The organism is Vibrio sp. SCSIO 43137, from assembly GCF_028201475.1.
In the GTDB taxonomy this organism is placed as follows: Bacteria; Pseudomonadota; Gammaproteobacteria; order Enterobacterales; family Vibrionaceae; genus Vibrio.
In genome coordinates this window covers 2,249,187-2,479,872 of the sequence record NZ_CP116383.1, presented here as the reverse complement: position 1 = coordinate 2,479,872, position 230,686 = coordinate 2,249,187, and the positions used below count along the sequence as shown (strand labels likewise).

At 45.2% G+C, this 230,686-nt stretch carries 212 protein-coding genes, 1 tRNA gene and 3 pseudogenes (2 of these 216 only partly in view); 125 read left to right on the top strand and 91 right to left on the bottom strand.

Annotated features, from left to right (window positions below; genetic code table 11):
- The 46 genes from PK654_RS11550 to PK654_RS11325 form a co-directional block, all read left to right on the top strand.
- On the top strand, positions 1-194 hold the 3' end of the coding sequence (locus PK654_RS11550) for a flagellin (protein WP_271695941.1). 937 nt of this gene lie to the left of the window's left edge; only the last 194 of its 1,131 coding nucleotides appear in the window; its start codon lies off the left edge, out of view; the stop codon is at positions 192-194.
- Between the two features lie 268 nt (positions 195-462).
- Positions 463-1,599 carry a flagellin gene (locus PK654_RS11545; protein ID WP_271695940.1) on the top strand — a complete coding sequence of 379 codons (1,137 nt, stop codon included), beginning with the start codon at positions 463-465 and terminating at the stop codon, positions 1,597-1,599.
- Between the two features lie 76 nt (positions 1,600-1,675).
- Positions 1,676-2,110, top strand: a complete 435-nt coding sequence (gene flaG / locus PK654_RS11540) for a flagellar protein FlaG (protein ID WP_271695939.1) — start codon at positions 1,676-1,678, stop codon at positions 2,108-2,110.
- 20 nt (positions 2,111-2,130) lie between these two features.
- Complete coding sequence (fliD, locus tag PK654_RS11535; RefSeq protein ID WP_271695938.1) at positions 2,131-4,110, top strand: flagellar filament capping protein FliD; 1,980 nt, start codon at positions 2,131-2,133, stop codon at positions 4,108-4,110.
- 1 nt (position 4,111) lies between these two features.
- The gene (locus PK654_RS11530) at positions 4,112-4,417 is read left to right on the top strand and encodes a flagellar protein FliT (protein WP_271695937.1); all 306 of its coding nucleotides are present in this window, start codon (positions 4,112-4,114) and stop codon (positions 4,415-4,417) included.
- Positions 4,418-4,430: 13 nt separating this feature from the next.
- Complete coding sequence (gene fliS, locus PK654_RS11525; protein WP_271695936.1) at positions 4,431-4,841, top strand: flagellar export chaperone FliS; 411 nt, start codon at positions 4,431-4,433, stop codon at positions 4,839-4,841.
- 249 nt (positions 4,842-5,090) lie between these two features.
- Complete coding sequence (locus PK654_RS11520) at positions 5,091-6,548, top strand: sigma-54 dependent transcriptional regulator (RefSeq protein ID WP_271695935.1); 1,458 nt, start codon at positions 5,091-5,093, stop codon at positions 6,546-6,548.
- A gap of 124 nt (positions 6,549-6,672) precedes the next feature.
- Positions 6,673-7,713 carry a sensor histidine kinase gene (locus PK654_RS11515; RefSeq protein WP_271695934.1) on the top strand — a complete coding sequence of 347 codons (1,041 nt, stop codon included), beginning with the start codon at positions 6,673-6,675 and terminating at the stop codon, positions 7,711-7,713.
- Positions 7,713-9,128 carry a sigma-54-dependent transcriptional regulator gene (locus tag PK654_RS11510; protein WP_271695933.1) on the top strand — a complete coding sequence of 472 codons (1,416 nt, stop codon included), beginning with the start codon at positions 7,713-7,715 and terminating at the stop codon, positions 9,126-9,128. Before PK654_RS11515 ends, PK654_RS11510 begins: the two co-directional genes overlap by 1 nt.
- Before the next feature lie 88 nt (positions 9,129-9,216).
- A complete protein-coding gene (fliE, locus tag PK654_RS11505) occupies positions 9,217-9,528 on the top strand; it encodes a flagellar hook-basal body complex protein FliE (RefSeq protein ID WP_271695932.1) in 312 nt (103 codons plus the stop codon).
- A 15-nt stretch (positions 9,529-9,543) separates the two neighbouring features.
- The gene (fliF, locus tag PK654_RS11500; RefSeq protein WP_271695931.1) at positions 9,544-11,295 is read left to right on the top strand and encodes a flagellar basal-body MS-ring/collar protein FliF; all 1,752 of its coding nucleotides are present in this window, start codon (positions 9,544-9,546) and stop codon (positions 11,293-11,295) included.
- Entirely contained in the window at positions 11,288-12,343 is a 1,056-nt protein-coding gene (gene fliG, locus PK654_RS11495; protein WP_271695930.1) for a flagellar motor switch protein FliG, read from the top strand. The genes fliF and fliG overlap by 8 nt, the downstream gene beginning before the upstream one ends.
- 25 nt (positions 12,344-12,368) lie before the next feature.
- Positions 12,369-13,175: a flagellar assembly protein FliH gene (fliH, locus tag PK654_RS11490; protein ID WP_271695929.1), complete on the top strand. Its 807-nt coding sequence runs from the start codon at positions 12,369-12,371 to the stop codon at positions 13,173-13,175.
- Complete coding sequence (gene fliI, locus PK654_RS11485) at positions 13,169-14,500, top strand: flagellar protein export ATPase FliI (protein ID WP_271695928.1); 1,332 nt, start codon at positions 13,169-13,171, stop codon at positions 14,498-14,500. Before fliH ends, fliI begins: the two co-directional genes overlap by 7 nt.
- Positions 14,500-14,934 (top strand): flagellar export protein FliJ, encoded by a 435-nt coding sequence (gene fliJ, locus PK654_RS11480; RefSeq protein ID WP_271695927.1) that lies wholly within the window; start codon positions 14,500-14,502, stop codon positions 14,932-14,934. The genes fliI and fliJ overlap by 1 nt, the downstream gene beginning before the upstream one ends.
- A gap of 145 nt (positions 14,935-15,079) precedes the next feature.
- The gene (locus tag PK654_RS11475; RefSeq protein WP_271695926.1) at positions 15,080-17,020 is read left to right on the top strand and encodes a flagellar hook-length control protein FliK; all 1,941 of its coding nucleotides are present in this window, start codon (positions 15,080-15,082) and stop codon (positions 17,018-17,020) included.
- Positions 17,021-17,095: 75 nt separating this feature from the next.
- Complete coding sequence (gene fliL, locus PK654_RS11470; protein ID WP_271695925.1) at positions 17,096-17,596, top strand: flagellar basal body-associated protein FliL; 501 nt, start codon at positions 17,096-17,098, stop codon at positions 17,594-17,596.
- A gap of 7 nt (positions 17,597-17,603) precedes the next feature.
- Entirely contained in the window at positions 17,604-18,656 is a 1,053-nt protein-coding gene (gene fliM / locus PK654_RS11465; RefSeq protein WP_271695924.1) for a flagellar motor switch protein FliM, read from the top strand.
- A gap of 18 nt (positions 18,657-18,674) precedes the next feature.
- A complete protein-coding gene (gene fliN, locus PK654_RS11460) occupies positions 18,675-19,082 on the top strand; it encodes a flagellar motor switch protein FliN (RefSeq protein WP_271695923.1) in 408 nt (135 codons plus the stop codon).
- A 1-nt stretch (position 19,083) separates the two neighbouring features.
- Positions 19,084-19,476 (top strand): flagellar biosynthetic protein FliO, encoded by a 393-nt coding sequence (fliO, locus tag PK654_RS11455; RefSeq protein ID WP_271695922.1) that lies wholly within the window; start codon positions 19,084-19,086, stop codon positions 19,474-19,476.
- A gap of 1 nt (position 19,477) precedes the next feature.
- Positions 19,478-20,335, top strand: a complete 858-nt coding sequence (fliP, locus tag PK654_RS11450) for a flagellar type III secretion system pore protein FliP (protein ID WP_271698864.1) — start codon at positions 19,478-19,480, stop codon at positions 20,333-20,335.
- An 11-nt stretch (positions 20,336-20,346) separates the two neighbouring features.
- Positions 20,347-20,616 carry a flagellar biosynthesis protein FliQ gene (fliQ, locus tag PK654_RS11445; RefSeq protein WP_271695921.1) on the top strand — a complete coding sequence of 90 codons (270 nt, stop codon included), beginning with the start codon at positions 20,347-20,349 and terminating at the stop codon, positions 20,614-20,616.
- 8 nt (positions 20,617-20,624) lie between these two features.
- Positions 20,625-21,407, top strand: a complete 783-nt coding sequence (gene fliR / locus PK654_RS11440) for a flagellar biosynthetic protein FliR (RefSeq protein WP_271695920.1) — start codon at positions 20,625-20,627, stop codon at positions 21,405-21,407.
- A 2-nt stretch (positions 21,408-21,409) separates the two neighbouring features.
- Positions 21,410-22,540, top strand: a complete 1,131-nt coding sequence (flhB, locus tag PK654_RS11435) for a flagellar biosynthesis protein FlhB (protein WP_271695919.1) — start codon at positions 21,410-21,412, stop codon at positions 22,538-22,540.
- A gap of 105 nt (positions 22,541-22,645) precedes the next feature.
- A complete protein-coding gene (flhA, locus tag PK654_RS11430; protein ID WP_271695918.1) occupies positions 22,646-24,739 on the top strand; it encodes a flagellar biosynthesis protein FlhA in 2,094 nt (697 codons plus the stop codon).
- 19 nt (positions 24,740-24,758) lie between these two features.
- Positions 24,759-26,252: a flagellar biosynthesis protein FlhF gene (flhF, locus tag PK654_RS11425; protein ID WP_271695917.1), complete on the top strand. Its 1,494-nt coding sequence runs from the start codon at positions 24,759-24,761 to the stop codon at positions 26,250-26,252.
- Positions 26,253-26,268: 16 nt separating this feature from the next.
- On the top strand, positions 26,269-27,153 hold the full coding sequence (locus PK654_RS11420) for a MinD/ParA family protein (RefSeq protein ID WP_271698863.1): 885 nt from the start codon (positions 26,269-26,271) through the stop codon (positions 27,151-27,153).
- The gene (locus PK654_RS11415) at positions 27,146-27,880 is read left to right on the top strand and encodes an RNA polymerase sigma factor FliA (RefSeq protein ID WP_271695916.1); all 735 of its coding nucleotides are present in this window, start codon (positions 27,146-27,148) and stop codon (positions 27,878-27,880) included. Before PK654_RS11420 ends, PK654_RS11415 begins: the two co-directional genes overlap by 8 nt.
- Positions 27,881-27,924: 44 nt before the next feature.
- The gene (gene cheY, locus PK654_RS11410) at positions 27,925-28,293 is read left to right on the top strand and encodes a chemotaxis response regulator CheY (protein WP_137357623.1); all 369 of its coding nucleotides are present in this window, start codon (positions 27,925-27,927) and stop codon (positions 28,291-28,293) included.
- Between the two features lie 52 nt (positions 28,294-28,345).
- Positions 28,346-29,062 carry a protein phosphatase CheZ gene (locus PK654_RS11405; RefSeq protein ID WP_271695915.1) on the top strand — a complete coding sequence of 239 codons (717 nt, stop codon included), beginning with the start codon at positions 28,346-28,348 and terminating at the stop codon, positions 29,060-29,062.
- 9 nt (positions 29,063-29,071) lie between these two features.
- On the top strand, positions 29,072-31,297 hold the full coding sequence (locus PK654_RS11400; protein ID WP_271695914.1) for a chemotaxis protein CheA: 2,226 nt from the start codon (positions 29,072-29,074) through the stop codon (positions 31,295-31,297).
- 10 nt (positions 31,298-31,307) lie between these two features.
- Positions 31,308-32,453 (top strand): protein-glutamate methylesterase/protein-glutamine glutaminase, encoded by a 1,146-nt coding sequence (locus PK654_RS11395; RefSeq protein ID WP_271695913.1) that lies wholly within the window; start codon positions 31,308-31,310, stop codon positions 32,451-32,453.
- Between the two features lie 9 nt (positions 32,454-32,462).
- Positions 32,463-33,239, top strand: a complete 777-nt coding sequence (locus tag PK654_RS11390; RefSeq protein ID WP_271695912.1) for a ParA family protein — start codon at positions 32,463-32,465, stop codon at positions 33,237-33,239.
- The gene (locus tag PK654_RS11385) at positions 33,232-34,236 is read left to right on the top strand and encodes a chemotaxis protein CheW (RefSeq protein ID WP_271695911.1); all 1,005 of its coding nucleotides are present in this window, start codon (positions 33,232-33,234) and stop codon (positions 34,234-34,236) included. Before PK654_RS11390 ends, PK654_RS11385 begins: the two co-directional genes overlap by 8 nt.
- Positions 34,237-34,273: 37 nt before the next feature.
- Positions 34,274-34,768 (top strand): chemotaxis protein CheW, encoded by a 495-nt coding sequence (locus tag PK654_RS11380; RefSeq protein WP_271695910.1) that lies wholly within the window; start codon positions 34,274-34,276, stop codon positions 34,766-34,768.
- A complete protein-coding gene (locus PK654_RS11375) occupies positions 34,768-35,262 on the top strand; it encodes a DUF2802 domain-containing protein (RefSeq protein WP_271695909.1) in 495 nt (164 codons plus the stop codon). The genes PK654_RS11380 and PK654_RS11375 overlap by 1 nt, the downstream gene beginning before the upstream one ends.
- A 208-nt stretch (positions 35,263-35,470) precedes the next feature.
- Positions 35,471-36,088, top strand: a complete 618-nt coding sequence (gene ccmA / locus PK654_RS11370) for a cytochrome c biogenesis heme-transporting ATPase CcmA (protein ID WP_271695908.1) — start codon at positions 35,471-35,473, stop codon at positions 36,086-36,088.
- A 2-nt stretch (positions 36,089-36,090) separates the two neighbouring features.
- Positions 36,091-36,759 (top strand): heme exporter protein CcmB, encoded by a 669-nt coding sequence (gene ccmB, locus PK654_RS11365; protein WP_271695907.1) that lies wholly within the window; start codon positions 36,091-36,093, stop codon positions 36,757-36,759.
- Between the two features lie 106 nt (positions 36,760-36,865).
- Complete coding sequence (locus PK654_RS11360) at positions 36,866-37,609, top strand: heme ABC transporter permease (protein WP_271695906.1); 744 nt, start codon at positions 36,866-36,868, stop codon at positions 37,607-37,609.
- A 5-nt stretch (positions 37,610-37,614) separates the two neighbouring features.
- Positions 37,615-37,821: a heme exporter protein CcmD gene (gene ccmD, locus PK654_RS11355; RefSeq protein ID WP_271695905.1), complete on the top strand. Its 207-nt coding sequence runs from the start codon at positions 37,615-37,617 to the stop codon at positions 37,819-37,821.
- Positions 37,818-38,303, top strand: coding sequence for a cytochrome c maturation protein CcmE (ccmE, locus tag PK654_RS11350; RefSeq protein ID WP_271695904.1), 486 nt, complete (start codon positions 37,818-37,820; stop codon positions 38,301-38,303). The genes ccmD and ccmE overlap by 4 nt, the downstream gene beginning before the upstream one ends.
- Positions 38,300-40,276, top strand: coding sequence for a heme lyase CcmF/NrfE family subunit (locus PK654_RS11345; protein ID WP_271695903.1), 1,977 nt, complete (start codon positions 38,300-38,302; stop codon positions 40,274-40,276). The genes ccmE and PK654_RS11345 overlap by 4 nt, the downstream gene beginning before the upstream one ends.
- A 2-nt stretch (positions 40,277-40,278) precedes the next feature.
- Positions 40,279-40,833 carry a DsbE family thiol:disulfide interchange protein gene (locus PK654_RS11340; RefSeq protein WP_271695902.1) on the top strand — a complete coding sequence of 185 codons (555 nt, stop codon included), beginning with the start codon at positions 40,279-40,281 and terminating at the stop codon, positions 40,831-40,833.
- Positions 40,830-41,306, top strand: coding sequence for a cytochrome c-type biogenesis protein (locus tag PK654_RS11335; protein ID WP_271695901.1), 477 nt, complete (start codon positions 40,830-40,832; stop codon positions 41,304-41,306). The genes PK654_RS11340 and PK654_RS11335 overlap by 4 nt, the downstream gene beginning before the upstream one ends.
- Positions 41,306-42,520 carry a c-type cytochrome biogenesis protein CcmI gene (gene ccmI / locus PK654_RS11330; protein WP_271695900.1) on the top strand — a complete coding sequence of 405 codons (1,215 nt, stop codon included), beginning with the start codon at positions 41,306-41,308 and terminating at the stop codon, positions 42,518-42,520. Before PK654_RS11335 ends, ccmI begins: the two co-directional genes overlap by 1 nt.
- Positions 42,521-42,584: 64 nt before the next feature.
- Positions 42,585-43,340: an MlaA family lipoprotein gene (locus tag PK654_RS11325; RefSeq protein WP_271695899.1), complete on the top strand. Its 756-nt coding sequence runs from the start codon at positions 42,585-42,587 to the stop codon at positions 43,338-43,340.
- An 85-nt stretch (positions 43,341-43,425) separates the two neighbouring features.
- Here PK654_RS11325 and PK654_RS11320 read toward each other — a convergent pair whose 3' ends face one another.
- The 4 genes from PK654_RS11320 to PK654_RS11305 all read right to left on the bottom strand — a co-directional run bounded on the left by PK654_RS11320 (position 43,426) and on the right by PK654_RS11305 (position 47,704).
- The gene (locus PK654_RS11320; protein WP_271695898.1) at positions 43,426-44,706 is read right to left on the bottom strand and encodes an outer membrane protein transport protein; all 1,281 of its coding nucleotides are present in this window, start codon (positions 44,704-44,706) and stop codon (positions 43,426-43,428) included.
- Between the two features lie 308 nt (positions 44,707-45,014).
- Entirely contained in the window at positions 45,015-46,244 is a 1,230-nt protein-coding gene (locus PK654_RS11315) for an outer membrane protein transport protein (RefSeq protein ID WP_271698862.1), read from the bottom strand.
- A gap of 244 nt (positions 46,245-46,488) precedes the next feature.
- Positions 46,489-47,205: a DUF3379 family protein gene (locus tag PK654_RS11310; RefSeq protein ID WP_271695897.1), complete on the bottom strand. Its 717-nt coding sequence runs from the start codon at positions 47,203-47,205 to the stop codon at positions 46,489-46,491.
- Positions 47,198-47,704, bottom strand: a complete 507-nt coding sequence (locus tag PK654_RS11305; protein ID WP_271698861.1) for a sigma-70 family RNA polymerase sigma factor — start codon at positions 47,702-47,704, stop codon at positions 47,198-47,200. Before PK654_RS11305 ends, PK654_RS11310 begins: the two co-directional genes overlap by 8 nt.
- A gap of 535 nt (positions 47,705-48,239) precedes the next feature.
- On the opposite strand from PK654_RS11305, the gene fadI reads away from it, so the two are divergent.
- Both fadI and fadJ read left to right on the top strand, forming a co-directional pair.
- Positions 48,240-49,547, top strand: a complete 1,308-nt coding sequence (gene fadI, locus PK654_RS11300) for an acetyl-CoA C-acyltransferase FadI (RefSeq protein ID WP_271695896.1) — start codon at positions 48,240-48,242, stop codon at positions 49,545-49,547.
- Complete coding sequence (gene fadJ / locus PK654_RS11295) at positions 49,547-51,658, top strand: fatty acid oxidation complex subunit alpha FadJ (protein ID WP_271695895.1); 2,112 nt, start codon at positions 49,547-49,549, stop codon at positions 51,656-51,658. The genes fadI and fadJ overlap by 1 nt, the downstream gene beginning before the upstream one ends.
- Positions 51,659-51,735: 77 nt before the next feature.
- Here fadJ and PK654_RS11290 read toward each other — a convergent pair whose 3' ends face one another.
- On the bottom strand, positions 51,736-54,513 hold the full coding sequence (locus tag PK654_RS11290; protein WP_271695894.1) for an insulinase family protein: 2,778 nt from the start codon (positions 54,511-54,513) through the stop codon (positions 51,736-51,738).
- A 609-nt stretch (positions 54,514-55,122) separates the two neighbouring features.
- Here PK654_RS11290 and sixA point away from each other — a divergent pair.
- Positions 55,123-55,593, top strand: coding sequence for a phosphohistidine phosphatase SixA (gene sixA, locus PK654_RS11285; protein WP_271695893.1), 471 nt, complete (start codon positions 55,123-55,125; stop codon positions 55,591-55,593).
- 23 nt (positions 55,594-55,616) lie between these two features.
- Here sixA and smrB read toward each other — a convergent pair whose 3' ends face one another.
- Positions 55,617-56,147 (bottom strand): endonuclease SmrB, encoded by a 531-nt coding sequence (gene smrB, locus PK654_RS11280; RefSeq protein ID WP_271695892.1) that lies wholly within the window; start codon positions 56,145-56,147, stop codon positions 55,617-55,619.
- 53 nt (positions 56,148-56,200) lie between these two features.
- Here smrB and prmB point away from each other — a divergent pair, with 53 nt between their 5' ends.
- The 5 genes from prmB (at position 56,201) to PK654_RS11255 (ending at position 60,586) form a co-directional block, all read left to right on the top strand.
- On the top strand, positions 56,201-57,136 hold the full coding sequence (gene prmB / locus PK654_RS11275) for a 50S ribosomal protein L3 N(5)-glutamine methyltransferase (protein WP_271695891.1): 936 nt from the start codon (positions 56,201-56,203) through the stop codon (positions 57,134-57,136).
- Between the two features lie 158 nt (positions 57,137-57,294).
- Positions 57,295-58,383 (top strand): chorismate synthase, encoded by a 1,089-nt coding sequence (aroC, locus tag PK654_RS11270; protein WP_271695890.1) that lies wholly within the window; start codon positions 57,295-57,297, stop codon positions 58,381-58,383.
- Positions 58,384-58,428: 45 nt separating this feature from the next.
- Positions 58,429-58,959 carry an elongation factor P hydroxylase gene (locus PK654_RS11265; RefSeq protein WP_271698860.1) on the top strand — a complete coding sequence of 177 codons (531 nt, stop codon included), beginning with the start codon at positions 58,429-58,431 and terminating at the stop codon, positions 58,957-58,959.
- A gap of 9 nt (positions 58,960-58,968) precedes the next feature.
- A complete protein-coding gene (locus PK654_RS11260; protein WP_271695889.1) occupies positions 58,969-59,232 on the top strand; it encodes a YfcL family protein in 264 nt (87 codons plus the stop codon).
- 136 nt (positions 59,233-59,368) lie between these two features.
- On the top strand, positions 59,369-60,586 hold the full coding sequence (locus PK654_RS11255; RefSeq protein ID WP_271695888.1) for a GGDEF domain-containing protein: 1,218 nt from the start codon (positions 59,369-59,371) through the stop codon (positions 60,584-60,586).
- A gap of 184 nt (positions 60,587-60,770) precedes the next feature.
- Here the strand turns inward: PK654_RS11255 and mnmC are convergent, their stop codons facing one another.
- Positions 60,771-62,798, bottom strand: coding sequence for a bifunctional tRNA (5-methylaminomethyl-2-thiouridine)(34)-methyltransferase MnmD/FAD-dependent 5-carboxymethylaminomethyl-2-thiouridine(34) oxidoreductase MnmC (gene mnmC, locus PK654_RS11250; protein ID WP_271695887.1), 2,028 nt, complete (start codon positions 62,796-62,798; stop codon positions 60,771-60,773).
- A 129-nt stretch (positions 62,799-62,927) separates the two neighbouring features.
- On the opposite strand from mnmC, the gene fabB reads away from it, so the two are divergent.
- From fabB to purF, 10 genes are all read left to right on the top strand, one after another.
- A complete protein-coding gene (gene fabB, locus PK654_RS11245) occupies positions 62,928-64,139 on the top strand; it encodes a beta-ketoacyl-ACP synthase I (RefSeq protein ID WP_271695886.1) in 1,212 nt (403 codons plus the stop codon).
- Positions 64,140-64,342: 203 nt separating this feature from the next.
- Complete coding sequence (locus tag PK654_RS11240; RefSeq protein WP_271695885.1) at positions 64,343-65,473, top strand: 4-phosphoerythronate dehydrogenase; 1,131 nt, start codon at positions 64,343-64,345, stop codon at positions 65,471-65,473.
- Entirely contained in the window at positions 65,473-66,486 is a 1,014-nt protein-coding gene (locus PK654_RS11235) for an aspartate-semialdehyde dehydrogenase (protein ID WP_271695884.1), read from the top strand. Before PK654_RS11240 ends, PK654_RS11235 begins: the two co-directional genes overlap by 1 nt.
- A 364-nt stretch (positions 66,487-66,850) precedes the next feature.
- The gene (locus tag PK654_RS11230; RefSeq protein ID WP_271695883.1) at positions 66,851-71,716 is read left to right on the top strand and encodes a FimV/HubP family polar landmark protein; all 4,866 of its coding nucleotides are present in this window, start codon (positions 66,851-66,853) and stop codon (positions 71,714-71,716) included.
- A 102-nt stretch (positions 71,717-71,818) separates the two neighbouring features.
- Positions 71,819-72,613, top strand: coding sequence for a tRNA pseudouridine(38-40) synthase TruA (gene truA / locus PK654_RS11225; RefSeq protein ID WP_271695882.1), 795 nt, complete (start codon positions 71,819-71,821; stop codon positions 72,611-72,613).
- Between the two features lie 195 nt (positions 72,614-72,808).
- Complete coding sequence (accD, locus tag PK654_RS11220; protein ID WP_271695881.1) at positions 72,809-73,735, top strand: acetyl-CoA carboxylase, carboxyltransferase subunit beta; 927 nt, start codon at positions 72,809-72,811, stop codon at positions 73,733-73,735.
- 43 nt (positions 73,736-73,778) lie between these two features.
- The gene (gene folC, locus PK654_RS11215) at positions 73,779-75,053 is read left to right on the top strand and encodes a bifunctional tetrahydrofolate synthase/dihydrofolate synthase (protein ID WP_271695880.1); all 1,275 of its coding nucleotides are present in this window, start codon (positions 73,779-73,781) and stop codon (positions 75,051-75,053) included.
- On the top strand, positions 75,043-75,570 hold the full coding sequence (locus PK654_RS11210; protein ID WP_271695879.1) for an SPOR domain-containing protein: 528 nt from the start codon (positions 75,043-75,045) through the stop codon (positions 75,568-75,570). Before folC ends, PK654_RS11210 begins: the two co-directional genes overlap by 11 nt.
- A gap of 63 nt (positions 75,571-75,633) precedes the next feature.
- Positions 75,634-76,125 carry a CvpA family protein gene (locus PK654_RS11205; protein ID WP_271695878.1) on the top strand — a complete coding sequence of 164 codons (492 nt, stop codon included), beginning with the start codon at positions 75,634-75,636 and terminating at the stop codon, positions 76,123-76,125.
- Positions 76,126-76,155: 30 nt separating this feature from the next.
- On the top strand, positions 76,156-77,670 hold the full coding sequence (purF, locus tag PK654_RS11200; RefSeq protein ID WP_271695877.1) for an amidophosphoribosyltransferase: 1,515 nt from the start codon (positions 76,156-76,158) through the stop codon (positions 77,668-77,670).
- Between the two features lie 66 nt (positions 77,671-77,736).
- Here purF and PK654_RS11195 read toward each other — a convergent pair.
- Positions 77,737-78,614: pseudogene (locus tag PK654_RS11195) on the bottom strand (LysR family transcriptional regulator).
- Between the two features lie 243 nt (positions 78,615-78,857).
- Between PK654_RS11195 and PK654_RS11190 the strand changes: the two are divergent.
- From PK654_RS11190 to recR, 5 genes are all read left to right on the top strand, one after another.
- Complete coding sequence (locus tag PK654_RS11190; protein ID WP_271695876.1) at positions 78,858-79,958, top strand: response regulator; 1,101 nt, start codon at positions 78,858-78,860, stop codon at positions 79,956-79,958.
- 289 nt (positions 79,959-80,247) lie between these two features.
- Positions 80,248-80,793: an adenine phosphoribosyltransferase gene (gene apt / locus PK654_RS11185; protein ID WP_271695875.1), complete on the top strand. Its 546-nt coding sequence runs from the start codon at positions 80,248-80,250 to the stop codon at positions 80,791-80,793.
- A gap of 19 nt (positions 80,794-80,812) precedes the next feature.
- Positions 80,813-83,158: a DNA polymerase III subunit gamma/tau gene (dnaX, locus tag PK654_RS11180; RefSeq protein WP_271695874.1), complete on the top strand. Its 2,346-nt coding sequence runs from the start codon at positions 80,813-80,815 to the stop codon at positions 83,156-83,158.
- A gap of 67 nt (positions 83,159-83,225) precedes the next feature.
- Positions 83,226-83,558 (top strand): YbaB/EbfC family nucleoid-associated protein, encoded by a 333-nt coding sequence (locus PK654_RS11175; RefSeq protein WP_271695873.1) that lies wholly within the window; start codon positions 83,226-83,228, stop codon positions 83,556-83,558.
- A gap of 15 nt (positions 83,559-83,573) precedes the next feature.
- Positions 83,574-84,173 (top strand): recombination mediator RecR, encoded by a 600-nt coding sequence (gene recR / locus PK654_RS11170; protein ID WP_271695872.1) that lies wholly within the window; start codon positions 83,574-83,576, stop codon positions 84,171-84,173.
- Between the two features lie 59 nt (positions 84,174-84,232).
- On the opposite strand, the gene PK654_RS11165 is transcribed toward recR, so the two are convergent.
- Positions 84,233-84,481, bottom strand: a complete 249-nt coding sequence (locus PK654_RS11165; RefSeq protein ID WP_271695871.1) for a YkgJ family cysteine cluster protein — start codon at positions 84,479-84,481, stop codon at positions 84,233-84,235.
- A gap of 143 nt (positions 84,482-84,624) precedes the next feature.
- On the opposite strand from PK654_RS11165, the gene PK654_RS11160 reads away from it, so the two are divergent.
- The 3 genes from PK654_RS11160 to PK654_RS11150 all read left to right on the top strand — a co-directional run bounded on the left by PK654_RS11160 (position 84,625) and on the right by PK654_RS11150 (position 87,921).
- On the top strand, positions 84,625-85,065 hold the full coding sequence (locus tag PK654_RS11160; protein WP_271695870.1) for a YcgN family cysteine cluster protein: 441 nt from the start codon (positions 84,625-84,627) through the stop codon (positions 85,063-85,065).
- Between the two features lie 360 nt (positions 85,066-85,425).
- Entirely contained in the window at positions 85,426-87,363 is a 1,938-nt protein-coding gene (locus tag PK654_RS11155; protein WP_271695869.1) for a DNA topoisomerase III, read from the top strand.
- Between the two features lie 141 nt (positions 87,364-87,504).
- Complete coding sequence (locus PK654_RS11150) at positions 87,505-87,921, top strand: hypothetical protein (RefSeq protein ID WP_271695868.1); 417 nt, start codon at positions 87,505-87,507, stop codon at positions 87,919-87,921.
- Positions 87,922-87,977: 56 nt separating this feature from the next.
- Here PK654_RS11150 and PK654_RS11145 read toward each other — a convergent pair.
- The 16 genes and pseudogenes from PK654_RS11145 to PK654_RS11070 form a co-directional block, all read right to left on the bottom strand.
- Positions 87,978-88,663, bottom strand: a pseudogene (locus PK654_RS11145) (SDR family oxidoreductase).
- Between the two features lie 115 nt (positions 88,664-88,778).
- Positions 88,779-89,159 (bottom strand): Rid family detoxifying hydrolase, encoded by a 381-nt coding sequence (locus tag PK654_RS11140; protein WP_271695867.1) that lies wholly within the window; start codon positions 89,157-89,159, stop codon positions 88,779-88,781.
- Between the two features lie 31 nt (positions 89,160-89,190).
- Positions 89,191-90,417: an aromatic amino acid transporter gene (locus PK654_RS11135; RefSeq protein WP_271695866.1), complete on the bottom strand. Its 1,227-nt coding sequence runs from the start codon at positions 90,415-90,417 to the stop codon at positions 89,191-89,193.
- Positions 90,418-90,491: 74 nt separating this feature from the next.
- Positions 90,492-91,901, bottom strand: coding sequence for a tryptophanase (locus PK654_RS11130; RefSeq protein WP_271695865.1), 1,410 nt, complete (start codon positions 91,899-91,901; stop codon positions 90,492-90,494).
- A gap of 661 nt (positions 91,902-92,562) precedes the next feature.
- A complete protein-coding gene (locus PK654_RS11125; RefSeq protein ID WP_271695864.1) occupies positions 92,563-94,152 on the bottom strand; it encodes a diguanylate cyclase domain-containing protein in 1,590 nt (529 codons plus the stop codon).
- 151 nt (positions 94,153-94,303) lie between these two features.
- Complete coding sequence (locus PK654_RS11120) at positions 94,304-94,666, bottom strand: STAS/SEC14 domain-containing protein (RefSeq protein ID WP_271695863.1); 363 nt, start codon at positions 94,664-94,666, stop codon at positions 94,304-94,306.
- A 38-nt stretch (positions 94,667-94,704) separates the two neighbouring features.
- Entirely contained in the window at positions 94,705-95,238 is a 534-nt protein-coding gene (locus tag PK654_RS11115) for an HdeD family acid-resistance protein (RefSeq protein WP_271695862.1), read from the bottom strand.
- Positions 95,239-95,264: 26 nt separating this feature from the next.
- A complete protein-coding gene (locus PK654_RS11110) occupies positions 95,265-97,013 on the bottom strand; it encodes a BatD family protein (RefSeq protein ID WP_271695861.1) in 1,749 nt (582 codons plus the stop codon).
- 15 nt (positions 97,014-97,028) lie between these two features.
- Positions 97,029-98,942 (bottom strand): VWA domain-containing protein, encoded by a 1,914-nt coding sequence (locus PK654_RS11105; RefSeq protein ID WP_271695860.1) that lies wholly within the window; start codon positions 98,940-98,942, stop codon positions 97,029-97,031.
- 1 nt (position 98,943) lies between these two features.
- Positions 98,944-99,969 (bottom strand): vWA domain-containing protein, encoded by a 1,026-nt coding sequence (locus tag PK654_RS11100; RefSeq protein ID WP_271695859.1) that lies wholly within the window; start codon positions 99,967-99,969, stop codon positions 98,944-98,946.
- Complete coding sequence (locus PK654_RS11095) at positions 99,966-100,463, bottom strand: DUF4381 domain-containing protein (protein WP_271695858.1); 498 nt, start codon at positions 100,461-100,463, stop codon at positions 99,966-99,968. Before PK654_RS11095 ends, PK654_RS11100 begins: the two co-directional genes overlap by 4 nt.
- The gene (locus tag PK654_RS11090; RefSeq protein ID WP_271695857.1) at positions 100,460-101,392 is read right to left on the bottom strand and encodes a DUF58 domain-containing protein; all 933 of its coding nucleotides are present in this window, start codon (positions 101,390-101,392) and stop codon (positions 100,460-100,462) included. Before PK654_RS11090 ends, PK654_RS11095 begins: the two co-directional genes overlap by 4 nt.
- Positions 101,393-101,403: 11 nt before the next feature.
- Complete coding sequence (locus tag PK654_RS11085; RefSeq protein WP_271698859.1) at positions 101,404-102,324, bottom strand: AAA family ATPase; 921 nt, start codon at positions 102,322-102,324, stop codon at positions 101,404-101,406.
- A gap of 163 nt (positions 102,325-102,487) precedes the next feature.
- Positions 102,488-103,132 (bottom strand): YfdX family protein, encoded by a 645-nt coding sequence (locus tag PK654_RS11080; protein ID WP_271695856.1) that lies wholly within the window; start codon positions 103,130-103,132, stop codon positions 102,488-102,490.
- Between the two features lie 83 nt (positions 103,133-103,215).
- The gene (locus PK654_RS11075) at positions 103,216-104,589 is read right to left on the bottom strand and encodes a HAMP domain-containing sensor histidine kinase (RefSeq protein ID WP_271695855.1); all 1,374 of its coding nucleotides are present in this window, start codon (positions 104,587-104,589) and stop codon (positions 103,216-103,218) included.
- A complete protein-coding gene (locus PK654_RS11070) occupies positions 104,576-105,253 on the bottom strand; it encodes a winged helix-turn-helix domain-containing protein (protein ID WP_271695854.1) in 678 nt (225 codons plus the stop codon). The genes PK654_RS11075 and PK654_RS11070 overlap by 14 nt, the downstream gene beginning before the upstream one ends.
- 237 nt (positions 105,254-105,490) lie before the next feature.
- Between PK654_RS11070 and PK654_RS11065 the strand changes: the two genes are divergently transcribed.
- Both PK654_RS11065 and PK654_RS11060 read left to right on the top strand, forming a co-directional pair.
- Entirely contained in the window at positions 105,491-105,736 is a 246-nt protein-coding gene (locus PK654_RS11065; RefSeq protein ID WP_271695853.1) for a type II toxin-antitoxin system CcdA family antitoxin, read from the top strand.
- Positions 105,736-106,035: a CcdB family protein gene (locus tag PK654_RS11060; RefSeq protein ID WP_271695852.1), complete on the top strand. Its 300-nt coding sequence runs from the start codon at positions 105,736-105,738 to the stop codon at positions 106,033-106,035. The genes PK654_RS11065 and PK654_RS11060 overlap by 1 nt, the downstream gene beginning before the upstream one ends.
- Before the next feature lie 117 nt (positions 106,036-106,152).
- Here PK654_RS11060 and PK654_RS11055 read toward each other — a convergent pair whose 3' ends face one another.
- The 13 genes from PK654_RS11055 to allE all read right to left on the bottom strand — a co-directional run bounded on the left by PK654_RS11055 (position 106,153) and on the right by allE (position 122,979).
- Positions 106,153-107,328 (bottom strand): M20 metallopeptidase family protein, encoded by a 1,176-nt coding sequence (locus PK654_RS11055; RefSeq protein ID WP_271695851.1) that lies wholly within the window; start codon positions 107,326-107,328, stop codon positions 106,153-106,155.
- Between the two features lie 18 nt (positions 107,329-107,346).
- Complete coding sequence (locus PK654_RS11050; protein ID WP_271695850.1) at positions 107,347-109,257, bottom strand: methyl-accepting chemotaxis protein; 1,911 nt, start codon at positions 109,255-109,257, stop codon at positions 107,347-107,349.
- 279 nt (positions 109,258-109,536) lie between these two features.
- The gene (locus PK654_RS11045; RefSeq protein WP_271695849.1) at positions 109,537-110,787 is read right to left on the bottom strand and encodes a M20 family metallo-hydrolase; all 1,251 of its coding nucleotides are present in this window, start codon (positions 110,785-110,787) and stop codon (positions 109,537-109,539) included.
- A 176-nt stretch (positions 110,788-110,963) separates the two neighbouring features.
- A complete protein-coding gene (locus PK654_RS11040; protein ID WP_271695848.1) occupies positions 110,964-112,427 on the bottom strand; it encodes an NCS1 family nucleobase:cation symporter-1 in 1,464 nt (487 codons plus the stop codon).
- Positions 112,428-112,550: 123 nt separating this feature from the next.
- Complete coding sequence (gene allB, locus PK654_RS11035) at positions 112,551-113,930, bottom strand: allantoinase AllB (RefSeq protein WP_271695847.1); 1,380 nt, start codon at positions 113,928-113,930, stop codon at positions 112,551-112,553.
- A gap of 424 nt (positions 113,931-114,354) precedes the next feature.
- A complete protein-coding gene (gene glxR, locus PK654_RS11030; protein ID WP_271695846.1) occupies positions 114,355-115,242 on the bottom strand; it encodes a 2-hydroxy-3-oxopropionate reductase in 888 nt (295 codons plus the stop codon).
- A gap of 16 nt (positions 115,243-115,258) precedes the next feature.
- Positions 115,259-116,041 (bottom strand): hydroxypyruvate isomerase, encoded by a 783-nt coding sequence (gene hyi / locus PK654_RS11025; RefSeq protein WP_271695845.1) that lies wholly within the window; start codon positions 116,039-116,041, stop codon positions 115,259-115,261.
- Positions 116,042-116,104: 63 nt separating this feature from the next.
- Positions 116,105-117,847: a glyoxylate carboligase gene (gene gcl, locus PK654_RS11020; RefSeq protein ID WP_271695844.1), complete on the bottom strand. Its 1,743-nt coding sequence runs from the start codon at positions 117,845-117,847 to the stop codon at positions 116,105-116,107.
- Between the two features lie 107 nt (positions 117,848-117,954).
- A complete protein-coding gene (locus PK654_RS11015) occupies positions 117,955-118,479 on the bottom strand; it encodes an ureidoglycolate lyase (RefSeq protein WP_271695843.1) in 525 nt (174 codons plus the stop codon).
- 95 nt (positions 118,480-118,574) lie between these two features.
- Entirely contained in the window at positions 118,575-119,924 is a 1,350-nt protein-coding gene (locus PK654_RS11010) for an NCS1 family transporter (protein WP_271695842.1), read from the bottom strand.
- 107 nt (positions 119,925-120,031) lie between these two features.
- Complete coding sequence (locus PK654_RS11005) at positions 120,032-120,967, bottom strand: carbamate kinase (RefSeq protein WP_271695841.1); 936 nt, start codon at positions 120,965-120,967, stop codon at positions 120,032-120,034.
- Positions 120,968-121,047: 80 nt separating this feature from the next.
- Positions 121,048-122,088, bottom strand: a complete 1,041-nt coding sequence (locus tag PK654_RS11000; RefSeq protein WP_271695840.1) for a hypothetical protein — start codon at positions 122,086-122,088, stop codon at positions 121,048-121,050.
- Positions 122,089-122,196: 108 nt separating this feature from the next.
- Positions 122,197-122,979 (bottom strand): (S)-ureidoglycine aminohydrolase, encoded by a 783-nt coding sequence (gene allE / locus PK654_RS10995; RefSeq protein ID WP_271695839.1) that lies wholly within the window; start codon positions 122,977-122,979, stop codon positions 122,197-122,199.
- 1,305 nt (positions 122,980-124,284) lie between these two features.
- On the opposite strand from allE, the gene aceA reads away from it, so the two are divergent.
- Positions 124,285-125,589, top strand: coding sequence for an isocitrate lyase (gene aceA / locus PK654_RS10990; RefSeq protein WP_271695838.1), 1,305 nt, complete (start codon positions 124,285-124,287; stop codon positions 125,587-125,589).
- 672 nt (positions 125,590-126,261) lie between these two features.
- Complete coding sequence (gene allB, locus PK654_RS10985) at positions 126,262-127,623, top strand: allantoinase AllB (protein WP_271695837.1); 1,362 nt, start codon at positions 126,262-126,264, stop codon at positions 127,621-127,623.
- A gap of 73 nt (positions 127,624-127,696) precedes the next feature.
- On the opposite strand, the gene PK654_RS10980 is transcribed toward allB (PK654_RS10985), so the two are convergent.
- On the bottom strand, positions 127,697-129,316 hold the full coding sequence (locus tag PK654_RS10980) for a methyl-accepting chemotaxis protein (protein WP_271695836.1): 1,620 nt from the start codon (positions 129,314-129,316) through the stop codon (positions 127,697-127,699).
- A 342-nt stretch (positions 129,317-129,658) separates the two neighbouring features.
- Between PK654_RS10980 and PK654_RS10975 the strand changes: the two genes are divergently transcribed.
- The 3 genes from PK654_RS10975 to PK654_RS10965 are packed head-to-tail and all read left to right on the top strand — an operon-like array spanning position 129,659 to position 132,213.
- Positions 129,659-130,159: a TadE/TadG family type IV pilus assembly protein gene (locus PK654_RS10975; protein ID WP_271695835.1), complete on the top strand. Its 501-nt coding sequence runs from the start codon at positions 129,659-129,661 to the stop codon at positions 130,157-130,159.
- 8 nt (positions 130,160-130,167) lie between these two features.
- Positions 130,168-130,722: a TadE/TadG family type IV pilus assembly protein gene (locus PK654_RS10970; protein WP_271695834.1), complete on the top strand. Its 555-nt coding sequence runs from the start codon at positions 130,168-130,170 to the stop codon at positions 130,720-130,722.
- A gap of 9 nt (positions 130,723-130,731) precedes the next feature.
- On the top strand, positions 130,732-132,213 hold the full coding sequence (locus PK654_RS10965; RefSeq protein WP_271695833.1) for a vWA domain-containing protein: 1,482 nt from the start codon (positions 130,732-130,734) through the stop codon (positions 132,211-132,213).
- 35 nt (positions 132,214-132,248) lie between these two features.
- Here PK654_RS10965 and PK654_RS10960 read toward each other — a convergent pair whose 3' ends face one another.
- Positions 132,249-133,457: an EAL and HDOD domain-containing protein gene (locus PK654_RS10960; protein WP_271695832.1), complete on the bottom strand. Its 1,209-nt coding sequence runs from the start codon at positions 133,455-133,457 to the stop codon at positions 132,249-132,251.
- 577 nt (positions 133,458-134,034) lie between these two features.
- Positions 134,035-134,898, bottom strand: coding sequence for an AraC family transcriptional regulator (locus tag PK654_RS10955; protein WP_271695831.1), 864 nt, complete (start codon positions 134,896-134,898; stop codon positions 134,035-134,037).
- A gap of 163 nt (positions 134,899-135,061) precedes the next feature.
- Here PK654_RS10955 and PK654_RS10950 point away from each other — a divergent pair, with 163 nt between their 5' ends.
- A complete protein-coding gene (locus PK654_RS10950) occupies positions 135,062-135,946 on the top strand; it encodes a DUF7916 family protein (protein ID WP_271695830.1) in 885 nt (294 codons plus the stop codon).
- 36 nt (positions 135,947-135,982) lie between these two features.
- On the opposite strand, the gene PK654_RS10945 is transcribed toward PK654_RS10950, so the two are convergent.
- The 3 genes from PK654_RS10945 to PK654_RS10935 form a co-directional block, all read right to left on the bottom strand.
- Positions 135,983-136,381, bottom strand: a complete 399-nt coding sequence (locus PK654_RS10945) for a hypothetical protein (protein ID WP_271695829.1) — start codon at positions 136,379-136,381, stop codon at positions 135,983-135,985.
- A 70-nt stretch (positions 136,382-136,451) separates the two neighbouring features.
- Positions 136,452-136,853 carry a hypothetical protein gene (locus PK654_RS10940; protein ID WP_271695828.1) on the bottom strand — a complete coding sequence of 134 codons (402 nt, stop codon included), beginning with the start codon at positions 136,851-136,853 and terminating at the stop codon, positions 136,452-136,454.
- Between the two features lie 152 nt (positions 136,854-137,005).
- The gene (locus PK654_RS10935; RefSeq protein WP_271695827.1) at positions 137,006-138,955 is read right to left on the bottom strand and encodes a HAMP domain-containing methyl-accepting chemotaxis protein; all 1,950 of its coding nucleotides are present in this window, start codon (positions 138,953-138,955) and stop codon (positions 137,006-137,008) included.
- Between the two features lie 319 nt (positions 138,956-139,274).
- On the opposite strand from PK654_RS10935, the gene PK654_RS10930 reads away from it, so the two are divergent.
- Positions 139,275-139,751 (top strand): EamA family transporter, encoded by a 477-nt coding sequence (locus tag PK654_RS10930; protein WP_271695826.1) that lies wholly within the window; start codon positions 139,275-139,277, stop codon positions 139,749-139,751.
- Positions 139,751-140,155: an EamA family transporter gene (locus tag PK654_RS10925; RefSeq protein WP_271695825.1), complete on the top strand. Its 405-nt coding sequence runs from the start codon at positions 139,751-139,753 to the stop codon at positions 140,153-140,155. The genes PK654_RS10930 and PK654_RS10925 overlap by 1 nt, the downstream gene beginning before the upstream one ends.
- Here the strand turns inward: PK654_RS10925 and PK654_RS10920 are convergent.
- From PK654_RS10920 to PK654_RS10875, 10 genes are all read right to left on the bottom strand, one after another.
- Positions 140,152-140,643: a peptide-methionine (S)-S-oxide reductase gene (locus tag PK654_RS10920; protein WP_271695824.1), complete on the bottom strand. Its 492-nt coding sequence runs from the start codon at positions 140,641-140,643 to the stop codon at positions 140,152-140,154. The two genes, PK654_RS10925 and PK654_RS10920, sit on opposite strands and share 4 nt — an antisense overlap.
- A 2-nt stretch (positions 140,644-140,645) precedes the next feature.
- Complete coding sequence (locus PK654_RS10915) at positions 140,646-141,380, bottom strand: BPL-N domain-containing protein (protein WP_271695823.1); 735 nt, start codon at positions 141,378-141,380, stop codon at positions 140,646-140,648.
- A 17-nt stretch (positions 141,381-141,397) separates the two neighbouring features.
- Positions 141,398-141,946, bottom strand: coding sequence for a biotin transporter BioY (locus PK654_RS10910; protein ID WP_271695822.1), 549 nt, complete (start codon positions 141,944-141,946; stop codon positions 141,398-141,400).
- Between the two features lie 3 nt (positions 141,947-141,949).
- Positions 141,950-142,564 carry an energy-coupling factor transporter transmembrane component T family protein gene (locus PK654_RS10905; protein ID WP_271695821.1) on the bottom strand — a complete coding sequence of 205 codons (615 nt, stop codon included), beginning with the start codon at positions 142,562-142,564 and terminating at the stop codon, positions 141,950-141,952.
- On the bottom strand, positions 142,539-143,300 hold the full coding sequence (locus tag PK654_RS10900) for an energy-coupling factor ABC transporter ATP-binding protein (RefSeq protein WP_271695820.1): 762 nt from the start codon (positions 143,298-143,300) through the stop codon (positions 142,539-142,541). The genes PK654_RS10905 and PK654_RS10900 overlap by 26 nt, the downstream gene beginning before the upstream one ends.
- Before the next feature lie 103 nt (positions 143,301-143,403).
- The gene (locus PK654_RS10895; RefSeq protein ID WP_271695819.1) at positions 143,404-144,189 is read right to left on the bottom strand and encodes an ABC transporter ATP-binding protein; all 786 of its coding nucleotides are present in this window, start codon (positions 144,187-144,189) and stop codon (positions 143,404-143,406) included.
- A 17-nt stretch (positions 144,190-144,206) separates the two neighbouring features.
- Complete coding sequence (gene fhuB, locus PK654_RS10890) at positions 144,207-146,192, bottom strand: Fe(3+)-hydroxamate ABC transporter permease FhuB (protein WP_271695818.1); 1,986 nt, start codon at positions 146,190-146,192, stop codon at positions 144,207-144,209.
- Positions 146,192-147,127, bottom strand: coding sequence for an iron-siderophore ABC transporter substrate-binding protein (locus tag PK654_RS10885; RefSeq protein WP_271695817.1), 936 nt, complete (start codon positions 147,125-147,127; stop codon positions 146,192-146,194). The genes fhuB and PK654_RS10885 overlap by 1 nt, the downstream gene beginning before the upstream one ends.
- A 95-nt stretch (positions 147,128-147,222) precedes the next feature.
- Entirely contained in the window at positions 147,223-149,352 is a 2,130-nt protein-coding gene (locus PK654_RS10880; RefSeq protein WP_271695816.1) for a TonB-dependent siderophore receptor, read from the bottom strand.
- Between the two features lie 169 nt (positions 149,353-149,521).
- Positions 149,522-150,457 carry an AraC family transcriptional regulator gene (locus tag PK654_RS10875; RefSeq protein WP_271695815.1) on the bottom strand — a complete coding sequence of 312 codons (936 nt, stop codon included), beginning with the start codon at positions 150,455-150,457 and terminating at the stop codon, positions 149,522-149,524.
- A 174-nt stretch (positions 150,458-150,631) separates the two neighbouring features.
- On the opposite strand from PK654_RS10875, the gene PK654_RS10870 reads away from it, so the two are divergent.
- Positions 150,632-151,387: a siderophore ferric iron reductase gene (locus PK654_RS10870; protein ID WP_271695814.1), complete on the top strand. Its 756-nt coding sequence runs from the start codon at positions 150,632-150,634 to the stop codon at positions 151,385-151,387.
- Here PK654_RS10870 and PK654_RS10865 read toward each other — a convergent pair.
- From PK654_RS10865 to PK654_RS10830, 8 genes and pseudogenes are all read right to left on the bottom strand, one after another.
- The gene (locus tag PK654_RS10865) at positions 151,384-152,541 is read right to left on the bottom strand and encodes a tetratricopeptide repeat protein (protein WP_271695813.1); all 1,158 of its coding nucleotides are present in this window, start codon (positions 152,539-152,541) and stop codon (positions 151,384-151,386) included. The genes PK654_RS10870 and PK654_RS10865 overlap by 4 nt on opposite strands.
- Positions 152,538-153,155, bottom strand: a complete 618-nt coding sequence (locus PK654_RS10860) for an energy transducer TonB (RefSeq protein WP_271695812.1) — start codon at positions 153,153-153,155, stop codon at positions 152,538-152,540. Before PK654_RS10860 ends, PK654_RS10865 begins: the two co-directional genes overlap by 4 nt.
- Positions 153,152-153,559, bottom strand: coding sequence for an ExbD/TolR family protein (locus tag PK654_RS10855; RefSeq protein ID WP_271695811.1), 408 nt, complete (start codon positions 153,557-153,559; stop codon positions 153,152-153,154). Before PK654_RS10855 ends, PK654_RS10860 begins: the two co-directional genes overlap by 4 nt.
- Positions 153,556-154,113 carry a MotA/TolQ/ExbB proton channel family protein gene (locus PK654_RS10850; RefSeq protein ID WP_271695810.1) on the bottom strand — a complete coding sequence of 186 codons (558 nt, stop codon included), beginning with the start codon at positions 154,111-154,113 and terminating at the stop codon, positions 153,556-153,558. Before PK654_RS10850 ends, PK654_RS10855 begins: the two co-directional genes overlap by 4 nt.
- On the bottom strand, positions 154,113-155,477 hold the full coding sequence (locus tag PK654_RS10845; RefSeq protein ID WP_271695809.1) for a MotA/TolQ/ExbB proton channel family protein: 1,365 nt from the start codon (positions 155,475-155,477) through the stop codon (positions 154,113-154,115). The genes PK654_RS10850 and PK654_RS10845 overlap by 1 nt, the downstream gene beginning before the upstream one ends.
- A gap of 1 nt (position 155,478) precedes the next feature.
- Positions 155,479-156,243, bottom strand: a complete 765-nt coding sequence (locus PK654_RS10840; RefSeq protein WP_271695808.1) for a DUF3450 domain-containing protein — start codon at positions 156,241-156,243, stop codon at positions 155,479-155,481.
- A 130-nt stretch (positions 156,244-156,373) separates the two neighbouring features.
- Positions 156,374-156,592, bottom strand: a pseudogene (locus PK654_RS10835) (LysR substrate-binding domain-containing protein); the annotation flags it as partial.
- Positions 156,593-156,623: 31 nt separating this feature from the next.
- Positions 156,624-157,091, bottom strand: coding sequence for an OsmC family protein (locus tag PK654_RS10830; protein WP_271695807.1), 468 nt, complete (start codon positions 157,089-157,091; stop codon positions 156,624-156,626).
- Positions 157,092-157,383: 292 nt separating this feature from the next.
- On the opposite strand from PK654_RS10830, the gene PK654_RS10825 reads away from it, so the two are divergent.
- From PK654_RS10825 to fecE, 7 genes are all read left to right on the top strand, one after another.
- Positions 157,384-158,988 (top strand): BCCT family transporter, encoded by a 1,605-nt coding sequence (locus PK654_RS10825; RefSeq protein ID WP_271695806.1) that lies wholly within the window; start codon positions 157,384-157,386, stop codon positions 158,986-158,988.
- A gap of 140 nt (positions 158,989-159,128) precedes the next feature.
- Positions 159,129-159,929 carry a substrate-binding periplasmic protein gene (locus PK654_RS10820; protein ID WP_271695805.1) on the top strand — a complete coding sequence of 267 codons (801 nt, stop codon included), beginning with the start codon at positions 159,129-159,131 and terminating at the stop codon, positions 159,927-159,929.
- Between the two features lie 118 nt (positions 159,930-160,047).
- A complete protein-coding gene (locus PK654_RS10815) occupies positions 160,048-161,346 on the top strand; it encodes a rhodanese-like domain-containing protein (RefSeq protein ID WP_271695804.1) in 1,299 nt (432 codons plus the stop codon).
- 240 nt (positions 161,347-161,586) lie between these two features.
- On the top strand, positions 161,587-162,480 hold the full coding sequence (locus tag PK654_RS10810; protein WP_271695803.1) for a Fe(3+) dicitrate ABC transporter substrate-binding protein: 894 nt from the start codon (positions 161,587-161,589) through the stop codon (positions 162,478-162,480).
- Between the two features lie 2 nt (positions 162,481-162,482).
- Positions 162,483-163,499: a FecCD family ABC transporter permease gene (locus PK654_RS10805; protein ID WP_443088709.1), complete on the top strand. Its 1,017-nt coding sequence runs from the start codon at positions 162,483-162,485 to the stop codon at positions 163,497-163,499.
- Positions 163,496-164,467, top strand: a complete 972-nt coding sequence (locus PK654_RS10800) for a FecCD family ABC transporter permease (RefSeq protein WP_271695802.1) — start codon at positions 163,496-163,498, stop codon at positions 164,465-164,467. Before PK654_RS10805 ends, PK654_RS10800 begins: the two co-directional genes overlap by 4 nt.
- Positions 164,467-165,231: a Fe(3+) dicitrate ABC transporter ATP-binding protein FecE gene (gene fecE / locus PK654_RS10795; protein WP_271695801.1), complete on the top strand. Its 765-nt coding sequence runs from the start codon at positions 164,467-164,469 to the stop codon at positions 165,229-165,231. The genes PK654_RS10800 and fecE overlap by 1 nt, the downstream gene beginning before the upstream one ends.
- Before the next feature lie 67 nt (positions 165,232-165,298).
- Here the strand turns inward: fecE and PK654_RS10790 are convergent, their stop codons facing one another.
- Positions 165,299-166,009 carry an HAD family hydrolase gene (locus tag PK654_RS10790; protein WP_271695800.1) on the bottom strand — a complete coding sequence of 237 codons (711 nt, stop codon included), beginning with the start codon at positions 166,007-166,009 and terminating at the stop codon, positions 165,299-165,301.
- 192 nt (positions 166,010-166,201) lie between these two features.
- Between PK654_RS10790 and PK654_RS10785 the strand changes: the two genes are divergently transcribed.
- The gene (locus PK654_RS10785; protein ID WP_271695799.1) at positions 166,202-167,263 is read left to right on the top strand and encodes a bifunctional transcriptional activator/DNA repair enzyme AdaA; all 1,062 of its coding nucleotides are present in this window, start codon (positions 166,202-166,204) and stop codon (positions 167,261-167,263) included.
- Here the strand turns inward: PK654_RS10785 and PK654_RS10780 are convergent.
- The gene (locus PK654_RS10780) at positions 167,260-168,642 is read right to left on the bottom strand and encodes an aminotransferase-like domain-containing protein (protein ID WP_271695798.1); all 1,383 of its coding nucleotides are present in this window, start codon (positions 168,640-168,642) and stop codon (positions 167,260-167,262) included. The two genes, PK654_RS10785 and PK654_RS10780, sit on opposite strands and share 4 nt — an antisense overlap.
- A 95-nt stretch (positions 168,643-168,737) precedes the next feature.
- Here PK654_RS10780 and PK654_RS10775 point away from each other — a divergent pair, with 95 nt between their 5' ends.
- From PK654_RS10775 to PK654_RS10765, 3 genes are all read left to right on the top strand, one after another.
- Entirely contained in the window at positions 168,738-169,628 is an 891-nt protein-coding gene (locus tag PK654_RS10775; RefSeq protein WP_271695797.1) for an EamA family transporter, read from the top strand.
- A gap of 108 nt (positions 169,629-169,736) precedes the next feature.
- Positions 169,737-169,961, top strand: coding sequence for a hypothetical protein (locus PK654_RS10770; RefSeq protein WP_271695796.1), 225 nt, complete (start codon positions 169,737-169,739; stop codon positions 169,959-169,961).
- A gap of 116 nt (positions 169,962-170,077) precedes the next feature.
- Positions 170,078-170,827 carry a substrate-binding periplasmic protein gene (locus tag PK654_RS10765; RefSeq protein ID WP_271695795.1) on the top strand — a complete coding sequence of 250 codons (750 nt, stop codon included), beginning with the start codon at positions 170,078-170,080 and terminating at the stop codon, positions 170,825-170,827.
- Positions 170,828-170,906: 79 nt separating this feature from the next.
- Here PK654_RS10765 and PK654_RS10760 read toward each other — a convergent pair whose 3' ends face one another.
- Positions 170,907-171,215 (bottom strand): helix-turn-helix transcriptional regulator, encoded by a 309-nt coding sequence (locus PK654_RS10760; RefSeq protein ID WP_271695794.1) that lies wholly within the window; start codon positions 171,213-171,215, stop codon positions 170,907-170,909.
- Between the two features lie 50 nt (positions 171,216-171,265).
- Positions 171,266-171,817, bottom strand: a complete 552-nt coding sequence (locus PK654_RS10755) for a hypothetical protein (protein ID WP_271695793.1) — start codon at positions 171,815-171,817, stop codon at positions 171,266-171,268.
- 215 nt (positions 171,818-172,032) lie between these two features.
- Between PK654_RS10755 and PK654_RS10750 the strand changes: the two genes are divergently transcribed.
- The 5 genes from PK654_RS10750 (at position 172,033) to PK654_RS10730 (ending at position 179,689) form a co-directional block, all read left to right on the top strand.
- Entirely contained in the window at positions 172,033-173,979 is a 1,947-nt protein-coding gene (locus PK654_RS10750; RefSeq protein ID WP_271695792.1) for an ABC transporter substrate-binding protein, read from the top strand.
- Positions 173,980-174,051: 72 nt separating this feature from the next.
- The gene (locus PK654_RS10745; RefSeq protein ID WP_271695791.1) at positions 174,052-175,074 is read left to right on the top strand and encodes an ABC transporter permease; all 1,023 of its coding nucleotides are present in this window, start codon (positions 174,052-174,054) and stop codon (positions 175,072-175,074) included.
- 2 nt (positions 175,075-175,076) lie between these two features.
- Positions 175,077-176,216: an ABC transporter permease gene (locus PK654_RS10740; protein ID WP_271695790.1), complete on the top strand. Its 1,140-nt coding sequence runs from the start codon at positions 175,077-175,079 to the stop codon at positions 176,214-176,216.
- Complete coding sequence (locus tag PK654_RS10735; RefSeq protein ID WP_271695789.1) at positions 176,209-177,819, top strand: ABC transporter ATP-binding protein; 1,611 nt, start codon at positions 176,209-176,211, stop codon at positions 177,817-177,819. The genes PK654_RS10740 and PK654_RS10735 overlap by 8 nt, the downstream gene beginning before the upstream one ends.
- A 511-nt stretch (positions 177,820-178,330) precedes the next feature.
- Entirely contained in the window at positions 178,331-179,689 is a 1,359-nt protein-coding gene (locus PK654_RS10730) for an alpha-glucosidase/alpha-galactosidase (RefSeq protein WP_271695788.1), read from the top strand.
- Positions 179,690-179,922: 233 nt separating this feature from the next.
- Here the strand turns inward: PK654_RS10730 and PK654_RS10725 are convergent, their stop codons facing one another.
- The 4 genes from PK654_RS10725 to PK654_RS10710 form a co-directional block, all read right to left on the bottom strand.
- Positions 179,923-180,258 (bottom strand): AzlD domain-containing protein, encoded by a 336-nt coding sequence (locus PK654_RS10725; protein WP_271695787.1) that lies wholly within the window; start codon positions 180,256-180,258, stop codon positions 179,923-179,925.
- Positions 180,251-180,982, bottom strand: a complete 732-nt coding sequence (locus PK654_RS10720) for an AzlC family ABC transporter permease (RefSeq protein WP_271695786.1) — start codon at positions 180,980-180,982, stop codon at positions 180,251-180,253. The genes PK654_RS10725 and PK654_RS10720 overlap by 8 nt, the downstream gene beginning before the upstream one ends.
- Positions 180,966-181,508, bottom strand: a complete 543-nt coding sequence (locus PK654_RS10715; protein WP_271695785.1) for a helix-turn-helix domain-containing protein — start codon at positions 181,506-181,508, stop codon at positions 180,966-180,968. Before PK654_RS10715 ends, PK654_RS10720 begins: the two co-directional genes overlap by 17 nt.
- A gap of 479 nt (positions 181,509-181,987) precedes the next feature.
- Positions 181,988-182,170 (bottom strand): hypothetical protein, encoded by a 183-nt coding sequence (locus PK654_RS10710; protein ID WP_271695784.1) that lies wholly within the window; start codon positions 182,168-182,170, stop codon positions 181,988-181,990.
- A gap of 182 nt (positions 182,171-182,352) precedes the next feature.
- On the opposite strand from PK654_RS10710, the gene PK654_RS10705 reads away from it, so the two are divergent.
- Positions 182,353-183,111, top strand: a complete 759-nt coding sequence (locus PK654_RS10705; RefSeq protein ID WP_271695783.1) for a substrate-binding periplasmic protein — start codon at positions 182,353-182,355, stop codon at positions 183,109-183,111.
- Positions 183,112-183,207: 96 nt separating this feature from the next.
- On the opposite strand, the gene PK654_RS10700 is transcribed toward PK654_RS10705, so the two are convergent.
- Positions 183,208-183,999: an MBL fold metallo-hydrolase gene (locus PK654_RS10700; RefSeq protein WP_271695782.1), complete on the bottom strand. Its 792-nt coding sequence runs from the start codon at positions 183,997-183,999 to the stop codon at positions 183,208-183,210.
- A gap of 107 nt (positions 184,000-184,106) precedes the next feature.
- Between PK654_RS10700 and PK654_RS10695 the strand changes: the two genes are divergently transcribed.
- Together PK654_RS10695 and PK654_RS10690 are read left to right on the top strand one after the other, a co-directional pair.
- A complete protein-coding gene (locus tag PK654_RS10695; protein ID WP_271695781.1) occupies positions 184,107-184,829 on the top strand; it encodes a GlxA family transcriptional regulator in 723 nt (240 codons plus the stop codon).
- Positions 184,830-184,838: 9 nt separating this feature from the next.
- Positions 184,839-185,072 carry a helix-turn-helix domain-containing protein gene (locus PK654_RS10690; protein WP_271695780.1) on the top strand — a complete coding sequence of 78 codons (234 nt, stop codon included), beginning with the start codon at positions 184,839-184,841 and terminating at the stop codon, positions 185,070-185,072.
- An 11-nt stretch (positions 185,073-185,083) separates the two neighbouring features.
- Here the strand turns inward: PK654_RS10690 and dsdA are convergent, their stop codons facing one another.
- From dsdA to PK654_RS10670, 4 genes are all read right to left on the bottom strand, one after another.
- Positions 185,084-186,412, bottom strand: a complete 1,329-nt coding sequence (gene dsdA, locus PK654_RS10685) for a D-serine ammonia-lyase (RefSeq protein ID WP_271695779.1) — start codon at positions 186,410-186,412, stop codon at positions 185,084-185,086.
- Between the two features lie 425 nt (positions 186,413-186,837).
- Positions 186,838-187,473: a hypothetical protein gene (locus tag PK654_RS10680; protein WP_271695778.1), complete on the bottom strand. Its 636-nt coding sequence runs from the start codon at positions 187,471-187,473 to the stop codon at positions 186,838-186,840.
- A gap of 382 nt (positions 187,474-187,855) precedes the next feature.
- On the bottom strand, positions 187,856-188,218 hold the full coding sequence (locus PK654_RS10675; protein WP_271695777.1) for a hypothetical protein: 363 nt from the start codon (positions 188,216-188,218) through the stop codon (positions 187,856-187,858).
- Positions 188,219-188,626: 408 nt separating this feature from the next.
- Entirely contained in the window at positions 188,627-188,965 is a 339-nt protein-coding gene (locus tag PK654_RS10670; protein WP_271695776.1) for a cytosolic protein, read from the bottom strand.
- A gap of 436 nt (positions 188,966-189,401) precedes the next feature.
- On the opposite strand from PK654_RS10670, the gene PK654_RS10665 reads away from it, so the two are divergent.
- From PK654_RS10665 to PK654_RS10650, 4 genes are all read left to right on the top strand, one after another.
- The gene (locus PK654_RS10665) at positions 189,402-191,909 is read left to right on the top strand and encodes a sensor domain-containing protein (RefSeq protein ID WP_271695775.1); all 2,508 of its coding nucleotides are present in this window, start codon (positions 189,402-189,404) and stop codon (positions 191,907-191,909) included.
- A gap of 104 nt (positions 191,910-192,013) precedes the next feature.
- Entirely contained in the window at positions 192,014-192,412 is a 399-nt protein-coding gene (locus PK654_RS10660) for a hypothetical protein (RefSeq protein ID WP_271695774.1), read from the top strand.
- Between the two features lie 228 nt (positions 192,413-192,640).
- Positions 192,641-193,624, top strand: coding sequence for a glutathione S-transferase family protein (locus tag PK654_RS10655; protein ID WP_271695773.1), 984 nt, complete (start codon positions 192,641-192,643; stop codon positions 193,622-193,624).
- A gap of 123 nt (positions 193,625-193,747) precedes the next feature.
- The gene (locus PK654_RS10650; RefSeq protein ID WP_271695772.1) at positions 193,748-194,329 is read left to right on the top strand and encodes an FMN-dependent NADH-azoreductase; all 582 of its coding nucleotides are present in this window, start codon (positions 193,748-193,750) and stop codon (positions 194,327-194,329) included.
- Positions 194,330-194,366: 37 nt separating this feature from the next.
- Here the strand turns inward: PK654_RS10650 and PK654_RS10645 are convergent, their stop codons facing one another.
- Positions 194,367-195,293, bottom strand: coding sequence for a sensor domain-containing diguanylate cyclase (locus tag PK654_RS10645; protein ID WP_271695771.1), 927 nt, complete (start codon positions 195,291-195,293; stop codon positions 194,367-194,369).
- 180 nt (positions 195,294-195,473) lie between these two features.
- Between PK654_RS10645 and PK654_RS10640 the strand changes: the two genes are divergently transcribed.
- Positions 195,474-196,577: a phosphatase PAP2 family protein gene (locus PK654_RS10640; RefSeq protein WP_271695770.1), complete on the top strand. Its 1,104-nt coding sequence runs from the start codon at positions 195,474-195,476 to the stop codon at positions 196,575-196,577.
- 39 nt (positions 196,578-196,616) lie between these two features.
- On the opposite strand, the gene PK654_RS10635 is transcribed toward PK654_RS10640, so the two are convergent.
- The gene (locus tag PK654_RS10635; RefSeq protein WP_271695769.1) at positions 196,617-197,516 is read right to left on the bottom strand and encodes a LysR family transcriptional regulator; all 900 of its coding nucleotides are present in this window, start codon (positions 197,514-197,516) and stop codon (positions 196,617-196,619) included.
- Between the two features lie 98 nt (positions 197,517-197,614).
- Here PK654_RS10635 and PK654_RS10630 point away from each other — a divergent pair, with 98 nt between their 5' ends.
- From PK654_RS10630 to PK654_RS10615, 4 genes are all read left to right on the top strand, one after another.
- A complete protein-coding gene (locus PK654_RS10630) occupies positions 197,615-198,229 on the top strand; it encodes a LysE family translocator (protein WP_271695768.1) in 615 nt (204 codons plus the stop codon).
- A gap of 100 nt (positions 198,230-198,329) precedes the next feature.
- A complete protein-coding gene (locus PK654_RS10625; RefSeq protein WP_271695767.1) occupies positions 198,330-198,710 on the top strand; it encodes a nuclear transport factor 2 family protein in 381 nt (126 codons plus the stop codon).
- Positions 198,711-198,725: 15 nt separating this feature from the next.
- On the top strand, positions 198,726-199,355 hold the full coding sequence (locus PK654_RS10620; protein ID WP_271698857.1) for a LysE family translocator: 630 nt from the start codon (positions 198,726-198,728) through the stop codon (positions 199,353-199,355).
- 118 nt (positions 199,356-199,473) lie between these two features.
- A complete protein-coding gene (locus PK654_RS10615; RefSeq protein ID WP_271695766.1) occupies positions 199,474-199,950 on the top strand; it encodes a GNAT family N-acetyltransferase in 477 nt (158 codons plus the stop codon).
- Positions 199,951-199,977: 27 nt separating this feature from the next.
- On the opposite strand, the gene PK654_RS10610 is transcribed toward PK654_RS10615, so the two are convergent.
- The 3 genes from PK654_RS10610 to PK654_RS10600 are packed head-to-tail and all read right to left on the bottom strand — an operon-like array spanning position 199,978 to position 203,333.
- Positions 199,978-200,130 carry a hypothetical protein gene (locus PK654_RS10610; protein WP_271695765.1) on the bottom strand — a complete coding sequence of 51 codons (153 nt, stop codon included), beginning with the start codon at positions 200,128-200,130 and terminating at the stop codon, positions 199,978-199,980.
- A gap of 43 nt (positions 200,131-200,173) precedes the next feature.
- Complete coding sequence (locus PK654_RS10605) at positions 200,174-200,968, bottom strand: helix-turn-helix domain-containing protein (protein ID WP_271695764.1); 795 nt, start codon at positions 200,966-200,968, stop codon at positions 200,174-200,176.
- Between the two features lie 58 nt (positions 200,969-201,026).
- Positions 201,027-203,333 (bottom strand): beta-glucosidase, encoded by a 2,307-nt coding sequence (locus PK654_RS10600; RefSeq protein WP_271695763.1) that lies wholly within the window; start codon positions 203,331-203,333, stop codon positions 201,027-201,029.
- 494 nt (positions 203,334-203,827) lie between these two features.
- On the opposite strand from PK654_RS10600, the gene PK654_RS10595 reads away from it, so the two are divergent.
- The gene (locus tag PK654_RS10595) at positions 203,828-204,877 is read left to right on the top strand and encodes a porin (protein ID WP_271695762.1); all 1,050 of its coding nucleotides are present in this window, start codon (positions 203,828-203,830) and stop codon (positions 204,875-204,877) included.
- Positions 204,878-204,961: 84 nt separating this feature from the next.
- On the top strand, positions 204,962-206,320 hold the full coding sequence (locus tag PK654_RS10590; protein WP_271695761.1) for an MFS transporter: 1,359 nt from the start codon (positions 204,962-204,964) through the stop codon (positions 206,318-206,320).
- Positions 206,321-206,710: 390 nt separating this feature from the next.
- On the opposite strand, the gene PK654_RS10585 is transcribed toward PK654_RS10590, so the two are convergent.
- The 4 genes from PK654_RS10585 to PK654_RS10570 form a co-directional block, all read right to left on the bottom strand.
- Positions 206,711-207,298 carry a DUF2913 family protein gene (locus PK654_RS10585; RefSeq protein ID WP_271695760.1) on the bottom strand — a complete coding sequence of 196 codons (588 nt, stop codon included), beginning with the start codon at positions 207,296-207,298 and terminating at the stop codon, positions 206,711-206,713.
- A gap of 71 nt (positions 207,299-207,369) precedes the next feature.
- A complete protein-coding gene (locus tag PK654_RS10580) occupies positions 207,370-209,250 on the bottom strand; it encodes a methyl-accepting chemotaxis protein (RefSeq protein WP_271695759.1) in 1,881 nt (626 codons plus the stop codon).
- Between the two features lie 488 nt (positions 209,251-209,738).
- Positions 209,739-210,734 (bottom strand): hypothetical protein, encoded by a 996-nt coding sequence (locus PK654_RS10575; protein ID WP_271695758.1) that lies wholly within the window; start codon positions 210,732-210,734, stop codon positions 209,739-209,741.
- Between the two features lie 66 nt (positions 210,735-210,800).
- Entirely contained in the window at positions 210,801-212,318 is a 1,518-nt protein-coding gene (locus tag PK654_RS10570; RefSeq protein ID WP_271695757.1) for a hypothetical protein, read from the bottom strand.
- Positions 212,319-212,425: 107 nt separating this feature from the next.
- On the opposite strand from PK654_RS10570, the gene PK654_RS10565 reads away from it, so the two are divergent.
- On the top strand, positions 212,426-212,554 hold the full coding sequence (locus PK654_RS10565) for a hypothetical protein (protein WP_271695756.1): 129 nt from the start codon (positions 212,426-212,428) through the stop codon (positions 212,552-212,554).
- Here PK654_RS10565 and PK654_RS10560 read toward each other — a convergent pair.
- Both PK654_RS10560 and PK654_RS10555 read right to left on the bottom strand, forming a co-directional pair.
- Positions 212,545-213,648 carry a tyrosine-type recombinase/integrase gene (locus PK654_RS10560; protein ID WP_271695755.1) on the bottom strand — a complete coding sequence of 368 codons (1,104 nt, stop codon included), beginning with the start codon at positions 213,646-213,648 and terminating at the stop codon, positions 212,545-212,547. The genes PK654_RS10565 and PK654_RS10560 overlap by 10 nt on opposite strands.
- A gap of 169 nt (positions 213,649-213,817) precedes the next feature.
- Positions 213,818-215,179, bottom strand: coding sequence for a tyrosine-type recombinase/integrase (locus tag PK654_RS10555; RefSeq protein ID WP_271695754.1), 1,362 nt, complete (start codon positions 215,177-215,179; stop codon positions 213,818-213,820).
- A gap of 540 nt (positions 215,180-215,719) precedes the next feature.
- On the opposite strand from PK654_RS10555, the gene PK654_RS10550 reads away from it, so the two are divergent.
- Together PK654_RS10550 and PK654_RS10545 are read left to right on the top strand one after the other, a co-directional pair.
- Positions 215,720-216,550 carry a hypothetical protein gene (locus PK654_RS10550; protein ID WP_271695753.1) on the top strand — a complete coding sequence of 277 codons (831 nt, stop codon included), beginning with the start codon at positions 215,720-215,722 and terminating at the stop codon, positions 216,548-216,550.
- Positions 216,540-217,259, top strand: coding sequence for a hypothetical protein (locus PK654_RS10545; RefSeq protein WP_271695752.1), 720 nt, complete (start codon positions 216,540-216,542; stop codon positions 217,257-217,259). The genes PK654_RS10550 and PK654_RS10545 overlap by 11 nt, the downstream gene beginning before the upstream one ends.
- A gap of 107 nt (positions 217,260-217,366) precedes the next feature.
- Here PK654_RS10545 and PK654_RS10540 read toward each other — a convergent pair whose 3' ends face one another.
- The 3 genes from PK654_RS10540 to PK654_RS10530 form a co-directional block, all read right to left on the bottom strand.
- Complete coding sequence (locus PK654_RS10540) at positions 217,367-218,512, bottom strand: DUF3800 domain-containing protein (RefSeq protein WP_271695751.1); 1,146 nt, start codon at positions 218,510-218,512, stop codon at positions 217,367-217,369.
- A 427-nt stretch (positions 218,513-218,939) separates the two neighbouring features.
- On the bottom strand, positions 218,940-219,779 hold the full coding sequence (locus PK654_RS10535; RefSeq protein WP_271695750.1) for a hypothetical protein: 840 nt from the start codon (positions 219,777-219,779) through the stop codon (positions 218,940-218,942).
- 127 nt (positions 219,780-219,906) lie between these two features.
- Positions 219,907-220,128 (bottom strand): helix-turn-helix domain-containing protein, encoded by a 222-nt coding sequence (locus PK654_RS10530; RefSeq protein WP_271695749.1) that lies wholly within the window; start codon positions 220,126-220,128, stop codon positions 219,907-219,909.
- A 96-nt stretch (positions 220,129-220,224) separates the two neighbouring features.
- Between PK654_RS10530 and PK654_RS10525 the strand changes: the two genes are divergently transcribed.
- The 6 genes from PK654_RS10525 (at position 220,225) to PK654_RS10500 (ending at position 226,368) form a co-directional block, all read left to right on the top strand.
- Positions 220,225-221,547, top strand: coding sequence for a hypothetical protein (locus tag PK654_RS10525; RefSeq protein ID WP_271695748.1), 1,323 nt, complete (start codon positions 220,225-220,227; stop codon positions 221,545-221,547).
- Positions 221,548-221,687: 140 nt separating this feature from the next.
- The gene (locus PK654_RS10520) at positions 221,688-222,062 is read left to right on the top strand and encodes a hypothetical protein (protein WP_271695747.1); all 375 of its coding nucleotides are present in this window, start codon (positions 221,688-221,690) and stop codon (positions 222,060-222,062) included.
- Between the two features lie 162 nt (positions 222,063-222,224).
- Entirely contained in the window at positions 222,225-223,715 is a 1,491-nt protein-coding gene (locus PK654_RS10515; protein WP_271695746.1) for a tyrosine-type recombinase/integrase, read from the top strand.
- Positions 223,716-224,048: 333 nt separating this feature from the next.
- Positions 224,049-224,774 (top strand): hypothetical protein, encoded by a 726-nt coding sequence (locus PK654_RS10510; RefSeq protein ID WP_271695745.1) that lies wholly within the window; start codon positions 224,049-224,051, stop codon positions 224,772-224,774.
- A 152-nt stretch (positions 224,775-224,926) separates the two neighbouring features.
- Positions 224,927-225,613 (top strand): hypothetical protein, encoded by a 687-nt coding sequence (locus tag PK654_RS10505; protein ID WP_271695744.1) that lies wholly within the window; start codon positions 224,927-224,929, stop codon positions 225,611-225,613.
- A 149-nt stretch (positions 225,614-225,762) separates the two neighbouring features.
- Positions 225,763-226,368, top strand: a complete 606-nt coding sequence (locus tag PK654_RS10500; RefSeq protein ID WP_271695743.1) for a hypothetical protein — start codon at positions 225,763-225,765, stop codon at positions 226,366-226,368.
- Between the two features lie 217 nt (positions 226,369-226,585).
- Here the strand turns inward: PK654_RS10500 and PK654_RS10495 are convergent, their stop codons facing one another.
- Both PK654_RS10495 and PK654_RS10490 read right to left on the bottom strand, forming a co-directional pair.
- Entirely contained in the window at positions 226,586-227,806 is a 1,221-nt protein-coding gene (locus PK654_RS10495; RefSeq protein WP_271695742.1) for a site-specific integrase, read from the bottom strand.
- A 184-nt stretch (positions 227,807-227,990) separates the two neighbouring features.
- Positions 227,991-228,081: transfer RNA gene (locus PK654_RS10490), tRNA-Ser, on the bottom strand.
- A 508-nt stretch (positions 228,082-228,589) separates the two neighbouring features.
- Between PK654_RS10490 and PK654_RS23030 the strand changes: the two genes are divergently transcribed.
- From PK654_RS23030 to PK654_RS22970, 3 genes are all read left to right on the top strand, one after another.
- A complete protein-coding gene (locus tag PK654_RS23030; protein WP_443088708.1) occupies positions 228,590-228,718 on the top strand; it encodes a YHYH domain-containing protein in 129 nt (42 codons plus the stop codon).
- Between the two features lie 78 nt (positions 228,719-228,796).
- On the top strand, positions 228,797-229,414 hold the full coding sequence (locus PK654_RS10485; protein WP_271695741.1) for a hypothetical protein: 618 nt from the start codon (positions 228,797-228,799) through the stop codon (positions 229,412-229,414).
- Positions 229,415-229,921: 507 nt separating this feature from the next.
- Positions 229,922-230,686, top strand: the 5' portion of a protein-coding gene (locus tag PK654_RS22970; protein WP_333909647.1) for a recombinase family protein. Its footprint extends 84 nt past the window's final position; 765 of the gene's 849 nt are visible here — the first part of the coding sequence; it begins with the start codon at positions 229,922-229,924; its stop codon lies beyond the right edge, outside the window.

Genomic DNA, 230,686 nt, shown 5'->3' with positions numbered 1-230,686 from the left:
GCTTCGATAGCGCAATTAACAACTTAGACAACATCAACGAAAACGTGAATGCGTCTAAGAGCCGGATCAAAGATACAGACTTCGCCAAAGAAACCACGGCAATGACTAAGTCGCAAATCCTGCAGCAGGCATCGACTTCAGTACTTGCACAGGCGAAGCAGGCACCAAACACAGCACTAAGCTTACTGGGTTAATCCCCTTTAGCTTCAAGCGAAACAGTAAAAACCCTGACTTGATGTCAGGGTTTTTTGCTTTCTGCCGATGAGGTTAAAACTGGCTAATAATTTGAGATCACTATCACAAAACATATCCTTAACATAAAAAAAACAGAAAAAATCTAATTTTTCTCTAAAGGATTCATTTCGGTCGCCGTTAAGGGGAGTGAGAGAAATGAAATCGATGTGCCTAAGCGAGGTGAGAGACGCAACGGCATATCATCCTACATGCCTAAGGAGATCAATTATGGCAATAAATGTGAACACGAATGTGTCTGCAATGACCGCTCAGCGCCAGTTAAATCTGGCCAATGAGGGGCTAAATAAGTCGATGGAGCGCCTGTCTTCAGGCTATAAGATCAACAGCGCCAGTGATGATGCTGCGGGTCTGCAGATATCCAACCGACTCACTTCTCAAAGCCGTGGTTTAGACATGGCTGTCCGAAACGCGAATGATGGTATCTCTATTGCACAGACAGCTGAAGGTGCAATGACTGAGACAACTAACATTCTTCAACGTATGCGTGACCTTTCCCTGCAATCTGCCAACGGTTCAAACAGTCGTTCTGAGCGGGTAGCGATTCAGGAAGAGGTGTCCGCACTTAATGACGAACTTAACCGAATAGCAGAAACAACCTCATTTGGTGGTAACAAACTTCTTAATGGTAACTTTGGCTCGCAGTCTTTCCAAATCGGTGCTGATGCCGGTGAAGCAGTAATGCTTGGAATGGGGAACATGCGTTCAGATGATAGTGCAATGGGCGGCAAAAGCTATGTTGCACAGGAAGGTAAAAGTGAAGACTGGACAGTACAGTCCGGCGCAACAGACCTTGTAATCTCCTATACTGATAAACAGGGGAGTGCAAAAGAAATTACTGTTGATGCTAAAGTCGGAAACGATTTAGAAGAGTTAGCGACCTATATTAACGGCCAGAATGATGACATTAAGGCCTCAGTAGGTGAAGAGGGCAAGTTACAGGTATTTGCTTCTAACCAGAGTGTTGAAAATGGTGATGTTTCCTTTAGCGGAGCACTGGCTGGTGAACTGAATCTGGGTTCAGGTGTTGAGCAAACGGTCAATGATATTAATGTAACGACAGTTGCCGGTTCGCAACAAGCCGTTTCAATTATTGATGGTGCATTGAAAAATGTAGACAGTAACCGTGCTGAGCTAGGTGCTTTCCAGAATCGTTTCAACCATGCAATCAGTAACTTAGACAACATTAATGAGAATGTGACTGCATCGAGAAGCCGGATTAAGGATACTGACTTCGCCAAAGAGACCACTCAGATGACTAAGACTCAGATTCTGCAGAATGCGAGTACATCTGTTCTGGCGCAAGCGAAGCAGACTCCATCGGCAGCTCTAAGCTTATTGGGTTAAGTAGGTTCGGGTTTGAGCCTGACTTACTATCAAAAGTGATGTAATCGCTAACCCAGAAGGTGGAAGGGAGATCAGTATGGATATATCAGCATACACATCGAACATCCAGCCTTACGGCGAGCCCTATGGCTCTTCTGGTGGCACAAAACTTGCTTTAGATAGTAGCGGCGCGACGAATAATTCGGTATCTACAGAAAAAACCGTTGAACGAAAAGATGAGCAGGAGATGGCTCAGCAAAAAGCCAAGGCTGTTGAAGAGTTAGTTCAGAAACGAATTGACTTAAATAAAGAACAGCTGGAAAAAATAGTAGAGAAAATGGATGAATTCGTTAACTCTATTAATAAAGGGCTTTCGTTTAGGGTAGATGAAGAGTCAGGGAGAGACGTTGTCACTATTTATGAAGCCAGTACCGGTGACATAATTAGGCAAATTCCTGACGAAGAGATGCTAATTATACTTAGGCGCTTAGCAGCTGCCTCCTCGGGATTATTTGTAGAGGAGACGGTGTAACTGTCATAAAAGTGAGGTAAATGAGTGTGAACCCATTGGGTGTGTCATCTGGCATGGATATCAATGCAATGGTCAGTAAGATCGTTGATTCGGAGCGTCTGCCTAAACAGCAGCGGATCGACAACGATCGTGCCAAAATTGATACCAGTATCAGTGCCTATGGGCGGCTCAGAGAGTCACTGGATACGATGAAGAATCTGATGGCAAACTTTCGTCAGGAGAAAGCATTCGCAGTTCGTACTGTGGAATCTTCTGATGAAAATGCGGTGTCTGCCACAGCCACGACAGAAGCTATCGCTGGTAGGTATGCTATCGATGTGCTGCAGCTTGCACAGAGTCATAAGGTTGCTTCGGAAGCCCTTTCCGACGATCTTAAATTTGGCCCTGGCAAGCTGCATATCGGTTTGGGCGATGAAAAATTTACCGTTGATGTAAAAGATCGTTCAAAGCTGGTTGATGTTGTCAGAGGAATAAACGGCGCAACAGGAAATCCGGGTGTCCGTGCATCAATCATTAATGATGCTAACGGGCAGCGGCTTATTGTTGCTTCCGATAAATCAGGCGTTGAGAATACTATCAAGATCAGCGCAGAATCCGATGCGGGCAATCCGCTGAGTAAATTTGAATACAAGACATTAGAAGAGCGGGTTAAATCTCTGGAAGAGGCAAGAAATGCCGCCGCTGATGCCTTAGCTGCCCCGCTTCCGGGGCAAGATGTTGCCAATCAGCAACTTAATGAACAAGGTGAGCCTATTGATAAGCAGGCCGCCTCAGATCCCACCACTGCAGATGGTCAGTCTGCAGCAGATAAAACAGCTGGCTTAGCAACCGATGGGGAAAGTGCTTCTTCACTGGATGCCTCAATACCTGTTCCCCCTGTTTCTGTTCTGCCTGAAGATAATATTCCGGGCTGGTCGGAGACTGCTTCAGGAACGCTTCTCGATTCGTATACCGAACCTGCACCTGAACTTGATGCAAAAGCGCTGGAAAAGATGCCCGATATTCCGGGCTGGAACAATACTGCATCAGGAACGTTAACGGATTCTTATGTCACGCCAAAAGAGGCCAGCGCGGCTGAGCAGGCTCGTTTAGCAGAAGAAAAAGCGGCTATTGCAGAAGCGGTTGCAACGGGGCAATTAACAGAAGAGCAAGCTTACCAGCTTGAACTGCAAAGAATGAGCCCTGAAGAGCGGGCGCGACAGCTAAAAATTGACGAAACCCAGCAGGCGTTAAAGGCGGCTGAAGAATCATTAGCGTCTTATGATGGTATGACTGAAGTGCAGGAAGCACAGGATGCCATGGTCATGCTGGATGGCATCGCGCAGCTGAGCAGTGAGAATAATGTTATTGAAGACGCCATTGATGGAATTGATCTGACGGTAAAAGGAGTGACCGACCCAACCAAGCAAAAAACAGAAATTGGCGTAGAGTACGACAGAAAAAGCGTTCGCGATGATATCGAACAGTTCGTTAATGCCTACAATCAGTTTTATCAGGTGAGTAAAGAGCTTTCTGCTGTTGACCCCCAGACGGGGGTAGCCGGCCCTTTAGCTGGTGACAGTGTGGTGCGCTCGGCGCAATCACGACTTAAGTCCGTTTTCTCCGCTAATATTGAGCCTGCTCCGGACGATCTGAAAACCCTGACCGAGTTTGGCATCACAGGCACCCGTCAGGGTACGCTTGAAATCAACTATGACATGCTGGACAGACAGCTAAATAATAACTTTACTAAATTAGAAGACTTTTTTGGTGGTCAGAAAGGTTTCGCAAAAAAAGTTGAAGACGCGATTCAGTCAATGACGGGGATCACCGGGCCTATCCGGACGAGAGAGAAGTCACTTCTTGAACAAAATTATCGCTTAAATGATAATCAGACGTCACTAAACCAAAGAATGGAAAGCCTTGAAGAGCGGACCAAGAACAAATTTATGGCAATGCAGGATGCTACGACTAAGATGCAAGGACAGCTTTCTGGTATGATGAACGCCTTAGGACAATAATATGTCGCAACTGTTGAGTGATTTACGTGAACTGGATCAGATATTACTCTCTCATTTTCAAGAAGATGAGATAAATAGTGAAGAAATCCTTCAGCTTGTCGATAAAAGGGAACAGTTGTTGCATTTGATAGTTGATGCTGTGAAATCCATTCCAGATTTCGATAAAACTTCTGATTGGCTGGAAGCCATTGAAAGAACAAAACAGATAGTGTCTGTGATGCAATCTGAAACGAACAAAGTTGGCGCACAGCTTAAGAAATATCGTCATGGTAACAAGTCAGTTCAACGTTACCAGCAGTTTTTATAGAAAGAGGAATACCATGCGTGGTTCATTACAAGCATATAAAAAGGTATCTGTAGATAGTCAGCTAAGTGCGGCGTCTCCGCATAAAGTGATTCAGATGCTGATGGCAGGTGCAATTGAACGCTTGGTGCAAGGCAAAGCGGCGATGGAACAAGGTAATATCGCCGTGAAAGGTGAGCGCCTGGGTAAAGCTTTAGATATTATTATCAGCTTAAGAAGTTGCCTGTCCATGAATGATGGCGGTGACGTTGCCCGCAATTTGGATCAGCTATATGAGTTTATGATTGCTCAGGTTTCTATTGCCAATGCGGAAAATAAACCAGAACCTATCGATGATGTTATTGATATCATTCGTGAGATTAAATCTGCCTGGGATCAGATCCCTAACGAGTATCACAACCTCACTTCTCAGGAGTTAGGCCAGTAATTTTCGGCAAAAATGAGCTGAATAGAAAAAACTGCTTGGTTGCCTTATTTTTAATATTCAATAAAATAGAATATTAGATGAGAAGGGTAACCACTTTTTAGCTAAAGTGAATAGACCTCAAAGTCCACGTTTTTGTGGACTTTTTTAGTTTGCTGTTCCCGGTGAATTGTCTATCGTTAGTAGTGGTTAAAAACAAAAATTAATATCCGCCACTCAATAATTAACTATAAAGGCAACTATTTAGTTTATATGCAAGATTTAGCAAAGTTACTGATAATTGAAGACGATAATGAATTAAAGCTTCAATTAGCAACTATTCTGGACTTCCTTGGGGAACATGCCGAATATTACAGCTCAAGTGATATTGATGGCATAAATTGGTCGGCTGATTGGTCCGGTTGTATATTGGGCTCTGTAACTGATCAACAGAGTAGCCAGCAGTTAACGGTCAAGCTACAGAAAACTATTCATATCCCCTTGTTAAAGCTCGGCGCTCAGCCATATCAGTTAGATGAATATCCTCAATATGTGGGTGAGCTTGATTTTCCTCTTAACTATCCTCAGCTTACCGATGCCCTTGGCCATTGTGCGACCTTTTTAGGTAAGCGTGGCTGTGATTACAATAGCAGTAGAAAAAATACCCTTTTCCGCAGTTTGGTGGGAGAAAGCCTTGGTATTAAAGAAGTCCGCCATTTGATAGAGCAGGTTGCCACAACAGAAGCAAATGTTCTTATCCTCGGAGAGTCCGGTACGGGTAAAGAAGTGGTAGCGCGCAATGTTCATTATCACTCTTCACGCCGAAATGGTCCTTTTGTACCGATTAACTGTGGGGCGATCCCGGCCGATTTGTTGGAAAGTGAGTTGTTTGGCCATGAAAAAGGGGCTTTTACCGGGGCGATTACCTCGCGCAAAGGACGTTTTGAAATGGCTGAAGGCGGAACCATATTTCTGGATGAAATTGGTGATATGCCAATGCCTATGCAGGTTAAACTGCTGCGTGTATTACAGGAACGTTGTTTTGAGCGGGTTGGTGGAAACAGCAATATAAAGGTAGATGTACGAATTATTGCGGCGACTCACAGGGATCTGGACACCATGATCTCAGACGGTGGTTTCCGTGAAGATCTTTTCTACCGTCTGAATGTATTTCCTATTGAGATGCCGGCACTTAAAGAGCGTTGTGATGACATCCCGCTTTTGCTCAAAGAGCTTATGTCGAGATTAGAGGCTGAAGGGAGCGAAACGGTTCGTTTCACATCCAGGGCAATTAACTCTCTTACGGAGCATTCATGGCCGGGTAACGTTAGGGAACTGGCTAATCTGGTAGAGCGTATGGTTATTCTATACCCTAACAAACTGATTGATGTGAACCATCTGCCTGCTAAATATCGCTATAGTGATATTCCTGAGTTTCAGTCTGAGCTTTCTAGTCAGGTCTCGTCTATTGAAGAGCAGGAGAGGGATGCCCTGCATGGCATCTTTTCCCATGATTTCTCTTTTGAAGATGAAGCTTCCTCTCAACCAGATCCACTGGAGTTACCAATAGAAGGTATCAACCTGAAAGAGTATCTGGCCGAGCTTGAGGTGAATATGATTAATCAGGCACTTGATGTGCAGGATGGTGTGGTTGCCAGAGCGGCTGATATGCTGGGAATGCGGCGCACAACTCTGGTTGAGAAGATGAAAAAGTATGATTTGCAGCGCTAGCTGAATCTTCGCTCGTCAAAAAAATGACTAATGACTTCTACGTAAAGCATTGAAATTAAATAATAAATAGCTTGGTCTGTATTTTGCATTCCAAGCTATTGTTTTATTTAGCCGGAAAATCGACATGTCAACAATCCCTTTACAGGAAAATCAAACCCATCTGGGCACACTAGAAGAGCAGGTTGCCCGATATAAGCAGGTACTGGATGTGATGCCCGCAGGTGTGATTCTTCTTGATACTCAGGGAGAAGTGAAAGAAGCAAACCCGGAAGCACAGAAGTTGCTGGAGGTGCCTCTGGTCGGCGAGAAATGGTTTTCAGTTATTCAGAATGCCTTTGCACCTCAGGAGGATGATGGTCATGAGATCTCTCTTCGTAACGGGCGCAAAGTTCGTCTGGCGATTTCGGCTTCGTCAACCGGCCAGCTGATTCTGATTACCGACTTAACGGAAACCCGCCTGCTGCAGTCACGAGTAAGTGATCTCCAGAGGTTATCTTCTCTGGGAAGAATGGTGGCGTCACTTGCCCATCAAGTGCGAACGCCCCTTTCCAGCGCCATGTTATATGCTTCAAATCTTGCTGCACCGAATTTGCCTGCCCCCACCCGTGAACGGTTTCAGACCAAGCTGATGGATCGCTTACATGATCTGGAAAAGCAGGTTAATGATATGCTGCTGTTTGCGAAAGGCGGGGATAATAAGGTTGTTAAACCTTTCTCTATTGCAGAGTTGATTGCTGAATATCAGCCAATGGTGGAAACCGCGGTTAAAAACAACAATATTGATTATTTTGTTGAGGTTGAACAGGAGCAGACCCAACTGCTCGGCAACGTCAACGCCATCGCATCAGCCATCAGTAATCTGGTGATCAATGCGATTCAGATCGCCGGAAAAGCGTCTCAGGTAGACGTGTTTTTCCGTCCGGTTGCCGGTGAACTGAAAATATCCGTTCAGGACAGTGGCCCGGGTGTGCCTGCCGAATTGCAAAGCAAAATTATGGAGCCCTTTTTTACTACCCGTTCTCAGGGAACAGGGTTAGGGCTCGCCGTGGTACAAATGGTGTGCCGGGCACATAAAGGACGTTTAGAACTACTGTCAGAAGAAGGGGATGGTGCCTGTTTTACCATGTGCCTTCCACTTACTAATGAAAATAGCGGAGAAGAATAATGGCTCAAAGCAAAGTGTTAATCGTCGAGGACGATGAAGGTCTACGCGAAGCTTTGGTGGATACCTTAGCGCTTGCGGGCTATGAGTGGGTTGAAGCGGATTGTGCCGAAGATGCACTGGTTAAGCTTAAATCGCAGGAAGTGGATATTGTGGTCTCAGATGTTCAGATGGCAGGAATGGGCGGACTGGCACTGTTGCGCAATATTAAACAGCACTGGCCTAAACTGCCGGTACTATTAATGACCGCTTATGCCAATATTGAAGATGCTGTAGCAGCGATGAAAGAGGGTGCCATTGACTATATGGCCAAGCCTTTTGCGCCGGAAGTTTTGCTTAATATGGTCTCCCGTTATGCACCAATAAAGAATGATGATAACGGCGATGCTGTGGTTGCCGATGAAAAAAGCCTGAAACTTCTTGCTCTGGCCGATAAGGTAGCAAAAACAGATGCCAATGTAATGGTTCTCGGACCAAGTGGTTCGGGTAAAGAGGTGATGTCGCGATATATTCACAATATGTCTAACCGCAAAGACGGCCCTTTTGTTGCGATAAACTGTGCGGCGATTCCGGATAATATGCTGGAAGCGACTCTGTTTGGTTATGAAAAAGGTGCCTTTACCGGTGCAATTCAGGCTTGTCCGGGTAAATTTGAGCAGGCACAGGGTGGTACCATTCTTCTTGATGAGATCAGTGAAATGGACCTTAACCTGCAGGCGAAACTGTTAAGGGTACTTCAGGAGCGTGAAGTAGAACGTCTGGGCAGCAGAAAAAGCATTCAACTGGATGTCAGAGTTCTGGCGACCAGTAACCGTGATTTAAAGCAGTATGTTGCCGAAGGAAATTTCCGGGAAGATTTATATTATCGCCTCAATGTATTCCCGATTGCATGGCCGCCACTTTGTGAGAGAAAGGGAGATATCCAGCCCCTTGCCGTACACCTTGCTGAGCGTCACTGCCAGAAACTTGGATTGCCGGTACCGTCTGTGTCATCCGACGCTCTAAACAAGTTGCTCAGCTACAACTGGCCAGGCAACGTTCGTGAACTGGATAACGTGGTTCAGCGGGCTCTGATCTTGAGTGAGCAGGGCGATATTAACTCTGAGCATATACTGCTGGAAGGCGTGGATTGGCAGGACGCTAACAGCCTGCAACATGTGGTGGAGACCAATGAGCCGGCACCTACGGTTAAGCCTGTTGCGGAAGCGGTAGCTGCACAACCTGTATCCTCTTCGATTTCCAGCGGAGAAGGTCTTGGCAGTGATCTGCGCGATCAAGAGTTCGCCATAATACTGGAAACGGTAATGGCCTGTAACGGACGTCGTAAAGAGATAGCTGAAAAGCTGGGTATCAGCCCGAGAACGTTAAGATACAAACTGGCCAAAATGCGTGATGCTGGGATTGAAATTCCGGGCTAATCCGGTAGTTTAGACGCTGGCATAGTAATTGCAGCGTCAAGAATAGGTCAGAACAAAAAGTCAAATTATTGGCTTAACGAGGTAGCAAATGAACATTGGCGGAATACAGGGTGAAATGCAGGCGATGATGCTGGAAGCGTCAAATTCGTCAACACCTGCGACTGGCCAGAAAGTGTCAGCAGATTTCGGGCAGATGCTAAACTCTGCCATCAATAATGTGAATCAGTTGCAGAAGTCCTCAAGTGACATGCAGATGCGCTTTGACCGTGGTGATGAGAATGTCTCGCTGTCAGATGTGATGATTGCAAAGAACAAGTCCAGCGTTGCTTTCGAAGCAACCATACAGGTAAGAAATAAGCTTGTTGAAGCTTATAAAGAATTGATGAATATGCCAGTTTAGGTCAGGTGATTAACAGTGGCTGAAGAAAAACAATCAACAGACCTAGCGGTTAGCGACTCCTCTGGCGGAAGCGGCGCTCTGGTTGCCGGAACCGATGTCGATACCGATGTTCAAAACCCGGATTTAGACGAGAAAAGCTCCTCGAAAATGGATCTGGCCATCGGCGATCTGGATCTGTTACGACAGGTGGTTTTAGTCCTCTCTATTTCAATATGTGTTGCCTTAATAGTAATGCTGTTCTTCTGGGTGAGAGAACCGGAAATGCGTCCTCTAGGCTCCTATGAAACGGAAGAGCTTATTCCGGTTCTTGATTACCTTGATCAACAAAAAATTGAGTACAAGCTTGATGGAAACACCATTCAGGTTATTGCCAGTGAGTACAACCAACTAAAACTCGATCTTACCCGTGCAGGGTTAAATCAGTCAGCAGAAGCTGGTGATGATATTCTGCTCAACGATATGGGTTTTGGTGTTTCACAGCGACTTGAAAAAGAAAGATTAAAACTGAGCCGCGAGCGTCAGTTAGCTCAGGCCATTGAACAGATGCGTCAGGTACGCAAAGCGTCGGTGCTTCTGGCTCTGCCTCAGCAAAGTGTATTTGTCCGTCAGAATCAGGATGCGTCAGCGACGGTTTTTGTTACCTTACGTATGGGTGGCAGCCTGAAACAGGAAGAAGTTGATTCCATCGTCGATATGGTGTCCAGTGCCGTTCCCGGAATGAAACCTACCCGGGTAACTGTGACAGATCAACACGGCAGACTGCTTAGCTCGGGCTCACAAGATCCCCTTGCCACTGCCCGTCGTAAAGAGCAGGATCTGGAGCGCAAGCAGGAACAGTCACTGCGGGAGAAAATTGACTCGGTTCTAATTCCTATCCTTGGCCTTGGTAACTATACGGCTCAGGTAGATATCCAGCTTGATTTCAGTGCGGTGGAGCAGACCCGTAAGCAGTTTGATCCTCAGACACCTGCTACCCGAAGTGAATTTACCCTTGAAGATTATAACAACGGTAATGTGGTTGCCGGTGTGCCGGGCGCTTTGAGCAATCAACCTCCTGCCGATGCCTCTATCCCGCAGGATGTTGCTCAGATGAAAGATGGCTCTCTGATGGGGCAGGGCTCTGTTCACAAAGAAGCAACCCGTAACTTTGAACTTGATACCACCATTAGCCATGAACGTCGTCAGACCGGAGTTATTGACCGTCAGACGGTTTCTGTCGCGATTAAGAACCGGGCGGTGACTAACCCTGATACCGGTGAAGTGACCTACGAACCACTTACCGCCGGCGAACTGGATGCTATCCGTCAGGTCCTGATCGGAACCGTCGGATTTAATCAACAACGCGGTGACCTGCTAAACGTTCTAAGTGTCAAATTTGCTGAGCCTCTGGAAACAGAAGTGGTGGCGACCTCTATCTGGGATCATCCGAACTTTAATGACTGGGTTCGTTGGGGAGCAAGTGCGCTGGTGATTATCATTGTTATTCTGGTGCTTATCAGACCGGCGATGAACAAGTTGCTGAATCCACATGCTGAAGACGACGATGAAGTTGCATATGGTGCTGATGGCTTGCCGATTACCGGTGATGAAACCAGTCTGATTGGCAGCGATATTGAGAGCGGAGAAGCGTTTGAGTTTGGTTCCGGAATAGATTTACCAAACCTGCATAAAGATGAAGATGTGCTTAAAGCGGTACGAGCACTTGTGGCTAACGAGCCTGAGCTGGCGGCTCAGGTAGTGAAGAATTGGTTGACGAACGATGCCTGATGAAATTGTAAAACGTGATGATGGCGGTGCTCTGGCAGAAACAGAGGTTGATATTGCCTCCATCCCCGGCGATGAACGAGCTGCCATACTGCTACTGAGTTTAAGTGAAGAAGATGCCGCAGGCATTATTCGTCATCTGGAACCGAAACAGGTTCAGCGAGTCGGCGGAGCTATGGCCCGTGCTGCTGACCTGAACAATGATAAGGTGGGAGCCGTTCACCGGGCATTTCTGGAAGATATTCAGAAATACACCAATATTGGTATGGGCAGTGAGGACTTTATGCGTAATGCCCTTGTTGCCGCCCTTGGTGAAGACAAAGCAAGTAACCTTGTGGATCAGATCCTGCTTGGAACCGGCTCTAAAGGTCTGGATTCTCTTAAATGGATGGATCCACGACAAGTGGCCAGTATTATCATTAACGAACACCCTCAGATTCAGACCATTGTTCTGTCCTATCTGGAGGCGGATCAGTCTGCTGAAATTCTCTCTCAGTTCCCGGAACGTGTACGTTTAGATTTGATGATGCGTATTGCCAATCTGGAAGAAGTACAGCCTTCTGCACTGGCTGAACTGAATGAGATTATGGAGAAACAGTTTGCTGGTCAGGCAGGTGCACAGGCCGCGAAAATTGGTGGCCTGAAAGCGGCTGCTGAAATTATGAACTACATGGATAACAGTGTTGAAGGCGTGCTGATGGATCAAATCCGTGATCAGGATGAAGATATGGCAACCCAGATTCAGGACCTGATGTTCGTGTTCGAGAACCTGATCGAAGTAGACGACCAAGGCGTACAGAAACTGCTACGCGATGTTCCACAGGATGTGCTGCAGAAAGCCCTCAAGGGTGCCGACGAAGCACTGCGCGAGAAGATATTCAAGAACATGTCGAAGCGTGCAGCAGAGATGATGCGCGACGATATCGAAGCCATGCCGCCGGTACGTGTTGCCGATGTGGAAGCAGCACAGAAAGAAATTCTGGGTGTGGCCCGCAAACTGGCCGACAGCGGCGAGATTATGCTCTCTGGTGGTGCAGACGAGTTCTTGTAATTTGCAGATCAGATAAAGGTGTAATATGTCTTTTGAACGTAAACGTGGTTTTCTGAGACCCGATGAAGATGGCACCAGTGTCAAGCCGGAAAAATGGGGACTTCCGGACTACACGATGGATGTGCATAAGGAAGCCAAAAATACGGCGATGAATTATGATCCGGGCTGGATTCCTAATGTAGAACAGGCCCAGCCGGAAGAACCAGTCGAACTGACGGAAGCGGATATCGAAAACCTGAAAGAAGCCGCCAGACAGGAAGGCTACCATCAGGGACAGGAAGCTGGCTTTAATGCCGGCTATGAGAAAGGCAAAGAGCAGGGGCTGGAAGCCGGCCATCAGGAAGGTCTTGATAAAGGTCAGCAGGAAGGTATTGCTGCCGGTCAGGAACATATCCGGCAGCAGGTAGAGACTTTTATGAATCTGGCCAATCAGTTTGCCCAGCCGCTGGAGCTGATGAATGCTCAGGTAGAAAAACAACTGGTTGATATGGTATTAGCCCTGACCCGAGAAGTGGTTCATGTTGAGGTTCAGACTAACCCTCAGGTGATACTGGACACTATCCGCGAGTCTGTTGAAGCGCTGCCGATCTCCGGTCACCCTATTACCCTTAAACTTAACCCTGAAGATGTGGAAATAATCCGTTCTGCCTATGGCGAGGATGAGCTTGACTGCCGTAACTGGACTTTAGTTAGTGAGCCTTCACTTAATCGCGGTGATGTTCTAATTGAGGCGGGTGAGTCTAGTGTCAGTTATAAGATGGAAGAGCGGGTACGTACGGTTCTGCAATCTTTCTGTGGAGTTAACCGCCATCAGGGCAGCGAGCCATGCTAGCCCTTGAGGAACGTCTTCATCAGTATAAAACCCACGGGTTAACCACTCGCGCTATTGCTTCGGGCAAGTTGGTTCGCGTAGTAGGGCTGACCCTTGAAGCGACAGGGTGTAAAGCACCAATCGGTAGTTTATGTAAGGTAGAGACCCTTTCCGGTGAAATGGAAGCTGAAGTGGTCGGCTTCTCCGGAGATAACCTTTACCTGATGCCGAGTGAACAGATCACAGGTATTTTGCCCGGCGCGAAAGTTACCCCGTTAACCAGTGAAGCAGGCCTGCCGGTAGGCATGGAGCTTCTTGGCCGGGTTATTGACGGCGTAGGCAACCCCATTGACGGCATGGGCGAAATTTACACAGATCACCGCGCCTCTTTCAGCTCTGAGCCCATGAACCCGCTACTCAGAAAACCCATCTCAGAACCTCTTGATGTCGGCCTTAAGGCGATTAACGGCTTGCTGACGGTTGGTAAAGGCCAGCGTATCGGCCTGTTTGCCGGTTCCGGTGTTGGTAAGTCGGTCACCTTGGGGATGATGACCAGAGGGACTACCGCGCAGGTGGTTGTGGTTGGCCTGATTGGTGAACGTGGGCGTGAAGTAAAAGAGTTTATTGAAGAGATTCTGGGTGAAGACGGACGTCGTCGTTCAGTCGTTGTTGCTGCACCAGCAGATTCTTCGCCCCTGATGCGTCTGAAAGGGTGCCAGACCGCACTTACTATTGCCGAGTACTTCCGTGATCAGGGGCTGGATGTTCTGCTGCTGATGGACTCCCTGACCCGTTTTGCTCAAGCTCAGCGCGAAATTGCTCTTTCGGTAGGGGAACCTCCGGCCACTAAAGGTTATCCGCCATCGGTATTTGCAAAGCTTCCGGCACTGGTTGAAAGGGCTGGTAACGGTAGCCCTGAACAGGGCTCAATTACGGCGTTTTTTACCGTGTTAACGGAAGGTGATGATCTTCAGGACCCAATTGCAGATGCGTCACGGGCGATTCTTGACGGCCATATCGTTCTCTCCCGTGAGATGGCTGATGCCGGTCACTATCCTGCCATTGATGTAGAAAAGTCCGTCAGCCGTGTTATGCCTCAGATTACCACTGAAGAGCATGTGCTTATGTCTAAAGCGGTCAGGCAGGTGCTTTCCATTTGTCGTAAAAATCAGGATCTGGTTTCTATTGGTGCCTATAAGCCGGGTACCGATCCTGCTATCGACGGCGCTTTCACCATTAAACCGACTCTGGATCAGTATCTGCAGCAGGGGATGAAAGAGTCTGTCCCTTACGATATGTGCGTTAATATGTTGCGCAGTATTCTCCAGCCGGGAGGCGGTGAATAATGGAGAATGCGCTGGACTTCCTGCTTGAACAGGCGAAAGAGAAAGAGAATCAGGCGGTGCTGGCGCTGGGAAAAGCGCACTCTGAACTGGAAGATTACTACAAGCAGGTCGCTCAAATAGAGCAGTACCGCATGGATTACTGTCAGCAACTGGTTGATCGTGGAAAAAACGGACTAACAGCCAGCCAATACGGGCATTTGAACCGCTTTTTAACCCAGTTGGATGAGACTCTGACCAAGCAGAAAGAGGCTGAGTCCCACTTTAAACAGCAAGTGGATAACTGTCAGGAACACTGGATGGAGACCCGCAAGCAGCGTCGCTCTTACGAATGGATGATTGAGAAAAAACGCACTGACAGAGCCAAAAGAGAGAACCAAATTGAGCAAAAGCTGATGGATGAGTTCTCCACCCTTCAATACGCAAGACGACGCTAGCTCAACAGATCCTATTTGCATTACTGGTCTGATTTTTGCATTTCTATATCCCGGAGAGTGCTATTTAGCGGCAAGTTCTGTTGCTGCTCAACGGGAGTAATAGCCTCAAAATTATGTGTACGGACTTAGCGTAAGAGACGGTTTTATGAATCAGAGTTCCTTATCCATCAGCGATGTTGGCAAATCGGGCAGCTTGCTCCGCACAGGAGTGGGAGAAGCAAAAGTATCAGCCGATTCTGAAGAATCCGGCAGCTTTCTCTCTACGCTGGGGGCCATTTTTCAGTCTGAAGCTGAAGGCGGAGAAAAGGCGGTAGCTGCGCAAGAAGGCAGTGTTGAAGCCAGTGATGAAGCTGTGCAGCTATCTGATGTCGATGCTGAAGGAGAGAGCATAGATAAGCTGACTCAGGGTGAAGAAGAGACCGGCAAGGTCGCCGTTGAAGGTAGTGCGGATGATGAGTTAAGCGACAACGCTGATAGCGATACGATTAAAACGGATCCACAAAAGAACGCTCTGCCAGCCGATAAACTTGCTCAAACCATGGACGAAGGTAATCAGTTGCTGGGTCGTCTTGGTGAATCAAGGCAGGTGCTGAATGAATCGCGCGGCAAGCAGTTGCCTCCTGAACAAGAACTGTCTGTTAAAGAGATGGCTTCTGCTACTGATAAAGCCGATTTAAATAAGCTGGTTGCCAGATCTGAAGGTAAGTCTGATGTTAATACGCTTACCGAAGGTGAAGAGATAGTTTTTAAAAATGGTCAGGCCGTAGCGGTAGATGGTAAAAATATTGCCAAAGCAGAAGGGGGTGAAGAAGGTTCCGCAGCTGAACAATATATAGCATCAGGTGAAAAGCAACTTTCTGCACAGACACTTTCCCGGACAGAGCTTGCAGAACAGCCAGTGCGCGGAAAGGAAATGACTCAGTTAACTGAAAAGTCAGCCTCTCAGCAAGGTAAAGCCGCACCGGAGCTCGACAGTGCGCTAACTTGGCAGGATACTGCTAAAGTTGCCCCATTAGCGGCGGGCGCTGCTACCGTACAATTATCACCCGATAAGCAGAACTCTTCTGAGCTGACCGCAGAAGTGGCTGCTAAATCTCCGGTAACGGAATTCAGTTTACCTGCCGGTGAAGAGCAGGTAACTGACCTGACTTCAACGGAAGGCGAAGAGGTTAATGTTGCAACACAGATTAACTGGAGCAGTCAGATGCCGGAGCAGGGTAAAGCCCCCATCGACAGTTCAAAACTGGCAACCAGTCAGACAGCATTAGCACAACAGATGGCTGCTCAGGGACAGCAGTTACAGCAGCATCAGGCTAGCATGTTGGCACAGGCTCAAGCTCAGGCTGTCTCAGCAGATAAACTGGCCTCTCAACCGGTAGTTACCAATGCCGAGTTAAATGCAGCACAGATACAGAATGCCTCGCTTAATCCCGTCGTTGTTAGCAGTAACAGTTCTGCTCCGGCGTTAAAAGCGGCACTGGCCGCAGGAGCAAGTGCAGGTGTGCTGGCTGCGGGTAAGGGAACTGCGAAAGGCAGCAATGATAACCGGGAGTCCGGCTTGTCTCAGCAACTGGCCGGACTGGCTTCTGCTCAGGGCAGCCAGCAGGCACAGATTAAAGCCGATATGCAGCAGGCAGTAGCACAATCACCTCTTCAGCTTTCCCGTGAAGCGGCGGGAGAAAAGGTGTCAGAGCAGGTTCAGATGATGATGTCTAAGAACCTGAAAAATATAGATATCCGTTTGGATCCGCCTGAGCTGGGACGGATGCAGATTCGTATGTCGATGAATAATGATGTTGCTTCAGTGCATTTCACCGTCTCCAACCCTCAGGCCAGAGAGATGGTTGAACAAGCGATGCCAAGATTAAGAGAGATGATGGCACAACAAGGGTTGCAGCTGTCAGACAGTTCGGTTCAGCAGCAGAATTCAGGTTCGCAGCAGAGCCAGTATGCCGCCGGGAATGAGGGAGGTTCTTCAGCTGGAAATGGTGGTTCTTTGGCCGGTGATGAGGCAAACCTTGATGAAAGCATCAATCTTGATGTGAATATTGCTGCAAAAGATGATGGAATTAGCTATTACGCTTAATATTTTTGTATCTCAAAAATAGTAATCAGTGTATAACTCACTGGATTCAACGGATTAAATAACTCAGAGAGTATTATGGCAGACGAACAAGCAACAGGTGATGAAGGCGCACCAAAAGGAAAGAAAAAGCTGATTATAATTATCGCTGCTGTGGTGGTACTACTGGCCGCCGGTGGTGGTGCGTTTTTCTTTTTAGGATCAGATGACGCAGCCGAAGCAGAAGAAGCTGCTCCTACAGCACAAAATGCGCTTCCTGACCCTGCTTCATACGTAAATATTGCCCAGCCATTCTTGTTCAGTGTACCCGGAAAGCAGCGGGACAGATTAGTTCAGATAAAGGTGCAACTGATGGTTCGCGGCCTGAAAAATGAAGATTTAGCCAGACATCACTCTCCGCTGATAGAGAGCACCATTTTAAGTACCTTTGGTACTGCAACGGTTGAGCAACTGAGGACGCCGACTGGCCGAACTCAATTGCGCGATCAGGCGACGGAAGATATCCGGGCAACTTTACAGCAACTGGTGGGACAACCGGTTATTGAAAAAGTGCTCTTTACTGATTTTGTGATTCAATAGGTTCACTGTGACAGATCTACTATCCCAAGACGAAATTGATGCGCTACTCCATGGTGTTGATGATGTCGATGAAGCGGAAGATGAACTTGAAACGGAAGTTGAAGGTGCGGTCAATTTCGACTTCTCTTCTCAGGACAGAATTGTCCGTGGCCGGATGCCGACTCTGGAGCTTATTAATGAGCGCTTTGCCCGGCATATGCGGGTTAGTCTGTTTAACTTACTGAGAAAAACCGCTGAGGTGTCGATAAACGGCGTTCAGATGATGAAGTTCGGTGAGTATCAGAACACACTGTATGTACCGACCAGCCTTAACATGGTGCGCTTCCGTCCGCTGAAAGGGACGGCACTGGTGACCATGGAAGCTCGTCTGGTATTTATTCTGGTAGAGAACTTTTTTGGCGGTGACGGCCGTTTCCATGCCAAGATTGAGGGACGCGAATTTACCCCGACAGAAAGGCGTATTATCCAGTTGCTGCTTAAGATCGTGTTTGAAGATTATAAAGAAGCATGGTCGCCTGTGATGGGGGTAGAGTTTGAGTACCTTGACTCGGAAGTAAACCCGAGTATGGCAAACATTGTAAGCCCGACAGAAGTGATCGTTGTTAGCTCCTTCCATATTGAAGTTGATGGCGGTGGCGGTGATTTTCATGTAGTGATGCCATACTCAATGGTGGAACCTATCAGAGAACTCCTTGATGCCGGTGTTCAGTCGGACAAAATGGAGACAGATATCCGCTGGAGCACAGCCCTTCGCGATGAGATTATGGATGTGCCGGTGAACTTCAGGGTAAACCTGCTGGAAAGAGATATCTCGTTACGCGACCTGATGGAACTTCAGGTGGGTGATGTCGTTCCGATAGAAATGCCTGAGCACGCTACGATGTTTGTGGAAGAGCTGCCCACCTATAGGGTTAAAATGGGCCAGTCTAACGATAGGTTAGCGGTACAGATTTCTGAAAAAATAAAACGACCGGATGTGGTCAAAACGGATATCGCGTTTCTGGGTAAAGACATTATGTCTGAGATCAGTAACGAAGATTCAGAAAGTGAAAATGAATAATTGTATAGGTAGATGATAATGGATCCGAATGAAGACCAAAAACTAGCGGATGAGTGGGCGGCAGCGCTAAGTGAAGATCCGGCTGCGATGGGTTCCGATGATGACGCGGAACTTGCACCTCTTGAAGAGCTTTCAGACCAGTCTTCGCCTATAACTGAAGATGAGCGGAGAAAACTGGATACCATTATGGATATTCCGGTGACCATTTCAATGGAAGTGGGCCGTTCACAAATCAGTATCCGTAACCTTCTGCAACTGAACCAGGGTTCTGTGGTTGAGTTAGACAGGGTAGCGGGTGAGTCATTAGACGTAATGGTCAATGGTACCCTGATTGCACATGGTGAAGTGGTTGTGGTCAACGATAAGTTTGGTATTCGTCTGACAGACGTTATCAGCCAGACGGAACGTATTAAGAAGCTGAGATAGCATGGCAGTACCAAAGGCGGTTGCTACATTTTTGATTCTGCTTTCCCGGCCGGTGTTTGCGGCAGGTCCTCCTGAACTGGATCTGCTGACTACTCTTGGCTCTCTGCTGTTTGTTATCGCAGTGATTTTCGGGCTTGCCTGGCTGATGAAGAGGATGAGGCTACCAGCCATGGGCAGTCAGAAAGGCCTTTCTGTTATTCGTCAGATACCCGTTGGTACCAAAGAGCGGATCGCTGTAGTTAAGGCGGGCGAAGAACAGTTTTTGGTCGGGATTACACCCCAGTCAATCAATCTTATTTCCCGGCTGGATAAACCTATTGAAGATGAACAGACCGAATCCGGTCAGTTTGCCAGTCAATTTAGCCAGATACTGAAAAAGAATGTTAAAGAATAATATGCTCGCTGCCCTGATGGCAGCGTTTCTCTTTTTACTGTTTACTCCAGTTTCTTTTGCACAGGAAGAGCTTGAAACTCCTATTCCTGCAACAGCGGCTGGGGCAGAAAGCATTACCGTTACGGCTATGGAGCGGGAACAGGGGGCGTCCAGAACCATAGGTTTAGGCAGCTCGTCTGGTGGCTCGGGTATCCCGGCTCTAACCATGACCACCAACCCTGACGGCAGTGAGGACTATTCGGTAAATTTACAGATCCTTGCCCTGATGACCATGCTTGGCTTCCTGCCTGCAATGGTTATTTTGATGACCTCCTTTACCCGTATTGTGGTGGTAATGTCTATTCTCAGACAGGCTATGGGTTTGCAGCAGACCCCATCCAATCAGGTGATTATTGGTATCGCTATTTTTCTTACCTTTTTCATCATGTCTCCGGTTATCGATCAGGTCAATCAGAGAGCAGTACAGCCCTATCTGAACGAAGAGATCTCGGCGAGGCAGGCGTTTGATATGGCACAGGAGCCGATGAAAGCCTTTATGCTTAAGCAGACCCGGGTAAAAGATTTGGAAACTTTTGTAAATATCTCCGGCTCTGATGCACAGAATCCGGAAGATGTCTCTATGAGCGTGCTTATTCCGGCCTTTATTACTTCTGAGCTGAAAACCGCATTCCAGATAGGATTTATGCTGTTTCTACCGTTCCTGATAATCGATCTGGTGGTCGCTTCTATCCTGATGGCAATGGGTATGATGATGCTGTCACCCATGATCGTTTCTCTGCCGTTTAAGTTAATGTTGTTTGTACTGGTTGATGGCTGGAATCTGATATTGTCCACTCTGGCCGGCAGTTTTGCCTTGTAGGGAGGTGAGAGATGACACCTGAAGTCTTTGTTGAGATTTTCCGCAGTGCCCTATGGATAGTATTACTATTGGTATGCGCAATTATTATTCCCAGCCTGCTGGTTGGTTTGGTTGTGGCCATCTTTCAGGCGGCGACTTCTATTAACGAACAGACGTTAAGTTTTCTGCCGCGACTGATCGTCACTCTGTTGGCATTGATGTTTGGTGCGCACTGGATGACGCAGACGTTAATGGAGTTCTTTTACGAAATGGTTGAAAGGCTTCCTCAGGTGCTCTACTAGGGTTAGCTATGGAATATCCAACGCAAATCATTCTTGAATGGATAGCCAACTATTTCTGGCCTTACACCCGTATTGCCGCCCTGTTTATGGTGATGACGGTGACAGGTGCCCGTTACGTTTCTACCCGTATCCGGCTCTACCTCGGTCTGGCGGTAACCTTTGCTGTTATGCCGGCGATTCCGGCTGTGCCGCAGAACATTCAGTTGCTCTCATTTCAGGGCTTTCTGATCACCTTTGAGCAGATCATTATCGGTACCGCAATGGGAATGGTTACTCAGTTTATCAGCCAGACATTTGTTGTACTGGGCCAGATACTGGGTATGCAGTCCAGCCTGGGTTTTGCTTCTATGGTTGACCCTGCCAACGGGCAGAACACCCCTTTGCTTGGTCAGCTGTTTCTGTTTCTTGCCACCATGTTTTTTCTTGCCACCAACGGGCACCTGGAGTTGATCCAGTTTGTGGTGTTAAGTTTTAAAACCCTGCCAATCGGCAGCGGGGCACTTACCTCAGTCGATTACCGGGAAATGGCATTATGGATGTCGACCATGTTTAAAACGGCACTTAGTATGTCGCTGTCCGGTATTATCGCCCTGCTGACCATTAACCTCTCATTCGGTGTGATGACCCGTGCAGCGCCACAGCTGAACATTTTTTCACTCGGATTTGCATTTGCGCTGGTGGTCGGTCTGCTTCTATGCTGGTATCTGATGCTGGGACTTTTCAATCACTATGACATGTACTGGATGCAGGGTGAACAGCAGATCTGCAGACTTATTAAGATGGAGTGCTGACAATGGCAGAGTCAGACGGTCAGGAACGTACAGAAGACGCAACGCCCAGGCGCTTGCAACAGGCCCGGGAAAAGGGGCAGGTTGCAAGGTCTAAAGAGTTGGCGTCCGTTTCAGTGCTGATAGTAGGGGCGCTCTCTCTGATGATGTATGGTGAGACACTGGCCAAAGGCCTGCTTACCATTATGAATCGTTTTTTCTCCCTCAGCCGGGAGGAGATATTTGATAGTGGCAAGCTATTCGATATTGTCAGCGGTGCCCTAGTCCACCTTATTCTGCCCCTTGTATTGATTTTGCTGACTCTGTTTATTGCTGCGGTAATAGGTACAGCGGGCGTGGGAGGCATAAGCTTTTCCGTAGAAGCGGCCATGCCTAAGCTTTCCAAGATGAATCCTCTGAGCGGTATAAAGCGGATGATAGGCCTGCAGAGCTGGGTAGAATTGATTAAATCGATTCTTAAAGTAGCTTTAGTGGCTGGTGTGGCTTTCTATCTGATTAATGCGTCCAAAGTCGATCTGTTTCAGTTGAGTATGGATGTTTTTCCTCAGAACATATTTCATGCTCTTGAAATACTGCTTAACTTTATCCTGCTTATTAGCTGTTCATTGCTTGTGGTTGTGGCGATAGATATTCCGTTTCAGATTTGGCAGCACGCTGATCAGTTGAAAATGACCAAGCAGGAAGTGAAGGACGAGTATAAAGAGACGGAAGGTAAGCCTGAGGTAAAAGGTCGTATCAGAATGCTTCAGCGTGAAGCTGCCCAGAGACGGATGATGGCTGATGTGCCGACGGCCGATGTTATTGTCACCAACCCGGAACACTTCTCCGTGGCCCTGAGATATAACTCATCTACAGATAAAGCACCTGTGGTGGTTGCCAAGGGTGTCGATCATATGGCGTTGAAGATAAGAGAAGTGGCAAGGGAGCACGATATTTATGTTATTCCGGCTCCGCCCCTTGCCCGTGCCCTGTATCATTCAACAGAGCTGGAGCAGCAGATACCGGACGGCTTGTTTACTGCGGTTGCACAGGTGCTCGCCTATGTATTCCAGTTAAAGCAGTTCAGAAAAAATGGTGGTCAGCGTCCGGTACTTACAGAAGAGAATATGCCGATCCCGCCTGATCTCCGCTACTAAAATGATGCATGCATGGGAGTCAACTTCTTGACACTTATAGCTGGACTGATACTTGCATAAAAACAGTAAATAACTGATCTAATTAGCCAAACCCGTTACTGAATAATGAAATTTCCTTTACCTATTTCAAGTAAGATGCCATCGATACCGACTAAAGCGTTGCCTGCTATAGGTGCACCGGTACTGGTGCTTGCGACTTTGGGCATGATTATACTGCCCATACCGCCATTTTTGCTGGATATCTTCTTCACCTTCAATATTGCTCTGGCAATGGTTGTACTGCTGGTAACGGTTTATACCAGAAGACCTCTTGATTTTGCGGCTTTCCCTACCGTGCTCCTGATCGCTACCCTGATGAGGCTGGCGCTAAACGTCGCGTCAACTCGTGTGGTTCTGCTCTATGGTCATGAAGGAGGAAACGCAGCAGGTAATGTGATTGAGGCGTTCGGTAGTGTGGTGATTGGTGGCAACTATGCTGTCGGTCTTGTGGTGTTCCTTATCCTGATGATCATCAACTTTATGGTGGTGACAAAAGGTGCTGGACGTATTTCCGAAGTAAGTGCCCGCTTTACATTGGATGCCTTGCCGGGTAAGCAAATGGCAATTGATGCTGATTTAAATGCCGGTTTGATTGATCAGGAACAAGCAAGAACCCGGCGATTTGAAGTGACCAAGGAAGCGGACTTTTACGGCTCAATGGATGGTGCGTCGAAATTTGTAAAAGGGGATGCTATTGCCGGTATCCTGATTCTGTTTATCAATATCATTGGCGGCCTCAGCATAGGGATGATTCAGTTTGATCTCGGTTTCCAGAGTGCCATTGAAATCTATACCCTGCTGACTATTGGTGATGGTCTGGTAGCACAAATTCCTTCGCTATTACTCTCCATCGCTGCGGCCATTATGGTTACCCGTCAGAATACCGACGAGGACATGGGGCAGCAGATGATTTTCCAGATGTTCGATAACCCTAAAGCATTGGTTATCACATCTGCAATTTTAGGTGTAATGGGTATCGTACCGGGCATGCCGCACTTTGCTTTTCTGCTGCTGAGTACCATTGCCGGTGCCGGTGCTTACTTCCTGTATAAAAAGCAGAAAAAAGAGGCAGAGAAACCAGCCCTTCCGGCGGCAGCAGACGCAGAAGCGCCGAGTCAGAAAGAGCTTTCGTGGGATGATGTACAACCGGTGGATATTATTGGCCTGGAGGTAGGTTACCGCCTAATCCCTATGGTTGACCGAGAGCAGGGCGGAGAGCTGCTGGACAGGGTGAAAGGGGTGCGTAAAAAGCTGTCGCAGGACTTTGGCTTTCTGGTTCCCGCTGTACATATACGGGACAACCTTGAGCTCACACCAAACAGTTATCGTATTACCTTGATGGGAGTGGCAGTGGGTGAAGCGGAAATCCGCCCTGATCAGGAGCTGGCGATTAACCCCGGTCAGGTGTACGGCATGGTAGAGGGTGAACCTACGGTTGATCCTGCTTTTGGCCTGGAGGCTATCTGGATTTCTGAATCCCAGCGGGAGCACGCGCAGGCGCTGGGCTATACTGTTGTTGATTCCGCTACAGTGCTGGCAACTCACCTTAGTCAGTTACTTACCAACAATGCTGCTCAGTTAATCGGTCATGAAGAAGTGCAGAACCTGCTGGAGATGCTGGGACGTTCGGCACCGAAACTGGTGGAAGGCTTTGTGCCTGACCAACTTACTTTGGGCGTAGTGGTTAAAGTGCTACAAAATCTGCTTAATGAAGCGATCCCTATCAGAGATATTCGTACTATCGTTCAAACCCTGTCTGAGTACGCCAGTAAGAGTCAAGAACCTGACATTCTGACTGCTGCTGTACGGATAGCGCTTAAGCGACTAATTGTACAAGAAATCAATGGTATAGAACCTGAACTACCAGTAATAACCTTGATTCCTGAGCTGGAACAAATATTGCATCAGACAATGCAAGCTTCGGGTGGAGAGTCGACGGGCATAGAACCGGGATTAGCAGAGAGATTGCAGTCATCACTGAGTAATGCAACTCAGGAACAGGAACTGAAAGGTGAACCGGCAGTACTGCTTACTTCCGGAGTGTTGAGGACGACACTGGCCAAGTTTGTTAAGAACACCATACCGAACCTGAGAGTTCTTTCCTATCAGGAGATACCTGATGAGAAACAGATTCGGATAGTGCAAGCGGTCGGTAACTAGATAACCTTGGACAAATACATTGAAAATTAAACGCTTTTTCGCAAAAGACATGAGAATGGCACTGCTTCAGGTTAAAGAAGAGCTTGGCGCAGAAGCGGTTATTATGTCGAACAAAAAGGTCACAGGTGGTGTCGAAATAGTCGCTGCCGTTGATGGTGACCCCAATTTTGCTCAGTCCGGGCCGGCACCGTCCAGACCGGCTTCACGCTACTCATCTGAATACCCGCAACAAGCATCACCAAGTGCCGCTCCTTCAGAGAGGGCACTGCAGGACGATAAAGTCAGCCTTCGTGGTGCTACTCCTCAGTCGACCACCAAGCACTTTGCCAACATGCTCAAACAGTATAGTGAAGGCGGAAGCAACTCTTCATCAGAAGCTGATTCACTGGCGGCGCTACTAAAAAGGCAGTCATCTGCAGCAGAGCAACCCCGCCAGGGACATACTTCAGGGGCGATATCCTCTTCATTGGCGGAAGACTCCGGATTAGCGAAACTGATTGCGGGAGATCGCAGGGCTGAACCACATAAGCCTAAACTGGATCCGACCCGTTATGACAGAGGTCGTGCTTCAGAGCCAACTGATGCTGAGACGACTCAGGAACTGGAGTCTATGCGTGAAGAGATGATGTCTATTCGCAGGCTGCTAGAGCATCAGGTGTCCGGCTTAATGTGGCAGGAAGTTGAACGTCGCGAACCTTTGCGGGCGATGCTGATAAAGCGTCTTGAACGTATGGGGCTGGCGTCAGAACTCTCTGATCAACTGGCTTGTTATATTCCGGAAGATACGCCACCGGCAAAAGCGTGGAAAGCCTTGCTAGGACTCATTGCCGATCAAATTACCGTTACTAAGACTGACATTCTTAAGCGGGGTGGTGTGGTTGCTCTACTTGGTCCGACCGGTGTGGGTAAAACCACTACCATAGCGAAACTGGCTGCCAGAGCGGCGATGGAATTTGGCCCGGACAATGTGGCACTGGTAACAACGGATACCTATCGTATTGGTGCACAGGAACAGTTGGCAATTTACGGAAGAATTATGGGTTGTCCTGTAAGAATTGCTAAAGATTCTGAAGAGTTAGCCGAAGTAATATATCAGCTCCGAAACCGGAAGCTGGTCTTAGTCGATACCGCGGGTATGGGACAACGTGATGTAAGACTGTCGGAACAACTGGATACATTAATGCAAGATAGCGGCTCTGTGATTAGCAGCTATCTGGTATTGCCTGCAACAGCACAGAGAAAAGTGCTGCAAGAAACAATAGACCATTTTAAACGGATTCCGCTATCAGGGTGTATTCTTACCAAGATAGACGAATCATTAAGCTTAGGTGAATTCATCAACGTGATTATTCAGAACGTACTACCGGTAGCCTATGTGGCAAACGGACAAAGGGTTCCTGAAGATATAGTGCTTGCTCAGCCGAAATATATCGTAGCGAAAGCCAACGATTTGCTGGAGAAGTCAACAGAAGATGAACCGCATTACTGGAACAGTGATGTAGAAGGACTCTAGGCGGCAGATAACTATGATGAACGATAAAATGCAAGATCAAGCAAGCGGCCTTCGCCGGCTGACACAACCGACACTGACCAAAGTGATTTCAGTAACGGGTGGTAAAGGTGGCGTCGGTAAATCGAATGTTGCGCTAAGCCTGGCAATCTCTATGGCACGTCAGGGCAAAAAAGTAATGGTTCTTGATGCGGATTTAGGGCTGGCAAATGTAGATGTTATGCTGGGGCTCAGAGCGAAAAAGAATTTAGGTCATGTTCTCGCAGGGGAATGTGAGCTTAAGGACTGTATTGTAGAAGGTCCTCACGGGATAAAAATTGTTCCTGCAACGTCAGGAACACAAAGCATGACCGAGCTAAGTCACGCTCAGCATGCAGGGTTAATCCGGGCATTCGGCTCTTTAGAAGAGGAGATGGATGTACTAATTATCGATACAGCAGCCGGTATTTCTGATATGGTAGTCAGCTTTTCGCGGGCGGCTCAGGATGTTCTGGTCGTGGTTTGCGATGAGCCGACCTCTATCACGGATGCATATGCTTTGATTAAGCTTTTAAGTCGCGAACATGAAGTTCAGCGCTTTAAAATTGTTGCTAATATGGTCAGAAGTTACCGTGAAGGCAGAGAATTGTTTGCAAAGTTGACCTTGGTCACAGAGCGATTCTTGAATGTTAGCCTTGAACTCGTAGCATGTATTCCATTAGATGATAAAGTACGTCAATCAGTAAAAAAACAGCGAATAGTAGTGGATGCTTTTCCTCGCTCGCCAGCCGCACTAGCGTTAAGCTCTTTAGCAAACAAGGCGTTAAGCTGGCCGATTCCGAAAACCCCGAGTGGACATCTGGAATTTTTTGTGGAAAGGTTGCTCAATAGACGAGAACCCGTAGGAGAGCCTTTTGGTGAATAAGGCGCTGACATATGACCAACGTGCGAATGTAACTAATCAAAACTCATTTTTGGAACAGTATTCGGACTTAGTCAAACGTATTGCGCATCACTTGCTTGGAAGACTGCCCCCCAGCGTACTGGTGGATGACCTGATTCAGGCAGGAATGATCGGATTAATAGAGGCTCAGCAGAATTATGACAATTCAAAAGGGGCCAGTTTCGAAACCTACGCTGGAATTCGGATTCGCGGCGCGATGCTTGACGAAGTCCGGAAAGGGGACTGGGTGCCCCGTTCTGTCCATAGAAACAATCGCTCCATCAATCAGGCAATTAATGAATTGGAAACGGAACTGAACCGTGACCCGACTGATGCAGAAGTTGCCCGTCATCTGAACATGACCATTGAGCAGTATCACACGGCATTATCAGACATAAATTGTTCCCGTTTAGTGGGTATTGAAGATCTCGGTGTTTCAGAAGATGTTATCGCCACCGATGAAGAGAGTAGAGAAAATTCACCATTTCAGGGAGTTGCTGACGAGAATTTTCGTCGTGCTTTAGTCGATTCGATCAAAGAACTCCCTGAAAGAGAAGCATTAGTTCTTTCACTTTACTATGATGAAGAACTAAATTTAAAAGAAATTGGAGAAGTGTTAGGTGTCAGCGAATCTCGTGTCAGCCAAATACATAGCCAATCAATGCAACGTCTGCGGGCTAAGCTAAGTGCGTGGACGCAAGACGATTAATTACACTGACTTGAAACTCAGTGGAGGTAATTTTGAATAAAAACATGAAAATCCTCATTGTTGATGATTTCTCAACAATGCGCCGTATCGTAAAGAACCTGTTACGTGATCTGGGCTTCAACAACACTCAGGAAGCGGATGATGGCCTGACTGCGCTACCGATGTTGAAGAAAGGGGAATTTGACTTTGTGGTAACTGACTGGAATATGCCAGGCATGCAAGGTATTGATTTGCTCAAGAACATTCGTGCTGATGCCGAGCTGAAACACCTTCCGGTTCTTATGATCACAGCAGAAGCTAAGCGTGAGCAGATTATTGAAGCGGCTCAGGCTGGTGTGAACGGTTATATCGTTAAGCCATTTACCGCTGCGACTCTAAAAGAAAAATTAGATAAGATTTTTGAACGCTTATAAATCTTTGATACGCAAAGATTAATTATAACTCGCGTGAAAGGATTTGATTAAGATGATTTCTTTAGAGCAAGCGAAAGAGCTGGTTTCCCTGCTTGAAGACGGCAAGCAGCAAGAAGCTGACGCAAAAGTGCTATCAATTTTCCAAGGTACAGAAAACCCGATGCTGCAAGAAGTCGGTACTCTTACCCGGGATCTTCATGATGCCCTTGGTCAATTTAAATTTGACGCAAGAATGGGCGAAATAGCTAACGAAGAGATCCCTGATGCACGTGATCGCCTTGAATATGTACTGGCTAAAACTGAACTGGCAGCAAACCGTACCATGGATGCAGTCGAAGCGTCTCTGCCTATTGCCGATAATTTGCATGAATGTCTCTTAAAAGTGAGGCCGACATGGAATGCCCTGATGAAGGGAAGAATCGAGCTGAGTGAGTTCAAAAACCTGTGCCATGAGATAGATAGTCTGTTGGTTCAGGTAGAAGGTGATAGTACTGAGCTGAGAAGTCAGTTAACAGAAATCCTGATGGCTCAGGATTTTCAGGATCTGACGGGTCAGGTTATTTCTAAGGTCATCACACTGGTACGCGAAGTTGAAGACCGACTGGTAGATATTATATCGACATTTGGTATTGAGTCTGAATCAAAACCAGAAACAGAAAAGAAAGCATCTGTAGAAGCTGAGGGGCCAATACTTAACCCTCATGAAAGAGAAGATGCGGTTTCATCTCAGGACGATGTTGATGACTTATTATCGAGTCTTGGATTCTAAGGGTAATGTATGAGCTATGAATTAGACGAAGAAATTCTACAGGACTTTTTAGTCGAAGCGGGTGAGATTCTCGAGTTGTTATCAGAACAACTTATTGAGCTGGAAAATAACCCTGAAGACACAGAACTGTTAAATGCAATTTTTAGAGGCTTCCACACGGTAAAAGGCGGAGCTGGTTTCCTTTCGCTGACAGAACTGGTTGATGCGTGTCACGGTGCTGAGAATGTGTTTGATATTCTCAGAAACGGCCAGCGTTCAGTTACGGCTGAACTGATGGACACCATTCTTCAGGCCCTTGATGCAATCAATATTATGTTTGCCGCAGTGCAGGAAAGAGATTCATTAACACCTGCTGATCCTGCTCTGCTGGAAGAGCTGCACAGGCTAAGTAAGCCGGAAAGTGCAGATGAAGCAGCGGCGAGTGCACCTGCTGCTGAACCTGAACCTGTTGTCGAGGCCGAACCTGAGCCAGTGGCAGAAGAATCAGCACCGGCTGCACAACATAGCTCTATCGATGATATTTCTCAGGATGAATTTGAAAAGCTACTGGATGAACTGCACGGAAAAGGCGGTGCACCTGGTAGCAGTGCTCAGGCTGAAGCACCAGCTCCTGCTGCACCGGCAAGTGCACCTGCAGCGGACAACGGTGATATTACCGATGATGAGTTTGAAAAACTTCTGGATGAGTTGCACGGCAAAGGTGGGGCTCCGGGCGCCGGAGATTCTGCCCCTGTAGCAGAGCCAACCCCTCCGCCGGCACCAGCAGCACCGGTTTCTGGTGCGACGAATGACGATCAGGATCTGATGACGGATGATGAGTTCGAGAAGTTGCTTGATCAACTTCATGGCTCAGGCAAAGGCCCGTCTCAGGAAGAGCTGGATGCCGCCACTAAACCTGCATCAGCCAACGTAGAAGCTGCTAAGCCTAAAGCAGTTGAAGCTGCGAAACCTGCTCCTGCACCTAAAGCCGCAGCACCTGCAGCCAAACCTGCTGCAAAAGCGCCGGCTAAAGATGACAAGGCGAAAGCAAAACAACAGGCAGCCGCTAAACCTCAGGCTGAAGCAACAGTCCGTGTCGATACCTCGACCCTTGATACCATCATGAATATGGTGGGTGAGCTGGTACTGGTGCGTAACCGTCTGGTGAGCCTTGGTCTGAGCCGTAATGACGAAGAGATGTCAAAAGCGGTGGCTAACCTTGATATCGTGACAGCAGACTTGCAGGGCGCGGTGATGAAAACCCGCATGCAGCCAATCAAGAAAGTGTTTGGCCGTTTCCCTCGTGTTGTACGTGATATCGCCCGTACCCTGAAAAAAGACATTGTTCTTGAAATGCGCGGTGAAGATACCGATCTGGATAAGAACCTGGTAGAAGCACTAGCCGATCCACTGATCCACCTGGTACGTAACTCCGTTGACCATGGTATTGAAATGCCGGACGCACGTGAGAAAGCGGGTAAACCGAGAACCGGTAAAGTAATCCTGTCTGCGTCTCAGGAAGGTGATCATATTGAACTGGCTATCGTTGATGACGGTGGCGGTATGAACCCTGATAAGCTGCGCGAAATCGCTGTCAACAAAGGGTTAATGGATACTGAAGCTGCATCACGCCTGACAGACAAAGAGTGTTTTAACCTTATCTTTGCACCGGGCTTCTCCAGTAAAGAGAAAATTTCTGATATCTCCGGCCGTGGTGTTGGTATGGATGTGGTTAAAACCGCCATTAACACTCTGAACGGTTCGGTCGATGTTGACTCTGAACTGGGTAAAGGAACCAAGATTACCATCAAGGTACCATTGACTCTGGCGATTCTGCCGACACTGATGGTAGGTGTTTGTGACCAGCCGTTTGCTCTGCCACTGGCGAGCGTCAATGAGATCTTTAACCTTGATTTGACTAAGACTAACGTGGTTGATGGTCAGCTAACGATTATCGTTCGTGAGAAATCGATACCTCTGTTCTATCTGCAGAACTGGCTGGTACCGAAAGCGGGTAGTGTTGATGAGCGTAAAGGACATGGCCATGTGGTGATCGTCCAGCTTGGCAGCCAGAGAGTTGGTTTTGTAGTAGATAGCCTGATTGGTCAGGAAGAGGTGGTGATTAAGCCTCTTGATGAGTTGCTGCAAGGCACGCCGGGCATGGCGGGTGCGACCATTACAAGTGATGGTCACATTGCATTGATTTTAGACGTACCAAACCTATTGAAGGAATACGCGATGCGTTCGCGAATTTAAGAAGGACTATATGGCAGTAAGAGTACTAGTTGTTGACGATTCAAGCTTCTTCCGTCGTCGTGTTAGCGAAATTATTAATGCTGACCCGAGATTAGAGGTAGTTGATGTAGCCACCAATGGCAAAGAAGCGATAGAGAAAGTCACTAAAGTTAAACCAGATGTTGTCACAATGGATATCGAGATGCCGGTAATGGACGGCATTACGGCGGTGAAAGAGATCATGAAAGTGGCGCCGACGCCAATTCTGATGTTTTCATCCCTGACCCATGATGGTGCCCGTGCCACCTTAGATGCTCTTGACGCCGGTGCTTTGGATTTCTTACCTAAGAAGTTTGAGGATATTGCCCGTAACCGTGACGAAGCGACTCAACTGCTTCAGCAACGTGTTAAGGAGATTGCCCGTAAGAAGATGTTGATGCGTCGTCGCACACCGGTTGCTACGCCAACCAGCCGTACGACTACTGCTACGACTTCAGCGTCAGCCAGCGGACTTCGCAAGCCACTGGCAGGAACAGCTACCGCTAAAACAGCGGCTCCTGAGCGACGTGCCCCGGCCGGCAAGTTCCGTGCATCAGGTAAAAAATACCAGTTAACGGCAATTGGTACCTCCACAGGGGGACCGGTAGCACTGCAAAAAATACTTACCAAGCTGCCTGCCAACTATCCGCAGCCAATCGTCTTGATTCAGCATATGCCAGCGACCTTTACTGCTGCTTTTGCCAGCCGTCTTAACTCACTATGTAAGATTCAGGTAAAGGAAGCGGAAGATGGTGATGTGCTGAAACCGGGTGTAGCCTATCTCGCGCCGGGTGGCATGCAGATGATGATCGAAGGTCGTCCCGGAGCCGCGAAACTGCGTATCGTAGACGGCGGTGAGCGAATGAACTACAAGCCTTGTGTTGATGTAACATTCGGCTCAGCAGCGAAAATTTATCAGGATAAAGTTCTGTCCATGGTATTGACCGGTATGGGTGCAGATGGCCGCGAAGGTGCACGTATGCTTAAATCCGCCGGTGCGACTATCTGGGCTCAGGATGAAGAGAGTTGTGTTGTTTATGGTATGCCTCAGGCTGTTGCAAAAGCGAATATCTCTACCGAAGATCTGCCGCTTGAGCGAATTGCAGAACGCATGCTGGTTGAACTTGGTTTGTCCTAGGGAGCGAAGATGATCGTCTGGAGCGTAGCGAACCAGAAAGGTGGAGTAGGCAAAACCACTACCACAGTAACCCTGGCTGGTTTGCTGAGCAAAAAGGGTCACAGAGTATTACTTGTGGATACTGATCCGCATGCATCTTTGACTACCTACCTTGGCTATGATTCTGATGAAGTTGAGAAGAGTCTTTTTGACCTTTTCCAGCTCAGCGAAATCACCAGAGAAACAGTATTGCCTCTTACACTGGCGTCGGAAATCGATAATATTGATATTATTCCGGCTCATATGTCACTGGCCACTCTGGACCGTGTTATGGGTAACCGTAGCGGTATGGGGCTTATTCTGAAGAGAGCCCTTTTAGCGTTACATGGCGATTATGATTATGTGTTGATCGACTGCCCGCCAATTCTGGGTGTGATGATGGTGAATGCCCTTGCGGCCAGCGACCGGATTTTAATCCCGGTTCAGACTGAGTTTCTGGCCATGAAAGGACTGGAAAGAATGGTGCGTACTTTGGCCATTATGCAGAAGTCGCGAAACCGTGCTTTCAAAACCACTATCGTGCCAACCATGTACGATAAACGTACCAGAGCATCATTAACCACACTTAATCAGCTTAAGAAAGATTACCCGGAGCATGTCTGGAGTTCTGCTATTCCGATTGATACCAAGTTCCGCGATGCCAGTCTTAAACATCTGCCGGCTTCTCACTTTGCAGAAGGAAGTCGTGGTGTGTTCGCCTATAAACAGTTGCTTATCTATTTAGAGAGGCTTGCACTCGATGAATAGCAAAGAGCACGTACTGTCTGGCGAGCAGGCACTAGATGAATATTTCACTTCGCTGCTGGATGAAGAGCTGGAGTTTACTGAGCCGGAGCCGGTTTTAACAGCGGTTGCAGCGGAACCTGCTGAACCGATCGTTGCAGAAGCTGAGAACGAGCTTAAGCCAAAATTACAACCTGACTATCATTCGTCCTATACTGAACTTGAGTATAACGAGTTTGAAGTTCCTGATTTAGAAGATGTCCAGAAGCTACTGGATAAACTCGAAGCAACGGATCTGGCGGCAGAGCCTGAGATTGAGACCATCATTGAAAAGAACAATGGTGATATCGCTAAGGCAGAAACTCTGGTTGAAGAGATTCAGGAGTGGGATGTTGAGACCGTTGTTGCTGAAGAAGCCACTCCCGTCGTTGATGAAGTTGTTCCTGTTGTGGAAGAGGTTGTTTCCGAGCCGGAAGTGATTGAACAACAGCATGTTGAACTTGAACAGCAAACTGAATTAGAAACTCAGGCAGGTAAAGGTGAGTTTGACGAGTGGACCAGTGTAGCGCGTAGTGAAGATTTTCAGGTGCTCTATTTTGACGTCAATGGTGTCACTTTTGCCGTTCCTCTGGACGAGCTAGGCGGTATTCACCGTAGGGGTGAGATGAGTCACCTGATTGGCCGTCCGGGCTGGTATCTTGGTTTGCAGACCAACAAGGACGATCAACTCGATGTGGTGGATACAGCAAAGTGGGTTATGTCTGACAGACTCACTGATGAAGAGTATAAGCAGGCCTATCAGTATGTGGTAATGTTGGGTGAAAGTAACTGGGGGCTAGCCTCTACAGAACTGAAAGGCACCGAACAGCTAAGTGCCGAAAAGGTACGCTGGAGAGAAATGTCTGGTAAGCGCCCATGGCTTGCCGGGATGGTAAAAGAGAAAATGTGCGCTTTGATTCACGTTGAAGCCATGATAAAAATGCTAAATGCTGGTATGGATGTAAAATCTCTAGACAGCTGAAAGAGATTTGTCGATAGCGACACAAAGAGGATAAAACATGTCTCAAGTTAATGAAGTAGAAGTAAAAAAAGATCAGGCAAATGATGAAGTACTTCAGTGGGTAACATTCCAACTGGAAGAAGAGACTTACGGCATCAACGTAATGCAGGTTCGGGAAGTGCTTCGCTATTCAGAAATTGCACCGGTTCCGGGCGCTCCTGACTACGTGCTGGGTATTATCAACCTTCGTGGTAACGTTGTTACTGTTATTGATACCCGTTCGCGCTTCGGTTTGATGCAGGGCGAGATTACTGATAATACCCGTATTATCGTTATTGAGTCAGAGCGTCAGGTGATCGGTATTTTGGTTGATAGCGTAGCAGAAGTTGTTTATCTGCGTTCTTCTGAAATCGATACCACACCAAGTGTTGGTACAGATGAAAGTGCTAAGTTTATTCAGGGTGTTAGTAACCGTGATGGTAAGCTACTTATCCTTGTTGACCTTAACAAACTTCTCACTGACGAAGAATGGAATGAAATGGCACACCTGTAATGGTTGAGCAATTTAGTTCCAACGGCTTGTTGCTGATACTAGGCGGGGTCGCTCTGATTGCCCTGGTATTGGTCTTCTCTCTTTTTAAAAACCGTAGCCAGTTACAACAGGTTGCCGATAAGCAGCGTCAGGTTGTCAGGAGTATGGAAAAAGAGGTTGCTAAAGCAAATAATCAGTTGTTGGAAGTGCGTTCTGTTGTGGTTGGACTTGGCCAGAAAGTGGCTGAGCAACAGGATGTTATTCAGCACCTTTCTGAGCGGGTAAATGAACTGGAGCATGCCGATGCGGACAGCCGCATGTACTCCAGGGCAAGTAAAATGGTTCAGTTAGGTGCCGGTTTAGAAGAGCTTATAGAAGAGTGTGAACTTCCTAAAGCGGAAGCTGAACTGATGATGACGCTGCAAAACAAGATTGCAGGGAAGGAGAAAATCCCTCCCATATCCGGACAGCCCGCTAAAGCCAGACCTGTACGGCCACAAAGTGCAAGAAAATAGAAGAGAAGCGGATAGCTTCTCTTTTTTTGTGGTCATAAAAGAGTGCAAAAATTTTTCTTGATATTCCTGTTTCACTGACTAATTTATTATTCTGTGACAACAGGTCATCAGGTAATTGAATTTAATTATGTTTCCTGTTGTTTATGTCCTACATTGGAAGCGGGCTACTGTGATAACATGCCCATTCGTTTGTTAATTTTTAGAGCTCATGTTAGAAGTTTCAAATCTTACTGCAATTCGTGATGACAGAGTGTTGTTTGAAAACCTCGCTTTTAAAGTCAACACAGGAGAAATCGTCCAGATAGAAGGGCGAAACGGAACCGGTAAAACTACTCTGCTCAGGATTATTGCCGGCCTTGGAGATTGTGAATCAGGAGAAATATACTGGAACAACAATCTGACTGTTTCTAACCGGGACCTGTTCCATCAGGATCTGCTGTTTCTTGGTCACCAGACGGGAGTTAAGCGGGAATTGACCGGATTCGAAAACCTCTCTTTTTATCAGTCGGTACAGAAGTCCAATATGGATAAAGAGACCATATGGAATGTTCTGGCACAGGTGGGTCTTGCCGGTCGCGAAGATGTTCCGGTTGCTCAGCTGTCTGCCGGTCAGCAGAGAAGAGTTGCTTTAGCCAGATTGTGGTTAAGTAAACAGCCGTTATGGATTCTGGATGAGCCGCTTACCGCAATTGATAAGCAGGGCGTAAAAGTACTGGAGAATCTGTTTCTGCAACATGCTGAGAATGGCGGCATAGTGATACTGACCACTCATCAGGATATGTTTACTGATTCGCCTAAGCTGCGAAAAATAAGATTAGGTGATTAAACATGCTGCAAACCATGCTAATGATTATAAAACGTGAGCTTTTGATCGCTTTTCGCCGACAGGCTGACATTTTGAACCCACTCTGGTTCTTTATCATTGTCATTACTCTTTTTCCGCTCAGTATAGGGCCGGAGCCAAATTTGCTGGCCAGAATAGCTGCCGGTATTATCTGGGTTGCTGCATTGCTGTCAGCTCTTTTATCTCTGGAACGTCTGTTTCGTGACGATTTTCAGGACGGTTCACTAGAACAGATGATGCTGATGCCGCTGCCGCTGCAACTGGTGGTGATTGCCAAGGTAATTGCACACTGGTTACTGACGGGGTTACCGCTTATTTTAATCAGTCCGCTGCTGGCGGTACTGCTATCACTAGACTTTAATACCTGGTGGACTGTGGTTCTGACTTTAATGGTTGGTACACCAACCTTGAGTTTTATTGGTGCCATCGGGGTTGCCCTGACTGTAGGCTTACAGAAGGGTGGCGTTTTATTAAGTCTGTTAATACTGCCACTTTATATTCCTATACTGATTTTTGCTACGTCAGCCATTGATGCAGCAAGTTTGGGAATGCCGTTTAACGGGCAGTTAGCGATAATGGCAGCAATGTTTGTCGGGTCGGTTACCCTGACACCATTTGCAATAAGTGCAGCACTTCGCGTAAGTGTGAATTAGAGCAGCAAAACAACACCTTATGGGTATTGTTTTGCTATTGACAACGAATACGATGGGAATTTCTCTTTCAGAGAATTTTCCTGAGTTGTAAGAGTGAGAAGTTATCATGTGGAAGTGGCTCCACCCCTATTCAAAGCCAGAAACAACTTACAATCTTTGCAGTAAGTTGCTCCCTTGGTTTGCCGTTATAGCTATTGTTTGTCTGTCTGTTGGTACTGTCTGGGGGCTCGCTTTTGCTCCTTCCGATTATCAGCAAGGTGACAGTTTCCGGATTATCTATATTCACGTTCCGTCAGCAATCTGGTCCATGGGCGCTTATATGTCTATGGCAATTTCTGCCTTTATCGGACTGGTCTGGCAATTACGCCTTGCCAATATGGCCGCCGCCGCTATGGCTCCGGTTGGTGCTGTATTTACTTTTATCGCCCTGTTAACCGGCGCAGTATGGGGTAAACCTATGTGGGGCGCATGGTGGGTATGGGACGCCCGCTTAACTTCTGAATTGATTCTGCTGTTCCTTTACTTAGGTGTTATTGCTCTTTATCACGCCTTCGATGATCAGAAAACAGCAGCCAAAGCCGCTGGTATTCTTGCCATCGTGGGTGTTATCAATCTGCCAATTATTCATTTCTCGGTAGAGTGGTGGAATACCCTGCATCAGGGAGCTACGATTACTAAGTTTGATAAACCATCGATTTCGTCCGATATGCTTTGGCCATTGCTACTGAACATATTTGGCTTCGCCTTCTTTTTCGCCAGCGTGTCACTGGTGCGTTATAAAAACGAAATTTTGTCTAAAGAGAGCCACAGACCATGGGTTCAGTCGCTCGTTTCATCTGAGAGGTCTTAATCATTATGCAATTTGAAAGCTTAAGCGATTTCTTCGCTATGGGTGGATATGGCGGGTATGTATGGGGCGCCTATGGCGTGACCGCACTTGCCATGATTATATTGCTGGTAAACAGCCTTGCTACCAGTAAAAAAATCAAAAATGAGATTAAGAGCAAGCAGGAGAGACAAGCCCGAATTGAAGCAGCGAAGAATCTGGAGAACACATTATGACCCCAAGACGAAAAAAACGACTCGGTATTATACTTGCCCTGTTTATCGGGGTTAGTTCAACCATAGGGCTGGTTCTGTATGCCCTTAACCAGAATATGGATCTATTTTTCACTCCGACAGAGCTGGTTTACGGTAAACCAGACGGTACTAAGCCAGAAGTTGGTCAGCGTCTGCGTATTGGCGGTATGGTTGTGGAAGGTTCGGTGCGACGTGATCCTAACTCGCTGAAAGTCAGTTTTGACCTTGCAGATGTAGGACCGAAAGTGACTATTGAGTATGACGGAATTCTTCCTGACCTGTTCCGTGAAGGGCAGGGCATTGTCGCTCAGGGTGTGCTTAAAACTGCTGACACAATAGAAGCGTTTGAAGTGCTGGCAAAACACGATGAAAACTATATGCCACCAGAGGTCGCTGAAGCGATGGAGAAGGTTCATGAACCAATGGGCTATAGTGAAGAGCAACTAAAAGGAAGTGATCAATGATTGCTGAAATTGGTCACTTTGCGCTGATCGTTTCTGTAGGCTTATCAATTCTGTTAAGCATACTGCCCCTGATAGGGGCATCTAAACAGTCCAATATGCTGATGAGCACGGCTCGTCCTCTTTCATGTGGAATGTTCCTGATGCTGATGCTTTCATTCTGCATCTTGCTTTGGGCTTTCTATACCAACGACTTTACTATCAAGTATGTCGCCAGTAACTCAAACAGCGCCTTGCCTTGGTATTATCGCCTAACGGCGGTATGGGGGGCTCATGAAGGCTCTCTGCTACTTTGGGTTCTGATCCAGGCTGGCTGGACAGTTGCTGTAGCGGTGTTTAGCCGTGGAATGCCTCAGGAGTCGGTAGCAAGAGTCCTGGCGGTAATGGGTATGATTACCGTTGGTTTCCTGCTGTTTATTATTCTTACCTCCAACCCGTTCCTAAGAACATTGCCAATGTTCCCAATTGACGGCCGGGATCTAAACCCGTTACTACAAGATCCGGGTCTGATTATTCACCCGCCTATGCTGTATATGGGATATGTTGGTTTCTCCGTTGCTTTTGCTTTTGCCATTGCTTCGCTGATGACAGGAAGACTGGATACCGCATGGGCAAGATGGTCCCGTCCGTGGACAACGGCAGCATGGCTGTTTCTGACGCTGGGTATCGCCCTTGGTTCATGGTGGGCTTATTATGAGCTCGGCTGGGGCGGCTGGTGGTTCTGGGATCCAGTAGAAAATGCCTCGTTTATGCCTTGGCTTGCCGGTACAGCTTTGATGCACTCACTGGCGGTTACAGAGAAGCGCGGTACCTTTAAAGCGTGGACGGTATTGCTGGCAATCTCTGCATTCTCATTAAGCTTGCTCGGAACCTTCCTTGTTCGTTCCGGTATCCTTGTTTCGGTACACGCCTTTGCTTCCGATCCGGCGCGGGGCATGTTTATTCTCGGCTTCCTGATTTTTGTTATCGGTGGTTCGCTACTGCTGTTTGCCCTGAAAGGCTCAACAGTCAGGGTACGAAGCAACTTTGCGCTCTTCTCACGTGAGAATGGCCTGTTAGCAAACAATATTCTGTTAGTTGCTGCGCTGGTTGTGGTGCTGGTGGGTACGCTTCTGCCGCTAATTCACAAACAGATTGGTTTGGGCTCTGTCTCTATCGGTGCGCCATTCTTTAATACTCTGTTTGCATGGCTGATGATTCCGTTCTCATTCCTGTTGGGTATCGGTCCGCTAATCCGCTGGAAGAGAGACAATGTTTCTACTCTGATTAAGCCGATGGCCTTATGTGCGGTATTGTCCCTTGTTCTGGCCGCGGCAAGTGTCCTTCTGTTTGCAGGCAGCTTCCAGGGTATGGCTTATCTTGGCTGGGTGATGGCTTACTGGATTATCACTATGCACTGCGTTGAGATCTATCAGCGTGCTACTCACCGCCACACCTTTATGGCAGGTCTGAAGAAGATTCAGAAGAGTCATTGGTCGATGATTTTAGGCCATGTGGGACTGGCAGTTTCTGTTATCGGTATTGCTATGGTGCAGAACTACAGCATTGAACGTGATGTCAGACTAGCCCCCGGTGAAAGCTTCCAGATTCTCGACTACGATTTCTATTTCTCAGGCCTTAGGGAAAATAACGGTCCTAACTATGACGGTTATATTGCCGACTTTGAAATCACTGAAGACGGTCAGTATGTAAATACCCTGCATGCTGAAAAACGTTTTTACCGTACAGCCCGTTCTATGATGACGGAAGCGGCTCTGGAAGTTGGTGTTACCCGCGACCTTTATATTGCAATGGGTGAGCGTCTGGATGACGGAAATGCATGGGCAGTTCGCTTGTACTATAAACCCTTTATCCGCTGGATATGGGCAGGCAGCCTGTTGATGGCCTTAGGTGGTGCGATCGCCATCAGTGATAAGCGTTACCGCTTTAGAAAGAAAGCCAAAGAAAACGTTCAAGCTAAGGAAGTAAGGGCCTGAATATGAATAAGAAAGTATTGTTTATACCGTTAGTGCTATTTTTGATAATGGCGATCCCTTTGGCTTCTCAGCTATTCCGTAATGCTGAAGGTGATGATCCGACTAAGCTTGAATCTGTTTTGATTGGTAAAGAAGTACCTGAGTTTCGTCTGGAAGACTTGGCTGAGCCGGGTAAGCTGTACGATCAGGCCATCTTTAAAGGCGAGCCTTTACTGCTGAACGTATGGGCAACATGGTGTCCTACCTGTTACGCAGAGCACCAGTATCTTAATCAGCTGGCAGAGCGTGGTGTTAAGATTATCGGCCTTAACTATAAAGATGACCGTGTTAAAGCTACGGGGTGGTTAAATGATTTAGGTAACCCATACCTGATCAGCCTTTTCGATGGTGACGGCATGCTTGGTCTTGATTTAGGTGTTTACGGTGCGCCGGAGACTTACCTTATCGATGCTAATGGTGTTATCCGCTATCGCCATGTAGGTGATGTGAATCCGCGTAACTGGGCTGAGACCCTGGAACCTCTTTATCTTCAGATGATTGAGGAGGGCAAGTCATGAGAAAACTACTGTTAACTGGTTTTACTGCACTGCTATTTTCTCTTACTGCTTCGGCTGCTATTGATGTGTATGAGTTCGACAACGAAGATCAGGAGCAGCAGTTTAAAGAGCTGAGCCAGACGCTTCGTTGCCCTAAGTGTCAGAACAATACCATTAGTGATTCCAATGCTGAGCTGGCAAAAGATCTGCGGGTAAAAGTGTATGAGATGACCAAAGAAGGGAAGTCTTCTGATGAGATCGTTGATTATATGATTGACCGCTACGGTAACTTTGTTACTTATGATCCTCCGGTAACGGCGGCAACCGCTATACTTTGGCTTGGACCTTTAGCGGTGATCCTGATTGGGTTCAGCATTATTGTTATTAACGGCCGTAAGAAATCCGCCAAAGCGGTAAAAGAAGCTGAATGGGATAAAGATAAAGAGAAACGCTTAAAAGAGCTACTGAAAGAAGAGAACGGAGATAAGAAATAATGACGACTTTCTGGATTTCCGCAATTATTCTTCTGGCTGCGTCTGCGGTATTTATCGCACTTCCGCTTTTCCGCAAGCAGAGTTTTGATGATGACGCCCGTCGTGATGAGCTTAACAAAGCGTTTTATAAAGACAGACTTGAAGAGCTTGAAGAAGAGGCATCGGAAGGGGTTGTATCTGACAGTGATGAGCTGATTCAGGATCTTAAACTGTCTCTTCTGGATGATATTCCGTCAGATGAGAAGCAAAAAGGCGTTTCCTCGTTTTCACCTATGCAGGTGTTTATTCCGTCTTTTGTTCTGGTAGTTGCTGTCAGCTTCCTGCTTTATTTTAAGTTTGGCGCAATGGAAGAGGTGACTCACTGGCAGGATATTAACGGCCAGTTACCCGCTTTGACTAAGAAACTGATGGCTCCGGAAGGAGAGAGCCTGACCGATGAAGAGATGGCTGATCTGACACTTGCCCTGAGAACAAGGCTGCACTACCAGCCGAAAGACTCTGCTGGCTGGCTGTTGCTTGGCCGTATTGCTCTGGCTAATCGTGATGGTTCTACAGCAACAGGTGCCATGAAACGTGCTTATACTCTTAAGCCAGACGATCCGGATGCACAGCTGGGCTATGCACAAGCGATGATGATGTCTCAGGATGACGCTGAACATAGTCTGGCACGTTCGTTACTTATTGGTCTGATTCAGAACAACTATGTGGACTTACGGGTTTATTCCCTGCTGGCGTTTGACTCATATCAGCGTCAGGAGTACACAGAAGCTATTCGTTACTGGCGCACTATGCAGAAACTAATTGGGCCGGAAGATAACCGTTACAATATGCTGGAAAGAAGCATCAGCAATGCCGAGAAAGCGCTTGGTAAACTTGTATCTGATATTAATGTTCCGGTGACTATATCATTGAGTGACAGTGCTCAGCTTCCTGACAACGCTTCTCTGATTGTTTCGGTACATGATGGTAATGGTTCACCTATTCCAATGGCGGCAGCACGATTCCCGCTGGGCTCATTCCCAAGAACTGTCGTGTTGGATGACGGTAATGTAATGATAGAAGGACAGAGCCTTTCCAGCCTTAAAACCATATTAGTGAAAGTCAGGGTTGATATTGATGGTAATGTCGCCACCAAAGAGGGTGACTGGTATGGTCAAAGTCCGGTGGTAGAGCTGGGTAAACCAGTTGCATTATCCATCGATAAACAGTATTAATACATCACTGGTAATTAAAGGCTGGTTTATCCAGCCTTTATTTTTCTTATGGATAAGTTTTTCGATGACTGTTAGCCGTTTAAAACCTTTATTTTCTTTGCTGCTTGCAATGGCCGTTGTGGGTTGTTCATCTGTCCCGGACAACGAAACTGATGTTAATGGACCCAGCGATCCCTTTGAGGGCTTTAACCGCACCATGTGGGACTTTAACTACAACTATCTGGATCCTTATATTGTCCGTCCTGTTTCTCTGGCGTACGTAGATTACACGCCGACCCCCGTGCGTTCCGGTATTTCCAACTTCTTTTCAAACCTCGATGAACCATCCAGTATGGTCAACGATATGTTGATGGGGAATGGTAAGCAGGCGTTAACTCACTTTAACCGTTTCTGGATTAACACTATTTTTGGTATTTTCGGCTTGTTCGATGTTGCTGGTGCGGGTGGTGTGGTAGAGGAAGAGACCCGCTCTTTTAGTGATGTTGTCGGGCACTATGGGGTAGGAAATGGCCCATATGTTGTTCTGCCGGCCTACGGCCCAGCCACAGCAAGAGATGCAACTGATGCGGTAGATACTCTTTATCAGCCACTCTCTTATCTCAACTTCTGGGGCGCATTAAGTAAATGGATTTTTCAGGGAATGGAAAGCCGGGCTGCACTGGTGTCACAGGAGCCTATGCTTGAGGCATCACCTGATTCCTATATTTTTGCCCGTGATGTCTATATTCAACGCCAGAACTTTAAGGCTCAGATTGAAGATGATGAGCAGCCAGACGAGGAAGAAGAGGATTTCTTAGATGACTATCTGGAAAAAGAGTAAAGATTAACAGATAAACAAGAGGGGGCTAACAAGCCCCCTTATTAATTTAAACCTATTACTACTGGTAATAGCATTATCGGATTAATTAAAATTTATAGCTGGCTTGTACACCAAAGATAATTACATTTCCTGATGTTTCACCTTTAAATGTCCCACCGATACCTGCGGCTAGATTGTCAGAGGAATCTCTAGGTTCATCTATACTTGCATCTTTAGCAAAAATATAGGTAAAGCCAGCATCAAGGTTTAATTGTTCGGACCACTGGTAACCAGCCCCCAAGCTTAGCCAAATGCGGTCTGTTTCTGGAATGGTAGCAGAACGATATTTATCGCTAACAGCTGAAGTATCATAAGCCACTCCAGAACGTACTAACCATTTAGAGTTGTACTTATAAGTTGTACCAATGGCAAAACGATAATTGTCTTCCCATTTCTCTTCCTTAACAACGTCTTTCCCAAAGCTACCTAGATTTGCTTCTAATTTTTCAAAGCTACTCCAGTCAGTCCAGTTAAAGCTGGTATGGATAGCAAATTTATCCGTTAGCTGGTGGTATGTAGCAACTTCGGCTGTAGCTGGTAAGGTTAGTGGTAGGCTCCCTGGAACAGTACTGCCTGATGGAGTTACTGACCTGAATCCGATTCCATTTGCTTTACCTTTTAGATTTAAATCTACTTCGGACTTATAGGTAATACCAATACGATGATCTGGATTAATCTGCCATGCTGTACCAATTTGCCAACCCCAGTCAGTGGTATCACCTTCCATATATTTTAGAGTCGAACCACCTATACCAGGAACATGAGATGGCGCTGCTGCACCAAAATGACCTTCTGCAACAATATAACGTATACCACCACCTAAGCTAACGGCTTCGGTAAGCTTATAGCCAAGGTTTAGGTTGGCCTCCATGGTTTTTACTTCAGCTTTATTACCAAAGTGGCTGGCAGCATAGTCAGAACCTAGATCGGTTTTCATTCCATAGTTTGAAGATAGAGCAAAGCCTGCGAAGTACTGATCGTTAAACTGATGAGAAATATAGGCATTAGGAATAACAGCATCATCAGCATAATCATTTGAATCAACGGCATAGCTAGTGCCTTGAGTTACTGTGCCTTTAGCGTCAATATTTGGATCAACATAGATAGCACCTAAAGAAAGCTGAGTGCCCTCAAGGTAAGTTAGCATTGCCGGGTTACGCCATTGTGAGCTGGCATTATCCGCCATTGCAGCTTCACCTGCGTATGCGCGGCCTAGGCCTGTCGCTGAGTATTCTGCAAGCTGAAAGCCTGCTGCAGAGGCACTACCACTTGCTGCCAATAACCCACCTGAAATAGCAAGAGAGATAAGAGTTTTATTCGTTTTCATTATATTGTTCGCTTAATCTTAAATTAATATATGATTTACGGTGCAATATTTTATGATTAGAGTAATTGCTTTAATAATCGAAGCGTTAATATAGCGTGTATTTGGAATTAATTACTTAGATTTGCCGTCTATCTAGTGATTTAAACTGCTTTTGTGGTCTGACCACATAAGATTTCAGCTTACAATTGTGTTGTGAAAAGACTGGAAACAGATACAAGTGTACGCCGAAAACTGAGTGGAATAAGAAAGTAGAATAGCAAAAGGGCCGGAAAACCGGCCCTTTATTACATTATTGCTATAGCAGCTTATTAGAAGCTACGGCTATATTGAAGACCCATCAGGATTGCATCTGCGTGAGTTTTACCCGTCATTGTTGAAGCAACAATATTGGTGTTTGGTAGGTTTGAGCTTTCAGATACGTTAACATCTTGACCTAGCAAATAAGTGAATCCGAAGTCTACGTTTGATTTCTCAGTTAGGTGGTAAGTAAATCCTGCTGAGAACCACTGACGATCTGAATCAGGTACTGAGAAAGAAGTTGTTTTATCCTGAGCTGACTCATCGAACATATAACCAGCACGTAGTGTCCAGTCTTTGTTAAGATAGTAAGTACCGCCTAGAGAGATATGATAGGCATTTTTCCAGTTGTAGTCCTTAAGGGTATTTCCGTTAAGAGTTAGCTTATCGAACGCTTTCCATCCGATATACTGGAAACTATAGTGAACCGCAAAATCAGTATTTTCTAGCTTGTGGAAGCCTGAGAACTCAGCAATATCAGGAAGAGGCAGCTTGATTTTCTGGCTTCCATCTTTGGCTTCGATCGTCGGGCTATAACGATATGCCAGGCCGAAACGGTTATTTTCATCCATTTCATAAACACCACCTACATTAAAGCCTACTCCCCAACCGTCAGCATCTTTGACATCTACTGCGTTTGTTCCACCAAGCTGTACACTACGATCTCTCTTTAGAGTTCCTTTTCCGTAGATGAAGTCCAGTCCGGCGCCAATACTCCACTGTTCATCAATACGATATGATGCAGCTGTACCAATGTTCATACTAACGATTTCAGTTTTGCCACCATACTCTGAACCAACGAAGCTGCTGCTGAAATCAGTACGCGTACCAAAATTAGAATATGCATTAACACCTACAGCCCATTTGTCATCTATAGGTACAATAACGTGGATATTAGGTGCGATTGAAGTTGCACCAGCATCGCTTTCATTGGAGTCGTATGTGCCCGCTCCGGCACCTACATTTACAGTGTATTTAGCATCTTTTACTTTAATTTTTGAAGTAATAGATTCAAAACCCAGTGAAAGAGACGTTTCGTCAAAAAGAGCCATAGCCGCTGAGTTACGGGCCATTACAGATGCGTTATCTGCGATAACAGCATCACCGGCAAATGCACGGCCAAGGCCGGTTGCAGATTGAGCGTTTAACTGGAAGCCGGCAGCTAGAGCTTGCTGAGAGGCAAGAGCGACAGTCGCTGCAATAATCGACTTTTTAAACAGACGCGATTTATTCATTAGTATTTCCCTTTTGTAAAATTCGCCTCTTTGGGCGATAGAATCGAGCTTTTGCTCTGTTTTGTGGCTGATAGTAATTGCTATTATAACGACGAGAAATCCGACCATTAGCTAAAATGCAGAGAAATTAGCAAAACTGGTGGGTATCTTACATGATTGTGGGGTAATTTTGATGGTTTTAGAGTATTGACTCTAAACGGTTGTTTAAAAAATGTTAAAAAGCCCCTATACGGTATAGGGGCTCTATATACTAAAGTATAGGTTTTATGATGGAGGAAAGGTTACTGGCAATTTTATTAATGTTTTCGTCTTTCTCGCCTACCAGAATCATACTTGAGTTCTCAATAGGAACTACCGTCCCTGACATGTTATCTTCATTAAAATCAACGGCTTGCTCTGATTTTATATTGGTAACAAACATGGTGATACGTCCTTTTTCACCCTGAAACACCATATGAAGGGCATTAGAATTTCCGAAACCACAATGGTTTAGATAATAAACATGATATGGAAAACTTTCGGTAAACTCGTAGGCAAATGGCTGTAATTTAGCGTTAACTTGCTTCGAACTTACCTTCTCATCCAGTCGGTTAGTAAAAGGCGACTCATCAATCACATGTTGGACAGCGGTATCCGCCAGGCTGGCATAAGCCGGACTGACAACAAGTGGTGCCCAGTTAATCTGGCCTATTAACACGCCAGCTGCAAATGCTACGGATGCAGCCATTGCCAGCATCTGTTTAGTAAAAGATTTACTCTCCGACTGAGCATTCTGCTTAAACAAGATGCGATCGGCGAGATCGTCCGGAACGTCAACTTTCATTGCTTGTTCAATTTGAGCATCAAGACTCAGAATCTCATCGGCAAATTTGCTATTGGCTTCCGAAAGGTTGATTACGTCATTTATTTCACTGTCGCGATACTTTGGCTCTGAAAGTATTCGACGACGAAATTCTAGATCATCCATTTTTCAGCCCCATGTCGTTTTCTGATGAATCAATCATTTCTTTCAGTTGATTTCTTGCTCTGAATAGTCGTGTCATTACGGTGTTTTTATTGAGATCCAGAATATTACCAATCTCTTCTCCGCTAAACCCACCTACGACCTGCAGAAAAAGTGGCTCTCTGTATTCTACTTCGAGTTTCATTATCTGCGCCTGAATCCATTTTTGCTGGTGATGAGCATCATCACTGACTTTAGCTTCGCTGCCATAGTCATCGATATCTACTAATTCCAGCTGCTTCCTTTCGAATCGTCTTGCATTCTCTCTTCTCAGGATGGTGATAAGCCAGGATTTAGCGGCTTTTTCATCCTGAAGGCTGTCCAGAGATTTCCATGCCCTTAGGCAGGTTTCCTGAACAAGATCTTCGGCTATCGACTTGTCTTTGCATAGCCAATAGGCGTAGCGAAAAAGGTCTTTATGATAAGCACGAACAAGAGATTCGTATTTCCTTTGTTTGTCCATGTCAGAGTTGACCGGACTGTTTGCCTTTTTCTTTCCAAAAAGATTAATTATCGACACATGAGCCTCCGTTTGCCCTTTTGCCGTACATGGTAATGGTAAAATCAACAATAAATTGATCTACTTCAAAATTTTATGTCTGTATCGGGTTATAGTAACCCTGTCATCTGGCTAGCTCTCTGAGCTAGTATGTTGAGCAAGATGACACTTCCTTTTGAAGGCTGACTTTACTTTCTCCTAATCAGGAAACTGATTATTTTCAATTGGCGTAAGTTAATTGTTTTATAAAGATTCCAACCACACCGTATAGTGTGGTTTTTTTTTGCTTATTTTTCTAAGAAATCTAGCATAATTTACACATTTTCCCGCCGACAATCCATACCCATTCAGATGTATAGTACAAGCTAACTATTTCATTCTTTTCTAGTTTTTTCTAAATTAGCGTCTTAAATACCGTAATTTATTAAACGGGCGTTTGAAAATTGTAACATTATCGTTACAATGGTGATGGTCAGACCTCTAAGGCAAAGGAGAAAAAATGAGCAGACAAGACGTCAGGACCGGCTCTGGTGAGCGTATCGCCATTGTGTCCGGTTTGCGCACACCATTTGCGCGCCAAAGTACAGAGTTCAGTAAGGTGCCGGCAGTAGATATGGGCAAGATGGTCGTGAGCGAACTACTGTCACGAACGGATATTGACCCTAAGCTGGTTGAGCAAGTGGTTTACGGGCAGGTGGTGCAAATGCCTGAGGCGCCGAACATCGCCAGAGAGATAGTGCTTGGCACAGGCATGAATGTGGCGACTGATGCCTATAGTGTGACCAGAGCGTGTGCAACCAGTTTTCAGGCTTCAGTAAATGTTGCTGAGAGTATTATGGCCGGAACCATTGATATTGGTATTGCCGGCGGTGCGGACTCTTCGTCTGTGTTGCCTATTGGGGTGTCAAAGAAACTGGCCGCTGGTTTACTGGCGCTGAGCAAAGCGAAAACATTAAGTAAAAAAATCAAAATTGCCCGAAGCTTGTCATTGAAGGATTTGGCGCCAGTTCCTCCTGCCGTAGCAGAGTACTCCACTGGCTTGTCGATGGGTCAAACCGCTGAACAGATGGCTAAAACCTATGCTATTACCCGTCTGCAGCAAGACGAACTCGCTCATCGTTCACACTCGTTAGCATCACAGGCATGGAGAGAGGGCAAGATCCGTGATGAAGTCATGACGGCTTTCCCTGAACCTTATAAGCAGTGGATTGATGAGGACAATAATATCCGCCACGACTCCTCAATTGAGAGTTATGCAAAACTGCGCCCTGCTTTTGACCGCAAGTTCGGTACCGTTACCGCAGCAAATAGTACACCGTTAACCGACGGTGCAGCAGCCGTGTTGATAATGCGTGAAGGAAGAGCGAAAGAACTTGGTTTAGATGTACTGGGTTATATCCGCTCTTACGCATTTTCTGCTAATCAGGTTGAACAAGATATGTTGATGGGCCCTTCTTACGCTACCCCCGTTGCTTTGGACAGAGCTGGAATTACGCTGTCAGATCTGGATCTGATTGAGATGCATGAAGCTTTTGCTGCTCAGACTCTGGCAAATGTAAAAATGTTTGCCAGTGATAAGTTTGCTCAGGAAAAGCTGGGTCGCTCCAAAGCCATCGGCGAAATCGATATGGATAAATTTAACGTTCTGGGCAGTTCAATTGCCTATGGCCACCCGTTCGCGGCCACTGGTGCCAGAATGATGGTACAGACTCTCAGAGAGCTAAAACGTCGCGGAGGCGGTCTGGCACTGAATACAGCTTGTGCAGCCGGTGGGTTGGGGGCAGCAATGGTACTGGAGGTTGAATAATGAGCCAGAGTAAATCACTACAGTTAAATATTGATGATAACAAGATTGGCTGGCTTTCTATTGATGTCAGCGATGAGAAGATGAATGTTCTGCGAGCAGACCTGATTGAAGAGATGGAAGGGCTGCTGGAAGAATTCGAAACGAATGAGCGGGGGATAAAGGGGCTGGTAATTCACTCCGGTAAGGCCGATAACTTTATTGCCGGTGCCGATGTAAAAATGCTGGACGCCTGCCAGTCTGCAGAGGAAGCGGAAGCGCTGGCAGCAAAAGGCCAGCAAGTATTTAACCGGATTTCAGCACTTAAGTTTCCGGTTGTTTCTGCTATTCATGGTGTCTGTCTCGGTGGTGGCCTAGAGTTCGCTTTGGCCTGTGACTATCGTGTTTGTTCTGATGACGATAAAACCCGCTTAGGGTTGCCGGAAGTTCAGCTTGGCTTGTTGCCGGGTTCGGGGGGAACTCAAAGGTTGCCGAGACTGATTGGCTTGCTGCCTTCCTTTGACCTAATTCTGACGGGTAAACAGCTGCGGGCGAAAAAAGCCCTGAAATTAGGGCTGGTAGATGCAAGTGTACCAAACAGTATTCTGCTGGAGATAGCGGCTCAGTTTGCACAAAAGCCTAAACGTAAACTGAAAACCACGGGTAAAGAGAAGCTGATTTCACGAAATGGTCTGGGCAGAAAAGTGATTTTCGATCAGGCTGCCAAGAAAACAGAGCAGAAAACCCGTGGTAACTATCCTGCAACTAAAGCCATTTTAGATGTCATTCGTCACGGTCTGGAAAAAGGGCTGGATAAAGGTCTGGCTTATGAAGCGCAGCAGTTCGGCAAGCTGGTGATGACAACGGAATCTCAGGCGCTGAGATCCATCTTTTTTGCCACCACTGAGATGAAGAAAGATAACGGCTCCGATGCAAAACCAGCGCAGGTTAACCGTGTAGGAGTACTTGGTGGCGGCTTAATGGGCGCCGGTATCAGCCATGTTAGCGTGGCGAAAGCCAAAGTACCGGTTCGTATAAAAGACGTCTCCAATGACGGGGTACTTAATGCCCTGAACTATAACTACAAGCTATTTGAGAAACAGCGCAAGCGTCGCATCCTATCTAAAGCTGGTGTGCAGCAGAAGATGATGCAGCTTTCCGGTGGTACAGACTTTACTACCTATCAATCCGTTGATTTGGTGGTAGAAGCGGTATTCGAAGATCTCGACCTTAAGCAGAAGATGGTCGCAGATATCGAGCAGAATACCGGTAAAGAGACGGTTTTCGCCACAAATACTTCTTCTTTGCCTATTCATAAAATTGCTGAACAGGCAGAGCGTCCTGAGAATGTGGTGGGTCTGCATTATTTTAGCCCGGTAGAGAAAATGCCGTTGGTTGAAGTGATTCCCCATAAAACTACGTCAGATGAGACAATAGCTACCGTAGTTAACTTTGCCCGTAAGCAAGGCAAAACACCTATCGTTGTTAAAGACAGCGCTGGTTTCTATGTCAACCGCATACTCGCACCATATATGAATGAAGCTGCTCGTTTGCTGCTGGCTTCAGAGCCGATAGAAGAGCTGGATAATGCTCTGCTGGATTTCGGTTTTCCGGTCGGTCCGATAACACTACTGGATGAAGTCGGTGTTGATATTGGCGCAAAAATAATACCAATTCTTGTAAATGAACTGGGTGAGCGTTTTCAGGGACCGGATGTATTCGATACCCTGCTAAATGACGGCAGAAAAGGTCGCAAGAGTGGTAAAGGTTTCTACACCTATAAGGGTAAGAAGAAACAGGTAGACAAGTCGGTTTACAAACTGCTGAACCTGGAGCCGGTTGCTTCGCAGGACAAGGAGCAACTTGCCCTGAAGTGTGTTCTTCCTATGCTGAATGAAGCTGTCCGCTGTCTGGATGAGGGTATTATCCGCAGTCCGCGAGACGGAGATATTGGTGCCATCTTTGGTATCGGCTTCCCGCCATTCCTGGGCGGTCCGTTTAAGTATATGGATCAGATAGGTATCAAGGCGCTAGTGGAACTGATGCAGGAGTATGCCCAGAAACATGGCGATCGTTTTGCACCATGTGATGGTTTGCTGACTCGTTACGAGAAAGGCGACTCTTTCTATAAATAGAGGCTTATTGTTAAAGAAAAAGGCCAGTTCAGTGTAATACCTGAGCTGGCCTTTTGTTTAATGGGGCTAAATCAAAACTAGCCGAGTTCGACATCCTTAGGTCTTAACTGAAATTCATCAATACTGCCGATTTCATTCCCTTCAGTAAGGGGGGCAGAGTCCAGATGTTTATTGCCCCTTGAGTGCATAATCAGACGGTTTGCCGTTCTGGGCTTAAGAGTATTAACGACAAAGCGAATCATATCTGCCCGGCTCAGTTGATTAATCTGATCAAGAACCTGCTCACGCTGATCAAAAGTGAGGTCTTTATTGCCGATTGCCACCCAGAAACGTTGAGCCCTGCCCCTGAGATTATTATCAGGCGCGGCGATCTGGTTCCAAAGACCTTGCTTACTGCTGTTCCATTGACTTTCACTCAGCTCCAGCAGCACCAGATAAAAAGCATTCAGAAATTCATCGATGGCCGATAGCAGCTCTTTAGGCGCAGCTTTCGGTGACTGGACATAGAGAATCAGGCCCGGATGGCGGTTGAGAGGCATATTGCCGGTTCCCACCATATAACCGAGTTGCTGTTTGGTTCTGACCTGATTAAAAAATGAGGCAGACATTAAATGGTTAGCCAGCGTATACAGAGCAATACTTTTCGCCTCACAATCGGGAGACTGATAGTAGACAACAATAGCCGAGTCGTCCTGATTGCAGAGCACCTCTCTCTGATAGGTACCTGAGTTGCCCAGCATCACTAAAGGTCGTAATGACTCTTCATACTGCTGGTTCTTAACCCGCATGGCGTCTTTTAGGGTATTTGCCAGTGCAAGGGCATTCTCTCTTTGCCAGTCACCGTAAACAAACATCTCAATATGAAGCTCTGCAATAACGGCATCAACAAATGAAGGCAGCTCGTCGACTTCAATAGACTCCAATGCTTCGATTAATGCCGGATGAGGCGGGTTGTTAGGTTGCAAAATTCCCGTCATGGCATTGAAAAGCTGCGAAATCGGCCTGTCTTTGGCGGCATTTCTCCAGTTTCTCAGCATCTGGTTTTTAATAGTGTTAAACCGCTGTTGGTTAAACTCCCGCGCCGCAAATTGCTCCAGAATCATATTGAGCAGTTCAGGCTGTTTCTGGCTAAAGCCGGAAATAGAGAGGGTAACGCCTCCCTGATGGGCATAGAGGTTATAACCCATACCTGCAATCTCAGCCGGATAGGTTTGCTGGGTCAGGCTGTCGAGGAACATCTCGACACAGAGACGCATCTTAACGATCTTTCTGGCGGTAGAGACCGCATGGGGGCTATCGATAGCAATATAGACCACGCCTTTAGGTACTCTGAACTCAGTTTCTTGCAGGTGCCACAGCCTGAAACCGGGCAACTCTTCAATCAGTTCCGGTGTTTGTGACTCTCTTTCTATCTCTGACGGGTCAAGCTCATAACAGATAAACGGATTTTTTTCTGGCAGTGCCAGTTCTTGATTAGGCTTGGGATTACGCCACATTTGCAGCTGTTGTTCGGTAAACGGCTCAACAGAGTAGGGAGTAAAGTACCATTTAGATGTCTGATTGTATGCCTGACCTTTGGCGATAAAGGTGACGCGCGCATTTTCCGGGACTAGATTCTCAATCAGGGACTTTAACTTCTCCTCGTTATAGTCTGTCATTTTGTAATCGCCGTAGATAACATCCTGTTGAGGGTAATACTGTAGGTTCATCACCAGATGACTGGCCAGATCCATCTGACGCGCTTTTTCCTGAAAGCGGAATGCTGATTCCAGAACGGCTTGTTTTTCCCTGAAGCGCCATTCGTCGAAACCTTGCTGCCGGATCAACTCTATATATTCAAATAGCGCACTGATTATCTCATCACGCTGATTGATACCTTCACAGGTAAGGTTAATGTTGACGGTAAATTCGCGGAAGTTGCTGCCGCTGATCCCGCCACCGGCAGCAAGAGAGGTGATCCAGCCTTTCTCCTTCAGATAGAGCATCAGGCTTCCCTTGCCCTCTGCCCCTATCAAATGGGCGAAATAGGAAAGTGGTTTGCTGCTGTACTCGTTATCCATATTGGGAAACTGGAAAGCGATAATCAGTTTGCGGGTCTCTTTTACCGGCTCTACCGATACGTAGATGGATTTATCATCAGGTCTGAGCAGAGGCTCTGAAATAGCCTTATTGGCCAGCTGCTTGTTCTGTATTGATGCAAAACGGGATAATACCCAGCTCTCTTGTTTATCCAGAACAAACGGGGTAATCAGGGTCAGAGTCATAAGATCAGCAGAATAATGCTGCTGGTAAAACTGAACTATTTCCTGACGAATAGTGCTGTTATTTCTGTCTGCCAGAGTCTCTTTGTTGCCGACAGAAAATTTACTGAAGGGGTGTTTTGGGTTTACCACCTCTTTATGAACCTGATAAAGGCGACGGGTATCGTCATTTAGTTTAAGTTGATACTCGGAATCAACCGCCTGCCGTTCTTTATCCAGAGCTTCAGGGTTAAACAGCGGGGCATTAAAAAACTGACTGAACCTGTCCAGTGCCTGCTCAAAAGCATTGGGAGAAATATCAAAGAAATAGCAGGTGTGTTCTGTGCCTGTCCAGGCGTTATTATGTCCGCCATGCTGGCTGGTAAAATTTTGAAACTCACCTATTTTGGGATACTTGCTGGTGCCTAGAAACAGCATATGCTCAAGGTAGTGAGCCAGACCCTGCCTATCAGCAGGATCATCAAAATGTCCTACATTCACGGCAAGCGCCGCGGCAGCTTTCTGTGCATGATCATCCTGTACGAGCAATACACGCAGACCATTATCCAGTGTCAGGTATCGATAATGGTTAGTGTCGTTGGGGCTTAAATGCACGAGAGGTCTCCAGATAGAGCGTGTAAGTTAATTATGGCTTTGATATTGGTTGCTGCAAATGCTGTCTGGCTGTTTTGCCGGAATATTTTTCCAATCATAGTTTTCACTGGTTACCATTAGGGTAATTAGTCGGTTGAAAACGGCAAAACTGACCTGAACTTATCACGGGACAAACTTTTTTAGATATCAGCTCATTATACTCAAGTGACCTCAAGATACAGGATTCAGAGCTGCATCAAGATGTTCAGTTCAAGGAAGATAACTGTAGGAATGGCACCCCCTTTCAAAGTTATCTGACACAGAAATGGGCATCTTGATGCGCTCCCGAAGGGCGAGTTATATTGGCTCCTGCTCTGTGTTACTGATTCTTACCGTAGAATGACTATGGCTTCAAATCAGTGCCTTGATCAGAAGCCAATATATTCTCGCTGAAAAAGCATCTTGAGGTTACTTGGGTATATAATGCCAGACTTTTTGAGCAAGGTAATTGATATATTTATAATATTTTGCTTTGCTTGATTATATATACCCAAGTGACCTCAAAATCTGTAGGGAGGTTGCTTTGGTATAAAACACAGAAACTGACCTTATTCAATACGGGAAACCATCATGAAAGTGTTTATTATGCGTCACGGAGAAGCGGAGCATTATGCTAATAGTGATGCAGAGAGAGAGTTAACCCAACGTGGTCGTGACCAGTCACTGGCGGTCGCCCGGGCTTGTGAACGGCAAGGGATCAACAAGTTTGATTCAGTGTTGGTTAGCCCTTATATCAGAGCAAGGCAAACCTGGCAGACCATTTCTTCGCTGTTTCAGGTCGAACCTTCAGCTGTTGAAAGTTATGATGAAATTACCCCGTACGGAACCTCAATGGGTGTGTTTCACTATGTGTCAGCCCTGATTCAGTCAAAACAGCTGGAGTCAGTACTGCTGGTATCACATCTGCCTTTAGTGGGTTATCTTACCGCGGAGTTTGTATCAGGTATTACGCCTCCTATGTTTCCCACATCAGGATTGGTCTGTATCGAATATGAGCCTGAACAAATGAAGGGGGAGATGCTCTGGAACATCCACCCTTAACTGAAATCTGGTGACAGAGAAAATTATTTATCCGGGATGGTGAGAAGAACCAGCAAGGCGCCATCTCCGCCAAACTCCAGCGGTGCCTGATGATAAGCCATAACATCCGGATGCTGAGCCAGCCAGACAGGAACTTTCTGCTTAAGGATGTGTTTACCTATGCCATGCATAACGCAAGCGCAATGAACATTCTCCCGGATACAGTGGGCTATCATGGCCGCCAGTTCTGCTTTGGCTTCCTGTTGTGTCATACCATGCATATCAAGATAAACATCTGGGACATAAACACCGCGACGTAATCTTTTTACTTCGTATTTAGACACATCGCTTCTGGCGTAGCGGGTAGGCCCTTCTTCCTCAAGGTGAGGAATAAACTCATCAGAGAAGAAAAACTCGTTATCTTTAGCCTCGCGCACAAAACGTTGAGTATCTTTTTGCTTAATCTCTCTTTTTGGCTTGGGGATTATGGTATCCTGTCGCAACTTTTTTATGCCCTTAACCGCATCTTGGAACAAGGAAAAGTCGTCATCAAGGTTTTTGTCTTTGTTGCTCATAATTACTCATTCTTTGCCTGATGCCGGTATTGTAGCGCTTTTTGGAGATAGTTTTGGATAAGATTTTTGTAGATGAAGTGGTTTCAGAGTTATCAACCCTTCAGGATATGCTTCGTTGGACGGTGAGTCGGTTTAATGCTGCAGGCTTGTTTTATGGCCACGGTTCCGATAACTCATGGGATGAAGCGGTTCAACTGGTCTTGCCGACAATCTACCTGCCGATCGATGTACCATCCCATGTACTAAACTCCCGCTTAACCACTTCTGAACGAAATCGTATCGTTACCCGGGTAGTAAAACGAATTAATGACAAGATTCCGACGGCTTATCTGACCAACAAGGCTTGGTTCTGTGGTCTGGAGTTCTTTGTTGATGAAAGAGTGCTGGTGCCTCGCTCACCGATTGGTGAACTGATTGAAGCTCAGTTCCAGCCATGGCTGACAGAAGAACCTATGCGTGTGATGGATCTATGTACCGGTAGTGGTTGTATTGCCATTGCTTGTGCCCATGCGTTTCCTGAAGCTGAGGTGGATGCTATTGATATTTCCAGTGGTGCTCTGGAAGTGGCTGAGCAGAATATTCAGGATCACGGAATGGAGCAACAAGTGTTCCCAATCCGTTCTGATCTGTTCCGCGATCTGCCTAAGCAAGATAAGTATGACCTGATTGTGACTAACCCGCCTTATGTTGATCAGGAAGATATGGACAGCCTGCCGGAAGAGTTTACCCATGAGCCTGAATTAGGCTTAGCTGCCGGTTCTGACGGACTAAAACTGGTTCGTCGTATTCTGGCAAATGCGCCGCACTACCTGAATGAGAACGGTATTTTGATTTGTGAAGTGGGTAATTCCATGGTGCATATGATGGAACAGTATCCTGATATTCCGTTTACATGGATTGATTTTGAGAATGGCGGTCACGGGGTATTTATGCTGACCCGTGAGCAGTTAGTTGCCTGTGCTGATGAATTTAGTCTCTATATTGACTAGTACATACAGGTAGATAAATCGATAAGACTATTCAGGGCCGGAATTTCTCCGGCCTTTTTTATTGGCAAACTATTTACATCGTTCGCGGATAAAGCGAATATGAAAACACTAACAACAGATTAAGTACCTCTCAGAGCGCAGAGGACAACGAGGAATTAATGGCAGGAAATAGTATTGGTCAGCACTTTCGGGTAACCACCTTTGGAGAGAGTCACGGAATCGCCTTAGGGTGTATTGTTGATGGTTGTCCTCCGGGGTTAGCAATCACGGAAGCTGATCTGCAAAAGGATTTGGATCGTCGTCGTCCGGGAACATCACGTTACACCACCGCCCGCAGAGAACCTGATGAGGTGAAAATTCTGTCAGGTGTATTTGAAGGTCAAACAACCGGTACCTCTATTGGCCTTTTGATCGAAAATACCGATCAAAGGTCAAAAGATTATTCTGAGATAAAAGACAAGTTCCGTCCTGGTCACGCAGACTACACCTATCATCAGAAATATGGTGTAAGGGATTACCGGGGGGGAGGCCGCTCTTCTGCCCGTGAAACTGCTATGCGGGTTGCGGCTGGTGCTATTGCGAAAAAGTACCTTCTTCAGGAATTTGGTATCGAAATTCGTGCTTATCTATCACAAATGGGTGATGTGAAAATCGATAAAGTTGATTGGAATGAGATTGAAAACAACCCATTTTTCTCCCCTGATGCCGATAAAGTGGCTGAATTTGACCAGTTAATCCGTGATCTTAAGAAAGAGGGCGACTCGGTTGGTGCCAAACTTCAGGTTGTAGCGACTCATGTTCCGGTTGGATTAGGTGAGCCTGTATTTGATCGTCTTGATGCGGATATTGCTCATGCTTTGATGAGCATCAATGCGGTGAAGGGGGTTGAGATAGGTGACGGATTTGATGTTGTTGCCCAGAAGGGCAGTGAACATCGCGATCCTCTTACACCGGAAGGTTTTAAATCAAACCATGCTGGTGGCATTTTAGGAGGTATCTCCACCGGACAGGAGATTGTTGCTAATATTGCACTTAAACCTACTTCTAGTATCACAGTACCGGGTGAGACCATAACCAAAGAGGGTGAGCCTACCCAGCTTATTACTAAAGGTCGTCATGACCCTTGTGTCGGAATTCGTGCTGTGCCCATTGCCGAGGCTATGCTCGCTATTGTACTAATGGACCATCTGCTTCGTCATCGCGGGCAGAACTTTGCAGTGAAAACCGATACACCGGAAATTGAATAAACCTTGTAGCCGCCTCAGGGCGGCTCTTTTGACTCTGCCCATATGATGAAACACCACTATCAGGATTTAATTACTCTCTTTAACCAGTCATTTTCAGAGGACTTTAATACCCGTCTTGAGTTAGGCGGAGATGAACCTGTCTACTTGCCGGCTGATCAAGAGCATAGTTACCACCGAATTATCTTTGCCCGTGGTTTTTATGCTTCGGCATTGCATGAGATAGCCCATTGGTGTGTGGCTGGCCCGCAAAGAAGGTTACTGGAAGATTTCGGTTATTGGTATGAGTCCGATGGTCGTAGTGCTGAAGTTCAGAAAGAGTTTGAACAGGTGGAAGTTCGTCCTCAGGCTTATGAGTGGATATTTTCAGTTAGCGCCGGCTTCCCATTTTCGGTAAGTTGTGACAATCTTCATGGCGATTTTGAGCCCGATCGGCTGGCCTTTATGCAAAGGGTCTATAAAGAAGTGTCAGATATTCTGCTTCAGGGTTTACCGCCCCGTGTGAAAACGTTTAGTGAAATACTCAGACAGTACTACCAAACCGCAGAACTAAACCTTGAACAGTTCGAAGTAAAATAGAGAGAAAGTATGATTTTACAATACGAAGAGAAGCTACTGGATAAAATCGATGCATCTGTAGCAACGGCATCGGATGATGAACTGTTTGCCGGAGGTTATTTAAGAGGGCATATCTCTTTAGCCGCCGCAGACTGTGAATCTGAAGGAGTCAGTGATATTGAAGTGATGAAAGCCCGGGTTGAAGCAAGCCTGGAAGAAGCCCGCTCAGAGCTGTCGCCAGCCGACCGAATCATTGTTTCTGAGCTTTGGTCTGAGCTGAAAACAATAAAATAAGCTTAAAAAGAAATAATAGAAATTTGATCTTGCTTCCATTTAATAACTTGATCTATCCGGCAGAATAAAATGCAGAGTTAGGTATTATAACGCTCTTAAATTTGTTGTATTAAGGGTTGTTATGGATGCATTTGACATGAAAACAGCGGTAGTTGTTTTCGTTTTTGTTGAATACATCAGTATTTACGTGCTTGCGATTTCCTGGTGGCAGAACAAAGGACGATTCTCCGGTATCGGCCTTTTTTGTGCAGGATTTTCGGTCATTGCACTAGGGATGACCCTTGCTTTATCTGGTGATTTGCTGCCGGTTGCCATTAGTGTTGTTGTTGCTAACCTGATGGTGTTTTTCGGTCATGTGCTGCTTCTTTTCGGCTTTAGTGCTTTCCTTAAAATCCATACTAACAAGTTTATCTACTATATAGCGGCTATTCTGTATGGCTTGGTGTATGGCTACTTTACTCTTATAGAGCCAAATGTTGCAGTTCGTATCATGCTGTTTAGTGCAGCAGCACTTATCGTTAATATCAGTATGCTCTATCTGCTCTGCTTCAGGGCGAAAAAGGACGATAGTCACAACCTGTCCAGCGTTGCTATTGCTATTGTTATGCAGTGTTTTGTATTTGCTATCAGATTTATTTATGCCGTTTACGACTATTCAGAACTGGCACAAACCAATCTCACCTATCTTGAGCTCTCTTCTTATGAAGCCATATTTATTATGGCTACCATTATTACTACTGTGCTGTTTGTGTTTTCTCTGGAGTTAATGATTAACGGACGCCTATTTAAACTGACAGAAGAGCGTGCTGCCATACAGAAAGAGTTGCTGGCGGAAACGGAGAAGTTGGCATCAACTGACAGCCTGACCAATCTGTATAACCGGAGAAAAATTGAGTCCTCTATACATCAGGAGTTTACCCGCACCACAAGATGCGGCGGATATTTTTCGGTTGTTCTCTGTGATCTGGATAACTTTAAGGCAACCAATGATAAGTATGGTCACGATATCGGCGATAAGGCATTGGTCGAGGTGGCTAATATCCTGACTGATATTATCGGCAGGGCAGGCAAAGTAGGGCGTTGGGGTGGCGAAGAGTTTATGGTACTGCTGCCTAAATTATCCCTGAGGGAAGCGATTCAGGTGGCGGGCAGTATTCAGACCTATCTGGATAGTTATCAGCCGAAGTATGCGGAAAGTGAGAAACTTACAATGAGCTTTGGTGTGGCTGACAATCACTTCAGCCATAAATGTTATCAGGAGATGGTTAAGCAGGCGGATAAGGCACTTTATCGCGCTAAAGATAACGGACGAAACCGGGTGGAGTATAGTCAGATGGAGCCTGTCACCACCTGATCAATTACTTGGATAGGCAAATTATCTGTTACATTGTGTTAATTAACGTCTTCTGTATACATATCACTTTGGCAGATATCGAACACAAACACGCATAAACCCCTCCGTGGGGCTCCGCCGCGCCATCCCTGTCGCGGAGGGTTTGCTTATCGATATCTGCCAGATGACTAAAGGCATGACAAATTTAACAACCGGTAGTTAAAGTACTAACGGGTTTACCCTTAAGCAGCTTTCTTACCCACATTTTAGCCGGATGCACAGATTCCAGCACATCGGTCGGTAGTGGCAGAGGGTCATTACATATTTGTGAGGCCAGCAGTTCCGCCATTAGCGGAGCAGAACATAGCCCTCTTGAGCCTAGTGCCAGAAGGCAGAACAGATTGGGGTAACTGGCAACAGGCTGGGCGCCACTTTGTTCTGACCGAAGATTGGCATATTGGCTGAGAATCTGTTCATAATCACCGACATTGCCGACGTAAGGCAGATGATCTCTGGTGACACAACGAATACCCTGCCGTGCCATGTTTCCGCTGATATCCACTTCTTCCGGCCAGCTCTGATTTGGCAGGCTTCGTATCAGTTTAAAGCGGTTCTCTGACTGAATCCCTGCCTCAAATTCCTGATTAATGTTAACCCGGTCGTGACTGGCTCCGATGCAGTGCAGGTTATCGGTAGGATTGTTTGGTGTCATATAGCCGTTGTAACAGAGTACAGTTTTTAGCTTGCTAAGCTGCTTCGTTGTCGGGATATGGCTGACCTGACCTTTTACAGGTGTTGCGGCAATTTCTTTGGCTTGCCCGAATTGTCGGAACAGATGGCCATTGGCAATAACGGCTGAAGCGTGATGAAACTGCTGATTCTCTGATTTCAGGAGCCAGCTACCATCTTGTTCAATAGGCTCAAGAGCGGTGATTTCTGTCTGATAACATAGCTTAAAGTTGTTGTTATTCTGCAAATGCGTAAGCAAATTAGTGGTTAGCTGCTTTGGAGATAACCAGCCGCCTAAAGGATAGCTGATACTTTCAACGTCAACGGGTAAGCCTATATGTTGACTCGTTTCCTCAACAGAGAGTTTATGAGCCAGTTGGTCAGGGAAGTTACCTTCCAGCATACTGGTCAGTTTTTTCTCTGATTTATCATTCCACATTAGTTGAGTAACGCCACACCAGTCGTGGTCAAACTCAATCTGGCGGCTTAGTTGTGTTATATATTCTCTGGCATAGAGGAAGGCGGGGGCAAAAAGTCTGGACACTCCCGTATGTGTGCCGTTAAGCAGAGGGTAAATAGCACCCTGTCGGTTTCCCGATGCATTTTCTGCCGGCTGGCTGTCTTTACAATAAAGGGTAACCTTTTTTCCTCGCTGCAACAGCTTATCGGCCAGAACGGCACTGGCAATTCCCCCACCAATAATAGCGATATCTTCACAGGAGTCTGAAGGCTGGCGGTTATACCATGGAGGGATATTTCCCGCTGGAATTTTATTAGTGAGAGTACCGGCAATCATCTCTCTTTTGGTACCAAAGCCCTTTACCTTTTTCATTTCAAAACCAGCTTCGATCAGGCCACGACGAACGAAACCTGCTGCAGTAAAGGTTGCACAGCTGCAGTTCTCTTTAGCCAGACTGGCCATACCGTTAAACAGTTGTTGTTGCCACATATCCGGGTTTTTACTCGGCGCAAAACCATCAAGGAACCAACAATCGACCAGACCGGAATCATATACTGGTACTTTAGGAAGAGACTCTTGGATATCGCCAAACCAGAGATCAAGAGTAATCATTCCTCCTGCCAGAGAGAGGCGTTGACATTCAGGTAGCGCAATCGGGTAGGTTTCCTGCAGTTCCTTTGCATATGCTGAGAATTCCGGCCATGCGCTATGTGCTTTGATTAAATCTTCTTTTGTCAGGGGGTACTTCTCAAAACTGATGAAATGCAGCTCTTTTAACGGAGATTCCGGATTTTCTGCTCGAAATTTTTCAAACCACTGCCATACTGCTAGGAAGTTTAACCCGGTACCAAATCCGGTTTCTGCAATTACAAAACGACGATATTCATAAGAATGCCATCTTTCTGGCAGATGATTCTGCTGTAAGAAAACGTATCTTGTCTCCTCCAGACCGCTTACGTTGGAGAAATAAACGTCGTCAAAGTGTTCAGAAACTGGTGTGCCTGAGTCATTCCAGTCAAGATTAGCATTAGTGATTTTGGTCATATTCTTATTACGGGAATTGCTGAATGTCTAATAATTGAAGGGGATTGTACGGCTTTCAGGGAAAGCTGACCACTTTTGCATGGTAACTTGGGTATTATCTTACCGACTTAATATTTATAGGATTATGAAATGAAACGCGCTGTCATCACCGGTATGGGAATTGTATCGAGTATCGGTAATAACGTTGAAGAAGTACTGGAATCGTTAAAAGAAGGCAAATCTGGCATCAATGCATCTGAGCAGTTCAAGGAAATGGGCTTGCGTTCTCAGGTGTGGGGTGACCTGAAGATTAACCCTGTTGACCATATTGACCGCAAGAAAATGCGCTTTATGGGTGATGCAGCGGCATACGCATACCTATCTATGGAGCAGGCAATTGAAGATGCAGGTCTGAGTGAAGATCAAGTATCAAACGACCGTACAGGCATTGTTGTGGGTTCTGGTGGTGCATCTGCCATTAACCAACGTGTTGCTGTAGATACTCTTCGTGAGAAAGGTGTACGTCGTGTAGGTCCTTACATGGTACCGCGTACTATGTCTTCTACTACTTCTGCCTGTCTTGCTACTCCGTTCAAAATCCGCGGTGTGAACTACTCTATGAGTTCTGCATGTGCAACATCTGCTCACTGTATCGGTCACGCTGTTGAACTGATTCAGCTAGGCAAACAAGATGTGATTTTTGCCGGTGGTGGTGAAGAGCTGGACTGGACTCAGACTATGATGTTTGATGCCATGGGTGCTCTGTCTACTAAATATAACGAGACACCAGCAGTAGCATCACGTACTTATGATGCTGACCGTGATGGTTTTGTTATCTCCGGTGGTGGCGGTATCGTTGTTATTGAAGAGCTGGAACACGCACTTGCCCGTGGCGCTAAAATCTACGGTGAAGTTGTCGGTTACGGTGCAACATCAGATGGTTACGATATGACAGTACCATCAGGTGAAGGCGCAGTTCGTTGTATGAACATTGCTATGCAGGATGTTGACGGTGTTGATTATGTAAACACTCACGGTACGTCGACTCCTGTTGGTGACGGTAAAGAGCTTGAAGCGATTCAGGAAGTGTTTGGCGGCAATAGCCCTGCAATCTCTGCAACCAAAGCGATGACTGGTCACGCTCTTGGTGCAGCGGGTGTTCATGAAGCTATCTACTCAACACTGATGCTGGATAACGGCTTTATTGCACCTAGTATCAACATCGCTAATCTTGACGAAGCGGCACAAGGGCTGGATATCGTTACAGAAAAGCGCGATGTTGAACTTAAAACTGTTATGTCTAACAGCTTTGGCTTTGGCGGAACCAATGCCACGCTGGTGATTAAAAAATATGAAGCTTAATCCGTAAGGAGAGCGAACAGTTTCCAGAATTGATTGGCTTAGCTAATCAAACAGACGCAAACATGCTCCTTTGAGAGCGGAGCATGTCCTTTTGTTCTGGAATTTGCCCGGCTAGTTTTAGCCGGGCATTTTTATATCTGGTTTGGGCTAACCAGCCTAAATGTGTACAATCCCTTTCATTCCCAAATAATGAACCCTTTGCAATGAAAATCCTAATTGATGAAGCAATGCCCTATGCGAAACAACTGTTTAGCCAGTTGGGCGAAGTGATTACCCTGCCGGGAAGAGAGATAACGGCAGATGATCTTCAAGGTGTTGATGCCCTGATGATACGCTCGGTAACCAAAGTGAATGAACAACTATTGTCGAAAGCGGATCGATTAAAGTTTGTCGGCACGGCTACTGCAGGCATGGACCATGTTGATCAGGCTCTTTTACAACAGAAAGGCATCTTTTTCACCGCAGCGCCCGGCTGTAATAAAGTGGGTGTGGCTGAATATGTTATCAGCGTATTGATGGTGCTGGCTCAGCAGAAAGGTTTTTCAATAACGGATAAAACCGTTGGTATTATCGGCGCAGGACAGGTCGGCAGCTATCTTGCCCACTGCCTTGAGGCACTGGAAATAAAAGTGTTGTTGAATGATCCGCCGAAGCAGCAGCAAGGTGATAAACGTCAGTTTGTCGAACTGGATGAGCTTCTTGAGCAGTCAGAAGTTATTACCCTGCATACGCCGATCACCAGGGAAGGTCCGCACGCAACGCATCACCTGATTGATGAAAACAGACTGAACAGAATGCGTCCGGATCAGATATTGATTAATGCAGCCCGTGGACCGGTTGTTGATAATACGGCGCTAAAGCATCGCTTAATGAAGGGTGACGGTTTTAGTGCCACACTGGATGTGTTTGAGCATGAGCCAGTCGTGGATCTGGAGTTGCTACCATATCTGGACTTTGCCACGCCACATATAGCCGGTTACGGGCTGGAAGGTAAGGCTCGCGGTACAACCATGATTTATAACTACTATTGTGAGTTTCTTGGCAGAGCAGAAAGAGCGAACGCCAATGAGTTGTTGCCGGTAGCGTCTGTACCTAAACTTCATATAGAGCGGGAATGGGATCATGCAGTACTGCACAATATTATTCAGATGATTTATGATGTGCGGCTCGATGATGCCATATTCCGACGCGAGATAGCGCAGCAAGGTGCATTTGACCGAATGCGTAAAAATTATTGGGACAGAAGAGAATATAGTGCCATCCGGTTGGTGGGGAGTGAAGAGTGCAACCTTGCTCCTCTGGCTAAACTGGGTTTTCAAATAGAGGGTAAGTAATGAGCCAGGAATTTAATGTTGCCGTTTTTGGTGCTACAGGTGCGGTCGGTGAGACCATTGTAGAGGTGTTGCAGGAGAGAAAATTTCCTGTCGGCAATATTTATCTGTTAGCCAGTGAGCGTAGTGAAGGTAAAACTTACCGCTTTAACGGCAAAACAGTAAAGGTTGAGAATGTTGAGAATTTTGACTGGTCACAGGTTCATATTGCCCTGTTCTCAGCCGGAGCGGCTCTTTCTGAGAAATGGGCTCCGGTAGCGGCAGACGAAGGTGTAGTGGTTATTGATAATACATCACAGTTCCGCTACGACTATGATATTCCTCTGGTTGTTCCGGAAGTAAACCCGGAAGCGGTAGCCGAGTTCCGTAACCGCAATATTATTGCTAACCCGAACTGCTCAACCATTCAGATGCTGGTGGCGCTAAAGCCTATCCATGATGAAGCGGGAATTGAACGTATCAATGTATCCACTTATCAGTCGGTATCTGGTGCAGGTAAAACTGGTATTGATGAGCTAGCCGGTCAGACAGCTAAGCTGCTTAACGGCCTGCCGGCAGAACCGGATGCCTTTAGCCAGCAAATTGCCTTTAACTGTATCCCGCAGATAGATAAGTTTATGGAGAACGGTTACACCAAAGAAGAGATGAAGATGGTGTGGGAAACCCAGAAAATCTTCAATGATCCTTCGATTATGGTGAATCCAACCTGCGTTCGCGTTCCGGTATTTTATGGTCATGCAGAAGCGGTTCACGTTGAAACCCGTACTCCTATCGATGCCAGTCAGGTTTGTCAGCTTCTGGAGCAGACAGAAGGTGTTGAAGTCTTCTATGGGGAAGAGTGTCCGACTCAGGTGCGTGACGCCGGCGGAAAAGACCATGTTATGGTCGGCCGAATTCGCAACGATATCAGCCATCATAGTGGCGTGAACCTTTGGGTTGTTGCTGATAACGTACGTAAAGGTGCGGCAACAAACGCCGTTCAGATTGCTGAAGTGTTAATTCGCGACTATTTTTAATGCCTCTGTCACTAGGTAGTTCCATCACCGGGAAACAGCGATAAACAAACCCTCCGCGCCAAGGATGGCGTGGCGGAGCCCCACGGATGGGTTTATGCGTGTTTGTGTTTGGTGTTTGCCAGCGTGGCTCTCAGTCAGGAACAGTTACTACGCTTCTCAGACAAGTGATTAATAAATAAAGCCTCTTTTAAAAGAGGCTTTGTTTTATCTGCTTTGAGCGAAAAAAAAATAATATTTTGTACAAAAATCAAATAAACGAGCGTGCCAACGCATTTTTTTCCCTAAGTCCTATAGTTTTCTGCCTGATATCCGATATATTTACCAGATCAACACTATTTTTAGAACGCACAAAGACGAGCATTATATGTCCCATTTTCTAAAGCGTCTTATCACGCCTTTAGCGTTACTTATAACAACACAGATATCTCCGGTGTCGGCAGAAGGAATTCGTCTGTTAGGACCGGACGGAACCGTCCAGTCGTCCCCCCAATACGATGAGTCTGTTTTTCAGGCTAATAGCAACCCAACGCAGAGTTCTGCAAGCTATTACGGCCCGACGGGAAGAAATGAGACACTATGGTCAATCGCCAGTCAGATACGCCCTGATAACCGTTTGACAGTGCAACAGACACTGTTGGCGATATATAAACTTAACCCTCAGGCATTTGCCGATCAAAACATTCATGAACTTATCCCCGGCAGCCGCCTTAGAGTACCTTCCGCCGCGCAGATCCGTGCTGAGAGCACTAACGAAGCTGTTGCCCTGCTTAATGCCCATAGAGAAAAGCTCAACCCAACGGCAGCCAATACAACGCCATCTAATGCAACAGTCGTGGCTCAGCCCATTGTTGAAAGCAAACCTACCAGTGAAGTTAATCTGGTTCCGGTAAAACCGGTCAAAGCAAAATCGGATATTGATACAGTAAAAACAGAGCCTATGGCCGAGCCGCCTAAAAAGGCCGATCCGAACGTAGATAAGTTAAAGGCGCAGCTATCTGAATCAGAAGGAGAGCTGACTGCCCTGGAAGAAAAAAACCATAAATTACGTCTGATGTTGTCAGAAGTACAGTCAGAGGTAGGGAACCTAAAAGAAGAGCTGAATGACGAAAACAGGATCCGTAGCGAGGTAGAAAAGCTTCTTGAAGAAGAGCGTCTGAAGAAAGCAGATATTGAGGCGATGAAGCCAAGTCAGCTTGATCTACTGCTGGCCAACACTTGGTTTGTGGTTCTGCTGGCTTTGATTCCGGGACTGCTGTTTGTACTTATTGTAGTACTGATACTGACGCGTCGCGGCGGCAAAGAGCCTGAAGAAGAAGAGATGCCAGAACAGGCACAAGTAGTTAATCTGGTTGATGAAGATGATGACGAAATCGATCTTGATTCTGATATTGACGAAGAGGTTGCCATTGATGATGACCTGTTTGGTGAAGAGTCTGACGAGAACATATTCGATGTTGATGATGATCAGGATGAAGAGGTAGAAAACGATATTTTCGCCAGCCTTGATGATAGCGATTTAGACTTTAACCTTGATGACGGTGAAGGTGATGAAGAGGATCCGTTTGCCAGCATTGATGACAATGGTGATTTCGCTACAGAGCTGGATGATATTGATGAAAGTGCCAACGGCATCAGTGTTGATGGTGATGAAAAAGCATTAAGTCTGGAGGAGATGGAGCGGGCTCTGGATGATGATGACACCATCATGCCAAACGATATTGAAAGCGAGTTTGACCTATCTGATGATAATGAAATGTCGCAGGCTGAACTGGATGAGCTGCTGGCGTCAGACGATGACGATGAAGCTCTGGATGGTGATGCACTGAATCAGGATGATCTGGACAGCTTATTTGGTGAGCTTGGCGGTAGTGAGCCGCAAGCGAAAGCTGAGGAAGAAGACGCTATGGCCGATTTTGACTCACTGCTTTCACAAGATGATGATCTGGATGACTTCGACCTGTCAACAGAAGAAGAAACTGAGCCTGAAATAGCAGACAGTCAGGATGATATTGATGACCTGTTCAGTGAGAACAGTACCCAACTACTGGATGACGTATTAGACGATGAATCAGATGACGAGTCTGTAAGTGAGTTAGGTGACGATAACATCGACTTACTTGATGAGTTGATTGACTCTGAAACGGAAGAGCCGGATGAGCTGCTTCAGGTCTCTGAAGAGAGTACCGATCTGCTGGATGAGATTATTGGTGACAGCGTCGGAGAAGACGCAGAAGAACTTAGTCTGGATGAAGAGAGCACAGCTCTGCTTGACGAACTGATTGATGAGACTTCTCTTGATGACAGCGTTACTACTGAGATGGTTCAGGATGTGGAAGAGAGCGTGTCTTCAGAACTTCCTGAGCTGGAAGAGGACAGCACGGCTTTACTGGATGAACTGTTTGACGAAGCTGACTCCGGTGAGTCGGAAGAAGATATCTCTCTGGCACTGGATAAAGAGCTGGAAGAAATTCAGGGTTCAGAGGTAACAGATGTAGCTGAAGATAGTAGCGACCTTCTTGATGAACTACTTGGTTCAGAGCCCGAAGAGCAGCAGGCTGATTCAGATATGGCTGATGATTTGCTGGCAGAGTTTTCAGAAACAGAGATAACCGACTCTGAAGTTGAAAGTGAACCGCAAGAGCTGGTTGATGTTGCAGATATCGCAGAGCCTGAAATAGAGACAGTGCAGGAAACAGAGCAGGATCTTGCGGAGCAAGTACTGACTGAAAGTAGTGAATCAGAAGCTATAGAGGATTCAGAAGAGTCTCAAGAGCTGCCTTTATCAGAGGTAGCCGATCAAGGTGTTACTTCTGAAGCAACTGGTGATTTTGATTTTTCTCCTCAGATTGAAGGGTCTGAGCATGCGGAACCGGTAGAAGAGCTGCAAGACGTAGACAGTTATTTAGAAGAGTTAGGTGAAACCGAACTTACTTCTGAGGGAGAAGCAGAATCAAAGGAAGTTGAAGCTCCTGAGAGTATAAGCGCTCCGGTAGAGGAGCAAAAAGAAGCAGAGAAACCGCAAGCGGTAGCTAATGAGTTTGGAATTCCTCAGGATGATGACTGGACGCTTGATATAGAAGATGAACAATCACTTGCAGAGCCAGAGCCAGAGCCAGAGCCAGAGCCAGAGCCAGAGCCAGAGCCAGAGCCAGAGCCAGAGCCAGAGCCAGAGCCAGAGCCAGAGCCAGAGCCAGAGCCAGAGCCAGAAGATTATCAACAAGAGCACGCAATGCTGGATGCGCTGGAGCGTGGTGAATCACTGGAGGATGCAAAAGAGGTTTTTGAATCCGACGCAGATGATAGTGAACCAGAGCCAGATGACTTAGAAGAGCTCGCTGAGCTGACTGATGTTGAGCCGGAGACGGGTGAGTTTGATTCCGAGCCGGCAGAAGAGCCGACAGACTTTGAACTTGAACCTGAGCTTGATGAGGTTGAATCTGAACTGGCTGAGCCAGAGTTGCCTGAGGCAGAACAGCAGATAGCAGACGATCTGGAGCAAGCCGATCCGTTTGAACAGGAAGAGCCTGAACAGCCGCTAACTAGTGAGCTGGATGAAACAGAGCTGTTTGATCTGCCGGAAACAGAAGCTATTAGTGATGAGGAGCTTGGTGAGTACACAGAGCAGCAGGCCATAGAAGACGCTTTTGATTCAGAAGCTGAAGAGAGTGAACCAGAGCCAGATGACTTCGAAGAATTAGCTGAGCTGACTGATGTTGAGCCGGAGATGGATGAGTTTGATTCCGAGCCGGCAGAAGAGCCGACAGACTTTGAACTTGAGCCTGAGCTTGATGAGGTTGAATCTGAACTGGCTGAGCCAGCGTTGCCGGAGGCAGAACAGCAGATAGCAGATGATCTGGAGCAAGCCGATCCATTTGAGCTTCCGGAAACAGAAGCGATCAGCGATGAAGAACTTGGCGAGTACACAGAGCAGCAGGCTATTGAAGATGCTTTTGATTCAGAAGCTGAAGAGAGTGAGCCTGAGCCAGATGACTTAGAAGAGTTAGCTGAGCTGACTGATGTTGAGCCGGAGATGGATGAGTTTGATTCCGAGCCGGTAGAAGAGCTGACAGATTTTGAAATTGAACCTGAGCTTGATGAGGTTGAATCTGAACTGGCTGAGCCAGCGTTGCCGGAGGCAGAACAGCAGATAGCAGATAATCTGGAGCAAGCTGATCCGTTTGAACAGGAAGAGCCTGAACAGCCGCTAACTAGTGAGCTGGATGAAACAGAGCTGTTTGATCTGCCGGAAACAGAAGCTATTAGTGATGAAGAACTTGGTGAGTACACCGAGCAGCAGGCCATCGAAGACGCTTTCAATGCCGATGATATTGATCTGGACTTGCCTGAGTTGGCTGAAACTGATCCATTTGATTCAGCAGATATCATCAGTGATGAAGAGCTGGGTGAATATACCGAACAACAAGCGATTGATGACGCAGTAGAATCTGAACCGTCAGAATTAGCCGAGAGCGATGATCTTGACTCTTTATCTGACGATATTTCGGAACAAGAAGCTGGTGAGCAGTTTGATAGCTTTATGTCTGAGTTTGATGAGTTTGATAGTGAACCGGATACGGCTGAAGCGACACCATCAGCAGATCAAACCTTAGCGATACCGGATGAGTCAGAAGAGCTGGCTGAGTTGCTGGCAAATGAAGAGGCTCCTGCAGCAATTTCCACTGAGCCTCTGGATAGCAAGACCATTGACAGCGCAGGTATGGACCTCGATGCCATGCTGGAACTGGGTGGTGAAGACTGGAATGGCTTTAGCCTCTCTCCGGAGCAACAGGCTGAAATTCCGTCGGAAATTCCTGAAGATCAAAAAGATATCTGGAATGGTGAGTTAACTGAACCTGAGCATGATTTGCATGAAGAGGATTGGGGTGAACAGCCGGAAATCAGTTCTGACATTGATGAGAAAACTCAGTATATGACAGTTGATGAGCTGATGGCTCAGTCGGATATAGTGAGTGATGATGATATTGACCCTGATGAGGAAGAGCTGAATCTGGATGTCGGGTTAAACGAGTTCCCGGATGTGATTGGCGACATCAGTGAACACGATGTTGACTCAAATTCAGAAGCGGCCGGTAAGCTGGACTTAGCAAAAATCTATATCGAGATGAACGATGAAGAGGGGGCTATCCGGTTGCTGGAAGAGGCGATAGTTTACGGTGATGATGATATTCGTCAGCAGGCTAAAGCTCTGATAGATAAGATTCGCGAGTAGCGGCTGATCTGATATCAAAAGAGAATGGGCGACAGAATTGTCGCTCATTTTTTTTCGTATTATACTGCCCGCCCATTTAAACAGGTGAGATTGGTCAACAGTATGCGGATAGCATTAGGTATAGAGTACGACGGAACGCGTTATTCAGGATGGCAACGTCAGAAGCATATCAACAGTGTTCAGGAAGAGCTGGAGAAAGCCCTTAGCATAGTTGCCGCACACCCTGTGGAAGTGCAGTGTGCAGGAAGAACCGACGCCGGCGTACATGGTACCGGGCAGGTTGTTCATTTTGACACAAGCTCTGAACGGAAAATGGTCGCGTGGACCATGGGTGTTAACGCCAATATGCCTAAAGATATTGCTGTCCGCTGGGCCAAAGAGGTTCCTGATGAGTTCCATGCCCGCTTCACTGCAACCGCCAGACGATACCGCTATATTATCTACAATCACGCCTACCGTCCGGGGATTTTGTCTAAAGGTATCAGCCATTACCATGGTGAGCTGGATGCTGAGAAGATGCATCTGGCCGGTCAGTACCTGCTTGGTGAACAGGATTTCAGTTCATTTCGTGCGGCCCATTGCCAGTCGAGAAGCCCTTGGCGGAACATTATGCACTTGAATGTTTTCAGGCAGGGCAACTACGTTATTATCGATATTAAGGCCAATGCCTTTGTGCATCATATGGTGCGGAATATCACAGGTAGTCTGATTGCAGTGGGGCGCGGTGAGCAGCAGCCAGAGTGGATTCAGCAGTTACTTGAAGCTAAAGATCGCAAACTGGCAGGAGCAACGGCTAAGGCAGAAGGCTTATATCTGGTGGATGTCGATTACCCACAACAGTTTGATTTACCAAGAGAACCTATAGGTCCGCTATTTTTACCCGATAATTTGAACTAGCTCCGTTTTGCACTGAACTTAAACTGAGAATAGTGTTCCAACTTTTGTTGTTTAGTGTGATATTTGACTCGCCAGAAATAGGTACAACCAGTTTTTTGTCTACAGACAAGAGAAACTGTGGTTTAATCTTGGCGCATTTAATTGAATTATATATCTTTCGCCATGTGGCGGGGGATTGAACAGAAAAGGTCTTCCATGAGTTGGCTTGAAAAAATTTTAACCAAAAGCAGTATTGTAAGCTCACGTAAAGCGTCTATCCCGGAAGGGGTCTGGACTAAATGTACATCATGTGAGCAGGTTCTTTACCACGCAGAACTTGAACGTAACCTAGAGGTGTGTCCGAAGTGTGACCACCATATGCGTATGAAAGCTCGTCGTCGTCTGGAAACTTTCCTTGATGAGGACAATCGTGAAGAGCTGGCGAATGATCTGGAGCCGGTAGATAAGCTGAAATTTAAGGACTCCAAGCGCTATAAAGAGCGTATTGCGAGTGCACAAAAAAACAGTGGCGAAAAAGACGCACTGGTCGTAATGAAAGGTGAACTCCTGGGTATGCCAATTGTTGCCTGTGCTTTTGAGTTCTCCTTTATGGGCGGCTCAATGGGTTCTGTAGTTGGTGCTCGATTCGTCAAAGCGGTTGAAGCTGCGCTGGAGAACAATACCGGTCTGGTTTGTTTCTCTGCCAGTGGTGGTGCCCGTATGCAGGAAGCGCTGATGTCTTTGATGCAGATGGCAAAAACCAGTGCTGCGTTAGAGAAGCTATCTGATGCAGGTCTGCCGTTTATCTCTGTGATGACTGACCCGACAATGGGCGGTGTTTCTGCCAGTCTGGCGATGTTGGGTGATATCAATATCGGTGAACCAAAAGCCCTTATCGGTTTTGCTGGTCGTCGTGTTATCGAGCAGACAGTACGTGAAGATCTTCCTGAAGGATTCCAGCGTAGTGAGTTCCTGCTGGAGCATGGTGCGATTGATATGATTGTTGATCGCCGTGAAATGCGTCAGCGTGTTGGTGGTTTAGTTGCAAAACTGACCAATCACAGCTCACCTTTAGTTGTATCAGTTGATGATTCTCCCAAAGAAGAAGAATACACAGTACCCGTAGCTGAAGAAAAAGAGTAAAGTACTCATTAATCTTAACCGCTTGATGTGATTAATAAGTTAAATGAGTTCAAAAAAAGAAATCCCTCAAGCCACATCGCCTTTGGCGATGTGGCTTGATTATTTGCAAAATATCCATTCCAGCGCTATCGATCTCGGCCTAGAGCGCGTTCAGCTTGTCGCTGACAAAGCCAAATTAACCAAACCAGCTAATAAAGTGATTACCGTTGCCGGAACCAATGGCAAGGGCTCAACTTGTGCCATTCTTGAAGCCATTTTACTGGATGCAGGATACTCAGTCGGTGTCTACAGTTCTCCACACCTTATTCATTACAACGAAAGGGTAAGAATCAACGGTGAAACCCTGCCTGATGAAGAGCATACCGCCGCTTTTGATTTTGTTGAAAAACAGCGTGGTGAAACCAGCCTGAGCTTTTTCGAATACGCCACTATGGCTGCCTTAAAGCTATTTCAGCAGCATAAAGTAGAAGTCGTGTTGCTGGAAGTCGGCCTTGGCGGACGCTTAGACGCAACCAACGTGGTTGATCATGATGTTTCTGTGATTACCAGTCTGGCCATCGATCATGTTGACTGGCTGGGAGATGATATCAATATTATTGGCCGGGAAAAGGCGGGTATTTTCAGAAAAGACAAACCCGCCATTTGCGGTCAGCCCGATGCACCGATTTCTGTTGCAGAGGTGGCTGATGAGGTGGGCGCTAAGCTGCATCAGGTAGGTTTTCATTATCGATATAAAGAGAACGACAATGACTGGATCTGGCAATCCGGTGCGTTCGATCTGCCTGACCTGCCTAAGCCGAGTCTGCCAATGGCAAACGCTGCAACGGCGATTATGGCTCTTGGTGTTGCTGAGCTGGATATTTCAGACGTCAATATTGTTAAAGGTTTGCAGAATGCCCGCCTTGCCGGCCGGATGCAGACGATTTCAAATAACCCTCAAGTTATTCTGGATGTAGCCCATAACCCACATTCCGCTGCTTATCTGGTGGAACAGGTTAACAAGCAGTACCCGGGCAAGACGGTTCACTGCGTATTAGGTATGCTGCATGACAAAGATATTCAGTCCACTATCGAAGCAATAAGCCCGGTTGTCAACCACTGGTATCCGGCTTCGTTACAGGGACCAAGGGCAGCAAGCGCACAAGAGTTGCTAAACTGGTTACCTGAAGGCTGTAGCGGGTTTTCACAACCAGTTCAGGCTTACAAGCAGGCACTAGAACATGCTAAGCAAGATGAGCTGATTCTGGTGGTGGGTTCGTTCCTGACCGTGGCAGATATTCTGCAGTATCAACAGCAGGAGAGCAGTGATGGCAAGTAAGTTTCAGAGTCGTCTGGTCGGTACTATTATTCTGGTGGCTGCCGGAGTCATCATTCTGCCGGACGTTCTTGATGGCGAGAAAAAACATTATAAAGAAGAGATGGCTGCCATTCCGATTAAACCGAGCCTCGACACAGAAGTTGAGTCTTTCGAGGTTCTTGAACCTGTGGAAGTTCAGACCGCCCTTCCTGACGATCCGGTAGAGGTAATAGAAGTATTACCGGAACAGGATAAGGTAGAGGTTATCGTTAAAGAAACTGCTGATAATAACAATTATCAGGACAGCGCCTGGATGATTCAGTTGATGGCATTGAAGAATGCTGACAATGCTAAAGCGCTGGTAAAAGATCTGCAAAAACGCGGTTATCAGGCGCATACCCGTAAAGAAAAAGAGTTTACCCGGGTAATTGTCGGCCCTGATACCTCAAAAGATAAGCTTGAAAAACAGATAAAAGAGCTGGAAAAGATAACAGGCTCAAAAGGTCAGTTAATGAAGTTTAAACCGCTAAATCCGTAAAGAAAACGTTTGCGTCAGCGTTTTTTCTGTTAAAATGCGCGCAACTTGAAGAATGTATAAAAAATGATTTGGATCGATGTAGTTATTTTAGCTGTGATTGGCCTGTCGGCTGTGATCAGTTTAGTTCGTGGTTTCGTTAAAGAAGCTTTGTCTCTGGTTATCTGGTTTGGTGCCTTTTTTATATCCAGTCAGTTCTATGAAAAGCTGGCGGTTTACTTCACCAATATACAGGATGCCCTGTTCCGTAAAGGTGCAGCGGTTGCGGCACTTTTTGTTGCCACACTGATTGTTGGTGCTGTCGTAAACTATGTAATAGGGCAGTTGGTACAGAAAACGGGATTATCAGGAACCGACAGAGTTCTCGGAGCCGTGTTTGGATTACTACGTGGCGTACTCGTGGTATCGGCAGCCCTGTTTTTTATGGATGCCTTTACGACTTTTCCTTCATCATCATGGTGGAAAGCTTCCGAGTTAATACCAGAGTTCAGCCGAATCATTGCCCCTTTCTTTGAGCATTTAAAGGAAACATCAAGCTTTTTATCCGGCACTATTTAGTGCCGTTTTATGGACATTGAGGGTTAACACATGTGTGGTATTGTTGGAATCGTTGGAGCATCGCCTGTCAATCAGTCAATTTATGATGCGCTCACCGTGTTACAGCACCGCGGCCAGGATGCCGCTGGTATTGTTACCATAGAAAGCAATCGTTTTCGTTTGCGAAAAGCTAATGGATTGGTCAGAGATGTGTTTGCTGCAAAACATATGCAGAGGCTACAGGGAACAGTAGGTATCGGCCATGTTCGTTACCCTACCGCGGGTAGTTCCAGTGCTTCAGAGGCCCAGCCATTTTACGTCAACTCACCGTTCGGAATTACTCTTGCTCACAATGGTAATCTGACCAACTCAGCCGAGATCAGGGAAAAACTGTTTGAGAAAGATCGCCGTCATATCAATACCACGTCTGACTCAGAAGTACTGCTGAACGTACTGGCACACGAAATAGATACAGTAAAAGGAACCGTCACCAGTGATGATGTCTTCCGCGCTGTAACGAATGTGCACCGTACTATTAAAGGTGCCTATGCGGTAACGGCGATGATCATCGGTCACGGTATGATTGCCTTCAGGGATCCACACGGTATCCGACCTTTATGCCTTGGTAAGCGGGAGCTGGAAGGCCGGACGGAGTATATGGTGGCTTCAGAATCAGTCGCGCTGGATGCCGTCGGATTTGACTTTGTCCGTGATGTGGCACCGGGCGAGGCCATTTACGCTACTTTTGACGGTGAACTGTATACCAAGCAGTGTGCCGATAATCCGCAACTGAATCCTTGTATTTTTGAGTATGTTTACTTCGCCCGCCCTGATTCCTTTATTGACAAAATTTCTGTCTATAGCGCCAGGGTCGAGATGGGCAAAAAACTGGGTGAGAAGATTCAGAAAGAGTGGTCAGATCTGGATATCGACGTTGTTATTCCTATCCCGGAAACCTCTTGTGATATCGCTCTGCAAATCGCCCAGATTATCGATATCCCTTACCGTCAGGGCTTTGTGAAAAACCGCTATGTAGGCCGGACATTTATTATGCCGGGGCAGACCCAACGTAAGAAGTCAGTCCGCCGTAAGCTGAATGCCATTCGCTCTGAGTTTAAGGGTAAGAATGTTCTTCTTGTTGATGATTCAATCGTCAGGGGAACTACATCAGAGCAGATTATCGAGATGGCAAGAGAGGCCGGAGCAAACAAGGTATATATGGTCTCAGCCGCACCTGAAATTCGTTTCCCTAACGTTTATGGTATCGATATGCCGAGCGCAAATGAGTTGATTGCCCATGGCAGGGACTCCGATGAGATTGCCCAGATGATTGGCGCAGATGCACTGATTTATCAGTCCCTTGAGGATCTGTTCAGTGCGGTAGGAGCCGGGAATGTGGATATTGCCCGCTTTGAAGCATCGGTATTTAACGGAGAGTATGTTACCGGTGATATTGACCAGAAATATCTGGAGTTTGTTGAGTCTCTGAGAGGAGAAGACAATAAACTGATGCGGGATATTCAGCAGGATTTGGCCAATCTGGAACTGTATAACGAAGACGCATAAAAAAACCGGGGAGACCCGGTTTTTTCTTATAGCGTTTTATACAGATAGCTTTACGGCTAGTTTTTATTACTCGTTGTAGTGAGTAGCAAACTCGATTAACAACCGTACTTTTTCCGGTTGGTGATCTTTATGGTTATAAAGCATATAGATATCACGCGGGTTTGCACTCCACTGCTCAAGAATTCTGACCAGATCACCACGTTCAAAATACTCTTCCAGCATAATATCCGGCATCAAAGTGATACCAAGGTGGCTAGCTGCTGCGCGGCGAATAACGTTTAGGCCATCAGCTTCAAAACGGGCTTTATCTGTGTTTATTACTGTTTCACCATTAGTATTAGTCAACTGCCACTTCATCAGAGGGTGACCTTTTAATAGTGGATGCCGTGATAGATCATCAGCATGATTCAATGGTTGCGTGCTTGCTTTGAGGTACTCAGGGCTTGCAACCAGTATATCTTTTACAGAATCTATCTTTCGTGCGATTAGGCTCGAGTCCCGTTGCGGTCCGACTTTAAAAATAATATCCCATTCAGTCGGGTCTATTTGGTCGGCTTTGTTGCTCATGCGGTCAGTTCAATATTAATATCGGGATACTGAGCCATAAAGTCATTAAGCATCGGCAGAATAAGCCGTTTTGTCAGGTTCGACGGCGCCGAGATGCGCAGTTTCCCTGCGGCTCCCTTGCAGTCGTCGGTAATCTCTTCTGTTTTGCTGGAAAGGCGTTTTAACAGAGGAGAGCACTCCTGATAGAAACGTTCCCCCGCTTCAGTCAGAGATAATTTACGTGCGTGACGGTTAAGTAACCTAAGGTTAAGGGAATCTTCAAGAGCCTGAATTCGTCGTGTGATTGTTGCAACTGGAATAAGGGTCTTACGGGAAGTAGCGGTATAGCTACCGTTTTCAACTACAAGTCTAAAAAGATTTAAATCGTCAAATTTCATTAAAAATACAGACTGCCAAATAAAATGGGTTCGCTCAATTTACCCCTAAGTAGGTATATTTAGTTTGCTTTGTATCAATATGTGGCTCTGTTTTTGAGCAAAAGTAGCGTTTTTTACTAACTTGTATATTAATAAAGAGGCACCGATGGCACATGTTGTATAAATCGGGAATGACAACTACCTTTTATAGGGGAACAAGAAAAACAACAACGATATCCCCGGACTCAATTGGGTGAGGTTTATATGATTACTAGCAATGCCGATGCTGCTGTTTTGGCGGGTGACACTGTTCTTCACCGGAAAACAATAATGTTGGTCGATGATGATCCGGTTTTTCGAAATTTTATATCAGCACTACTGGAAAAAGAGGGCTATTTTGTTGTTCAGGCGGAACATGGTTTAGACGGGCTGCAACAACTCAGAAAGTGTGTTCCCGATTTGATTATTTGTGATATCTCAATGCCAATCCTCAATGGTATTGAGTTTGCTGAAGAGGTGAGCTGGGAGTACCCGGAAGTCCCGATGATAGTTGTATCAGCAACCGATGAAATGTCAGACGTTGCCAGAGCGCTTCGTTTTGGTATTAAGGATTTTCTGACCAAACCTATCACCACACCTTCTTATCTTACTTCTGCGATATGTAATACCCTGAGAGAAGAGCAGACTCATAACGCTACCCCGCGTGATTTCTCCAGCCAATGGTTCCGTGTCGGTCAGGAGGGAGATATTCCTGAGGACAATGAACTTCACTGGCATCTGGACTACCTGAAAGAGAATCCAAACTCGGCAAAGGAACTGTTGACGGCGCTTCTGCCTGACAGAGATACCCGTCAGGGTGACTGGCTCTGCAGCTATAACTTGTTGCAATCATCAGAGTCTATGCCACTGGTGTTTGACTATGCGTGGCTGATTGATGGTCAGTTTGCTTTCTATCTGGTTGACTCTACTTCCTACGACTCATGTGGCGTAGGCAGTGCATTGCTGGTTAGAGCACTGTTTAATGACTGCCTGAGAAATCAGGAGTTCTCTAACTCAAAACTAAGGGAGTTTATTGATCACGTTGAACGGGGAATGGAGTGTATTGAGTGTGCATCTCCAGTTACAGCGCTGTTTGGCGTGGCAGATATGACAGACGGTACAGTTAATATTATTCCGGCCGGCCTTGAAGCTATCTGGTCGGAAAGTGGCAATAATCATCATATTTATCCCGGTAATAAGCTGGGAGAAGGGAGTGATAAAAACCGTAAAGAGAGCGGCTTAATAATAGGCAATAACGGCAGACTGACCATTGCAAATATTGGGGTCAGTCACTTTAACCTCGATATAAGACGGGTAAGCAAATAGCACCTTTTTCGGGTGATTATGTTTAAAAACTGTGCCGATAGTCTGATTTTTATCCGCTAAACAAGCTGTAATCGATTGCTTGAGTTTCTCCGGTTGCCCCCGCGGAGGAAAATCACTAACATAATGAGGAAGTGTGCCCACTCTTCGGAGTGGGCATTTGTTTTTTATGCGCGTTAAAATTGACACCGTTCGAATTTAACGACTAATTTTAAGCGCTTGCTTTGCTCATAATAATGACAAAACCAAACGTGAGATAAAAACACGCAAGCATCACAACAAATAAACGACTATGACTACTGAAACAATTTCTTTTATCAAATCAAGTATTAAATCTATTGCTGACTATCCTAAGCCAGGCATTCTGTTCCGTGATGTAACCAGTCTGATGGAAAACGCAGAAGCTTATCAGGCAACGATTCAGCTTCTTGTAGAGAAGTACAAAGATCAGGGTTTTACTAAAGTTGTTGGTACTGAAGCGCGTGGATTCCTGTTTGGTGCTCCTCTTGCACTAGAGCTGGGCTTAGGTTTTATCCCTGTAAGAAAGCCGGGTAAACTGCCTCGCGAAACTAAAGCTGAGTCTTATGAGCTTGAGTACGGTACAGATACTCTGGAAATCCACGTAGATGCGATTTCTGAAGGCGATAAAGTACTGGTAGTAGATGACCTGCTGGCTACTGGTGGTACAATCGAAGCAACAACTAAGCTTATCCGTCAACTGGGTGGTGTTGTAGAACACGCAGCCTTTGTAATCAACCTGCCGGAAATTGGCGGCGACAAGCGTTTAGAAGCACTTGGCCTGAATGTATACAGCATCTGTGATTTCGAAGGTCATTAATTCTTAACGGAAATATTGAATGAGTTATTTAGCATTAGCGCGAAAATGGCGTCCGAACCAGTTTCAGCAAGTGGTTGGACAGGCACACGTATTAACGGCATTAGAGAATGCATTAAGCCAGAATAAACTCCATCACGCCTATCTGTTCAGCGGCACACGTGGTGTTGGTAAAACCACCATTGGTCGTCTGTTTGCTAAAGGACTCAACTGTGAAACGGGTATAACTTCCACCCCTTGCGGTACTTGTGACACCTGTCGCGAGATCGATCAGGGAAGATTTGTCGACCTGCTGGAGATAGATGCAGCGTCGAGAACCAAAGTAGAAGATACTCGTGAACTGCTTGATAACGTTCAATATAAACCTGCCAGAGGGCGCTTTAAAGTCTACCTTATTGATGAGGTCCATATGCTTTCCCGGCATAGCTTTAATGCGCTGCTTAAGACTCTGGAAGAGCCGCCGGAATACGTAAAATTTCTGCTGGCAACAACAGATCCACAAAAGCTGCCCGTCACTATTTTGTCACGCTGCCTTCAGTTCCACCTGAAGCCGATAAGTGTCGATAACATCCATCAGCAGCTTAATTTTATTCTTGAACACGAAAACGTTACCGCAGATGCCCGTGCGCTGGGGATGATCTCCCATGCGGCAGACGGTAGTATGCGTGACGCCCTGAGTCTGACGGATCAGGCGATAGCCCTTGGTAACGGAGCCGTCAGCTCAGATACCGTTGCTTCTATGCTGGGTGTTCTGGATACAGAGCAGGCTCTTTACCTGTTGGAAGCCATTGCCGGTAAGCAGGCGCAACTCTCTATGACAGCCATACAAGAGCTGGCAAAAAATGGTGTGGAGTGGGATACCTTGCTTCAGGAGCTTGCCGCTCAGCTACACCGAATTGCTATGTATCAGGCGTTGCCGTCAACCCTTGAAAAGGGGCGACCTGATGCTGAAAGGGTACAGCTACTGGCTCAAAAGCTTGAGCCTCAGATTGTCCAGCTCTACTATCAAATTGCATTGAAAGGGCGACAAGATCTTCCTTATGCCCCATCGGAAAAGATGGGTGCAGAGATGACCGTATTGCGTATGATCGCTTTCCATCCGGCTAAGGGTGACAGCGCAACGGCTATAGATACCACTCTGCCTGAACCAATTAAACAGAGCAGTGAAGCAGTAAGGCAGGCGATTACGCCTCAGCCTGTTGAGACAAAAGCTGCGGAAAGTGTGGCCCAGCCTGTTGAAGCAGCGGAAACAGAACAGCTAGTGCAACAGCAAGTCATATCTCAGCCCCAAGTACAGACTCAACCGCAATCTGCTCCTGCTCAGCATATGACGCCTCCACAAACAGAGGTTGCACCTGAGTCTGTACAGAATAGTGTTGAGCAGGCACCACCACAGGAAACTGTAGCTGCACAGAATGTTCCTTCTCAGGCAACCTCTTCGCAAAATGAGCAGGCTCCGGCAATGTTCTCTGATGAAAACCCGCCACTGCCTTCCGAGGATGACTATCCTCCGATGATGCCGGAAGAGTATGAGCAGGAAGCTTATGGCTTTGATGAGCCGTCACAATATCAACAACCACAGACCGCTATTCCTCAGCCAGTTGTTCAGCAAGCACCTCGGTCTGCACCAGAACAAGCTCAGCCCGAACAAGCCAGTCAAGCGGCGGCGCCAAGAATGGGATTGCGGCATCAGCTACGTTCAAAACGGGCCAATGCCAATACAAGCGCGAACGAGGCGCAACGCGTAAAAAAGTCTGAACCGGCATCTCCTAAAAATGTTCTGGAGAGAGTGAGCCAGCAGCACGGTGTGGCTGCAAGGGTGATGCCGAAAGCGGATTTTGAGCCGGTAAAAGATGATTCTCAGCCTTATCAGTGGAAACCGAGCAAGATAGTGGTTGAGAAAGAGACAGACGAACTGACTCCGACTCAACTGAAAAAGGCACTGGAACATACCAAAACGCCGGAGATGATGGCTAAGCTGGTAGAGGAATCTGTCTCTCAGGATTCGTGGGCTTCCCTTATTCAGTCTCTTGATATTCCAAAGCTGGTAGAGCAGCTTGCCCTTAACTCCGCCTATGATAAGCAGGGCGGCGTTATTACGCTAAATCTGAGACCTTCACAGGTGCACCTGAACACAGACAAAGCGCAACTTGAGCTGCTAAAGGCGCTAAGTCAGGCTCTGGGACAAACCTGTACCCTTAAGGTAGAAATTGGTGAGCAGGGGCAAACTCCGCTGGAGCTGCGTGAGTCTCTGTATCAACAGAAATTAAAAGCGGCGCATACAGCGCTAGATAATGATCCCAATGTACAGTTTATTCAGGCACGTTTTGCTGCAGAACTAGACAGCGAAAGTGTCAGACCAATATAAAAGGGTTGAACTTCTGAGAATTCAGCCCCATTGTTAAGTGAAACAAACCGAAGCAAGAGAGTAGAAAATGTTTGGTGGAAAAGGCGGAATGGGCAACCTGATGAAACAAGCCCAGCAAATGCAAGATCGTATGCAGAAGATGCAGGAAGAGATTGCCAATATGGAAGTCACTGGCGAATCAGGTGCCGGCCTTGTAAAAGTAACCATCACAGGTTCTCACAGCGTTCGTCGTGTAGACATTGACGAAAGCCTGATGGAAGATGACAAAGAGATGCTTGAAGATCTGGTTGCTGCAGCATTTAATGATGCAGCCCGTCGTGTAGAAGAAGCTCAGAAAGAGAAAATGGCCTCAGTGACTGGTGGTATGCAGTTACCACCGGGCATGAAAATGCCTTTCTAATTAAGAAGAGAACCTATGCGTACCAGTCATATGCTGGAACAGTTGATGGAGGCCTTACGATGCTTACCCGGGGTTGGTCCCAAGTCAGCACAACGTATGGCCTTTCATTTATTGCAGCGTGATAGAAAAGGCGGCTTGCAACTGGCAGAGGCACTTTCAAGTGCTATGACAGAAATCGGCCACTGCAGTGAATGTCGCACCTTTACCGAGGAAGAGACCTGCCATATCTGCACCAACCCTAAGCGCCAGGAAAATGGCTTGCTTTGTGTTGTCGAAAGCCCGGCAGACATTGCTGCTGTTGAAGCTACAGGACAGTTTTCCGGCCGCTATTTTGTCCTGATGGGGCATCTTTCCCCACTGGACGGAATCGGTCCCGGTGATATTGGTCTGGATATTCTGGATTTCCGCCTGCAAAGGGGCGATATCAAAGAAGTGATACTGGCAACTAACCCGACGGTAGAGGGCGAGGCAACAGCACACTATATTGCTGAACTGTGCCATGCTCATAAAGTGAGTGCCAGCCGGATTGCCCACGGTGTTCCTGTCGGGGGAGAGCTGGAGCTGGTTGACGGAACCACCTTGTCTCACTCCCTGCTTGGCAGACAAAGCCTTTAGAATCAGAAAGAGCCGCATTAGCGGCTCTTTTTCATTGGTGCGATTAGAAAGATTGCAAATCAGGTGATTCTTTCCAGCTCCCGAATATTGAGCAGCGCCTGCTGGTTGGTAGTGCCGCAGATATCAGCGCAAGCCTTAAAATCGTGGCACACCTTAGGCCGTTCCGGCTTACCAAATAGCTTACACAGGTTGTTTTCATCAAGCTGGATGCAGCGTGTATTGGCAGGTTTGCCTTTCTCCATGCCCGGAATGGAAGAGGAGATACTCGGGGCGATACAACAGGCTCCGCAGCCTAAACGACATTCCATACTGGTAACCATAACAGTGACTCTCTAATCTAATAAACCGCTCTGTTTAAGAGCGCGACGATAGTAGCAGAGAAGAGAACTTCTTGCACTTTACTTGATGCAAGGGTATAAAAGCCGCCTTATAACTGACAGGTAAACAAGCAATGACAGGTCAATTCTGGCAAACAAAATCCTTACAGCAGATGGATGAAAAAGAGTGGGAATCACTCTGTGACGGTTGCGGAAAGTGCTGCCTGCATAAACTGATGGATGAAGACACGGACGAAGTCTACTACACCAATGTCGCCTGTAGCTGGCTGAACAGCAAAACATGCAGTTGTAAGGATTACCCTAATCGCTTTCAGTCAGGTGAAGAGTGCCTTAAACTGACCCGCGACAAAATCTCAGAGTTTAACTGGCTGCCGGAAACCTGCTCTTACCGCCTGCTTGCAGAAGGCGAAACCCTGCCCGAATGGCACCCGTTGGTGACCGGTTCTAAGTCCGCTATGCATGCTGCCGGAGAGAGTGTCCGGGGTAAAGTAGTGTATGAGGTTGAGGTGATAAATTGGGAAGACCACATAATAAACCATCCTCATAGAGACTAGAGCAATCAAGGCCTGTAAAGGGCTGCTCCACTATCGTTTCATCAATAATCATCAATAATCCTCTATATTCTGAAAATATGTGGTCACAATGTGGACATAAAAGTGTTCACGGATGCCACGTCAAAGGATGTTGCGACTCGTTACCACGGTTCCCGTGGTAATGCCTATCTGATTTCGTTAATAAATAGCGAACTTGAACTTAGTGAATCCTGTTGGACTGCAAAGTCTGATATGTGTTCCAACGCAAAGCATCGGAACAAGGTGGGGCTAGAGAGATGAACTGTATAAATCAACAGTATTTCTTGATTTTATAGGGGCAGATTGGTTAATCTGCCCCTTTGTCTATTTTGGTTAGTTGATATGTCTACACTCTATATTGCTGAAAAGCCCAGCCTTGGCAGAGCCATTGCGGCTGCGCTGCCCGGCCCGCAAAAAAAAGATCAGGGTTTTATCCGTTGTGGTAACGGCAATGTGGTTACATGGTGCATCGGCCACTTGCTGGAGCAGGTTGAACCCGACGCCTATGATGAGCGATATAAAAAGTGGAACCTGAATGACCTGCCTATTGTGCCGCAGCAGTGGCAACTTAAACCAAGAAGAACTGCCTCTAAGCAACTAACCGTAATACGCAAACTGGTGAAAGAGTCTGCTCAGATTGTCCATGCCGGAGACCCGGACAGGGAAGGGCAACTGCTGGTGGATGAGGTAATTGACTACCTGAAGGTAAGTGCGGCTAAAAAGTCTGCCATGCAGCGCCTGTTAATCAGTGACCTTAACCTACCGGCAGTTAAACGGGCACTAAAGCAGATGCGCAGCAATAAAGAGTTTATCCCTTTGTCTGTCTCTGCCCTTGCCCGCTCAAGGGCGGATTGGCTGTATGGCATGAATATGACCCGCGCCTATACCTTGCTTGGTCAAAAAGGTGGTTATCAGGGGGTACTCTCTGTAGGGCGGGTACAGACTCCGGTGCTTGGGTTGGTGGTCAGAAGGGATGAAGAGATAGAGAACTTTGTTCCCCATGATTACTTTATCTTAACAGCGCTTATTCCCTATCAGGATAACGGTACTTCGTTTGATATCCGTGCCCGCTGGAAACCAAGTGAGGCGTGCAAGCCCTGGCAGGATGAAGAAGGGCGGGTATTAAGCCGTAAGCTGGTAGAGAATGTTGCCGGACGTATTGCCGGTCAGCCCGCTAAGGTGACAGAAGCGGAACAGAAAAACAGTAAGCAGGCACCACCACTGCCTTATTCTTTGTCAGCTTTGCAAATTGACGCTGCCAAACGCTACGGTATGAGTGCCCAGCAGGTGCTTGATTGCTGTCAGTCCCTTTATGAGAAGCATAAGTTGATTACCTACCCGCGTTCCGATTGCCGCTATCTGCCGATGGAACACTATTCGCAGGCAGGATCGGTTGTTGAAGCAATAGGTAATAATGCAGCAGAACTTAGCGATGGTATAAGGGGAGCCGATCTATCCATTAAATCCAAGACATGGAATGATAAAAAAGTAGAAGCACACCACGCCATTATTCCAACCCCTAAGAAGGCATCGGTTAATGCCATGTCCGGCAATGAGATGAAGGTATATCAGCTTATTGCCCGCCAGTATCTGATGCAATTTTACCCTCATGCTGTATATGCAGAAGCCAAGCTGGTGTTTGATATTGCCGGCGGTTGTTTTATTGCTAAGGGAAGGCAGTTAACAGAGCTGGGCTGGAGAGCCCTTCTGGGTAAGGTACAAAAAGAAGAAGAGGGAGTCGATAAAGTACCGCCTCTGGCGAAAGGGACAGAACTTATCTGCCGTGAAGGGGAGATCAAAGATAAAAAGACTGAACCGCCGAAACACTTTACGGAAGCGACACTACTACAAGCAATGACAGGCATTGCTCGTTTTGTGGAAGACAAAGAGCTTAAAAAAATACTCAGGGAAACGGACGGGCTGGGAACGGAAGCGACCCGCGCCGGAATACTGGATACCCTGTTTAAGCGTCAGTTGCTTACCCGTCAGGGTAAAAGTATTCATAGTAGTCCGGCAGGCAGAGGATTAATCCATGCCTTGCCGAACGAATCGACTTATCCGGATATGACGGCGCACTGGGAGCATCAGCTTCAGGGAATGGCAGAACGAAATCAAGCCTATCAGCCATTTATGATGTCGCTGCAAACTCAGGTAACCGGTCTGATTGACGGAGTAAAAAGTGGTGAAGTACCCATGTCGTTAAGGGATTTACCTAAGGTAGAAAAACCAAAATTTCGCCGTAAGGCGAAGAGAAATTATAAGACGAAAAGCAAAAAGTAGAGTGTCACTAGTAACAAAGCGGAGAAATTGATACAGATGTGCTCTTACCTTATTGAGCTGATTACAATAGAATAAGTTACCGCTATACAGTAGCGGTAAACTGAACTCTGGTTGATTCTACCTTTAAGTGAAAGGATTCCGATGAAGATATTTTCGCATCTGGCAAAAGTAGCCACTGTGTTTACTCTGTTCTTGTCCGCGAATGCAGTGGCAGAGGCAGAAGTACTGCGCCATCTTGAACTGACCAGCCGGGATCACTATTACATCAATATTGATAATACGGAAACGCCTTTTAAAACAAAGGATGTGGTGGGTGTTGAACACACTAACTATTACCATGTTCTTGGTTTTGAGGGGGAGTCCTTTATTGTCATTCTGCTTTCAGAAGATGACTCCCTAAGTTACTCAATTTCAGGAGAAGGCTTTAGCCGTATTAAACGACCTAAAGGGGAAGTGGTGACGGTGAACACTCTCAGTAGCTGGATCACCATAGAAACTTCAGCTCACCCTGAAACGGCAGAATATCAGCTTATTGTGAAGAAACACCGCTTTGAATAAGACGAAGCGGTGTATATCTAAGTAACCAGAATGTTGAGGTTACTTGGGCAAAATATTTACCAGGCAATCTCTGTCCCGTCATAGTTCAGAAATCGACCTGAATCTTCCGGCTTAAGCCCTTCAATCACTTTAAACAGACCTGCTGCGCTTACTTCTGTGGTGATAAGGGCATTTGGTCCGCCCATTTCTGTCTGAACCCATCCCGGGTGCAGTGCTACAGAAGTAAACCCCTGCTCATTTAAATCATTACTCAGACTTTTTACTACTGAGTTAAGGGCGGCTTTTGACGAGCGATAAATATAGCCACCGCCGGAAGTGTTTTCTGTCATGCTGCCTACTTTGGAGAGAGGCAGGCAATCTTACGGGTTGGTCGTTCAAGCAGGTTGCTATATAAGGCTTCGGCCAGTTTTAATGGTGCGATAGTGTTTATCTCAAACACTTTGCGCCACTCATGTTCATCTGTGTTGCCGAATCCATAGCCTTTCGGGCCGTAATAGCCTGCATTATTGATTAGCATATCCAGCGATCCCAACTGATCTGAAAGGGAGCTGAATTTTTCGTAATCGGTAATTTCTAACTCTATACAGTCAAGGTTATTATGCTTCTCTGCCAGCCTTATTAGCTCACTAGCGTGGTTTTTATCCCGGTAGGTTGCCGTTACCTGCCAGCCACTTTCCGTATAGGCTCTGGCGAGTGCCAGCCCGATACCGCGGTTTGCTCCTGTGATCAGAACGCTTTTCATCTTAGTTCCTCTAAGGTAAGAGTCTATGGTTGTTCAATCATAGATAAATCACATAGATAAAAAAAGCTCCGCCTTTATACAAAGGCAGAGCTTAGATGGTTTAACTTAATAAGGCTTACTTAGCAGCGGTTACTTCAATCTCTATATCTGCATCCAGTGGTAGCCTTGCAACTTCAACACAAGAGCGGGCAGGGTAAGGTGCGCCTCTCTCTTCAAAGAAGTTCTGATAAGCCAGATTGATGACAGGGAAATCGTTCAAATCTTTAACGAACACGGTAGTTTTTACTATGTGCTCAATTTGAAGTCCGGCCTGATTAACAATCGCCAGTGCATTGGTCAGAGACTGAATCGTCTGAGCCTCGATACCTTCAGCCATCTGTTTAGTTTCAGGGTTAATAGGCAACTGACCAGAGGTGATGACCATATTGCCCAGATTTACGCCCTGAACATAAGGACCAATAGCGGCTGGTGCATTGTCAGTGTGTATTGCTGTCATTGTTTTACCTTATAGATTTAACTTATTTGTTTTAGCCAGTATATGTTGGCAGGAAGCCAAGCATAGACAAGAAATGGAATGCTGCAGTACAGACGCCAAAGGCAAGGATGGCGTAAACCAGCGCGTTACCTCCCGGTGTCGTAAAGCCTTCGATAGCAGCTTCGTTACCCTGTGGCTGAATACGTGCTTTACGTACCAGCAGGGCAGGGATGATACAGGTCCAGACCGTTGCAACCGCACCGGCGTAGCCGATGGCAATAACAAAGCCGAACGGGAACAGAATAGATAGTACCAGTGGCGGAATAAAGGTAACTGCCCATGCCTTGGTACGACCTTTACGGTTGTTTTCAAATTTGAAGAAGTCTGCAAGGAAGTCAAACACACCCAGACCAACACCGATAAAGGAAGAGAGAATCGCAGCCATTGAGAACATACTGATGGCATTAGATACCTTGTCTGAATCGATAACCGCACTTAGTGCTCCAAGCAGGGCATCAACGTCTCCGCCTTTCTCAATAACAGGGCCGAACTGATCCCTTGGCAGGTTACCGTAAACCGATACCATCCAAAGCACGTAAAGAGTGAGGGCAATCATAGTACCGTAGATAAGAGCCTTACTCGCTTTGCGCTCACAGCCATAGTAGTCGCGCATGGATGAAACTGAGTGGTGATAACCGAATGAAGCCAGTGCAACAGAGAACATGCCGATGGCAAATGGGCTATATGACGTTTCTGTATTGGCTGAGTCGAACAGGACACCGAAATCGATTTTTGCCGCCAGACCAGACACACCAAAGATAAAGCTAAGAGCCATAAAAGAGATAAGGACAACAGAAATACGGTCTACAGCTCGTGTTGAGTGCCATACCAGCAGTGAAAATACCAGTACAAAAAGGACAGAAGCCAGCTTACTGTCCAGTCCAAGCACATCCTGAAGGATTAAGCCTGAAGTGGTAATGTAAGCGTAAAGCAGGATACCGCCAACAAAGTAAACGGCAAGGTTGTTGATAAAGTTTACTTTCTCGCCAAGCAGATCTTTGGTTACTGTATCGAATGAAACTTTGAAATCATATTTCTTAAAGGTTTCAAGTAGCATCCAGCCTGACATAGTCATCAGTATCATGGTCAGAAGAATGACCAGCAGTGACCACATGGTCCATGCACCGGCACCGGCACTTGGAAGTCCGAGCATACCGGCTCCGACACAGACACTGGCGATAATACAGGCACCACCAATAATGGAAGGTTCTTTTTTCATGTTACACGTCCTGGGAAAATAAAAAATTAAAAAAAAGCGCAGAATGTTTCCACACTGCGCTTCAAATTTGTCTCTTATTCGACTTCTTCTAAACGAGCCGTGAAGTGACGAAGTACTGCTGGTTCGTAAGTCAGGCGAAGGCCTTTCACTGTGTGTGCATTTTCCAATACATCTTTAAATGCATCTACGATGTAGTCACAGTGAGACTTAGTGATAGTCATACGAGGGATAGTCAGACGAAGCAGTTCCATTGGCGCTTCGATTTGCTTACCGTCGCGGTCACGGCCAAGAAGCAAAGAACCGATTTCAACAGCACGGATACCACCAAGCTCATAAAGCTTACAAGCCAGTGCGTGTGCAGGGAACTGATCACCCGGAATGTGTGGAAGCAGACGACCTGCGTCAACGAATACCGCGTGGCCGCCGGCTGTCTGACAAGGAACACCCACTTTTTCCAGCTCAGCTGTCAGGTAAGCGATCTGGCTTACACGGTAAGCAAGGTAGTCCTGATCCTGACCGTCGTACAGGCCGCGAGCCAGCTCTTCAATTGCCTGACCAGACAGACCACCGTAAGTCGGGAAGCCTTCCATAGGAACACAGCGTGAGCGACACTCAGTAAACTCAGCAAGATAGTCATCGTTCTTAACACACAGCAGACCACCGATACGCACCATGGCATCTTTCTTAGCAGACATCGCCAGAATATCCGCGTATTGGTACATCTCTTTGATGATTTCTGCGATAGATTTGTCCTGATAGCCCTCTTCACGCTGCTGAATAAAGTAAGCATTTTCACAGAAACGTGCTGAGTCCATGATTACCGGAATATCAAAGCGCTGTGCTACTTCATATACCGCCTTCAGGTTAGCCATAGAAACAGGCTGGCCACCGGCAGAGTTGTTAGTGATAGTAGAGATAATGGTATAAACGTTCTCAGGACCTTTCTCTTCAATTACTGCTTCAAGCTTGGCAATATCGAAGTTACCTTTAAACGGATGGTAAGTACCAGTATCCATACACTCTTCGATAACAACGTTGATAGCTGCTGCGCCATTGATTTGAGTGTGACCCTGAGTTGTATCAAAGTGCCAGTTAGAGATTGAAACAGGCTCTGTCATGCCCTTCTCGCGCTTACGCTTTTCGATCAGAGTAGGGATGATTAGCTGCTCAGCACCACGACCCTGGTGAGTAGGGATAGTGTGCTTATAACCGAAGATATCTTCTACAGCAGCAGACAGCTTGTAGTAAGACTTAGAACCTGCGTACGCTTCGTCACCCAGCATGCCGGCAGCAAGCATAGTGTTAGTAATTGCACCTGTGCCTGAGTCAGTCAGAAGGTCAATAAATACATCTTCTGATTTTAGGGCGAACGGGTTCATACCCGACTCTTTGATCGCTTCCTGACGCTCTTCAAGGGTTTTAAGAACGATTGGCTCTACAACACGGATACGGAATGGTTCTGGAAGATGTTTAATATTGCTCATGTGAATACCTTAAGTTAAATAGATGTATATAACATCACTATTAAATTACGTTTAAATATAAATAATTAACTATTTTATATTTATTTTAGGCGAACGAATTCGCATTAAATAAATAATGGAATATAACCAGATTAATAAATAAAGAGTGCCAAGCTCGTGCTCAGACGGGCTTAAGCTATTGGAAAGAAGTCAGTAAGTGTGCGATCTTCGTTGTACCAGATCTTACCCTGGTAGAGAGAAGTAGATTGCCATTTAAGATACATGTTCATCTGTATGTGCCTTTATGAAAATCAGTCAAATCGTAATAAAACAACTCAATTTATGGCTAAGTTAATGTTTTTAAAGCTTTTATGTTTTGAGTTATAGGGTGTTGCAAGTGCAGGTTGCACCAGAAAGAGAAACGATTATTTTTTCATCAGGCAAGTAAGGGGACAACTTGGATCAACGTTATACCATGCTAACAGTGTTAGCAGTGCGTATGATTGCCATTTGAGGTACAAAGTCATTTTGTATTTCCTGTTTAAAAAGCAACGTTATCAAGGAGTGAGAGGAGTATCCTATAACTCCTCGTTTAAATATACGTAAACAGTCAATAAATGTGATCGGTTTAAATAATAATTTTACCAGTTAACTTTAAATTACCACTTGCATCCCAATTATTTTACTTAATTTCAGATAACGGCTGATTAAACTTATGTAAAGTTACCCGGTTACGGCCATTTTCTTTAGAGTGATATAGCGCCTTGTCGGCGGCGTCTATGATTTCACTGCAGTCACTTTTATGCTGAGGAATGATAGTACAGAGTCCGGCACTGATAGTGACAGTATCACAAACAACAGAAGTACTATGGGGGATCTGCATATCGAAGACGGCCTTTCTGCATCTCTCAGCAATGGATTCTGCGTTGGAGGTATCAGGCAAAACAATGGCAAACTCCTCACCGCCATAGCGGGCAACCAGATCCGCCGGACGTTTGACGATACTCGCCAGTTTTTTCGCTACCCGTTTCAGGCAGAGATCGCCTTCCGGATGACCATAGGTATCGTTAAACAGCTTAAAGCAGTCAATATCAATCAGGATAACGGAGATAGCAGTCTGGTTACGTATAGCCAGCAGCCACTCTTTCTCAAGAACTTCATTAAGATAGCCCCGGTTAGCCACCTGAGTAAGGGCATCGGTGCGGGATATTTTCGCCAGCTTCTCATTGGCCTGAGTCAGCTCTCTGGTTTTTTCTGCCACCATATGTTTAACGGTTCTGGTCTGCCCGGCAAGAATATAGATATAGAAGGAGATAGCGATAGAAAACACAATACCGGCTATGGTGACGACATAAGGTAAAGCGGTATGTCGTGATGACATATAGTGTTCCGTCGGAGTCGCCACAACACTCCAGTTTCTTCCCCACAATTCAATAAGCGGCTTTTTGTATTCAATTTCACTGTGCAGAGAACTGTTTGTTCGGGAGCTATGGTGGTGAAGTACATTTGGCTCACCTGAGGTCTCATCAAACAGTGTCATTGTAATCCCGGTCGGAGTATCACTGAGGGCTGAGTTATCAAAGATATTTTTGATTTTATAAACGCCTAACACAAAGCCTTTCAGGTTTTCTTCCCTTTTCGTTTGGGTTACTGAAATCTGAGTATAGATCGGCAGAAAGGCCAGAAAGGCTTTCTGTTGGTTCTGAACAAGGGTAATGGCTTCTGACGCCAGGGGAAGCCCGCTGTTACGCGATCTTTCTAACGCATTCAGGCGGGTTTTACTGGAGGCGAGATCGTAGCCGATGGCACCCTCATTTCCGGCAACCGGCGCCACATAGTAGATTGGGTAGTGAATATCCCTCTCCTCTGCCGTGACCATACTTCCCTGTGCATTTCTTTCAATAAACTCATAACCGGGAAACATCTCTTGCTGAGCTGATTCATACTGCTTTCGCATAGAGCCCGGTACTTTAGGAATCCATTCAAGGGCCTGAATATCATTGTAACGGGCTAATATCTTATCGGCTTCTCGGTTAAAGTTAGATTGCTGAGGAACGTCACCCTGATTAAACAGAATAGAGAGGGCTCTCAGGGCTTCAAAGTTAACAATAACTTCTTTTTGCAGTGACTGAATACGCACATCTACATCATGGCGAAACTCGTTCATGATTGAACTGTGTTCGGAGCGGTCTACTGACCAGCCACTAAATAGTGACAAGATGACTCCCAACAGGAATACCATAGCAGGAATAAAGAACTTATTTTTAACCATAACGCCACTGCCGCTTATATATTTATATTAAGTATAGTAGTTACAGTTTAGGATAATTTGATCAATGTTGACTAGTGTTTGAGGTCAGAAGCAGAGGAGAGAAATAAGCTCTCCTCTGATCAGATGGTTTCCGTAATGAGTTTAACCTGTTTTAATCTTCAATCCATTGCCACGCTTTTTCAATCTCTGAGGTAGCGAATGCCTTTTCACCAATACCTATCATTTTTGCAAAAACCGCATCGGCTTCGACCAGCCAGGTAATGATTTTTTTGTCGGCCACCACGGCAATTTTGTCCAGTCTACTCAGGTTGCTAAGTACCCATTTCAGGTCTTTTAATCCTGCCTCAACTGTCCAGCCGGCTTCTTCACCCAGAACCACAAGAACACGGATTTTGTCTTGTTTCTGCAGAATAGATTCCACCCTTTCCAGCATCTGGTTCTCCTGTTCAATCCCAACCTTCTCATTGATCTCCACAGCGAACACCGATGGGTTTTCTGATGTCAGTATTTTCACTCTTGGCTTCCTTATACGTTGTCTATATTCGTTGTATTTCAAATGTTCTGTATATGAATAGTAGTCGCTTTTCGGTGGGTGATTGAGTACGTCAGCAAAGCGATGCCGTTAGTAATAAGCTCAACAGAAAATATCACTCCGATTAACCCTTCTGCGCCAGCGGGAAAATCTGATAGCACCATAAAGGCGAACACTAGTGAGATAAGTGAAGAAACGAACAGATAGTAAAATGCCGGAGTTCCCCTGCGGCTGAAGGCCATGGTTAACTGGCTGACTCCGGTACCGACCAGTAACATAACAATAAATACGCTGAGCGACAGCACGCTTTCAAGAGGGAAGCTCACCAGTAGCGCGCCCAGTCCTATGGAGAATAATGCCAGTGCGGCACTCCAGTTATCGCTGCTGTTTTTTCCTGCCAGATAGCCGATAAAGCTGAACAGACCGGAGACAATAAATGTCCAGCCCATAATCTGTTCCAGAGTAATTGAGGTTGCAACGGGGTTTATCAGAGCAGTAACCCCGCCGCTGATTGAAAGGACTCCGGCCAGAGCGCCGGTTTTCCATGACTTCATATAAGTTTCCTTTTGTTTGTTGATTGTTAGTTATTTACGCTGGTAGCCGGATACAGAGAAGGCAGCACTTTGTTTGTTTCTGAACTTTGATGCTTTTTTTGCCACTCTGCCAGTAGCGCAAGCAGAGCCTTGTTATTCCAGCGCTCTTCTGGCTGTTTCTGGTTGAATAGCCTGTTTTCAAGTTCGCTGATCTGTTGCTGCCATGCCTGTGACTGCGGTTTTTGACCTGAGGTCTGAAGCCAGATCAGTAAGGTTTTATAAGCTTTATCGGCATCTGCACTTTTGACGGCGTTAACCAGTTCGGAGAAGCACTCTTTATTGCTTACCTGCTCCATCAGACGGGTGGGCGTCTCTTTATTCTTTTCATTGAAGTTGTTGCTTCCAGACTCCTCTCTTTGCTGTCTGCGCCAGTAATAGAAGCTGGTAAGGCAAGCTAAAAGCAGCAGAGTCAGCCAGAGCAGGTATACGGCAGGCATTTCTCCTGTTGTGGTATCTGACGTTTGAGTTTTTAACGCTTGTAACGCCAGATTCTCTGCCGGTGCAGTGGTTTGTTGAGTTTCCATAACCGCGCCCGTCACCTGTATGATCTCTTGCTCAAGCAGTGCTGTTTGCTGTTTTTGCGATTGAGTGTCAAACCAGTTCAGCCTGACTTCAGGCAGGGTTATTTCGCCGGGTCTGGTAGGGATAACAGAGATGATGATGTCTTTGCGTGCAACAGTACCTTCCTCGCGGTTGAAAACCGAAGTCTGGCTATCATCAATATAGAACTCTGCACCGTCTATCTCCGGCAGTTGCAGATCAGGTAGTTGCTCCGGTGTCGCACCTAAAGCAAGAATGCTGATTTGGCGGCTATAGCTCTTGCCAGTTTCAAAATTAGCATCGCTATCCAGCCAGCGTGCTTTCAATGCAACCGCTTTGGCGGGAAGAAACCATTCATCACTTTTGCCGGCACCGGCCGGAGCAGGTTGAACTTGTACAATAAGTTCATCAGAACGAACCCTGAAAGGTTTACCCGGATTTATCATGGATCCGACACCCATCTGTTGCATCAGGGAGCCGGCCATACCAGAAAAAAAGGGGTCGATCTGGTTTGTCGGATCAGTGACTGAACCTTTCAGAACAAAAGGGGGAATCGTTACATCGCCACTTACCTGACTGCGTAGCAGGTATTGGCGCTCAACAACATTGATTAGCTGACCATTTCTTCTGATCTGTGAAGCTTTGTCCTCGCCGGTCTGAGTCAGTTCAAAGTTTTCACCTTTTGGTTCGCTTAGCTGCGCCTGTTGAATTGACTCAACAGATTCAATACGCAGCGTAAGGGGGATTTCCTGAAACGGATAGTGGTTGCCTTGCTCAATATTGACGCTTAAAGCAATGCCTTTTGTTCCTTGAGCTTTGGGTGTCTGGCTGGCATCAAGGGATACAACAGACAAAGGCCGGCTACTTAACGAGCCTGCATGGATGGCGGGAATAACCAGCTTGCCGGTCTTTTTGGCCTGCAAAGAGATGGTCCAGCTTATCTGGCTGCTGCGTGTCCCGTTGATAATCTGAGTCTGACTGGACTGAGAGGTTCCCATTACTGAAAAATCTTTGCTCAGTGGCGCTAACTCTGGTGCCGGTGTATTGGCCTGTTTACTGGTCAGGACAAGCTGGAAGGTATCTCCCTGTGCTACTTTATCGCTGTTCAGATAGGCGTTAAGCCCCTGTGCCCAGACAAGCTGAGGCAGACAAAGTGAGAGTAATGCTGCCCATATTTTTAACCATAAGTTGTTCATAAATTATCCTGATTACTATTGGGTTGCCTGCAACCGGGAGTAGTGCTGACGAATACGGGCTCTTAACAAGCCACTTGGATCGTCCGGAATACGTCTGAGTTGCTGTTCAGTAGCTTGATCCAGCTTCTCTTCGTTCTTTATTTGAGCCGCTTCCTGCTGTTCAGACGGCTGATCTTTTCTTCGCTTAATTTCTTCTGATATCTGCCGGGAAAGCTGTTTTGATTGCTGCTGTTTCTCCTGTTCTGAAGGCCAGTTTTCTGTCTTGTTCTCCGTTGATTTTTGCTGTTTTTGTGGATTTTTCTCTTGCTCTCCTGCCTCAGGTTTGCTCGAATTTTGTTGCTGTTGCTGTTGCTGTTGCTGTTGCTGTTGCTGTTGCTGTTGCTGTTGCTGTTGCTGTTGCTGTTGCTGTTGCTGTTGCTGTTGCTGTTGCTGTTGCTGTTGCTGTTGCTGTTGCTGTTGCTGTTGCTGTTGCTGTTGCTGTTGCTGTTGCTGTTGCTGTTGCTGTTGCTGTTGCTGTTGCTGCTTCAGCAACTTAGCCACTAGATCACGGTTAAAAACGGCATTTTCATCGTCTGGTTCCTGTTTCAGGTAGCTGTTATAACTCTCAAGGGCAGCCTGAAGCTCGCCAGCTTTGGCAAGGGCATTGCCACGGTTATAGCCGTTGTTTTGAGAAGGGGCAGCAGCGTAGAGTTCAGCCGCTTTCTGATACTCTCCAGCTTTATAGAGTGCGCTTGCTTTCCACTGCGGGCTCTCAAGCTTTTCTGCAGCCTGTTTATAGTCTTGCTGTTCAAACAATTCGGCTCCCTGCTGATTCCCGGTTTTCCACAAATCCTGCCATGTTGATGAACTAGGTTTTTGAGTCTCTGAAGCCTGAACAGGTTGAACTGAACTCAGGCTGATGGTCATAAATAGGGCAAATACCACGCCTCTGCGGAATGAAAAAAGTACCAATATCAAGGGGAGAATCAGCAACAGGTGTCCGGCATCCTGCCAGTCTGAAGTGTCTGTCTCATCCGATTGTGTTGGCTTGCCACCTTTGGTATTTGTGCTGCTCAGAAGTGCAGTTACATCCTGTGAAGTTGCTGAAAGCAGAGCCAGTTTTCCGCCACCGGTATGGGCAAGTTTTCTGAGCTGGTTTTCAGATAGCGCGGTAGTAATGGTTGCACCGTTATTTGTGGTGATTTTCTGCCCCGAACTGGTTTGCAGAGCTGAACCTTGCTTAGTTCCCACCCCAAGTACAGAAACCTGATAGCCTTGTTTGCGGGCAGTTTTTGCGGCATTCATAGTCGCTTCTGGATTTTGTCCTGCACTGTCCGTCAGCAGTATAATTTGCCCATTGCTAGCTTCGGCATTACTTAGTAGTTCTGCTGCTTTATTGATGGCCAGATCAGCACGGTTACCCAGTACCGGCATCAGGGAGGAGGAAAGCTCCGGCAGCATCTGCTCTATCACCTTGCTGTCTGATGTCAGCGGAGAGGCAACAAAGGGAAAATCGGAGTAAACGATCAATGCGTGGCTGGTGTCACGGCTCTGCTTCAGGATATCTTTTAGTTTATGGGTGGCACGCTTAAGGCGGCTGGGCGAGATATCGTCTGCATTCATTGATTGCGCAAGACTCAGAACCAGAACCACAGGTTCGCCGCCTGAATAGGTAGGCACCTTTTGTTTGTTCCATGCCGGACCCGCAAGTGCAGTCAGCAAAAAGATACTGGCCAACATAAACCCGGCAGGCAGCAGATAACTCTGTCGCTGGACTGTACCGGCTAGGGACAAGTGTTTCAGCAGGTGGCTGTCTACATAGCTAAGCCAGTTATCCTGATCCGCGTTTCGGTCAGCCTTATACAGCATAGCTGCTGCAATCAGGCTGGGGATCAGTAACCAGAACCAGTCAGGACGAAGGAAGTGGAGATGTTCAATCAAAGCTTGCATGCTATTCTCCGGCAAAATCTGAGTTAGACAAAACGCTGTTTCTGACAGAAGGCAATGAGTGGTATACCGCCAGTAATATCAGCAGGGCAAAAGCAACAGCGGCCGGCCAGTAAAACAGAGCCGTCTGCGGACGCACATAGAGAGGATCTGAAGAGACCGGCTCTAGTTTGTTGATATCTGCATAGATAGCCGCAAGGTTGGCAGCATTGGTGGCACGGTAATATCTTCCTCCGGTTTCAGAGGCGATCTCCCTTAATGTTCCTTCATCCAGATCTTGTGAAGGGTTGATGCTCTGGCGGCCAAACAGGGTTTGAACGGGCATGCTTTCGCTGCCCAGCCCGATTGTGTAGATACGGATCCCTAGCTTTTTAGCGATTTTGGCGGCTTTAAGGGGAGACATTACGCCTTCGTTGTTGGCACCATCGGTCATCAGTACCAGAACCCGGCCCTGTTCAGGGCGCTCTTTCAACCGTTTGACTGAAACGGCAATAGCATCACCAATGGCGGTTTTCTGTCCGGTCAGCCCGACTTGAGCCTGATCAAGCAGCTCTCTCACTGTCACTCTGTCAAAGGTCAGGGGAGCCTGAAGGTAGGCGCGATCGGAAAACAGAATCAGACCAACCCTGTCTCCTTTTCTGCGTTCAATAAAATCATCAGCGGCCAGTTTTAGTACATCTAAACGGCTGGCAGGACGACCCTGAATGGTGAAATCTGTCTGTTCCATGGAGCCTGAAAGGTCGATAGCTATCATAATATCCCGTCCTTCAGCGGGCAGTGATACTGGCTTGCCAAGGTGAACCGGCCTTGCAATCGCGGTCACCAGCAATAGCCAAATCAGGCTGAGCAGAATTGAGCGCCAACGTGGCAGTGCCGCAGATGCTGTACCATCGGTCATTCCCCGAAACTGGCTGAAAAACGGCACCTTAAGGGCACCGGCCGGATTCTGTTCCTTAGCCGGAAACCATTTGCGGATAACAAGGGGAAGAGGCAGCAGTAAAAAAGCCAGAGGCCAGATAAAGCTTGTCATGCGTGTTTCCTTATCCAGAGTTCAACAGCGTCTGTTGTGGTTTGGGCTGCCGGAGCATCTGCCGGCAGAGAGTGGCGATAGGGGGCTACAGCAAGAAACTGTGCGACCTTTTGATCCATTCCGTTTTTGCCGTTGCTGAGGTAGTGAATCCAGTTATCACCGCTGATACTCTGTTTGTTCTGATCTTCCAGACCAAGTACCAGACGGTGCAGAAGTACAGAGAGTTCAGCTGCCAGTTGCAACTGGCTTTCGCTCCGTTGTGCATCAGCAGTGAAACGCGCCTTTAGCTGATTAAATTCGCCTAGTGTCACCAGCTTAAGGCTTCGTTGTCTTTGCCTGCGTATCAGTACAACAGTAATTATCAGCAGCGGAATTAAGGCGATAACAACCCACCAGCCATAGGCAAGAGGCCACCACGACACGGCGGGTGGCAGGTAGATATCCCGCAAGCCTTCGAGTTGTGCAGCGATTTCCGCAGAGAGAGTCTGACTCATAAGGTATCTCCTTTGCCGGAGTGATTATCGGGAAATAGCAGTTGCTTAGGGTCTTCAACGGTAAAGATGGACTGAAACACCATATTGTGTTGCCGGCACAGGCGGCTAAGGCTCTCTTTGCGGTAAACAAAGTTGCTCTGATAATCTTCAATGGCCTGTCTGCGGATGGCATTTAAAGACAACATTGCCGAACCGTCAGTAATTCTGCCCCTATGAGCCGGGAGCCGGGCATCAAAAGGATCGCTTATCTGGATCAGGGTGACATGAGAACGTACTGCCAGCCGCTTGAGCTCCGTGAGTGTATCGCTGGTCAGGGCGGAAAAATCACTGATAATAAACACCAGTCCGCTGGACTTTATCTCTTGTCTCAGAGCTTTGATATCAGCAGATAAATCCCCTGATTGTCCGGTGGATGTGGTTAGGCGGGTGTGTTCCGCTATGCCATGCAGAAAACGTAATAGTGAACGACGACTGCGGGAGGCTTTAAAGTATTCCCGTCCGCTGTTATGAGTAATTAGTCCGGATACCCTGTCACCACCGTCAAAGCCAACCCATGCCAGTTGAGCGGCGATTTCTGCTGCCAGATGGGACTTAAAGCGTGTACGGGTACCAAAATGCATACCGGCAGATAGGTCGAGCAGAATATGTACCGGTCGTTCACGCTCTTCCTGAAACAGCTTGGTATGAGTCTGACCGGTTCTTGCCGTTACCCGCCAGTCAATATTGCGCACGTCATCCCCCGGCTGATAGAGGCGGGATTCGGCAAACTCCATTCCTAATCCGAGAAACAGTGAACGGTTAACACCCCACTGGTGGGTAGTGACCCTGCCGGAAGGCGCAAAACCGGTCAGTTTCTTATCTGGCCTAGTACGGAGAAGCTCAGGCACAGTGATCTCTATGCCTTGCAATGCAGGAGTTGAATCCGTCATATAAGCCCCGCTTAGCTGACCGGTACCCGGTTAATTAGTGTGCTGATAAAGTCGTCACTGCTGTAGCCGTCAGCTTCGGCATCAAAGCTGAGGATCAGACGATGGCGTAGTACATCATGAGCAATGGCCTGAACATCCATTGGTGTGACAAATTCAGAACCACGCATCCAAGCGTGTACCCGGGCACAGCGGTCGAGGGCAATAGTACTTCTCGGGCTACCGCCGTAGGTGATAATGCCCTCAAGGTCACTGCCGTAAGCCGTTGGGTTTCGTGTCGCCTGAATCAACTGAATAATGTAGTCGATGAGTGCCGGAGAACTATGGGTTTTTAACGCTTCGCGACGGGCTTTTTGTATCTCCGCTATCGAGACCATTCTCTCCGGTGGCGGGATATCGCCCTGTGCTTCGCCGTGGACGATTCTCAGAATCTCACGCTCAGAATCTGCATTCGGGTAATCGATGTTCAGTTGCAACAAAAAGCGGTCTAACTGAGCCTCAGGAAGGGGGTATGTGCCTTCCTGTTCGATGGGGTTTTGTGTCGCCATCACCATAAACAGTTCAGGTAACGGGTAGCTTTTACCGGCGACAGTAATCTGACGCTCTGCCATAGATTCAAGCAGGGCAGACTGCACCTTGGCCGGTGCACGGTTGATCTCATCTGCCAGAACAAGGTTATGGAACAGAGGGCCTTTCTGGAAGGTAAAGCTGCCTTGTTCCGGCCGGTAAACTTCTGTCCCTGTCAAATCACTGGGTAACAGGTCGGGAGTGAACTGAACACGCCTTGCATCGCAGTCGATAGTCTGCGCCAGTGCGTTTACCGCTTTTGTTTTTGCCAGTCCCGGAGCACCTTCCAGCAGAATATGTCCGTCGGCAAACAGTGCCAGCAATAAACGGTCAACAAAGGTTTGCTGCCCGACGATTCTGGCGTTCATATGATTTCTCAGGTAGTCCACTAAAGGGACAGATGAAGAGGCTGATGCTTGTGAAACGGATAACCGTTCAGCAGTCGCTGTAGTGTGATTCATAGTGATAGATCTCTCTGCCGGCTTGATAAAGGGGTGGGGCCGGAATTGGCCCCGGATATCCGCCTGGGGATTAGCGGATATTTTTTAGCTGATATCCCTGTTGCGGGATCTCTTCCAGGTTCAATTCTTCGAAAATAACAGAGGCTTCAATGGCTTTAAGCATCATGTTTGCTTCGTAAAACTTCTCGTCGTTAATATCTGCAATGGCTTTTTCAAGGTTAGAGATGTTTTTCAGTACAGGAAGAAGGGCATACTGGATATCCAGATCGATACCGGATTCTTTCATCAGCGTGATAGCTTGTTCGGTCTTACCTTGCTGAGCCAGCGAACCAGCTTTATTAATAATTTCCGCGTGCTCTTTAGTGGGTTTGAAACCTTCAGCAAGAGTGATTGAGCGATCAACAGGCACACCGTAGCCGTCTGAGCCGGTTAGTTTTACTGCGTAGTTCACCACTGTGTAATCGAACACATCACGCGCTTTCTTAACCAGATCCAGAGCAGCATCTACCTGACCTTCAAATAGAGCAATACGGGCACTGCGTACATCAGAGATAACCGCTTTACCGTGACCGGAAATTTTCAGGTTGTTAACGACAATCACTTCTTGATCAGCAGCAGCTTTAGATGAGTCGGCGGCATAAGCCATAGTGCTGATTGAGCCGGAAGCCATCATGGTGGTCATAGTGATTAGTGCAATTTTAGAAGGGAATTTCATTGTTATCTCCTGATATCGAGTAGAGCATTTTTGCTTCGGAGATAACAATAAAGGGCTAACTTTAGCCCTTGTTTTCGTGTAGTTTAAATAAAATTAAACTCGATTTTTACTTCAAGACCGGGGTGCAGATTGCTTAGTGTCAGTCTGGCGTTATGCTGACGGATTATGGCGGAAGCGAGGGCAAGCCCGAGGCCTTTACCGGCTCTGGTTCTGGCTCTGTCCAGCCTGTGAAATGGTTTGGTAATGGTTTCCAGCTCGGCTTCCGGTATACCGGGGCCATTATCAGCTACTTTGAGCTGAACCGACTGTCCGCTTTTTGCTGCACTAAGGGTGATATGGGTACCTTTCGGGCAATGAACCTGTATATTTTTCAGCAGGTTAACCAGAAGCTGTTCTATCATACCGCTATCAATACTAACTATAAGCGGCTGCCGCTCAGCTTTGTCCGGTTCAAGGGAGAGAGTATTACCTGCCTCAGTAATCACTGGTTGGTAAAATTCAATAATCTTATCAATAACCAGCCAGAGATCCGTTGGCTGAAAGTGGGAACGGTCGGTCTGGGTATTGATGCGGGAGATACGCAAAATAGTGTCAAAAGTGCTGTTTAGCTGTTCAATCTCTGTCAGGGCACTTTCTATGGCCGGTGAGGGATTCTCCCCTTTGTCGCAGGTTTCCAGTGCCTGATAGAGGCTAATCTGAGTATGAGCCAACGGCGTTTTCAGGTCATGAGCAATGGCGGAAGAGGTGGTTCTGATGCCGGTAATCAGCTCTGATAACCGGTCCAGATGGTGGTTTATCTTCTTACCGAGAGAGTCGATCAGATCCGACTGATGATTAAGGGGAATACGGCTTTCGGTTTCGCCGTTAGCAACCTGTTCCAGTACCTTGTCCATACGGGTCAGCTTTTGAGCCGACTGCCGGCTGGTGGCGTAACCAAGCAGCAGGGTGGTTACGGAGATAAACAGGGTAGAGACAAGCAACCAGATAATCAGCTGTTTCTGAGTGGCACGGACAATGCGATCTGAGCGTCCCACTACCAGCGTGTAGCCTTTGATTTTCTTTGAGATTGCGTGGTATTTGCCTTTCTCTTCCGACTTAACGGCTTGTATCAGTTCAATGCTGGTTTTTCGCCAGCCGACAAATTCCGGTGCCAGCGAAATATTACCCGCCAGTCTCTTATTATCTTCAGAAAACAGGCCAATAACATGCTCGGCCGGAACATAAACGCTGGCCAGTCCGTTCATTGCGTTAACCAGCCCCGTTGAGCCCTGATCCTGCAAAATATCGCTAAATAGTACCAACTCTTCCTGAGCCTGAACTTTTAGTTCATGTTCCAGAGCGTTAGTGACCACTTTATATAGCAAAACACTGACAAGGCTGAGTATAGCAGCAAAGACAACAACGACTTTTAGTGACAGCCTGAATGCAGAGTCAGGCAGAACATCAGCGAGGCGCACGAATCACATATCCCATATTTCTGACCGTATGAAGAAGCGGTTTATCAAAAGGTTTGTCAATTTTCTGCCGCAGTTTACTGATATGAGTTTCCACAACAGAAGTACCGGGATCAAAATTAAGATCCCATACCCGCTCCAGAATCATGGTGCGGCTAATCACTCTGTCCTGATTCTCCATCAGGTATTCCAGCAGGGTGAACTCCTTATTCAGCAGCTCTATCTCCTGACCATTCCGGCAAGCCCTGCGGCTGAGCAAGTCCAGATGCAGATCGTGCACAACCAGTTCTGTTTTGGCAATGCTGTTTTGCGGCCGACGCGATAATGCGGTGATACGCGCCAGTAGTTCAGAGAAGTGGAAAGGCTTGACCATATAGTCGTCACCGCCTGCCAGCAAACCTTCTACTTTATCGTCGATATCTGCCATTGCAGTAAGAAAGATAACCGGAATCTGGCTGTTAGAAGTACGCAGAGCCTTAACCACAGCAAGGCCTTCCATACCCGGTAACATACGGTCAGCAATAAACATATCGCACTGGTTATACAGGCAATAGGTAAGGGCCTCACGCCCGTCCGTCACCCAGTCAACCACGTGACCGTTCTCTGTCAGGCCGTTAATAATGTAGTTAGCGGTTTTCTCGTCGTCTTCGGCAAGTAGAATCTTCATAGTGGTTCCGGAAAGGTTTTAAAGCTAATAGTGCACAAAATAAGGCAATCAAACCGAGAGTTTCATTAAATATATTTATAAAATCAATAGTTGACGGGAAGGGGAGGGGTAAGAGTAGATGATAACTAATGTGCAAAAGGTGAATAGTTTGCGAGCAATATCCATTTAGAGAAATGAAATGCTGATTAATGTTGTGTATATTTAATGTGTATAAAGATGCTGCATCTGGAGAAAGTTATGGAAAGAACTAGTCATGAATCAAGCGCAAAAAGACGTACAAATCTTTCGCTAAATAGTGCACTACTTGAGGAAGCTAAAACATTGGGTATTAATTTATCAAAATCGGCTGAATCAGGTATCGCTGAGGCTGTCAGAAAACATAAGAAGAACATGTGGTTAAAGGAGAACAAGCATGCGATTGAAAGCTCGAACAAGTTTGTTGAAGAACATGGACTTCCGCTGGATAAGCATAGGAAATTCTGATGGCCAGATTAGATGTATTTAGAAACTCTGGCGGAGATGGCTATCTTTTAGATCTGCAGTCAGATTTGTTGCACGGGCTAAATACCCGCGTAGTCGCCCCCCTTATGTATCTTTCAGATGCTCCGATACCTGCAAAACGCCTGAATCCTGTATTTGAAGTAGAAGGGCATGAAGTTGTCATGGTCACTCAGTATTTGGCCTCTGTTTCCGAAATAGAGTTAAAAGAGTATGTCACTGATCTTCGGAGTCGGCATAAAGAGGTAGTGGATGCTTTAGATATGCTGTATTTAGGTTTTTAACATTTTATCCAATCGGTAATGTTTGTCATTTCTAAGTCAGTACAAAAGCAGTAGATGGAGTCTCAGTAAAACAAAAGGCACGCCGAAGTAGGCGTGCCTGTATTAGCTTTCTGCTGCTTAACTAGTCGCCAGCTCAATAAACAGCTGAACCCCAATTAGCATGGCGTCGTTATCGATATAGTAAGGGTTACTATGCAGATAGTTATTGATGCCTTTTTTCGAATTGCCTACGCCTAAAAAGAACATGGCACCGCATCTGTCACGGGTGGCGTTGATCATCTCACTGAAGTCTTCGCTGCCGGTCATTGGCTGGCAGTTTTCGTTGATGTAATCCATAGGTACCGTATGTTCTGCGGCGTACAGAACACGTTGGTAGGCTTTTTTATGGTTTATTACTGCGGGGTAGCTACCCATCTCCATACGGGTATTAAAGCCGCGCATATTACTCTCAGCCACAAGCTTGTCGAACTCTTTTTTCAGATGGATATCAGTATCACTGTCCATGGCACGGATGGTGCCGCGGGCAAAAACATGATCCGGTATCGCATTGGCAACAGTTCCGCCGTTAAACAAGCCACAACCAAATACGGCAGGGCGGAACGGGTTAACAGTTTTAGCGATTAGGTAATCCATTTCCGTCACAATGCGCATACCTTCACGTACGGCATCTTTACCTAGGTGCGGGGTGGAACCGTGGGAAGATTTACCTTCGATCTCCAGTGTCCATGCTGATCCATAAGAGGACATAATATTGTTATTCAGGGCGATCCGACCCCAGTCCAGAGAAGCATCATTATGCAGGGCGTAAACTTCATCAACGCCTTCCATACAACCCATCTCTACCATTTTTGAAGCGCCGGGAACACGAAGGTCTTCTTCGGCCATCTGGAAGATAAAACGCACGTTGTATTTTAGATCAGCCTTGTTGTCAGCAAGATAGCACGCCGTAGTAATGGCAATAGCCATATGGGTGTCGTGGCCACAGTTATGAGCGCGTCCCTCATGGGTTGAGGTAAACTCATCGTCAGTCAGGTCGGGCATTTCCAGCCCGTCCATATCAGCACGGAAGGCGATTCTGTCCAGTGCATTGTCCACGGTCAGATCAACATGGAAACCGGTATAGCCTTCATACTCGACAATCTCATAACCGGCTTTTTTCAGCTCGGCCTTACAATAGGCTGAGGTTTTATACTCTTCGCCGGACAGCTCGGGAATCCGGTGCAGATCCTGACGTACAGAGATACAGTAATCTCTCAGGTTCATTAACTCATTTTCGATATTAAAGTTACGCATATTCGACCTATTCAGGGGTTAACTAAGCTTAAATTTATCAACGATGGATTTCAGCTGGCTGTTTGCCGCTGCAAGGTTAACCGATTCGCTGGTGGTCACTTCGCCGTTTGCAGAAAGTTCGTAAACAATCTCACGGATCGCGGTGACGTTTTTGGTGATCTCCTGTGCCACTGAACTCTGCTGCTCCGCTGCCGTGGCAATCTGAGTATTGAGATCATTTATGTGAGTGACAGAAGTGGTAATGGTGGCCAGTTCATCAGCAACCTGCGAGGTATTATCCGTGGTTTTTTCACAGGTGGATTGAGTGGTACTCATGGCCTGAATGGCCGACTCGGAGCCGTTTCTCAGGTTAGTCAGCGTCGCCTCAATTTCGGCTGTGCTGGTCTGGGTTCTGGCCGCCAGTGCCCTTACTTCGTCAGCCACCACGGCAAAACCACGACCTTGTTCACCGGCACGTGCAGCTTCAATAGCCGCGTTGAGTGCCAACAGGTTAGTCTGCTCTGCAATCTCGCCGATTATGGTCAGCACATTGGCGATTTCAGCAATGTCTTTTTCAATGGCTGAGATGCTGCCGGAGGTGTTTTCTACATCACTCACCAGTTGAGACACGGTATTAGTGGTGTTGGTGACAACATTACGTGAGCTGATAACTTGTTCGTTAGTATTATGAGTAAACTGAGATGCCTGAGAGGCGTTGTTGGCCACATCATCAACGGTGGCACTCATCTCCTCAATGGCGACCACTATCTGGTCAACCTCCGAGGTTTGTACCGAGAGAATCTGGCGGTTTTTATCGTTCTGTTTTCTCAGTTCCTCTACGCTGGAAAAGATATGGGCGGACGACTGAGAAACCTCCAGCATCATAGATTGCAGGTTAGCAATAAAGGTATTGATGTCCTTTGCGATACAGCCAAGGTCGTCATCGGTTTTCACTTCAAGCCTCTGGGTCAGATCTCCGTTGCCGCTGGCTAAATCTGTTACCGTACGCTTTAACGCGTAGATCGGACGATAGAGTACGGTGAGTAGAAAAAAAACAGCAGCGATACTCAATACTACAAGTATAAGTGAGGTAATAACGGAGGAGTATATGGTTTCGTCCAGACTGGCCAGAATCACTTCTTTGTCTACATTCAGCACCAGATACCATGTCGCATTAGCGAACTTAATCTGCTCAGAGAAAAACATACTGTCCCTGCCGTCGAGACGGCTCTCTACCGAGAAATCATCTTTTCCCACTGCCTGTGAGAAAGCGTTGGCCAGATCAACGTGTCCAGACAGGTTTTCTCCCGCTTTCATCTCCGTTGAGGAAGTAGCAAGAATAGTAGAGTCGTTGGTGACCAGAAAGGCGGTAGCGCCCTCAAAGGTACTGGCTCTTTCAATAACCTGATAAATGACGTCCAGACCGATATCTGCCAGCATTACCCCTTCGGTAATAGGGCCTATGGCACTGATTGAAAGTTTGCCGGTTAGCTGAATAGTGTATGGGTCGGTAAAGATAACTCCGTTGGCTCGTCTGCCTTCTGCGTACCATGGCAGATTTTTAGGTGAGTAACCTTTTGGTGGCTGGTTATTCGCCCAGCCGGGAAAGTTAACCGAAGCGTAGGACTCACCTGTTTCAAAGGTAACCTGAAGGTTATCAACGCCGCTGGTGTTAGCTCCGAGAATCATATTAGAAATATTGTGTTCGCCGACACCGTAGCGGTTTTTGTCATAGATATTAATTACTTTTTCAACGGCCAGAGCTTTATTTTCCATAAAACTTTTAATGGACTCTGACTCGCGCTGAACAAATTCACCGGCTCTTGAAATAGCGTTATTTTTAACCTCTTTTTCCCTGTCCAGATAAGTAACCAGACTGACAACACTCACAGAAACTGCGACTAAGAGTGATACGGACAACATAAGTGAAACTTTAAAACCAAGCTTCATAGCTGATACCTCTTTCTTAATAAAAATTCAAAATTACACATTTAATTTATTAGTGATTTTTTCAGGGTTAATTGCATTAATTTCCGCCGACAGAACTATTTTTTACTCAGTTTAATTTTGTTCTGATAATTGTTTTTCCGTATTTAAAGCAAAGTTTACCCGCCTCAATCTGCTGAGGATTAAATGAAAAATTGAACACTTGTTGTTATGACTTTATTTTGAGTAAACGAATAAACTTCCGTTTACTCATGTCTTTATCAGGTATTTTTATTTTTTCTCTTATCCCTGACTAAGCGAAATAACTGTGTCGAGTAATATATTGACGCCTTTTTCTATATCTTCCCGTTTTGTTTCCTCTTCCGGCACATGGCTTCGTCCGCCTATGCTAGGTACAAAAATCATGGCTGTGGGGATCTGGCCGGCAAATATGGCGGCATCATGTAAAGCCCCGCTGTGCATCATCTTGTAGCTATAGCCCCGGTTTTCAGTATGGCTGCGAACCAGCTCCACCACATCTTTATCCAGCTGAATCGGCCTTGAGTAAGATTTAATGCTGTAACTGACGCCTAGTTTCCGGCTATCACCTACTTCATACAGGCACTGTTTTAACTGCTGCTCTGCCGTATCCAGAACCGGATTTTCAATATCGCGGATATCCAGTGCCAGAGTCACTTTACGTGGGATAACGTTGGCTGCATTCGGGATGCATGTAATGCGGCCGACTGTAGAAACAAGGGTCTCAGACGAACTCTGTTTGGCATAGGCTTCTACTTTCTGGATATATTCAGCGGCACCGGCCAGAGCATCAAAACGCAGCGGCATAGGAATAGCACCGGCATGGTTTGAGATACCGTCAAAGGTCATATCACAGTTGTAACTGCCGGCAATGCAGCTTACGACACCAATATTGGTGTTTTCCTGCTCCAGAACCACGCCTTGTTCAATGTGCAGCTCCACCATGGCTTTATATTGCGAGGCATCCAGACGTGCTTTATCCAGATCCATCGGGTTAAGTCCGTATTCCTGAAGAACATCTGCATAGCTTCTGCCGTCACGGTCTGTTAGCGCAAGTAGCGACTGACTCTCCACTTCGCCCATAATCAGCTTGGAACCAGCAAGGGGACAGCGGAAATTGATGCCTTCCTCTTCGGCGAAACAGGCAATCTCAATGCTGTTATCGATTTCGATATTGCTTTCCTGCATGGTCTGAACCACTTCCAGACCGGCCACAACGCCCAGAATGCCGTCCAGATGGCCACCATTGACTACCGTATCCAGATGGCTGCCGACCAGAATTTTCTTCTGTTCAGGGTGACGTCCGTGCCAGGTGGCAAAGATATTACCTATGGCATCGGTTCTTATCTCAAGGCCAAGGTGACGACATTGGGAAATAAAGTAGTCACAGGCCTGACGATACTCAGAGGTATAGGTAAGGCGGGTAACACCTTCGCCATAGGTGGCGCTGAAGCGGCGGAGATGCTCAAGGTGCATCTCCACTCTTTCCATATTGATTTCAGGCAGTTGGCTCATTATGTCTTTCTCTAAACAAGTTATTGATTATCCGGTCAGCGGATGGTGCTGCTGACTGGTGATTTTTCTACACACATATATATTTTTTTTCTGCTTTGAACGGTTTTTTCAGAGCAGAGAAGCCAGCTGCAATTAAGCAACTGGCTATCAGCTAACCTTTCGGATATTGCTGTTTATTAAGCTTCATTGGAAACCTTAACTTCTGCTGACTGGCCACCCATCATGAAGTAGTAGATGACACCGCCAAGGCCGGCACCGATAACCCAGCCGAAGCCAGCCAGTGCGCTCAGTGCAGGAACCCATACCGTACCGATAGCAAAGATGGCTGCGATAACGATGGAGTTGATTGCGCGCTTGTTCCAGCCGTTTTCGTAATAGTATTCGCCGTCTGGTTCAGAAGAGAACAGGTCTTGTACATTCAGGTTCTGCTTCTTAAGGATGTAGTAATCCACCATCATTACACCGTACACAGGAGCAAGGATTGCACCTAAGGTGTTAACGAATCCGGCAATACCAATCTGGCTTATCAGGGACACCCAAAGTGCACCGATAAAGAAGGAGATAACCGCAGTCAGGATACCGCCCATCTTGAAGTTGATCTTCGAAGGTATCAGGTTAGCCAGACCGTACGCAGACGGGATAAAGTTAGCTACCATGTTGATACCGATTGTCGCTGCGAAGAAACAGGTTGCAGCAATAATGGTCAGGAAGATGTTATCTACACGCTCAATGATTTCTGCTGGGTTAGTCAGTTTTTCACCGAACACCACAACAGTACCTGCGGTTACAAACAGAGCGATAAATGAGAACAGGGCAACGTTACCCGGCAGACCCCACCAGTTACCTTTCTTCAGTGCACCTTCATCTTTAACAAAGCGGGAGAAGTCACCAAAGTTGATAACAACGGCTGCGAAGTAAGCGATCATAGTCCCCATCACACCGAAGAATGCTGCGATAGCGCCACCTTCGTAGTCACCTGTACCCTGGAAGATGCTGCTTACAGCAGGAAGCATCTGGTCACCGGCTTTGAACCAGATCATAACCATAAGTGCAATCATCACTGCGTAAACAAAAGGACCAGCCCAGTTGAGGAACTTGGTAATCCAGTCGATGCCGCGCATAAACATAGCTAACTGGAACAACCATACTGCGATGTAGGAGAACCAGCTTACTCCTGTCATGCCCATATAGGTGGTTTCAGTATCAAAGGTGAACAGGCTGCTTAAAAGAAGTGTTACTGCTGTAGAAGCAAAGTAGGTCTGAACACCGTACCAGAACATGGCGACGACACCACGGGTCATGGCCGGCAGGTTGGCGCCTTTTACACCCATACTGACACGAGCCAGAACCGGGCTTGGAACACCATATTTTATACTTGGCTTACCAGCTAAGTTACACAGGAACATAATAACGATAGCGGCAAGGATAATCGCTGCCATTACCGCCCAGCCATTCAGGCCATAAGAGATAAACAGCGAGGCTGCTAACGTATAACCGAACAGACTCTGAACGTCGTTCGCCCATACGTTAAATATCTCGAATGAGCCCCAGGTTCTGTCTTTTGGCTCAAGTGGTGCCAGGTCTTCGTTATAGAGACCGGGGTCGCACTTATTAATATCAAACTCTTGTTTAGAGGACATAATGTACTCCCTTTTCTTATATATATGTGTAGGTTTCGAGGTGCAGGACAATATCAATTGCCCCGCCGCTCTTGCTTCTAGCTATTGTTAGAATTCTTTCTATTCGGTCTTAAGCAATCCGGCTTAAAACTCCGGATAAATCAGCTGGCCATATCCGGCATCCACCAGTATTTCACCTTCACGGAACACGGTTTTGCCGCGCACAATCGAGGCCGTTACCTGACCGGTAAACTCTTTGCCTTCCCACGGTGTCAGGCTGCTCTTCTGCATACCAAGGGATTTTGCCCCCTCATAAGTCCATTTTTTGTTCGGGTCTGCCAGCACGATATCTGCGTCTCCGCCTACACGTAAGCTACCTTTACTATGGCTCAGTCCGAAGCGTTTCGCTGGCGCATAACAGAGAAGTTCTGCAATTTTTTCTGCCGGCATTCCGCGCTTATTAAGGCCTGCATCCAGCATAATCGGGAACATAAGTTCGATGCCCGGTAAGCCGGGAGGGACGGCCCAGATATCGCCGTCGTGCTTTAGTCTGTCTTCATCGGTATACGGGCAGTGGTCAGAGCCGATCATGTTGATTTCGCCTTTGAACAGCATGTCCCAGAGGATTTCCTGATTGGCTTTCTCACGGATCGGTGGATTACATTTAGCAAACACGCCCCAGTGGTCCAGATCGCTGTCGTCCAGTACCAGATAACTTGGGCAGGTTTCTACTGTCATTGAAACACCGCGGTTTCTGGCTGCACGAATGGTTTCCCGTGCTTTGCCGCTGGAAAGGTGGCAGATATGAATGTCGCAACCTGTCTCTTCACTGAACAGGGCGATACGTGAAATGGCTTCGATCTCAGCAATATCAGGACGGGACTGAAGGTGGGCTAATCCGCCTGTAATACCACCTTTTTCCATTTGCTCAGCGGTAAAGTCGATAATACTGGCATTCTCTGCGTGGAAGCCGATAAAGCGCTGCTGTTTGGCAATAGCCTTCATGGATTGCAGCAGGTGGTAGTCAGTCAACTTAGGCGCATCCGGATCTGTAGAGAGGAAGGTTTTAAAAGCAACGCTGCCACAGTCAATAAGCTCATCTAAACGGTGCAGTTCATTGGAAGGCAATAAGCCCCACAATGCGTAGTCGGTTACCACCTGAGGATCAGCAGTACGCACTTTAAGGTCGAACGCATCTTTGCTGGTGACAAGTGGATCACTTAACGGCATTTCAACGGTTGTAGTGATACCGCCTGCAGCTGCCTGACGGGTGCCACTGCCAAAGTTCTCTCTGACGCTGCCGGCGCCCGGCTCTTTAAAGTGGACATGAGGATCAACACCGCCCGGGAAAACAAGCTGATGTGAGGCATCTATGGTCTCTCTGCTTGGAAATACCACATCTGGTGAGGTAATAGCGGCTATCTTGCCATCTTTCACGGCAATATTGCCCGGCTGGGTTCCGGTATTCAGAACCAGTGTTCCGCCGGTGATGACAAGATCCATTTCAGTACTTTTACTGCTCATAATATTCTATCCCTAATCGAAATTAATATTTTTGTTATCAACTCGATATCTGATTGTTTAAATTTGCCACAATGCTTATTAAACAGGTTGCACTTTTATGCAGGGTTATTTGTTGATTGTATGGTAACAAGCACAAAATAATATATTGAGACCAAGCTCAAATTAAATATAACAATTGTTTTTAATTTGGCTCTTTGTTAATTCGATCATATATTCAATAACTTACAAAATATATGGTCGAATTAAGTCTCCTCGTACTAAATTTAACCAGTGGTTATTTAGTAAAGGTAATTAATTAGGATAGAGGGAAAATATATTTAATCTCTATCCTAATGTTATATTGAATTAAATTTATGTTAATGCAATATATTTAATTTCACTTCAGAATTAATATATCTGAACACTTAAATCAGGTACTTAAAAATTAGTCTCTGATAGAGTGGTTAGATAAATGCTCAAGTGCTTTCACCATTGCTGAGTGATCCCAGTTGCTTCCGCCCAGAGCGGCACAAGTGTTATATAGCTCCTGTGCTGTTGCTGTATTTGGCAGATTAACCTGAAGGGCGCGGGCGCCTTCAAGAGCAAGGTTAAGATCTTTCTGGTGCAGGGCGATACGGAAGCCAGGGTCAAAGGTACCTTTAACCATACGCTCGCCATGTACTTCAAGGATCTTAGAAGAAGCAAAACCACCCATTAGTGCTTCACGAATCTTCGCTGGATCGGCACCTGCTTTAGAGGCGAATACTAATGCTTCAGAAACGGCTTCAATATTTAGGGCAACGATAATCTGGTTAGCCACTTTACAAGTCTGGCCGTCACCATTACCACCCACTAGAGTAATATTCTGACCCATTACTTCGAACAGAGGTTTCGCTTTTGCAAAGATCTCTTCACGGCCGCCAACCATAATAGACAGGCTGCCCGCTTTTGCACCCACTTCACCACCGGAAACTGGTGCATCCAGATACCATGCGCCTTTCTCTTCAACCTGCTCGGCAAATTTCTTAGTTTCGATTGGAGAGATAGAACTCATGTCGATAACGATTTTGTCTTTAGAAAGACCGTGTGCAACACCGTTTTCCCTGAACAGTACATCTTTTACATGAGGAGTATCAGGAACCATGATAACGATAAAGTCACAAGCTTCAGCAACGGCAGCCGGAGTAGGGCATGCAAAGCCTTTGTCACCCAGCAACTCAGCAGGAGCCGGCTCGTAATGTTCTGAAAAATACAGGGTATAGCCTGCTTCCTGCAGGTTTTTAGCCATAGGCTTACCCATGATTCCAGTACCAATAAATCCGATATTAGCCATTTTATACTCCTAAAAATTAAACAAGATTATGGTCTTTCAACCAGCCAAGCCCTGCTTCTGTACCGTTAGCAGGAACATACTCACACCCGATCCAGCCGTGATAGCCGATAGTATCTAAGTGCTTAAATAGGAAACCGTAGTTGATCTCACCTGTACCCGGCTCATGACGCCCCGGGTTATCTGCCAACTGAACATGACCGATGGCTCTCAGGTTAGATTCGATGGTGCGTGCCAGATCACCTTCCATGATTTGCATGTGGTAGATGTCATATTGGTAGCTAAGGTTATCGCTCTGAACATCGGCGAAAATTGCCATTGTCTGCTCGGTTGAAGAGACGAAGAAACCCGGAATGTCTTTAGTGTTGATCGCTTCAACAACCAGACGGATACCTGCTTTTTCCAGCTTTTCTGCTGCAAACTTCAGGTTTTCAACCAGAGTCTGGTGCGTTGTTTGCTGATCAACATCTTCTGGTTTGATACCGGCAAGGCAGTTAACCTGCTTACAGTCGAGCTCTTTTGCATACTCGATGGCTTTATCAACACCGGCACGGAACTCTTCGATACGATCCGGCAGACAAGCGATACCACGTTCGCCTTTTGCCCAGTCACCGGCAGGCAGGTTAAACAGAACCTGAGTCAGGTCGTGTTTTTCCAGCTCAATAGCGATATCACGTGCCGGAAAATCATAAGGAAATAGGTACTCAACGCCGCGAAATCCTGCGGCAGAAGCCGCTTCGAAGCGGGCCATAAAATCCAGCTCAGTAAATAGCATGGATAAGTTGGCGGCTACTTTAGGCATAAAAACTCCTGATAGTGTTGTGTGGCTCTTGCGAGCCACAACGTGTTTATTCTGATAGGCGGATTAGTCCAGGTTGATGATCTCTTCGAACTCAACCACTTTGTCGATATCCGGACCCATAGCGATATTGGTGACACGTTCAGTAATCACTTCAACCACAACAGGAACACGGTGGTAGTGAGCCATCTGCTTAGCTTGCTCCAGTGCTGGACCAATCTCTTCCGGATCCATAACGCGAATTGCTTTACAGCCTAAGCCTTCAACTACAGATACATGGTCAACACCGTAGCCGTTAAGATCCGGCGCGTTGATGTTTTCAAATGAAAGCTGTACGCAGTAATCGATATCGAATGCTCGTTGTGACTGACGGATCAGACCCAGATAAGCGTTGTTGATCAGTACGTGTACATACGGAAGTTTGAACTGGGCACCAACAGCCAGCTCTTCTACTAAGAACTGGAAGTCATAGTCACCGGAGATAGCGACAACCGGCTTGCTTGGATCCGCTTTTACCACACCAAGGGCGGCAGGCATTGTCCAGCCAAGAGGACCAGCCTGGCAGGCGTTGATCCAGTGACGCGGATGATGAACGTGCAGGAACTGGTTGGCGGCAATCTGTGCCAGACCAATAGTCGACACGTAGCGAGTCTCAGGGCCGAAGGCCTTATTCATCTCATGGTAAATACGCTGAGGTTTGATCGGTTTGTCGTCAAAATCGTCGCGGCGAAGCATGGTACGCTTACGCTCGACACACTCAGAAACCCATGAGCTGCGGTCCTTCAACTCGCCACGCTCGGCCATCTCTTTTGCTACTTCAATAAAGATTTTCAGGGCTTCACCGGCATCAGATGCGATGCCCAGATCTGGGCCGAATACGCGGCCGATTTGGGTTGGTTCAATATCAACGTGGATAAACTTACGGCCTTTGGTATAAGTCTCTAAATTACCTGTGTGGCGGTTTGCCCAGCGGTTACCGATACCGAATACAAAGTCCGACTCAAGATAAGTGGCGTTACCACAGCGGTGGTTCGCCTGCATACCCATACGGCCTACCATGAGTTCATGTTCGTCGGATAAAGTACCCCAGCCGCGTAGAGTCTGAATCACAAGAACACCGGTGATTTCAGCAAATTTTTGCAGCAGATCTGCTGCACCAGCGTTGATAACACCGCCGCCGGCAACTAACAGAGGTTTTTCTGATTCGTTCAGCATCGCCAGTGCTTTTTCCGCTTGTGCGCGGCTGGTAACCGGTTTGTGAGGAACCATTGGTTCGTACAGGTCGATATCAAATTCGATCTCTTCCATCTGCACGTCAAGAGGAAGGTCAAGCAGTACGGGGCCCGGACGGCCTGAACGCATCTCAAAGAAAGCTTTCTGGAAAGTACCTGGTAGCTGTGCACCTTCAAGAATAGTCACGGCCATTTTAGTAACAGGTTTAGCGATGCTTTCGATATCTACTGCCTGAAAATCTTCCTTCGCCAGCTTGGCAACAGGTGCCTGACCGGTAATACACAGAATTGGAATGGAGTCAGCAGATGCAGAGTAAAGACCAGTGATCATATCTGTACCGGCAGGGCCGGAAGTACCGATACATACACCGATATTGCCATCTTTGGTGCGGGTATAACCCTCAGCCATGTGAGACGCGCCCTCAACGTGACGAGCCAAAACATGATCAATACCACCCAGTTTTTTCATTGCAGCATACATTGGATTTATTGCAGCACCCGGAACCCCGAACGCCGTATCAATCCCTTCTTTTTTAAGGATTTGAACAGCTGCTTCTATTGCACGTATTTTTGTCATATCTTCACCAGTCTTATTAATTAAGTGAACAATCCACTGACGGGGTTAATTCGGACTAATTTGTGTTTTTAATAAAAATTATGTTTATTTTTCAGCGGCATATAGAGTTAATGCCAAAGCTGAAAAAATAACTCGACATCGGTGGTTTCATCGAAATAAACCATATCGCAGTTATTTTTTCCGCCTTTGTGGTCGATGGCTAAGACGTAATCTTCATCGGTTTTACAAAGAGAACGCAGCGGACAGTGCCATACGCCGGTTCTGTAGGTGATTCCTTGTTGGCCGTTAGTAATAAAGGCTCTCAGATGTTCAATCTGTGGTTCATCAGAAGGTGGAGCAACAACGATTACCAGTTGCTGACGGCTTAAAGGAATCATTGACTGAATTCCCTTAGGATGACGTTCCACCATTGGCACCTTGTTTGATGCGTGCAGTGGCATGATCTTGAAAATGCCGATATCGGTATCGTCATCCACGGGATAACCTGCCTGAGTAAAATCTCTGTAGCGCTTTGCCGAGCCGTCGTTTTTCATTTGGAAGTCATCGTTATCCTGAATATCAAATTCGATAACGTCTCCAAATTCAGCATAAGCTTCCTGAGTTAATGGCTCGATATTAAGCACTCTACGCATTGTGTTACTCCGTATGGTTAAGATTTAAAAAGCAGGTTATGGGTATCAGAGGCTGTTGACCTTTCTGGTGTAACTGAAAGGCCAACAGAGACTGATTACTTGTTGAAGCTCGCGCATGCGCTCCAGTTCTTCATCAGTACGTAGTATGTGATTCCGGCAGGAAGCAGGCTGGCGTACCATGAGATAGCTGGGAACGAGAAGGCAACGACGATGCCGGCAACCAGTGCGATAACAGCAGCAGGGTTGATTCCTTTATAAGGGCCTTCTGCGTCATACAGGCTGGAAACGTTCAGCTCTCTCTTTCTGATGATGTAGTAATCAACGGCCATGATGGCGAAGATAGGACCTAGGAAAGCAGAGTAGATCTGTACGAACATTTGCAGACCGCCGGAAGATTCAGGCTTAACCAGTTCCCAAGGGAAGGTAGCGAACGCCAGCAGACCAACAATAATGGTTGCTGTTTTGAATCTGATCTTGAAGATATCCATCAGGATGTACGTTGGCGGAACAACGTTGTTCAGCACGTTAGTGGTTACCTGAGCGAAAGCGATAAAGGTCAGTGTAGTAACCAGCAGCGGAGTATTGTCTACCGCACTAGAGAACACCTGAATTGGGTCCGTTACGCCTGTTGCACCAGATACCATCAGGCCGATAAGACCCATAAAGATAGTACAAGGCAGGATTGAGAAGGCGTAGATTGTGGTTAGTGCGCCACGGCCGGTGCCTTTTTTCAGTTCACGGGCATAGTCACTTACGTTTAGGATCATGGTGCTGTAGATGCCGAGGAACAACATGGTTGCACCCCAGAAAGGAACGCCCCAGCTACCTTCGATATCAACAAGGTTAGCTGTGATTTCTGAACCGTAGCGATCCAGTACACTGTAGAACATGTAGCAAAGTGCAACCAGAATGAAGCCACTACCAATGTTTTCAAGCCACTTGATACCTTCGAAGCCCAACACTGACAATGCGATCTGGAAAAACTGGAACAAAATGAAATACATGATCAGGTTGTCGAATCCAAACAGGGTGACAGAAACTGCGTTTAGTGCGCCCGCACCAATCCAGCTCTGGAAGCCGTACCATACAATGGCAGGAACTGCGCGAATGATGCCAGGTAAGCGGGTACCGGCGAAGCCAAATGCGCTACGTGTTTGAACAATAAACGGGATACCGTATTTGTAACCAGCTGCACCGTTAATAGCCAGTGCGATACCGATAACAAAACAGCCGATGGCGATGGCAAGGACTGCCTGCAGAAGGTTTAATTCGCCAACGATACTGGAGCCCATTGCGAATGTACCGATTGATACACATCCCCCGAACCAGGCAAGGAAATAGGAGATAGGACCCATGATTCGTTTCTCTGTAGGTGCCAGAGAATCTTCTTTTACTTGTGTAGAGGGTTGTTCTTGAACTACTTCATTAATTTCAGACTCTATCATTGTTAATCCTTATTTATACAATCATATAAAAATTCTGAACTTCTAATTAGTACTGCTTTAAACAACATAAACGGCAACCGCTACTGCGAACGGTTGCCGTTTATCGATTAATAAAACTCTATTCCGCTGCCCTCGCAGATGCGGGTACCGGCATCGCCTTTAACGATGTTGGACAAGTCATATAGTGAGCCGATAGCCGCTTCACCAAGGCCTGCATTAACGAATGCGCAAACGGCATCAATCTTCGGACCCATAGAACCAGCCGGGAAATCCAGCTCAGCAAGTGCTGCCGGAGCGGCTACCTTCATCTCTTTCTGGTTTTCTGTACCGAAGTCGGTAAATACAGAGTTGTCAGTCAGGATAAGGAACAGATCGGCTTTTAATTTCTCAGCCAGAAGTTCTGCTGTCAGGTCTTTGTCGATAACACACTCAACGCCGGTCGCTTTACCAGACGCGTCGATAGTCACAGGAACACCGCCGCCACCGCAGGCAATAACTACATTCTTCGCTGCAAGCAGAGCTTCAATCTGCGCAAGCTCAAGGATGTCTTTTGGCATTGGAGATGGCACAACTTTGCGGTAGTACTCGCCGTCAGCCTTAAAGGTGACTTCTTTGTCTGCCGCCATCAGCTCTTCAGCGCGCTGTTTGGTGTAAACCGGACCAACGAACTTAGTCGGGTTCTGGAACGCTTTGTCTTCTTTACTCACTAGTGTCTGAGTAAGAAGTGTTGCTACCTGAAGTTCCGGAGTTTCATTGCGAAGCTCCTGCTGAAGCATGTATCCCACCATGCCGCATGTTTCTGCGCCCAGCACGTCCATTGGGTATGGAGTGGTTTGTGGAGATACTTCCTGATATGCAGCGTTTTGCTCCATTAACAGACCAACCTGAGGACCGTTACCATGAACGATAACCACTTCGTGATCACCGGCGATGGCAGCGATGCTTTCAGCCGCTTTTCTGATATTTTCACGTTGGTTCTCAGCCGTTAGTGCCTGACCACGTTGCAGTAAGGCATTACCGCCTAGTGCTAAAACTATTCTCATTTCAAATTACCTTACGTTGTAGAGTTCTTAGTTATCAGAGCTAATAACAGAGAGGAGAGAACTCCTCTCTGTCAGAGCCATTACTCAACGCCGATGATTGCAGCGATAAGCGCAGCACGACATGCAACAGAGAAGTCCAGAGACTTGAAGTACATTTCGTTAGCCGTTGTGTCGAACTCGTAATCGAACTCACCAGCGTTACGAGGTAGTGAGTGAGAAAGACCTACAGTTTTGCCAGTCTTCGCTTTAACGCGGTCTAGCATGTCAGTAGAAACGTAGAACTTGTCGATGTTGTCCATGAACAGAGCTTTCAGTGGATCGTCATCTTTAACTGAAGAACCTGGCAGGTAGATCATGTCTACATTTTCGTCTATCAACATTTGCTCATACTCTTCAAGAGACAGGTTGTTGTACTCAACGTAGTTAGCGCCAAGTGTGTCCAGCTTGTCTTTCACTACCGGCGGAGTAGCCAGCTCAGACAGTCCGTGGTAAACAATACGTGCGCCAAGAGCAGCAAGTGTCAGGGCAAAAGACTGACCAGAACGTGCACGAGACAGGTCAGGAGTAGAAACAACGATAGTCATATCTTCGAAGTTGCTGCCGAATGCGCGGTAGCATGTGTAAGCATCAACACACAGACCCTGAGTCGGGTGAGTTACGTGACCCCAGCCACCAGAGATGATTGGTGCAACACCGCCGGTAGACTTACCGTAAACAAGCGCTTCGTTTACCTCATCGAAGTCAGGGTGACGTAGCACAAGACAGTCAGCGTAATTAGAAATAGTTCTGAGGCCGTCATAGAGAGACTCACCTTTTGCAGAAGAAGAGTTTGTTTTTGGCGAAGATTCAGAAATCACGCGGCCACCCATTTTCAGCATTGCAGCTTCGTGAGAGCAACGTGTACGGGTAGATGGTTGATAGAAAAGAGTATAAAGCGTTTTGCCTTCCATCAGGTTACAACCTGTTTTCATGAAAGGTTCTAACTGCTCAGCTGCGCGGAACAGAGCAAGAATCTCGCCTTTAGTCATATCATCAACAAACTCAAGGTTTTTGCCCTTCAGGTTTGTTGCACGTAGGTTTTCACGAATATCCCATGTTCTGAAATCTGCTGTAAGACCCATTTTGGTACTCCTTGGATTAATTATTTTTTGGGGTTAACTAACGCTGTTGCCTGCTAACTAACCCTTTTCGTTAATGTTTTTGTTTCTTTTATTGGATTATTAAGTGGTTTATAAAATCGGATCGCGGTTGCAATCTTTTGAATATATGTAAGTAAAGTTCGGCATCTTCTCGCCCATATAAGAATCACCAACGGCGTAAGAACACTGCTGCTGGAATGGTGCGAAATAGATGAAATCTTCAGGCATGATCTGAATCCAGTCTTCGCCCAGAAGGTAGATACCCTGACCTTCAAGAACGTAAGCGCCATGGTTCTGCTGATGAGTTTCGATAAATGGATGGCAACGGCCTGGTTCGAACGACAGTACGTGGAAGTTCATATCGAAGTTGATGTCAGTCGGTAGCAGGTCTTTAACCCAGATACCCGGAAGGTCCATATACTGGATGTAGTCAGAGTTGTTTACGTTGCCGAATACACGGTATGGCTGGCAACCTTCTGCTTCCTGATATTTCTGCTTATAGATAAGAACGCGAACGCCTGCGTCAGTCTCGTTAGAGAACTGGATGCCGGCACCCGGAGGAGCATAAGCGTAACCGCCAGGAGTCAGTACCTGCTCTTCTTCTTCAACAGTTACTTTTAGTTTTCCTTCGCCGTCCATTACATAGATAAAGGACTCAACACCTTCTTCAGCGGCATAAGGGCGGCTTGTATAGCCGTCAGGTTTAACCAGACCTACTAACTGAACAAACGGACAAGTAAGTTGAGGGGAGCCAACAATGGTCAATTCGCAGTTTTCGATTCCCGGGATAACATTAATTACACGTCCCTCTGTAGGAATAACTGCGTATTCATTTAGTCTGATTTTAGACCTGGTCTTTAATTCTGGAAACATATGACTCCACCTGCTAATTTAAGTAAAAGAAGTTCGTACAGATAAAAATCTGCATTCGGAAAATTTAATTAGAAATAGGGTTATCGTTTATTTTTGACATACGGATACGACTGAGTAAAGAACACCCAAAGTATGACAAATAAAAAAGCAAAACTAATTCGTCTAAATTAATAGAAATATTTATAGGTAATTAAATACCTCTTAATAAATAGAGTGGAACTAATATTGTTTATTCAAATTAACGCCAACCTGTCTAAGTAAATGTGATGGGCTAATATTGAGATAATCAAGGGGGGTAATCAGTGAAGTTGGTCACGCTTTTTCTTATAATTGAATATTTGTGAATTAGATCTCTTTATTGATTTGACATAAAAATAAATCTATGAGTGATATGTGCTTGTCAGTGAAGCTCATCACACATATATAACTAATTTTCTAAAAATGATTAGGAGTCACAAAATTAAATTGACATTGTGGTTTCTGTGTGTTTTTGAGGTGGTGTCAGTGAAGTAGGTCACTTTATGGTAAAAAATCGAATAAATGTGAGCATTATCTTAGAAATTATTCACTTTATCACTGAATGAGTGTGTAAGAGTGCATATTAAATAAGGTGATATGCCTGCCATTCGCAGAAAATGAGATTTCATTAAACGCCGTTATTGCTTGTAAAACATGATAAAAGCTCTAATTTAATATTTTCTTACACTTTTCTTGAGTTCCCCCCCCATCAAGCTCTTATTTTAATGGTTGTATAATATAAAAGCCATATAGATTAGAATTTTTATAACTATTTCTTTGCATTGTTATCTCATATTTAATGTAACGTCACTTAATGTGATTAAGATCTTATTTTTATTAACTGCCGGGAAAACGTGACCAACTTCACTGATAACCGTTATTTTTTCTTTGAGAATATTATCACAACGACAGAGGGTCAGAGACTTAGTTTTATTTTAATGTCTATGTTTGGATCTATTTAAATCAGTAAGTAATTCGATTTTTAATTGTCTTAATATAAGTTATTTGTTTCGATGCATTACCGTCTCTAACTGTTGATTGAGAAAGTTTTTTTGATGTTGTCTCTAATACAAAAGCTATTTCTTATATAGAAATGCTAAGGCTGCGTATTGCCTGAAGATATTAGCTTAGTTTTATAAGCAGCTCATGTTAAAGGGCAACATTCAGCAGGGAAAAATAACCGAAGGAAAGGCAGTGAACCATAAGAGTCACGATTGACTGCCAAAGCAAGCATACATTAACGAACACGTTAATCTATTTATCACTAATGATACGAGGGAAACTGGTATGACACTAAGTCGTCAGCAGCAAATCGAAGCGCTAGAGAAAGATTGGGCAGAAAATCCGCGTTGGAAAAACGTAAAACGCACCTACACAGCAGAAGAAGTGATTAATCTGCGTGGCTCTTTCGCGCCGGCAAATACCATCGCTCAGCGCGGTGCAGATAAGTTGTGGGATCTGGTAAATGGTTCTGCTAAAAAAGGTTATGTGAACTGCCTTGGTGCACTGACAGGTGGTCAGGCTGTTCAGCAGGCTAAAGCGGGTATGGAAGCGATTTATCTGTCAGGCTGGCAGGTAGCAGCAGACAACAACACTGCATCTACCATGTATCCGGATCAGTCTCTGTATCCTGCCGATTCAGTACCGGCAGTGGTTAAACGCATCAACAATTCATTCCGTCGCGCAGACCAGATTCAGTGGGCAAACGGTGGTACTCCTGAAGAAGGTATCGACTACTTCCTGCCTATCGTAGCCGATGCTGAAGCTGGTTTCGGTGGCGTTCTGAACGCTTATGAACTGATGCGCGGCATGATTGAAGCGGGAGCTGCCGGTGTTCACTTCGAAGACCAGCTGGCGTCTGTTAAGAAGTGTGGCCATATGGGCGGTAAAGTACTTGTTCCTACTCAGGAAGCGGTACAGAAACTGACTGCTGCTCGTCTGGCAGCGGACGTTGCAGGCACAACAACTCTGGTTATTGCGCGTACTGATGCTAACGCAGCGGACCTGCTGACATCAGATGTTGACCCATACGATAAAGACTTTATTGAAGGTGAACGTACTTCTGAAGGTTTCTACCGCGTTCGTGCTGGTATCGATCAGGCGATTGCACGTGGTCTTGCTTATGCTCCATACGCAGATCTTATTTGGTGTGAAACAGCAACTCCTTGTCTGGAAGAAGCGAAGAAATTTGCTGACGCTATCCATGCAGAATATCCGGATCAGCTACTGGCTTATAACTGTTCTCCTTCATTTAACTGGGAGAAGAACCTGGATGCGAAAACCATCGCTGAATTCCAGCAGAAGCTGTCTGATATGGGCTTTAAGTACCAGTTCATCACTTTAGCCGGTATTCATAACATGTGGTACAACATGTTCGAACTGTCCCATGCTTACGCTCAGGGTGAAGGCATGCGCCATTATGTTGAGAAAGTTCAACGTCCTGAATTTGCAGCAGCTGAGCGCGGTTATACCTTTGTGGCTCACCAGCAGGAAGTAGGTACAGGTTACTTCGATAAGATGACCAACATTATTCAGGGTGGCGAGTCATCAGTTACCGCACTAACGGGGTCTACTGAAGAAGATCAGTTTTAATTAACTGAATTACTTAGCTATATCGATTTGTCCAGAGGCTTCCAAGATTTAAGTTACCCTCCGGGAGCCTCTTTTTTAAAACAGGGCATGTAGATAGAGATTGATCTCGGAGTGCTCTTATAAAGTGGGTTATTAAGGTGACTCTCTCTATAAGGGATATATTGATTACTAGTCATGACAGGGCAATATTTTTCTTAATTTAAGCGTAATGAGTTTACAAATAATTATGCTTTAACTGCCGGTTTACTGGTGGTTAAACTATTAATGCAGCTTAATTGTGTATTGTGTAAATTATTGATTTGTAGGGAATTTGATATTTTATCGATATTTAACTATTTGCATTTAATAGTCTATCAACAATGGCTTGTTGATTTTGGGGGTTAAGTTTAGGGGATTAAATAAGGTGTTATCGGATTTTATTTTCTCCTTTATTCTTAACCGCAACCCAACCTATTTTCAAATGTACGTTTATGCTTTTCCAGTTTTTCAGAAATGTAGAAGTTGATTGAGACTCCTTTAAGTCTGACCCGGGTAGTTAACCATGTTTAAACGTACATCAGAGACAAAAGTATTGGTCAGGTAGTAGTAACCCGGTGCTGTTCGCGTCGGGTTTTTTGCTTACCGGGATCATCTGATCGATTATTAATATAACCAATAATATTGGAGTGAAACATGTCCTACGAAAAGATAATCAAAAACGGAACTGTTATCTTAGAGAACGATGCAGTTAAAACCGATATTGCCATCAAAGATGGTGTAATCGCTGCCATTGGCGACAATCTGGGTACAGCCGATGACGTTATCGACGCCAAGGGGTTGATCGTTTCTCCCGGTATGGTTGATGGTCACGTGCACATCACTGATCCGGGTGGCCCGCGCAGCGAATGGGAAGGCTATCTGACCGCAACCAGAGCTGCGGCTAAGGGTGGGGTAACAACTTGCGTTGAGATGCCATTGAATCAGGTGCCGGCGACTATCGACCGTGAAACCCTGCATATCAAATATGAAGCGGGTAAAGGTAAATTGTCGGTAGATGTTGCTTCACTGGGTGGCTTGGTTCCTCATAATATTGACCGCCTGCATGAGCTGGCAGAAGAGGGAGTTGTCGGCTACAAGTGTTTTGTCTCGACTTGCGGCAACCCGGATCCTGAATCTGGTGATTTCTGTAACGTTGATAACTACCAGCTTTATGAAGGTATGCGTGAGCTGGCTCGTCTGGATAAACTTCTTCTTATGCACGCTGAAAACGCAGAAATCTGTGACGGACTGGGTAAGAAAGCTGTGGCTGAAGGACGCTTAACTGCCAAAGACTATATTGCTTCACGCCCGGTATTTACTGAAGTAGAAGCGGTTCGCCGTGCGATTTATCTGGCTAAAGAGACAGGTTGTAGTCTGCACCTTTGTCACCTTAGCAGCCCTGAAGCAATTGAAGAGGTCACCAGAGCACGTCAGGAAGGACAAGATGTGACTTGTGAGTCTTGTGGTCACTACTTCGCTTTAGACGATGATCAATTTACCGAGATCGGTACTAAAGCGAAATGTTCACCGCCGATTCGCGACAAAGATAATCAGGAACGTTTGTGGGCTAAACTGCTTGGTGGTGAAATTGACTTTATTACCTCTGACCACTCTCCTTGTACGCCTGATCTTAAAGAGGGTGGTATCTTTGATGCGTGGGGCGGTATCTCTTCCCTTCAGAACAGCGTAGATATTATGTTCGATGAAGCGGTTCAGAAACGTGGCATGCCTCTGACACAGTTTGCTAAAGTGATGGCCAGCAACCCTGCCGATCGTTTTGGTCTGACTCAGAAGGGCCGTATCGCAGTTGGCAAAGATGCCGATATCGTTATGATTAAGCCGGACTCTTCATACACTCTGACTTCATCGGATCTTGAATATCGCAATAAATTTAGTGCTTATGAAGGCCGTGAAATTGGTGCTCAGGTTGCTAAGACTCTGCTAAGAGGTGAAGTGGTTTATGATCTGGAGAGTGCGACTATTACTCCTTCTACAGGTGAGTTTATTACCGTTTAACATTTGACGTTAAAAGTCTTGCCAAGCCGGTCAGTAACAATGACCGGCTTTTTTGTTGTCAGGCTAACAGAACTTAACGGCTCACGGTAAATTCAGAAGTAAGGGAGTCGAGGTTATCAGCAAGTCTCTTTAGCTCCTGACTGGTTTGTTCCGTGCTTTCAATACCGGAAGAGGTCTCTTGTGCCATTATATTAATCTGGCTGATACTTTCTCTTATGCTACCGGTGAGTTCACTTTGCTGGTTGGCTGCACAGGCAATTCGTTCACCTAACTGTTGTCCGTTTGCCACGTTTTCCGCTATAGCGCTAAGGCGCTTATGAGTGGAGTTGGCCTGTTTACTAAGGGAGTTAACCCAGTGACGGCTTTTCTCCATATTGTTAACTGCAGTTTTGGACGAGTTTTGCAGATTGGCGATAAGCTGATTAATCTCTTCAGTCGACTTATGGGTTTTTGCCGCCAGAGTTCTTACCTCATCGGCGACCACCGAAAAGCCGCGCCCGTGCTCGCCTGCTCTTGCTGCCTCAATGGCGGCATTGAGCGCCAGAAGGTTGGTTTGCTCGGCTACGTTTTGAATCACTTCTAATATTTTGTCTATCTGCAGGCACTGCTTATCGACATCATTAATCGCCCGGTAGGTGAGATCAATCTCCTGTTTATGTTGGCTGATATTGTCCAGTGTCGAGGTCATTGCCGATTGGCCAAGTTCGGTTTGCTTATAGATTTGATCCATATTGGCGGCAGAATCTTTGCTACTGTTGGCTATTTCGTGGACCGAATCATCAATTTGCATAATGGCATCTGCCACCTGAACCGACTGTAGGTTCTGCATATTGATGGACTTTGTCGTTGAGCGGGTAACTTCCGAGGTTTTGTTGGCGGTAACCGCCAGCATATTGGTTGACTCAGAGACAGTTTTCAGGCTGCCCTGAAAGGTACTTAGCATCTGATTAACTGCTTTAGAGATAGCACCTATTTCACATCCGGAGCGAAATTCCACTCTGCGGGTTAGATCTGAACTTCTGGCCACTGAGGTGATAGTAGACAGCAGTATTTGCAGTGGCGGTAGTATGCTTGCCAGCAAAATTGCCGCCAGTGCAATAACCATAACAACAGAGACCGCGATAAGAACAAGCGTGGTCAATAGGGTTTGCTCCGTTTGTTGTTTAGATTGCTGATTAAATTTATCCGCGTATGTATTGATGGTAAGTACTAACTTCTCGATATCTTCTGTCAGGTTTTGCTGGTACTCAATAACTTCGATAGAGGGCTGTGAGCCCTGAAAGTAAGCATTGATATACTTCTCCCTTACCTGCGGCCAGCCGGAAAAGCGTTGGTTGATATCATTTGCTGCTGCCCTGATCTTTTCATCTTTGCTTAATTGGATAATGTCATTTAGCTGCTGAATAACAAACTGGTCTTCCTCTTCAATACGCTGCTTAGTGGCTTCTATGTCAGCTATATCAAATAACAGCGGGCTCTCTTTTAACAGGCTGACGATGGTGGTGATTCCCTGACTGGCATTCATTGCTGCCCGGGTTTTCTGCAGGGAGAGCTCTGAATTGATTTGGCTGTGTTCGGCAAACTTACTTAACCTTATATATGAGACACTGCTCAAAGCGATGATAATCAGTAAAATTCCTGAAAATCCGATAATTAAACGATTTTTAATAGATATGTGACTGATTATGCCCATAGAGTAATTACCATTAGTGTTTCTAATAAAGAGGCAGTGTAGTTATTGATCTATCGATTCAAATGGCTTTGATGAATCTTTGAGCTTTGGCACATATCTCAGAATGGATAGACAGATGTAGTGGTCATCCTTATAAAACCCGATCCATATTCGCACAGTGAGTCAGATGTTTGCATAATCTGGTTATTTTTTGAACACCGTTCCTGTTTTAGTATTTACTCTATCTATCTAAGTGTGAAAATTATCAATTTGCTCAATATTTGTTCTAATATTTCAGGTGATAAATCTGTCAGTTGGCTGGGTGTTTTCCCTAAATCCGGTTATTTGCTAGGGAGCTGCATAATGACTAATAAGCAAAGCAGCAATTATGATTACAAACGTAATCGATTGATAATTAATAAGATAAAAGGAACCGTACTGATTGAGTTTAGTGTGGTGGCTTCGTTGTTTTTCTTTCTGCTATTTACCATTATTGACCTTGGTGTTTATGGATACGCCAAACTCACCATGCAACATGCGGTCAGCGAAGGTGCCCGCTATGCCATTACCGGATTAGCCGATCTGGATCCTGATTTAACGGACGGAGCAGATCGTAAACAAGCCGTTATCGAAAAAATCAGCCAGTCTTCTGAAGGTCTGTTTAACAAGGTCATGAAGGTCGAAGATATCAGAGTGCTCGACCTGAATGGCAATCCACTGGCTGGGTTTGGTCAGCCGGGAGAGTTAATCGCCATCTATTTAGATTGCACATGGCCGGTTAGCAGCCCTTTTCTCTATCCGTTTACCGATCATGGCAGGTATCACTTTACCGTGAGCGCAACGATGAAGAATGAGAACTTCTAGGAGGCGTGATGAAAGGAATGGCGCTGACAAATACACACCAGAAAGGCTACGCAGCGGTAACTTTTACTTTGACTCTCCCTTTATTGCTGCTTTTTATCTCGGGTTTGTATGAAATTGTTCGTCTGCTTCACGCCAACAGCGTGATGGTGAACCTGGCCAGAGAGAGCTCTCACCTTGTTTCCCGTACGGCCGATTATACGGTGCAGGAGATTATGGATATTGTTGCTACTACCTCAAAGGTGGTGGACATGGGGGAGAACGGAATTATCTACATCAGCCATGTGTCCGGGCAGGAAGACGACCAACCATTTGTGGCAGATCAGCATAGGTGGTTACAGGCTGGTATCAACGACGAAAGTGATTTGTGGTCTGGTTGTGTTCAATGGCAGACGGGAGAGTGTCAGATGCCCGATGAGACTGATATCAGGGAGTTAACGGATTTTCCTCTGAATCTTGAACAAAATGATAGCGCTTATGTTGTAGAAGTATTTTATCGCTACAGCCCGTTTTTCGGCCTGATCGGTTTCGATGACATTTTGCTGAGTCAGCGAACCTATCTTTAGGAAAATGTTATGTCTGCCATTTACTACTCTTCCCCCCGTCATAAAGAGTCCGGCTTAGTTGAGCTGGTGACGATTATTGCCATTCCGTTTCTGTTATTGCTGACGGGATTTGCCTTTGATGTAGGAAGAGCTTATCTGGTGAAGGCAAAACTGTTCGCTGCGGTTGATGCTGCTGCTATTGCGGCTGCAAGGGGAATTGAAGAAGGTCAAGATGCCGCCAACGCAGACGCCCTTGCCTATTTCAGGGCCAATATTCCGGCCGATTACTTTAACAGCAATCCAACCCTGACACTGCCGGACAGCTATCCTAGTGATGCTGCCGGAAATATCAGCATAGATCTTAGTGCTACTGCTGTTATGCCGACGGTTCTGCTGCATATGTTTGGTTTCGATTCTATTCCTTTATCTGCCGTCGCACAGGCAACAAGACGGCCGGTAGATATTGCTTTTGTTGTAGATAACTCCTCATCTCTGCAAACGGGCTCTCTGGGAGATGTAACGGGTGATGTGAAACAGAGGTCGAAAGAGTTTATCAGTAAATTTCATGAGAACTTTGATCGTGTCTCTCTTGTTGCCTATGGCCATGGCGCAGAAACATCGGCGGAGATTGGTGTTAGCAGGGGATTTAACCGAAACACCCTTAACAGTGCTATTGATTCCTTTGAATTTGATGGATTTACCAACCCTTCGGAAGGCTTTTACCGGGCGCTGAAGCAGTTAAGAGAAACAAGCAATCCGGCAGATTTACGGGTAATCGTGTTTTTTACCGATGGCGCACCCAACACCTTTTCCGCTAAGTTCAGGTATGTTAACGGTAATACTTATAGTGGCTCAATTCGGGCATCAAGTAGCACTAGCGGGACCCCCAGCGGATTGTATCGGCATGACAAAATTTATCAGACTGCTCCCGGTCTGGCGTGGAGAAGTAACGGAATCAATAATAACCTGACAGAACTACCTGAATACTACAATATGCATGCATCAGGCTACTCTTCCGACGCTGAAGGATATGTTCCCCGTTATATCGATAATCCTTCTGTTGATCCGAACTATCCGAGTGCTGATTCGGATAAACTGCTGGTAGTAAACAGTACCATCAGCGACGGCCCTTATGACCCTGTTCTGGGTCATCGCCCGGTCACCCAGTTCAATCGGTTTACTGACTCCCGCTATGATCTGTTTGATAAAGTAAGCCGGATATCACGCAATCTTGCTGAAGAAATGGCTGAAGTGGCACGAAAAGAGGGGATCTATGTGTTCACTTTGGGGCTGGGATCGAGATTGCAGGAAGCGTCGGGGCCGGACAGCGAATATGGTGAAGATATGCTAAAGCGTATGGCCAATGATGTGATTCTGCTTAAGGATGCCAACCTTGCTTCTGACTATAAAGCGGATCAATTACAGGGCGTCTATTGTCATGCCGTCGATGCAGACGCCCTTGCTCCATGCTTCGGTGAAATGCTTGAAGTAATCATTAAGCTTACACTGTAGAGAGGAGTTTGATTAATACACAGCCAGGTCAGCAGCTAATAATAAACACCAAGCTCACCTACCCAGAAGGCCGCGTCGAGATCACAGACAGTGATGGTCTCTTTGCTTAGTTGCAGCTCTTTTTCTGTTTCGTAGATGGTATCCCAGTCAGACTGTTCTATTGCCTCGATAAGTCGTAATAGGGTGCCTAATAAGCCTTTCTTCATTAACAATGCATCTTTCACTTCACTATCGATTTTCAGCGGTTCGATAATATAAGGCATATCCATATCTAACACCGCGTCGATAAGTGATAGCATGCCGCATAGGTAACCGGCATTCATCAGGTGGCGGTGTCCCAACCTGCTTAGCATTGCTTGCATAAATTTAGCCCGGTGCAAAGAAGTAACGGAAAGAATACCGGGCTTCTCATCTCCCATATCGGCGAGTGCTACATAGGAGACAAATTTGCGTAGCCTGTCTTCACCCAGATAAACAAGAGCCTGATGAAAGGAGGTGATAGGACTTCTTACAGCATAACAGGCGTTTACAAAGTTCAGCAGTTTAAACGACAGTGAGGTGTTGCTGGTGATGATTCTCTCCACCTCTTTGTAATCTATAGTGTGGCCTGAAACGGCACGACAAAGCTGAATATTAACTGAAAGGGAAGAGTCAATAGTACGGTTTTTGATCACCTGAGGGTGACTATAGAAAAAGCCCTGAAAATAGTGAAAGCCATACTGTTTGGCCTGTTCATAGTCTTGATAGGTTTCTACTTTTTCTGCGAGAAATTTCAGGTCAAAGTTGTTTACCTCTTCCATATAGGCCGCAACTTTATCCAGCGGGCTGGCTTTAAGATCAAACTTGATAATATCGACAAAAGGCAGAAAGCGCTTCCACTCATCCCTCAACATAAAGTCATCGAGTGCAATGGTGTAGCCTTTTTCACTTAGCTCTTTAATTGCCTCATACAGTTCTTCGGTCGGACGACAGGTTTCAAGAACCTCAATAACATATTTCTGAATGGGAAAATCCATCGGGACTTTCTGGATGATGGTATCGTAGCCGAAGTTGATAAACCCTTTTTTATCACCGATAACACGACCTTGCTGAACAAGGCATTGCTCTACTAACAGCTCTTTGGTGGCAATGGAGGCGTCCATATTGGGAAAGGCGTTTTGATCGCCGTCCCTGTAGAGCAACTCAAAACCGACAACGTTAAGTTGTCTGTCGGTGATGGGTTGTCTTGCTACATAAGAGTACATACTTTACTTCCTTGGGCTGAATTAGCTTTACTGTTTTAATTATTGAATTTTTTGTGAATTTATCCGCCATTAACCTCTCGAGCTTATGTTAGTTGCTGAGTGGATAGCAATATAGCTGTGTGCAGGCGGGACTGGTATAAATAATGTCAGAAGAACTTTTGACGTCACCAAGTACATCGAGAAAACGGGCGATATCTGACAGCTGTTTCATACATATTCACCAATCGAATAAAAACTATTAATAGATTACTCAAAAAGAATATACAGGTAAATCTGTATATCTTGAAACTGTAGATCAGATTTGGTGTTAAAAGTGAGAATTCCCGGATGCTTTATTAATATTCTTTTCAATAAGCCTTTCCACTTCACTGCTTTCAACCATCTGCTTTAGCTTCTGGTTAAATTGTGGGAGATAAGACAGGTACGGTGAATGGTTGGAAAATGTAGCATACTCTTTCTCAGTGTTAACTGGTTTAGGAAGCGCGATGACCTCTACTGAGAGGGAGAATTTCTTTGCCCGTATGAGGGCATTTCGCTCAAATATAATTACGTAGTAACAGTCAATCCGGTTGTCTGACTAAAATGAGCTAAACTTCCGGCGATACTCGCTCGGTGTTGCTCCTTTGTATTGCCGGAATTGCCGGTTAAAGTTTGATTGGTTTTGGTACCCGGCCTGATGGCAGATAACGGTTATGGGCATGTCGGTATTTGCCAGCCATTGTGCCGCATAGCTGAGTCTTATTTTGCGTAATCTCAGGGAGAAGGATTCACCAAAATGCAAGATAAACAGGCGATGCAATGAGCTCTGGCTCATGTTCATATGTTCGGCGGTGCTTTTTAATGATATCTGGCAGTTATAGTTCTGTTCCAGATAGAGAGCAAGCTTATTGATTTTCTTATCTTTATCAAACAGGTCACAAACGAGGCGCTGATTGCTGGAACTAACGGTTGTGGCTGCTTTATCTATGCAGAGTTCGCTCAAAATCTCTATCAACAGAGATAACTGACTGAGCTTAGGGCTATTACAGTCTAACTGCGTCAGCAATTGTCGGACTCTGCCCGTAGTCTCCTGACTAAACTTCAGTCCGTAGGGGACACTAGTCAATCGCTCATTGATCTTTCTGAACTCGGCACAGCTATAAGTCATGTTGGCAATCCAGTCACGACTAAACCAGATGTAATGGCTTTCGCCGGGGGGAAGGTTTGTTGACTGACGAAAATCAAACAGGTGTGCTTGGCTGGGAGGCAGCAGGTACAAGCTTGCCTCTTGCTGCTCCTCTGTATGTTGATTAATGGTTAGTGTGCCGTTTCGAAGTATGTGTAGAGAGAGCTCAAACTCCTGATGGTGGTGCATTGTCCCAGTGTGATTAAGTTCAGTCTCCATTTTATAACGCCAGGACATGCCCGGTCGCAGGGGGATTCTCTCTAATTTGCTCTTCATGGCATCCTGAAAAAAATAAATTAATAACTGACAATATAGTACTGAAATCAACGTTGAAAAACAGAATATGGAAATAAAGTACTGTTTATTGGTGAATTAGTACTAATCGTCAGGTCATTGAAAGCTAATCTGAATAAAGCTGAATGTGTTAATCGGAGAAAAGATGAATAAGAGAATTTTTGATTTTACCAGTGAAGATATCCGGAATGCCGGCAGGGAGCAGATTTTGAATGCCATCGAACGCTCAGAAGGGCGGACGATTATGGCTGAGACCATAGTCACAGCAGTGCCGTCTGTTGATGTAGTTAGTAATGCTGAACTGGCAGCTTGCTTTGGTGCGGATATGATAACCTTGAACTTACTGGACTTAAACAATCCTTTTGCTGTTGTTAATCAACATGATGCTCCTTCCGAGATCTCAATTGAGCATGTCAGGGATTATACGGGACGTCTGCTGGGTTGTAATTTGGAACCTGTGCCTGCAGAGATGGCCGGGCAGGTGAACAGCGGCAGGGTTTTATCACGTCAGACTGTCCGCAGAGCCGTTGATCTTGGCATGAACTATATAATGATTACCGGAAACCCGGGAATGAAAGTCACTCAGCAAACCATTGTTGAAGGCATAAGGGAAGCGCGTAGTGTCTCTGAAGATATTATTATTATTGCCGGAAAAATGCATGGTTCTGGTGTTGGTAATGATTATGACTTGTCGGTTATTTCTCTGTTTAAACAGGCCGGAGCCGATATTGTATTGTTTCCGGCTCCCTATACTACTCCGGGTGTATCACCTGAACTGGCTGCGCGTATGATGGAAGAAGTTCATCGGGTTGGTTTGCTTGGAATGCTGGCGATAGGTACGTCTCAGGAAGGAAGTAGCGAGAGCTACATTGAGCGTGTTGCAATGGAATCGAAAGCAGCGGGTGCCGATATTGTCCATATAGGGGATAGTGGTTATTCTGGTTTAGCGCTGCCTGAAAATATTGTTCGTCTGGGAATCACGTTGCGTGGAAGACGACATCAATATAAGCGGATGGCTAACCGAAGATAGGACCAGTTGGGGGTCTGACTGAAACTCATAAGCGATTTATGAGCAGAGTGAAGAGTTGGCCAATTCCTGCTCTAGCCAGATTTTGGCCTGCTCTACATCCATGAACTCTTTAGTTTTCAGACCGTTGAGATCTTTTATTCGGTTTTTTACTATTGCGGGCATAACAGTGTTTGAGACGACAAAGGCTCTTGCTTTAATGCCATGTTCTACTAACCAGCTATTGTATTTTTCTATTTCCGCAAAACCTTCCGGAGTGACACCATCCAGATCTCTGGCATCGATGATTTCACCAAACGGTTCACCTTTAAATGTTGCAATGGCCTTTTTAAAGGCATTGGTTGCCGCTAGAACATCGTACTCATTGTGCGAACCAACCACTCTGCCAATGATAATATTTCCTTCAATATGAACAGAATAGATACCATGCTCCAGCATAAACACTCCCTTAACTGATTACTCTAATATTAGTACATGAAAAACAGCTAGGGGGATAGTTTTGCTCTTTTCATTGTGATTCGCTGAGACACAGAAAGTGGCTTAGTTGCTGTTGTTGCTGCTGCATTACTTTAAGTTCTGCTTCGGAACATCCGTTGGCTAAGGTAACCCAGTAATCTCCGCTCTCATCGGTTGCGGCATACTCAGCACGAAACTCATATTTTTTAACGCCCAAAAAACCAAGCAGTAGTGTGATTAGCAATACATACGGGCCTGCAATCGGAACAAAAGCCCACGTAGCGGCCGACAACATAAGTGCCAGAGCCAGAATATTTATAAGGTTATCCTTCAGAGTGCGCTTTTTGCATTCAAGTTTTTGAATCCGGTAAAGGGTAAATGAGGTTTTTCTCACTATCAGTTCGTTGTCTGTTATCCGGAAATCTTTTTCAGTAAGCGGTTTTCTAAACAACATATCTCAGGCTCCGGCTTAAAGTGTGAATTGTGGTGAAATGAGTAAATTCACATAATATCAATATGATACAAAATAAGATACTGGTTTTATATTCGGGATTTGATGATTAAAAAAGCCTGCTTAATAAGCAGGCTTTAACGGCGAAGCGGGAGTTATACTTTAAATTGTGAGACAAGCTGTCCTAGTCCTTCTGCAAGGCGGGCGATTTCAGCACTTGAGCTGCTGGTCTGGTTGGCGGCAACAGAGTTCTCTTCCGCCACCTGCTTCACATTGTCCACATTCTTGTTGATCTCTTCAGCAACGGCGCTCTGTTGTTCCGATGCGCTGGCTATCTGCATATTCATATCATTAATAATACTGATGGAGTTTGTGATTGCGTGTAGGGCAGAACTGGCATCCTGTGCTTGTTCCACACATTTGTCTGCTTGATCTTTTCCTTCACCCATCGCTTCAACGGTGAGCCTGGTTCCTTGCTGCAACTGCTCGATTATTCCCTGTATCTCAGAGGTTGAACCTTGCGTCCGTTCCGCCAGTGAACGCACTTCATCGGCCACAACAGCAAAGCCTCTGCCTTGTTCTCCTGCCCGGGCGGCTTCAATAGCGGCATTTAGTGCCAGCAGGTTGGTTTGCTCAGCGATTTCCAGAATGATTTTTAAAATATTGCTAATGTTTTCTACCTGTTGCTGCACTTCATTTAACCTGTCTGAAGATTGGTTTACACTGCCGGAGAGTGAGTTAATAGAGGAGATAGTCTGTTCTACTACTCTGGCTCCGGAACTGGCTTGTTTGTCAGCATCATTGGCGGCGTCAGAGGCTTTAGCCGCGTTATCAGCAACATCATGAACGGTGGTAGACATCTCATTCATGGCGGCAGCGACCATTTCGGTCTCGCTCTCCTGCTGGCTAATTCCTTTGGAAGTCTGCTCTGTCACTACTGCTAACTCTTCTGAAGCGGAAGCCAACTCGCTGCTGGCATTGGAGATGGTGGAGATCATCTGCTTGAGGTTATCTGCTGTGTTTTGCACGGCACTTAGCAGACGACCTGTTTCGTCTTTTCCGGTTACCCCTACATTTACAGAGAGATCGCCTTGCGCCAGTTGGTTGGCTGCATCGACTGCTTTCTGAATCGGCCGTGTAATGGCAACGGTAAGTATATAGGCGAAAATCAAACCCAATACTATTGCTACGACGGCGAGAATAAGAGTCAGCTGAATACTGTTGTCGGTGCTCTGTTTCAGTTCCGGCCCCAGGGTGTCCTGATCATGCATAACCGATAGTTTTACTTCTTCCACCTCTTTAGCAACCTGCGGACCCAATACATCCAGTGTGCCGCTGATAATGGCATTACTCTTAACGATCAGGCCATGGATATCCTTCATTGCCTGCACATAACTTTTATGTGCCGTTTCAAACTGTTCCAGTAGCTTAATTCTGCCCGGGTTCTGCAAATTCTTATGCATATCAGCAATTTCGTTATTCAGGGTGAGCTCCATATTCTGAACGGCCATTTCAAAATCGCCACTCTGGTTGGACTGAAGAAATTTAGCCACAAACAGCCGGCCTACTAACATTTTCTCCTGAACATGAGCGGCGTGATAGGCGGCTTCTGCATCTCCGTCCTGATAGGCAGACTCCAGAATCTTCTCTATGGTCTTTCTCATGGCTTCCCCGTCAGGAACCAGCTGTGACTGAGCAATAATATCTTGCTGGTTAACTAACCCGACCACGTCATCAAAAGCACTCTGATAAGAATTAATTGCCTGTTCAACGGAGTCTATTAATGCTGCTCTTTCCGGTTTATGTATCTCTTGCTTCGCTTGTGCGAGAAAGCTCTCCATTTTTGACAGATAGTCCTGATACTGCTTTAAATCAGTATCGCTTTTAGTGATAAGGAAGTCTTTTACGTTCATCCGGACCATCAGCATATTAGCCTGTAATCTTCCTGATAAATTGGTATCGCGCGCCAGTCCTCTGTAATCTTCTATGCCCTTATCTGCTTTTTGCAGAGCTAATATGCCGACACTTAATACTATGGTGAGAAGTATCAGCACTATGCCGAAACCAAGGCCGATTTTTAAACCTAATCTAATATCCTTATACATAAGTTATACCTTCCGGGCTATATGCTTAACTAAGCAACAAATTACAATTCATAGATTTTTCTTATAGATTCAGCATAGCAATAGCATATGCATTGAGTTTGATTTGCTTCACAAGATTAGAGTAATTAGCCTAACTCACCCTAAAGAGTGATTAGTTTGGTTTTAAATGCCGTTTTTATCTGATTTTCATAGATAACATTTTTGTACGGACTCCGCTTTTATATAACTAAATCAGCTAGCTTCTTCTTTTATAAGCTGGAAGCTTTAGTGAGAAGAGCGCACTATTAGATTTACTGTTCTCCGTATAAGCCGATTACTTTTGAAAAATACTCTTTTTAGAACTGTACTACTGGTTACCTGCGCAATGCTGGCCTTTGCAGGAAATTCCATTCTTGGCAGGTTGGCATTAGCAGAGAGTGCGATTGATCCGGCGGGATATACTCTTATCCGGCTCTTGTCAGGAGCTGTTGCGCTGTTGATTATCTTAAGATTGAACCAGAGTGAGTGGCGTAAGGTTTCTCTAAAGCCAAATAAAACCGATCTGCTTGCCGCATTTATGCTGTTTGGTTATGCGATTTGCTTTTCCTACTCCTATGTCGATATAGCGACAGGTACCGGTGCCTTAATCTTATTTGCTGTGGTGCAGTTCAGCATGATCGGCTTTTACCTGCTGAGTGGTAACAAGATGTTTTTCCGTGAATGGGCAGGCCTTGCGCTCTCCATTGCCGGCTTTGTTTTTCTTATGGGGCCTTCTGCCGTTCGGCCGTTCGGCCGGATCTGCTTGCAGCGGCACTAATGGCTGTTGCTGGCTTATGTTGGGCGATTTTTACTATTCTCGGAAAGCAGCCACAGAACAGAAGTGCTCTGGCGGGAATGTGTATGGCATTTATGCTGGCGGGATTGATAGCGGTGTTATTTACACCATTTGCCTTTGGACAGTTTCAGTTGTCAGCAAAAGGAGTCTGGCTGGCAATAGCGTCAGGAGCAGTGACTTCTGCAATGGGGTATGCCATCTGGTATTCGGTTCTTCCCGGCCTGACAATGCTGAGTGCGTCTGTCGTTCAGTTATCGGTTCCGGCTCTGGCCGGACTGGGAGGCTGGCTTTTTATGAGAGAGAGTATTTCTCTGTCAGAAGCTGTGGCAACACTACTGATATTGGCCGGAATTGCCTTGGTATTTGTGGCAAGAAAGCAGCCCTAGGCTTTGTACTTATGCAGCAGATGCTGAGGAATATGACAGTAATCATCGGGGCAGCGGGTCAGTCTGTCCTGATGTTCATCATCACTTCTGACATAGTTTGATAAAGGCAGGACTTCAACAACCACCTTGTCTGCATCGGGCCTGTTGCCGATATATTCTTTCGCCTGATCAAGGTGATGTTTAAGATTGCTATAAATGCCGGTACGGTACTTTTCCCCGATATCGTCACCCTGTTTGTTAACACTATAGGGATCAATAATTTCAAAAAAATAGTCCAGCAGTTGTTTCAGTGGCAGCTGGTCGCTATCAAACTCTGTACGCACACATTCAGTGTAGCCGTCGTAATCTGATTTAGTATTCTCTGAACTACCGTTGGCGCGGCCGGCCTGAGTTGCAATCACTCCGGGCAGGTGACGGATATACTCTTGTACACCCCACAGGCACCCGCCGGCCAGATAGATGGTTTCACTATTTGATGATCTTTTCATATTTAAGCTTGAAGGTGGTTTAGCAGTGAGTCCAGCAGCGACAGATCCAGTTCTGAATCAGCAGGAATTTGGGCAAAGTCCTCATAATCATTGCCAACGACATCAAACGCCATTAATTCCAGAGCTTGCTGATCGTATTCCGGGTGAGTTGAGCAGAGTAGCCATTTTCCGTCACCATGATTACCACTGACAATAGCCGCCGGCTTATCAGCCACCTCAGAGTAACGGGCTAATACCTGATATCCAGAGTTGACTGAAGCGTGAAAAGTACAGCCGCCGATATAGAGAGAACGGCTTTGCTGACCATTGATATCTAAGGCCACCAGACGGGGACGGGTGCAATTGTAGTTATCACCTTTGCCGAAGGTTTCAACCGGCCCCTGTGCTATGCCGGGAAAGAAAGCCAGTTCGTTTTCCGTGATAATTTCATGAGCTTGCCCCTTAGCCCATTCCGTTTGTTCGCAGGCCATATAGGCTCCGGCGCAGATACCCAGATAACGCCCTCCGTTGGCGACGTACTGTTTGATCAACTGGTTTGCTTTGCCGTTCAGCTTGGCGGCTTTATATCGGCTGGCACCGCCCGGCATAACAAATAGGTCAATGTCAGCGGTTAAAGCACCATCGAGAATCTCTGCTGAGTTAACAAAATAAATACCCTTTTTTCCGCGCAGACGGCCAAGTGCATAGTAAAGAATATGGTTGGCCGAGACATTGTCGGAATAGATAAGAATATTCATTTTCGCTCCGTGTGAGATTACTTTGCCCGTGACAGCAGGCTGGCCGGACGGGCTTTAGCAATGGCAGATGTCAGCAGACCGGCAATAACCGCTTTAATAATGTCACCGGGAATAAAGGCGGTAACCAGTGCGGCAGATTCCAATAGCGTTTTCTTCAGCACAATAGACATACCGACAATACCGAATGCATACATAACCAGTATACAACCAATCACGGATGCGACTGCCGCAACCAGTGCCAGAGAACCTTTACGCCATTTTTCAACAATCAGGCCGGTAACAAAAGCAGACACAGGCCAGCCGATAAGGAAGCCACCTGAGGCCGATACAAACAGGCCAAGGCCGCCGCGACCGCCGGACAATAGTGGTAGCCCGATCGCTACTAACAGTAAAAATAGCAGTACCGCCAGACCACCACGACGGGCACCCAAAATAGTACCGCACAGCATAACCCCAAGGCTTTGCGCTGTGATCGGTACACCAAAGGCCAGTGTAATTTTAGGTACCAGCCCCAGTGCGGCAATCAGGGCTGCAAACAGGGCCGTGTAGGCAATATTTTTTTCCATTTCTTAATCATTCTCCGTGTTAATAATTCCGCCGCGGGCTTTCAGGGCTTCAGCAACGTGGTCGGCATCGTCGAGTGCCAGAACCGTAAAAGGTAAAATAATTCTCCAGCCGGCACGGCGGTTAGAGCGGGCACGCCATGCCCATGACAGGCTGCTGCCTTTGGCGACCAGTACCGGCGTCATCCTGATCACCAGTGCGATAGCAAGTTCCAGTGCGCGGGTGTTAAGCCCGAGTCGCTGGAGTGGACGGGTAATAAAATGAACCACATCAATCATGTCAGAAAGGCGGGTAGTCATGGTAACCAGATTGGCCAGACCTACCGCTGATATCATTCGTACAATAATAGTAGCCCCTTGTTCTGCTTCCCCTGTCCAGAGGTGCCAGACAGCCACTATAGCGATAAAGGGCCAGAGTATTTTCAGATGCTGAAAGCCGCATTTAAAGAAGGCTTTACCCGGCAGGGCGTACAGAGCTATTACACTGGCCAGAAACAGGCTATGGAAAATCAGGTTATCGGTAAAAAACAGCCCCAGTGTGGTAACACATAACAGGGTGAGTTTCAGTCCGGCGCTCCAATGGTGCGCTTTTGTCTCAACCGGCGAGGTCAGAGATATCATCGCTCTCTCCGATTTTATGCATCTGCTCCAGATATTCCGGCATTACTTCTTCAGCTGTACCTAAAGCGGCAACTTGTCCGTCTTCCAGCCAGAGCAGCTGGTGGTAATGTTGTAGATCAGCAGGATCATGGCTGATATGGATTAAAGTACCGGGGAATCTTTCCAGATAGCGCTGTAACTGTTTTTTAGTCGGAATATCCAGACCGGCAAAAGGCTCGTCCAGAATAATCAGGTTGGGTTGCATAGCAACGACAGCCATCAGGCAGACCAGATGTTTTTGTCCCTGAGACAGAGCTGAAGTGTGAACATCTCTCCAGTGGCTTTTACCAAATGTTTCCAGCGTGTTCAGGGCATTTTGCTCTGCGACCGGTTTCTTCTGTCCAAGTTGACGCAACCCGAATACCACCTCTTCCAGCACGGTGGGGAAAATGATTTGATGATCCGGGTTTTGGAACAGCAGCCCTATCTCTTTCAGTGCGGCTTTACGATCTTTAAAGGGATTGATTCCTGCTACTTCAAGCTTACCGGACTCAACTTCAATCAGTCCGGATAAAGCACGCGACAGGGTCGACTTCCCCGAACCGTTACGGCCAATAACACCAAGGCGTCTGGTGTTGGTTTGCAGTGAGAGGTTATCGAGTACCCGCTTGCCCTGAATATCCAGACAGACATTGTCTAACCAGATTGTGGTTGCGTTACTGTCCGCTAAGGGCTGTTGCTGTTTTAGTTGATTCATAATAGGGCTGACATCTGAATTTGTGCTGCATACTATCAAGTTGAAATTGTAGGGTAAACCACAAGTAAATAAGGGAATTGGCCAATGTTTCCTGCCCACACGGTTAATCACATACAACCGCTACCTTTTGAGAGCATAGAGAGTCTCCCGGATTTGGATGATCAATCAATTTTATCGGAGAGTGATACAGCTCGCTTAAACGAGCTTCATCCAATAACAACTCAGCATTACCTTCAAAGGCAATGGTTCCTTGTTTCAGCGCTATCACATGGCTGGCGTATCTGAGCGCCAGATTAAGATCATGCAGAATAACGATAATGCCAACGCCCTCATCACGGTTAAGCTGCGACAGTAGCTGCATAATCTGAAATTGATGGTGTACATCCAGAGCCGAGGTCGGTTCATCCAGAACCAAAATCGGGGACTGCTGAGCGAGTAACATGGAAATCCATGCCCTTTGCCGTTCTCCGCCTGATAGCTGATCGGCCAGTTTATCGGCAAAAGGGGTTATTTGGGTTTTTGCCATGGCATCGTCAATGACGGAGTTATCTTCCCTGTTCCATCTGCCCAGTGCCCCGCGCCATGGAAAGCGACCAAGCCGGACAAGCTCCCTGACGGTAAGTCCGGCAGAGACAGGCAGTTTTTGCGGAAGATAGGCAAGCTGTTTTGCCAGTTGCTTTGGCCTGTAATCAGACAGAGTATTCCCGTTCAGAGTAATAGTTCCCTTATCCGCTTGTGTTTGTCCTGACAGCAAGTTAACCAGAGTAGATTTTCCGGAGCCGTTATGGCCTAGAATAACCGTAAAACCGTCTGTCGGAATGTTCAGCCTATCTATGGAAAGAATGTCTCTTTCGTCGCGTACAATGTTTATATTTCTTAGTTCAAACATACACTTATTCATATTCTTTAGGATGCGTTAGCAGGGCGTGCTTTGAGCAGCAGGTAGATAAAGTAGCTACCACCGATAACGGAGACCAGAGTACCGGCAGAAAGCTGAGCGGGATAAACCAGAATTTGTCCCAGCCAGTCAGCGAACAGCATCAGTATCGCTCCGAGAAATACTGACATGGTGATTTGCTGCTTAACCAGTCGTGCACCCAGCATAACGGCGATATGGGGAGCCAGCAGACCAACAAAAGCGACAGGTCCCATTGTGGCTGTCACCGTAGCGCAGAGCACAGCAACAATAGAGAGCAAAAATGTATAAGCAACGGGCAGATTCAGCCCTCTGGCAATGGCGAACTGATGACCGGTTGCGATGAGCGTCACCCACCGGTTTAGCAGCAGGGCTATTGAGACACAAAGGGAAATAACGACAACAAGTGTCAATGCTGAGCTCGCGTCTGCCCGGTAGGTTGAACCTGATAGCCAACTCAGAAGCTGGTATTTTTCATCACCCATCCGGGTCAGGGAAAACTGAACCAGTGCATCCAGAATGGCGGTTAACGAAATACCTGTCAGGATAAGCATCGATGGCGCGAAGCGGTGTTTTCTCCCCAGCAATAGCAATACCGCCAGAGTAATCGTGCTACCAGTGATTGCCAGCCATGGACTGGCCTGATGAATGGAGTGACCCATAAAAAGACTGCCTGCAATCAGCGCCAGAACTGCCCCTGCTGAAACCCCCAGAATATCGGGGCTGGCAAGGGGGTTATAAACCAGCCTTTGCAGTACAACACCGGCCACGGAAAGGCCAGCTCCCGCGAATATTGCGGTGACTATTCTGGGGTATTTCAGGGACCACTCAAACTGATCAGGTAAAACAAAATAACCGCTATCCGATGATGGTTGTGAGAACAGAGTCAGAGCAATCAGGGCGACAGCGGATGTAGCCATGACGGGGTAAGTCCATTTGCTGATTTGGTCTGTGCCTTTGGGTAGGGTAAAAAATAGCTGATCCTGAGCCTGTATCTGTTTGCGGGCGATAATAATCAGCGCAGGTGCGCCGATTAAAGCCGTTGCTGTCCCGGTTGGGATCATATCCAGCGACCATTGCCCAACAACAGTCGCAATCGTATCGGTAAAACAGAGTAGGGCAGCGCCCAGAACGGAAGACGCATAAAGCTCCTGACCGGACTTTATAAAGCCAAGATAGCGGGCAATATTTGGGGCAATAAGGGCGATAAAGCTGATAACGCCGACTGAAGTAATAGAGGCGGAAACCAACCAGATACCGGCACAGAACAGAAGCGAAAAAGTCGTACCGAGGTTGAGCCCTCTTGCTCTGGCAGCATCGGAACCTATGCTAAGTAAAGTTAACACCCGCGGAGCAAGTAACCATATAGCCACAATGGGAAGTAATTTGGGCATCAGCCAGATCACCTGTTGCCAGCCGTTTTGTCCCAGATCGCCGGCTCCCCAGATAAACAGATTTTCAGCATACCTGTCATTTAGCAGAATTATAGCCGTTGCGATCGCTCCCAGAAGAAGATTGATAGCCATTCCCGCCAGAATAACGGGAAGACCGTTTAAGTTGCGTATACCAACGATAGAAATAACGATGCCCATAGCAAACAGAGCACCCAGCATGGCAGTAATCAATGAATAACCAGCCACTAATCCGGGAGCGATTAGGTTGAGCAGAACCAGCCCAAGCCATGCACCGGAAGAGGTGCCCAGAGTAAGGGGAGAGATCATGCGGTTCTGAGTCAGTTGCTGAAACAAGCTACCGCAGCAACCCAGAGTAGCGCCGACCAGCAGCGCCATAGCAAGGCGTGGCAGAGTGATTTCCCGCAAGGCGATCGCTTCAAAGGCTTCACTGTTTACAAACCCCTGTTGCCGGATAATGGCAAGCAGTTCGCTGACAGAACCGATCTGTATCTGGTTAAACCATAAGTGAGTAAGGGCAGCAAATATCACGGCCGCCCATAATATAGACCAGCGTGAAGCCATTACTTTTCTGCCAGTTCCAACATGGCTTCAGCTAATGCTTCACCGTTGTACAAGATGGACATGGCCCCGCCGTAACTCCAGCTTGGTGCTACAGAGTTCACTCTTTTTGCCTTTACAAACGGCATACTATTCCATGCAGCCAGCTTCTTAAGTTTTTTGGTGTAAGGGAAAGGTTCAAAATAAAGAGCTACACCATCACCTATTTTACTGAGCTTAGTAATGCGCTGCTGAGAAATACCCCACTGTGTTACCGGCTGAGGCATGGCGTTTTTTAAGCCTAGCTTTTCCAGCGCATATTGAGGTATAGAATTGTCGCCATAGAGATAGACTGAACTGGTACTGGCAAAGCGGAAAGAAGTCACTTCCGGACGGCCATCCGGATAAGCTTTGTCCAGCAGCTTGTTCAGTTCTGCAAAACGGCTTTCCATCTGGCTCAGTTTCTCTTCTGCTACCGCTTCTCTGCCCAGAGCCTGACCTATGCGTCTGAAGTTTTCCATCGCGGCTTCAGCATTATTATGGTCTTCACTGTAAGTCTGGTAGTAAAGTACCGGGGCAATATCAGACAGGCGTTTTTCAAGATCTTTCTGCGGAGAAGCGATTAGGATTACATCCGGGTTCAGTTTGCGTAATGCAGAAAAATTTGGTTCCGTACGTGTACCGATATCTTTTGCTCCCTCAGGGATTGCCGGCTGCACAACCCATTCGTTATATCCTTTAATATCCGGAACGGCAACGGGAGTGATACCCAGTTCGATAACCTGTTCGGCGATATCCCAGTTGAGCGCAGCGACACGCTGCGGGATCTCAGCCAATATTTTTTCTCCGTCACTGTCCTGAATTCTATGTTTAGCGTAGGCGGAAGTTGAGAGCAGTACTGCCAAAGCTGCAGAGGCGATAAACAGCGGTAAGGCTTTAAGTTTAATGGTTGAAAACATCAATGGTCTTCCTTGTTCTCTGGTGATTTATCAGTTTTTTTAAATGACAAAAGCAGCCTCAAAATGAGGCTGCCTTAATGAGACACAACTCGCTATCAGAACTCGTACTTCACGTTAAATTCGATAGTTTGTTCCTGTCCGTACCAGCAGTGGCTTTCGTTCCAGCAGGTGTAATACTCTTTGTTAAACAGGTTGTTAGCGATAAGGTTGGCGGAAGCGCCGCTTAGCTGGCTGTCCACCTGACCAAGATCGTAACTGACTGAAGCATCAACCAGGGTATAAGAGGAGATCTTACCGTTATTCTTGTCGGAACTGTTGTTCTTAACGGTTTCACCAACATAGCGCACCCCGGTACCGATTTTCAGGCCGCTGGCTGCGCCCTGATGGAAAGCGTAATTCGCCCAGAGGCTGGCCGTGTGGTCAGGTACAAATACCGGTGTTTCGCCGATATTGGTTTTGTTCTGATCTTCAGTGATCTCCATATCCGTGTAGGTATAGTTTGCCTTCAGATCAAGATTGTCGTTGATTATGGCACGGCCTTCTAACTCAATACCCTGAGAGCGGACTTCACCAACGGCACGGTAGGGAGAAGCACCGTCCGGACGAACACCAAGGTTCTTTTTCTTAATCTGGAACAGGGAGGCAGTACCGGCCAATGCTCCGTCGAAGGATTCATACTTAACACCCAACTCGATTTGTTCGCCAGTTTCCGGATCTAAGTTTTTGCCTTGTGCGTCCAGCTTGGCGTTTGGTTCAAAGCTGGTGGCAAAGTTAGCAAATGGTGCAAGACCGTTATCGAATTTGTACAAGGCACCCAGACGGTAAGATAACTTGTTATCTCTGTTTTTCGCTTCTTTTGCCGCGCCGCCACCCACTGAGGTGTCGGTTTTGGTTCTGACCGAGTCAAAGCGTCCGCCGGCGATAAATACCCAGTTGTCCATCAGGATCTGATCCTGAAAATAACCTCCGAACTGAGACATTGTCACATCAACACTCTGGAAATAGGTTTTGGTAAAACCGGCAGGGTTGAGTTTGTTGTTATTCGGATTGTATAGGTTAACGCTGGCGACACCACCAAAGGCATCATAGTCTGCCGTCCCTTCAATAGAGCGGTAGTCCAATCCGAACAGAAGGTAATGCTCTAAATCTCCTGTCTGTACAAATCCGGAGATTTGGTTATCAACACTGATGCCCTTTGAATCTTCCTTGGTTGTGTATGCTGTTCTGGATAGTTCGCCGCTGGTGGCATTAAATGCTCCGCTGGCTGTACTTTTCTGATCAAGATCGGCTTTCATGTAGCGGAAATTCTGCAGGAATGCCCAGTCACTGTTGAACTCGTGATTGAACTTATAGCCTGCGATCAGGAAATCTCTCTCAATGGCGTTAAAATTTTTGTCACCGGAGAAAGTGGAAGGTGAGACCTTGCCTGATTTAATGGCTGCCAATGGTAAGGTGACGTTTTGTCCCAGTTCAGGGTCTTTCTGATAGTAGAGATTAAAGTTTACAAAAGTTTTATCAGACACATACCAGTCAACAGATGGTGCGATAAGAAAACGCTCTTCTTTGACTTCATCGACATGGGTATCTTTAACCCGCCCCAGTGCAATCAGGCGATAAGCGACATTGTCAGCCAGCGCACCGGTTGTATCGATAGACGCTTCCCTGAGATTTCCGCTGCCTGTCGCCAGCCCAAGTTTAGTCGCTTGTTCCAGCTGCGGTGATTTGGCAATAATGTTGACCATTCCGCCCGGAGGCATGGTGCCATACAGAACAGAAGTCGGGCCTTTAAAGATTTCCAGACGCTCCATCGCTATTGGATCGATCTGAGGCACCACGTTCCATCCCGGAAGGGCTGGTAACATCAGACCATCGTAGTAGTTATTGGCAGAGCTGAAACCACGAATGTTAATCCAGTCGGAAAGTACAACAGCACCACCTTTGTTTTCTGTAGAGACACCCGGAGCATAACGCAACGCCTGCATAACGGATTTAACTCCGCGTTGCTCAAGTTGTTCACTGTCAATAATATTAAGCGTTTGCGGAGTTTCACCCGGCTCAAGAACCGTTTTAGTGGCTGTGTTGCGGTAAGTTTTGCCCAGAACCGTAACAGTTTCTATTTCTGAATTTCCGGACTGAGAGGTATCCTCTGCGAGAGCGGGAAGTGAAAATGCAGCCAGTAAGGCCAGAGTCAGAGCCGACGGCTTAAAGTTGGTATTAGTGTCCATGTGTTCCTCAGTACCTATGTTTTCCACAAATGCGAATAAATATCATTTGCATTATATAGGCATGGAGACACAGAAAGTTAACAATTTGGTGCAACTCTTTCTGATTGAACAAATAATGACCAGATCAGGGGGCAGCCTGCCAGCATTCCCCGCTTGCTGTCGGGAAAAGTTAACTGGCTTTGGTGATTGGAATCCAATACTCCATGGTCGCTTGCTCTGAACTTGACTGATAGCCGGGCGGGTAAACTTCCAGCTCATAACCATCCTTACCACGATAGCCAGAGTCAGGCAGCCAGTTAAGAATAAACCATTGCAAGGTGGCAGGCAGATGTTGAATTTGTCCTTTATGAGTGACTACAGCATAGGTCTGAGCCGGAACGGTAAGAAGCTCAAATTTATCAGAAATAAGGCTCGGTAGCAGAGGAAGATCAATCTTCTGATTCAGTTCCACGCCAGCCCAGTAGGTTATATTGCTGCCATCAAATTCTGCATTGGTAACGTCGATCACACCGATAGCTCCGGAAACATCTGCGTGTTCAGTTGGTGTTTGTTGCTCAAGTTGATGCCAGAGCTGGGGTACTTTTGCAGAAAAATCTGGTGACAGGGAAAACAGGCCGTTAATTTGTGTGTTTAACCCTTTAACGATAAATGAGTCACGGCTATCGATGCGTACGGAAACAAAGTTAGCACTATTGCGGGAAGTGATGGCGGTTATATGCGAAATCTCAATGGGCTTTTTCAGGCCAACTCTTTGCGCTCTTTTTCTGTACTGGCCGGGGCTGACCCCGAAAACCTGTTTAAATGCGCGGCTAAAGCTGACTTCAGAGTTAAAACCGAGATCCAGTGAGATATCAATGATCCGCTCTTTAGAGTCAAGTAGTCGCTCAGCGGCAACGCTAAGCTTTAGATCCCTCACATAGTTTGCAACGGTCAGCCCGGTTTCAGACTGGAACACCCGTTGTAACTGCCAGCGTGACCAGCAGCTCTGCTCAGCAATCTCCTCTAAGGACAGTTGGGCATTGAGGTTGGAATGTATATAGCTGAGTACCTTGCTGATACGTTCAAAAGCAGGTGAGTTCTGAGTGTTAGACTGGCCGTTTTCCATAACCTGAAATCATCAATAAGAGAGCTGGAGTTATTTGTATCATTAGTCGCTGGTTTGGTCACGCGATTGTTGTCAGCAAAGATTGCACCAATTTGCTTGGTTTCTCTGGTGTCAGTTAGGTATGCTGTTCGGTAGGTAATAATAATCATTCTTAATAACTATTGTAAGTAAATAATGATGCAATGGCTGCATAAACTCGTAACACAAAGGAGAGCGCCCGCTCTTCACCGGCAGGTTTTCCTCTATTCAAAACAGATTACTCCTTACCTGAAAGGGAGTTATGGCGCTCTACACTCAGACTGTATCGCTATCGGTCACCCGAATAGCGCGAACCAGCTTGAACAGGTGTACAAAGGCGTTGCTAAGGCAGAACCTAATGCTGGAAAAGCTTACTGGCTGACCCGCACCTGGGACCTTGTCTGCTGGCAGCCGGTCTACGTCTCTTTTATTGCTATTTATGGTCTTAAATCTCTGCCGGATATGGGAAGCATTGGTCAATATCGTTTCGGTTCGTATATTGCCGGCTATCGTTTTCCCGATGGTGCCCACCGCCATGGCGAGCCGGAAGAGTTAATCCCCCATGCCGCACGGGCACTAATGGCTTTGATGGATTTTTACCGGCAGCAAATCAATGAATGGAGCAGAATCCGCCCCGGATTTACCCGTCATTTGTTTGCCGATCTGCTGTTGGGTTGTCTGGTTAAGTTGCAGCAACATGATACTAGCCTGTCCAATGAATATATCCGCCGGCAAGCCAGACTCTGGTTGATGGAGTGTGATTTACCTTTATACCATCTCGATTGTCTGGCTGAAGATGGAAAAAGCGGACAACTGAAACTGACAAGAATCAGTTGCTGTCTGGCTTATAAGTGTGAAAAGGGCAACTATTGTGATGATTGCCCAAAAGCGGGTAAGAGCACGTGCGATTAAGAAGCGCTGCGTAGCTGGCTCAGATAGGTTATCCAGTCCATTGCTTGTTTCGAAGGTTTCATTGCGTTGGCGTTCTTAGCTTGGATAAGTGCCTTCTCCAGCTCACCCAGCTTAAACAGGGCACGAACCTTTGCCAGCGCAACCTGTTGTTGTCTTCCTTCCACTTTGTTTAGTGTTGTCAGTGCCTGCTGATAGTTACGCTGCTGAAGCAAAATTTGTGCTGCCTGCCAGTGATATTTAGCATCTAGTTCCGCAGCTAGTTGCCAATGTTGTAAAGATTTCTGCCACTCTTTAGCCATCTGCCAGTAGCCGGCCTGTTCAGCCAGTAGGGTGATATCTGAAGTTGCTGCTTTCAGCTCACTAATCTCAAGGGCCGCACGTTCGGGAATGCCTCTTTTGGCATAAAGCTGCGCCAGTAAACGTCTGTCCTGCTGACTCAGGGGTAACCCGTTCAGCTTTGCCAGTGCCAGCGTATCTAATGCGGCACGGTGGTTCTCGACTTGCATATACAGGCCTGCTAGCTGTCTCCACCAACTGAGCTTTTCCGGGTTGAGGTCGATAAGTTGCTTTAATGTCGGAATTGCTCCCTTCCACTGTTTTAACTGCAGTTGGGCGCCAAGCTTAAGGGAGAGGGGGTTAATCAGGTTATCCGGTTTGAGAGCAAGATAGTGTTGCGTAGCCGGAATAACCTCGCGCCATTGCTCAAGCTGATAATGTGCCTGAGCGATACGAAACCAAAGATCATGTTTTTTTTCGGATACAGGAGCTGCTCTCTTCTGCAGAGCATAATAATGCGTTAGCGCATTTTCGAATGACTGCTGTGTCAGATAGAGATCTGCCAGCATACGTTCGGTTACCCAGGCAGTATCGTCTTTGAGCTGACCGCTTTCAACGGCAATTTTAAGCTGGGAAATGGCGGGATCAATCTGTTCATTTTGCCAGTAAAATACGCCCAGCATACGGGCAATAAAGGCTTTGTCATATTTTTTGCCCGTTTCTATCTGTCTGAGGTTTTCAATCGCCTGAGACAACTGACCTTCCTGAGACAATTGATGAGCCTTCTGAACGCGTATAGCATTTTGCCGGCTAAGTTGTTCTGCCGTTGACGGTAGTGCTGCAATCAGCAGGCTAAGTGCTAAGCAAAGTCTGATCATTTTTCCAGCTCGAACTCCAGTTTAATCATCTCACCATACTGGGCAACGGAACGCCCCTGTTCGGTTTTTGGCTGGTATTTCCATTTAGCCAATGCACGTACGGCATCGCGGTCAAAGATACGCTTAGGTTCTGATTCTATCACCTCGATATCGACCGGTTTTCCGGTCGGGTCTATGGTGAACCTCATCACAACGTAACCCTGAATGCCCCGCTTTTTTGCCCGTGCCGGATAGTTAGGTTTAACCCGGTAGAGGGGAACAATCTGCTGATTGACGCCAAAATCGCCAAACGCCGGTGCACTGATGGCGATCCCATCGATAGAACTGTTTAAGCCCAAAGCCGGTTGTGACATTGGTGAAAGTTGTGTCTGCTGACTATTAACTCTGGAGACAGGAGTCTGCTGCGGTACTTGTGGCGTTTCTGGTTGTTCTGGTACAGAACGTTTGCGGCGCTGAAGCTGCTGTTCATTTTCCGTCATCACCATATTAACGCTGAGTGCCTGAGTTTGTTCCGGCTCAGGACGCTGACGGGTATCGACCATATAAGCCATAAAACTAAACAGTGCCAGAGCGCAGAAAAGCGCCACAGGTGTTGCCACAAGCAGACGGATCACAGACGTTTCTCCGCTGCCAGAGCGATGTTAACGACGCCGGCGCTTTTGGCGGCATCCATCACTTTAACAACCGTGCCGTTATAAGCGTGTTCGTCAGCCTGAATCACCAATGACGCGCCGGGTTTATCCAACAGTAGGTGCTCAAGGGTGGCTTGAACACGTTCGGCATCGACTACGCGTTTGTCTATGTATATATCGTTAGCTGAGGTAATGGCAATGAAAATACCGGCCTCTTTCTGGCTGACCACGTTAGACGCCTGAGGCCTGTTGACCTCTACACCTGATTCGCGCACAAAAGAGCTGGTGACAATAAAAAATATCAGCATGATAAAGACAATATCCAGCATAGGGGTGAGATCCACCTGTGCCTCTTCTGCTTTATGCTGGCGTCGGCCAAGTCTCATTGGTGGCTCCTTAACGACTTTTCAAGTTTCATTTCTCTACGTTGGCAGGCTTTAACCAGCCGGGCATGGAAAAACATACCGGTTAATGCTGCCACCATGCCAGCCATGGTGGGAAGGGTTGCTAGCGAGATCCCCGATGCCATCAGCTTAGGGTTACTGCTGCCCTGACTGGCCATAATATCGAACACGGAAATCATACCGGTTACCGTGCCAAGCAGGCCAAGCATAGGGCAAATAGCGACAAGTACTTTAATAAAGTTCAGATGTTTAAACAGGTTTTCATGGGCACTGGCCAGCCAGCCGTCACGTATGGACAAGGCGTACCATGAAGCCTGATCGGAGCGTGCCTGCCACACTTGCTGCCACTCTCTTTGCTGTGCGGGAAACTGAATCCAGAGGAAGATGACTCTTTCCGTAATCAGCAGCCAGCAGAGAGCCACTACGCCAGAGAGCCACCAGAGGATCTGGCCACCCTGCTGCATAAAACTCTGAAGCGCCAGTATCCAGTCGCTGGCTGAAAGGGCAGTTGGCAGATAGTCAAACAGACTACTCATCAGGCGACACTTGCTGCAGATTGATCTGAAGGCAGAACTTTTTCTGCCTGTTCAGCAACAATGGCGATTCCCTGTTTCTCAAGAATGTTGCGGATAGCCTCCGCCTGAGAACTGAGGATATTGTGCGCCAGAAGCAGTGGCATTGCGGCTATTAACCCAAGAACCGTAGTGACCAGCGCCATTGAAATACCACCTGCCATTACTTTAGGGTCGCTGTTACCAAACTGGGTGATAACCTGAAACGTCTCTATCATTCCGGTTACGGTTCCCAGCAGGCCGAGCATCGGAGCAAGTGCTGCCAGCAATTTCAGCATAGAGAGACCGCGCTCAAGGCTGGCTTGTTCGTCAACCACAGATTCCAGCAGGCGCAGTTCCAGCGCTTCTACCGTACGGTTTTTATCTGGTTCATAAACAGAGAGGATTCTGCCAAGAGGGTTGTTACCCGGTTGCTGTGGCTTTTTCAGCTGGCTACGGATTTTCTGTCGGGTTACGGATAAACTAATGCCCCGAACCAGTGCGATAAGCATACCGATAGCCAGAAGTCCCACAATAATCTTACCGACCACTCCGCCAGCCTGAAAACGATCCATCAGACTGGGTGCAAGTGCCAGTTGCTCCATCATAATTCCTCGCGAAGGATCAATAATGATTGCTTGTGTTTCACCAGCCAGAAGTGGCACGAGACTTTGCGAGGTTGCGCCTTGTTCCGGTTGTCTGGTAAAGGCTCTGGCCTCTTGTTTAATGCCATTCCAGTTTAGGTAGCCTTTGTCAGATACCAGTGCAAAAGCGCCTAGGCGCAAGGCATCTGTTTGTTCACTCTCGCCTTCACCGTTGATATAACGAAGCTGGGTTTTGCCTATCTGACCGGAAGCCTGAATTTGCTGCTCCAGCGCTTTCCACATGCTTTCAAGTTGGGGCATGGAAGGCAGTTTAGTGGCGGCAACAATGTCGTCAATCTGCATATTGAAAGATTGAGCTCCGGCACTGGTAACGGAGGTTTTCAGTTCCGACTGAAGCTCTTTGGCGTTCTGGCGTACTACACCGAATACTTCCCCAAGGCTGCCGGTTTCCAGCCGAAGCTTCTCTTCCAGCCGGGCAAGTTTATCTTCATTACTGCTGAAAGTGGCCGCCAGCTTATCGTTCTGTTTTTGCAGTGAATTTCGCTGTTTAATTAGCTGCGCTTTCAGGGCTTTAAGCTCTGACTCTGTCATCCTAAAGCGGGCTTCACGTACTTTGTTATGTTGTTGCTGGGTCTGTTTTTCTGCCAGTGCTTTATCAGACAGAGCGCTGTCTGCCGTTGCCGGAACTGACAGACCTGTCAGAGTCAGGCTAAGTAGTAGAGAGGATAAAACGGAAGCTTTCATATTACTTGCCCTCCGGGATAAGAGAGAGGGGAAGGGTAACCAGCGCCGGTGCTGCTTGTTTGGCTGCGATACTGTAGGCTTTATCAAGGTTACCTTTCAGAGAGGTATCCAGCGTATTCCATTGTCGGTTATTGGCATCCCATGACCAGTAATGAAGACCGTTCAGGCTGCGGGCAACAAGAGAAATACGTCCAAGATGCAGGATGTCGGCTTCAAGGGTTTTTCCTTGTGCGCTGATCTGCCCCTGATACAAGCCAAGCTTGGTTCCGTAATCGAGCTCGATCTGGTAAGCCTCCAGAATACGGCGGTACTTTTCTGCGTCACTGACATCAGCCCGCTTCATCATGGCTTCCAGCTTAGCTATACGTGCCGTACGCTGCTCTGTTTTTAGCGGGATATCACCGGCCAGATTGCTCTTCAGACTGGCTATCATCTGGTACATAAGGGGAACAATGCCCTGACGGGTAGACTTGATCTCTTCTATTTGTGTCTCAAGGCTGGTCACTTCCTGCTGCTGGCTGTTAACCAGTCCATTCAGATGGTCTTGATAGACACGCAGGTTATCCACCTCTTGCTGAAGCTGTTCCAGCTCGGCCTGAATTTGTAGTGATTTTTCAGCACTTTTATCAATGCGTTTCTGGCTGGAGGCCGAAGCAGCGTTGGTTGTACTTTTCACTGCTAATGCACTGTCTACATCTGACGCTGAAACATTGCCAGACAATGCGATTAGCGTGGTGATACAGAGGAAATGTTTAAATAAATTCATCAGATTTGTACTATCCGTTACTTATGTAAATGAAAACTTATCTCATTTGCAGTTGGCAAATATTACATGTCGAAAACAGATTTGCAATGGCTTTTCTTTCCGTAAGTTCATAATCGGCGAGCGCCAAAGGTTAAACTGGCTGATGAGCTTTCGCCTCTTTTTTCAGCCAGTTAACAAACACAGAGATGCGAGCTTTACGGATAGAGTCACGGTGGTAAGTTGCAGAATATTCCACACCGGGCGTTATCTCAATATCGAATGGCTTGACCAGTAATCCTCTTTCAATAAAGTCTCCGGCGAGACTGTCCGTTCCTGCGCAAACACCGTGCCCGGCCATTACAGCACTTAGTAGATAACAGTTTTACAGATAACTGCTTAAATCAAGTTACTATTTCGGTAACCACTTCAGTTTTCACCGAGTTAGCAATAAAGCAGTTTTCATGGGAGAGATGGTGCATCTTCTCCAGTTGTTTAGTCTCTGGTATTCGTTCACCGGAAAATACAATATGCGGCTTCAGGGTTACTTTTGTGACTGCGGTTTTGCCCGATTCATCTTTGGCCAGTATGCCAGTTGCCTTATCCGTATAACTCTCCACCACATAATTGCGTTTGGCGGCGATAGCCAGGAACACCAACATATGGCAACTGGAAAGGGCGGCGATAAATGCCTCTTCCGGATCTACATTTTCTTCCGATGAGTAAGGTAGTGGGACCACATGGGGTGACGGTGAAGCGGGAACCGTTACTCCTCCGTCAAACTCCCATTGATGAACCCGGTTATATTTACTGTCGGTGAACACTTCACCTTTACTGCGCGTCCAGCGCACCGTTGCGACATGTTGTGACATGATTCTTCCCTGATTAGTTGTTTTATCGGGCTTTAGCATAGCGAAATAGAAAGTTATATAACACAGACTTAGCAGGATTGCCTGAAGCTGTCAGTGTGGAGTGGCAAAGCAGGAGGCGCGTTTTTGTGATAGACTCCGCGCTTCGGGATTAGCCGTGAGCCAGAAATCATCTTTAAAACAGTGCATTTCTTGCCGTTAATTTTAATGGTATGAGCCGGTTAATCGAACTATAAGCGACTATGGAGTTGGTCTTTTTTATTCGAAATAGCGAATACATCAAAATCAAAATTTAATGAGTTTTAAATCAAAAAAATACAGTATTGATTCTACAGATTATCAGGTTGGTCAGGACAACGTTAATAAATGGGGCATGGATGTCCACAACACAGTTTTTACTGCTTCCGCAGGTTTATCCATTCTCTTTATCGTCACTTTACTAGCACTTTCTCCGGCAGATGCCAAAGCAGCCATCGATTCAATTAAAGCTGCCGTTCTCTCTAATTTCGACTTCCTCTTTATGTGGGGAGCAAACATATTATTACTCTTTTCTATTGCTGTTGCTTTCTCTCCGCTGGGGAAAATACGCTTGGGCGGCAGCAAAGCAAAAACCGAATACTCAACCATGTCATGGATTGCAATGTTATTTGCCGCAGGCATGGGTATCGGGCTTATTTTCTGGGGCGTAGCTGAACCGACCGCTTTCTTCACCGATTGGTACGGAACCCCGCTGAACGCGGAAGCCTACACCGCAGAAGGACGTGAAGTTGCATTAGGTGCAACGGTATTTCACTGGGGCTTACACGCCTGGGCTATTTATGGCATGACCGCACTTTGTCTGGCCTATTTCGTTTATAACAAAGGTCTGCCACTCTCTATGCGTTCTGTGTTTTATCCGTTATTGGGTGACAGAGTCTGGGGTCGTATTGGTGACGTTATCGACGTAATGACGGTTCTGGTAACCCTGTTTGGTTTGGCCACCTCGCTGGGCCTAGGTGGTACTCAGGCGGCAAGTGGTATCAGCCATGTTTTCGGCTTAGAAAATAGCTTATATCTACAGCAATTTATTATTGTGCTGATTATGGGGCTGGCAATTGTCTCAGTTATCCGGGGTATGGATGGTGGCGTTAAGCTGCTCAGTAACCTGAATATGATCATTGCTTTTGTTTTCCTTGGTTTTATCGCCGTTCTTAACTTTACTACTGTGCTGGATTCGGTTGCGACAGCCGTTACTGGTTATGTGAAGAATATTCTGCCGTTAAGCCAGACAAGCGGACGTGATGACACCACATGGCTACATGGCTGGACGGTATTCTACTGGGCGTGGTGGGTAGCTTATGCACCATTCTTTGGTATGTTTGTGGCGCGTATTTCTAAGGGGCGTACCGTACGTGAGTTTCTTGTCTGTGTAATGATTATCCCTACTCTGGTAACCACGGCGTGGATGTCGGTATTTGGCGGCGTTGCCATTCAACAAATTATGGATAAAGTCGGTTTGCTGGGGTTGGAGCAGGGTATTACTAATGTATCCCTAAGTCTGTTCTATATGCTGGACGCCTATCCTATCGGCAATATTCTGTCTGTTATTGCAGTTGCACTGATTATCGTTTTCTTTGTAACAACGCTGGATTCAGGTTCCATTGTTATCGATAGCATGACGGCCGGTGGTAAACTGGAAGTGCCGATAAAACAGAAGGTTATCTGGGCAGTTATCTCCGGCGTAATTGCTATGGTGATGCTATGGATTGGCGGCACTCAGTCTATTCAGGCGCTTCAGTCCATAACCATAATTGCTGCACTACCATTCACGGTTATTCTGCTGCTTGGCTGTGTCAGCCTGCTGAAAGGCTTGCTGACCGAAGTAGAGCAACCAGAAGCAATAACGGAATCTTATAAGTAAATAGATATTTTTTTGCTGATATTTTAATCGAGAATGCCAGAGGTTAGCCCTCTGGCATTTTTTGTTTCCGATGATTTTGCTCAGTTAGCAATATCAGACTAATCTTAGTAATAATTATTCCCATTTAAGCTGAATCCATATTGAAGATTGAAAGTTATCTGAAGCTTTTTGCTTTCATCCTATATACCACCGCTATTGTTTACTCATCTATTGTTTCTGGTTCTGAGATAACATTAAGGGCTGTGACACTGGATTACGCACCTTATGAATATCCAGATGACGGAGAAGCAAAGGGTATTGCCGTCGATATAATCAAAGAGGCAGCCAGGCGGGTTGACGGTGTGGATGTAAACTTTGAGTTTTTACCATGGAGTAGGGCGGTACATAAAACGAAAGAAGGTGAGGCTGATGTTTTGTTTAATGCCGGGGTAAATAATGAGCGTAAGCAGTGGGGAAATTACGGCAAAAATATACTGATTGACCAAACCTATTACCTTTTTAAAAGGAAGTCGTCCAATTTTATGCTTGACCCTGAAATCACAGAAACAGGAGAGTTATCGATAGGAATTCGGCTAGGTTATCTCTACGGTTCCGGAGTATTCAGGCAGGCGATTGATGAAGGACGTTTTTTGCGTGTAGAGCTGACTAAATCAACTAAGATGAGCATTGATATGCTTTTGGGAGGCAGAATAGATACCTTTGTTGGTGATTACCTTCCAACCATGGATTTTATAAAAAAGAATGGGCTTGAAAGCCTGATTGATATTGTAAAAAATAGCGAGCAACCTCAGCAAAATTTAACGGTTTTGACCTGGCCTACCTACCTATTGTTTAATAAGAAATCTGTTCCTTTAGATATCATTGACAAGATAGATGCCGCGATGGAGCATATGCGTATTGACGGTACTATCGATCTTATTTACGCAAGATATTCTGACTAGAGTTATTACTGTTGAATATGATGCATAGCCAGCAATTTTAAAAATTTACCTTTTTTCGTCAATAATTTAGTGTTATTTCTAATGATGTGGAATTATTCAGGTGACGGGATCTATAGATATGTTAAAGAACTTCCTGCAACGCATAACTCTTTTCTCTCTGGCTGCCTTCTTTTCATCGGTCAGCCTGGCAATGACTTTTGACGAAATTGACAGACTGAATCCCTCTTCTTATCAAGTGATCGATACCAGAACCAGTGATCTGTTTAACGGCTGGCCGGATGAAGGTATGAAGAGAGGAGGCCATTATCCTGCTGCAATAAATTTTCCTGCCGGGTGGCTGGATAGCCTTTCTGATTCTGAAATCATTACCTTGCTGTCTGAAAGAGGTATTGAATCAGACAAGCCATCTTATTTGTACGGCAAGAATGCAGATCGACTAAAAGCAAAGTTTAAGCAATTAGGCTACAAGAAGATTGATGTAATCAGCCAGCCTTTGTCCCAATATCATGGAGAACTTACTGCACTGGAACGATATCAGCAATTGGTGTCGGCAAAGTGGCTTAAGGCGTTGATCGATAATAAACAGCCAATGCACAAACCAGCGAAAGATTACAAGGTTATCGAAGTGGCCTGGGGTGAGCCAACCCGCTATTTGGTTTCTCATATTCCGGGGGCGTTATACCTCAATACTAACCGCATAGAAACGGAGCAAAACCACTGGAACCGGGTTTTGGCAAAAGAGCTGAAGCAGGTACTGGAGTCATTAGGCGTTCGCTACGACACAACAGTGATTTTATATAGTGATAGCACAATGGCAGCGGCTCGTGCAGCAAATCTGTTTATGTATGCAGGAGTAGAGGATGTGCGTCTGCTGGATGGTGGCTGGCAAGGGTGGGAGAAAAAGCCTTACCCGACAGAGGCTTTCTTGCAACATGCAGACGCCGTTGAGTTTGGCAAAAAGGTTCCGTCTATGCCTGAATTTGTTATTGATATCCCTCAGGCAGAATCCTATCTCGCTAACCCCGTAAGCCATTCGCTAGTCAGTATCAGAACCTGGCCTGAGTTTATTGGTGAAACCAGTGGTTACAGCTATATAAAACCAAAGGGGAGAATTGCCGGTGCACGCTGGGGGCGTGCAGGTAGTGACTCTTACCATATGGAAGATTTTCATAACCCGGATGGCACTATGCTGAGTCAGGAACTGATTACTCAAAATTGGCAGGAGTGGAACATCCATAAGAACCAGAAGGTTGCTTTCCACTGTGGGACAGGGTGGCGGGCGTCGGAAGCCTTCTTTTACGCTTATCTGATGGGGTGGAAAAACATCAGCGTATTTGACGGTGGCTGGTTTGAATGGAGCATGGACAGCAGCAACCCTGTCGCGTCTGGTGAGGTTACCCCGGATAAACTTCGTTAACCGTCTAATGATACTTTATTTGTAGGCTGGTAACGTCACCCAGATGAGGTTCAGGGTGACGTTACTAGCTGATTAATTTATCAATCTGTGGGGTTCTTAATACGATTTTCCTTTCCTTTAATTGTTTAAGTTTCAGTGACATATTTATTTACTTGAGATTGATAATGATTATCATTTGATCTATAGTTGCGCCTTATTAATGATTTTCTAATTACCGGTCAGAACCTGAAAGAGTCGCTTATGAAACTTACAAAATTACTGTCGCTGTTGGCTATCTCTGCATCGATAAGCTTTGCTGTCTCGGCCCAAGAGCAACGCTCCGTTGAAGATGAAAAAGGAACATTTACTATTACCGGGACCCCTACCCGGATTGTTGCTCTTGAGTATTCGTTTGTGGATGCCCTTGCCGCTGCAGGTGTGTCACCAGTTGGCGTGGCAGATGATAAAAATGTAAACCGAATTCTGAAAACCATTCGAGATCAAATTGAACCCTGGACATCGGTAGGCATGCGCCCTCAGCCTAGTCTGGAAATTATTGCTCAACTAAAGCCTGACCTTATTATTGCTGATATTCAGCGCCATTCTCCGGCCTATGATGATTTATCAAAAATTGCCCCTACTTTGATTCTGAAAAGTCGTGGTGAAAACTATCAGGAGAATTTAGAGGCGGCATTAAAGATTGGTATTGTTGTTAATAAAGAATCAGAGATGAAACAACGTATCAGCAAACACAAGTCAATAATGGCAGATTACAAAGCCAAGTTTTCGAGCCAGCAAACAATGCAGTTTGCCGTTGTTAATGCCAAAGGGATGTGGATGCATGGCCCGGAATCTTATGCCGGCAGTGTCCTGCATAGTCTTGGCATTAAGGGGCCGCTACCTGAAGATACAGAGAAGGCTTATATAGAGGTAAGTCTGGAGCAGCTGCTAAAGGTCAATCCCGATTGGTTACTTATTGGGCCATATGGTGAAAAAACCATTGCAGATACCTGGCAGAAAAACCCGCTATTCAATTTGTTAAAGTCTAAAAAGAACCAGCAAATCATAACCGTTTCACCGCAAGTCTGGTCGTTAAATCGTGGCATGAATGCGGCTGAAGAGATAGCTCAAAACCTAGATACAATACTAAACTAACTATGTCTCAGACGTTACCGGCCTCTCGCTGGCAAATGCTGATGTGGGGCTTATCCGGCGGTCTGGTATTTGCCGCCGGAGTTGTTTTCTCCATGGTGAGCTACTCGTCGTTTGACCTTTCACTGGCACACCTCTGGAGTTACCTGTCGGATTTCGATAGTTCTAATATGGAACATCAGATCCTGGCGACGCTAAGGGCTCCTCGAGTTCTCACCTCAATGCTTATCGGGATTAACCTTGCGATATCAGGCACTCTTATGCAGGGGCTTACGGCAAACCCGTTAGCCGCGCCCAGCATATTGGGTGTAAATGCAGGGGCATCTTGCTTTATTGCATTATCGTCATTGAACATAGCGTTTCTTCCACAAGTCTCTGTATCGGTAAGTGCCTTTTTGGGAGGAGCATTTAGTGGTTTGCTGGTGCTGTCTTTAGGAGGGTATTTCTCTGCCCGCTCACACCCGGTAAAACTTATTCTTGCTGGCATTGCTGTTAACGCATTATTAGTCGGTGTCACCCGAAGTGCCCTGATTCTGGCTGATGACATGGCCTACAGCGTTCTGACCTGGCTGGCCGGTTCAGTTTCAAATATCACCTGGCAGGATTGGTTGGCGTTCTGGCCTGTTAGCCTAGTAGCTATCATTATGACGATGTTTTTATCCCGCAGTCTGAACTTGCTTGCTTTGGGGGATGATATTGCTACTGGTCTGGGGGTTAACACCACAAGAACCCGATTGTTTTCCTGCGTGGCGATATTGTTACTCACTACTTCAAGTGTGGCGATTGCCGGCCCTATCGCATTTGTCGGGCTGTTAGTTCCGCATATTGCCCGCAAAATAGTGGGTAACAATCATTTTATTCTAATTCCCGTTTCAGCGTTGTTAGGGGCTAGCCTGCTGTTGTGGTCTGATGTTGTTTCCAGAATGGTCGCTTTTCCCGCGGAAACGCCGGTAGGGATCATTACGGCCTTGATCGGCTCACCCTTTTTTATCTTTCTTGCCATTAAGAGCAAAATGTCATGAATCAGGTCAAAGTATCAGTGTTATTGGCCTCTTTGCTGTTTTGTGCCGCAGGCAGTCTGTTTATTGGTGGTGCACCATTAAATGCGATGGCTGTGATACAAACACTGTTGAATGGTGGTGAGTTAGATTTTATTGTTAATCAATATCGTTTGCCGCGTTTTATTCTGGCAATTGGTGTTGGTGCCGGTTTGGGAATTTCCGGCGCATTGATCCAGGGTGTTCTGCGTAACCCGTTAGCTTCTCCTGATTTAATGGGAATAAGCGCCGGTACAGGGTTTGCGGCCACTCTATTACTTATCTATGTGCCGGACGCGTCATTGCCTTTATTAGCAAGTGTTGCTGTATCCGGAGGTATAGGTGCAGCCCTTATTATTTCTCTGCTGGCATATAAGTGTAACCCTACGCCGGCACGTCTTGCACTTATCGGAATAGCCATTAGTGCGTTTATTTCCAGTGGTATAGATTTCTTACTTATTGTCAATCCGATTGAGATTAATACAGCCATGGTATGGCTGACAGGAAGCCTGTGGGGAAGAAACTGGTCTCAGGTTCCGCTTATCTGGATCAGTCTGATTTGCATTGTTCCATGGGCAATGTATCTGGCCTGGCGATTGGATCTTATGGGTTTAGGCGAAGAAACCGCGATATCAGTCGGAGCCCAGCCTCAGCGTACCCGTTTGCTGGCACTGGTTTTATCGACACTTCTGGCAAGCATCAGTGTCGCCGTGTGCGGAACCATTAGTTTTGTCGGATTGCTTTCCCCACATTTAGCCCGCTTACTTTTCGGACATAACCATAAGCTTTTATTGCCTATGTCGGGTGTTATTGGTGCTCTGCTTGTTGTCGTTGCTGATACATTAGCCCGCGGTATTGACCCGCCACTTGAGCTTCCTGCGGGAGTGCTGACATCACTGATTGGCGCGCCGTACTTTATCTTTTTACTGCAGCGTTACCAAGGTTGGAAATAATGATTAAAACTAAGAATCTATCGGTTTCATTTGGTAAAGAGACTATTATCCGTGAGTTAGATCTTGAGATACCTGAGGGAAAAATCACGGCACTTATCGGTCCTAATGGCAGCGGAAAGTCGACGCTTTTAAAAACCCTTTGCAGAATAAACAAACACTTTTCAGGTGAACTGTCTGTTATAGATAAACCGATCAAATGCTACCCGGATAAAGAACTGGCAAAATATATATCGCTACTGCCGCAAGTTCTTACCACGCCGGAAGATATCACTGTCCGTCGACTTGTCGAGTATGGGCGTTCTCCCTATTTGTCCTATTGGGGGGCTCTTTCTCAGCAAGATCATCAGAAAGTTGAGCAGGCTATCAAAGAGACGCAGATTCAGTCACTGGTTGATAAAAAAGTAGATGTTTTGTCGGGTGGTCAACGTCAGCGAGTCTGGATTGCGATGGTATTGGCGCAGGATACTCCGGTTGTGATGTTAGATGAGCCGACCACATATCTGGATTTATCCCATCAGGTTGAGCTAATGAAGCTGATTCAGAAGCTTAACGACAAAGGCAAAACGGTTATCGTTGTTTTACATGATTTAAATCAGGCGTGCCGGTACTGCGACCATTTAGTTGTGCTTAAATCTGGAGAAATAGCGGCAAAGGGTTCTCCTGAAGAGGTTTTTACAGAGTCACTTCTGAAAAATGTATTTGATCTGGATGCGGTAGTTAAACCTGATCCTGTATCAAACCGCCCAATGTGTATCAGTTTGTAAAGGTCAAACGGGTATAAGCTGAGGGCTGACTTATGTTCTCAATATCAACTCTGACAATTTAAGTAGCCTAAGCATACTTACCTATTATGGATAGGAGATCATCTACATTATGAGCCACATAATCGGGTTTTGTGTTCCAGCTATCGGGTTCTGAACGACTGTAGGCGGCTGCTATTGAAATAACCTCTGCACTACTTCCAAGCTCTTGCTGTAAATTACGGGCAAACTTTGTATCTGCTTCATGATCGCCTATATAGATCACCCGCTCATTATCAGTATGGCCAAATATTGACTGAAGGCATTTTATCCCGCTGTAAGGGTGAGGCTTTTGCTGACCACTGGAAACATCATCGTAACCTACAATCGCTTTGAACGGCCCTTCGATGCCATTGCGGCTGAGCACATTGCGAATATTCGCCTGAGAGTTCTGAGAACAAACCCCGTGACTAATATGAGAAAACTGATATACAACGTCAGTGATACCACTAAACAGAGAAACTTCGGTTTGGTTTTTTTCCTGATGTTCCGCCCACATCCCGCCGGCAATCAGCATTTCATCATGAGTTAGCCCGTAGTAGTCAACATACAGTTCCTGCCAGTTTTTCGCACCATGGTTTGCTTCATGATATAAGTCTTCACTAAGTAGATATTTAGGCAGGTTATCACCGGTCAGATGCGGGGCGACGATGGAAAGTATGGTTTTGGTAATGTCTATGTTTTTAGGAACAGAATTTACTAATGTACCATCATAGTCCCAGAGAATAGCATCTAACTTCATGTGATCGCCTTTTTGTTGACATAATGGGTTTGATAATACTCTTTATAAAAGTGAAAGGGTAATTCGTTATCACCTTAATAGTGGCAATTTCGTTTTTCTATATGGAAAGATTCTCCTGCAAGAAACGGATGTTATCTGTCTCGCCGTTGTGGTGATATTAAGCAACCATTGATCAGACAGAGAGCCTGAATTATGCCTGAGTTAGCTGAATATGAAATGCAGAAAGCGGTAGAGAGCAGAGACGCCCGTTATAACGGACGCTTTTATTATGGCGTTGTTACAACGGGTATTTTCTGCCAGCCTTCCTGTCCCGCAAAAGCGGCAAATCGCGAAAATCTGAGGTTCTTTTCAGATATTGAATCGGCTATGCAGGCAGGGTTTCGCCCCTGTCAAAGGTGCCACCCCACCGGAAAAGATAAACGTACTGGCAAGCTGATAAATGTTGCCCGTTATATTGAGCAGAAGGCAGAAGAGAAACTGACGCTGGATCAGTTAAGTGCTATTGCTCAGCTTTCACCCTCTCGCCTGCAACGGGCTTTTAAAGAGATATTTGGGGTCTCTCCAAAGCAGTATCAGGATGCTGTGCGTATGGGCAAGTTTAAGAATAGCCTGAAAGAGGGGGATGGTGTTACAGAGGCAATCTACGCTTCTGGTTTTGGTTCTATAAGCCGGGTGTATGGAGAAGCGAGCCGCAATATCGGTATGTCGCCGAAAGCCTATCGGGCTGGTGGCAAGGGAGAAGTCATTTATTACGCTATCCGCGAAACAGCTCTCGGCCATATGATAATGGCGGCAACGGAAAAGGGCGTGTGCTCCGTACAGTTTGATGATGACAAACAGGTACTGCTTACACACCTTCGCCATGAGTTTCCAAATGCTGAACTGATCGCTTCGGCTGCTCAGGATGCACCGGAACTGGATAGCTGGATGATCGCTTTAGATGAGCATATCAGCCGCGGGGCACCAAGACCTGATGTGCCCCTTGATATACGGGGAACGGCCTTTCAGATTAAGGTGTGGCAGTGCCTGCTCAGCATCAAAGAGGGGGATATTATGAGTTATGGTGAAGTCGCTGAGCTGATTGACAAGCCGAAAGCGGTTCGCGCCGTCGGAACCGCCTGTGGCAAAAACCCGGTCGGTGTTCTTATTCCCTGCCACCGCGTGTTAAGAAGTGACGGGGCGTTAGGCGGCTACCGATGGGGGCTGGAACGTAAGCGTACCCTGTTGGATATGGAACGAAATAAGCCCCGCTAAATGGACTCTGCTATCGCGTTGACCAAAAGATCCAGTTCGTCCTGCACCGGTTTGGTAAGCTCAAATCCGATATTGATTCTCAGGCAGTCATCGTAGAGTGAAAGGGTACTGAACAATTGCCCTAAACGAATATCAATCTTATGCTTTTCCACAAGCTCAGAGAATCTGGTTAATTTGAGATCAGGAACCTGTAGCCACAGCACCATACCACCCTGTGGGTTACTGATTTTTACTTTGTCCGGCAGGCGTTCACTAAGGAAACTAAGATAGGATTGCCTTTGCCTTAGCAGCTTACTGCGGCGCTGTTTTAGTTGTTTTGTGTAATGTCCAGATTCAATAAAATCGGCCACAGCTAACTGAATGGGCAGTGACACACCAAAGCAGGAAGCGGTGTGCTGCTGAGTATATAGCTGCGTATATCGTCCCGGCAGACACCAGCCCAGCCGGTAACTTGGAGAGAGGCTTTTTGATACGGAACCACACCAGAGAACATATCCGCCTTTATCATAATATTTTGTTGGCAATGGCGTATGCTCCGCGTAAGAGAGTTCCAGATAAACATCATCTTCTATCACGGGTGTTTGATAGCGGTTAGCAAGCTCGGCCAGTTTCTGTTTCTGCCGGGCAGACATAGTGATCCCCTGCGGGTTCATATGAGAGGTGCAGAAAACCGCGCCTTGAACACTGCCCTGACTGAGGTGCATTTCCAGTTGATTTAAATCTATCCCGTCATCCAGTGAAGGGATTTCTACAATATTCCGCCCCATTTTCCCCAGCAGATCTAAGATGCCGCTAAAACAGGGAGAGCTGATAGCAATGGCATCACCGACCTGAGTACAGGCTTCCAGAGCGGCTTTAATGGCGGGCATACATCCGGAAGTAATCACCATTTCATCGGGATTTAACGACAGGCCGAGTTTTGTAAAGTGAACACTTAAGGCATTGCGCAGTGATGGTTCTCCCTGAGTATCCGGATATTGATTCAGCCTGCTGCCAAGCCTTTTACTGGCTCTGCGGAAACTTCGTTCAAGCTCGTTCAGAGCAGCTTCGTCAATATCGGTACCTGAAACCCCAAGGGGGCCATTCAGGGGAGAGTGTACAGAGAAGCTCTGCTTTACTTGCGATACTTTACTGACAAACTGAGCCCATTCCGGAGTATTGTGTCTGCTCTGTCGCGGGGATACATAATATCCCGCCTGAGGACGGGCATGAATCCAGCCCTGAGATTCTAGCTCCTGATAACAACTAACGGCAGTAGACATACTGACAGCTCTTTGTTTGGAGAGCTGACGTAATGAAGGCATGCGGCTTCCTTCTGTCAGTTTTCCGCTCTCAATTTCACGGATAAACTGACTCGCCATCGTTTGGTAGATGCTCATAAGTTGTCACTGTACTGGTTTTTGATCAAAAAATTGTATCTGTACTGGTATCTGTACTCAAGCAATACTCAATAAAAATTTCAAGGAGTACAGTTATGAAAAGAAACGATCTGGTTTTGGCTATATTTGTTATGGTCATTTGGGGTTTTAATTTCTCGATGATCAAGATGGGGATTACGCAAGTGCACCCTCTTCTGGCCACCGCGGCGCGTTTTACACTGGCGGTAATACCGGCGATATTTTTTATCCGTAAACCAGCTGTTGCATGGCGCTATTTACTTGGTTACGGATTGGTGTTTGGTGTCGGTATATGGGGCATGGCGTCCTGGTCCATCACAGCTGGTTTATCATCGGGTATGTCTTCAGTTCTGCTTTCATCCAATGCGCTAATTAGTATGGCGGTCGGCGTATTTATTCATAAAGAAGCGGCGTCAAAGCGCAAACTTATTGGTGCTGTGGCCGCGCTTGCGGCGCTATTGGTACTGGTATCAGCAACCAACGGCAATATCACCCCGTTGGGTTTAATGTTTATTATGATCGCTGCTGCCTGCTGGACAGTAATGGGGATGATAGTAAAAGCATCAAAAACCACTCAGGCCTTTGCCTTTAATGTGTGGGGAATGTTGTTTGCTCCTGTCCCGCTGGAGCTGTTTGCCATAACCCTTTATGGTCCGGAAATCGTCTGGCATGCACTGGAAGTATGGGATATGAACACCACTATCGCGGTTGTGTTTCAAGCCTACCCGACCACACTGTTTGGCTATTGGGTCTGGAACCGGATGTTAATTCGTTACCCGCTGAGTATCACCGCCCCGCTGACTCTTTTAGTTCCGGTATTTGCCCTGATCTCCGGATACTTTATGTATGATGAACTGCTGAGTACGGCACAAGTTGTTGCTTTCGTGCTGTTTCTAACCGGGATTGGTTTCATTGTAAAACCGGCTGTAAAATCAAGCAGGATAGAACCAAAGCCTTTAGTTAATTAGCTGCTTTAGCATTAAGTGATCGCCTCATCAGGGGCGATACTTTTGGCAATAAACAGGAGAGTGCTACTATCAAGTAAGGTAATAAATGACCTTTTTAAGGAGAGTACAGTGACGTACCGACAAGAATCCCTTGGATTCACCTTTCAGGAAAGCGCGGACAAAGTGCATATTAGCCGCGATGGCCGTTATATCACAACATTAACCGGCAAAGCCGCCAGTAGTTTTGTTACTCAGATAACCAGCATGACTGAAGAACAGCAACAGCGACTTATGGCGAAGAAAACTGGCAACTATAAACGTGGTAATGAAAAACAGGCTAAGGCACGCAATTAAAGCCGGGTATAAATTCTTAACCAGTAATTGCTCAATAGTGATATCCTTTTAGTCACTCACGGTTAAACTATAACCATGACCTAAACCGACACTGAGTAGCATTGGAGAGCAGTTGCATGAAAAAATATTGCCTTATTCTGATGCTACTGATCAGCTCTTTGTTTATGTCTGGCCAAGCCCTCGCCGAGAAAAAAGTTCTGCTTTCCAGCATAAACCTTCCTCCCTACACAGGTGAACAACTTCCGGAACACGGTTTTTTCAGTCAGATTGTAACTCGTGCCTTTGCCGAGGCCGGCTATAAGGTGGAATATCAGTACCGGCCTTGGCGGCGTGCTCTTCAGGAAGCGAAAACAGGATCTGTAGATGGTGTAATGACGGCATACTGGGAAAAAAGCAGTGCTGAGTATCTGGAGTATCCTGATGTTGTCTGGAAAGTGACTGTTGTAGTCGCTGTCCTGCCGAATCAGCTCATAACTTATTCCGGAAAGGTTTCAGATTTCAGGGGGTACACCATTGGGGTAGTTAGTGGTTCCGTTGTCTCTAAACACCTTACCAGTGAAGGGATAACGACTCAGGATGTCCTCGACCATACTCAAAATATACTTAAGCTGGCAGCAGGACGCATTGACGCCATGATAATTCCTGACGCTGTTTTACGTTATAAGTTAAGCCTGCTGGCGACTGAAGGTAAGAAGATAGAAGCCAGAAGACTTGATACGCCATATAAGGTATACGATATGTATGTTGCCTTTTCTAAAGCAAATCCTGAGTACAAAACCTTGACTCAGGATTTCAACAGAGGTATACAACTACTTAAGTCCAAAGGTGAGTTCGACAGAATAGTTGCTGATGCCGGATTAAAGTAGGTGTTTGTAAGCTAATCTTGCCCGGTAATCCGGAATAATCCCATCTCGTTTTGAGTATAGAACTATGAATATTTGCGATTTAACGAGAAGAAATTTTCTTTTGATTTGTGATTTTTCGGTACTCTGCCGGAGAGGTATTCACGTTCTTTTGGAAGGTATCGTAAAAGCTGGAAAGTGACGTAAAACCACTTTCAATTGCAACAGTCACGACCTTTGCATCGGACTCGCTCAATAGCATCTTGGCATGTTGTAACCTTAAATCAGTCAAGTGTTCCTTAGCGGTACGACCCAGGAACCTTCGAAACAACATCACTGCATAGCTTACTGAAACCCCTGAATCGTCAGCAATATGCCCAACTGAAATAGGGTTTGAAAAGTTCTTTGACATATAACGGAGCATACGCTCAAAGTGTAGGATAGCTTTTCCACCGACAACTTTCAGGTCGTCTTTCTGACGAGAGGGAATAAGCTCATTCCACCCTTCCACCCTTCCACCGCTAAACGGTAAAGACGAGCTTCTAACTCAAGTATGTGGAGGTGCTCCCATACACTCTCTTTTTTGCTGAGTTCTTCTACCCAACGTTTTGTAAGGTGGTCATCTTCCGTACACCGCCTTTTAGTTGAGATAACTGCACCAGAGAGGACAGCATTGATAAAGGGTTGTGGTAGTGGCCATTGCAGAAATTGTGACAAAGCAATGTATACATTGGTAACAGTGCCTTTGCCTTTCACATCGATAACCCGGTGAGGATAGGCACCCCAAAAAAGCGTCAGAAACCCGTCGTACAGCTTCACATTACGGTCAGAAAATGAGTAAGACATGTCACAGTTACTAAGAAAATTAATTTCTATAGAAGCATGGTGGTGGTAAGCCTGTTCCCAAGCTACTGGCTGATGATGCTCCAATAAAATGGTACTTTGGGATGTCGCATTGATGGGTTCAATATCAATGGCATGTATTAACTTCTCTTCATCAATACTTCTAAGCATTACTTACCCTTCAATTTCGACGTGACTTTGATCGATGCTTTGGCTTTATTGTTTATTTCCGGAATCTCTATAGTAAATACCGGAAGACTTAACCTCGTAATAACATTCATTATCTCCTGAACTAAAAACATGGAGATAATGCTATGTTACGTATAAGAAAACCCCTACCTTTAACCCTAGCTATTGTAAGTAGTATCCTGTTTTCTGCTGCTGCAATGGCAGATAAGCTACCACCTGAAAAACATCTGTCTGGTTTGGAGTATGAGCTAATTGGTCGTAATGAAATTTATAATTACCGCTCATTACCCTCATACAGTGAAGCGCCTTTTTTGAAGCAGTTAGTGACTGCTGGTAAACTTCCCCCTCTGGAAAAACGCCTGCCAAAAGAACCACTTGTATTCAAAACTGCTGCCATGTCTGACGGGGTTGGCGAATATGGTGGTGTCTTCAGACACGTTATAGGCGGAAGGCCACAAGGGTTTAATTGGCTTGCCGGTCAAACTCAGGGGTGGGGTGGCATCAATATGGCGCTTCAGGAGTGCCTTGTCCGGCAAGGCCCTCGTTGGCAGATTAAACCCGCTGGACAAACCGGTCCACTTCCAAACCTGGCGAAATCTTGGGAATGGAATCAAGATAATACACAATTAACGATGCATCTAATTGAAGGAGCTAAATGGTCAGATGGTGATACTTTTGATAGCGATGACATAAAATTCTGGTGGGAAGATAATGTTGAAGATGCAAATGTCGCTTCTTTTATGAGAGCCGGCACACTGGGAGAAGGAACCAAACTTGATGTCGTAGATGCTTACACAATCCGTTTTACTTTCGCCGAGCAAAAAAACGAAAGCATTGTTGAAAACTTTGCTTTTCTTCAGGGTTGTCCTGGCCCGAGTCATGTGCTGAAGAAATACCACCCGAAATACAATAGCGAAGCAACTTACAGTTCTTATTCTGCGGCAATGCCTGCGGATGCATTGCCGATTCCAGTAATGGGAGCCTGGGTTCCGGTTCTGCATAAGCCTGATGAACTAGTCATTCTGCGTCGTAACCCTTATTACTGGAAAGTAGATGAAAAAGGGCAACAACTTCCCTACTTAAACGAACTTCACTTCAAACTTTCTACATGGGATGACCGTACTACACAAGCCATAGCGGGTACGGGAGATTTTTCGAATATGGAGAACCCAGGTAACTTCGTTGAAGCTGTGAAACAGTCCCGCACCCCGGATTCTCCGATAGAAGTTAAGTTTGGTCCCCGCATTCAAGGCTGGCGAGTTAATCTGAACTTTTCCAATATTGGCATAAAAGATGATATTGATAGCGAGCTCCGGCGCTTATTCCGCAATAAAGATTTCCGAATCGCTTTTAGTCATGCTCTTGACCGAAAATCGATTGGCCAGTCGGTCGTTCGCGGCCCGTTCACATACCCATACACTGGTGGTTTCTTAAGTGGTTCTCCTTACTTTGACTACTCAAGTACTGTGTATCAACCATACGATATTAAGAAAGCTAAAAAGTTGCTGGATTCTTTGGGCTTGAAGGATATCGACGGTAACGGGATCAGAAATATGCCTAAAACAGGTGAAGATCTGGTGATTGATCTGGTTTTCATTTCCAGCCGTAACGATGCTCGTAAACAAGTAGATGCCATGACCTCTCAGCTTGCCGATGTAGGTATCAGACTACTTCCTAAAGGCCTCGATGAGTCCAGTTTTGAACGAATAAGAGCTGGGGGTAGCGCTAATGCCTTGTTCCAACGTACCAACTTTGTACGGCCCACCCGCGAAGTATGTGATCAACTTCCGGTTAGTGAGAAGTGTCCATACTACCATCAGGCCAATAATGGAGAACGGAATTTGATGCCGTTTGAGAAGGAACTGATTGAACGGTACAACACCTTTGTTTCTTCGAGTGATGCAAATGTCAAGTTGAAGGCCATTTTGGATATGCAAACCATAATTACAGAAAATGCCTATGTTATTGGTACCGTTCAGGCACCGGGGGCTCTGTTGGTTAATAAGCGGGTGAAAAATGCTCACCCCGGAACCCCGACCTTTATGTTTGAGTGGGCAGAGGATGGGATCATTCGTGAGCGTCTATGGGTAGCGAAAGAAGAACAGCAGACTGAGCTCTTACCTGGGGTAATTGCAGAGTATTAGTACTCAATCTATGCTCTTGCCAGCCCATAACGGGCTGGCTTTCAAAATAAAGCAATAAAAGGAGGATTAGGGATGAACGTTCTCTTCTTTATAGTCAAACGCACCCTAGCCACCATACCGCTATTATTTGCCATATCAATTGCTTCATTTGCCATTATCGTTGCCGTTCCCGGAGATTATGTTGATGCTTGGGTGGGGCAGGCCATGTCTGTGACAGGGCAATCTTATGAAGAGCTTCAACCACAAGCGGAAGCGATGCGCAAGGAGCTGGGGTTAGACAAATCTCTGCCAGTACAATATCTGTATTGGATTAAAGGCATTATCTTTCATGGAGATTTTGGGCTTTCTTTCGCACAAAACCGCCCGGTAACGGAAGTGATCGGTCTCCGTTTGCCACGCACAATCGGTCTGGCGATGATTACTTTGATTGTCGGACAGGGCGTAGGTATTGTGCTGGGGATCTATGCCGCTGTTTATCAGTACAAATTAGGGGACACCTTGGCGACACTCATCGCGTTTCTCGGTATTGTGATCCCTAAATTCGTGATGTCACTGATTATTCTATACTTTTTGGCCTTTGTCTGGCATTCACCGTATATAGGCTCCCTCTACTCACCCGAGTATATGCTTCAGGAACACTTTTCTTTTGGTAAGTTATGGGATTTCTTTCTACACACCTGGCCAATACTACTTATTTCAATTTGGGCTGGGCAGGCTTACACCACACGTATGATGCGGGGCAACCTGTTGGATGTGATGAAAATGCAGTATATCGAAACGGCCAGGGCAAAAGGGCTTACCAATAATAGAGTACTGTTTAAGCATGCTGTTCCCAATGCACTTCATCCAGTGATCATGAACTTGGGCTCCCGTTTTGACTACATGATCAAAGGGGAAATAGAGATTGCCATTGTGCTGGGTATTCCTACGCTAGGTCCATTGATTCTGAGTTCGGTAAGTGATCGGGATATGTATGTAGTGTCTGCCATTTTCATGCTTGTCGCTATGCTGCTGGTAATCGGTAACCTAATTGCAGATTTACTGTTGGCTGTACTCGATCCGCGTATCCGTAACGCTACAATGACAAGGAAGTGATCATGGAAAGTCACACCAAATTGAATACAGACAACTCTTTCGCAATGAATGCAGAAATTGTCACTGACAAATCCCTGACTTATTGGCAGTTGGTTCGTGCCAGATTCCGTCATAACCGTTATGGAATGATGGGGCTTGTTGGGTGTTTATTGGTATTCCTGAGTGCAGTGCTCTCGGGGTTTATTGCGCCATACTCAGCCCATACTAAGAATTCTGCCGCCCTTTATTCGCCACCTCAGTTAGTAAAAATCTGGCAAGAGGGAAAAGGAATCTCTATGCCGTTTGTCTATCCTTATCTGGAAGAGATGGATATGGAAACCTTCGAGATTACCTTTAAACCTGATCTTGCTAACCCAGTGTATTTGACTCTTTTTCCCGAAGGAGATGATTGGAAATGGATGGGAATGACATTCAACCGACATCTGTTTGGTGGAGAAAATGGCAAATCGATACACTTATTAGGTACGGATAATCTGGGGCGTGATGTTTTCAGCCGCATGATTTTTGGTACTCAGATTACCCTGTTAATGGGGCTGTTAGTAGTCAGTGCTGCCGGGGTAATTGGCACTTTGGTCGGTGTGGCTTCAGGATATTTTGGTGGTGTTTTTGATGTTGTTACCCAGCGTATCGTAGAATTTCTCAAAGCATTTCCGGATCTGCCTCTTATTCTTGCTCTTGTGGCGATTTTACCCAAACGGGCAGAGCCGGTTACTATTTTTATTCTGTTCGCACTGATTATGGTCCTGCTGAAATGGACTGACTTGTCCCGTGAGTTGCGTGGTAAAGTCATCGCTGTTCGATCAATGGAGTACGTTCGTGCCGCCGTGGCGATAGGTGCTTCAGACCGTCGAATTATTACCCGTCATATTGTACCTAATATGTCCTCTCACATTATTGTCTGGGTGACCTACTTCTTGCCAGAAGTTATTCTGCTGGAAAGTTTTCTTTCATTTCTTGGTGTTGGTGTTCAGGCTCCTATGGTCTCTTGGGGAGTAATGCTTAACCAAATCCGCGACTTCCAATCATTCTCTGCCGCGCCTTGGTTGATGGCACCGGTTGGTATGGTAGTGATCTCCGTCCTTTCTTTCAATGCGCTGGGTGATGGCCTGCGCGATGCAATGGACCCATATGCTAATGACTGAACAACTATTAAAAATTGACAATGTCGAAGTCTCTTTCCGCACCACGACAGGTGTCAAAGAGGCAGTCAGGAACGTCAGCTATGCCGTAAACAAAGGAGAAACCCTGGCGGTTGTTGGTGAGTCTGGCTCAGGAAAATCGGTGACTGCCCGGGCCGTCATGGGCATGCTGGCGACCAATGCCATTGTGGGAAAACAGACGAAAATCCAGTTTATGGGAGATGATCTGGCCAAATATTCACAATTACAGATGCAGGCAATTCGAGGCAATCGGATATCCATGATCTTTCAAGAGCCGCTTACCAGCCTAAACCCAATATACCGAATTGGCGATCAGATAGCTGAGATTGTCACCTCTCATCGTCAAATGGCCAAAGATGAACTGAAAACGGAAGTGATTAAGCTATTGAATGAAGTGCAGTTACCAGACCCGGAAGCCCGTTATGCACAGTACCCCCATGAAATGTCTGGCGGGCAGCGCCAGCGGGTAATGATTGCAATGGCACTGGCAAACAAGCCAGACTTGTTGATAGCCGATGAACCCACAACAGCACTAGATGTGACAGTGCAGGCTGAGATCTTGTCACTGCTAAAAAATTTACAGGCTAGGCATAATATGGGCATTATCCTTATTACCCATGACCTGACCGTAGTACGTCACATATCAGATTCAGTGGTCGTTATGCGGTATGGAGAGGTTGTGGAAAGAGGAAAGACTCAAGAAGTATTTAACAACCCCCGGCACCCATATACGCGACATCTGATTAACTCAGAGCCGAAAGGGTTACCGGAGCCATTGAGTGCCGGAAGTGACTCCATTCTTATCGGAGAAGATCTGCGAGTAGTTTTCAATATTAAACACGGTGGTTTCTTTAACCGAAAACAGACAGAAGTTGTGGCGGTAAACGATGTATCTACAAGGATCAGAAAGGGCGAAACTCTGGGTATTGTAGGAGAGTCAGGTTCAGGGAAGTCTACACTAGGTATGTCGTTACTTCGTCTCAGTAGTATTCAGTCCGGAACCATCATATTTCAAAATAAAGAAATACATAATCTTGACAGGAAAGGGTTACAGCCTTTGCGTACCCGGATGCAGGTGGTATTTCAAGATCCATTTTCCTCATTGAACCCGCGCATGATTATCCGTCAGATCCTTGAGGAGGGGTTGATTGTGAACGGAATTGGTAAGACGTCAGAAGAACGGAAAAAGTTGATCCTACAAGCATTAGAAGATGTTCAGATGCCTGCCGATTCACTTGATCGGTTCCCTCACGAGTTTTCCGGAGGGCAGAGGCAGCGTCTTGCGATTGCACGTGCGGTGATCCTTAAGCCGGAGTTTATTCTGCTTGATGAACCAACATCGGCATTAGATTTATCCATTCAGGCGCAAATTATTGACCTTTTGAGAGATCTGCAGAAAAAGCATAACCTCAGTTATATGTTTATCAGCCACGACCTGAAAGTTGTACGGGCGCTTTGTCATAATGTGTTGGTAATGCGTAACGGAATAGTGGTAGAGGCCGGTTCTACTCAGGATGTGATGGAACAACCTAAAACTGCTTATACCCAGCGTCTGGTCAAAGCAGCGTTTGATGTTATAGCGTAACTATCTTGCCCGGATATCAATTGTACTTATGTTGATGTTCGGACTTTATATAGACTCCCTGAGTATAGCCAAGGCTCTATTTGTTACAGCCTCAGATGGCGCAGTTTTGTATCTTTCCAATTTTGAACTCAACATAGTTCCATATTGTGCCCGCCTAACCCTACATTTTTCATAAATGTAGCCGGCAATTAAGTAACTGTTCGATATTTTCCAAAGTGACGCGTATTTAGGAACAGTTATTTAGGTTACTAAATATTTAAAATTTATATAGACCATATAGTGGGATATGTGCTTCCGTTTTCGTTCCGGCTCATTCGTCCGCAAGTGAGCTCGTGGTGTTTTATGGTTACGCTGCTATTTATAAAAAACTGTCCGGAAAATTTAATTATTTTCCGGAAGATTAATACTGTTATCCGGAAGAAAAGCCAAGTTAGATATATTTAAATCAAATTTCCAATGAAGAGGAAAGCCGAAATTGTATTTCGCTATGGTATGAAGGAAGAAGATAGTCATGAAAAAATGTCCAAAGATTGCGTTTATTGGTGCCGGTTCAACGGGGTTCATGAAAAACATTATTGGTGATATTCTTCAGCGTGATGCGCTGAGTGGTGCTGAAGTAGCGCTAATGGATATTGACCCGGTCCGGCTCGATGAGTCAAAAGTTGTCGCTAACCGAATGGTAGATAAACTTGGTGTTGAAGCAAAAATTTCAACACATCAGATTCAAAGAGAAGCTTTGGAAGGCGCTGATTTTGTTATTGTCGCTTTCCAGATCGGGGGATATGACCCCTGTACTATCATAGATTTCGAAATCCCAAAAGAGTTTGGCATACGTCAGACTATTGCTGACACACTCGGTATCGGCGGTATTATGCGTGGCCTGCGTACCGTACCGCACCTATGGTCAGTGTGTGAGGATATGTTAGAAGTATGTCCGGATGCGCTGATGATCCAATATGTGAATCCCATGGCAATTAATACCTGGGCAATTGCTAAAAAATATCCAACTATTAAACAGGTTGGTCTTTGTCATTCTGTGCAGCATACTGCTGAATTACTTGCGAAAGAGCTGGATATTCCAGCCAACAATATTCGTTATTACTGTGCTGGTATTAACCATCAGGCATTCTTCCTCAAATATGAAGAACGGCTGGAAGATGGTAGCTACCGCGATCTATATCCGCAACTGCATCAAGGCTATGCTGAGGGTGTGTTGCCGAAAGCGATAAGTCAGGAATCTGAGCGGTGTAAGAATATCATTCGCTACGAAATGATGAAGCGAACTGGTTATTATGTAACAGAAAGCTCAGAACATTTCGCTGAATATACGCCATGGTTTATCAAGCAGGGACGTGAAGACCTTCTCGAAAAGTTCGCTGTACCGCTCGATGAGTACCCAATACGTTGTGTTGAACAGATTGTAGGCTGGAATGAACAATCAGCAGAGTTGCAAGGTACAGCGGATATTGAAATAACCAAGAGTGATGAGTACGCTTCTGAAATAATCAACGCAGTATGGACCGATGAGCCCGCTGTCATCTATGGAAATGTTGTTAACACAGGTCTAATTACTTCTCTGCCTGACGGTTGCGCTGTAGAAGTACCTTGCCTAGTTAACCGCAATGGAATCCAGCCTACATATATTGGGGAGCTACCACCACAACTTGCCGCGATCATGCGTTCTTCCATTAATACGCAATCTCTGACTGTAGAAGCTCTGATGACTGAAAATCCGCAACATATCTACCATGCTGCGATGATGGATCCACATACTGGTGCTGAGCTGGATCTGGAGCAGATCTGGGCGTTAGTGGATCAAATGCGTGAAGCTCACGGCGAATGGCTGCCTCAGTGGGCTCAAATGCAGTAGTTGTTGCTGTGTTATATCTAACGGAATGTTTCTTCTATCCATCCCCCCTTAATTACGGTGACAAAAAATGGGTTATTGACGCCTAGGTATGATCTGATTTACCAAGCTTCAGGGAGGCCGGGCGTCGATTTAACTGCGAAAGCAAGGGGGACAAAAAATTGGCGGACGGCTAGTTGGATTCAGTTATTATCAAGTCCAAAGGTGAGTTCGACAGAATAGTTGCTGATGCCGGATTAAAGTAACGACACCAGTAAACCATACACCACTACACCAGCCAGAACCGGCACTCCTAAAGTGCGTGTTTTATACCATGCCAGTAGCGTTGCAATAACGCCCAGCCCCGTAGCCAGCCAGGCATTGAAAGACAAGGTCGGCGGGATCAGCGAGGTGCCGAACATAGCGGCAATCATCATTGGGCCCATTACCCTGAGCCATAACGGAATATCGGCCAGTGAACTTCCGTTCTCACTACGCTTTAATCGTCGCGACATCCAGAACAGTGGAGCGGTGCGCATCAAAAATGTGGCCAGCGCGATGAGGCCCAGTGTTAACCAGGTTAGTTCACCCATGTTGCTCTCCTGTTTCTGTTTTCGGCTTATGGACAAAGTAGTACAGCACAGTACCGCAAACTGCTGCCATAGGAATTGCGGCGTTAGGGTAACCAATAAGCTTAAGTAGCAAAGCCATAACAATGGTCACAGTTAAAGTAATGCCCCATGCTATTGAATCAAAACGTGGTGCCAGCAGGACAAGAAATAGCGCCGGAAGGGCAAAGGGAAGCATTTCACCCAGCAACGGCCATTGACTGATCACCTCTTCGCCCATATAAGCACCTAATGCCGTACCGCCAACCCAACTTAACCATGCGGTTATGCTTGCGCCGGTAAACCAGCCGATACGATGTTCGGCGACCAGTTGTGGCAGCCGGGTAAGGGCGAGGGCGAAAATCTGATCGGTAAGGCCGTGCATCAGAACCTTCCACCACGGGCTATTGGTGATATAAGGCGCCAGATTGGGGCCATAAACCAAGTGGCGGGCATTGATCAGTATGGTCAACGCAAGAACCAGCCAGACCGGTGCGCCCGAAGCAACCATAGCGACAAAGATAAACTGAGAGGCTCCCGCATACACCAGAGCAGAAATAGCAATGGTTTCCCAGATGCTAAAGCCCGATTGCAGAGAGATAACGCCGAACGAAACCGCTACCGAGATATAACTGCCCATAAGGGGCAGGGCATCTTTAATACCGGCAATCCACGGAGAAGTGTTGGCTGTATCAATCTGTGTATTCATTGTCCGCCTCCTCCTCTGCGTAGGTGATGGTCATCAGCAAGGTAGACCAACGCTCACCATTGCGATATTCATGGATGTTATCTGCTGCAAAGGTGAACTGATCACCCGCTTTCAGGGTGTTAACCTTACCGCCGGTATTTATTTCCAGTTCACCACTGATTACGGTAACAGATTCTCGGGTTCCCGGTGAATGTGGCTCGGCAACCCGTTCGCTTTCCGGTGCCATTGACATCCAGTAAGCATCGACCTGAGGATTATCGGTTCCCTGCTCGATCAATTTGAACTGTATCTCATCGCTGCCAAAAGGTGTGGTGACAGAGGCCACTAAGCTGCCGAAGGGCACATTCATCTGCACCGCAAGGCGCCAGATGGTATCCACGGTGGGATTACCAACACCTTGTTCCAGCCGCGACAAGTTTGACTTGGCAATACCGGCATCAGCAGCGAGTTTGGACAAAGAAAGCCCCCGCTCAAGACGAAGTTTCTGCAGGTTTTGCCCTAAGGTAATTAACATTGATTTGTCCAAAGTATCGCCTCAATAACAGATGTGAACTTGTTCCATATATAGAACGTTCTATATAAGGAACAAAATAAAGTCAATTGTTAATTAATTGTAATTTTCAGGTGATACTATAAGTAATTGAATTAATGGGTTATCTTTTTTATAAGAAATGAAAGGCTTGCTCGCCCAAACGGATGGCACTTGTCTGACTTTGCGACCAATATCTATAAGTTGAGTACTCCATATAAGACAAGTATTCCGTACGAGAATAGCGTCGATGAATATAAACCATTTCAGTTTATAGCACTATTTCTCTAATCTTAATTCACAGGCGAGCAGTGTCATCAGGAAAGTCAGCTCCCCTTCTATCAGACTCTCAGGTTCTTGTTCGCTTAATATCAGGCTCAGTTAAGTGGATAAGAACCTTTTTCATACGTGCAGATCAGAATCTGACCCGTTATCATCTAAGTGCAGCAACGGGCAGAACGGATTTGCAGATAGAGTTACTCCTTCCTTTGACTGGAATACAAACTCAGAAGAAAGAAAATCCCTGCAGAAGATAGCAGCACAAACCTGCTGGCAATGAAAGAGATGCCGTCAGCTTCGGCACCAACAGGTAAGCCAAGTAACAAGCAGGAAACCCCAGAAACCAAGAACATTAAAGTAAGAATATCTTTAGCAATCATACTTATCGTGCCTCCGTGTAAAGCAGGTACAATTACTAATCTAGAACATATAAGTTACAAAAATATGACCAAGTAAGTTCATATCAGAGATGGTTAATTACGGGTAATAAAAGGAGCAAAGACAGAATGGACTACACTATAGACACTGGACATAAGGGCTATGAAGCGGAGTTGTTAACGAGATGAAGAACATTCTTATTTTGATCCTGTTTTCTTTTATCTCCAAAGCCGCCATTGCCGAAACCTATCTGTTTGTCGGAACGACATTTCCATCTATTTTAGAGCAAAAGAAAAATGGTGAAGTTTATGGGTTAGGCCATGACATCGCCAAGAGAATTGCTGCCCGGCTGGGACATGAAATCATAATAGAGGTGTACCCTTTTCAAAGAGCGATGAAAATGGTTGCTGAAGGTAAGGCAGACGCATTTATCGGCCCTTACAAAACGGCAGAAAGAGAAAAATTCATGCATTACAGTAAGTATGCATTCTATCAGGACCCTATGGTGTTTTACGTGAAAGCGAATGAAACTTTAGCCTGGAATCGAGATTTTACTTCCCTTGAAGGGCTGAGAGTAGGCCTTACCAGAGGCTGGAGTTATGGAGAGGAGTTTGATCGCTACAAGGCAGAGTTAGATATTCATACAGCAAGTACAGTGAAAGCTAATTTTCAGAAACTGCTGGTTGGCAGAATTGATGTACTTGTCAGTCATCCCCGCAGTACTTCCGTACTTATCGAAGAGCTGGATATAGAAAACCAAGTAAAAATGGTCCTGCCGCCTATTACCATAAACAAGGGCTACTACGGCTTCTCAAGAAAAAAGAAGCTGGGTAAGTTTATCCTTCAGTTTGATCGCGAGTTTCAAAAAATGATTAAGAATGGAGATATTCTGAAACTCAATAGAAATTACGGCCTCGACTTTGTCAGTGATGTGAACGAGTAACGGCCACCTGAACTGAAGAGCCGTTGGTGCGGCGAAATTCACTTCATGTCCGCTATGTATAGGAAGAGTGGATACATAGCGGGCATAAGTTGAGGTTTACACTTCTAATGTTTCACCGTCAGCAGGAATAAGAACCTTTTCCGACAGGCCGTTTTTGTCGACAGACTGTTTCAGCATCGGACGGGTGACAGCGCAGTGGTTCAGTGCTTCCATATGGTTTGCAATCACCTTATTCGGAGACAAACGGATAAACTCCATCACTTCGTCCGTAGACATCAACAATGGCTGACCGACATCCATGCGTGCGCGTCCGGCTGCTACTACAGCGATGTCAGGTTTTAATTCAGTTAATGCGCGTTTTACATCATCAGTGAGCACGGTATCACCGCTGATAAAAATAGAGGGCTCGTTTGGTAGCTCTAAGAAGAAGCCAACGCCGTTTGCCATCACTTTATGAATCCAGCCGTGACCGTGCTGAGCAGGAATGGCGGTGAGTTTTCCACCCAGAAAATCGACGGTTTGCCAGTCTTCAATTCCCCAGTTAACCGTGAGACCGTACTTCTCCAGATAGGCTTTATCTTTAGCCGGAGTTGCAACCGGAATGCTGCGGCCTGACAGAAACGCTTCGCCCGCAGGGTCAAGGTGGTCACCGTGTTGCAGGGCTTTAATACCAAACGTCTGGCTATGGGTAATAAGGGTATGGGTGACTTTGTTGAGCAGTTCATCTGCATTATCCGGCATCTCAACAGTCGGGTTTTTCGCGGCTTTAGCTTTGATAACAGAAAAAGGAGGCATGGAACCTTTTTTACCCAGCATAGGGTCAATAAGAATAAATTTATCGCCGGATTCAATTATAAAAGTTGCGCTACGAAGGTGATGGATTTTCATATTTTGTCTCAAAATGGCTGGTGGCTTTCGATATAAATAAGTATGCAATGTCTGTTATCAGTGCGATACTGTCTCGAAAGTCATTGTTCGCGCAAATCGAGCCAAATATGAGCAAATCAAACCATCTAATCAACATCACTATGGTTGCCTTTGAGGGGATCAGCGCTTTTCACCTCTCCGTTCCCTGTATGGTGTTTCAGGATATCTTTGTTGATCAGCCGGCACATTTTGACCTGACCATTTGTGCTGAGAACGGCTCACAGTTTGAAACCGGCTCAGGCTTTGGTGTTGTGGTTGATAGTGATTTGAGTGCTATTGAAGAGGCCGATATTGTGATTATCCCGAGCTGGCCGAATAAGTTACCACAACCAAGTGAACAACTTCTAACTGCGCTGAAAAGGCATCACGCAAAGGGAAAGTTGTTGATAGGTCTCTGTCTCGGTGCATATGTGCTGGCCTGCATGGGTGTGTTAGACGGGAAACGGGCGACGACACACTGGGCATTTGCGGAGCCGTTTCAGAACGCTTTCCCGCAGGTGGAGTTTGATCCGAACCCGCTCTTTATCGAACACGATACGATTATGACGTCAGCCGGAATCGCGGCTTCCCTTGATTGCTGTCTGCATATTGTGCGTAGGTTATGTGGTAGCGAGCTAGCCAATGATTTAGCACGGAAAATGGTAACAGCACCATTTCGCACAGGCGGGCAGCAGCAGTATATTCCGGCACCTATCAGCGTTAAAGCACCTACAGAAACCAGCCTTAGCCTTGTAATTGAGCAGGTGGAGCAGAGCCTGAACGAATCACACTCACTGGATAAAGTAGCATAGCGTTGCGCCATGAGTAAGCGCACATTTACCCGCCAGTTTAAAGCCGCCTATGGCTGTACATTTGGTGAATGGCTGCAGAACCAACGACTGGTACTTAGCCAGCGAATTCTGGAAACCACTCTGCTCTTTGTTCCTCAGGTTGCTGAGCAAGCTGGTTTTGGATCAGAGAGCGTGTTCAGAAAGCACTTTAAGTCGGTGTTTCATGTTTCGCCGACTCAATGGCGTGCATCATTCAGGCAGTAACTTTTTATGAACTACAGGCCCGACTTTTCAAGATAAGAAGCCATTTCGGTTTGCGGAACCATTCCACCGCCGGTAGCCCAAACCAGATGGGTGGCGTTACTCATAACGGCGTCACTGAACTGCATCCGCTCTTTGTAATCAGCGTCTTTAGTCACCACTACCGGGCCAATCATGCCGGCCAGTGCCGATGGTTCAAGGCGGATATCTTCAGCTTTGTTAAGTTGCCCCAGCAAACGGTACATCCTTTCATCAGTGACAGTGAAGTAACCGTCTAACAGCCTTTCCATTGCCCGGCCGACAAAGCCGGAAGGTCTGCCCACAGCGAGGCCGTCCGCCGCGGTAATGTTATCAATACCGATATCCTGAACCGATATTTCATCATGCAGTTTGGTATGAACACCAAGCAGCATACAGGGAGAGTGGGTAGGCTCTGCAAAGATACAGTGAACATGATCGCCAAAGGCCATTTTCAAGCCAAACGCAACGCCACCTGGGCCGACACCAACACCACATGGAAGGTAAACAAACAGAGGATGATCTGCATTCACTACAATGCCCATATCATCAAACTGCTTTTTCACCCGTTCACCGGCAACGGAATAGCCAAGGAACAGGGTTTTCGAGTTTTCATCATCAATAAAAAAGCAGCTTGGATCGCTTTCTGCTTCTTTTCGACCCTGAGCAACAGCAACACCGTAATCCTGTTCATATTCGACGACATTAACACCATGGGAGCGAAGCTTGTTTTTCTTCCATTCTCTTGCGTCAGCAGACATATGCACAGAGACTGAGAAGCCCAGTTTGGCGCTCATAATGCCGATAGACATACCCAAATTACCTGTTGAGCCGACCGCGATACTGTATTGCTTAAAGAAGCTACGGAATTCTTCGCTCAGTAGCTTGCTGTAGTCATCAGATTCAGTAAGCAGCCCCGCTTCAATGGCCAGTTTCTCAGCATGAGTAAGAACTTCATAAATCCCACCCCGTGCTTTAATGGAACCGGAAATAGGCAAATGGCTGTCTTTTTTCAGCAAAACGCGGCCCTGTATCTCAGTGGAATACTCATCCTCAAGTACTTTATGCATATGGGGCAGTGCAACCACATCCGACTCAATAATACCGCTGGTTTCTGCGGTTTCGGGAAAGGCTTTTGCAAGGTAAGGGGCGAACCGCGTCAGCCTGTCGTTGGCATCCTGAATATCTTTTGTACTAAGCCCAACATAGGGCAGAGCCTCTTTCAGGCTGGTAACGGACGGATTAAACCAAGATACCTCTTCAAGCCCGATAAGCTTTTTAACCAGTGGATATTGCTCGATAAGTTGGTTGATATTCATGGTCATCAAAATTCCCTTTAATTCTATGATGAAAGATAGCGATGGATTATCGGTTGGAGTAATGAGCTACTCAATTGATTGGGATTGAGTAGCCGTTAAAATAAATAACAGAGATAGTACTATTAAAGTCGAATCAACTGATAGGTAAATATGTGTGCTAATAGAACCTGCTAAAAAAAGGAAATAGTAAGTAAATGATATAGCCGGATAGCATTAAGTCTTCACGTTTAAAAACTTTACTTTGGAGAATCAAAATTACTATAAACAGAGCATCTAGGTGGTAAGACGGTGGCAATTTTAATTCATATCGAATGTAAAAACCCATTAAAACTACCGTTATCGATGCAGCTTTGAAATGGGTTGACTTAATGCAAAATATACATGTGCCTAATATGGAAAAAAGGCTTAATCCAAACCCTATCATTTGTTCTTCAATCAGCATGGTTGTTGTAATGAGTACTATGACAAACTGAGCATCCGCCACCTGCTGAAAAACCTAATGAACCAGCAGCGACAAAGCCAAATACGCCACCTCCCATTATAGGAGTAAGTCCACCACTGAGGGCGCCAACGAAAATTCCAATACCTATTTCTCTGGTTCCTGCATTTGGGTTGTTGTAAACAGCCCCCATAGCTCCCAGAACTCCACCTCCTATTGCAGAAGGAACCCATACGGCGAGTGGGGCTATTCTTGGAAGGGCTTCTACATTGCTTCTACGCTCCCTGATAACTACCACATCATTTTGTTCTTTTGATACGACCAAGTTTTGCACGTTGTAAACTGCAAACTTACCAGATGAAATGATGTAATGTTCGGGTGTTATCGTGCTGACGGTGTGAGAAGAAGAGGCGTGATCAATTAATCGATTAGATAAGTTTACTAAGGTAATTCGATCGGTTTTAAAGTCTAAACAGTAGCCTCTGTTCGATATGAATTGGTAATGAGCATGAGGTTTGAACTCATCGTTGCAATCTACTAAGTCATATTCATATTCCAGTGAGTAAGAGGATGCTGGGAGTATCAGAAAACAAATGGTGGCAAGTAAAATAACAACAGATTTCATCATAACAACTCCTGAGTAATTACTTGTAGTGATAATCATTTGCAATTGACAAAAAGATTAACATCTTTACTTTGTTATGCAACTAGGTTTTCTTGGGCCATGATCAAGAAAACCGAATTTTCTGGACTACACATTTCAAATACTAAAATCTTTTGTGTGGTTAACAATATGTTCCAACGCACAGCATTGGAACAAGGAGAAGAAGGAAAGCGCCAGAGTCTCCTCTGGTATTTTGTTATTTAATAAATGCTGTTCATTGCTCTTGTAGTGGTTTAACCGGGTGAGTAGGAACAGGTCGATTTCGTTTTTGTGGGTTATGTGTTCAATCAGAGATGGTAAGGTATTAAGCGGTGTTGAAGGGTGGGATTTTACTGCCAACAAAAGACTATTTGTTTAGGTTACGCGTTTTCGCTTTTCGTCGTTCCATTCGAGATTTAGCTGAGTCATGGTCAACAAAAACTGCCTTTCCGGAATCAAATTTCTCAAAAGCCAGATTTACTTGACTGGCTAGCCAAGAGTCATAGGATTCTACATTTTTCTGCAGCTCTGCTTCTCTTTCAAGTTCGCGGATAAGGCTCTCTAGTTCATATACAGTATTTCTGCTTTGTTTCCCTTCTGAGAGTTTCTGTCGTACTTTGGCTAGTTTTAACAGTTGAGCGTCATAAGTTGCGACTTCGTAAGATCCATCTTCTGATAGTTCCTTATCCTTAATCAGACCTTTGCGGATACTCTCTTTTTCATCACTCATTGTTGTCTCCCGAATCAGTAGATAAAAAGCTGAACTGATTATGCCTTTATGATTGCAAAGAAGAGAGCCGGAAGTTGAATATCTGCGTGGCACTTCAACGTCCGGTATCTGTTCCAACGCAGAGCGTTGGAACAAGGGCTAAGAATGACCAGAGTCATATCTCAGGAGTTTTGCTATTTAATCAAAGCTATTCCGGTTGCTCATTGTGCTTGTAATGGCGTAGTAGGGTGAGTAGTAAAAGCCGGATTTCGTTGCTGGTATTGGAGCCGCCGCTTGGGGCGGCGAGTGGATAAAACTGAGAGAATTTCGGTGACCGTCCTGATTATTACTATGGGCAGTTGTAAATCGACGAAGTCTCTTTTCTTATTAAGGATGGTAAATCACCATCTTCTACTTGCTGAATAACCTTCACTCCATTCGGGTAATAAAGGTTTGTTCGTCATCCACAAACGCGACAAAGCCGCCGTGATAGATAAACACCCGGCCACGCCCCTCAACCAGACAGGCCAACTGTGGGTTCAAATCTTCCTCGTTATTCTGGCTTTGAAAAGTACCGGTATCGGTGATAATGCCGTCGAGTTGAGGCAAATATCCATAAGTACGCCTGGCTTGATCAATCAGGCTCAGTTCACTGGTGGTAGAGAAGCAAGAGGGGATGGCACCGGCTTCTTCGATAAACAGAGGTTTCAGCTCTTCAAAGCCTGTAATCACAAGCCAGTCGATGTCATTAACACGATGGATAAACATTTTTATAAATACCTGGTTTCTCGGGGGGCTGATGCGGTGATTCTACCACTATCAGGGGCAGAACCCAGTAGAGATTTAGTAGCCAGAGGTGATCATTTTGTTCCATTCCCGGATATTCTCCAGGTCAATCTAAAACAGGACAACACTATTTGAGTCAGCAAGCTCTTGCTCCCATGTTTTACGTGGGAGTGTATACCTGAGCTAATAATTACTGCCGGATGTTGGTTAGTCCAGAGCCCCTGTCCAGAGAACTAGATGAACGTGAAGCTGATTATCTGCGCGACACTTTAATGTCCGGTATATGTTCAACACAAAACACTGGAACAAGTGTTAGAACGAGAACGCCGGAGGTATCTCTGAAATTTTCACTATTAACACTCCTAACAGTAATGAATTCTTGTGCAATACTTAGTATATGCAGTTGAGGAGTGTTCACTTGAATATATCTCGTCCGGATCGTGTTTCTAACAACCTATTTGAGCTGGTATTTAATCAGGATTTTCAGCCTTCTATGCTGGTGGTTTCGTCGCAAGGCGTTGTACTGGAGGCGAATCATCTGGCGTGCCGGCATAAGTTTATTGAAGGTGAGCAGGTCACTGGCAGTTATGTGTGGCAGTTGCCAATGTGTCATGACCAGCCTGAGTGGCAGGAGATTTGGCAGTCACGTTTCAATCAGGCACGGTTAAAGAAAGAGCCTCATAAAAACATTGATAGCTGCATGACGGCGGAAGGGGAAAAGGTCTATTTCGAATCGACAGTTTCCTGCCTGCTTAATGAGGAGAGTGATGCTCCTGTTGGTTACCTGATTTATCTGCTCGATATTACAGAACAGTACGTGAGTAACGTTCAGGCAAAGCAGACGGAAAGCCGCCTTAATTTTGTGCTGGAACACAGTAATACAGGTACTTGGGACTTAAACCTGATTGACTATACCGCTCACCGCTCTCTGAAGCATGATCAGATTTTCGGCTATAAAACTTTGCTGGATGAATGGACTTACGAAATGTTTCTGGAACATGTGTTACCAGAAGACAGGATTGCCGTTGATGACAAGTTTCAGAAATCAATGGTGACCAAAACCGACTGGAGTTTTGAGTGTCGTATCCGCCGTATTGATGGTGAAGTGCGCTGGATCTGGGCGCTTGGTGGTCATGAGCTTGATGAACACGGCGAGATCAAGCGTATGGTGGGTATGGTTCAGGATGTTACTGAACGTAAACAGAATGAAATCGATAAACAGCACTACGCTGCTGAGTTGGAGAGCTTGTTTCAGGCACTGCCGGATCTTTATTTCCGTATGCGGTCTGATGGTACTATTATCGATTTTCACACCCAGAATGACGAAGATCTTTATACCCGGCCAGAGCTTTTTCTCGGCAAACGTATGCAGGATGTGGTGCCTGAGAATGTGGGCAGGTTGTTTGTGAAAAAGTTGGCTGAAGCCCGCAAGTTTAAATGTATGCAAATGTTTGATTACGCGCTTGAAATTGCAGGAAAGAAGCGACATTTTGACGTGCGGTTAAACCTGATGTCGGTAGATGAACAGTTGGTTTGTGTTGTCCGCGATGTAACGAAAATTAAAAGGTCAGAAGAGAAGATGTACGACCTTGCCCATCATGACGCTCTTACCGGGCTGCCGAATCGACTTCTGTTTAATGAACACCTGGAACAGGCTATAAAAAGGGCCCGCAGGCACAAAACTTCCGTTGCGGTAATCTTTTTTGATCTGGATAACTTTAAGCTGATTAATGATAGCCTTGGTCATGCGGCAGGAGATTTATTGTTACAAGAAACGGCAAAGCGGTTAAAAAGCAGCCTTCGTGAGGAGGACTCAGTTTCGAGGATAAGCGGCGATGAATTTATTATTCTGCTGGAAGGGATTGATTGTGGAGGTAATGTAGCCATTACCGCAAAAAAGGTGATTGATAAGTTTCAGGGAGAGTTTCAACTGCACGACTATCACACGAGGATTACTGCTAGTCTGGGTATTAGTATCTTTCCTCAAGATGGTGACAGTGCAGCGGATATCCTTCGCAATGCCGACGCTGCTATGTACCGGGCGAAAAAGAATGGGCGTAATACTTACCAGTTTTATCAACAAGAAATGACCGCTTCAGCTCTGGAGCATGTTTTTCTCGATAATGCATTGCGCAATGCTATTGAGCGTGAAGAACTGTATCTTAATTATCAGCCGCAGATTGACTTGCTGAGTCATAAAGTTGTAGGCGCAGAAGTTTTGCTCCGCTGGAATCAACGGGAGCGTGGCAACATTCCTCCGGCTGAGTTTATACCTGTGGCGGAAGAGTCAGATGTAATTATTACCATCGGAGAATGGGTATTAACAACGGCGTGTCGTCAGGCAAAAGAGTGGCTGGACAGAGGTATCAATTTTGGCTGTCTTGCCGTGAATATTGCCGGCCCTCAGATTAAGCGGGGCAATCTGGTAAATACGGTTCAATCTATCCTCAGTGAAACCGGGCTACCGGCTAAACACCTTGAACTGGAGCTGACAGAGAACTATATAATGCAGCAAGCCGATAATGCCATTGAACAGCTTAGCAGACTGAAAACCTTGGGAGTGAGGATCTCCATCGATGATTTTGGTACGGGTTACTCTTCCCTTAGTTACCTGAAAAAACTGCCTATCGATAAATTGAAAATTGACCGTAGTTTTGTGTGCGGTGTACCTGATGACCAGAATGATTTGGCAATCTCTAAAGCTGTTATTGCTCTGGGAACCAGCCTTGGCATGACTATTATTGCTGAAGGAGTAGAAACCGAAGAGCAGGCCTGTTTTCTTGCTGATGCAGGCTGCCATGAAGCTCAGGGTTATTTATATAGTCATCCGGTTGATAAAGATGCCGCAGAGGCTTACTTTGCCCGGCGTCAAGAACATGCGCATTTACTTCAAAATGGTGAGGAACGGTTTTCGGGCAATATCTGAAAGTATTTCTTTGCTTGAGTGCTGTAAAAAGAAATAAAAATCCGATTACCTCGTTCTGATATAGTAACTCCCCGCGATATAATTATTAATTAGTGCAGGCATACATGTTCACAAAACGCTTTGTTATCAATCTTATTGTCACAGTAGTGGTGCTGGCAGAAGTGGCGGCTACCGGGTACCGGCTGTATGAACTGAGTAAGGTTTACCGGCAGGCAGGAAACATTTGTGAAAAGAGTGCCAGTCAGATTATTGTTCAGCAGCGTTCCGGGCTGTTCCCGCAAGTACATGAGAACTGGTTTGAAGCCTATGATGCCTGTATGTCGGAAAACCTGTCGGACTTTACCTCTTATGTGATTGATCTGGATAAATGGACGCTGGAGGAGATCCACCCTAAGGTAGTGACATTGTTAAAACGTAGCCTGATGAACGACCGAAAGTTCTACCTGAGAAAGAAAGAGGATTATATTGATCTGGAATCACTTAGTCAGAATGAAGAACACTAATTTATTTTTCAATTTTACTGATATTAATTTCTATTTCTTACGATTATTTTAGTTTTCACTAACTGGTTTTTTCTATTGCTTGAAGTTAACTCGTTGTTAATAAATGATATAAATTCCATTTTATATTAATTCAATATAATTGATGCTCTTATTCGAAATATTGCTGTTTTTTTCCTGATTCCCTCCCCTTAAACTCATTTTCAGCAGCATTGATTTGGGAGGCTGAACATGGGTTTGTTAGTAGATGGTGTGTGGCACGACAAGTGGTATGACACAAAATCCGGTAACGGTAAGTTTCAACGTGAAGATGCGAAGTTAAGAAACTGGGTTACAGCTGATGGCTCTGCCGGCCCTTCAGGAAGCGGCGGTTTTAAAGCTGAACCCGGAAGATACCACCTGTATGTCTCCCTTGCCTGCCCTTGGGCGCACCGCACCCTTATTTTCAGAAAGATTAAAGGGCTGGAAGAGTACATTTCCGTTTCTGTTGTCAGCCCGGATATGCTGGAAAATGGTTGGTCATTTGATACCTCAAGTCACAGTAGTGGAGATGAGCTGTTCCAGTACGACTATATGCATCAGGTATATACGCGTAGTAAAAGTGACTACACGGGCAGGGTAACGGTACCTGTATTGTGGGATAAGAAACTGGGCCGGATTGTCAGCAATGAGTCGTCAGAAATAATCCGTATGTTTAACTCTGCATTTAATGAGTTAACCGGAGATACGCAAGATTTCTATCCTAAACATCTGTGCGATGAAATCGATGCCATGAATGAGTATATTTATCACGCCATCAATAACGGCGTCTATAAGGCGGGCTTTGCCACCACTCAGCAAGCGTATGAAGAGGCTTATCATGCTCTGTTTGAGGCTCTGGATGAAATTGAAAACCGCCTTTCTTTTGGCCGGTATTTGCTGGGTGAGACGTTGACGGAAGCAGACTGGCGTCTGTTTACTACGCTAATCCGTTTTGATGCTGTCTATTTTGGCCATTTCAAATGCAACAAAAAACAGCTGGAGCAGTATAAAAATATCCGTGGTTATATCCGCGATCTTTACCAGCACCCGGGTGTCGCAGAAACGGTGGATTTTTACCATATCAAGCGCCACTACTACTTCAGCCATACCATGATTAACCCTACTCAGGTGGTTCCCGTTGGACCGGAGCTTGATTACTCCTCGCCACACGGACGGGATAACCTGCTGAGCTAACTATTAGGGGCGATAGCCTCTGGCGATATCCACTGCAAAGAGAGCCTGCAAGCTATGCAGTTTTACAACTAATGTGCTTGCACGGCTTTCTCTTCTCTGAACTTTGAAATAACAGGAAAAACTATGTCACACACTTTGGTTCTTAAATCCAGCATTCTTGGTGAACACTCTCAGTCTAACCAATTAATCGATCAGGTAATTGAAGGTAAGGAGAATGTTCTGGTCCGGGATTTGGCCGCTAACCCTCTACCTGTTCTGGATATGAGTGTTATGACGGCACTGAATACACCTGAAGAGCAGCGCAGCGATGAGCAGAAAAGTCTGGTTGAGCTGTCGGATACCATCATCAGCGAGCTTAAATCAGCTGATAAGCTGGTGATAGCTGCGCCTATGTACAATTTTATGGTGCCGACTCAGCTTAAAAATTGGTTCGATATTATTGCCCGTGCCGGTGTGACTTTCCGCTATACAGAGACTGTCCCTGTAGGTTTGTTGGAAGATAAAAAAGTGGTTGTGGTGACCACAAGAGGCGGCCTGCACAAAGATAGCGAGCGCAATTCAATCGAAAGCTACATCACTTCGTTCTTGGGTTTTGTCGGCATCACTAGCGTGGAGTTTGTTTATGCTGAAGGGTTAAATGTAACAGAAGAGATGGCGCAGAACGCCCGTGAAGCAGCATTACAGCAGTTGGCCGTTGCAGTGTAACTTAATCTTTCCATTTTAAAGGCAGGCTGGTTCTGCCTTATCTGTTTTTCTTAGCGACAACCTGATTTCTTCCGCCCTGTTTCGCCTCGAACAGGCAGTTATCTGCATGTTCAAACAGACTTTCTGCTCTGGTTTTATCGCCTTCGGTACAAGATATACCAATACTGATAGTTAACCTGATGGGGTTTTCTTTGTCACCAAAGGTGTGATTTTCTACTCTGTTTCTTACTCTCTCTGCCCAGATAGAAATACCGATTAAGTCAGTATCTACCAGCAGGGCAACAAACTCATCGCCTCCCCACCTTGATACCAGGTCTATATCTCGGATGTTTTCCCGTAGTAGTTCAGCCATTTGCCTTAAAACAGTATCGCCGACATTGTGGCCTAGAGTGTCGTTAACGGTTTTAAAGTGGTCGAGATCAATAACAGCAACAGACAAAGGAAGAGAATGACGAGTGCTTCGGTGAGTTTCCAGTAACAGGCGATGTTCGAAGGTTTTGCGGTTAGATAGCCCCGTCAGGTAGTCTTCCGATGCCTCTTTAACCAACTCTTTTAGTAGTGGCATATCGTCAGAAATATCACGAAGCAGGGCGCAGTATTCAGTTTGTCCGGCAACAAAGATCTTTGAAATTGAAACCTCCAGAGGAAACTCCCTGCCATCCTGTTTAAGGCCGGTAACTATGTTAAGCCGGTTCATACGCTTTGCTTGCTTAGAAGACGAACCGAATGTTTTTACATGGTCAGAATGAATACTGCGAAATCGCTTTGGCAGAAGAGCATCTAATGTCAGATCGGAAAGGTTTTCGCCACTGAGCTGAAACATCTGGCACGCTGTCGGGTTCATTAATATGACCTTTTGCTTGGAATCCAGTATTAAAACACCGGCCAGAGAAGAGTCGACAAAACTCTTCAGCCTTTGGTAGTCGGCAGAAATAGCTCCCGTCTCAGCTTTAGGGCTCGTCACATCCCATCTCCCCTGTTACATATTCTCCGTGTGTAAGTTAACTATAGAATACTTAATAACTATGGTGGCAAAATAATACAGAGTAGCTTTGAAGGAGAGACTGCCTATTATGTATGCATATGAATTACTTTAAGGCTATATTGATAATTGCTATGTGTGATTTTTCAGGATGATAATTTAATGCATTCAAAAGCCAGTATTTTGCCTTCTGCTTTTACCGTTTTAAAAAAATTTTTTATTGAGTTAAAGAGTGATCGGTATATTTATGGATTGGTTGTGGTGAGTAGCCTGATTATCAATCTAATTCCGGCCATATTTGATCTGACTATCAAGTTCAAGTTCAGCATGAATATGTATCTTGGTATTATAATCACTGGCTGCTTTGCCGCGTTTCTGGCGTGGAGCACTTATTACTACATTTATCTTCTGGTTCATAAAGCGTCTGATCCCATTCAGAAGTACCTAAGTAAGATCCGGACTCTGATTTTCCCGCTTGGGCGATCATTAAAGTTTATCCTGAACTTAGTTGTTATTAATGTGGCGTTATCCAGTTATACCTATTTGAAAAAAATCATCCCACAACTTGTACCTTATCAGTATGATGAGCTGTTTTATGATATTGATAAGTTACTTCATTTTGGTGTTTCACCGTGGGAACTGACCCATGCGATGTTTTCTGGCCCGTACGGAACGCTTTTTATCAACTTTCTCTACAATCTCTGGTTTTTCTTTATGTGGGGTGGTTTGTTATACGCCTTGTTTATAAGCAATGCCAGGCTCAGAAACCAGATAGTATTGTCATTTCTGCTGTGCTGGTTTGTTATCGGCAATTTTTCGGCGACGCTTCTATCTTCTGTAGGCCCTGCATTTATGCACCTGCTCGACAATAGCTATCAGCAATACCTTCCCCTAATGGCTATCCTTGAACAACAACGTGAACTGATTATGAGCAGTACCCCCTTTGATATATGGGCTCTGGATACACAGAATATACTGTGGGACTCGTACGTAAATAATTTTGACTTATTGGGCTCTGGTATTTCCGCTATGCCCAGCATGCATGTCTCCATCGCGGTTCTGATGGCGATTGCAGGTTTTTCAATCAACAAAAAAGTAGGCTACTTTTTGACGGCTTATGCTGTTTTTGTTCAGATAGGTTCTGTCCATCTGGCGTGGCACTATGCCATTGATGGCTATCTCAGTTTTATTTTAACCCTGCTGATCTGGTGGCTGGTGAAGCGGTTTGTTAACAGCCGGTTTTTCGCCTTCGAAAACAGTAAATAGTGACTTTGCTTGGGGGCGTTTTATCTATTTCCGGACAACCTATTTCACTGAGTTTCGCAAAAACTCCAATAGGATTTTTGTTTTTTCTGCCATGTTCTTTCTGCTTGGATAGACAGCGTAGACGGAGCTTTCCGGCATTATCTTAAACTCCTTTCCTATCTGCCTCAGGCTACCCGCTTTCAGCTCTTGCTGAACGATAAATTCAGGCATCAGAGAAACACCAAATCCGGACATAACGGCGGATTTAACCGCAAAGGAGTCATTGCAGATATTGTGTGGCGGCGCAAACAGATTGGTCATTTCATCCTTGTGCTGAATGTAAAGCGAGTGGTGTTTGCGGCTGTCTACCATCAGTCTGGCGTGTTTTTTCAGGCTCTCAATGCTCAGGTTTTCATTGTCTAGTTCTTGCTTGTGCAACTGGTAATACTCTTCTGAACTTACCCAGATTAAGGAAGAGTTAATCAGCTTAGAGGCTATCAGCTCAGAGTCCGGTAGTGGGCCGAACTGAATCGCAACGTCGATGGCATTTGTGTATAAGTCCTGATCCCAAGCGGCAATCATGATATCCAGTTTGATGTGTGGATGTTTGTAAGCAAACTCGTTCATAACGGGCTGCAAAAACTGAAGGTAGAATCCCGCCGGCATTGAGATGGTAAGTTTACCGGAGGGGTGCTGTTTAAATCCGTTTATGGTGGCTTCGGTGGATTCTATCTGCTTTTGCATTTGCTGACAGTGCTGATAAAAGGCTTCGCCCTCTTCTGTCAGGCGAACGGTGCGGGAGTTTCTTTGCAGAAGACGGACGGACAGTGCATCTTCAAGCCGGTTCAGGCTTCGGCTTATCGTTGACTTGGGAGTATCCAGTGCTCTCGATGCTGCGGATATTCCTCCGGTATCAACAACGGCCAAAAACAGCGGCATATCGTTAATGTTCCATTTCATGTACGGCGCGTTCCGTATTTGAGTGTTGTGGTCATATTCATCCGTACGTATGGTGATTGTCAATAACAAACAGGGCATACGCCCATATAAGGATGATAATGAGTTTCGAAATTTGGTTTTCATTTTTGCTGGCTTCCGCTGCACTGTGTATGGTTCCCGGCCCTACTGTATTACTGGTGATGGGGCAGGCTTTAACTCACGGTAACAAAGCGGTTGTTCCGCTAATTGCCGGTGTCTGTGCCGCGAATGTAGTGGTAATGACTTTTTCATTAGTGGGAATCGGAGCTGTGATTTCTGCTTCTGCGCAGATGTTCACTATTCTGAAGTGGGTTGGAGCAGCTTACCTTCTGTATCTGGGCGTGAAGTCGTGGCGCACTCAGCCTGAAGGTGAGATGAAGATGAATACCTCTCCAATGCTTAAACGTTCGGTTTTCCGTGATTCAATGCTGGTCACTGTGCTTAATCCAAAGGGACTGGTTTTTTTTATGGCATTCTTCCCTATTTTTATTCAGCCTGAGGGAGATATAGCGGTTCAGATGCTGATTTTGTCTGCCACCTTTATGCTTGCTTCCATTGTTACAGTCACTCTTTATGCTGCATTTGCCGGGCAATTAAGAAGTAAAATAATCTCGACGAAAGGCCAGAAACTGTTTAACCGTACTAGTGGTGGCATGCTTATTGGTGCCGGTATTCTTACTTCTGTTATTAAGTAGTTTTTCAACTTTATAATTTACTTGTTGCATAATTTAATAGCTGGCATATTGAGTTCTTATCAGTGAGTTATCAGAGCTATGTAGCGGTGGTTGAAACAGAATGAACATCTTAATTGAGCAGGAGATAGCTTTGCACCAGTTTGAGGTACGGCAGGACAAGCAGGAAGTTGCCCGATTACTGCATCCTGAGTTCTGTGAAGTGGGTGTATCAGGTACCAGTTTTGATTATCCGGCCATCGTTGAGCTTATGGAACAAGAGCAGCCATCACAGGGCATAATCCATTCTCAGGATTATAAGTGTGTTCAGCTTGAAGCTTCCGTTCAGTTGTTGCTTTATCGCTCTGCCTGGATAACCGCTGAAGGAGAAGCTAGTAACTTTGCAAAGCGTTGTTCTATTTGGGTGTTTTCCGGTAATGGCTGGCAGATGAAGTATCATCAAGGCACACCATGTGATGCATTTGAACTGAAGCGGAGCCGCTAAACAGGAAGGTGATTGGTGGAGTTTTTATTTGTTTTATTGCATGTGGCATTAATCTGGATACTCGCTGTTGCGACGCCCGGAGCCAATGTGCTGCTAACCATCAATACTGCGCTGAACTATGACCGCAAGGTAGCTTTCTTTTCTGCTTTGGGTGTCAGTTTTGCTACCTTACTCTGGGCATTTATAGGTGGTTCTGGACTGGTGATTCTGTTTTCTCATTTTCCTCAGCTATTTGATTTGGTGAAAGTGATTGGCGGTAGCTACTTATGTTATCTGGGAATTCGCCAGGTCTACCTGACCCGAAAACTCAATAGGTTGGGGGAGTTAGCAGCAAGCAACCTCAGCGTAACACCGTCAAAAAAGAAGGTGTTTCTCAGTGCCTTTATCACCAGTATTTTAAACCCGAAAACAGGCTTTTTTGTTGTCAGCCTGTTTGGTGTCTCTATGCCGGAAAACATAACTGTTCTCATGATGCTGGCCATTATGCTGACCATGGCTTCTATCACTTTGTGCTGGCACTGGTTCCTTGCAGTAACCTTTTCCCATAATAAAGCAAAATGCATTTATGCCCGGGTCTCTGGGGTTATGGACTATATCACCGGCGGCCTGTTTACCCTATTTGGGGTGAAAGTGATGGTTTCGTAGGGGGAGAGTCCTGTTAAACTCTGGTATCTGTTCACATGCGAAGAAGCGTGGGGACAAGAGCAAAGCAAGGTGCATTTGCTGACGAGCTAGTACTAACGAGAAAGGAAAGTTTAGATATATGGAAATTAAAGTAGACGATCTATCAGGTGGTGAGGTTATTAAGCTGCTCGAAGAGCACTTGGCAGATATGTATGCCACGTCACCATCAGAAAGTGTCCATGCATTGGATGTGGAAGCTCTGAAATCACCGGAGATAACCTTCTTTAGTGGTTGGCTTAATAATGAACTGCAAGGTTGTCTTGCGATTAAAGAGCTAAGCTCTGAGCATATTGAACTTAAGTCTATGCGAACATCTGGTTTGTCGCGTAAAGCCGGTGTTGCTAGCAAGCTTCTGACTTATGCGCTTAATACTGCCATTGACCAAGGCTATAGGAAGGTCAGTTTAGAAACGGGTACTCAAGACTATTTCCGGCCTGCGCGTAATCTCTACCAGAAATTTGGCTTTACCTATTGCGGACCTTTCTCTGATTATAAGGAAGATCCCCATAGTTACTTTATGACACGGCTATTGACTGAGAAACTCATATCGCAATAATTTGAAGGCTCTCTATATGCACTTAAATTAGTATTCTTTTGAAAGAGTGAGGTTGCATGCTTCCTTAGCAATAAAGTCGCCAAGTGCATCTTCAATGGATAACTTAATGGCTTTAGCGTTGCCAAGTAAATCCCGGCCACCGGCAGAGATTCGTTCTTTACGAAAAGCAGTGGGTGTCATATTGTAGAATTTATGAAATGCGCTAATTAACTGTTTATGCTCGCTATATCCGCAATCCGGATTGATAGGCAATATCAGTGATGGCCTGGGTGGTATCGTAAAGTAGTGTGACACTCTTACTGACCCGGACAAACGTCAGGTACTCTTTAAAGTTAAAGCCACAGACGTTTTTAAACAAACGAGAAAAATAGTGGTAACTCAGCCCGGCTTTATCTGATAAATCACGCAAGGAAAGGGGCTCCATATAGTGAAGATCAATATAACTTAAGCACTCCTTAATTATCTGCTCATCCTTGGCACTCTCTGTTAAGCCCTTTTTGTCTATAGGTTTACTTGCCTGTTCTATCTGGCTGAACAGTTTATAAATTAACGACATTCTATAAAAAGAAACAAAATCTCCCGTTGCTTCATGCTCTAGCGCAAGGGTTAACATAGCATGCCAGACGTGTTTGTCTTCTGATCGGTGAGCTGACAAGGATGCAACGCAGTAGTCAAGGTGAACTTTACTATGCAGGTGGTGGTGAAGGGCTGGAGAAAACTGCACTGTAATTAGCTGGCTATTAGGTTGTTCTGCCTGCAAAGAGTGAATTTCATTGGGGCTGATATATACCATGCCGCCTTTTTTTATCACTACTGTCTGGCCATTTACCATACAACTAAATGCGCCTTTAACAACGCAGATTAATTCAGATGCGGTATGCCAGTGTAGTTCACAATGGCGCACTTCTGCTGCAAAAAGATTAATAGGTTCCCTTTCAAAATTAACCACCTCAAACCCCTGATTCGGACCAGATTGGTTTAACTTTCGTGTTTGATGGCAAAAAGCAAAAGGGAACATATCACTACCTTTTATTATCTATAAAATAAGTAACTGTTGATCGAAAAGATAAACGCTATTAAGTACTTTCAAGAATCTTATTTATCTCTTCTTTTGATGTTTTTATATTTAGCTCCTCAATCAGATACATATCTAATCCAAAGAACATAAAAGAGGCTACCTGTTTGAGTTCTTCATAAACTTTACCTTGTAGCATACCTGTTTGAGAGCTAATAAACTTAAGCATTGCTGCCAATGCAGCAGGGTTTTCAATAAGATCACTGAGAGTAGAGTCGGCATTGAGCGTTTCGTAATAAGGTTCTGGCTCAACCGCAATGTCGACGCTCCCCTGATGATGACGAGAAGACTTGGCGACAATTAATGAATGTTTGCCCGGGGTCGCTTTCCAGGATTTCGCTTTGGGGTGATAGAAACAGAAGTCATCCCACTCAAGGGTTATAGAGACGTTTTTTGTCTCTGCCGGCTTCAGGTGAATCTTTGAGAAGCCTTTCAAAGCCTGCTTTTCTCGTAGGTAAACGCCAGCCGGAGCGGCAAGATATAGTTGAACGATTTCTTTACCGGCGTACTTTCCTACATTGGTTACATCCACCGTGACAGTAACTGATTCACCCTGTCCCAGTTTTAAGGTTGATACCTGAATATTTGAATAGGTAAACTCGGTATAGCTCATACCAAATCCAAAAGGGAAGAGAGGTTCGATATTTCGTTTATCATAGTAACGGTAGCCGACAAAAATACCTTCACCGTAAGTATGACTAAGACCATCTCCGGGGTAGTTTAAATAAGCTGGAGTTTCTTCCAAGGTGTGAGGCATGGTAACGGTGAGTTTTCCGCACGGGTTTGCATGGCCGAATAGAATCTGAGCTACAGCACCCCCCATACCTTGCCCTGCAAAAAAGGTTTCCAGAATCGAGCAAGCATGATTGATCCAAGGCATAGTAACGGCATCACTGTTTGCTAATACAACAACTATATTTGGCTGAACCTGAGAAACTGACTCAATTAAAGTTTGATGTGACGGGATGATATCCAGATTTTCTCTATCGCCATTTTCTCCATCTTCGCCGACAATTGTGTTAACAAAGATAATGGCAACATCGGAGCTCTGAGCTATTTGTTGCGCGTAAGATAAAGCCTGCTGCTCGGTTTCATCGTTGGCAGTGCCTTTTGCATACTTAATATCAAAGTGCTCTCCGGCAAGCTCAATAATTTCATCTAACGGGCAATCTCTGAAGTAAGGTCTGGTGGTTGCACATCCTGAACCCTGAAAGACGGGTAGTTGTGCTGACTCGCCCAGAACGGCTATACGTTTATGTTTAGCTGACAGCAACGGTAATAGATTGTTGTCATTTTTCAACAGCACTATTGACTCTGAAGCTATCTGCTGGGCTAATTTATGATTGCGGGAGTAATCGGTAGTAAACTTCGCCTCACGGCCTGATTTTGCCTTATCAATAAAAGAGAGAACACGATGGCAGGCTGTATCTAGGTCGTGCTCTGTTATCTGGCCGTCTTCAAATGCTGCTAACAAAGTGGTTTTGTGTTTTTGAGTTTCCGGCATGGATAGGTCGTTACCCGCAAGTAGAGCAGCGGGGCAATCTTTGACTCCAAACCAGTCTGAGATCACCATTCCCTGATAGCCCCATTCTTCCCGCAGTACAGAGTTAAGAAGCCACTTATTGTGAGAAGTTTGCACACCATTCAAGCGGTTGTATGACGACATAACTGACCAAGGGTCAGATTTATCTATCGTGCGCTTGAATCCGGCCAGATAGATCTCCCTAAGTGCTCTTTCATCAACTAAGGAGTCCATCGTTGTTCTTTTATACTCAGAGTTATTGCAGGCAAAGTGTTTAAGACAGGCGGCAACGCCGCGCTTTTGCATACCGTTGATAAGCCCGGCGGCAAGCTCTCCGCTTAGTACAGGATCTTCCGAGTAATACTCGTAACCCCTGCCTGCTAGCGGGGTACGTCTGATATTGATTCCGGGTCCAAGTAACACATCAACGCCTACTGTTTTGCACTCTTCGGCAAGAGCGTTCCCCATTTGTTTTATTAGATCGACATCCCAGGAACAGGCAACAGAACAACCGTTAGGAAAGCAGGTGGCCGGAAGTGACATACCAAACGGGAAGGCGTCGTTAGCATCTTGATTTACAACATCAATAAAATCATCAATGCTGCCTGAATTTTCATCTATTCCGTTAGTGCTGTAACGAACGCCATAAGTACCATCAGTCAAAATTAGGCTATCAATGTTGTGTTTATCGATTTTTGCTGTCTGCCAAAGTCCGTTGCCCGTTAGAAGGGTTATTTTTTCCTTAATATCCATAGCTTCAAGCAAGTCTGAATATGTTTTGCTCATGTAATACTACTCCAATGTTTGGATTTATTTTGCATAAATAGTAATTTATAACCTTGTGCTGAAAGTATGTAGCTAATACGACGTTTAAATATTTTATTTATTCTATTATATACCGTGGTTAGTCGATTTCTTGTGTATATTTGCTTTATCGGTTACTAGTTTTTGCTTTAAATTACTATAGAGTATAAGTTTGAAAATTATTTTTCCTTTTGGTACTCATGTTCTAATTTCATTTGTTAATAAATGAATACGCTTCATTTTGTTGTGATAAAGAGCTCACAATTAAAGTCAATTAACGCAATGGCAAAAAATACCAAGAAGTAAAGCAAAGAAAGCAAAGCATAAATTCAACTCTCTCTAATAACATAGATTTGAACGATAGCAATTTAAATAAGTTGCTATACATGTGATTAATTAACTCTCATTCAAAATATTTATGTTTCATAGCAAATGATATTTGTCGTTGATGACTGAGAGCAACAGGGTTGAACAAAATGAATAAATTAAAGATCGTAGCTTCTATATTATGTGCATTAATTTCCCCTTACACACTGGCCGGATACACAGATACTCCTGACTGGCAGGGCAGCCGGTACTTAGATATTAATGATGATGTTACGCTTATTTTTGGTATGCGTGCTAATCTTGCTTATACAACCGATGAGCAAATTAACCAAGATGAATTCTATGATAATGGCTCCCGCCTGCAAGGTGGGGTTGATTACAAAGTAAGTGAAGACATTACCCTTCGTAGCTACGTTGAAGTTGGTATGGATGTAATGTCTCAGATGCGCGACTTTGGGGATGATGAAGCTCCGGGACTTTCCAGAAATCATGCTTATGCCGAAGTAAAATCAGATTGGGGTAACCTTTCCATAGGCCACCAATATTATAGTCAGTACAATCTTGTAACTTATAACACTGACTGGTTTCAGGTTATATCCGGTAATGCTTCCAGTTATGCACCGAACCTCGCGCCAAGTGGTATGGTGGATAGTATCAAATATATTAAGTCGTTTGATAATCTTAACATTGGTCTCGATTATGCCATGCAGGACAAAAAAGGCTTTGGTGTCAGTATGCAGTATATGTTTAGTGGAAGGGAGAATATCGGCTTAGCTTATACAAGTGTCAATAAAGAACGTGATGACGGCTCAGAGTATGATGCATCTCAGCTAACAATGGCCGGAACCATTGAAGTTGGCTCTGTTCATGTAATGGGATTGATGAATATGGTCGAAAATTATATTGATGGGGTTGATACCTATGGTGCTGAATTTGTTATGCATCGGTTTTTATATAATGGACTTGATATTTATGGCGGGCTTAATTTAGTCGCAGATCAAGAAGACACCAGCAATAATGACACGACTTGGTTATTGGGAACAGCATGGTATATGAATTCATGGTTAACGTTGTATGTTGATGGAAAATATTCGTCTAATCAGTCATTAGGGGTGTCTTGGACAAACTATCCGGATATATGGGAATCTGGTAAACGCTCTGAAACATCGTTAACACTTGGTGCTGTTGTTTACTATTAATAGTAACCTGAAAGAGCATTTTTTAAATATAACTATGGTTAACAATAATTAAAGAAGAGCTTATGCTCTTAAATAAGGATTTCTATGTCTTATTTAAACTCGGATAGTTATGTAAAAATTGGATTAAAAGAGAAGTTAGGTTACGGGTTTGGTGATTTTGGTTCCAACCTTTCCTTTAATTTTATTTCTCTATTCCTGCTTTATTACTATACGGATATTTATGGTCTCTCAGCAACAGAGGCCAGTATGATTTTTGTCGTTGCTCGTGTTATAGACGCAGTTTATAATCTTTTAATTGGATATGTCATTGACCGAACAAATACTAAATATGGTAAGTTAAGGCCTTATCTATTATACGGTGCTATTCCGATGGGTATACTATCGGCTATTTGTTTCATTGGTATTGATAGCGAATATAAAGCAATGTATGCGCTGGTAGTCTATACCATTTATAGCTTGGCATATACGACGATAAATACACCTTATTCAGCAATGAATAATACCATAACCCAGCATGAAGGCTCACGGGCATCACTTTCAGTTTATCGTATGGCGATGGCTATGCTTGCTTATACTTTTGTCGCGTCTGTTGCTGAACCTTTAATTAGTACCTTTTCTGATCCTAGCCAAGGGTACACCTATACTGCATTAATTTTTTCTGCTGTTTCAGCTTTATTCATCTTAGTTTGTTTCTTTATGACTAAAGAGCGTGTTGTTGCGACACCCAATGAGCTAGAAGAGAAAAGTATTAAAGAATCTATCGCTATTCTTAAAGAAAATACGCCACTCCATGTTTTATCAGCTTATACCGTATTTGTGTATGTGTTCTTCTCTATTGATATGGCCATCACGTATTACTATTTCAGTTATGTGTTAGGTGATGTCAATTTGATGGGATCAGTCTTAACGATAGGTGCTGGAGCTAGTGCCGTAGGCACTGTTATATCTGGTAAGCTAACCGAATTGCTGGGTAAAAAGACGCTTTGTTTATACAGCTTGTTCGGTTTAGCGATATCAACCGGTATCCGATACTATGTTCCGGCCGATGATATTACCTTGCAAACGATCTGTATCGCAGGCAGTAGTTTCTTTATGGGTATAAACTTTGTTGTTATGTGGGCGATGGTGCCAGATACCGTCGAATACTCTGAGTTAAAGAGCAAGGTTCGAGCTGAAGGTGTGGTTTATGGCTACTTCAACTTTGTTACAAAGATCGCAATGGCTATCGGTGGTGGTATCGCCGGCGTATCTTTAGACTTGTTTGGTTATGATGCAAATGCTGTCACACAAGAAGCTATTAATGGTATCAGTATGATGGTTACTATCGTGCCGGCAATATTGAGTGTTCTGGCTGCCGTTTGTATTTACTTCTATAAAATTGATGAAAAGTATTACCGTGAAATTATCCAAGCGATTGAAATAAAAAAGCGTACTGCTAACTAGTTTTTATGCCTATTGTTATTCCTGAACCGACACAGATCTGTTCAGAATCAGGTATTGTAGGCGAAAAAGTACACATATGTTTTATTCGCGTTGTCCCTGATCTGGTCTGGAAACTTGTCGCTTCCATGTGTTTTCACGCTGGAGCATGGGAACAAGCTGTTCTTTGCAAGATAGCAGATAGCAAAAAGCCCGCTAAAGATAGCGGGCTTTTCTAAAGTGGCGGAGAGATAGGGATTTGAACCAAAAGTCTTCCGCGAAAAATGAGTTTTTACCGTTTATTATCAATAACCTAGCAAGGGAAAACTAAGCTTTGGTTATCAATTCAGTATGTCAATTGACATTACGCTTTTTTCGATAATAGTTCAAGTTAAAATGTAGGAAGCTAAATGTTCAATTAATTGAACGAAGAACAATAGAAGTCATGCCTTCAGGTGAGCTATCGCATAGCTTTACCTGATGAAAACCAAAGTTTTGTACAACACGAACAAAGTTGTCAGTATCTATCTCAAATAAGTTGGCTTGCACAGGTTTTATTTGACGTTTCTCATCCGAGAAGCATGATTCGAGTTTTTCTTGAGAAACATATAAAGTATTGAATTGATGCTCAACTACCCCTTCGGTTAAATCTGCATTTATCCCGTGCTCTTCCCTAAGGTGTTCAAGCAGATAATGTAACTTGTGCATATCAGTCAGCTTTTTTCTATAGTGTTGAGAGAGTTTTCGCAGTTCACAAAGACGCTCTTCAAGTAATCCTCCTTTTTCTCTTCCCACCAACAACATTGACTTTAATTCTTTCTTGATGAGTTTGTATTTGGGTTGTTTCACTTTGGGCTTAAACCATTTCACCAAAATCTGATTGCGGGTTTCTCTAGGAACTTGCTTTGTTGAGCTTGCTACTGAAATCCAAAGGTGTAACAGTGCGTTATCTACCGTGGTTGATAACAATCGCTCATACTTGTAATTCGACATCGTTTTCATTTAATAACCAAATACAAAAATGCAATTATCAAAGAGTACCTGACAACTGCATTTCATATTTATTGATACGCTTATACCTTAAAGAAGCTCAACTCACTCTTTTGAGTTTCAGCCAACTTAGCTAGTTCGGATGAAGCTTGAAGTGTCTCATCAATACCAGAAACATTTTGTTGAACAAGGTCGAATGCCAGAGTCGTGTTTTTCGAGATATCTTCCGTCACGTTGAACTGCTCCTGTGCGGCAGTTGCAACTAGTGTGTTTATTTCAGATATCGATTCAACAGAAGTGGAGATATCTTCAAAAGAAGCTTTTACATTGTCGGCAAGTTGTACAGATTGTTCGATGAGTTCAACGTTCTGAACCATATTACTTTGTGCTCTCTCAGATTGTTTTTGAAGTTTTTCGATGATGTCTTGAATACTCACCGTTGATTCTTGTGTCTTGGAAGCCAAGCTTCGCACTTCATCGGCCACCACCGCAAACCCTCGACCATGCTCACCAGCCCTTGCTGCTTCTATGGCCGCATTTAAAGCCAATAAGTTCGTTTGTTCTGAGATTGAGTTTATGACCTCAGTAACGGAACCAATTTCAATGGCAAATTGTCGTAGTTCGTCAACGATTCCTGCACTTTCATTTACAGAGGCATCAATAGAGCCCGTTAACGCAATGTTTTCTTCTAATGTTTGTTTACCTGAGTCTACATTTTCTTTGGCTTTCCGTGCTTGCTCCTCTGCCGAAACTGCCTGTTGACTAACTTCTTGCGAGGTGGAGGATAGTTCATTTATGGCAGTAGAAATTTGTTCAACCTGAGACAGTTCTTCTTGTGCATTGGATTTTGTATCATTCATGATGACGTTGAGCTGCTCTGAAGCAGACGATACACTTTCGGAAATACCATGCGTGTTTTTGATGAGCTCTGAAAGCTGGTTGGTCAGCTTGATAAGTGACAAGTAAATGCCAGTTTCTTTACCTGTGTGTTTGAGGTTTTGGGTGAAATCACCATTCGCCATTTTTTCCATCAAACCAGCAATGTCGTTTGGTGTACCACCAACAGGTTTTAGTACCAGTTTATCAACCGTTATCAAGAGTACAGTCAATGCAACCAACAAACTCACAACACCTATAATCGCTGAGGTTATCAGTTGGGCGTCTGCATTTTTCTCAATTTCAGAATCATTAATAAAGCTAACAAATTTCCAACCAGTAATATCTAGTTGAGTCCAAAACGCAGTGAAAGCAGTTTCGTCACCATTTACTACCGCACTATAGCTTAATTCTGGATTGTTAACGCTGAAGCTGTTGTAAAGAGGTCGCTCTTGATAAATGTTCTTTCCGCGCATCTCTCGATATGGAGCCACTAAAATGGTTCCGTCTTCAGTATACAAAAAGATATCATTACGTTCGGCTACTGATTCAAGTAGTGAATCCAGATATACCGTAGTTATTACGGCTACATTACTGTCTAGTTTATAGGCCATCGTAACAACTTCTCTGTTAGTTGCTGCGGACATAAATGGAGCGGAAAAGTAAAATGTCTTACCTTCGTTAAAAAGAGCTTTATAGTATGTACGACCTAAGTCTTTAACATTGAAGCTTTGTTTTTTACCTGTCTTGTCAAAGATATTACCCTGTATATCAATAAGATAGGCGCCGTCAATAAACTTTGACTGAGTTCGGTAGAGCATCTCTAGCTGGGTAACCACTTTGTCAGAAAGTCCGTTAGCTGTTATGTCAGCTTTGGTGGCTTTAACCCCTGATAAAACGCTTTTATAGCCACTTACTTTTTGGGATAAGTTCTCCTCGACTGTAGCATTTTTCTCCCTAAGCACCTGTTTACTTAGCTCGATACTTTCCGTTTTGAAAGAAAGGAAACTTATTGTGATGAGGGTCGCAACTATAATCGCTATAATTACTCCGATTGTTCCTGATATTTTTATATTAAATTCATTCATTTCTGCACCCGTACAACCCAAAGTTTAAGTTCAATATAATTAATTTACATCAGAATTAACTTAATTACTAAATTATAAATATAGTTTTATACATAACGAAAACGCAATTTTCATCAATACAATCGGTTGGCATATACTTTTCTGTAACAATTGAATATGAGTTGCAGATGAGAATGGTTCTTAAAAGAAAAAGTTATACAGATGAAAGGTAATTAATGATAACTATGACAATATAACCAATTAGTAAAAATAATCATTTAAAATACACATGTCGATATAGTTTGTAATGTAATGATATTGCATATAAATAACAGCACCCACACAAATAACAAGTCAAGCACACCCAATAACAACCTGATAACGCGCTTGTGCTTTGTTTTCTTACAAACCCTTACATAACGATTAAAAGTTGTAGATATCAATAAGAGTTATTTCTACTACGAATCCAAGGACTTAAGAGGTATACATTCAATAAAAATTTATTAAAATTAAGCGCTCTCGTTTAAGGTGGCTGTAACTTCGTGTTCTGCGATACTGCCTTCCAGTTGAAGTATTTGCTCATTTAATAGAGCATTTTTATTTTCGGTGCTTTTTAAGTCTTTCTCCAACAAACGGTTATTGGCAGTTAGCTCGCGATTTTCTTCCTTAAGTACAATGACTTGGCTCTCTGACTGGATCAATAACTCTTGTGTTGATTTTAATCGCGTAGATGCTTCAATGAGTTGCGCTTTGGTCTTCTCAAGGTTTTCAGATAAACCAGATAGTTGAGATTGAAGGTTTCTGGCCTCTTCGGTGGAGCATTCCAGTTTTACTTGAGTAGCGGTGTGCTCCTTATCTATTTCCGAGATGGTTTGCCTTTGTCTATCCAGCAATGATTGCTGTTGTTCCGCTTTTTCAGTAGCTTTGTTGAAAGACTCCGTTAACTGGCCGATGGTTAGTGCCAGCTCGGATTTTTCGGCTTTTGAGTCACTAAGTCTGACTTCTAGATTCTCTATATGCTCTTCAAGTAACTCATTTTGCTCAACTTGTTTCCGTAGTCGCGCTTCCATATCAAGGCATCCTTGCTCCGCTATTGCCTTGGCTTTTTCCATTGCCTCAGACTGGATATCTAGCTCCCTGATACGTACATCCATCAAGGTTTCATAATGAACATGCGCCTTGTCGTTTAGGCCAACAGTCATATCGCGGAGCATCTTTCCTAACTCCTTCTCTTTCAATACCAGCAGCTCTTGAAGTTCAGCAGGTAGCTCAAATGTCGAGGCCGCAGGTTTATGGTCTGAGTTGGCATTTTCTGTTGGTTGCTTTGGTCTATCGGAAATCTTGCCGTCTTTAATAAGACGGTCAAGGTCAGCTTGTATCGCTGCGATTTTCCCACGTCCAAGGGCTTCTTTAATGAGCCAGGCTGTGGGCTTTCTACCTTTAGTAGAAAGTTGATTGGCAATATCTATAATGTCTTCATCTGTATAAGATTTTGGCCTAGCCATGTCGTTTACCTTTGTTTTAATTATTATGAAGGTTAGTTAGTAAAGTAAGTAAGCCTGTTAACTAACTTACTTATTTTTGGGGGTATCCATGCTCTGGTTCGCTAACTGGTTATCGGACTCTTGTAGCAGAGCAATCTCACCTGTCATTTTCTCTGCCAGCTCAGGTGGCAGGTCTAACGTGGAGTTCAGGGCAAAGGTCAGGTATTCACTTTGCTTTTTCAAAACACCTTTGTCTCTGGCATTGATAGAAAGCAGTACTTTCTTAAAGATATCAACCAGTTTTGGCACCAATTCCCGCGTTAAGTGATGGGTGAGCGTGGTTAGTCGTGAAGATTCCGCTTTCAGGTCTGACACTTCAATTTTCACCGAGTCTCGTTCGACCTGTAGTTCACTCAGTTTCGCTTGTGCCTGAGTTGTATCATCTGTTAGCTGAGTGAGTTGTTTCTCGATTTTTACTTGCTCACATAACAAGCTAGCGTGCTTCTTCTCGGTCAGCTCAATCTTGTCTTGAATCAGTTCTAACTGATGTGTGTGATAGTTATAGCTGCGCTCAGATTTCGGAAGGGTAGCTTCTCGGTTCATTTCCTTTCGTCTTTCTGACTGTCGTTCTGTCTCAGGTGCAAACACAATATTGAGTCCCTTGGCATGGAACAGATGTTCGTTCGCAAAATCCCTCACCATTTTCTGAAAGAACCGCCCGAAATCTTGAGACTCTTCACGACTGAGTTTGCTTTTTTGAGGAAAGAAACCTTCAACGGAATACACTTTCCTGATGTACTCATTGACTACTTGTATCTGTCGTTTATGTAAGTCGTACTCACCAGTTTCGCTGTTACGACCAGATAGGAAATAGTGCGGGTGACAACCTGTATCTTGCTCCACGCTGCGCTCATCATCGTGACCTATAATCGCTTCAATCGGGTACTGCGGAAAATAATGAGTCAGAAATTTGCATGTAAGTTTAATATACTCTTTCAGACTTACGGTATCTGAGCCCACCTGCCACTGATGCGGTACTTTGAAGATGCCTTCCTGCAAATAAACAGCATTCGTAGGAGCACGCCTCTGAATCTGATTATGGGCATTCAAATAGGTTTCAAGCATTTTAATGCGCTGCCTTTTACGCTGCATATTGAGTTTTTCAAATTTCGCTATCTTGGAATACGAGACGTGCTCATCGGTATCAAGTACAGTCTGAAGGAATTCCGCTGCCTCGCGATTTCCTTTTTTAGTTTCACTGGCAATCGCCGTTTTCATTTTATTCTTGTATTGCCGATGTTGAGTCTGAAGCCTCTTTTGATTTTTGATACGTGGAACTGGCGCGATATGATGCAGCAGCTCTGTACGCGCCTCTTCCGACCACGTATCTAATTGAGATAACCTGCCGTTACACCAAATAAGATTTCTGTCAGATAACTTCTCATTCCACTCTAACTTTTTAGTCGACTTAGCCTTCGCCTGTGAATCTGGCAAAATGGCGGTTATCCTGAGCGAATGCTTGAGTGATGCCTCGCATCTCAAGCGACCATCTAACTGAGATGTATAGTTGCCTCTGCGATGAAAATAATGGATATCCCGACTCATTCTGGCCTCCCCAGAGGCCAGGTATTTAGAGAGTCAAGAGAAGCTTCTCTTGACCGCAGCTCACGTGCATCTTTTTGGAACAAAAAGTGTGACGGGAGCGTAGCGGGTTGCCAAAGCGTCCCACATTTCAGGGAAACGCTTTTGACAAGGTTGGTGCCAAATCTGGCAACGGTATTGCCACCCACGGCACCGAAGTTGCCATGGGTGGTAGCGGTATGAAAGAAACTCATGACTGACCGCCAATGACACCCTCTACCAACGCTTTAAGTTTCGGTTGATTCTGTAGAGCATTTGCCAGTGCAATGGAATCCTGCGAGACATGAGATGGAAGCCTATCTACCACGATGGAACTTTGCCCAAAAGCATCAGCAAGGTGAGCGACAGAGACATTGGAATAGTCGGGCGCATCGGACTTCATCCAGCGTCCATAATGCTTGTCAATCATCTCAGTGCTGTTGTGCCCCATCTGTTGGGCTAGCCACTCTTTACTGATACCCGCCGTCAAGCATTGACTGGCATAAGTATGGCGAAGCTGTCCTGGGCCTCGATGCTCTACTTCTGCTTTTTCAAGAAAGGGAGTGAAAAAGGTTTTACCAAACTGTTTTGCATGCAGGAATGGTTGATTCGTTTTACTGTTGTAAAACACAAAACGGATTTTTTTCTTAACCCAGCTTTTATTATCTTCTTGGAGCACAGACACAGTACGTGCACGCTTTTTATCCGTTAACGCCTTTTGCTCTTTGAGTAAGCTTATCGCTAAATCATTAAGCTCAACTTCGCGCTCTGAGCCCTCGGTTTTCGTAGTTTTGTAACAATTGAGTACCTTAGCGTGACGGACATGTAGCACTTTTCGCAGCCAGTCAACATCATCCCATCCCAGTGCCAGTAGTTCACTAATCCGAAGTCCTGTCAGAATATTTAGTAAGGCTGCATTTTTGCCACTCATGCATTCGGCAGGGGTTTCAAACAAGCGTTGTATTTCGGATTTACGGAAAGGATTTGGCTCTTTACGACTGACGGTCAGGCTCTCAATGCCATCCATCGGATTACGCTGTAGTAAGCCGTCACGCTCTGCAAGTTCAAAAACCGCCCGAATGATGGTCAAAAACTCATTGATGGTTTTATTGCTGTATTTTTTGTGCCACCGATTAATCTGGTCACGAATATCGCTGTGCTTAATATCTTCAACGAATCGCCCTTTAAAAACCTTTTTAAGATTTTTGGCTTTGCTACGATCAGAGCACAGTGTTGATGGTGCCACGGTATGAACGCGGCTAAGGATGTAACTATCTATAATGTCATTAATTAATTTCTTATTGCTGTTTTCCAATTTTTATCTCTTAGGCAGCTTTGCTTGCTGCTCTCATTTTGAAAGCAGATTAACGACCACCTAAAACAAAGTCAAAACCGAAAACATTAATAATATTAGCTAGTTATTATAATGAAATGCACTTATCGAATTTAATCAAACAGTTAAAAATTTGAAAAAATCCAACGTTTTACTCACTTCCTTCAAATAGCGGTGCGTAGCTAACTTGATTAACCACTAACGCTAATTTTTCTAAAGATAGCCGCTTACCATAACGGCCATACGTCATGCTGTTGTTCCCGTGCCCCACGATTTGAGCCGTGACATGCTCTGGAACATCTTGCTGTTTAAGCTCATCGATGAAGGTATGCCGAAAGCCATAAGCAGTCGGTCGCTGTTTCGGTTTCATTCCAATAGCTGTCTGGAATTTCCCCATTTGTGAACAAAAGGATTTTGACCAATCGTCAAACTGATTTGCAGGGATATAACTAAAAAGCTGGGTATTTCCTTTTGCTTTCACCATTTTTACGTAGCCAAGAAAGCCCATTTCAATCAGATGGTTATGAATGGGCACTTTACGAATGCTATTGAGATTCTTCACTGTTTTTCCATCTGCACTATCGTTAATAGAAAAGTAGTGAATCCCATCTTCCCTCCTGATATCTGTAACCCTTAACTGACATACTTCAGAGGGGCGCATGCCAGATAGAGGTTGTATTCTAGAAATCCATTTAAACTCTTCGTCTTTTTCGGAAAACTGATGGCAGTTAAAAAACTTTGCCAACTCTGTCAGTGACCAGCGGTCTCGTTGCTCATCCTGTCGTTTTGTACCTTTGTTCTGGACTTTTACATCTTCAAAAGGGTTAAGCACAGTATGATTCATGAGTTTGCAGTACTTAAAAAACTGAAGGCAAGCCGCCAGATACTCTTTGTTCGTTTTGTAGCTTCTGCCTTGTTTCAATAACTCATCACGATACAGAAGTGCATGCGCTGTGGTGACATCAGCAACTCTTTCTGTATCAACAAATTGAACAAAATGACGGATACGTGACTCTAACTGATAAATGGTCAGAGGTTTAATCGATTGAAGCTCTTTAGATTTCACAAAAGATGCCTTGGCATCTTTTAAAGAAACGATGGATGATGTGCTGCGCATGTTCGCATCAGGTGAAGGCTCAGTACTTGTATGACGTACAGGTATCGCTATTGCGTGACCTTCGTTATGCTCATCAGTGAAGGCGCTTCTTAGCTCGTTAATAAGCGCATCTGCTGCTACCTTAAAGTCATGTGATTTTGTTTGTAGCGTAATGCCATCTATCAACCGTTTAAGCTCAATAGCCACTGTTAAGTTGCGCATCGATGCCAGTCGGCGATTTTTAGTGAGAAGGGAAATTTTGAGATCATATGGAAAGCCGCGATCACGAGCAGATTTTGGTAGGCAAATACGGGTGTAGTAGTTGTGCGAAGCGGTTTTAAATAGGTACATTGTCTCAGTCAATCCTATAATTGACTTAGTCATTCCCCAGATATGAAAAAAGCCGTTGATAATCAACGGCTTTTTTCATTTTTTGAAGTGGCGGAGAGATAGGGATTTGAACACCAGAAATCCCCTTCTAGCCCCTAGCTTTTGCAATCTATTAAACTCTTGATTATCAGAAATATTTTCATAGTTAGTATTGATAAATCAGGTTGTTAGTTGAACTTCTGGGTTGACTATACATCGATTAACAAAGTCAGTGCAAGCGTTAAAAGTGGCGGGCACTCAGGAAGTGGGCTAAATCATCATTACAAGGCCAAACCACCAGCAAAAAATAGTGAAATAGTAAAAAATATGGGATGAAGTTAAATAGTCAGGCTTAAACGATAAGAATGAGTTGAAGGCATAATATAATGTGGGCTCATGAAGTATTTTTCTAAGTAGCAGAAAGTTGGGAGAGGTACTGCTGAATCATTTTTGCCCCTTGATGTAATACAGGGTGAAAGTCTGATGATTGTACACTTTTTAACTTTACATTTTAGATAGTTATGTTTTCCCATATTATAAATGCTATATTGATGGCATAGCATAAAAGTGCATAATGTGAGCCTAATAATGAAACTTGACCTAATCATCCAAACTGAAGAGCATACCGTCGATATGAAGACGGGACTAGAAACAATATCAGGTGCATCTGAAGCCGTTAGAAGCATTGTCGAAGCAACTGTTACTGATACTGTATCCCAACGCAACACTAGTGCTTCGAAAATTCGCAATAAGATGATGGAATCTTTTGAAGGATCTTATGGCCTTGTATTTGAAGTTGGTACTGAAGATCCTGAGTTGAAAGCCAAGCTAAGAAAAATTGAGACTAAAGTCATGAGTCAAGTTATAGGCTATTTTATTTCTGAAGCGTTGTACCAAGAATCTCCACCATTATCAAATAAAGCAAATCATTTAATATCTTCAATTTCAGAAGAGACTCAAAATCAACTTGTTGAGAAACTGCGACGTAGCCCTCTTCAAAATGCTACATCTGTCCCCAGTTCTTTTGGACACGATGTTCTAATCAGAACACATACAGGAGAATTTGACCGACGCGAGGTGGTAACTATAAGCCAGCAAAGCAGAACTAACCTTACTCCTAGAGAAAATCGCGAAGTTGTTCATTTGAGAGTATGTATAACACGGCTCAACATAAATACTGGTAACGGACGTCTTCTCATTCAAGGCGAAAGTGAAACGGTAGCATTTGGTTTTCCATCTGCGTATAAAGAAGTTCGAGTAGCTGCGAGGAAAAAATTTTCAGAAAACCTAGATAAAAATAATGGAGTTTTATCTGAAAACTGGGAATATATAGATATTACTGCCACCACTCTAAGGCTAAAAAGTGGGCATATCATTAAATATTTGATTTCTGGATTTGAAGTAGCCAATGAAGAATGATTCTTACATTTATATCGCTGCATTTTGTATTTTTTTAGTGATTGGTATATATGCATTGCAATTCCATACTTATGATTTTTCTGATGATGTTGATCATTGGAATCAATTCGGTGGTTATGTCGGTGGCGTTTTAGGGCCGTTACTTAGCTTTATCTCGTTAGTAATGCTTATTAAATCTTTGAACTTGCAGAATGAATCAAATGCAACTCTTCGTGAGGAATCGCGCTTAAATATCAAAAATGAAAAGCTACGATCATTTGAGACTCACTTCTTTAACTTATTAGGCTCTCAGAGAGAGTCTTTTGAGTATTTCAGGTTAACATTTGATAATCAGTCGTACTCTGGCGTTGAAGCCGTACGCAAACTTGAAGAGAAAGTTGTTGAACTGAGAAATGTAAATGCTACTGATGACGAAATAAAATCAATGATTTGCGAAGCAGATAGTGAAGAAAAACTGTTTAACACTCAACGCGTTTTTTACATTATCACTAAAACAATCGTACAGAAGCTTTCTGATGAAAACGGTTTTACAGTAGAAGAACGCAAGTCCCAGATGGAAACAATGATAAACTTCACAGAGTTTTCTATGCTACGGTTAGTTCTCATAAGCATGCAGTTTATGAATTATAAATCATCTCGTTTAATGCGTGATACAGAAGAGCTAGTAGCAGTCTTGTCTGACCTCAAGCTTCCAATAGATTCGTACTAAAAATGCAACCTTGATCTCCTCTAGCACACCTATAGACAAAAGCGTGCTAGATTCCCAACTCCAGTTCTTGAACTTTTCTGAAGGTTTCGTTTTAAACGCCGTTGCAGCTATGCTACATCCGCGTGATTTGACTTATTATATTCTCCGAACATGAACCGCTTGTGCTTTTCATGTTCACCCATTGACATGACGTAAAAAAGAAAATCTTTATTTTTCTTATCTGACTTGGATATCAAGTCAGATATTAGCTGTAAACAATGTCGCTGAGAGCTAGTTAGTGATGATTTAACTTCATCTAAATCGCTAAGCTTTAGGCTGTTGATGAACGTGAAATAATTTTTAAATAGACCACATAACACATCTGAAACTTGTACCTCAAGATATGAGCTTGAGTCAACAAATTCATAATTAACACTACTAAGCTCTTTATCAAAACCCTCATATTTTTCGAAGCATTTTTGAATTTCAAATTCATTATCTAATATATGCTTTGATCCATTAAAGAGTTTTATTCTTTGGTCGTAAAAGACCGAAAAACCATCAATTAATGATCCCGCTTTATGGTCATAAACAAGAAAATACTCTTCAATATTACGGCACATATCGAATAGCTTTGAAAGACTCAATAAGCTAAATGAAGTTCTTTTGTCTACAATTTTCCTCGCCCTTGCCTCTGGCCTAGAGTATTTTTTTGCTAATTTATTTAGTCCTTTATTAAAAGAAGTTGCATCTTTAGGTTTTATTTTGGGATAACCATATTTTGATAGCAAGCTAAGAAAATTAGATTTATCCATTTTCAATAGCTCATATAGTGCATCTTTATGATAATCAAGGTAAGGCCTCTTTCCACCAGCATATGAGTAGTTTAAACCACCATATTTATCTACATGTTCACAACAATCATCAATGATATCTACTAAAGACCAATACTCCATATTAATGTTGTCATAATGAATATAATAATCACTTTTAAGCAACCACTCTAAAATAACAACCAGCTTTGCAGATTTAAGGTTATCTAGAAATCCACCTTTTGCAACCTGTTTGAACTTCAACTCTTTGGCCGTTGGAGGAAGCTTAAGAGCATTTAAAAGTTCTTTAATATCACTTTCTGCAACATCACCTTCATGCACTATTCCTGCAAGAACAAAGCACGGCGATGGGTTAGAGTGTGAGTCCGTATTAAACCTTTTTCCTTTGAGGAAAAGCTTGCGAATATTATTGGATTCATCATAAAAAAATGTATAACTCATTCATAAAACTCCTTGGACAATAAAATGTTTATTAGTGCGCATGCGCGTTTTCGAACCTATTATCAAACCGTTACGGATTGTATGTCGTTGATTTTAAATGATGTTGAATGATGTGTGTTGGGATGTCGCGCACGAATATGGTTCTCAATATCCTTAAAAGTAAGCGTGCTAAGGTATGCTGTATACCTATCCAGATTAGGACTGCTACACAGCGAAGTGCAAATAGGTGATATTTTGTAGGGCAATTCGCTCTTAAACTACCAAATGAACAAACGAGTGTTAGTAAGCTTTGGGGCAAAGGCTTGATAGAGCAATCTACCAGATCTGTTTACATCGTTATTTCAACTCTGATAGATTTAGTTCAGACTAATCCACATAATCGATATGAGATTTTAGATTAATATATACACTATTTTTGCTGGTGGCTTTATACTGTATTAGAGATGGATTTACCAGATGTCTTCTCTATCTTGCTAAGGCCATAAATCAAGTTCTGGTTGTTACGAGCATTATCAGGCAAGGACAAATAAGTTTTTCGCATACGGTTAACTTGTCTATTCATCTGCCGAAAATCTGACTCACGATAAGCTTCAAACCACTTGCTTATTTGGTTTTCGATAGTCTTAAGCTGCTTAGCCTCGGCAATAACTTCTTCAGCTTTTTGTCGTTGATATTTCCATTTATCAATCCGTTTTCCACGATTTAATTCATGCGGCTTATAGTCATTGATGGCTATACCACAGATCTGATGAACAGACGCAGTAAAGCTTTCCTTAGCTACAGCGATACATCTTTTACGTTGCAGATCATGGAGCACTTTGTCGTTAATGATTTTGCACAGAATAAGATGAACATGGGGGTTGCTTTGGTCATGCAAGACACACCTGACATGTGAATAGAACTCTTGTTTATCTTGTGGTGATAGCTTCAAATAGTTGGCAACGGCTTTTGAACAGTTGATAGCTATTTGTTTCCATTGCTCAGGTGTCGGCTTACGTTCGAGTGATGGTGGCAGAGATAGCGATAACTCAACAGCGAATGACGAGATAGGCCGTCCACCTTTTCTTTCAATACGTTGCTTAAGTAGATATCTTTCTCCTTTCAGAATGATTTTTTTAGATGTAGTTGCATTTCCGATTAGTGAAATAATCTTGCTATTCTTGTGGCGATGTTGGCTCATAAGATATCTTTCACGCGCAATCATGCCATTTAAACCTTGAACAGGTTTCGCCACCACTACCCAATTTTTCAGTCCGTTATTTTTCATGTCTTTATTTAAATATTAATAAATTAAGTTTAAATAAAAAACGTTATGTCAATCGTAGGATTCAAGATAGGGAAACCCATAGTAAACTTGAGTTTCCCAAATCTTGATGGGGAGAATCCCCATGCCCCTAAAGGTCTTTGAACAGTGCTTCAATAGGCACACCCAATGCTTTGGCGAATGCTATTAATTCAACATCTCGTACTTGTCTAAGCTGAGCTTCAACTTTTGAATAAGTTGATCTGCTCATATCCATACCAGAACTTTGCAGCCTCGCAACCATGACTTCTTGCGTAATGTTTCTGCTCATTCTTATCGACTTGATTGTTTTTCCGACAATATTCTGTTTCATGCTTTGCTCCACTTGCAGAGCAAAATCGTATCCTGTAGCATGCCTTAAATTGCTCCGCTGGCGGAGCAAAAAGAATCATCAAATTGAGGAGTAAGAATGAACAACGTGATTCAACAGGTTCAGATGGTAGATTTAAAGAAAACACTTTTGGCTGCAATGTTAACAAGTGTGTTGGTGGGCTGTGGTAGCGATAGTAATACGGCTACCGATGAAAATAGCGCTACGACGACTATCAAAGCGATTGATGGTTATTTAGTGAATGCCGAAGTCTATGTGGACAGGAATAACAATGGTGAACCGGAAGCAGATGAAAAGTTAGCCTCAAATACTGGGGAGAACGGAGAAATTGCGCTGAGTCGTAGTGACTCACAATATCCTGTTATTGTTCGAGCTATTGCTGGTTCGACCTACGATAAAGATAAGGCTGGGCGCTTAACTGAAACTTTTGAGCTGACGGCTAATGCTGGAGCAACAGTAGTAACGCCTTTCAGCACAGTAGCACGAGCAACTAATATGAGCCTAACTGATTTAGCAGCTAGGCTAAACTTGCCAGAGTCAGTAATTGATAGTGACTACACTGCTACTAATTCCGAAGAAACAATCAACGCACATCTGTACGCACGTTCCATAGCTCAACGGTTAACAGAAGACTCTAGTAGCTTAGACGCTGTATCACTTGAAGCTTCACTAACGCAAATTTCAACCGCGATACAAGGTATCGATGATGCAGACAAAGCCACTAGATACGTCGATAGCAACGGTACAGTACAAAATATGCCACCAGCAATACAAAGCCTTTTCGCGAATAAAACCTTTTATGTTGTCAGTACTAATGAAACACGATTTTCCCGAGACAGCGGTAATTACTCCCGTGCAGAATTCACGGATAATACACTATCTATCAATTCAGGAAGTGCTATCGATGTTAACTATGTTCGTAATGGTTTTATCTTTGAAGAGGGCAGAACAACTGCATATGAAGAAGTTATCTATGCGAGCGGTGAACAACTCATGTTAGTTATTGCCGAACAGGGAGATTTAAACTTGTACACAAGTACAAATATTAGTGCGGGTCTACCGACTGAAAATGCAACTTCAGAGCTATTTGCAGGTACTGGAGGGCAAAAGCTTTATTACTTGTTTGATGATTCATCTAACGCTATCCCACAACCTGCACTCGTTGAATTTGATTTCAATACGGATGGCACAGCTACGGTGCGCGAAGACGGTGAAAGTGAAAGAACCATTTCTTGGTCTATTAGCGATAACAAGCTGAATTTGTTTGGAGATCAAGTAACACCTGCATTTATTACAAACGACATGATTATTGCAACTGTTAGCGGCGATGCGGGTTATCCACATTTGTTTATTAAAGATAGGGATCTTGCCGTTAACTTATTGAACGACTGGAAAAAATAAAACTACCTTTCTAATTCTTAAAAAGCTCGATGCTATCTAATTAATATCGGGCTTTTTTATTTTCTAAATAAATTTACCTGTCAACTGTTGCTTAATCAGTTTTGTTTTATTAATTATTAATTAAATGAAATAAATAAGCTATGAAAAAAGATAATTGCAATTTTATAAAACTAGTAAATAAAGAAATTGATAAGAAAGAGTGGCAAGAAAAAATCGAGACGATAGAAACTACGATAGCTAACAGCTTTGTTGCTATGTGTGTTGAAGCTGAGCTTTGTAGTTATGACGATCTGCAAAAAATAAACACTTTGAAAAGCTACGCCAAGATTCATCTGTTATTCAATAAGTTAGAAAATAAGTTCAATAAAGAAAACCTAGATGTAGATGCGTTAGAAGACATTAATTCATATGCGAAAACTGTCGCCAATCGACTTAAATTTGAGTTGTGTGATTCCCTGAAATTGAGTTTGATGAGGAAAAGCTTTGACCACTTAATAAGTGATTTTTGGGATTGATTGGAATAATCCAGCAATTAATGAAAAATATAGTCTATAGATAACAATAACATAAGTTTTTGGAACAACTTTATTTTCAAAAAACCGACTAAACGCCCCCCTTCGCTCATCTTTTGTGAATAATAAAAATGACTTCATTATTTTTTGCATTAGACGAGCTGGATGGCAAAACGAGTTTCAAATAATCCCGATGACTATCAGGAGCTTACTGTAGCTAACTTGGTTTGGACAATGTTCCAACAAGTCCATGCTACTGAGTCTCTGCATGGTATCAAGTACTGGAAGTCAGGTGGTATTTTGCTTACCCGAACTATTGGGCATGTAGTTATTCTCAATCTTCAGCCAAAGCATATCAAAGCTTTGGTTGATAACGCTATGTCTCAAGATGGAGAGCGACGCCATGTTACGCCAAAAGTGGTGAACAAGGCGATCGCCATCCTGAAAGATATCGCTAAGCAAGATAGGTTTATACCGCTCATTAAAGGCGATCATTTCATCCATCAGTTACAGCCTGTGTCCTATACCAATAACCAGTTACCAAACAGCTTTGTGGCTAAACGAATGAAGGCGCTGAATAAGGATGATTTTAAGGATGGTTCTTTAGGATACGCTATGTGCGCTTATCGCGATAAGTGGTATGGAGTCTCTAGGAAGCAAAGTACGATTGAAGATATCAATAGTACGATCAGAAGTATCCTCCGTTGTACCAATCCAGATAAGCTTTTAACAAAGTTCAATGAAGATGACGTGTTGGCGATCCGTAATAAACTTTCTGGAAAACATGCTACCAATAGCTCAGCAAACAAGGCTCTAAATTACCTAAGAAATATCTCAAGGAATGCTCTGAGCAAAGGGGTAATTAGCGTTGATTTTTGTGGTGACATAAAAAACACACCAAGAGGCACGTCAAAAAACAAAGAGAACTACTTTAAGCGACAAGAGATCGAGAAGATGACAGCTACTGCAACCTCCTTTGAGTCGGATAAGCTTCTATTGCAGATATCTCTTGATACTGGCTGGCGACCTTGTGAAGGTATCTCCATTGGTAGGGATTCTGTTAAGTTTTTCCATGATGAGAGAGGGATAGAGCGAGCCAAAATCACCATTGATTTAGCAAAGGGCGCTAACGGTGATTTATATACATTTCCGAAAGGAAATTTGGAACGTACGATCACTACAAGCGCAACGTGCGTTCCTCTTCTTAAAAGAGCACTGCAATTGTCCAATCGTTATCCTGCAATCAAAGTTAAAAAGCTTGATAAGGACAATAAGCAGGTGCATACCATAACCCGACAATTTCTTTTCGTTAATGCCAGAACTGCACGACCTTGGGAAGTGAGTGCTGACTATACTCGACAGTTTATGAGGCCGTTTTTGAAAGATGCTGGTGTGCCACATCGCGGCCTTAGCTTGACTCGCCATACCTTCGCGACATTGTCTCTTGAAGGTGGGGCAAAACCACGGGTATTGAAGAAGCATATGGGGCATTCTGATAGTTCTAGGGTGCTTGAGACCAATTATGCTCATATCACAGCAAAGATGGAGCAAGAAGCGTGGGAGATCTCTGATGGTATATTCGCCAAGGAGTTTGGGTATGTTCCGCCTCGGCCTAACATTCAGATGAAAATTCGCCCGAGGTTACGATTGGTCTGATACGCTCAGTGTCAACAGCTTAGAGGTGAGTTATCTGTGCTAACTTATTGATGATGAGCAATTTTATAGTTTTTATTTCTCCCATTAAATCAGTTTTATGTAGGAGTTTTGCTGAAGTAGGCAAGGTTTAGATGTTTTTAGTAAAACTTGGCGTGATATAAGGTTCTTTTCATCTTTCAATTGTTGTTAAGTCAGCTTAAGTTAGATAATATCTTTAATATACAAGTGGTTAAGCTAATTTGTGTCATGTGTTACTTTCAGTGATATATGGATGGATTCGAGAATGATAGACGGAATAAACCATATAGAAGCGTTAGGTTTACAGGAGAATAAATGACAATTTGGGGCAAGGTTCAAGAGCATGTAATTGGAGTTTCCGTTGCCGCTAGCTTTACTGTTTTGGGCGGGGTGCTTTTGTGGCAATGGGAGAGCTTTGTTGCAGCTTACATACAACCGCAAATTCAACAATCTTTTGAACGAGATGGATATTTTCGTGAAGAGATTAAAAACGGGCAATTTGTGGTCACAGATGACAATGAGTTTGCTAAAAACGAGGTTATTCCCAGCAAAAATCTAGAAAACCTGAAGAACGATATATTCGCTTCTAAAAAATCAGTTTCAGACTCGAGAGCTAATACTAAAGATATAGTACATGGGTTAAACAAACGATTAGATGGTTTGATTGACGAAAATTTAAAACTGAAAGAACGTTTAGATGAGCTGGAAAGAAAAAATAGTGACTTACGTAACCATATAAATGTTATCTCATCGAAGAAGCTAAAAGTAGAGCTTTTCGTTTCGGAACGCGATGCTGATAAAGGGAAAATAGTTCTTAATCTTTACAATCCGATTATTTCGACAGCACTAGAAAACAATAGTACATATAAGGTTTATGGTTCTAACGGGGACTATGAGCGTTTAACGACCAGAATTGAAGTTTCTACCCATAGTGATCGTTCTAAAGATGCAGCTATTGGGCGTGTTCATCAAGACGATTACCACGACCTTTTTGATGGTGCTACAAGTGGTGCAAGGTATGCGTACATCGCATTAAAGTAAACCCATACAGTTGTTTAGAGTGACAGCTAATCTTTAACTTTTTTTGTTCAGTTAAGTTTAGGGATTACGTCGCTTTTCTTGGGTTTTTTGGTGTTAGTCGCGCCTTAACAAGGTGTTGATACCTATAACAAAAATTATAGTTTGGAGGTCAAATGAATATCAGTAAGATAGTGAAGAATGAAGTAAATTCGATAGTCAGTCTTGGAGAGGCGATAGTTAAACAAGCATCTACAGCGAGAAGCGGACTTGAAGGTAGTGATTTAGCTGAAGTTACTTCTTGGGTAACTAGGGTTGGACAACTGATATTAAGCCTCTACGGTGAGAAAAGTCAGCATTATAAAAATTATACTAGTGCTATAGGAACAGACAATTTCTATGTAATTCACAGTAATTGGCATGCCCATGTATCTCAAGTTCACGGTGTAGCACTAACAGTTAAGCATGATATCGAAAATGACCTTATTTCCAATATAAAAGGATTGTTGCAAGCTGAGATATTCGCAAATTTCTTGGAAATTGGAGAACATCTTTTGAATGAAGGGTACAAAGATGCAGCAGCAGTGACTATTGGAGCTGTTTTAGAAGATGGGTTACGGGAATTGAGCAAAAAAAACGATATCTCTATTGTTAAACCTAATGGTGCGCCCAAAACAATTGAACCTTTAAATACTGAGCTTGCTCAAAACGAAGTGTATTCAAAGTTAGTGCAAAAGCAGGTAACAAGCTTTGCTCATATTCGAAATAAAGCTGCGCATGGTCAATACAATGAATATGACTCCTCACAAGTTGAAATGATGTTGTTGTTTGTACAGGGTTTTTCAGAGAAATATTTAGGCTAAGTAGGTATAACTAATTGATTAAGAGTGATAGTTAACCTTTTGCATTTTTGATTCGATTGGGTTTAGTGATTACGGTGGTTTTGCTTGGGTGTTGTGGTCTTAGCTGTACCATAGCAAGGCGGTAAATGTCTTAATTGGAAGCGGTGGTAGTGATTGAAGAGTTTACAAAAATCCAAGAATGGATACTTACATTTGATGGGCTAAAGTCTATCTTTGGTTTCGTTGGCACATTGTTTAGCGTGTTTATAGGTGCTCTTTTTGCTTATAAATATCAGAATGTAATCGAGAAAAGAAAAGAGATAAAAAACCAAATTTCTTTGTGCCAACAAGCCCTATTTTTTTTGACAGTAGTGCAAGAAAACCTGCATGATTTGAAAAAAGAGTTAGAACCTTACCGTAAGTCTGCATCAACAAAATATGATCTTCCGAAAATCATTAGCTGTCACAACGAAATCCTAGGAAACAGTACTCAGTTAGTTTTTATTTTGCATTCGGAAGACGCTAATATTGTTAATTTACATGCAACTATCGAAAGAGAGTTTAAAAAGTTAGTTGCTATCGTTCTTTTACGTAATTCAGCTTTAGACTGCAACGATAAACAACAAGTTATTAGGCTAACAGAGGAGCTGTATGAGCAATTTGAGCGCTGCTATTGTTTCAATCTGCAAGTAATGGAAGAGTCTCATGTGGTTTTCAAAAAACGTTATGGGAAAGTACCTTTTGTTGCTGGAGTAACAAATGTTGTTAAACGCTAATCCAAAACTCAACAAATTGCTTAAGGGGGATGGTTAATCTCTTGTAACCCTCCCCGAAAACTGACTGCTGGCAACTAGAACTTTTCCGTTTACATTGAAATAAACGGAGAACGCATGATAAAGACATCGCGCTATAGAAACACAAATCGTTAAGCTCTTGAAGGCAATGGAAACACACGTTGTTTTGAACTTGCTATGTGCTTCCCTACTAGTTCGATTAAACAAATACTGGTAGCTGATTTATAATTTCTCCCCGTTTAGCTAAATCAATCGGTTTCCCATATCTTCCATAGGTTATGTTGCTGTTAGCATGACCAACTATCTCTGCTACGAAGTGCTCAGCAATACCCAAGTTCTTTAGCTCATCGATAAATGAATGTCGGAACGAATATGCGGTTGGGCGTTGGTATGCCTTGAATCCAAGGTGCGTAAGCATTTTACCTAATTGGTTGCGATAACCCTTAGACCAGTCATAGTCCGGCTTTGACGGTTTGTAGTTAAATAGAGTGGGCGACCTTCTTTGTCGCTTTTGATGCACAAATTTAAGAAAGCCAAGCTCAATTAGGTGGTGGTGAAGAGGAACTTTTCTTACTGCGTTTTGGTTTTTTACCCGCTGTAATTCTCCTTTGTCCGTCACATCAACATAAACCATATTGCCCGACTCAATTTTGATATCGCTTGTTTTGAGCTGACAAGCTTCAGAAGGGCGCAGACCTTGATACAGCATGAGTAACGTTACCCACTTAAAATCTTCGCTAGAACGCCTATAGAGGGTGCTAGAGAACAGATTCCGTAGCTCCTTACTTGTCCAACGTTGTCGCTCTTCAGAAGCGTGCTTGGTGCTTCTGAACTTTGCCTCGATTTTCTCGGAAGGATTTGATGGTATGTACTCCATAGCGGTACACCACTTCAAAAACTGTTTGGTGGCTGAGAAGTAGTCCTTCGAGGTTTTCGGGCTTTTCCCTGAGCTATCAAGTTTCTCGACATAGAGCGCTAGATTGCGAGAGCTTATATTTTGCAGTGGTGTGCGCTTGCCACCAACAAAAGAAACGAAATGGCTTATGCGTTGGTTGAGTTGATGGACAGTAAGCTTAGTTACTTTTCCTGATTCCTTGCCTTTTATAAAGAGTTCCAGAGCATCCCCAATCATAGTTGAGGTGGTTTGCTTTGCGACATTTGAAGGCAGCGGTGTACCGTGAGCGATCTCCTTTTGTACTACTTGCGTCGTTTTTTTACTTCCGATAGAGGCGATTTCGTAATCGCTGGTTTTGAACTCGTTTGTTCTGACTTCGAAAATGGCGGATTCTAAGTGTTCCTTAAAATGGCGGAATGGTTTAGGGAAATGACGATTTGCTTGTTTTTCGACCAGTATCATCTCTTTAATGAGAGCTGAAATTTTAAGGTTTCTGATGACAGCAGTAGACCGATCTTTGGTCATTAGACTGACTTTTATATCGAAAGGGTAGTCGGCATTTTTAATAAAAGCCTTGGGGAAACATACTCTTGTGTAATAGACTGAATTGGCTAGCTTGATTAGGTACAATTGTCTCACCTCATTGGTTTGGGTGATTTTCAGTACTCTAGATATGAAAAAAGCTCTTGAATAATCAAGAGCTTAAATATGGCGGAGAGATAGGGATTTGAACCCTAGATACGCTACAAACGTATGCCGGTTTTCAAGACCGGTGCTTTCAACCACTCAGCCATCTCTCCGTTGTGGGAGGCATAATATAGAGGTTGTTTTACCTTGTAAACCCCTGAAATCACTGTTTGATGTTTTTTTATTCAAAAGGTGTGAAGTGACGATCTGAACGGATATTTCTTCGCCAGATTGCACTATTTAATAGTTGTTCAGATATAAAAAAGCCCGCCTTATTTCTAAGGCGGGCTTATCAATTTTGGTCGGGATGACACGATTTCATCACGGCGTGCACTGCGTAACACAGTGTCTTCTAACCTATTGTTTATCAAGCTTTTATCTCAGATGGCATTCTGTGATGGTTTGCTAATGTACCACAGAGAGTAACACCAGACGTGTATCCAGCCAAGTGTTTTCCTGACAGTAAATAATGGATAATACCAAGTGGTCACACCTTTATTGACTAGGGTACTTTCTCGATGGTCATTTAATAAACTTGTGCCGATGTGATGTACATCAAGCTCGCACTCAAAAATAGGCGTATGATTACATACCCAACTGTTGGCATAAAGATGAGCAATAATGAAAAAGATAGCACTAGTTTTATTGGTTTGTATTGGTTTTGCAGCAGGTGTTTCGGCACATTCCGGTGGAACTAACAGTGCAGGTTGTCATAAAAACCACAAGACAGGGGATTACCACTGTCACTAGTTTAAGTTACTGATAACAAAATGGCATGGTGCGTCCGTGCCTTTTTTATATGTGGTTTACTAGTCTAAGGGAGGTGTTATGACTACAGAAATAACGACAATAGCAGAGCAGTCATTGAGTCCGGAGGTGACAGGGTTGATTGGAGCGTTAATTGGTGGAGGCTGCACGCTAATAGCGTCTTTGTTAACATTTTGGTATCAAGGGAAACAGGCAGAAAAAGCTGAAGACTTACTTGTCCAAGGAGTGCTGCAAGCGATTCATGACGAAATGAGTGCGCTCATAGAAAGATACAACAAAGCAATTGGTGTTCAAGTTGCTGAGCTTAAAGAGGGGGAGGCATTTCGGTTCTTTTTTACCGTCTCTCATGACTACTTTAGTGCTTTTCACGGAAATAGCTTTCTTATAGGTCGAGTGAAGAACCATAAACTACGAAGTCAGATCGTTAGGGCATACGTGCAAGCGAAAGGAACATTAGACTCTTACCGTATGAACAACGAGTTGCTAAGCAAGTACGAGTTTGCACATAAGATTTGGCAAGAAACAGCGAGTGAAACGCATTTGATGCAAGCCAAGGCACATGAAGAGAGTTTAATAATTTACGCGGCACAGATTAAGCAAGACCATGAATTGCTGATGCGTGATGTTGACGAGCTTCTCAATACACTGAAAGAAGAGGGATTGTTGAGCGAAAAATAATCAGAAACATTTCTCTGAACAAACTTGAGAGGCCATTTATATATGATGGTCTTCTTGGTTTTCCCCCATACCCCCTGCAAAGTTGACCACATACCTTACTTTTTATAAATCAGGTGTACTAATAAATAGCTTTCCGCAGGGACGGAATAAAACTGGAATGATTTAAGGCCACCTATAGGGGGAGCCCGCTAAGCCCGAAGTAATCTGGATAGTACTCCTTGCCCCCACTCAGATCGGTAGACCGAAGGTAGCAGGAACCAAGACCAATACAGATATTAATGACCGAGCTTCTGCTTCTTCCGCTGATACCCTTACCTTCTTCTAGATGTGGTCATCACGTCTGGTAACGAACTAACCAATAGAGCAATGAGTGTATTCAATTAGGTATACCCTAGTGATAACAGTGAGTTGAATACATAAATCGTAGTCAAAAGAGTTGACATTGCATTATGAATACAGATAATCTCCAGCCTCTAGAGCCTAATGAATACAAAATGGATGCAGAATATGAGTAAACAAGCACTAACGCCACTAGCAAAGAAAGTATTAGACATCGCTAACTCAGGTTGTACAGCCAAGGATGGACAAAGAGAGGTCGCGAGATTAGAGCGAGATATTCGGGCGTTAGGAGATAAGAGTGTTACTTATAAGTTTTGTAGGCTCACGGCTGATAGGTTTAATCGCGATACATTTAAAGACCGTTGTGCCGTCCTATCTGCATGTGTTCATGATGCAGAAGTGAGCTTAATGAATACACGAGAGCAGTGCGAAGAGATTGAAGGGGCTTCCCGTAAAGGTAATCATATCGCTTACATGCGGGTATCAAGCGTAGAGCAGAATACAGAACGACAGCTTGCAGACACGGGTATCCAGTTTGATAGGGTGTTCGAAGACAAGTGCTCCGGTGTTACGAAGAGCAGACCTGAACTGGAAGAGTTAAAGAGGTACGCACGGGAACACGACACAATCCATGTCCATAGCATCGACCGCCTTGCTCGCAACCTTCAAGATCTAAGGGACTTAGTTAAAGGCTGGACAAAGCAGGGTATAACCGTTCGTTTCCATAAGGAGAAGCTTGAGTTTGCCGGTGGTCGAGAAGACTCTATTGCAGACATGATGTTGAACATACTAGGAGCTGTTGCTGAGTTTGAACGGTCTATGATAAAGCAGCGTCAGCTAGAGGGTATCGCCAAAGCCAAGGCCAAAGGCGTATATAAAGGAAGGAAGAAGACGGTGGACGAAGCTGCTATCATCGAAGAGTTAAACACCGGA

What these genes read in the sequence shown, in the direction of transcription:
- PK654_RS11070 (WP_271695854.1), bottom strand. Translation starts at nt 105,253, where the DNA reads ATGAAGATTCTACTTGCCGAAGACGACGAGAAAACCGCTAACTACATT.
- PK654_RS10510 (WP_271695745.1), top strand. Translation starts at nt 224,049, where the DNA reads ATGACAATTTGGGGCAAGGTTCAAGAGCATGTAATTGGAGTTTCCGTT.
- PK654_RS10895 (WP_271695819.1), bottom strand. Translation starts at nt 144,189, where the DNA reads ATGTTTGAACTAAGAAATATAAACATTGTACGCGACGAAAGAGACATT.
- folC (WP_271695880.1), top strand. Translation starts at nt 73,779, where the DNA reads ATGAGTTCAAAAAAAGAAATCCCTCAAGCCACATCGCCTTTGGCGATG.
- PK654_RS11040 (WP_271695848.1), bottom strand. Translation starts at nt 112,427, where the DNA reads ATGTCCTCTAAACAAGAGTTTGATATTAATAAGTGCGACCCCGGTCTC.
- PK654_RS10855 (WP_271695811.1), bottom strand. Translation starts at nt 153,559, where the DNA reads ATGAGACTTGGCCGACGCCAGCATAAAGCAGAAGAGGCACAGGTGGAT.
- PK654_RS10735 (WP_271695789.1), top strand. Translation starts at nt 176,209, where the DNA reads ATGACTGAACAACTATTAAAAATTGACAATGTCGAAGTCTCTTTCCGC.
- fliL (WP_271695925.1), top strand. Translation starts at nt 17,096, where the DNA reads ATGGCAGACGAACAAGCAACAGGTGATGAAGGCGCACCAAAAGGAAAG.
- PK654_RS10810 (WP_271695803.1), top strand. Translation starts at nt 161,587, where the DNA reads ATGAAACTTACAAAATTACTGTCGCTGTTGGCTATCTCTGCATCGATA.
- ccmI (WP_271695900.1), top strand. Translation starts at nt 41,306, where the DNA reads ATGACGACTTTCTGGATTTCCGCAATTATTCTTCTGGCTGCGTCTGCG.
- fliE (WP_271695932.1), top strand. Translation starts at nt 9,217, where the DNA reads ATGAACATTGGCGGAATACAGGGTGAAATGCAGGCGATGATGCTGGAA.
- PK654_RS10970 (WP_271695834.1), top strand. Translation starts at nt 130,168, where the DNA reads ATGAAAGGAATGGCGCTGACAAATACACACCAGAAAGGCTACGCAGCG.
- PK654_RS11530 (WP_271695937.1), top strand. Translation starts at nt 4,112, where the DNA reads ATGTCGCAACTGTTGAGTGATTTACGTGAACTGGATCAGATATTACTC.
- PK654_RS11060 (WP_271695852.1), top strand. Translation starts at nt 105,736, where the DNA reads ATGGCCAGATTAGATGTATTTAGAAACTCTGGCGGAGATGGCTATCTT.
- PK654_RS10935 (WP_271695827.1), bottom strand. Translation starts at nt 138,955, where the DNA reads ATGTATAAGGATATTAGATTAGGTTTAAAAATCGGCCTTGGTTTCGGC.
- PK654_RS10730 (WP_271695788.1), top strand. Translation starts at nt 178,331, where the DNA reads ATGAAAAAATGTCCAAAGATTGCGTTTATTGGTGCCGGTTCAACGGGG.
- PK654_RS10585 (WP_271695760.1), bottom strand. Translation starts at nt 207,298, where the DNA reads ATGAAAACGATGTCGAATTACAAGTATGAGCGATTGTTATCAACCACG.
- PK654_RS10605 (WP_271695764.1), bottom strand. Translation starts at nt 200,968, where the DNA reads ATGTTCCCTTTTGCTTTTTGCCATCAAACACGAAAGTTAAACCAATCT.
- PK654_RS11260 (WP_271695889.1), top strand. Translation starts at nt 58,969, where the DNA reads ATGATTTTACAATACGAAGAGAAGCTACTGGATAAAATCGATGCATCT.
- PK654_RS10850 (WP_271695810.1), bottom strand. Translation starts at nt 154,113, where the DNA reads ATGAGTAGTCTGTTTGACTATCTGCCAACTGCCCTTTCAGCCAGCGAC.
- flhB (WP_271695919.1), top strand. Translation starts at nt 21,410, where the DNA reads ATGGCAGAGTCAGACGGTCAGGAACGTACAGAAGACGCAACGCCCAGG.
- PK654_RS10625 (WP_271695767.1), top strand. Translation starts at nt 198,330, where the DNA reads ATGAACATCTTAATTGAGCAGGAGATAGCTTTGCACCAGTTTGAGGTA.
- PK654_RS10550 (WP_271695753.1), top strand. Translation starts at nt 215,720, where the DNA reads ATGAAACTTGACCTAATCATCCAAACTGAAGAGCATACCGTCGATATG.
- gcl (WP_271695844.1), bottom strand. Translation starts at nt 117,847, where the DNA reads ATGACAAAAATACGTGCAATAGAAGCAGCTGTTCAAATCCTTAAAAAA.
- PK654_RS10540 (WP_271695751.1), bottom strand. Translation starts at nt 218,512, where the DNA reads ATGAGTTATACATTTTTTTATGATGAATCCAATAATATTCGCAAGCTT.
- PK654_RS10615 (WP_271695766.1), top strand. Translation starts at nt 199,474, where the DNA reads ATGGAAATTAAAGTAGACGATCTATCAGGTGGTGAGGTTATTAAGCTG.
- PK654_RS11080 (WP_271695856.1), bottom strand. Translation starts at nt 103,132, where the DNA reads ATGAAATTCCCTTCTAAAATTGCACTAATCACTATGACCACCATGATG.
- PK654_RS10745 (WP_271695791.1), top strand. Translation starts at nt 174,052, where the DNA reads ATGAACGTTCTCTTCTTTATAGTCAAACGCACCCTAGCCACCATACCG.
- aroC (WP_271695890.1), top strand. Translation starts at nt 57,295, where the DNA reads ATGGCAGGAAATAGTATTGGTCAGCACTTTCGGGTAACCACCTTTGGA.
- PK654_RS10705 (WP_271695783.1), top strand. Translation starts at nt 182,353, where the DNA reads ATGAAGAACATTCTTATTTTGATCCTGTTTTCTTTTATCTCCAAAGCC.
- PK654_RS11545 (WP_271695940.1), top strand. Translation starts at nt 463, where the DNA reads ATGGCAATAAATGTGAACACGAATGTGTCTGCAATGACCGCTCAGCGC.
- PK654_RS10845 (WP_271695809.1), bottom strand. Translation starts at nt 155,477, where the DNA reads ATGAAAGCTTCCGTTTTATCCTCTCTACTACTTAGCCTGACTCTGACA.
- flaG (WP_271695939.1), top strand. Translation starts at nt 1,676, where the DNA reads ATGGATATATCAGCATACACATCGAACATCCAGCCTTACGGCGAGCCC.
- dsdA (WP_271695779.1), bottom strand. Translation starts at nt 186,412, where the DNA reads ATGACCATGAATATCAACCAACTTATCGAGCAATATCCACTGGTTAAA.
- PK654_RS10740 (WP_271695790.1), top strand. Translation starts at nt 175,077, where the DNA reads ATGGAAAGTCACACCAAATTGAATACAGACAACTCTTTCGCAATGAAT.
- PK654_RS11125 (WP_271695864.1), bottom strand. Translation starts at nt 94,152, where the DNA reads ATGGTTAAAAATAAGTTCTTTATTCCTGCTATGGTATTCCTGTTGGGA.
- fliH (WP_271695929.1), top strand. Translation starts at nt 12,369, where the DNA reads ATGTCTTTTGAACGTAAACGTGGTTTTCTGAGACCCGATGAAGATGGC.
- PK654_RS11015 (WP_271695843.1), bottom strand. Translation starts at nt 118,479, where the DNA reads ATGCGTAGAGTGCTTAATATCGAGCCATTAACTCAGGAAGCTTATGCT.
- PK654_RS11320 (WP_271695898.1), bottom strand. Translation starts at nt 44,706, where the DNA reads ATGAAAACGAATAAAACTCTTATCTCTCTTGCTATTTCAGGTGGGTTA.
- PK654_RS10655 (WP_271695773.1), top strand. Translation starts at nt 192,641, where the DNA reads ATGGGTTTGTTAGTAGATGGTGTGTGGCACGACAAGTGGTATGACACA.
- PK654_RS11310 (WP_271695897.1), bottom strand. Translation starts at nt 47,205, where the DNA reads ATGGATGATCTAGAATTTCGTCGTCGAATACTTTCAGAGCCAAAGTAT.
- purF (WP_271695877.1), top strand. Translation starts at nt 76,156, where the DNA reads ATGTGTGGTATTGTTGGAATCGTTGGAGCATCGCCTGTCAATCAGTCA.
- PK654_RS10695 (WP_271695781.1), top strand. Translation starts at nt 184,107, where the DNA reads ATGAGCAAATCAAACCATCTAATCAACATCACTATGGTTGCCTTTGAG.
- PK654_RS10650 (WP_271695772.1), top strand. Translation starts at nt 193,748, where the DNA reads ATGTCACACACTTTGGTTCTTAAATCCAGCATTCTTGGTGAACACTCT.
- PK654_RS11105 (WP_271695860.1), bottom strand. Translation starts at nt 98,942, where the DNA reads ATGCAAGCTTTGATTGAACATCTCCACTTCCTTCGTCCTGACTGGTTC.
- apt (WP_271695875.1), top strand. Translation starts at nt 80,248, where the DNA reads ATGACTACTGAAACAATTTCTTTTATCAAATCAAGTATTAAATCTATT.
- fadJ (WP_271695895.1), top strand. Translation starts at nt 49,547, where the DNA reads ATGAGCCAGAGTAAATCACTACAGTTAAATATTGATGATAACAAGATT.
- PK654_RS10700 (WP_271695782.1), bottom strand. Translation starts at nt 183,999, where the DNA reads ATGAAAATCCATCACCTTCGTAGCGCAACTTTTATAATTGAATCCGGC.
- PK654_RS11205 (WP_271695878.1), top strand. Translation starts at nt 75,634, where the DNA reads ATGATTTGGATCGATGTAGTTATTTTAGCTGTGATTGGCCTGTCGGCT.
- ccmE (WP_271695904.1), top strand. Translation starts at nt 37,818, where the DNA reads ATGACCCCAAGACGAAAAAAACGACTCGGTATTATACTTGCCCTGTTT.
- fliG (WP_271695930.1), top strand. Translation starts at nt 11,288, where the DNA reads ATGCCTGATGAAATTGTAAAACGTGATGATGGCGGTGCTCTGGCAGAA.
- allB (WP_271695837.1), top strand. Translation starts at nt 126,262, where the DNA reads ATGTCCTACGAAAAGATAATCAAAAACGGAACTGTTATCTTAGAGAAC.
- glxR (WP_271695846.1), bottom strand. Translation starts at nt 115,242, where the DNA reads ATGGCTAATATCGGATTTATTGGTACTGGAATCATGGGTAAGCCTATG.
- recR (WP_271695872.1), top strand. Translation starts at nt 83,574, where the DNA reads ATGCGTACCAGTCATATGCTGGAACAGTTGATGGAGGCCTTACGATGC.
- PK654_RS10675 (WP_271695777.1), bottom strand. Translation starts at nt 188,218, where the DNA reads ATGAGTGATGAAAAAGAGAGTATCCGCAAAGGTCTGATTAAGGATAAG.
- PK654_RS10750 (WP_271695792.1), top strand. Translation starts at nt 172,033, where the DNA reads ATGGCAGATAAGCTACCACCTGAAAAACATCTGTCTGGTTTGGAGTAT.
- PK654_RS11305 (WP_271698861.1), bottom strand. Translation starts at nt 47,704, where the DNA reads ATGGACAAACAAAGGAAATACGAATCTCTTGTTCGTGCTTATCATAAA.
- PK654_RS10575 (WP_271695758.1), bottom strand. Translation starts at nt 210,734, where the DNA reads ATGGCTAGGCCAAAATCTTATACAGATGAAGACATTATAGATATTGCC.
- PK654_RS11150 (WP_271695868.1), top strand. Translation starts at nt 87,505, where the DNA reads ATGAAGATATTTTCGCATCTGGCAAAAGTAGCCACTGTGTTTACTCTG.
- PK654_RS11010 (WP_271695842.1), bottom strand. Translation starts at nt 119,924, where the DNA reads ATGATAGAGTCTGAAATTAATGAAGTAGTTCAAGAACAACCCTCTACA.
- PK654_RS10545 (WP_271695752.1), top strand. Translation starts at nt 216,540, where the DNA reads ATGAAGAATGATTCTTACATTTATATCGCTGCATTTTGTATTTTTTTA.
- hyi (WP_271695845.1), bottom strand. Translation starts at nt 116,041, where the DNA reads ATGCCTAAAGTAGCCGCCAACTTATCCATGCTATTTACTGAGCTGGAT.
- PK654_RS11090 (WP_271695857.1), bottom strand. Translation starts at nt 101,392, where the DNA reads ATGACGGATTCAACTCCTGCATTGCAAGGCATAGAGATCACTGTGCCT.
- PK654_RS10775 (WP_271695797.1), top strand. Translation starts at nt 168,738, where the DNA reads ATGAAAAGAAACGATCTGGTTTTGGCTATATTTGTTATGGTCATTTGG.
- PK654_RS11475 (WP_271695926.1), top strand. Translation starts at nt 15,080, where the DNA reads ATGAATCAGAGTTCCTTATCCATCAGCGATGTTGGCAAATCGGGCAGC.
- PK654_RS10515 (WP_271695746.1), top strand. Translation starts at nt 222,225, where the DNA reads ATGGCAAAACGAGTTTCAAATAATCCCGATGACTATCAGGAGCTTACT.
- PK654_RS11100 (WP_271695859.1), bottom strand. Translation starts at nt 99,969, where the DNA reads ATGACAAGCTTTATCTGGCCTCTGGCTTTTTTACTGCTGCCTCTTCCC.
- PK654_RS10580 (WP_271695759.1), bottom strand. Translation starts at nt 209,250, where the DNA reads ATGAATGAATTTAATATAAAAATATCAGGAACAATCGGAGTAATTATA.
- PK654_RS10525 (WP_271695748.1), top strand. Translation starts at nt 220,225, where the DNA reads ATGAACAACGTGATTCAACAGGTTCAGATGGTAGATTTAAAGAAAACA.
- PK654_RS11095 (WP_271695858.1), bottom strand. Translation starts at nt 100,463, where the DNA reads ATGAGTCAGACTCTCTCTGCGGAAATCGCTGCACAACTCGAAGGCTTG.
- PK654_RS10725 (WP_271695787.1), bottom strand. Translation starts at nt 180,258, where the DNA reads ATGGGTGAACTAACCTGGTTAACACTGGGCCTCATCGCGCTGGCCACA.
- PK654_RS10610 (WP_271695765.1), bottom strand. Translation starts at nt 200,130, where the DNA reads ATGACACCCACTGCTTTTCGTAAAGAACGAATCTCTGCCGGTGGCCGG.
- PK654_RS10640 (WP_271695770.1), top strand. Translation starts at nt 195,474, where the DNA reads ATGCATTCAAAAGCCAGTATTTTGCCTTCTGCTTTTACCGTTTTAAAA.
- PK654_RS11000 (WP_271695840.1), bottom strand. Translation starts at nt 122,088, where the DNA reads ATGGGTCTTACAGCAGATTTCAGAACATGGGATATTCGTGAAAACCTA.
- fliI (WP_271695928.1), top strand. Translation starts at nt 13,169, where the DNA reads ATGCTAGCCCTTGAGGAACGTCTTCATCAGTATAAAACCCACGGGTTA.
- PK654_RS10960 (WP_271695832.1), bottom strand. Translation starts at nt 133,457, where the DNA reads ATGTACTCTTATGTAGCAAGACAACCCATCACCGACAGACAACTTAAC.
- PK654_RS10875 (WP_271695815.1), bottom strand. Translation starts at nt 150,457, where the DNA reads ATGGAAAACGGCCAGTCTAACACTCAGAACTCACCTGCTTTTGAACGT.
- PK654_RS10975 (WP_271695835.1), top strand. Translation starts at nt 129,659, where the DNA reads ATGACTAATAAGCAAAGCAGCAATTATGATTACAAACGTAATCGATTG.
- PK654_RS11515 (WP_271695934.1), top strand. Translation starts at nt 6,673, where the DNA reads ATGTCAACAATCCCTTTACAGGAAAATCAAACCCATCTGGGCACACTA.
- fadI (WP_271695896.1), top strand. Translation starts at nt 48,240, where the DNA reads ATGAGCAGACAAGACGTCAGGACCGGCTCTGGTGAGCGTATCGCCATT.
- PK654_RS11400 (WP_271695914.1), top strand. Translation starts at nt 29,072, where the DNA reads ATGAGCTATGAATTAGACGAAGAAATTCTACAGGACTTTTTAGTCGAA.
- allE (WP_271695839.1), bottom strand. Translation starts at nt 122,979, where the DNA reads ATGTTTCCAGAATTAAAGACCAGGTCTAAAATCAGACTAAATGAATAC.
- PK654_RS11175 (WP_271695873.1), top strand. Translation starts at nt 83,226, where the DNA reads ATGTTTGGTGGAAAAGGCGGAATGGGCAACCTGATGAAACAAGCCCAG.
- PK654_RS11005 (WP_271695841.1), bottom strand. Translation starts at nt 120,967, where the DNA reads ATGAGAATAGTTTTAGCACTAGGCGGTAATGCCTTACTGCAACGTGGT.
- PK654_RS11510 (WP_271695933.1), top strand. Translation starts at nt 7,713, where the DNA reads ATGGCTCAAAGCAAAGTGTTAATCGTCGAGGACGATGAAGGTCTACGC.
- PK654_RS11395 (WP_271695913.1), top strand. Translation starts at nt 31,308, where the DNA reads ATGGCAGTAAGAGTACTAGTTGTTGACGATTCAAGCTTCTTCCGTCGT.
- aceA (WP_271695838.1), top strand. Translation starts at nt 124,285, where the DNA reads ATGACACTAAGTCGTCAGCAGCAAATCGAAGCGCTAGAGAAAGATTGG.
- allB (WP_271695847.1), bottom strand. Translation starts at nt 113,930, where the DNA reads ATGAGCAGTAAAAGTACTGAAATGGATCTTGTCATCACCGGCGGAACA.
- cheY (WP_137357623.1), top strand. Translation starts at nt 27,925, where the DNA reads ATGAAAATCCTCATTGTTGATGATTTCTCAACAATGCGCCGTATCGTA.
- PK654_RS10785 (WP_271695799.1), top strand. Translation starts at nt 166,202, where the DNA reads ATGCCTGAGTTAGCTGAATATGAAATGCAGAAAGCGGTAGAGAGCAGA.
- PK654_RS11055 (WP_271695851.1), bottom strand. Translation starts at nt 107,328, where the DNA reads ATGCGTAACTTTAATATCGAAAATGAGTTAATGAACCTGAGAGATTAC.
- PK654_RS10815 (WP_271695804.1), top strand. Translation starts at nt 160,048, where the DNA reads ATGTTAAAGAACTTCCTGCAACGCATAACTCTTTTCTCTCTGGCTGCC.
- PK654_RS10530 (WP_271695749.1), bottom strand. Translation starts at nt 220,128, where the DNA reads ATGAAACAGAATATTGTCGGAAAAACAATCAAGTCGATAAGAATGAGC.
- PK654_RS11065 (WP_271695853.1), top strand. Translation starts at nt 105,491, where the DNA reads ATGGAAAGAACTAGTCATGAATCAAGCGCAAAAAGACGTACAAATCTT.
- PK654_RS11255 (WP_271695888.1), top strand. Translation starts at nt 59,369, where the DNA reads ATGAAAACAGCGGTAGTTGTTTTCGTTTTTGTTGAATACATCAGTATT.
- accD (WP_271695881.1), top strand. Translation starts at nt 72,809, where the DNA reads ATGAGTTGGCTTGAAAAAATTTTAACCAAAAGCAGTATTGTAAGCTCA.
- PK654_RS11130 (WP_271695865.1), bottom strand. Translation starts at nt 91,901, where the DNA reads ATGAGCAATATTAAACATCTTCCAGAACCATTCCGTATCCGTGTTGTA.
- PK654_RS11420 (WP_271698863.1), top strand. Translation starts at nt 26,269, where the DNA reads ATGAACGATAAAATGCAAGATCAAGCAAGCGGCCTTCGCCGGCTGACA.
- PK654_RS11235 (WP_271695884.1), top strand. Translation starts at nt 65,473, where the DNA reads ATGAGCCAGGAATTTAATGTTGCCGTTTTTGGTGCTACAGGTGCGGTC.
- PK654_RS10950 (WP_271695830.1), top strand. Translation starts at nt 135,062, where the DNA reads ATGAATAAGAGAATTTTTGATTTTACCAGTGAAGATATCCGGAATGCC.
- PK654_RS10535 (WP_271695750.1), bottom strand. Translation starts at nt 219,779, where the DNA reads ATGAAAAATAACGGACTGAAAAATTGGGTAGTGGTGGCGAAACCTGTT.
- PK654_RS10905 (WP_271695821.1), bottom strand. Translation starts at nt 142,564, where the DNA reads ATGATATCTCTGACCTCGCCGGTTGAGACAAAAGCGCACCATTGGAGC.
- PK654_RS11390 (WP_271695912.1), top strand. Translation starts at nt 32,463, where the DNA reads ATGATCGTCTGGAGCGTAGCGAACCAGAAAGGTGGAGTAGGCAAAACC.
- PK654_RS11045 (WP_271695849.1), bottom strand. Translation starts at nt 110,787, where the DNA reads ATGAGCCAACTGCCTGAAATCAATATGGAAAGAGTGGAGATGCACCTT.
- mnmC (WP_271695887.1), bottom strand. Translation starts at nt 62,798, where the DNA reads ATGACCAAAATCACTAATGCTAATCTTGACTGGAATGACTCAGGCACA.
- PK654_RS11085 (WP_271698859.1), bottom strand. Translation starts at nt 102,324, where the DNA reads ATGAACGCCAGAATCGTCGGGCAGCAAACCTTTGTTGACCGTTTATTG.
- PK654_RS10910 (WP_271695822.1), bottom strand. Translation starts at nt 141,946, where the DNA reads ATGGAAAAAAATATTGCCTACACGGCCCTGTTTGCAGCCCTGATTGCC.
- PK654_RS10765 (WP_271695795.1), top strand. Translation starts at nt 170,078, where the DNA reads ATGAAAAAATATTGCCTTATTCTGATGCTACTGATCAGCTCTTTGTTT.
- PK654_RS10955 (WP_271695831.1), bottom strand. Translation starts at nt 134,898, where the DNA reads ATGAAGAGCAAATTAGAGAGAATCCCCCTGCGACCGGGCATGTCCTGG.
- PK654_RS11240 (WP_271695885.1), top strand. Translation starts at nt 64,343, where the DNA reads ATGAAAATCCTAATTGATGAAGCAATGCCCTATGCGAAACAACTGTTT.
- PK654_RS10965 (WP_271695833.1), top strand. Translation starts at nt 130,732, where the DNA reads ATGTCTGCCATTTACTACTCTTCCCCCCGTCATAAAGAGTCCGGCTTA.
- fliD (WP_271695938.1), top strand. Translation starts at nt 2,131, where the DNA reads ATGAGTGTGAACCCATTGGGTGTGTCATCTGGCATGGATATCAATGCA.
- PK654_RS10980 (WP_271695836.1), bottom strand. Translation starts at nt 129,316, where the DNA reads ATGGGCATAATCAGTCACATATCTATTAAAAATCGTTTAATTATCGGA.
- PK654_RS10690 (WP_271695780.1), top strand. Translation starts at nt 184,839, where the DNA reads ATGAGTAAGCGCACATTTACCCGCCAGTTTAAAGCCGCCTATGGCTGT.
- fliJ (WP_271695927.1), top strand. Translation starts at nt 14,500, where the DNA reads ATGGAGAATGCGCTGGACTTCCTGCTTGAACAGGCGAAAGAGAAAGAG.
- PK654_RS10825 (WP_271695806.1), top strand. Translation starts at nt 157,384, where the DNA reads ATGAGTTTTAAATCAAAAAAATACAGTATTGATTCTACAGATTATCAG.
- PK654_RS10635 (WP_271695769.1), bottom strand. Translation starts at nt 197,516, where the DNA reads ATGAAATGGAACATTAACGATATGCCGCTGTTTTTGGCCGTTGTTGAT.
- ccmB (WP_271695907.1), top strand. Translation starts at nt 36,091, where the DNA reads ATGCTGCAAACCATGCTAATGATTATAAAACGTGAGCTTTTGATCGCT.
- PK654_RS11050 (WP_271695850.1), bottom strand. Translation starts at nt 109,257, where the DNA reads ATGAAGCTTGGTTTTAAAGTTTCACTTATGTTGTCCGTATCACTCTTA.
- PK654_RS11155 (WP_271695869.1), top strand. Translation starts at nt 85,426, where the DNA reads ATGTCTACACTCTATATTGCTGAAAAGCCCAGCCTTGGCAGAGCCATT.
- fliQ (WP_271695921.1), top strand. Translation starts at nt 20,347, where the DNA reads ATGACACCTGAAGTCTTTGTTGAGATTTTCCGCAGTGCCCTATGGATA.
- PK654_RS23030 (WP_443088708.1), top strand. Translation starts at nt 228,590, where the DNA reads ATGAAAAAGATAGCACTAGTTTTATTGGTTTGTATTGGTTTTGCAGCA.
- PK654_RS11115 (WP_271695862.1), bottom strand. Translation starts at nt 95,238, where the DNA reads ATGAAGTCATGGAAAACCGGCGCTCTGGCCGGAGTCCTTTCAATCAGC.
- PK654_RS10590 (WP_271695761.1), top strand. Translation starts at nt 204,962, where the DNA reads ATGTCTTATTTAAACTCGGATAGTTATGTAAAAATTGGATTAAAAGAG.
- PK654_RS10940 (WP_271695828.1), bottom strand. Translation starts at nt 136,853, where the DNA reads ATGTTGTTTAGAAAACCGCTTACTGAAAAAGATTTCCGGATAACAGAC.
- fliP (WP_271698864.1), top strand. Translation starts at nt 19,478, where the DNA reads ATGCTCGCTGCCCTGATGGCAGCGTTTCTCTTTTTACTGTTTACTCCA.
- PK654_RS10505 (WP_271695744.1), top strand. Translation starts at nt 224,927, where the DNA reads ATGAATATCAGTAAGATAGTGAAGAATGAAGTAAATTCGATAGTCAGT.
- PK654_RS11265 (WP_271698860.1), top strand. Translation starts at nt 58,429, where the DNA reads ATGAAACACCACTATCAGGATTTAATTACTCTCTTTAACCAGTCATTT.
- PK654_RS10790 (WP_271695800.1), bottom strand. Translation starts at nt 166,009, where the DNA reads ATGAAGTTAGATGCTATTCTCTGGGACTATGATGGTACATTAGTAAAT.
- PK654_RS10945 (WP_271695829.1), bottom strand. Translation starts at nt 136,381, where the DNA reads ATGCTGGAGCATGGTATCTATTCTGTTCATATTGAAGGAAATATTATC.
- PK654_RS11160 (WP_271695870.1), top strand. Translation starts at nt 84,625, where the DNA reads ATGACAGGTCAATTCTGGCAAACAAAATCCTTACAGCAGATGGATGAA.
- PK654_RS10880 (WP_271695816.1), bottom strand. Translation starts at nt 149,352, where the DNA reads ATGGACACTAATACCAACTTTAAGCCGTCGGCTCTGACTCTGGCCTTA.
- PK654_RS11210 (WP_271695879.1), top strand. Translation starts at nt 75,043, where the DNA reads ATGGCAAGTAAGTTTCAGAGTCGTCTGGTCGGTACTATTATTCTGGTG.
- PK654_RS10840 (WP_271695808.1), bottom strand. Translation starts at nt 156,243, where the DNA reads ATGAATTTATTTAAACATTTCCTCTGTATCACCACGCTAATCGCATTG.
- PK654_RS10720 (WP_271695786.1), bottom strand. Translation starts at nt 180,982, where the DNA reads ATGAATACACAGATTGATACAGCCAACACTTCTCCGTGGATTGCCGGT.
- PK654_RS10805 (WP_443088709.1), top strand. Translation starts at nt 162,483, where the DNA reads ATGTCTCAGACGTTACCGGCCTCTCGCTGGCAAATGCTGATGTGGGGC.
- fliN (WP_271695923.1), top strand. Translation starts at nt 18,675, where the DNA reads ATGGATCCGAATGAAGACCAAAAACTAGCGGATGAGTGGGCGGCAGCG.
- PK654_RS11375 (WP_271695909.1), top strand. Translation starts at nt 34,768, where the DNA reads ATGGTTGAGCAATTTAGTTCCAACGGCTTGTTGCTGATACTAGGCGGG.
- PK654_RS10915 (WP_271695823.1), bottom strand. Translation starts at nt 141,380, where the DNA reads ATGAATATTCTTATCTATTCCGACAATGTCTCGGCCAACCATATTCTT.
- PK654_RS10760 (WP_271695794.1), bottom strand. Translation starts at nt 171,215, where the DNA reads ATGTCAAAGAACTTTTCAAACCCTATTTCAGTTGGGCATATTGCTGAC.
- PK654_RS10925 (WP_271695825.1), top strand. Translation starts at nt 139,751, where the DNA reads ATGGCTGTTGCTGGCTTATGTTGGGCGATTTTTACTATTCTCGGAAAG.
- PK654_RS11190 (WP_271695876.1), top strand. Translation starts at nt 78,858, where the DNA reads ATGATTACTAGCAATGCCGATGCTGCTGTTTTGGCGGGTGACACTGTT.
- fabB (WP_271695886.1), top strand. Translation starts at nt 62,928, where the DNA reads ATGAAACGCGCTGTCATCACCGGTATGGGAATTGTATCGAGTATCGGT.
- PK654_RS10630 (WP_271695768.1), top strand. Translation starts at nt 197,615, where the DNA reads ATGAGTTTCGAAATTTGGTTTTCATTTTTGCTGGCTTCCGCTGCACTG.
- PK654_RS10755 (WP_271695793.1), bottom strand. Translation starts at nt 171,817, where the DNA reads ATGCTTAGAAGTATTGATGAAGAGAAGTTAATACATGCCATTGATATT.
- PK654_RS10920 (WP_271695824.1), bottom strand. Translation starts at nt 140,643, where the DNA reads ATGAAAAGATCATCAAATAGTGAAACCATCTATCTGGCCGGCGGGTGC.
- ccmA (WP_271695908.1), top strand. Translation starts at nt 35,471, where the DNA reads ATGTTAGAAGTTTCAAATCTTACTGCAATTCGTGATGACAGAGTGTTG.
- ccmD (WP_271695905.1), top strand. Translation starts at nt 37,615, where the DNA reads ATGCAATTTGAAAGCTTAAGCGATTTCTTCGCTATGGGTGGATATGGC.
- PK654_RS10660 (WP_271695774.1), top strand. Translation starts at nt 192,014, where the DNA reads ATGTTCACAAAACGCTTTGTTATCAATCTTATTGTCACAGTAGTGGTG.
- fliR (WP_271695920.1), top strand. Translation starts at nt 20,625, where the DNA reads ATGGAATATCCAACGCAAATCATTCTTGAATGGATAGCCAACTATTTC.
- PK654_RS11335 (WP_271695901.1), top strand. Translation starts at nt 40,830, where the DNA reads ATGAGAAAACTACTGTTAACTGGTTTTACTGCACTGCTATTTTCTCTT.
- PK654_RS10680 (WP_271695778.1), bottom strand. Translation starts at nt 187,473, where the DNA reads ATGATGAAATCTGTTGTTATTTTACTTGCCACCATTTGTTTTCTGATA.
- PK654_RS10595 (WP_271695762.1), top strand. Translation starts at nt 203,828, where the DNA reads ATGAATAAATTAAAGATCGTAGCTTCTATATTATGTGCATTAATTTCC.
- PK654_RS11110 (WP_271695861.1), bottom strand. Translation starts at nt 97,013, where the DNA reads ATGAACAACTTATGGTTAAAAATATGGGCAGCATTACTCTCACTTTGT.
- PK654_RS10865 (WP_271695813.1), bottom strand. Translation starts at nt 152,541, where the DNA reads ATGATCAGACTTTGCTTAGCACTTAGCCTGCTGATTGCAGCACTACCG.
- PK654_RS10520 (WP_271695747.1), top strand. Translation starts at nt 221,688, where the DNA reads ATGAAAAAAGATAATTGCAATTTTATAAAACTAGTAAATAAAGAAATT.
- fliO (WP_271695922.1), top strand. Translation starts at nt 19,084, where the DNA reads ATGGCAGTACCAAAGGCGGTTGCTACATTTTTGATTCTGCTTTCCCGG.
- PK654_RS11345 (WP_271695903.1), top strand. Translation starts at nt 38,300, where the DNA reads ATGATTGCTGAAATTGGTCACTTTGCGCTGATCGTTTCTGTAGGCTTA.
- PK654_RS10780 (WP_271695798.1), bottom strand. Translation starts at nt 168,642, where the DNA reads ATGAGCATCTACCAAACGATGGCGAGTCAGTTTATCCGTGAAATTGAG.
- truA (WP_271695882.1), top strand. Translation starts at nt 71,819, where the DNA reads ATGCGGATAGCATTAGGTATAGAGTACGACGGAACGCGTTATTCAGGA.
- PK654_RS10485 (WP_271695741.1), top strand. Translation starts at nt 228,797, where the DNA reads ATGACTACAGAAATAACGACAATAGCAGAGCAGTCATTGAGTCCGGAG.
- PK654_RS11380 (WP_271695910.1), top strand. Translation starts at nt 34,274, where the DNA reads ATGTCTCAAGTTAATGAAGTAGAAGTAAAAAAAGATCAGGCAAATGAT.
- PK654_RS11165 (WP_271695871.1), bottom strand. Translation starts at nt 84,481, where the DNA reads ATGGAATGTCGTTTAGGCTGCGGAGCCTGTTGTATCGCCCCGAGTATC.
- PK654_RS10710 (WP_271695784.1), bottom strand. Translation starts at nt 182,170, where the DNA reads ATGATTGCTAAAGATATTCTTACTTTAATGTTCTTGGTTTCTGGGGTT.
- PK654_RS11360 (WP_271695906.1), top strand. Translation starts at nt 36,866, where the DNA reads ATGTGGAAGTGGCTCCACCCCTATTCAAAGCCAGAAACAACTTACAAT.
- PK654_RS11340 (WP_271695902.1), top strand. Translation starts at nt 40,279, where the DNA reads ATGAATAAGAAAGTATTGTTTATACCGTTAGTGCTATTTTTGATAATG.
- sixA (WP_271695893.1), top strand. Translation starts at nt 55,123, where the DNA reads ATGAAAGTGTTTATTATGCGTCACGGAGAAGCGGAGCATTATGCTAAT.
- PK654_RS10900 (WP_271695820.1), bottom strand. Translation starts at nt 143,300, where the DNA reads ATGAATCAACTAAAACAGCAACAGCCCTTAGCGGACAGTAACGCAACC.
- PK654_RS11325 (WP_271695899.1), top strand. Translation starts at nt 42,585, where the DNA reads ATGACTGTTAGCCGTTTAAAACCTTTATTTTCTTTGCTGCTTGCAATG.
- PK654_RS10670 (WP_271695776.1), bottom strand. Translation starts at nt 188,965, where the DNA reads ATGTTTATCCATCGTGTTAATGACATCGACTGGCTTGTGATTACAGGC.
- PK654_RS11520 (WP_271695935.1), top strand. Translation starts at nt 5,091, where the DNA reads ATGCAAGATTTAGCAAAGTTACTGATAATTGAAGACGATAATGAATTA.
- PK654_RS10800 (WP_271695802.1), top strand. Translation starts at nt 163,496, where the DNA reads ATGAATCAGGTCAAAGTATCAGTGTTATTGGCCTCTTTGCTGTTTTGT.
- dnaX (WP_271695874.1), top strand. Translation starts at nt 80,813, where the DNA reads ATGAGTTATTTAGCATTAGCGCGAAAATGGCGTCCGAACCAGTTTCAG.
- PK654_RS11140 (WP_271695867.1), bottom strand. Translation starts at nt 89,159, where the DNA reads ATGACAGCAATACACACTGACAATGCACCAGCCGCTATTGGTCCTTAT.
- flhA (WP_271695918.1), top strand. Translation starts at nt 22,646, where the DNA reads ATGAAATTTCCTTTACCTATTTCAAGTAAGATGCCATCGATACCGACT.
- PK654_RS11230 (WP_271695883.1), top strand. Translation starts at nt 66,851, where the DNA reads ATGTCCCATTTTCTAAAGCGTCTTATCACGCCTTTAGCGTTACTTATA.
- fecE (WP_271695801.1), top strand. Translation starts at nt 164,467, where the DNA reads ATGATTAAAACTAAGAATCTATCGGTTTCATTTGGTAAAGAGACTATT.
- fhuB (WP_271695818.1), bottom strand. Translation starts at nt 146,192, where the DNA reads ATGGCTTCACGCTGGTCTATATTATGGGCGGCCGTGATATTTGCTGCC.
- PK654_RS11135 (WP_271695866.1), bottom strand. Translation starts at nt 90,417, where the DNA reads ATGAAAAAAGAACCTTCCATTATTGGTGGTGCCTGTATTATCGCCAGT.
- PK654_RS10570 (WP_271695757.1), bottom strand. Translation starts at nt 212,318, where the DNA reads ATGAGTCGGGATATCCATTATTTTCATCGCAGAGGCAACTATACATCT.
- PK654_RS11405 (WP_271695915.1), top strand. Translation starts at nt 28,346, where the DNA reads ATGATTTCTTTAGAGCAAGCGAAAGAGCTGGTTTCCCTGCTTGAAGAC.
- PK654_RS10885 (WP_271695817.1), bottom strand. Translation starts at nt 147,127, where the DNA reads ATGTTTTCAACCATTAAACTTAAAGCCTTACCGCTGTTTATCGCCTCT.
- fliS (WP_271695936.1), top strand. Translation starts at nt 4,431, where the DNA reads ATGCGTGGTTCATTACAAGCATATAAAAAGGTATCTGTAGATAGTCAG.
- PK654_RS10870 (WP_271695814.1), top strand. Translation starts at nt 150,632, where the DNA reads ATGATGCAATGGCTGCATAAACTCGTAACACAAAGGAGAGCGCCCGCT.
- PK654_RS10830 (WP_271695807.1), bottom strand. Translation starts at nt 157,091, where the DNA reads ATGTCACAACATGTCGCAACGGTGCGCTGGACGCGCAGTAAAGGTGAA.
- smrB (WP_271695892.1), bottom strand. Translation starts at nt 56,147, where the DNA reads ATGAGCAACAAAGACAAAAACCTTGATGACGACTTTTCCTTGTTCCAA.
- PK654_RS11385 (WP_271695911.1), top strand. Translation starts at nt 33,232, where the DNA reads ATGAATAGCAAAGAGCACGTACTGTCTGGCGAGCAGGCACTAGATGAA.
- PK654_RS10495 (WP_271695742.1), bottom strand. Translation starts at nt 227,806, where the DNA reads ATGACCAAAGATCGGTCTACTGCTGTCATCAGAAACCTTAAAATTTCA.
- PK654_RS10600 (WP_271695763.1), bottom strand. Translation starts at nt 203,333, where the DNA reads ATGAGCAAAACATATTCAGACTTGCTTGAAGCTATGGATATTAAGGAA.